172 protein-coding genes, 6 tRNA genes, 1 other RNA gene and 1 pseudogene (1 of these 180 running past the window's edge) are annotated in these 230,686 nt (G+C 43.5%); 82 read left to right on the forward strand and 98 right to left on the reverse strand.

The window, feature by feature from the left end; all coding sequences use genetic code 11:
- The 3 genes in view from JMX50_RS00210 to JMX50_RS00220 are tightly spaced (at most 41 nt apart) and all read left to right on the forward strand, a layout consistent with a single transcriptional unit that may run on beyond the window.
- A protein-coding gene (locus JMX50_RS00210; protein ID WP_201628010.1) for a LysM peptidoglycan-binding domain-containing protein crosses the window boundary here: on the forward strand, nucleotides 1–1,340 show its 3' portion. 1,057 nt of this gene lie to the left of the window's left edge; only the last 1,340 of its 2,397 coding nucleotides appear in the window; its start codon lies off the left edge, out of view; its stop codon occupies nucleotides 1,338–1,340.
- Nucleotides 1,341–1,351: 11 nt separating this feature from the next.
- Entirely contained in the window at nucleotides 1,352–1,852 is a 501-nt protein-coding gene (locus JMX50_RS00215; protein ID WP_201628011.1) for a hypothetical protein, read from the forward strand.
- Between the two features lie 41 nt (nucleotides 1,853–1,893).
- Complete coding sequence (locus tag JMX50_RS00220) at nucleotides 1,894–2,298, forward strand: DUF5991 domain-containing protein (RefSeq protein WP_201628012.1); 405 nt, start codon at nucleotides 1,894–1,896, stop codon at nucleotides 2,296–2,298.
- A 166-nt stretch (nucleotides 2,299–2,464) separates the two neighbouring features.
- Here the strand turns inward: JMX50_RS00220 and ssrA are convergent.
- From ssrA to prmB, 4 genes are all read right to left on the reverse strand, one after another.
- Nucleotides 2,465–2,823, reverse strand: a transfer-messenger RNA (tmRNA) gene (gene ssrA, locus JMX50_RS00225).
- 85 nt (nucleotides 2,824–2,908) lie between these two features.
- Complete coding sequence (locus tag JMX50_RS00230; protein ID WP_201628013.1) at nucleotides 2,909–3,580, reverse strand: alpha/beta hydrolase; 672 nt, start codon at nucleotides 3,578–3,580, stop codon at nucleotides 2,909–2,911.
- A 190-nt stretch (nucleotides 3,581–3,770) separates the two neighbouring features.
- The gene (gene aroC, locus JMX50_RS00235) at nucleotides 3,771–4,874 is read right to left on the reverse strand and encodes a chorismate synthase (protein ID WP_201628014.1); all 1,104 of its coding nucleotides are present in this window, start codon (nucleotides 4,872–4,874) and stop codon (nucleotides 3,771–3,773) included.
- Between the two features lie 72 nt (nucleotides 4,875–4,946).
- Complete coding sequence (gene prmB / locus JMX50_RS00240) at nucleotides 4,947–6,119, reverse strand: 50S ribosomal protein L3 N(5)-glutamine methyltransferase (RefSeq protein WP_201628015.1); 1,173 nt, start codon at nucleotides 6,117–6,119, stop codon at nucleotides 4,947–4,949.
- Nucleotides 6,120–6,508: 389 nt separating this feature from the next.
- Between prmB and JMX50_RS00245 the strand changes: the two genes are divergently transcribed.
- A complete protein-coding gene (locus JMX50_RS00245; protein WP_201628016.1) occupies nucleotides 6,509–7,945 on the forward strand; it encodes a L,D-transpeptidase family protein in 1,437 nt (478 codons plus the stop codon).
- Nucleotides 7,946–8,154: 209 nt separating this feature from the next.
- Here the strand turns inward: JMX50_RS00245 and JMX50_RS00250 are convergent, their stop codons facing one another.
- The gene (locus JMX50_RS00250; protein ID WP_201564798.1) at nucleotides 8,155–8,367 is read right to left on the reverse strand and encodes a hypothetical protein; all 213 of its coding nucleotides are present in this window, start codon (nucleotides 8,365–8,367) and stop codon (nucleotides 8,155–8,157) included.
- 361 nt (nucleotides 8,368–8,728) lie between these two features.
- On the opposite strand from JMX50_RS00250, the gene JMX50_RS00255 reads away from it, so the two are divergent.
- The 5 genes and pseudogenes from JMX50_RS00255 (at nucleotide 8,729) to JMX50_RS00275 (ending at nucleotide 16,195) form a co-directional block, all read left to right on the forward strand.
- Nucleotides 8,729–10,519, forward strand: coding sequence for a DUF389 domain-containing protein (locus JMX50_RS00255; protein ID WP_201628017.1), 1,791 nt, complete (start codon nucleotides 8,729–8,731; stop codon nucleotides 10,517–10,519).
- A gap of 285 nt (nucleotides 10,520–10,804) precedes the next feature.
- A complete protein-coding gene (gene alaS / locus JMX50_RS00260) occupies nucleotides 10,805–13,477 on the forward strand; it encodes an alanine--tRNA ligase (RefSeq protein ID WP_201628018.1) in 2,673 nt (890 codons plus the stop codon).
- A gap of 323 nt (nucleotides 13,478–13,800) precedes the next feature.
- Nucleotides 13,801–15,087 carry an aspartate kinase gene (locus tag JMX50_RS00265; RefSeq protein ID WP_201619442.1) on the forward strand — a complete coding sequence of 429 codons (1,287 nt, stop codon included), beginning with the start codon at nucleotides 13,801–13,803 and terminating at the stop codon, nucleotides 15,085–15,087.
- Between the two features lie 395 nt (nucleotides 15,088–15,482).
- Nucleotides 15,483–15,650: pseudogene (gene csrA, locus JMX50_RS00270) on the forward strand (carbon storage regulator CsrA); the annotation flags it as partial.
- Between the two features lie 170 nt (nucleotides 15,651–15,820).
- Nucleotides 15,821–16,195 carry a HopJ type III effector protein gene (locus JMX50_RS00275; protein WP_201564802.1) on the forward strand — a complete coding sequence of 125 codons (375 nt, stop codon included), beginning with the start codon at nucleotides 15,821–15,823 and terminating at the stop codon, nucleotides 16,193–16,195.
- Between the two features lie 109 nt (nucleotides 16,196–16,304).
- Here JMX50_RS00275 and JMX50_RS00280 read toward each other — a convergent pair whose 3' ends face one another.
- Together JMX50_RS00280 and JMX50_RS00285 are read right to left on the reverse strand one after the other, a co-directional pair.
- Complete coding sequence (locus JMX50_RS00280; protein WP_201619441.1) at nucleotides 16,305–16,616, reverse strand: YeaC family protein; 312 nt, start codon at nucleotides 16,614–16,616, stop codon at nucleotides 16,305–16,307.
- A gap of 70 nt (nucleotides 16,617–16,686) precedes the next feature.
- Complete coding sequence (locus JMX50_RS00285) at nucleotides 16,687–17,688, reverse strand: NAD(+) kinase (RefSeq protein ID WP_227670440.1); 1,002 nt, start codon at nucleotides 17,686–17,688, stop codon at nucleotides 16,687–16,689.
- A 310-nt stretch (nucleotides 17,689–17,998) separates the two neighbouring features.
- Here JMX50_RS00285 and JMX50_RS00290 point away from each other — a divergent pair, with 310 nt between their 5' ends.
- Nucleotides 17,999–18,721 carry a Bax inhibitor-1/YccA family membrane protein gene (locus tag JMX50_RS00290; RefSeq protein ID WP_011280732.1) on the forward strand — a complete coding sequence of 241 codons (723 nt, stop codon included), beginning with the start codon at nucleotides 17,999–18,001 and terminating at the stop codon, nucleotides 18,719–18,721.
- Nucleotides 18,722–18,848: 127 nt separating this feature from the next.
- Here the strand turns inward: JMX50_RS00290 and JMX50_RS00295 are convergent, their stop codons facing one another.
- On the reverse strand, nucleotides 18,849–21,677 hold the full coding sequence (locus JMX50_RS00295) for a heavy metal translocating P-type ATPase (protein WP_201628019.1): 2,829 nt from the start codon (nucleotides 21,675–21,677) through the stop codon (nucleotides 18,849–18,851).
- A 770-nt stretch (nucleotides 21,678–22,447) separates the two neighbouring features.
- Between JMX50_RS00295 and mrcB the strand changes: the two genes are divergently transcribed.
- The 6 genes from mrcB to purH all read left to right on the forward strand — a co-directional run bounded on the left by mrcB (nucleotide 22,448) and on the right by purH (nucleotide 30,964).
- The gene (mrcB, locus tag JMX50_RS00300) at nucleotides 22,448–24,937 is read left to right on the forward strand and encodes a penicillin-binding protein 1B (protein WP_201628020.1); all 2,490 of its coding nucleotides are present in this window, start codon (nucleotides 22,448–22,450) and stop codon (nucleotides 24,935–24,937) included.
- 30 nt (nucleotides 24,938–24,967) lie between these two features.
- On the forward strand, nucleotides 24,968–25,834 hold the full coding sequence (locus JMX50_RS00305; RefSeq protein ID WP_201628021.1) for a tetratricopeptide repeat protein: 867 nt from the start codon (nucleotides 24,968–24,970) through the stop codon (nucleotides 25,832–25,834).
- A 152-nt stretch (nucleotides 25,835–25,986) separates the two neighbouring features.
- Entirely contained in the window at nucleotides 25,987–26,913 is a 927-nt protein-coding gene (prmA, locus tag JMX50_RS00310; RefSeq protein ID WP_201609516.1) for a 50S ribosomal protein L11 methyltransferase, read from the forward strand.
- 193 nt (nucleotides 26,914–27,106) lie between these two features.
- Nucleotides 27,107–28,420, forward strand: a complete 1,314-nt coding sequence (locus JMX50_RS00315) for a DUF3426 domain-containing protein (RefSeq protein ID WP_201628022.1) — start codon at nucleotides 27,107–27,109, stop codon at nucleotides 28,418–28,420.
- Nucleotides 28,421–28,855: 435 nt separating this feature from the next.
- A complete protein-coding gene (gene fis, locus JMX50_RS00320) occupies nucleotides 28,856–29,092 on the forward strand; it encodes a DNA-binding transcriptional regulator Fis (protein WP_227670522.1) in 237 nt (78 codons plus the stop codon).
- A gap of 291 nt (nucleotides 29,093–29,383) precedes the next feature.
- Nucleotides 29,384–30,964 carry a bifunctional phosphoribosylaminoimidazolecarboxamide formyltransferase/IMP cyclohydrolase gene (gene purH / locus JMX50_RS00325; RefSeq protein ID WP_201628023.1) on the forward strand — a complete coding sequence of 527 codons (1,581 nt, stop codon included), beginning with the start codon at nucleotides 29,384–29,386 and terminating at the stop codon, nucleotides 30,962–30,964.
- A gap of 154 nt (nucleotides 30,965–31,118) precedes the next feature.
- On the opposite strand, the gene JMX50_RS00330 is transcribed toward purH, so the two are convergent.
- On the reverse strand, nucleotides 31,119–32,993 hold the full coding sequence (locus JMX50_RS00330) for a SurA N-terminal domain-containing protein (RefSeq protein ID WP_201628024.1): 1,875 nt from the start codon (nucleotides 32,991–32,993) through the stop codon (nucleotides 31,119–31,121).
- Between the two features lie 481 nt (nucleotides 32,994–33,474).
- Nucleotides 33,475–33,747 carry an HU family DNA-binding protein gene (locus JMX50_RS00335; RefSeq protein WP_068404475.1) on the reverse strand — a complete coding sequence of 91 codons (273 nt, stop codon included), beginning with the start codon at nucleotides 33,745–33,747 and terminating at the stop codon, nucleotides 33,475–33,477.
- Nucleotides 33,748–34,387: 640 nt separating this feature from the next.
- Here JMX50_RS00335 and JMX50_RS00340 point away from each other — a divergent pair.
- The 8 genes from JMX50_RS00340 (at nucleotide 34,388) to fdx (ending at nucleotide 41,966) form a co-directional block, all read left to right on the forward strand.
- A complete protein-coding gene (locus JMX50_RS00340; RefSeq protein ID WP_201620186.1) occupies nucleotides 34,388–35,035 on the forward strand; it encodes a hypothetical protein in 648 nt (215 codons plus the stop codon).
- 588 nt (nucleotides 35,036–35,623) lie between these two features.
- Nucleotides 35,624–36,136, forward strand: coding sequence for an Rrf2 family transcriptional regulator (locus tag JMX50_RS00345; RefSeq protein WP_201565956.1), 513 nt, complete (start codon nucleotides 35,624–35,626; stop codon nucleotides 36,134–36,136).
- A complete protein-coding gene (locus JMX50_RS00350) occupies nucleotides 36,133–37,359 on the forward strand; it encodes an IscS subfamily cysteine desulfurase (protein ID WP_201565954.1) in 1,227 nt (408 codons plus the stop codon). The genes JMX50_RS00345 and JMX50_RS00350 overlap by 4 nt, the downstream gene beginning before the upstream one ends.
- A gap of 230 nt (nucleotides 37,360–37,589) precedes the next feature.
- Nucleotides 37,590–38,000 carry a Fe-S cluster assembly scaffold IscU gene (gene iscU / locus JMX50_RS00355; RefSeq protein WP_183620927.1) on the forward strand — a complete coding sequence of 137 codons (411 nt, stop codon included), beginning with the start codon at nucleotides 37,590–37,592 and terminating at the stop codon, nucleotides 37,998–38,000.
- A 283-nt stretch (nucleotides 38,001–38,283) separates the two neighbouring features.
- Entirely contained in the window at nucleotides 38,284–38,604 is a 321-nt protein-coding gene (iscA, locus tag JMX50_RS00360) for an iron-sulfur cluster assembly protein IscA (protein WP_149489769.1), read from the forward strand.
- 140 nt (nucleotides 38,605–38,744) lie between these two features.
- Nucleotides 38,745–39,338, forward strand: a complete 594-nt coding sequence (gene hscB, locus JMX50_RS00365; RefSeq protein WP_201628025.1) for a Fe-S protein assembly co-chaperone HscB — start codon at nucleotides 38,745–38,747, stop codon at nucleotides 39,336–39,338.
- A gap of 309 nt (nucleotides 39,339–39,647) precedes the next feature.
- Nucleotides 39,648–41,525, forward strand: a complete 1,878-nt coding sequence (hscA, locus tag JMX50_RS00370; protein WP_201628026.1) for a Fe-S protein assembly chaperone HscA — start codon at nucleotides 39,648–39,650, stop codon at nucleotides 41,523–41,525.
- Between the two features lie 102 nt (nucleotides 41,526–41,627).
- Complete coding sequence (gene fdx / locus JMX50_RS00375) at nucleotides 41,628–41,966, forward strand: ISC system 2Fe-2S type ferredoxin (RefSeq protein ID WP_201565424.1); 339 nt, start codon at nucleotides 41,628–41,630, stop codon at nucleotides 41,964–41,966.
- Nucleotides 41,967–42,169: 203 nt separating this feature from the next.
- Here fdx and JMX50_RS00380 read toward each other — a convergent pair whose 3' ends face one another.
- From JMX50_RS00380 to JMX50_RS00405, 6 genes are all read right to left on the reverse strand, one after another.
- Nucleotides 42,170–43,594, reverse strand: coding sequence for an adenylate/guanylate cyclase domain-containing protein (locus JMX50_RS00380; protein ID WP_201628027.1), 1,425 nt, complete (start codon nucleotides 43,592–43,594; stop codon nucleotides 42,170–42,172).
- 426 nt (nucleotides 43,595–44,020) lie between these two features.
- Nucleotides 44,021–46,285 (reverse strand): neutral/alkaline non-lysosomal ceramidase N-terminal domain-containing protein, encoded by a 2,265-nt coding sequence (locus JMX50_RS00385; RefSeq protein ID WP_227670841.1) that lies wholly within the window; start codon nucleotides 46,283–46,285, stop codon nucleotides 44,021–44,023.
- A gap of 339 nt (nucleotides 46,286–46,624) precedes the next feature.
- Nucleotides 46,625–47,059 carry an HIT domain-containing protein gene (locus tag JMX50_RS00390; protein ID WP_075100708.1) on the reverse strand — a complete coding sequence of 145 codons (435 nt, stop codon included), beginning with the start codon at nucleotides 47,057–47,059 and terminating at the stop codon, nucleotides 46,625–46,627.
- Nucleotides 47,060–47,313: 254 nt separating this feature from the next.
- Nucleotides 47,314–51,087: a transcription-repair coupling factor gene (gene mfd, locus JMX50_RS00395; RefSeq protein ID WP_201628028.1), complete on the reverse strand. Its 3,774-nt coding sequence runs from the start codon at nucleotides 51,085–51,087 to the stop codon at nucleotides 47,314–47,316.
- Between the two features lie 274 nt (nucleotides 51,088–51,361).
- Nucleotides 51,362–51,877, reverse strand: coding sequence for a ribonuclease E activity regulator RraA (gene rraA / locus JMX50_RS00400; protein WP_227670523.1), 516 nt, complete (start codon nucleotides 51,875–51,877; stop codon nucleotides 51,362–51,364).
- 109 nt (nucleotides 51,878–51,986) lie between these two features.
- Complete coding sequence (locus tag JMX50_RS00405; protein ID WP_201565432.1) at nucleotides 51,987–52,688, reverse strand: NAD-dependent epimerase/dehydratase family protein; 702 nt, start codon at nucleotides 52,686–52,688, stop codon at nucleotides 51,987–51,989.
- Between the two features lie 576 nt (nucleotides 52,689–53,264).
- Here JMX50_RS00405 and rpsT point away from each other — a divergent pair.
- Nucleotides 53,265–53,531, forward strand: a complete 267-nt coding sequence (rpsT, locus tag JMX50_RS00410) for a 30S ribosomal protein S20 (RefSeq protein ID WP_010200097.1) — start codon at nucleotides 53,265–53,267, stop codon at nucleotides 53,529–53,531.
- Nucleotides 53,532–53,707: 176 nt separating this feature from the next.
- Here the strand turns inward: rpsT and JMX50_RS00415 are convergent, their stop codons facing one another.
- The 19 genes from JMX50_RS00415 to JMX50_RS00505 all read right to left on the reverse strand — a co-directional run bounded on the left by JMX50_RS00415 (nucleotide 53,708) and on the right by JMX50_RS00505 (nucleotide 77,664).
- Nucleotides 53,708–54,544 (reverse strand): histidine phosphatase family protein, encoded by an 837-nt coding sequence (locus JMX50_RS00415; RefSeq protein WP_201565434.1) that lies wholly within the window; start codon nucleotides 54,542–54,544, stop codon nucleotides 53,708–53,710.
- A 103-nt stretch (nucleotides 54,545–54,647) separates the two neighbouring features.
- Nucleotides 54,648–55,442, reverse strand: a complete 795-nt coding sequence (locus JMX50_RS00420) for a metallophosphoesterase (RefSeq protein ID WP_201565436.1) — start codon at nucleotides 55,440–55,442, stop codon at nucleotides 54,648–54,650.
- 214 nt (nucleotides 55,443–55,656) lie between these two features.
- Nucleotides 55,657–56,355: an orotidine-5'-phosphate decarboxylase gene (gene pyrF / locus JMX50_RS00425; RefSeq protein WP_201628029.1), complete on the reverse strand. Its 699-nt coding sequence runs from the start codon at nucleotides 56,353–56,355 to the stop codon at nucleotides 55,657–55,659.
- A 76-nt stretch (nucleotides 56,356–56,431) separates the two neighbouring features.
- Nucleotides 56,432–56,842: a lipopolysaccharide assembly protein LapA domain-containing protein gene (locus tag JMX50_RS00430; RefSeq protein WP_201628030.1), complete on the reverse strand. Its 411-nt coding sequence runs from the start codon at nucleotides 56,840–56,842 to the stop codon at nucleotides 56,432–56,434.
- 279 nt (nucleotides 56,843–57,121) lie between these two features.
- On the reverse strand, nucleotides 57,122–57,427 hold the full coding sequence (locus JMX50_RS00435; protein ID WP_183620940.1) for an integration host factor subunit beta: 306 nt from the start codon (nucleotides 57,425–57,427) through the stop codon (nucleotides 57,122–57,124).
- A gap of 254 nt (nucleotides 57,428–57,681) precedes the next feature.
- Nucleotides 57,682–59,373, reverse strand: coding sequence for a 30S ribosomal protein S1 (gene rpsA / locus JMX50_RS00440; protein ID WP_201565441.1), 1,692 nt, complete (start codon nucleotides 59,371–59,373; stop codon nucleotides 57,682–57,684).
- Nucleotides 59,374–59,665: 292 nt separating this feature from the next.
- On the reverse strand, nucleotides 59,666–60,424 hold the full coding sequence (gene cmk / locus JMX50_RS00445) for a (d)CMP kinase (RefSeq protein WP_201628031.1): 759 nt from the start codon (nucleotides 60,422–60,424) through the stop codon (nucleotides 59,666–59,668).
- Nucleotides 60,425–60,611: 187 nt separating this feature from the next.
- Nucleotides 60,612–61,163, reverse strand: coding sequence for a tRNA adenosine(34) deaminase TadA (gene tadA, locus JMX50_RS00450; RefSeq protein WP_201628032.1), 552 nt, complete (start codon nucleotides 61,161–61,163; stop codon nucleotides 60,612–60,614).
- Between the two features lie 77 nt (nucleotides 61,164–61,240).
- Nucleotides 61,241–61,978, reverse strand: coding sequence for a uracil-DNA glycosylase (locus JMX50_RS00455; protein WP_201628033.1), 738 nt, complete (start codon nucleotides 61,976–61,978; stop codon nucleotides 61,241–61,243).
- Nucleotides 61,979–62,136: 158 nt separating this feature from the next.
- On the reverse strand, nucleotides 62,137–64,701 hold the full coding sequence (locus tag JMX50_RS00460; RefSeq protein WP_201628034.1) for an AAA family ATPase: 2,565 nt from the start codon (nucleotides 64,699–64,701) through the stop codon (nucleotides 62,137–62,139).
- A gap of 698 nt (nucleotides 64,702–65,399) precedes the next feature.
- On the reverse strand, nucleotides 65,400–65,807 hold the full coding sequence (locus JMX50_RS00465; protein WP_201565456.1) for an ATP-dependent Clp protease adaptor ClpS: 408 nt from the start codon (nucleotides 65,805–65,807) through the stop codon (nucleotides 65,400–65,402).
- Between the two features lie 158 nt (nucleotides 65,808–65,965).
- Nucleotides 65,966–66,862 (reverse strand): hypothetical protein, encoded by an 897-nt coding sequence (locus JMX50_RS00470; protein WP_201628035.1) that lies wholly within the window; start codon nucleotides 66,860–66,862, stop codon nucleotides 65,966–65,968.
- A 103-nt stretch (nucleotides 66,863–66,965) separates the two neighbouring features.
- Nucleotides 66,966–68,033 (reverse strand): N-acetyl-gamma-glutamyl-phosphate reductase, encoded by a 1,068-nt coding sequence (gene argC, locus JMX50_RS00475; RefSeq protein ID WP_201628036.1) that lies wholly within the window; start codon nucleotides 68,031–68,033, stop codon nucleotides 66,966–66,968.
- A gap of 330 nt (nucleotides 68,034–68,363) precedes the next feature.
- Nucleotides 68,364–69,500: a uroporphyrinogen decarboxylase gene (gene hemE / locus JMX50_RS00480; protein WP_201628037.1), complete on the reverse strand. Its 1,137-nt coding sequence runs from the start codon at nucleotides 69,498–69,500 to the stop codon at nucleotides 68,364–68,366.
- Nucleotides 69,501–69,789: 289 nt separating this feature from the next.
- Nucleotides 69,790–70,962, reverse strand: coding sequence for a glutamate 5-kinase (proB, locus tag JMX50_RS00485; protein ID WP_201625671.1), 1,173 nt, complete (start codon nucleotides 70,960–70,962; stop codon nucleotides 69,790–69,792).
- A 140-nt stretch (nucleotides 70,963–71,102) separates the two neighbouring features.
- On the reverse strand, nucleotides 71,103–72,317 hold the full coding sequence (gene cgtA / locus JMX50_RS00490; RefSeq protein ID WP_201565473.1) for an Obg family GTPase CgtA: 1,215 nt from the start codon (nucleotides 72,315–72,317) through the stop codon (nucleotides 71,103–71,105).
- A gap of 349 nt (nucleotides 72,318–72,666) precedes the next feature.
- A complete protein-coding gene (locus JMX50_RS00495; RefSeq protein WP_201620204.1) occupies nucleotides 72,667–74,112 on the reverse strand; it encodes a glyceraldehyde-3-phosphate dehydrogenase in 1,446 nt (481 codons plus the stop codon).
- Between the two features lie 440 nt (nucleotides 74,113–74,552).
- Nucleotides 74,553–75,983, reverse strand: coding sequence for a lipocalin family protein (locus JMX50_RS00500; RefSeq protein WP_201628038.1), 1,431 nt, complete (start codon nucleotides 75,981–75,983; stop codon nucleotides 74,553–74,555).
- Between the two features lie 514 nt (nucleotides 75,984–76,497).
- Complete coding sequence (locus tag JMX50_RS00505) at nucleotides 76,498–77,664, reverse strand: NUDIX domain-containing protein (protein ID WP_201628039.1); 1,167 nt, start codon at nucleotides 77,662–77,664, stop codon at nucleotides 76,498–76,500.
- Nucleotides 77,665–77,919: 255 nt separating this feature from the next.
- On the opposite strand from JMX50_RS00505, the gene hemP reads away from it, so the two are divergent.
- The gene (gene hemP / locus JMX50_RS00510; protein WP_227672156.1) at nucleotides 77,920–78,078 is read left to right on the forward strand and encodes a hemin uptake protein HemP; all 159 of its coding nucleotides are present in this window, start codon (nucleotides 77,920–77,922) and stop codon (nucleotides 78,076–78,078) included.
- A 118-nt stretch (nucleotides 78,079–78,196) separates the two neighbouring features.
- Here hemP and JMX50_RS00515 read toward each other — a convergent pair whose 3' ends face one another.
- Nucleotides 78,197–83,206, reverse strand: coding sequence for a translocation/assembly module TamB domain-containing protein (locus JMX50_RS00515; protein ID WP_201628040.1), 5,010 nt, complete (start codon nucleotides 83,204–83,206; stop codon nucleotides 78,197–78,199).
- Nucleotides 83,207–83,304: 98 nt separating this feature from the next.
- The gene (locus JMX50_RS00520) at nucleotides 83,305–86,802 is read right to left on the reverse strand and encodes a BamA/TamA family outer membrane protein (RefSeq protein WP_413786805.1); all 3,498 of its coding nucleotides are present in this window, start codon (nucleotides 86,800–86,802) and stop codon (nucleotides 83,305–83,307) included.
- Nucleotides 86,803–87,168: 366 nt separating this feature from the next.
- On the opposite strand from JMX50_RS00520, the gene JMX50_RS00525 reads away from it, so the two are divergent.
- The 7 genes from JMX50_RS00525 (at nucleotide 87,169) to JMX50_RS13300 (ending at nucleotide 97,305) form a co-directional block, all read left to right on the forward strand.
- Complete coding sequence (locus JMX50_RS00525; protein ID WP_201628042.1) at nucleotides 87,169–88,509, forward strand: MFS transporter; 1,341 nt, start codon at nucleotides 87,169–87,171, stop codon at nucleotides 88,507–88,509.
- 259 nt (nucleotides 88,510–88,768) lie between these two features.
- A complete protein-coding gene (gene coq7 / locus JMX50_RS00530) occupies nucleotides 88,769–89,407 on the forward strand; it encodes a 2-polyprenyl-3-methyl-6-methoxy-1,4-benzoquinone monooxygenase (RefSeq protein ID WP_265088573.1) in 639 nt (212 codons plus the stop codon).
- A gap of 276 nt (nucleotides 89,408–89,683) precedes the next feature.
- Entirely contained in the window at nucleotides 89,684–90,865 is a 1,182-nt protein-coding gene (locus tag JMX50_RS00535; RefSeq protein ID WP_201628044.1) for a tetratricopeptide repeat protein, read from the forward strand.
- Between the two features lie 506 nt (nucleotides 90,866–91,371).
- Nucleotides 91,372–93,936, forward strand: a complete 2,565-nt coding sequence (locus tag JMX50_RS00540) for an esterase/lipase family protein (RefSeq protein ID WP_201628045.1) — start codon at nucleotides 91,372–91,374, stop codon at nucleotides 93,934–93,936.
- 627 nt (nucleotides 93,937–94,563) lie between these two features.
- Nucleotides 94,564–96,069: a cytochrome ubiquinol oxidase subunit I gene (locus tag JMX50_RS00545; RefSeq protein ID WP_201619800.1), complete on the forward strand. Its 1,506-nt coding sequence runs from the start codon at nucleotides 94,564–94,566 to the stop codon at nucleotides 96,067–96,069.
- Nucleotides 96,069–97,085 (forward strand): cytochrome d ubiquinol oxidase subunit II, encoded by a 1,017-nt coding sequence (gene cydB / locus JMX50_RS00550; protein WP_201565654.1) that lies wholly within the window; start codon nucleotides 96,069–96,071, stop codon nucleotides 97,083–97,085. Before JMX50_RS00545 ends, cydB begins: the two co-directional genes overlap by 1 nt.
- Before the next feature lie 103 nt (nucleotides 97,086–97,188).
- On the forward strand, nucleotides 97,189–97,305 hold the full coding sequence (locus tag JMX50_RS13300; RefSeq protein ID WP_372829867.1) for a DUF2474 domain-containing protein: 117 nt from the start codon (nucleotides 97,189–97,191) through the stop codon (nucleotides 97,303–97,305).
- Nucleotides 97,306–97,406: 101 nt separating this feature from the next.
- Here the strand turns inward: JMX50_RS13300 and murU are convergent, their stop codons facing one another.
- Both murU and JMX50_RS00560 read right to left on the reverse strand, forming a co-directional pair.
- A complete protein-coding gene (murU, locus tag JMX50_RS00555; RefSeq protein ID WP_201628046.1) occupies nucleotides 97,407–98,135 on the reverse strand; it encodes an N-acetylmuramate alpha-1-phosphate uridylyltransferase MurU in 729 nt (242 codons plus the stop codon).
- 106 nt (nucleotides 98,136–98,241) lie between these two features.
- Nucleotides 98,242–99,351 carry a phosphotransferase gene (locus JMX50_RS00560; RefSeq protein WP_201628047.1) on the reverse strand — a complete coding sequence of 370 codons (1,110 nt, stop codon included), beginning with the start codon at nucleotides 99,349–99,351 and terminating at the stop codon, nucleotides 98,242–98,244.
- A 447-nt stretch (nucleotides 99,352–99,798) separates the two neighbouring features.
- Here JMX50_RS00560 and JMX50_RS00565 point away from each other — a divergent pair, with 447 nt between their 5' ends.
- Together JMX50_RS00565 and JMX50_RS00570 are read left to right on the forward strand one after the other, a co-directional pair.
- Nucleotides 99,799–102,945 carry an LPS-assembly protein LptD gene (locus JMX50_RS00565; RefSeq protein ID WP_201628048.1) on the forward strand — a complete coding sequence of 1,049 codons (3,147 nt, stop codon included), beginning with the start codon at nucleotides 99,799–99,801 and terminating at the stop codon, nucleotides 102,943–102,945.
- Between the two features lie 198 nt (nucleotides 102,946–103,143).
- Nucleotides 103,144–104,562: a peptidylprolyl isomerase gene (locus JMX50_RS00570; protein WP_201628049.1), complete on the forward strand. Its 1,419-nt coding sequence runs from the start codon at nucleotides 103,144–103,146 to the stop codon at nucleotides 104,560–104,562.
- Nucleotides 104,563–105,135: 573 nt separating this feature from the next.
- On the opposite strand, the gene JMX50_RS00575 is transcribed toward JMX50_RS00570, so the two are convergent.
- Nucleotides 105,136–106,269 carry an endonuclease/exonuclease/phosphatase family protein gene (locus JMX50_RS00575; RefSeq protein ID WP_201628050.1) on the reverse strand — a complete coding sequence of 378 codons (1,134 nt, stop codon included), beginning with the start codon at nucleotides 106,267–106,269 and terminating at the stop codon, nucleotides 105,136–105,138.
- Between the two features lie 526 nt (nucleotides 106,270–106,795).
- Between JMX50_RS00575 and asd the strand changes: the two genes are divergently transcribed.
- Nucleotides 106,796–107,929 carry an aspartate-semialdehyde dehydrogenase gene (gene asd / locus JMX50_RS00580; RefSeq protein ID WP_201628051.1) on the forward strand — a complete coding sequence of 378 codons (1,134 nt, stop codon included), beginning with the start codon at nucleotides 106,796–106,798 and terminating at the stop codon, nucleotides 107,927–107,929.
- A 76-nt stretch (nucleotides 107,930–108,005) separates the two neighbouring features.
- On the opposite strand, the gene JMX50_RS00585 is transcribed toward asd, so the two are convergent.
- Nucleotides 108,006–108,728: an SOUL family heme-binding protein gene (locus tag JMX50_RS00585; RefSeq protein WP_201628052.1), complete on the reverse strand. Its 723-nt coding sequence runs from the start codon at nucleotides 108,726–108,728 to the stop codon at nucleotides 108,006–108,008.
- Nucleotides 108,729–109,010: 282 nt separating this feature from the next.
- Between JMX50_RS00585 and tgt the strand changes: the two genes are divergently transcribed.
- On the forward strand, nucleotides 109,011–110,162 hold the full coding sequence (gene tgt, locus JMX50_RS00590) for a tRNA guanosine(34) transglycosylase Tgt (protein WP_201565639.1): 1,152 nt from the start codon (nucleotides 109,011–109,013) through the stop codon (nucleotides 110,160–110,162).
- 155 nt (nucleotides 110,163–110,317) lie between these two features.
- Here tgt and JMX50_RS00595 read toward each other — a convergent pair whose 3' ends face one another.
- The 12 genes from JMX50_RS00595 to rimO all read right to left on the reverse strand — a co-directional run bounded on the left by JMX50_RS00595 (nucleotide 110,318) and on the right by rimO (nucleotide 125,933).
- Nucleotides 110,318–111,670 (reverse strand): sodium-dependent transporter, encoded by a 1,353-nt coding sequence (locus tag JMX50_RS00595; protein WP_201628053.1) that lies wholly within the window; start codon nucleotides 111,668–111,670, stop codon nucleotides 110,318–110,320.
- Nucleotides 111,671–112,050: 380 nt separating this feature from the next.
- Nucleotides 112,051–112,830 (reverse strand): acyl-ACP--UDP-N-acetylglucosamine O-acyltransferase, encoded by a 780-nt coding sequence (gene lpxA / locus JMX50_RS00600; RefSeq protein WP_201565387.1) that lies wholly within the window; start codon nucleotides 112,828–112,830, stop codon nucleotides 112,051–112,053.
- Between the two features lie 220 nt (nucleotides 112,831–113,050).
- Entirely contained in the window at nucleotides 113,051–113,560 is a 510-nt protein-coding gene (gene fabZ, locus JMX50_RS00605; protein WP_227670482.1) for a 3-hydroxyacyl-ACP dehydratase FabZ, read from the reverse strand.
- 154 nt (nucleotides 113,561–113,714) lie between these two features.
- Nucleotides 113,715–114,731 carry a UDP-3-O-(3-hydroxymyristoyl)glucosamine N-acyltransferase gene (gene lpxD / locus JMX50_RS00610; RefSeq protein ID WP_201628054.1) on the reverse strand — a complete coding sequence of 339 codons (1,017 nt, stop codon included), beginning with the start codon at nucleotides 114,729–114,731 and terminating at the stop codon, nucleotides 113,715–113,717.
- A gap of 185 nt (nucleotides 114,732–114,916) precedes the next feature.
- Nucleotides 114,917–117,355 carry an outer membrane protein assembly factor BamA gene (gene bamA, locus JMX50_RS00615; protein WP_201628055.1) on the reverse strand — a complete coding sequence of 813 codons (2,439 nt, stop codon included), beginning with the start codon at nucleotides 117,353–117,355 and terminating at the stop codon, nucleotides 114,917–114,919.
- Between the two features lie 263 nt (nucleotides 117,356–117,618).
- A complete protein-coding gene (rseP, locus tag JMX50_RS00620; RefSeq protein WP_201628056.1) occupies nucleotides 117,619–118,995 on the reverse strand; it encodes an RIP metalloprotease RseP in 1,377 nt (458 codons plus the stop codon).
- 148 nt (nucleotides 118,996–119,143) lie between these two features.
- Nucleotides 119,144–120,352 (reverse strand): 1-deoxy-D-xylulose-5-phosphate reductoisomerase, encoded by a 1,209-nt coding sequence (gene ispC, locus JMX50_RS00625; RefSeq protein ID WP_201628057.1) that lies wholly within the window; start codon nucleotides 120,350–120,352, stop codon nucleotides 119,144–119,146.
- A 172-nt stretch (nucleotides 120,353–120,524) separates the two neighbouring features.
- Nucleotides 120,525–121,334: a phosphatidate cytidylyltransferase gene (locus JMX50_RS00630; protein WP_201628058.1), complete on the reverse strand. Its 810-nt coding sequence runs from the start codon at nucleotides 121,332–121,334 to the stop codon at nucleotides 120,525–120,527.
- Between the two features lie 223 nt (nucleotides 121,335–121,557).
- Complete coding sequence (gene uppS / locus JMX50_RS00635; RefSeq protein ID WP_201628059.1) at nucleotides 121,558–122,316, reverse strand: polyprenyl diphosphate synthase; 759 nt, start codon at nucleotides 122,314–122,316, stop codon at nucleotides 121,558–121,560.
- Between the two features lie 325 nt (nucleotides 122,317–122,641).
- Nucleotides 122,642–123,196, reverse strand: a complete 555-nt coding sequence (gene frr / locus JMX50_RS00640; protein WP_201628060.1) for a ribosome recycling factor — start codon at nucleotides 123,194–123,196, stop codon at nucleotides 122,642–122,644.
- A gap of 157 nt (nucleotides 123,197–123,353) precedes the next feature.
- Nucleotides 123,354–124,079 (reverse strand): UMP kinase, encoded by a 726-nt coding sequence (gene pyrH / locus JMX50_RS00645; protein WP_149489717.1) that lies wholly within the window; start codon nucleotides 124,077–124,079, stop codon nucleotides 123,354–123,356.
- 243 nt (nucleotides 124,080–124,322) lie between these two features.
- A complete protein-coding gene (gene rimO, locus JMX50_RS00650) occupies nucleotides 124,323–125,933 on the reverse strand; it encodes a 30S ribosomal protein S12 methylthiotransferase RimO (protein ID WP_201628061.1) in 1,611 nt (536 codons plus the stop codon).
- Nucleotides 125,934–126,067: 134 nt separating this feature from the next.
- Between rimO and JMX50_RS00655 the strand changes: the two genes are divergently transcribed.
- The 3 genes from JMX50_RS00655 to JMX50_RS00665 all read left to right on the forward strand — a co-directional run bounded on the left by JMX50_RS00655 (nucleotide 126,068) and on the right by JMX50_RS00665 (nucleotide 129,591).
- Nucleotides 126,068–127,441 carry a two-component system sensor histidine kinase NtrB gene (locus JMX50_RS00655; RefSeq protein ID WP_201628062.1) on the forward strand — a complete coding sequence of 458 codons (1,374 nt, stop codon included), beginning with the start codon at nucleotides 126,068–126,070 and terminating at the stop codon, nucleotides 127,439–127,441.
- 42 nt (nucleotides 127,442–127,483) lie between these two features.
- Nucleotides 127,484–129,286 carry a sigma 54-interacting transcriptional regulator gene (locus tag JMX50_RS00660; RefSeq protein WP_201628063.1) on the forward strand — a complete coding sequence of 601 codons (1,803 nt, stop codon included), beginning with the start codon at nucleotides 127,484–127,486 and terminating at the stop codon, nucleotides 129,284–129,286.
- A 220-nt stretch (nucleotides 129,287–129,506) separates the two neighbouring features.
- Nucleotides 129,507–129,591 (forward strand) — tRNA-Leu (locus tag JMX50_RS00665).
- An 82-nt stretch (nucleotides 129,592–129,673) separates the two neighbouring features.
- Here JMX50_RS00665 and JMX50_RS00670 read toward each other — a convergent pair.
- A complete protein-coding gene (locus JMX50_RS00670) occupies nucleotides 129,674–130,708 on the reverse strand; it encodes a serine/threonine-protein kinase (RefSeq protein ID WP_201628064.1) in 1,035 nt (344 codons plus the stop codon).
- Between the two features lie 69 nt (nucleotides 130,709–130,777).
- Between JMX50_RS00670 and JMX50_RS00675 the strand changes: the two genes are divergently transcribed.
- On the forward strand, nucleotides 130,778–131,755 hold the full coding sequence (locus JMX50_RS00675) for an ATP-binding protein (protein WP_227670843.1): 978 nt from the start codon (nucleotides 130,778–130,780) through the stop codon (nucleotides 131,753–131,755).
- Nucleotides 131,756–131,768: 13 nt separating this feature from the next.
- Here JMX50_RS00675 and JMX50_RS00680 read toward each other — a convergent pair whose 3' ends face one another.
- From JMX50_RS00680 to JMX50_RS00710, 7 genes are all read right to left on the reverse strand, one after another.
- A complete protein-coding gene (locus JMX50_RS00680; protein WP_201628065.1) occupies nucleotides 131,769–132,887 on the reverse strand; it encodes a ribonuclease Z in 1,119 nt (372 codons plus the stop codon).
- A 31-nt stretch (nucleotides 132,888–132,918) separates the two neighbouring features.
- The gene (locus JMX50_RS00685; RefSeq protein WP_201628066.1) at nucleotides 132,919–133,176 is read right to left on the reverse strand and encodes a hypothetical protein; all 258 of its coding nucleotides are present in this window, start codon (nucleotides 133,174–133,176) and stop codon (nucleotides 132,919–132,921) included.
- Nucleotides 133,177–133,269: 93 nt separating this feature from the next.
- The gene (locus tag JMX50_RS00690; protein ID WP_201628067.1) at nucleotides 133,270–133,938 is read right to left on the reverse strand and encodes a glutathione S-transferase; all 669 of its coding nucleotides are present in this window, start codon (nucleotides 133,936–133,938) and stop codon (nucleotides 133,270–133,272) included.
- A gap of 252 nt (nucleotides 133,939–134,190) precedes the next feature.
- The gene (rarD, locus tag JMX50_RS00695; protein ID WP_201628068.1) at nucleotides 134,191–135,261 is read right to left on the reverse strand and encodes an EamA family transporter RarD; all 1,071 of its coding nucleotides are present in this window, start codon (nucleotides 135,259–135,261) and stop codon (nucleotides 134,191–134,193) included.
- 292 nt (nucleotides 135,262–135,553) lie between these two features.
- Nucleotides 135,554–136,624 carry an EamA family transporter RarD gene (rarD, locus tag JMX50_RS00700; protein ID WP_201628069.1) on the reverse strand — a complete coding sequence of 357 codons (1,071 nt, stop codon included), beginning with the start codon at nucleotides 136,622–136,624 and terminating at the stop codon, nucleotides 135,554–135,556.
- Between the two features lie 342 nt (nucleotides 136,625–136,966).
- On the reverse strand, nucleotides 136,967–139,810 hold the full coding sequence (gene gyrA, locus JMX50_RS00705) for a DNA gyrase subunit A (protein ID WP_201628070.1): 2,844 nt from the start codon (nucleotides 139,808–139,810) through the stop codon (nucleotides 136,967–136,969).
- Between the two features lie 424 nt (nucleotides 139,811–140,234).
- A complete protein-coding gene (locus JMX50_RS00710) occupies nucleotides 140,235–141,872 on the reverse strand; it encodes an alpha/beta hydrolase family protein (protein WP_201628071.1) in 1,638 nt (545 codons plus the stop codon).
- Nucleotides 141,873–142,153: 281 nt separating this feature from the next.
- On the opposite strand from JMX50_RS00710, the gene JMX50_RS00715 reads away from it, so the two are divergent.
- Nucleotides 142,154–143,023, forward strand: a complete 870-nt coding sequence (locus JMX50_RS00715) for a methyltransferase (RefSeq protein WP_201628072.1) — start codon at nucleotides 142,154–142,156, stop codon at nucleotides 143,021–143,023.
- A gap of 46 nt (nucleotides 143,024–143,069) precedes the next feature.
- Here JMX50_RS00715 and JMX50_RS00720 read toward each other — a convergent pair whose 3' ends face one another.
- The 7 genes from JMX50_RS00720 to JMX50_RS00750 form a co-directional block, all read right to left on the reverse strand.
- Complete coding sequence (locus JMX50_RS00720; protein WP_265088564.1) at nucleotides 143,070–144,539, reverse strand: ABC transporter ATP-binding protein; 1,470 nt, start codon at nucleotides 144,537–144,539, stop codon at nucleotides 143,070–143,072.
- A 141-nt stretch (nucleotides 144,540–144,680) separates the two neighbouring features.
- The gene (locus JMX50_RS00725) at nucleotides 144,681–146,363 is read right to left on the reverse strand and encodes an ABC transporter permease (RefSeq protein ID WP_201628073.1); all 1,683 of its coding nucleotides are present in this window, start codon (nucleotides 146,361–146,363) and stop codon (nucleotides 144,681–144,683) included.
- Between the two features lie 97 nt (nucleotides 146,364–146,460).
- Nucleotides 146,461–147,594, reverse strand: coding sequence for an extracellular solute-binding protein (locus JMX50_RS00730; RefSeq protein ID WP_201628074.1), 1,134 nt, complete (start codon nucleotides 147,592–147,594; stop codon nucleotides 146,461–146,463).
- A 276-nt stretch (nucleotides 147,595–147,870) separates the two neighbouring features.
- A complete protein-coding gene (locus JMX50_RS00735) occupies nucleotides 147,871–148,623 on the reverse strand; it encodes a 16S rRNA (uracil(1498)-N(3))-methyltransferase (protein ID WP_201628075.1) in 753 nt (250 codons plus the stop codon).
- Nucleotides 148,624–148,631: 8 nt separating this feature from the next.
- Entirely contained in the window at nucleotides 148,632–150,245 is a 1,614-nt protein-coding gene (locus JMX50_RS00740) for a 3-deoxy-D-manno-octulosonic acid transferase (protein ID WP_201628076.1), read from the reverse strand.
- Nucleotides 150,246–150,431: 186 nt separating this feature from the next.
- On the reverse strand, nucleotides 150,432–151,898 hold the full coding sequence (locus tag JMX50_RS00745) for a tetratricopeptide repeat protein (RefSeq protein ID WP_201628077.1): 1,467 nt from the start codon (nucleotides 151,896–151,898) through the stop codon (nucleotides 150,432–150,434).
- 148 nt (nucleotides 151,899–152,046) lie between these two features.
- Complete coding sequence (locus JMX50_RS00750) at nucleotides 152,047–153,699, reverse strand: cardiolipin synthase (RefSeq protein ID WP_201628078.1); 1,653 nt, start codon at nucleotides 153,697–153,699, stop codon at nucleotides 152,047–152,049.
- 464 nt (nucleotides 153,700–154,163) lie between these two features.
- Between JMX50_RS00750 and JMX50_RS00755 the strand changes: the two genes are divergently transcribed.
- Together JMX50_RS00755 and JMX50_RS00760 are read left to right on the forward strand one after the other, a co-directional pair.
- Nucleotides 154,164–154,239, forward strand: a tRNA-Val gene (locus JMX50_RS00755).
- Nucleotides 154,240–154,303: 64 nt separating this feature from the next.
- Nucleotides 154,304–154,380: transfer RNA gene (locus JMX50_RS00760), tRNA-Asp, on the forward strand.
- A gap of 142 nt (nucleotides 154,381–154,522) precedes the next feature.
- Here the strand turns inward: JMX50_RS00760 and JMX50_RS00765 are convergent.
- Nucleotides 154,523–154,960, reverse strand: coding sequence for a CopD family protein (locus JMX50_RS00765; RefSeq protein WP_201628079.1), 438 nt, complete (start codon nucleotides 154,958–154,960; stop codon nucleotides 154,523–154,525).
- Nucleotides 154,961–155,019: 59 nt separating this feature from the next.
- Here JMX50_RS00765 and JMX50_RS00770 point away from each other — a divergent pair, with 59 nt between their 5' ends.
- The gene (locus JMX50_RS00770; RefSeq protein WP_201628080.1) at nucleotides 155,020–155,499 is read left to right on the forward strand and encodes a hemerythrin domain-containing protein; all 480 of its coding nucleotides are present in this window, start codon (nucleotides 155,020–155,022) and stop codon (nucleotides 155,497–155,499) included.
- Between the two features lie 184 nt (nucleotides 155,500–155,683).
- Here JMX50_RS00770 and orn read toward each other — a convergent pair whose 3' ends face one another.
- Nucleotides 155,684–156,271: an oligoribonuclease gene (orn, locus tag JMX50_RS00775; protein WP_183620749.1), complete on the reverse strand. Its 588-nt coding sequence runs from the start codon at nucleotides 156,269–156,271 to the stop codon at nucleotides 155,684–155,686.
- A gap of 219 nt (nucleotides 156,272–156,490) precedes the next feature.
- Between orn and rsgA the strand changes: the two genes are divergently transcribed.
- The 4 genes from rsgA to secB all read left to right on the forward strand — a co-directional run bounded on the left by rsgA (nucleotide 156,491) and on the right by secB (nucleotide 159,423).
- Nucleotides 156,491–157,594: a ribosome small subunit-dependent GTPase A gene (rsgA, locus tag JMX50_RS00780; RefSeq protein ID WP_201628081.1), complete on the forward strand. Its 1,104-nt coding sequence runs from the start codon at nucleotides 156,491–156,493 to the stop codon at nucleotides 157,592–157,594.
- Between the two features lie 130 nt (nucleotides 157,595–157,724).
- The gene (locus JMX50_RS00785) at nucleotides 157,725–158,180 is read left to right on the forward strand and encodes a rhodanese-like domain-containing protein (protein WP_201565188.1); all 456 of its coding nucleotides are present in this window, start codon (nucleotides 157,725–157,727) and stop codon (nucleotides 158,178–158,180) included.
- Between the two features lie 330 nt (nucleotides 158,181–158,510).
- Nucleotides 158,511–158,774, forward strand: coding sequence for a glutaredoxin 3 (gene grxC, locus JMX50_RS00790; RefSeq protein WP_201619759.1), 264 nt, complete (start codon nucleotides 158,511–158,513; stop codon nucleotides 158,772–158,774).
- A 196-nt stretch (nucleotides 158,775–158,970) separates the two neighbouring features.
- Nucleotides 158,971–159,423, forward strand: a complete 453-nt coding sequence (gene secB / locus JMX50_RS00795) for a protein-export chaperone SecB (protein ID WP_149488954.1) — start codon at nucleotides 158,971–158,973, stop codon at nucleotides 159,421–159,423.
- A 207-nt stretch (nucleotides 159,424–159,630) separates the two neighbouring features.
- Here the strand turns inward: secB and adk are convergent, their stop codons facing one another.
- The 6 genes from adk to JMX50_RS00825 all read right to left on the reverse strand — a co-directional run bounded on the left by adk (nucleotide 159,631) and on the right by JMX50_RS00825 (nucleotide 166,691).
- Nucleotides 159,631–160,287, reverse strand: coding sequence for an adenylate kinase (gene adk, locus JMX50_RS00800; protein WP_201565190.1), 657 nt, complete (start codon nucleotides 160,285–160,287; stop codon nucleotides 159,631–159,633).
- Between the two features lie 219 nt (nucleotides 160,288–160,506).
- The gene (ccmI, locus tag JMX50_RS00805; protein ID WP_201625096.1) at nucleotides 160,507–161,787 is read right to left on the reverse strand and encodes a c-type cytochrome biogenesis protein CcmI; all 1,281 of its coding nucleotides are present in this window, start codon (nucleotides 161,785–161,787) and stop codon (nucleotides 160,507–160,509) included.
- Entirely contained in the window at nucleotides 161,784–162,353 is a 570-nt protein-coding gene (locus tag JMX50_RS00810; RefSeq protein ID WP_372829761.1) for a cytochrome c-type biogenesis protein, read from the reverse strand. Before JMX50_RS00810 ends, ccmI begins: the two co-directional genes overlap by 4 nt.
- Before the next feature lie 65 nt (nucleotides 162,354–162,418).
- On the reverse strand, nucleotides 162,419–163,105 hold the full coding sequence (locus JMX50_RS00815) for a DsbE family thiol:disulfide interchange protein (protein ID WP_413786800.1): 687 nt from the start codon (nucleotides 163,103–163,105) through the stop codon (nucleotides 162,419–162,421).
- A 1-nt stretch (nucleotide 163,106) separates the two neighbouring features.
- Nucleotides 163,107–165,116: a heme lyase CcmF/NrfE family subunit gene (locus tag JMX50_RS00820; protein WP_201565193.1), complete on the reverse strand. Its 2,010-nt coding sequence runs from the start codon at nucleotides 165,114–165,116 to the stop codon at nucleotides 163,107–163,109.
- Between the two features lie 240 nt (nucleotides 165,117–165,356).
- Nucleotides 165,357–166,691 carry a hypothetical protein gene (locus tag JMX50_RS00825; protein WP_201565194.1) on the reverse strand — a complete coding sequence of 445 codons (1,335 nt, stop codon included), beginning with the start codon at nucleotides 166,689–166,691 and terminating at the stop codon, nucleotides 165,357–165,359.
- A 669-nt stretch (nucleotides 166,692–167,360) separates the two neighbouring features.
- Here JMX50_RS00825 and mrdA point away from each other — a divergent pair.
- From mrdA to scpB, 8 genes are all read left to right on the forward strand, one after another.
- Nucleotides 167,361–169,352: a penicillin-binding protein 2 gene (gene mrdA, locus JMX50_RS00830; protein WP_201628082.1), complete on the forward strand. Its 1,992-nt coding sequence runs from the start codon at nucleotides 167,361–167,363 to the stop codon at nucleotides 169,350–169,352.
- Between the two features lie 64 nt (nucleotides 169,353–169,416).
- Nucleotides 169,417–170,109, forward strand: a complete 693-nt coding sequence (gene rsmD / locus JMX50_RS00835) for a 16S rRNA (guanine(966)-N(2))-methyltransferase RsmD (RefSeq protein WP_201628083.1) — start codon at nucleotides 169,417–169,419, stop codon at nucleotides 170,107–170,109.
- 211 nt (nucleotides 170,110–170,320) lie between these two features.
- Nucleotides 170,321–170,749 (forward strand): 50S ribosomal protein L13, encoded by a 429-nt coding sequence (gene rplM, locus JMX50_RS00840; protein ID WP_183620736.1) that lies wholly within the window; start codon nucleotides 170,321–170,323, stop codon nucleotides 170,747–170,749.
- A 10-nt stretch (nucleotides 170,750–170,759) separates the two neighbouring features.
- The gene (rpsI, locus tag JMX50_RS00845; protein ID WP_183620735.1) at nucleotides 170,760–171,146 is read left to right on the forward strand and encodes a 30S ribosomal protein S9; all 387 of its coding nucleotides are present in this window, start codon (nucleotides 170,760–170,762) and stop codon (nucleotides 171,144–171,146) included.
- 290 nt (nucleotides 171,147–171,436) lie between these two features.
- Nucleotides 171,437–172,546, forward strand: a complete 1,110-nt coding sequence (locus tag JMX50_RS00850; RefSeq protein WP_201628084.1) for a lipid A biosynthesis acyltransferase — start codon at nucleotides 171,437–171,439, stop codon at nucleotides 172,544–172,546.
- Nucleotides 172,547–172,710: 164 nt separating this feature from the next.
- Entirely contained in the window at nucleotides 172,711–173,790 is a 1,080-nt protein-coding gene (locus tag JMX50_RS00855; RefSeq protein ID WP_201565198.1) for a tryptophan--tRNA ligase, read from the forward strand.
- 180 nt (nucleotides 173,791–173,970) lie between these two features.
- On the forward strand, nucleotides 173,971–174,780 hold the full coding sequence (locus JMX50_RS00860) for a segregation and condensation protein A (protein WP_201628332.1): 810 nt from the start codon (nucleotides 173,971–173,973) through the stop codon (nucleotides 174,778–174,780).
- A 32-nt stretch (nucleotides 174,781–174,812) separates the two neighbouring features.
- The gene (gene scpB / locus JMX50_RS00865; protein ID WP_201628085.1) at nucleotides 174,813–175,358 is read left to right on the forward strand and encodes an SMC-Scp complex subunit ScpB; all 546 of its coding nucleotides are present in this window, start codon (nucleotides 174,813–174,815) and stop codon (nucleotides 175,356–175,358) included.
- A 179-nt stretch (nucleotides 175,359–175,537) separates the two neighbouring features.
- Here the strand turns inward: scpB and lolA are convergent, their stop codons facing one another.
- The 3 genes from lolA to rplU form a co-directional block, all read right to left on the reverse strand.
- Nucleotides 175,538–176,224, reverse strand: a complete 687-nt coding sequence (gene lolA, locus JMX50_RS00870) for an outer membrane lipoprotein chaperone LolA (protein WP_201628086.1) — start codon at nucleotides 176,222–176,224, stop codon at nucleotides 175,538–175,540.
- Between the two features lie 459 nt (nucleotides 176,225–176,683).
- Nucleotides 176,684–176,941 (reverse strand): 50S ribosomal protein L27, encoded by a 258-nt coding sequence (rpmA, locus tag JMX50_RS00875; RefSeq protein ID WP_055123782.1) that lies wholly within the window; start codon nucleotides 176,939–176,941, stop codon nucleotides 176,684–176,686.
- 91 nt (nucleotides 176,942–177,032) lie between these two features.
- Complete coding sequence (gene rplU, locus JMX50_RS00880; protein ID WP_144297745.1) at nucleotides 177,033–177,344, reverse strand: 50S ribosomal protein L21; 312 nt, start codon at nucleotides 177,342–177,344, stop codon at nucleotides 177,033–177,035.
- Between the two features lie 793 nt (nucleotides 177,345–178,137).
- Between rplU and JMX50_RS00885 the strand changes: the two genes are divergently transcribed.
- The 5 genes from JMX50_RS00885 (at nucleotide 178,138) to hemB (ending at nucleotide 187,507) form a co-directional block, all read left to right on the forward strand.
- Nucleotides 178,138–179,067: a polyprenyl synthetase family protein gene (locus tag JMX50_RS00885; protein ID WP_201619809.1), complete on the forward strand. Its 930-nt coding sequence runs from the start codon at nucleotides 178,138–178,140 to the stop codon at nucleotides 179,065–179,067.
- A gap of 671 nt (nucleotides 179,068–179,738) precedes the next feature.
- Nucleotides 179,739–181,136: an efflux RND transporter periplasmic adaptor subunit gene (locus JMX50_RS00890; RefSeq protein WP_201628087.1), complete on the forward strand. Its 1,398-nt coding sequence runs from the start codon at nucleotides 179,739–179,741 to the stop codon at nucleotides 181,134–181,136.
- 34 nt (nucleotides 181,137–181,170) lie between these two features.
- Complete coding sequence (locus JMX50_RS00895) at nucleotides 181,171–184,419, forward strand: efflux RND transporter permease subunit (RefSeq protein ID WP_201628088.1); 3,249 nt, start codon at nucleotides 181,171–181,173, stop codon at nucleotides 184,417–184,419.
- Nucleotides 184,416–186,227 (forward strand): efflux transporter outer membrane subunit, encoded by a 1,812-nt coding sequence (locus JMX50_RS00900; RefSeq protein ID WP_201625086.1) that lies wholly within the window; start codon nucleotides 184,416–184,418, stop codon nucleotides 186,225–186,227. The genes JMX50_RS00895 and JMX50_RS00900 overlap by 4 nt, the downstream gene beginning before the upstream one ends.
- A 272-nt stretch (nucleotides 186,228–186,499) precedes the next feature.
- The gene (gene hemB, locus JMX50_RS00905) at nucleotides 186,500–187,507 is read left to right on the forward strand and encodes a porphobilinogen synthase (RefSeq protein ID WP_201565204.1); all 1,008 of its coding nucleotides are present in this window, start codon (nucleotides 186,500–186,502) and stop codon (nucleotides 187,505–187,507) included.
- 98 nt (nucleotides 187,508–187,605) lie between these two features.
- Here the strand turns inward: hemB and JMX50_RS00910 are convergent, their stop codons facing one another.
- Nucleotides 187,606–188,583 carry a glutathione S-transferase family protein gene (locus JMX50_RS00910; protein WP_201628089.1) on the reverse strand — a complete coding sequence of 326 codons (978 nt, stop codon included), beginning with the start codon at nucleotides 188,581–188,583 and terminating at the stop codon, nucleotides 187,606–187,608.
- A gap of 1,430 nt (nucleotides 188,584–190,013) precedes the next feature.
- Between JMX50_RS00910 and JMX50_RS00915 the strand changes: the two genes are divergently transcribed.
- On the forward strand, nucleotides 190,014–190,787 hold the full coding sequence (locus tag JMX50_RS00915; RefSeq protein ID WP_201628090.1) for a sulfite exporter TauE/SafE family protein: 774 nt from the start codon (nucleotides 190,014–190,016) through the stop codon (nucleotides 190,785–190,787).
- A 115-nt stretch (nucleotides 190,788–190,902) separates the two neighbouring features.
- On the opposite strand, the gene JMX50_RS00920 is transcribed toward JMX50_RS00915, so the two are convergent.
- The gene (locus JMX50_RS00920) at nucleotides 190,903–191,628 is read right to left on the reverse strand and encodes a GntR family transcriptional regulator (RefSeq protein ID WP_201628333.1); all 726 of its coding nucleotides are present in this window, start codon (nucleotides 191,626–191,628) and stop codon (nucleotides 190,903–190,905) included.
- Between the two features lie 340 nt (nucleotides 191,629–191,968).
- Between JMX50_RS00920 and JMX50_RS00925 the strand changes: the two genes are divergently transcribed.
- The 4 genes from JMX50_RS00925 (at nucleotide 191,969) to JMX50_RS00940 (ending at nucleotide 196,889) form a co-directional block, all read left to right on the forward strand.
- Entirely contained in the window at nucleotides 191,969–193,258 is a 1,290-nt protein-coding gene (locus tag JMX50_RS00925; RefSeq protein WP_201628091.1) for an SLC13 family permease, read from the forward strand.
- Between the two features lie 507 nt (nucleotides 193,259–193,765).
- Nucleotides 193,766–194,806: a Bug family tripartite tricarboxylate transporter substrate binding protein gene (locus JMX50_RS00930; protein ID WP_201628092.1), complete on the forward strand. Its 1,041-nt coding sequence runs from the start codon at nucleotides 193,766–193,768 to the stop codon at nucleotides 194,804–194,806.
- Between the two features lie 116 nt (nucleotides 194,807–194,922).
- Nucleotides 194,923–195,378, forward strand: a complete 456-nt coding sequence (locus JMX50_RS00935; RefSeq protein WP_201628093.1) for a tripartite tricarboxylate transporter TctB family protein — start codon at nucleotides 194,923–194,925, stop codon at nucleotides 195,376–195,378.
- Nucleotides 195,379–195,383: 5 nt separating this feature from the next.
- Complete coding sequence (locus JMX50_RS00940; protein ID WP_201628094.1) at nucleotides 195,384–196,889, forward strand: tripartite tricarboxylate transporter permease; 1,506 nt, start codon at nucleotides 195,384–195,386, stop codon at nucleotides 196,887–196,889.
- A gap of 265 nt (nucleotides 196,890–197,154) precedes the next feature.
- Here the strand turns inward: JMX50_RS00940 and JMX50_RS00945 are convergent.
- Nucleotides 197,155–197,231, reverse strand: a tRNA-Val gene (locus JMX50_RS00945).
- A 212-nt stretch (nucleotides 197,232–197,443) separates the two neighbouring features.
- On the opposite strand from JMX50_RS00945, the gene JMX50_RS00950 reads away from it, so the two are divergent.
- Complete coding sequence (locus tag JMX50_RS00950; protein ID WP_201628095.1) at nucleotides 197,444–198,196, forward strand: type 1 glutamine amidotransferase; 753 nt, start codon at nucleotides 197,444–197,446, stop codon at nucleotides 198,194–198,196.
- Between the two features lie 34 nt (nucleotides 198,197–198,230).
- Here the strand turns inward: JMX50_RS00950 and JMX50_RS00955 are convergent, their stop codons facing one another.
- The 5 genes from JMX50_RS00955 to JMX50_RS00975 form a co-directional block, all read right to left on the reverse strand.
- A complete protein-coding gene (locus JMX50_RS00955; protein ID WP_201628096.1) occupies nucleotides 198,231–199,067 on the reverse strand; it encodes a sterol desaturase family protein in 837 nt (278 codons plus the stop codon).
- 117 nt (nucleotides 199,068–199,184) lie between these two features.
- Nucleotides 199,185–200,129, reverse strand: coding sequence for a DMT family transporter (locus JMX50_RS00960; protein WP_201628097.1), 945 nt, complete (start codon nucleotides 200,127–200,129; stop codon nucleotides 199,185–199,187).
- A gap of 95 nt (nucleotides 200,130–200,224) precedes the next feature.
- A complete protein-coding gene (locus tag JMX50_RS00965; protein WP_201628098.1) occupies nucleotides 200,225–201,427 on the reverse strand; it encodes a saccharopine dehydrogenase family protein in 1,203 nt (400 codons plus the stop codon).
- Between the two features lie 83 nt (nucleotides 201,428–201,510).
- Nucleotides 201,511–201,999, reverse strand: coding sequence for a M48 family metallopeptidase (locus JMX50_RS00970; protein ID WP_201628099.1), 489 nt, complete (start codon nucleotides 201,997–201,999; stop codon nucleotides 201,511–201,513).
- Nucleotides 202,000–202,173: 174 nt separating this feature from the next.
- On the reverse strand, nucleotides 202,174–202,518 hold the full coding sequence (locus JMX50_RS00975; protein ID WP_271134609.1) for a DMT family transporter: 345 nt from the start codon (nucleotides 202,516–202,518) through the stop codon (nucleotides 202,174–202,176).
- A 572-nt stretch (nucleotides 202,519–203,090) separates the two neighbouring features.
- On the opposite strand from JMX50_RS00975, the gene JMX50_RS00980 reads away from it, so the two are divergent.
- The 3 genes from JMX50_RS00980 to JMX50_RS00990 all read left to right on the forward strand — a co-directional run bounded on the left by JMX50_RS00980 (nucleotide 203,091) and on the right by JMX50_RS00990 (nucleotide 204,718).
- Nucleotides 203,091–203,166 (forward strand) — tRNA-Asn (locus tag JMX50_RS00980).
- 208 nt (nucleotides 203,167–203,374) lie between these two features.
- A complete protein-coding gene (locus tag JMX50_RS00985; RefSeq protein ID WP_201565211.1) occupies nucleotides 203,375–203,710 on the forward strand; it encodes a CopG family transcriptional regulator in 336 nt (111 codons plus the stop codon).
- Nucleotides 203,711–203,947: 237 nt separating this feature from the next.
- Nucleotides 203,948–204,718, forward strand: coding sequence for a hypothetical protein (locus tag JMX50_RS00990; protein ID WP_227670845.1), 771 nt, complete (start codon nucleotides 203,948–203,950; stop codon nucleotides 204,716–204,718).
- A gap of 78 nt (nucleotides 204,719–204,796) precedes the next feature.
- On the opposite strand, the gene JMX50_RS00995 is transcribed toward JMX50_RS00990, so the two are convergent.
- The 3 genes from JMX50_RS00995 to JMX50_RS01005 form a co-directional block, all read right to left on the reverse strand.
- Nucleotides 204,797–204,887: transfer RNA gene (locus tag JMX50_RS00995), tRNA-Ser, on the reverse strand.
- A gap of 136 nt (nucleotides 204,888–205,023) precedes the next feature.
- Complete coding sequence (locus JMX50_RS01000) at nucleotides 205,024–206,196, reverse strand: type I glyceraldehyde-3-phosphate dehydrogenase (protein WP_201628335.1); 1,173 nt, start codon at nucleotides 206,194–206,196, stop codon at nucleotides 205,024–205,026.
- 161 nt (nucleotides 206,197–206,357) lie between these two features.
- Complete coding sequence (locus JMX50_RS01005) at nucleotides 206,358–208,289, reverse strand: AAA family ATPase (protein ID WP_201628100.1); 1,932 nt, start codon at nucleotides 208,287–208,289, stop codon at nucleotides 206,358–206,360.
- A 274-nt stretch (nucleotides 208,290–208,563) separates the two neighbouring features.
- On the opposite strand from JMX50_RS01005, the gene JMX50_RS01010 reads away from it, so the two are divergent.
- From JMX50_RS01010 to JMX50_RS01045, 8 genes are all read left to right on the forward strand, one after another.
- On the forward strand, nucleotides 208,564–210,090 hold the full coding sequence (locus JMX50_RS01010) for an aldehyde dehydrogenase family protein (protein ID WP_201628101.1): 1,527 nt from the start codon (nucleotides 208,564–208,566) through the stop codon (nucleotides 210,088–210,090).
- Between the two features lie 117 nt (nucleotides 210,091–210,207).
- The gene (locus JMX50_RS01015) at nucleotides 210,208–210,534 is read left to right on the forward strand and encodes a DUF779 domain-containing protein (RefSeq protein ID WP_201628102.1); all 327 of its coding nucleotides are present in this window, start codon (nucleotides 210,208–210,210) and stop codon (nucleotides 210,532–210,534) included.
- Between the two features lie 232 nt (nucleotides 210,535–210,766).
- Nucleotides 210,767–212,410 (forward strand): GMC family oxidoreductase, encoded by a 1,644-nt coding sequence (locus tag JMX50_RS01020; protein WP_201628103.1) that lies wholly within the window; start codon nucleotides 210,767–210,769, stop codon nucleotides 212,408–212,410.
- Nucleotides 212,411–212,952: 542 nt separating this feature from the next.
- Entirely contained in the window at nucleotides 212,953–214,593 is a 1,641-nt protein-coding gene (locus JMX50_RS01025; RefSeq protein ID WP_201628104.1) for an ABC transporter substrate-binding protein, read from the forward strand.
- 204 nt (nucleotides 214,594–214,797) lie between these two features.
- Entirely contained in the window at nucleotides 214,798–215,814 is a 1,017-nt protein-coding gene (locus JMX50_RS01030; protein ID WP_201628105.1) for an ABC transporter permease, read from the forward strand.
- Nucleotides 215,815–215,965: 151 nt separating this feature from the next.
- Complete coding sequence (locus JMX50_RS01035; protein ID WP_025650615.1) at nucleotides 215,966–216,880, forward strand: ABC transporter permease; 915 nt, start codon at nucleotides 215,966–215,968, stop codon at nucleotides 216,878–216,880.
- A 1-nt stretch (nucleotide 216,881) separates the two neighbouring features.
- Complete coding sequence (locus tag JMX50_RS01040; protein WP_265088565.1) at nucleotides 216,882–217,970, forward strand: ABC transporter ATP-binding protein; 1,089 nt, start codon at nucleotides 216,882–216,884, stop codon at nucleotides 217,968–217,970.
- The gene (locus JMX50_RS01045) at nucleotides 217,960–218,931 is read left to right on the forward strand and encodes a peptide ABC transporter ATP-binding protein (RefSeq protein WP_201628106.1); all 972 of its coding nucleotides are present in this window, start codon (nucleotides 217,960–217,962) and stop codon (nucleotides 218,929–218,931) included. Before JMX50_RS01040 ends, JMX50_RS01045 begins: the two co-directional genes overlap by 11 nt.
- A 12-nt stretch (nucleotides 218,932–218,943) precedes the next feature.
- Here the strand turns inward: JMX50_RS01045 and JMX50_RS13240 are convergent, their stop codons facing one another.
- Both JMX50_RS13240 and JMX50_RS13245 read right to left on the reverse strand, forming a co-directional pair.
- Nucleotides 218,944–219,288, reverse strand: coding sequence for a topoisomerase DNA-binding C4 zinc finger domain-containing protein (locus JMX50_RS13240; protein ID WP_265088566.1), 345 nt, complete (start codon nucleotides 219,286–219,288; stop codon nucleotides 218,944–218,946).
- 129 nt (nucleotides 219,289–219,417) lie between these two features.
- Nucleotides 219,418–219,939: a nuclease-related domain-containing protein gene (locus tag JMX50_RS13245; protein WP_265088567.1), complete on the reverse strand. Its 522-nt coding sequence runs from the start codon at nucleotides 219,937–219,939 to the stop codon at nucleotides 219,418–219,420.
- Nucleotides 219,940–220,164: 225 nt separating this feature from the next.
- Between JMX50_RS13245 and JMX50_RS01055 the strand changes: the two genes are divergently transcribed.
- Entirely contained in the window at nucleotides 220,165–220,770 is a 606-nt protein-coding gene (locus JMX50_RS01055) for a YceI family protein (RefSeq protein ID WP_201628107.1), read from the forward strand.
- A gap of 160 nt (nucleotides 220,771–220,930) precedes the next feature.
- On the opposite strand, the gene JMX50_RS01060 is transcribed toward JMX50_RS01055, so the two are convergent.
- The 3 genes from JMX50_RS01060 to serS all read right to left on the reverse strand — a co-directional run bounded on the left by JMX50_RS01060 (nucleotide 220,931) and on the right by serS (nucleotide 225,342).
- Complete coding sequence (locus JMX50_RS01060) at nucleotides 220,931–221,251, reverse strand: hypothetical protein (RefSeq protein ID WP_201565223.1); 321 nt, start codon at nucleotides 221,249–221,251, stop codon at nucleotides 220,931–220,933.
- Nucleotides 221,252–221,732: 481 nt separating this feature from the next.
- Nucleotides 221,733–223,730 carry a transketolase gene (gene tkt, locus JMX50_RS01065; protein ID WP_201628108.1) on the reverse strand — a complete coding sequence of 666 codons (1,998 nt, stop codon included), beginning with the start codon at nucleotides 223,728–223,730 and terminating at the stop codon, nucleotides 221,733–221,735.
- A gap of 325 nt (nucleotides 223,731–224,055) precedes the next feature.
- Nucleotides 224,056–225,342: a serine--tRNA ligase gene (serS, locus tag JMX50_RS01070; RefSeq protein ID WP_201565227.1), complete on the reverse strand. Its 1,287-nt coding sequence runs from the start codon at nucleotides 225,340–225,342 to the stop codon at nucleotides 224,056–224,058.
- Between the two features lie 529 nt (nucleotides 225,343–225,871).
- On the opposite strand from serS, the gene JMX50_RS01075 reads away from it, so the two are divergent.
- Both JMX50_RS01075 and JMX50_RS01080 read left to right on the forward strand, forming a co-directional pair.
- Nucleotides 225,872–226,537, forward strand: a complete 666-nt coding sequence (locus JMX50_RS01075; protein WP_201565228.1) for a YcxB family protein — start codon at nucleotides 225,872–225,874, stop codon at nucleotides 226,535–226,537.
- Nucleotides 226,538–226,903: 366 nt separating this feature from the next.
- Nucleotides 226,904–227,389, forward strand: coding sequence for a Dps family protein (locus tag JMX50_RS01080; protein ID WP_201628109.1), 486 nt, complete (start codon nucleotides 226,904–226,906; stop codon nucleotides 227,387–227,389).
- Between the two features lie 144 nt (nucleotides 227,390–227,533).
- Here JMX50_RS01080 and JMX50_RS01085 read toward each other — a convergent pair whose 3' ends face one another.
- The 3 genes from JMX50_RS01085 to JMX50_RS01095 all read right to left on the reverse strand — a co-directional run bounded on the left by JMX50_RS01085 (nucleotide 227,534) and on the right by JMX50_RS01095 (nucleotide 230,526).
- Entirely contained in the window at nucleotides 227,534–228,241 is a 708-nt protein-coding gene (locus JMX50_RS01085; protein WP_201628110.1) for a DUF2057 family protein, read from the reverse strand.
- Nucleotides 228,242–228,293: 52 nt separating this feature from the next.
- Entirely contained in the window at nucleotides 228,294–229,097 is an 804-nt protein-coding gene (gene hda / locus JMX50_RS01090) for a DnaA regulatory inactivator Hda (protein WP_201625464.1), read from the reverse strand.
- Between the two features lie 322 nt (nucleotides 229,098–229,419).
- Nucleotides 229,420–230,526 (reverse strand): AI-2E family transporter, encoded by a 1,107-nt coding sequence (locus tag JMX50_RS01095; protein ID WP_201625463.1) that lies wholly within the window; start codon nucleotides 230,524–230,526, stop codon nucleotides 229,420–229,422.
- Nucleotides 230,527–230,686 lie beyond the last annotated feature (160 nt).

Below are 230,686 nucleotides of genomic sequence, written 5' to 3' on the forward strand. Positions count from 1 at the left end.
ATGATTTAGCTCGCGCTAATAATTTGAAGTTATCTGGTAATATTCATCCAGGGCAAAAATTAAAAATTCCTGCAAATGGCGCTAATTCCTTATCCACAGTTAGTTCTTCGCCATCAAATAGAACAGATAGTCCTGTCAACGTTATTACAAAAACTAGCAATAGCTCTGACGGTACGCCAAAGGATGTCGCTACAACAAATGGCGCTTGTATTTGTAAAGCGCATGATTTGATCTGGAGCGGTCATCCAAAAGTTAATTGCAAGTTTAGAAAGAAAGTTATTGAGATATGTCAAGACTTGTGGCCGAATGATTATTTAGCAATGGCTAATAACTTGATGGCATTAATGCATCTCGAAACAGGTGGAAGTTTTGATCCAAAACAACCAAATGGTGTTGGGTACTACGGTTTAATACAGTTTGGAGAGTTAGCTCGTACAGATTTAAAAATCTCCAAAGAGCGACTTGTAAGTATGTCAGCAGTAGAACAGCTTGACTGGGTCAAAAAGTATTTTGAATTGTACGATAGGTATAAAAAGGTACATAGCTTTTTAGAAATGTATTTAACTATACTCTATCCTTCTACCGTTACTGGAAAAGAACTAAAAGATAAAGATATTGTTTTTAGAGACAACGGTAAAATAAAAAAAGACAATCCTTATTTAGCTAATAAATCGTTTATGAAAGAAAAAGATGAAAGAAAAAAAGAAGGTTTTAAAGGTGGAGTCACTTATGCTTGGGAAGTAAGTCAAGAAATTGAGAGTCACTACAAAGATGGAGAGAAAGCAGAAAATAGAAGACTTACATCTACTTGTCCTCAAGTCGTACAGCCACCTATTCAACCAATTGATAGCTCAAAACTTAACCCGTTAGCATGTGGTGGAGATAAACACTACAAAAGAACATTGAAAAATATTGAGCAGCTCCATTCTATTTATCAGCCTTATGTTATTAAATTAATTAATGAAGGATATAAAAAGACTGGTCTCACTTGGGTAATCACCGATGGTTACCGCAGCCCTGAGTCTCAAGACAAATTACCTTCAGGTGTAACCAATGCAGGAGCTCTTGAAAGCTATCATCAATATGGATTAGCTATAGATGTCGTCTCAGTGACTAACGGAGAGATTACGTATTTGAAAAATAACTCTTTATCAATAGAGCATAGTAAAAAGCTGGGACCTATTGGCATAAGTTTAGGTTTAGAATGGGGAGGAAGTTGGACGAGAAAGAAAGACTATCCTCACTTTCAAATAAAACCTAACAATAAAACGTGGAGGGACTTAAAACCTCAACTGTTAAAAATAGGCATTGGAAATTATAAAAACCTGAAATTTAATTAAAGAGAATTAGTATGGATAAATTTACAAAAATAATAGTTATGTTCATCGTCGCTTTCTTCGGCACTGCTTGTATAAGTACAAGTGCAGATACTAAAAAACCAAAAAATAAAATTATTGATCAATTTGTTTCTGGTGTTGAAATTAACACAGGATCTATTCCACTACAAACATTAAACGATAGCTTCGAAGCAGATCCTGATGGTGGACCAATTCTCAATCAGAAAGTTGAATTATTCGAGTTAGGCAATGGGGAATGTCTGTCTTTAGTTACACTCTACAATGAGTCTGGTTTTGGAGGATATGAAGATTTATTGATTTTTAAAAGAGATAAAATTTTAGTTAGTTTACAAAGAAATTTATTCTTTTCGAAAGAAAATGGTGAAGTTGCCAAATCAGATGTAAAATATGATCATAATATTGATGATTCAAAAAATACTAAATCTATCTTAAGAGAAGATTTTGATAGATATAAAATTAAATTTAATACAAAAGTTAAATCTACTTGTATCTAATAATATTAAGTACTTAGTAATACGATATAAACAGGATAAACATGTTTAAAAAATTAGTCATTATCGTTTTTACAACTTTATTGTTAGCTTCTTGCTATGGACATAGAGATGCATCTAGTTTTAATACAGATTGGAACGGTATATATACGTACAGCACTTATCGGACTAATGAAAGTACAGGCACTGGTATCGGAGAGTCTTATACACTAACATTAGCAGACAATAGATGTAATGTTGATATTGTGGGTTATCAAGTTGATAAGCATTTCGCTTGCTATTTGGAGACCACCACGAGACCAAACTATATAAATATTTATGATCTAGATAATAAGACAAAGTTTGGAGAAGTTAAACGCACAGGTGTAGATGACTACTTGATTAAAGTTACATATTTTGATGAATACAATGAACCTGATAACAATTTTTATTCTTTAGATAAGAAATGATTATCTCCTATTAACTCTTAGATTAACACATGAAGTGCAATGACCCCTGCCGTCAAATCCATAGACATTAACTTGATAATGAATTTTACAATTTATCATTATTCTATGTTAAAAACGTTTAAACCAAAAAAATCCGACCACGTTAAGTGATCGGATTTTTAATATTTGGTGGAGATGGCGGGAGTTGAACCCGCGTCCGCCAGCATTACGCTCATGAATCTACATGTTTAGTTTCTGTCTTTAGTTTTAATCCGCACCGATCCGACAGTCAGGATGGATTGGACGATTCTCTACTTTTGAACCCAAGCGATTGAGACAATCACTTGTGGCGAGCCTACATGCGGACGCTTCAACTTAGTTGACCAACTGTAGGTGATCAGCAACCAAGTAAGCAGGGTTTAAGCTGCTAGAGCGTAAGTTTCGTCGTTTGCGACTATAACAATATATGTTTGATTAACGAGAGGACATACACTCTCGACATGCATCATTGAGTTTCATCACCAGCGTCGAAGCCAGAACATCCCCAATAAGACTGACCATTATATAGGACTTAGCCATAGAATTTCAACCTATAAGCAGTCCGTATTACATTAAGTTACAGCTTAAGGTGCTAAGCCAAAACTTTATTCATCCATTTACCGATATTTTGGATTTGCGGCATGCAAACTTGGTGCGCCATCGGATAGGTATGATAAACGACACTGTAGCCTTTCGCTGATAACAACTCCTGTGCCTTCTCACCTAAAACCACAGGTACAACAGGGTCGTGCGTACCATGCTCTATCAATATCGGCATGTCTTTATTAGCCTCACTATAGTCAATATTGTCATTGGTCGCAAGATACGTAGACAGTGCCATCAATCCTGCTAAGCGCTGTGGATAGCCGAGCGCCACATGATACGCTACTGCCCCGCCCTGCGAAAATCCAGCAATCACAATATGTTCAGGTTTAACACCGCGCTCGATTTCACGAGCAATCAAGTCATGGATTTGCTGTGAGGACTCTTCAATCTGCGCGATATCGACTTTGCGCTCAAGGCTCATCTCTAATATATCATACCATGCGGGCATGACCATACCGCCATTGACCGTCACTGGTCGATTGGGTGCATGCGGAAAGATAAAACGTACCGCCATGTCATCCGCAAGACCTAACTGTGGTACGACTGGCTCAAAGTCATGACCGCTAGCACCCAAACCATGCAGCCAAATCACGGCTCTGTCTATCTTTTTTTGTGAGGGATTATGTTCGACAATAACGGCATCTAAATAGTTACTCATGTTTTTAAGTTCCTTTAACTGATAAATAAAACCAGATTTATTTGTTTGATTAAGCAAGACATACAATATCTAAATTAGAATATATAACCTGAATCATTACAGTTTTAAGCATGCATAAAAAAACCCTCTAACGTATCTAATAGAACAGCAATAGATGCGACAAAGGGCAAATAAATGTATGGCAGAAAATCTAAGTAATCGATTGGACTGGTTGCTTAATATCCGCATTTTGACCACGATGACGCAGATAATGATCAAGCAAGACAATCGCTAACATCGCTTCTGCAATGGGCGTTGCTCGCACACCCACACAAGGGTCATGACGACCTTTAGTCAGCATCTCAATCGCTTGCCCCTCTGTATTGATACTCTTGCCAGCCGTGGTAATACTAGAGGTTGGCTTCAGTGCAATACTGATACGGATATCTTGTCCTGACGAGATACCGCCCAAGATACCGCCTGCATGATTAGCCGTAAAACCATCAGGGGTCATCTCATCACGAGAACTATGCCCAAACTGCCCTGCCACCGCCATACCATCACCAACTTCAACGCCTTTAACGGCATTAATACTCATCATCGCATGGGCAATATCCGCATCTAAGCGGTCAAATACCGGCTCACCCAATCCTACGGGCACGCCACTGGCGATAATCTCCAAACGTGCTCCGCAGCTCGTTCCTTCACGGCGCAAGCTGTCTATCAAGACTTCAAAGCGACTGACTGCGTCTTTATCCGCACAAAAGAACGGATTGCTATTAACAAAATCCCAGTCGATTTGACTTGGGTCTAGCACTTGACTGTATTCCGAGCCAATTTGGGTAACATGCCCGCGCACTTGGACGCCTAAGCGCTGATGCAAGTATTTCTTAGCGATAGCACCTGCCGCCACACGCATAGCCGTTTCACGCGCAGATGAACGCCCGCCGCCGCGATAATCGCGAAAGCCGTATTTCATACTATAAGTATAGTCGGCATGACCGGGGCGAAAAGTGTCTTTTATTTCACTATAATCTTTTGATTTTTGATTGGTGTTACGAATCAAAAGCCCAATCGATGTGCCCGTCGTTTTACCTTCAAAGACGCCAGAAATAATCTCAACTTCATCAGATTCACGGCGCTGGGTCGAGTATTTAGACGTCCCAGGTTTACGGCGATCCAAATCTACCTGCAAATCTGCTTCACATAATTCTAAACCTGGTGGCACGCCATCGACGATAGCCATCAGGCCTGCACCATGCGACTCACCGCACGTCGTTACCGTAAAAACCTGTCCAATACTATTGCCAGCCATATTTATCCTTAAACAAATGAAGTCGATTTTTAATTGCCATTTTTTAATTCTAGTGTCAATGTCAAACTTACTTTATTGATTGCTATCCAATAATTGCACATAAGCGGCAAATAACTGGCGATGGGTCATTAGCTCATCATAAGTAATGGCAAAGATACCATGACCGCCATGAGCAAACCTTAACCAATCAAACTGAATCTCAGGATAAGCCTGTTTTAATGCCCACTCACTATCGCCCACTTCACAGACAAGCAACCCTTCAGGGCTTAAATAATCTGGCGCTTCAAACAAAATACGATGTACCAAATCCAGCCCGTCTTGACCGGCTGCGAGCGCATGTTCCGGCTCATATAAAAACTCAGGGGGCAAATCTGCCATGATAGCGGCATCGACATACGGAGGATTGGTGACAATCAGCTCATATTGATGCTCAGCCGGAATCTTAGCAAATAAGTCAGATTCAATTACATTGACTTGATGACCTAAGTCATGATGATCGACGTTGACCATCGCGACTTCCAGCGCCCCTTTATCGATATCGACGGCATCAACCAGTGCATCGATAAAACGTGTGGCAAGTGCAATAGCGATACAGCCAGAACCGGTGCATAAATCTAAAATACGCTCGGGCTGTGATAGCTGTTTAATCTCTAAGCCATGATCATAAAAAGCCGGTACTTGATTATTGATACTAACGCCTATCGGTTTTGCAAGCTCGCTTACTTCAAAGTACGGATGGAACTGCTGACGAATCAGCTCAGCGATAGGCGAGCGTGGAATTAGAACGCGCTCATCGACATAAAAAGGCAAGTCACAGAAATACGATAAATTAATCAAATAGCTTAATGGCTTACGCTCAGCGATACGCTCTTCTAATAAACTCAGTACCTGCTGCTTCTCTGATGTGGTCAGGCGGCAATCCAAAATCTGATCATTGGCAGCCCAATCTAAAGATAAAGAATGCAACACAATAGCAGAGGCTTCAGCGAACTCATCTGTCGTTCCTTGAGCGACTACCACATCATAATTGCGTAGCTGGGTGACGGCAAAACGAATAAAGTCACGGATACTGACCAGCTGCTCACGCGCCTCTTCAAGCTCTGCATGCAGGTTGGCAAACTCATCATGCTCACCGAGCAGACCTGTCTCTAAATCATACTCCGGCTCATTATCCAAGCCTTGCGACTCATCATCAAAGTACTGATTTTGAAACTCTTCTGCGCTCATGGTTTGGTCTTCTGACATATCGCACCTTACTGATTTACATGCTTACTAACTACATGCGTATGGGTTAAATCGCTTTTAATTAGCAGCTGATTTATTAAATAAAAACTCGTCACCCATTATAGACGCAAACGTCATGATGCGCCAATAACTGTATATTGTACTGACTGGGTTTTTTACGGCAAAAAACTGCCTATCTACTTGCTTACCGACTAATATAGTTAAATTTAGCAAGTTTAGGTATTTGGGCAAATGAGATTGAGCATTAGGATAATATTTGACTATAAAGTATAAAATTAACCATTGTAGCAATAATCAACGGCAACCCTATATCCAGCATGACTAAATTATTTCCCAACTGTAGTGAATACGTCAACAGTTGACGTTTAGCAAGCCCTAAACGAAAAAAGATGTGTCAAAAGTTTGCGAAGCATCCAAATTATGCGCATAATAGCCCCATTAGTTATAACCATAAGTATGCCAATATGATGAAAATGAAGCCTCTTATTACCGCCATCTCAATTGCTATCGTTAGTGCCAGTATCAGCGCTGTTGCTGCACCTGCCGACACGACGCGCACCTTACCAGTACGCAAAGCTGACTCAATGCCTAGCATCGCTAAGAAAGTGAGCTTGGATGTGCAAGAAAGCCGTAGCAGCTCAATTGATGCTCGTACTACTGTGCAGCCAACTGTCAATCAAGCGAATAAAGCCAAGCCAGCTGACCGTATGACTCAGCTGATTGACTCAAAGCAAGAAGCTGAAGCCAATTCAGCAGCGGTTAGCGCTGATAATATGACCGTGGAAGAACTGTCTCTTAAAGATGTGCAGTCTGATAGCACTGACGATATCAGCGAAGGTCAAGCCGTTGCTGCCCCTTCTACATCGACCGCTGATAGCGCAAATGACCCTGCGATTAAAAGCATCGAAGATATCGACGGTAAAAAGCATACCACACTGAATTTATCTAATTATGCCAAACAAGTAAACGGCGCCACATGGACACCGAATATGAAAGTCAACTCGGCAATGACCATCAAAATGCAGGCGCTATTGGATTGGAACCACGCCTCTCCTGGTGCTATTGATGGCGGCTGGGGCATGAACAGTAAAAAAGCACTTATTAACTTCCAGACTATGAAAGGCTTGCCAGCAACGGGCAAAATGGACCAAAAAACGTGGGATGCTTTAAATAAAAATATCCCAGCCAATAAGCCCGTGCTCGTGACTTATACCATCACTGAAGATGATGTGAATACTAACTTTGCTAACATGCCTGCAGGCTCAGAAGCCAAGTCAAAAATGAAAGGCTTATACTATCAAGACATCAAAGAGATGTTTGGTGAGCGCTTCCATATGGATGTGCGCTATTTAGATAAGCTGAATAAAAACAAGCAATATAAAGCGGGCGAAACCATCACTGTTTTGAATACCCGTGCCCCGCTTAAGCAGCGTATCAACCGTGTCGTTGCCAATAAAGCTGATAAGACCTTATACGCTTATAACGATGATAAGCTGGTTGCCACTTATCCAACCACCATTGGTAGTGACGCCACGCCATCACCGCAAGGTTCGTTTAAAATCATTAACAAGGTAAAAATGCCTTGGTATAAAGCAACCGTTGGTAAGGGCGCCGATAAAAAAATCCATATGCTACCACCAGGCCCAAACAGCCCTGTCGGTGTTGTATGGATGGGCTTATCGAAACCCTCATATGGTATTCATGGTTCACCAAAGCCTGAAGGCATCAGCCGTCAAGCCTCGGCAGGCTGTGTACGTCTGACTAACTGGGATGTGCTAGAGGTTTATGCCAATATCGAAAATGGCGCAACCGTTGAGCTCAAATAGTTAGCAGTTAATGCAAATGAATAAAAAAGACCTTGATATGTATCAAGGTCTTTTTTATTTAAAGCGATACAAACTTTTAATACAAACTACATGCCAATAAAAAACAGCCTCTTTATTAAGGGCTGTTTTTTACTTTATACACAGTCAAAAACTAAGCATTATTTATTCTTATTATTGATAGCTTTTTGAAATCGATTGCTTTTAAGAAATTACGCTTTATAACCATCTTCTTTACCAGTAATGCTACCGACTTTTTTGGTAAAGATGAGTGCGGCAGGAATAGACACAAGGAAACCTGCTGCTACCGCTATTTGAATATGCGGAATCTCGTTAAAACCCGTGACCAATGCGCCAATCATAAATACGCCGATGGTAACGGTTGCGGCTATCGAATAGATGACAGAGAATAGTGGCCAGTTCATGATATATTCCTCATTTATTGTGTGGGTATAACACCTTTATACACTAAATCCACACAAAAAGTAAGTGTTTTCTTATAGACCCGCAGCCCATTTATAGCAAGTGATTCATATTGAAAGCCATATTATAATTGTTGATTTGCGCTATGCACTTTTAATAAAGAGAAAAGCAGTATATTGGCTGTTTTTTGCCTTCTCAACTTATCTAAACGTCTTATCACTTAGTCGCAAAAAGTTCATACGCTATGATGAATTTATCATTACAATAGTGGGTTTCCTGTACTCTTACATGCACTTTGCCAGTTGCAGTTGCATTTGCTAGTTTGCACTCTTCTATCCTTACTCAATAGCTAAGCTTGCTTCTATGACCTCATCTAATACTGACCCTACTAACCGTTCACTGCCTGTCGATAAATCCCAAAACGATTTTGAATCTAAAATCGTCAATATCATTAATGATGACATTGATGACAACATTGCTGAACCAGCAGCACAGGATGCGGCTGTTGAAAATGTTGATGCCGACAATAACAGCGATAAAGAAGTTGCCAAAGAGTCGGCAGCGGCGCAAGCACCAGAAGCGAAGATAAAGATGGAAACCGTTGCGCCTGATGTGGTGGTTGCCTCATTAGAAACCCCTGACACAGACTCTCAAGCCGTGAATGATCATACAGAGTCGGATTTTCTAAGCACTGAGGAAGATTTTTTTCAGGGCGATGCCGATGCAGAAGTAAGCGTAGAAGCTGATGAAACGGATTTTAGTCAACAGCATTCAAACGATGCACAAGCTCATGAGCTGCCAGATGAAGAAAGCTTGAACAGCGAAAACCCAAACGAAAAAGAAGCGCTCAATCAGGAACAAGCGGCTGTTCCTACGGCTAAGCCTCAAGCAATGAACGATGAGAAAAACATCAACAAAAATGAGCCGCCAATTAATAAAAAGCAAAACAGTACTCAAACCGCTGATAATGTTTTAGAAGAAGATGAGGTTAGCGATGATAACCATAAGAGCGATGAAGAAGACGATGAAGAAGACAATGAAGAAGGCGAAGAGGTAAAAGAAAAAAAGGAAGCCAAACTTGAATCTTATAAGCAGTTTGTCGCTGAACAGTTTAGTAATAAAAAAGTAGACTATCCAGAAGTGCGCGTTAGGATTGAGGCCAATGCGCTGCCGAGCAAAATGTATTTCATCATGAATATCCTCTCGGCTATTATCGCAAGCTATGGACTGGTAACCAACTCAGCGGCGGTGGTCATTGGGGCGATGTTGGTCGCTATGATGTTGGGTCCTATCACTGGGGTGGCATTAGCGATTATTGACCATCGTATGCCGCTACTACGTAAGTCACTTATTACCGTGTTTCTAGGCATCTCTTTGGTGGTATTGGTGGGCTTTATCGTCGGCTGGTTACACAAAGAACAACCGCTAACAGCAGAGATACTATCGCGCACGCAGCCGACTTCAATGGATTTGATGATTGCTCTTGCTGGTGGTACGGCTGGTGCTTATGCCATGGTTTCTCCGCACCTGTCGGTGGCAGTGGTTGGCGTCGCGGTGGCGACAGCTTTGGTGCCGCCCCTTGCTGCCAGTGGCATTTTATTTGCCAATGGCGAGCTTCAGCTTGGGTTTGGCGCACTCTTGCTGGCTATGACTAACATCCTTGCCATTCAATTTACCAATGCGCTGGTATTATGGGTTTTGGGCTTTCGTCGTTTGGTTAAGGACGATTATAAGTCCAATACCTATCTGACTTTTTTGCAGCGTAATGCGGTGACATTATTGTTATTGGGCGGATTAGGAACCTATTTGACCATTAATCTACAAACCAACGCCAAACAGCAGGTGTTTGAAAGTAGCGTCAAAGAGACGATTAATAGCTACTTTAGTGATAAAGGCAATGTGCTGACCAATACGCAGTTTGATAAAAGCGACACCAATCAAGTCGTGCGCGCGGTGATTCGCGGCGAGACAACGCCCAGCTCCTACGATGTCCGTCAAATCGAATCGATTATCAGCCAAGATATGGCTGATAATTTCCCTGACTATCTACCGATTCGCTTGCAGCTACGCTATATGCCTGTACAGGTGATTGAGTCGCATCCACTCATTCAAGATAAGCTTGATAAAACCGATGTAACTATACTAACCAACTGATTTATTTAACCGGCTATTTATTTAACTGACTAATTGACCCTAGTCGGTTAATGCATTCACTGCGGTGCGACAATCTTTCTATAAAACCTAAAGTATTTATTCAATATATAGCGATTTAATAAGAGCAGATGTTCAATGCAAGCGCCTGCTTAATAACGAAACTTAAGCCATATTTACCCGGTGTTTGCTTATGAATCTTCAACACCCTTGGCACGTTTGTGCTAAAATCGCTTGCAAAATTATTTTACTTATTTTACTCAATACATCCGTCAGTAAGGAGCCGCTGTGAGCCAGCCATTTCGCTCAGCCGATATTCGTCAAGCTTTTATCGATTTTTTCATAAGCAAGCAGCACACCCCCGTCGCCTCGTCGAGCTTGATTCCATACAACGACCCGACATTACTATTCACCAATGCCGGCATGAATCAGTTTAAAGAAACCTTTTTGGGCATGGAGCCGCGTGACTATACGCGTGCCGTGAGCTCACAAAAATGCGTACGTGCCGGCGGTAAACACAACGATTTGGATAATGTCGGCTATACGGCGCGCCATCATACGTTTTTTGAGATGCTTGGTAACTTCTCTTTTGGTGATTACTTTAAGCAAGCTGGTATTGCCTATATTTGGGAGTTTTTAACCTCAGATGAATGGTTGGCAATCGATAAAGACCGTTTGTATGTGACCATTTATGCAACCGATGATGAAGCCTTTGATATTTGGCATAAAGACATTGGCATCCCAAGCGAGCGTATTATCCGTATTGGTGATAATAAAGGCGCGCCTTACGCCTCTGATAACTTTTGGACGATGGGTGATACCGGTCCATGTGGTCCTTGTACCGAAGTGTTTTATGACCATGGCGCTGATATCGAAGGCGGTTTGCCGGGTACGCCTGAAGAAGATGGCGACCGTTATATTGAGATTTGGAACTGTGTCTTTATGCAGTTTAACCGTCAAAAAGACGGTACTATGCTGCCGCTACCGGCCCCAAGCGTAGATACTGGCATGGGTCTTGAACGTATCAGTGCCATTATGCAAGGCGTCCATGGCAACTACGAGATAGATTTGTTTGTCCATCTAATGGATGCGGCTGCTGAGATTTTAGGTATTGAAAACGAGCAACAATCTTCCTTAAAAGTCATCGCCGACCATATCCGTGCCGTGGCATTTTTGATTGCTGATGGCGTCACCCCAAGTAACGAAGGTCGCGGTTATGTACTGCGCCGCGTTATTCGCCGTGCGGTGCGTCACGGTAATAAGCTTGGTGCCGATAGCGACTTCTTTTATAAAATGGTTGCGCCTTTGGTTGCTGAGATGGGTACTGCCTACCCAGAGCTAAAAGACAAACAAAGCGTCATTGAAAACGCCATTCAAAAAGAAGAAGCCCAATTTGCCAAAACCCTAGCGCAAGGTTTACGCCTGCTTGCCAGCGAGCTTGAAGGCTTGCAAGACGGTGATACGCTCTCTGGCGAAGCGGCATTTAAGCTATATGATACTTACGGCTTCCCCGTTGACTTGACCGCTGATATCACCCGTGAGCGTGGTATTGTGATTGATGAAGCGGAATTTGATGAGCATATGCAAGCACAGCGTGAACGTGCGCGTGATGCCGGCAAATTTGATGTCGATTACAGCAGCGTTATCCAAGTAGAAAACCCAACCACCTTTATCGGTTATGAGCAGCTTGAAGAAGATGGTGTGATTATTCATGCCCTCTATCAAGATGGCAATCCAGCCGAGAGCTTAGCTGAGGGCATGGAAGGCGTTGTTGTCCTTGACCGTACACCGTTTTATGCTGAAGGCGGTGGTCAAGTAGGTGAGCTGGGCGAAATTCGCAGCGCAACCGGTGTTTTTGAAGTGCAAGACACCAAAAAATCTGGGCAAGCTATTATTCATTATGGCGTGGTTACCATGGGCGAGATTAACGCCCAGCAAACAGCCGATGCGCAAGTATTATCAAGCATTCGTGCTGCTAGTGCCAAAAACCACTCGGCCACGCATCTATTGCATGCCGCGCTAAGACAAGTATTGGGTAATGAAGTCACACAAAAAGGCTCATTGGTTTCAAGCGAGGTATTACGTTTTGACTTCTCCTATGACAAGCCCGTTAGCGCTGCTGAAATCAGCCGTATCGAACGCCTTGTCAATGAGCAAATTCAAGCCAATACCCCTGCCCGTATCGAGCATATGTCTATCGATGAAGCGATGAAGCAAGGTGCGATGGCGTTATTTGGCGAAAAATATGGTAACGACGTGCGTGTCTTGACCATGGGCACCGACAGTATCGTTGATGGTCAGCGTCAGCCGTTTTCTATTGAGCTGTGCGGCGGCTTGCATGTGCAGCGCACCGGTGATATTGGTCTGTTAAAAATCACCAGCGAATCCGGTATTGCTGCTGGCATCCGCCGTATTGAAGCGGTCACCGGTATGAATGCCATTAAAAACATTCAGCAAAGTGAGCAACAACTCAGCGAGCTTGCCAGCCAGCTAAAAGTCAAACGTCCTGAAGTAGCACAGCGTGTGCGTACCATGGCCGATAAGCAGCGCGATTTGGAAAAACAGCTCGAACGTTTAGAGCAAAAAATCGCCAGCGCCCAAGCCGCTAATTTGCTCGATGACGTACAGACCATTGCTGGTACACCGGTGCTTATCAGTACTTTAAGCGGCGTTGATGGTAAATCCATCCGTACCCTGATGGACGATATCAAATCAAAACTTCCTGATAGCGTGATTGTATTGATTGGTGATAAAGATGAGCAATTGGCATTAGCCGCTAGTGTGGCAAAATCTGTTACCGCTAAAGTAAAAGCCGGTGATATCATTCGTCATTTGGCAGGTGAGCTGGGTGGTAAAGGTGGCGGTAAGCCTGACTATGCCCAAGGCGGCGCACCAAAAGCTGCCAACACCAGCGCGGTTATCAATGCGCTACCTGCGTGGATTGCAGAGCAGCTTGGTTAAGTATTAAGCTTAGGCTAATAGATGATTGGTTATAACGGTTATAACCAATCGCCATACATCTAATGCTTGCTAGCACTTAAAGTTATGGCGCTAATATGGTATAAAGTACCACGCTTAGATGCAGGTCAGCATATCTAGTCACTAGCTATAAATAGTAAAACAGCAGAGCGTAAAACAGCAGAAAGTAAAATACAGGGCGCAGTTTTTATAATCCGGCTTTATCGTTATTAAAATGAATCTAGCACTGTCGTTGCAAACAGCGCCATGATGGATTGATGTCGATAAGTAACAGATGGCCATTGGTGAATAATAGGTAGATTTTTATGGCGTTAATAGTACAAAAATACGGCGGCACCTCGATGGGCAGTATCGACCGCATCAAAAATGTCGCCAAACGAGTCAAACGCTGGCATGACAACGGTCATCAAGTGATTGTGGTGGTGTCTGCCATGAGCGGCGAAACCAACCGTTTGATCGATTTAGCACGCCAAATCAGCAGCCAACCTGACCCACGCGAATACGACCAAATGGTCTCAACGGGCGAACAAGTCTCTATCTCTTTACTTGCGATGGCGATTAAAGAGCTGGGGGTTGGCGCCCGTTCATTCACCGGTCGCCAAGTCGCCATTAAAACCGATAGCGCCCATAATAAAGCGCGTATCGAAAGCATCGATGATAAAAACATCCGTGAGCAACTAGATGCGGGCAACGTCGTTATCGTCGCAGGCTTCCAAGGTATCGATGAAGAAGGCAACGCGACGACATTAGGTCGCGGCGGCTCTGACACCACAGGTGTTGCCATTGCAGCAGCCTTGGGCGCTGATGAATGCCAAATCTATACCGATGTCGATGGCGTTTATACTACCGACCCACGCGTGACCTCAAAAGCCAAAAAACTTGAAAAGATTACCTTTGAAGAAATGCTTGAGATGGCAAGCCTTGGCTCCAAGATTTTACAGATTCGCTCAGTAGAGTTCGCTGGCAAATATGGCGTGCCACTGCGCGTATTATCTAGCTTTGATGAAAACAACGATGGTAGCTTCGACCAAGACTTTCAAGACAATGTCGGCACCCTAATTACGATAGACGAAGGAGACAACATGGAACAGGCAATCATCTCAGGTATCGCTTTTAATCGCGACGAAGCAAAAATAGTCGTGCGCGGTGTGCCTGATCACCCTGGTATCGCCTCTGCCATCCTAAGCCCTATCGGTCGCGCCAATATCGAAATCGATATGATCGTCCAAAACCTATCGACCAACGGCACCACTGACTTCACCTTTACCGTCAACCGTACTGACATGGATAAAACCATGAAAGTGCTAGAAGATGAAGTGAAAGATGAGATTGGTGCCAAAGAGATATTGGCCAACAACGAAGTGGTTAAAGTGTCATTGGTCGGTGTTGGTATGCGCTCGCATGCTGGTGTTGCTAGCTTGATGTTCCAAACCTTGGCTGAAAACAATATCAATATCCAAATGATATCGACCAGTGAAATCAAAGTGTCTGTACTTATCCAAGAACAGCATTTAGAAAAAGCGGTCAAATCATTGCACACGGCCTTTGGGCTTGACCGTGAAGACGGTGACAGCAAAATTGCTGGGTTATAAATATTTAATGGCTAGCGTTTATACATTATAAGCATCAGCACTTTAATAAAGACCAAAGCGGGTTGCATACTTATTAAGCAAATAACGATTGATTATTTTTAGCAAATTTTAATTAAATAGAGTCTTATTAGGCTCTATTTTCTTTTATTACTATTGCTAAGGTAAGTATATACCTAATAGTTTTGTGAAAACCCGTGACAGTATCTGTTATGCCCCCTATAATGGGGCTTTCATTTGGGCTAAATGAATCTACCTATCATTACCGCTATTGGCACCACCTTAAGCATTGTTTTTATGATGAATACATTGCTTATTTAGTGCTGCGGTGATGTCCTGTAATTGAGACGCAATCTGATGAGTAATAATCTGTTGATGCGACATAAGGAGTGTGACGCATGTTAATTTTGACACGCCGCGTGGGCGAAACTCTAATGATTGGCGACGAGGTCAGTGTGACTGTCCTAGGTGTCAAGGGCAATCAAGTACGAATCGGTGTGAATGCACCTAAAGATATTGCCGTACACCGTGAAGAGATTTATCAGCGTATCCAGCATGAGCGTACGGTACAGTCGCAAATGCAACATCTTGAACAAGGCAGCTTTGCGCCTTCATTCGATGATGAAGACTATTTCAATCGCTAAATGGTTCGCTTACTATCTAACTATCAATAATTATTGGGCATAAATTAAGCACCCTATTTCTGCTTTCTAATCTGCTCTGAGGTCATGTATTTATGAGTATCCGCCAATCAGATGTATCGGCTCTACTTAATGGTTTGAATAAAAAAGCCATTGGATTCAATGATGTCATCAGCTTTATTGATGATTTTTATCGCTATGCACCGGCGCCTTTTGTCAATGGCTTGATCCATAACGCTGCTGGCGAAAACGAAGGCAGCGCCAAGATTTTTGGCTTTGCTAAGCACCATGGCTTAAATCAATTAGACACCCTAAAGCTGTTCGGTGAGCATTATGCCAAGGTTCAAGCGACCCCAAAGGGTACGGACCATGCCAATATCCGCAACTTTTTACATTGGGGTTGGCAAGGGTTTTTGATGGAAAAAAACCCATTAACGCCGCGTCCAAGTGTTGATACCAGCGCGCTATAGTGATGTAGCTATGTAGTGATGCCATATTGATACATAAAAAAGCCACGCTATCATCATAGCGTGGCTTTTTTATGTGCATTATTTTTTATCCGAAAATTTCGATGTTAGTCTATTTATTGCGAAATTTGACCGGCTGCACTGCACCTTTAGGATTGGGCATATTGGGATAATGATGCTCGTGTTCAACATCACATTCAGCGCCCACAATAGAGCCATCGTCTTTTACAGGTTTATGGATATAACCGGTACGCTCGGCTGGCGGCAGATGCTCATGCTCCCAAACCATCACCGCTTGCATACAAGTTTCGCGCTGCTCAGGCGTGAGCTTACGACCATCTGGCCACTTACCTATCTCAATCGCCAAACGGAATTGATCGACCACTTCGGGGGTGACACTTGCTAATATCGTTTGTTTGTCCATCGTACCTACTCTCCACTACTATATTTTATACAAAAAGCCTCAGCGAACAGGCTTTTTATCATCGATGCGCTTATTCTTCTATAATATCATCATCAACATCCATACTGAATTCTTCGGCATGGACGTTCCAGTGCAACTTGGTGCGGCAGGCCTCATAGAAATCAAACCCAGGTGGATGTAACAAGGTCAGCTTATCAGGGTGCTTGCGAATATACAGGCGTTGCTCTTGATCAAGCGGTATACTGGGCTTGCCATCGGCGCTCACCTGCGGCTGGGTGCGATTGTCCTCATGGATACGAATACAAATCTCACTCGTCCCACTCACCACAATCGGGCGACTAGACAAAGTGTGCGGATGCATCGGCACCAAACAAATCGCATCCATACTCGGGTGAATAATAGGACCACCGCCAGAGAGTGCATAAGCCGTTGAACCCGTTGGTGTCGCGACAATAAGCCCATCACTATGCTGGCGGTAAACATCATGACCATCAATTTTCATCTGAAAATCAATCATGTGCACCGATTTACCCGCATGTAATACCACATCGTTAAGCGCCATATCTTCATGAATAATCTTGCGACCTTCACGAATCTCCATGGTGAGCAAAAACCTATGGTCTAACTGATAATCACCCATCAATACTTGGCGTAATTTAAAGGCGGCTTCATCAGGCTTTACATCGGCTAAAAAACCAAGGCGACCACGGTTGACCCCCAATACAGGGACACGGTAGCGTGCCAGTGCTTCAGCGGCATGCAATATCGAGCCATCACCACCGACCACGATGACCAAGTCACAAATCTCGCCAATTAAACTGCGCTTGACGATTTTGACGCGCTCAATCTCGGTCAGGTTTAACGTCGGTAAATTGGCCGTTTGTACATCCATAATCAATGTTAAATTCATATCATTGATGGTTTGGGCAATCTGCACCAAACTTTGGGTCACACTACGTTTTCCCGCGCGGCCCATCAGACCGATACGCCTGAAAGCAGGATTTTTGATAGCGTGGAACAGCTCTGATTCATGTAAGTGCGGCAATCGGGCGGACTGCGCTGAGTTTTCCATAAAACGACTCGGCATAACGGTAAAGTACAGGGCAATGATAGCGAGAAAACAGCGCTTAGACTAGCATGTTTATCAATTATCGTTGTTAACTGTCGTAATTGACCCCATATATCTTCTATCATACGCCACTTTTAGGCGTGTTTGTTTAGCTACTCACTATCGCACCCTATTTCTATATACATGGGCGAATCACCGGCGTAATAGTCACTGAGAGCCTTGTATGCTGTCACGCAAACACAGTTGACAATAATAGCGGTTTTGCTAAAGTAGCTGGCATCTCAGTTATTTATATTTTATTAAGGACATTTTTATGGCCAATCCTATTGTCAGTCGTGCAGAGCTTGCCGTTGGCGGCGCGCCGATGACGGTTAAGGGCGTGATTCAAAAAACCAGTCTATTGCTTGGCTTATCGGCGATTACTGGTATTGGATTTTTCTTTTATGCGTTAATGGCAGGCCTATCACAAGGTTTTATCACCATGGCGGCTTTTGGTAGTATGTTTGCCGCTTTTGGTCTTGCTATTTTTATCACTTTTAAACCGCAAAAAGCCAAAACCTTTGCCGTACCTTATGCTCTATTAGAAGGCATCTTTTTAGGTGGTATCTCACTATTCTTTATGCGCATGTACCCAAGCGTGCCAGTTACTGCGATGTGTGCGACCTTTGTCACCGCAGCTGTGATGCTAGGGCTATATCGCTCAGGTCTGGTTAAAGTGACTGAAAAATTCCGCTCAATCGTCACCTCAGCATTGATTGCCATCATGCTTGTTTATGTGGCGCAGTGGGTACTGTCCTTAGCGTTCGGTTCGAGCTTACCCTTCTTATTTGAAGGTGGCGCCATCGCTATCGGCTTTAGCTTATTCGTGATTGTTATCGCCTCTTTTACCCTGTTATTAGACTTTGATAATATTGATCGCGGTGTGGCGATGGGTGTATCTGAAGACTACGAATGGTTATTTAGTATTGGTATCCTTGCCACGCTGGTGTGGATGTATATCGAATTTATGCGTCTGCTAAGTTACCTACAAGACTAAGCTACCTACAAGACTAATCTAAACCCTGTTTAGCAGTTATTTAAATAAAAAAACCGTCTTTTATAAAGGCGGTTTTTTTGTGGGTAATTTTCAGAAATTTATTTAAATGAGTTTAAGCTGGTTTAAATTAAGCACGCTTTAGGCGCAGCGCATTTAATACCACAAATAATGAGCTTAGCGACATACCAATCGCCGCAAGCCAAGGTGGCACATAGCCTAAAGCCGCCGGTATCAAGACACTACTATTATAAATGAGCGCCCAACGCAAGTTTTGCTTAATAATACGCTTGGTCTTATCAGCGATACGTTTCGCCGCAGTAATAGCTTCAATCTGACCATTTAGGATAATACTGTCACTCGATACTTGCGCTAAATCTGCCGCGCCCGCAATTGAGGTTGAAACATCGGCTGCGGCCAATACTGGCGCATCATTAATACCATCGCCGACCATTAATACAACCGCGCCTTTTGCTTGCAGCGCTTGAATATGATTGACTTTATCGGTTGGAGATAAACCGTTATAAGCGGCTTTCATGCCTAAGTCCTCAGCCATTATTAGCGCTTGCGGGCTTGGGTCACCGGTCAGCATGACCGGCTCAATACCAAGCTCTTTCAGCGTATCAAGCATCGATTTAGCACTATCACGCACCTTATCGTTAAAGTAAAAACAGGCCAGCGCTTGCCATGCATTTGACTGACTATCCTGACAAGACAATACCACGGCCGAGCTGGCTCGCTGTGCAACCAAATCAATGACTAAGTCATGATTATCACTATTCGCTTTATTCAAGGCAAAATCCACATGACCAATGCGATATAGCACCCCATCAATCATCGCTTCTACGCCGCCTGCCGGATAATACTGCAAGGCTTGCGTAGCTGGCAGGTGCAATTGATAAGCTGCTGTGAGCAGAGCGTGAGCAATCGGATGGCGACTACCGACTTCAAGCGCGGCGGCAATCGCTAATAGCTTGTCCTTTTCGTCACTAGCATCATTTATGTCTATTTTATCTGTCGTCGCAACATTAGCGGCTATTAGCTCGATATTTAATAGATTGGGCTTACCGTAAGTGAGCGTACCGGTCTTATCAAACGCCACATGGGTAATCTCAGCAAGGGTTTGCAAAGTATGCCCACGTGTGGTTAAAAAGCCATAGCTTGCCAAGCGATTGGTCGCTACCGTCAGCGCAATCGGTGTCGCTAAGGACAGCGCACAAGGACAGGTCGCCACCAAGACTGCAACCGTCGCCCAAATCGCTTGGCTTGGGTCAACGATATACCAACCGATAAATACCAAAGCTGACAATACTAAAATCCGTGCCACAAACCAACGTGCCAGCTTATCCGCTTGCTGAGCGAGTTTTGGTTTCTCGCTCATGGCACGGTTCATCAGCCTGTCTATCAACCCTATCTGGCTGTCTTCTGGCAATGCAGTCACTAGCATCTCAAACGGCTGACTGTCGTTTTGTGCGCCGCCAACGATATAATCGCCTTGAGTTTTGATGATTAAATCACCCTCACCTGTCAGCAAGCTTTGCGAAACGGTAGCGGTTTGGCTGAGCAAGATACCATCGCTGATAATCTCTGAACCAGCCTCCACCATGATGATGTCACCCACTTGCAAGCTATGAGCGGTCACCATCTGTTTGTCTTTTTGCTTGTTATTTAGCGTATGCTGCGTTTTTGAGAGATTGGCGGGCGTATTATTGGATTGCTGCCAGTCTTGAGCAATACGCAAGGTCAACTGCTGAATATTGGTATCCATGCTTTGCATAAAGTTAGGCATCAATTTTGCTACAGCGCTTGTGTCATTAACCGCTAAATCATTATTTGGGTTAGCAACTTGTTCAGTGTCATTATCAGCAAGGGTTTCATTAAGGGCATTTTGCTCCAGAAGCTGCAAGATACGCGCAGCTGCGTCTTTATCTTCGGCAATTTTTTGCACTAAGACAGGCTCGACCACCACCAAGTCATTGGCCATGGTGGCTGCTTTCAGGCGTGCATTATGCTCAATATAACGCCCAGCCAATAAGAAGAAAATAAACATACTGACCGAATCATAGTACGTCTCCCCTTGCCCCGTGACGGTAGCGTAAAGACTGGCAAAGAACGTCACCACTAAGGCAATACTAACCGGCACATCCATATTGACTTGACGGGCACGAATCGCTGACCATGCTGAAGTAAAAAACGGCACACCCGCATAAAAGAATACCGGCGTACTCACAAATAACGATACCCAACGTAGAAAGTCACGTTGGAAAATAAGCATGTCGCTATATTCACCAAAGTAAATCGCCACAGCATACATCATCGCTTGCATCGAGCCGAGCGCCGCGATACCAAGACGCAATAGCATCTGACTGTTATGACGTGCCAGCATAGCCTCGTGGGTATCTTGACGATAAGGCTTGGCTTCGTAGCCAATCTCATTGATAACGCCCAAAATACGACTAATCGGCAGCTTGTCTTCGTTCCAAATTACCCGCATACGCTGATTGGTTAAATTTACCTGACATTGACTGATGCCATCTAACTCATCTAAACGCGACTCAATCAACCACGTACAAGCGGCACAGCGCAGATTATTCACCGACAGCTCGGCTACCGACATGCCATCTTGCGCATAGACAAACTGCGACTTTATCTCGTCGTGATCATAAGCTTCGAGGCGAGTCAGCTGGGTGGGCAAACTTGCCGTACGGTTAATCTCTGAGCGGTCAAGATAATATTGCTCAAGTCCCGCCTCGACGATACTTTGCGCGGCCAACTGACAGCCCATACAGCACATCTCACGTGACTGACCCAATATCTCAGCATGAAACGGCGGCTGCGGCACAGGATCACCGCAATGAAAACAGTGACCGGCAAGCGGCAATACCAAACCCTCAGTAATTGAGTGATCTTGATAATGACGGTTGCTGCTTGATGGCATTGGTGAGGGAACACTGGACATAATCGCGCTTATTTCCTTTCGACAGGTTTACTTACAGCCGACTGGCCTTTAATAAACTTGTCATGATTAACTAGAGTCAATCCCTATGTAAAAGAGCTGCTTAACAAGGCTGTTTTTTAACACAGCTACTTTACATAGATATTGGCATGACTGGCATAAACAAAATACCGAACAAGAACGATAACGGCTCATTAATAGCATTGGCAGCATAGATAGCATTAATAAAAAGCATCATAAAACAAATTGTGAGGAAGTATGATGCCACTACTTTAAATAATATAAGTGACGTAAATGGTAAACTGCTGGTTTGGCTAGTGCTTTTAATACAGCTTATATAGTTTATCCAATTCAAAAACGATACAGTAAAGCTGGGATAAGTTTTTCGAAGCCTCTGTCGGCATCGGCACAGCAAGCGAGAAAAAGTTATCCCAGCAAAATCCGCCTACCAACCTATTGCTTTTGTTTGTTATTGCTTTCAGGTAATAGCAACTATATGGCATCAATACGCTCTATTAAAAGAGTCTAAAGCTTGCGTAAAAACCTATTAATATACCATTAAGTATTAAGATAACCATTATACTATAAGCAGGTGCGCTAAGCAGCATAACCCTTAGTCGCATATAGTCGCGCCATCTCAATGTATCCAACCCCCATATAACGAATCTCTAACGAACGCCCGATGAATGCGCGCGTTGACGATGATAGATTGAAAAAATTGTCAATTTGCGTCATTATGAGGCAGTTTTTTATCCCAGAATGGTGTGTCATCAGTGCAAAAATCTAATTCTAAGCAACCACAGTCCTCTAAGCCTGCTATCAATACGCTACCTTCACAGCAGCGCGGCATGGTGTTTAGTAGTATTTTATTAATTGTCATTATCGCCGGTATGGTGCTGTTGGCACTGTATTTGGTCAAACTTGATCGCACCATTACCCACAAGTTTGAGGGTAAACGCTGGGATATTCCTGCCAAGGTTTATTCGCAGCCGCTAGAGCTATATCAAGGCGCGAACGTCGATACAGACACGATGAAAAAGTGGCTTGAGCTGCTTAATTATCAAAGCAACAAGTCTTATGATCGTACGGGTACTTATCATAAATCCGGCAATACTTACTTTATCCATACGCGCGGCTTTACTTATAGCGCCAATGATGTCGATAAAGAGCAAGTCATCAAAATGACCATTGCTGGCAATAAGATTGAATCGGTACAAAGTACCCAGCCGGCCAAAACCGGCATTATTCGTCTTGAGCCGGTTAATATCGGTGGGATTTATCCAGACAGCAACGAAGATCGTATGGTGGTGTCGCTAGACCAAGTGCCGCAGCCACTGATTGACGCCCTAATCGCTACAGAAGATCGGGGATTTTATGAGCATAAAGGCGTATCGATACGTGGTATCGCCCGCGCCGTATTAAATAACTTTACCGGTGGTTCTAGGCAAGGTGGCTCGACCATCACCCAGCAGCTGATTAAAAACTTTTATCTAAATTCCGACCGTACCATGAAACGCAAAGCCAATGAAGCTTTGATGGCGGTACTACTTGAGCTGCATTATAGTAAAGATGAGATTCTGCAAACCTATTTGAATGAGATTTACTTGGGTCAAAATGGCAATCGTTCTATCAATGGTTTTGGCCTTGCCTCGCAATTTTACTTTGATAAACCACTCAAAGAGCTGCGTTTAGACCAACAAGCACTGCTGGTCGGTATGGCAAAAGGACCGAGCGTTTATAACCCGCGTCGCCATCCAAACGATTCAAAAGCGCGTCGTAACACAGTACTGAGCAATATGTTGGCGGTCGGCTCGCTCAGTCAAGAAGACTATGATAAAGCCATCGAGCAACCACTTGGTGTCGTTGATAAACCAGTCGAAGGCAAAAGCCAGTTCCCTGATTTTCTAGATATTGTTAAGCGCGAATTAAATAAAGTTTATTACTCGGATGACCTGAAAAACGAAGGTCTGATTATCATCAGTACCTTAGATCCTATTGCCCAGTTAGCAGCGGATAAAGCGGTTGAGAGAAAACTGGGTGAGCTGCGCCGCCGAGGTAGTAAGACCAAGGATTTACAAGGCGCTTTAGTCAGTGCCAACCCTGAAACGGGCGAGCTGGTGGCAGTGGTCGGTAGTGGCAGTGAATTTACGGGCTTTAACCGTGCTGTCGACGCCAAACGCCAAGTTGGTTCATTATTAAAGCCGATTATCTATATGACGGCGCTTGAAAGCGGGCGCTATAATTTGGCAAGCTCGGTTGATGATTCGCCGATTACGGTCAATCTCAGTGACGGTACTGAGTGGAATCCTAAAAACTACGACAATCGTGACCATGGTTATGTGCCATTTACCACCGCGTTGTCGCAATCTTATAATCACAGCGCGGTACGTTTAGGTATGGAGTTTGGCGTTCCTACCTTTGTTAAGCAGTTGCAGCGTATGGGTATTAAAGAGAAAATCCCGCCTTATCCTTCGGCTTTATTAGGCTCGGTCAATCTTAGCCCAATGGATATGCTTGGGGTTTACCAAGTGTTTGCCACTGGTGGTTTCCGCACGCCTATCCATAGTATTCGTAGCGTGATTGATGATCGTGGGCGTATCTTGCAGCGTACGGGGTTAAATACCCAGCGCAGTATCCCGCCTGAGACCAACTTTTTGATTAACTATGCGCTACAAGACGTGGTTAAAAACGGTACGGCTAGACGCATACAATCGCTTGGCAGCAATTTAAATCTTGCTGGTAAAACGGGTACTACTAACGATTACCGTGATGCTTGGTTTGCCGGCTACAGTGGTAACTATGTTAGTGTGGTTTGGGTCGGTCGTGATGATAATAAACCGATTGGTCTGAGCGGTGGTAGTGGCGCTTTACCAGTTTGGGTCGATTATATGAATCGTCTAAAACTGACACCTGTAGCCCTGCCAGAACCCGAAGGGATTGAATGGTTGTGGCTTGAGAACAACTCAGGCAAGCTGTCTAATGAACGCTGTGCCGATGCGCGCTACTTGCCCGTTATGTCAGCGCATCTACCAGAAGAAGCCAGCAGTTGTGCGCTGAGCTTATATCAGCAAGATCGTGCCCGTGAGCAGATACAGTTGCAAAATCAGCAAGGCTCTATCAATCAGCAGCGTCGCCGTGAAGGCTTAGACATTCCTAATGGCGCAGCAGTTGATGCGGATAACGAAGAGAACAATGCTGAGCAAGAGGGCGATTCAAGCACTCGTACCGATACTTGGTATGATCGCGCCGTTGAATGGTTCTAGAGTTTTTAAAACTTAAAAAAGGGTTTTAACATGGCATTATTTATACAGCAAACTGTCGCTACTAAGCAGGTTATCACGGCCCAAGCTACTAAGCAGACAAAGCGTATTAATACTATCTTTACGGTCAGCGCCGTTATCGGTATGCTGAGTTTAAGTGCCTGCCAGACGGCGCCGACGGTAATGAAAACCTCTCCTGTGCAAACGTCACCATCTGTAACGAAGCAACCGTCAACAGCGACTCAAGCACCTATTGTTAAAAACAGTACCCATGCAACCAGTCCTTATGAAAGCAATAACTATGAAAACGAGGCTTATGAATACTCTATCGAGCCTTATACGCCGCCTGAGCAGCCCACGGCAACCAACCCATTAACCGAAGCAACACCGGTTTATACGCCGGCCGACACACGGTCTACGCAAAGTCCGATAGTCACTCAGCCTGACAGCCCTGATGCCATAATCCTTACGCCTTCTCGCGAAGATTACATGATATCTGAGCCATCGATACCCTCACATAATGAGCTATTGGAGCGGGCGCGGCAAAACTCACAGCAGCGCAGTCAGCAAAGCACGACCAATAACAGTAACCTGCCAGCCTTTCGCAATCTTATGCAAGTGGGTACAGGGCAATTAAAAGCGGGCAATCTAAATGGCGCTGAAAGCAGCTTTACGCGCGCGCAGCGACTTGCGCCCAAGTCATCAGCCGTCTATTTTTATTTAGGACAAGTAGCCCTTAAGAAAAACCAACCGCGTAAAGCTGAAGCAATGGCACGCCGTGGTCTGACAGTCTCTCAAGACAGCAGTCGCCGCCGTGCGCTGTGGCAAATTATTTTGCAATCAGGACAAGCTCAAGGCAACGCCCGCGTGATAAAAGAAGCCAAACAAGCACTGCGCTAATCACACACGCCCTCGTATTTACCATGACGACTGACTATATAAGCGCTAAAATAGGCTTATATAGTTAGTCGTTAATTTTTTATCCCGTTTAATGATTACTTTCTTACACCCCTTTCATTATCCATTTTTAATTTAACATTAAGGTTACCCTTATGGCATGGCAACAACTGCACTTACAATGTGAAAAAAATAACGTCGATCTTGCTGAGGCACTGTTATTAGAGGCAGGCGCTCTATCAATTGCTTTAGATGATGCCGGCGATCAGCCTTTATTTGAACCACTTCCTGGTGAATCACCGTTGTGGGATGAGGTCATACTCACAGGATTGTTCGATGCCACTACTGATGCGGGCAGCCGCCAAGCGATTGAGCAATTAAGTCATGAAATCGGCGCACAAGTACAAGCTAGCCGAACGTGGGTCAGCGCTGTCGATGATAAGGATTGGGAACGTGAATGGATGTCCAATTATCAGCCTATCGAATGTGCCAATAACTTATGGATTGTGCCTAATTGGCTGACACCGCCAAACCCTGAAGCCACCAATATTATTATGGATCCAGGTTTGGCTTTTGGTACCGGCTACCATGCCACTACCCGTTTATGTCTTGATTGGCTGACAGAGCAAGACCTGACCGATAAAGTCGTCATCGACTATGGCTGTGGTTCGGGCATTTTAGGGATTGCTGCGCTTTTGTTGGGCGCTCGCCAAGTTTATGCCGTTGATATTGACCCACAAGCCGTGCTGGCAACCAATCAAAATGCTGAGCGTAATCAGGTTGATAATCGCTTGCAAGCATTTTTGCCAGAAGACTTCAATAACTACTGGCAACAAAACGATATTAAACCCGTAGAAGTCATGGTTGCCAACATTTTAGCCAAGCCGCTTATTGGCTTAGCGCCTTATTTTGCCACCTTAATGGCACCAAAAAGTCGCATCGTATTAGCAGGTTTGATTGAATCCCAAACCGAGCAAGTTACCGAAGCCTATCAGCCCTACTTTGCCCTTGATCCTAAGCACGCTTTTACCGCGCAAGAAGATCAACATTGGCAGCGTTTATCTGGTACATTTACAGGCTAGCAACATTTAATTACATCTGTTACGATAGAGGAGCAGTTAAATGTTGTGTATTTAACGCTGCTCTATAGTTGCCTGTGGGTTATGATGGTTAGCATATCTAAATTGACATTAGAATGATTGGCAGCGGTTGGTGAGTGGCTATACGGTATTAACATGCGGTATTAATACTTATACCTTTTTGGATTCTGACCCTATGACTACGCCAATAAAAACCCAATGCCCTCATTGTCATGCTATTTTTAATATCAAGAAAACTCAGTTAGACCAAAAAACAGCAAATGTCTGCTGTGAACATTGTCAGCACAGTTTTTTGGTCAATAACAACCTTATCGTCACCGCGGACACAGAACGCACGGGTGAAGATATAGCAAATGAACATAAAACTGCCGCAGCCGCTACGCCTAATATTCCTATCCATAAGCAAAATCCTTCTGTCTTATCAAAGACAAAATCAAAGCTGAACGTCACATCAGAGCCAGCAGAAGCAGATATTCTTATTCATGATGATATGATTGAGGATGAGGTGATTCATGATGGCTTAATTTATGACGACATGGACATTGATGGTTTTGAAGATAAAGATGAACATGTAGAATATGACTCATTAGACAGCATGGATGCATGGTTGACTCAAGCCGCAGATAGCAACAATAGCAACTCTGCCGCTATTATGGGTAATCAACATGCAAAAAACACGCCTACCTCATTGAATAAAAGCACGCACTCCTCTATTAATCCAATAGCAAATCCTGCTTTAGAAAGTGCTGCCTTAAAAGAGCCGCCATCAGCCGCACACGTTGCTCTGAGCTCAGCCGCAGCCAATGATATTCATGCCAATATCGATGACAATGCCGATGAATCATGGCTTGAAAAATTACTTAAAGAACAAAATAAAAGTGAAGATGCGCCAAAAGACCAGACTGATTTATCAGAGCTGCTTGTCAGTATGGGTGTCTCCCTCAAAGACGAAGACCATAGCAAGGCGGCACGTCTTAAACAACAGCAGACACAAGCAAAGTTTTCACCAACGCCTGCTAGGCGGTCGATTGCCTCGTTATTATGGACACTTGGCTGTCTGGTATTAGCGCTGCTACTATTTGCCCAGTATGTCATTTTTAATTTAGATAACTTGGTTAAAAATCCTGCCCATGCAGAGCGCTTGCAAAAAGTATGTGCTATCGCGGCTTGTAGCCTACCTAGTGCTAATTTAGCGGCTTTGAGCACAAGCGATATTAAGCATCAATCCAGTCGTATTAATACTACCAGCTCATTTAGCGATATCAGCATCACTTTAAACAATCAAAGCCCGCAAGCACAATTACTTCCTCATGTAAAAGTCAGTGTCTACGGTGACAAGGCGCTTATTGGAGAATTTATCGCAGCGCCACAGGATTATTTATTGAGCACGCAGAGCCAATTAGGCGCGTCAAGTCGCAAACAGCTCTTGTTCACCGTACCAGTTGCTAATACTCAAATCAGTAAAGTGAGTGTTACTCCTGTTTATTAACAATCTCACTTATTAAAAAAACCATTAATAGCCAAATGACTTATGCAAGAATAGCCATATGATTTATGCAAAATCATCTTTTATAAAAGACAGCTCTTATTACAGAAAGTTCTTAGTAAGGGCATCGTTTATCAAAAATACGATGCTATCCAATAACATTAAAGCCAATCGCTCTAAAACAGTCTATTAAATAGAAATAAATAGCCTCAATGCTATCGTAATGCCCAATCTATTGCTGTGATAGGCGATGACTTTGTTATAATAGCGCTCAAACGCCTTATGGTTTTTCTTTACGCTCAAGGACATTATCTTATGGCACCACATGCACAGTATAATGCCAATCATTTTGACAAAAATGCTGAGAATCCTGCTGATTACTATAAAGAGGACTACCATCGCTCAATTCACGAGGTAGAGTCTTCTTTAGACAATAGCATTCATGTTCATGAACCCCTGCGGGTACATGTAGAACGCGTGGTGCGGCAGTATTTTGCGATGTTAGATGATGAGATGCCAACAGACTTATATGAGCTTATTTTAAAAGAGATAGAGCAACCGCTGTTGTCTGTTGTCCTTGAAAAGAGCCGAGGCAATCAAACCAAGTGCGCGCAAATTTTGGGGCTCAATCGCGGTACGCTACGCAAAAAGCTAAAAATCTATGGTTTAATGTAGAACGGCTTAGCCTTGCTGCCTCTAATTTTGCTTAGATGACCCATACTTTTGCTTAATAGTGCTAAAACCATGGGCGCGCTGCCTTTATTTTCCAGTGCTTTTTAACGGCCACTTTTAATTATCATTTTTCGCAGCCGTTTTTCAAAGCCACTGTTCAAAGCCACTTTTCACAGTCATTATTTATGGCAAAGCTAGAGTTTATGATCTTATCAATCACGATACACTCTGTACCACTTGCCATTATTACCTTGCCAGGCGTTTACGTCAGGCTTTTTTTATGGAACTTTTTTTATGAGTACAACCCCACTTGCCCTACTCTCGGTCTCCGATAAATCTAACATCGTTGAATTCGCTCAAGGTCTGCTAAAAGCAGGTTTTGGCTTACTATCGACCGGCGGCACTTACCGCTTACTGACCGAGCACAACGTCGCTGTGACCGAAGTATCAGACTATACCGGCTTCCCTGAAATGATGGACGGCCGTGTTAAAACCTTGCATCCTAAGATTCATGGCGGCATTTTAGGGCGCCGTGGTACCGATGACGCGGTGATGAGCGAGCACGCCATTGAACGTATTGATTTGGTCGTCGTCAACCTTTATCCGTTCGCAGAAACCATTGCACGTCCTGACGTAACCATGAATGATGCGATCGAAAATATCGATATTGGCGGTCCTACTATGGTGCGTTCAGCAGCAAAAAACCACGCCCATGTTGGTATTGTGACCGATCCTGCTGATTATACGCGCGTACTCGAAGCCTTGGGTGAAGGTACAACACTGACCCATGCCCTACGTTACGATTTAGCGGTTAAAGCCTTTGAGCATACCGCACAATACGACGGTATGATTGCAAACTTCTTAGGTAGCCGAGTTAATGAAACTCAAACGCCAGAGAATTTCTCACGTACCTTTAACGTTCAACTTGAAAAAGTACAAGACCTACGCTACGGTGAAAACCCGCATCAAAATGCTGCTTTTTATGTTGAAAATCATGCCCTAAAAAGCAAGCAAGCGTCTATTGCAACCGCGCAGCAATTACAAGGTAAAGAGCTGTCTTATAACAACATCGCAGATACCGATGCCGCGCTTGAATGTGTTAAAGCCTTTAGTGCACCCGCTTGTGTTATCGTAAAACACGCCAATCCTTGCGGTGTGGCTGTAGATAGCGATCAAGTAGCGGCTTATCGCACCGCCTTTAGTACCGACCCTGAGTCATCTTTTGGTGGTATTATTGCCTTTAACCGCCCACTAACGCTTGCTGCTGCCAAAGCCATTATTGACAATCAATTTGTCGAAGTCATCATTGCCCCAAGTATTGAAGATGGCGTTCTTGAAGCAACTGCGAGCAAGAAAAACGTGCGCGTCTTGGTTTGTGGTGAATTACCAACACCTGAGCAGCGCGAAAGCCAGCTTGATTATAAACGCGTCAATGGTGGTTTATTGGTGCAAGAGCAAGATTTGGGCTTAATTACTGCCAATGACTTAAAAATCGTCACTGATGTCCAGCCAACGGAAGCGCAAATTGCTGATTTGCTATTCAGCTGGAATGTCGCTAAATATGTCAAATCTAACGCCATTGTTTATGCCAAAGGTCAACGCACTATCGGTGTTGGCGCAGGTCAAATGAGCCGTGTAAATTCAGCGCGTATCGCCGCTATCAAAGCTGAGCACGCCGGTCTTGCTACCGAAGGCGCGGTAATGGCATCAGATGCCTTCTTCCCATTCCGTGATGGTATCGATAACGCTGCTGAAGTCGGCATTGCTGCGATCATCCAACCGGGTGGCTCTATGCGTGATGACGAAACGATTGCAGCCGCAAATGAGCATGGTATCGCCATGGTATTCACTGGTATGCGTCATTTCCGCCATTAATCTGCTGTCAAGATAATGCTGTTAAGACAAAATCATTAAGAATAAATAAGAATCGTATTACATAAAAAAGCCACTATTAATAGTGGCTTTTTTACATTTAAGATTTGATAAAGCTTATTAAAACAAAGGTTTTAACAAATGCCCTATAGGTCGCTTAACGCCCTTGCGCATTGGCCATATTGGTTTTATTAATCTCAACTTTGTACACCATACGTAGATAATCTAGATAATCTTGCAGCTGATCTTGACCTAAATTATCACGAATAATGGCGGCAGTTTGTGCTCTTTGGGCATCAGATAACGGCGATTGCTGCTCTGTTTTGATGCGATCACCGACCAATAACGTCGCACCCATCTCAGTCTCGCTCGCTACTGCCACCACACCATTGGCGGCGGCTTGTTGACTAAAGGCTAAGCCGCGCTCTTTTTCAGTCAATTGCGTGGTCTGACGGTTTATCTCGCCCAACGCTTGTAGCTTAACTGGTTGTTTGGCAATATCAGCAGGCGTCTTAATCCCAGCGGCCAGTTTCTTCGCCTCGTTTAGTGCTAGTGCCGTCGCTTTTTGTTGGCGCAATATCTGCGTAATTCTTGGCATCGCTGCTGTCAAAGATAGCGTTTTCGTTGGACGATAGTTACTTGGTTGTACCCATACCGTGCCATTACCGACCTCAATACCTGCCGTCACTGCTTGGTCTTGAATGGTAAATTCATCAAACGCTTGCTTAATTACCGCAGGCTGCGCCAAAGCAGATTGGTTGTTTTCTTTACGATAGTCTTTGATACGTTTTAATGCGACGTTTTCTTGCTGAGCAATGTCTTCAATACTAAAGCCATCTGCTGCCAAATCGTTAATCGCCGTCACTTTATCGGCATACATTTCCTGACGTTTATACTCTTTGGCCTTAGCCGTTAGCTCTGCACGCATGCTGTCTAGACTTGGTATTTTGCTACCATTATCTTCAGTCACAGTAAATATCTGATAGCCAAAGCTGGTCTTTACAGGCGCGCTGACATCACCAACACTCAAGCCTTCAAGCGCTTTTTCAACCGCTGGGGCGTCATTACCAAATACCGAGGCATTAAAGCGTCCGATATCGCCACCCGTTTCTCCTGATGGATCATCAGATTCTGTCTTAGCCAGCTTAGCAAATGACTCACCTTTAGCAAGACGGGCTTTAATCTTATCAGCGCGCGCTTTCGCATCTTTACCGGTTAGCAAGATTTGGCTAATTTTACGCTCATCAACGACAGCCAGACCTTGCTTATAAGCTTCATACTGCTGCTGCACATCTTCTTTACTAACCTCATTAACCTCAATGGCCTGCGGGCTCAGTTGCAGGTAAGCCAAATCAACCATGGCAGCGCTTTTTAGCTTGTCTTTATTGGCATCATAGTAGGCTTGGATATCACCCTTGCTCAACTTTACTTGTTCAGCATAGTCCTGCCAATTAAAACGATGCAGCCAAATATTGCGCGACTCTAGCTGCAGGTCAATCAATTGACTAACCGCTTGCATTGGATATACCGCTGTGCCTACGATACTGGCGTTGAGCTGGTCTAAGCTTAACTGATTGCGGAACTCTGCAAACAGCTGGTCTTTGGTCATATTGCGCTGACGTAAAAAGTTTGAAAACTGATCGTTAGAAAAGTTACCTTCCGCATCTTTAAAGATTTCTTCTTGGCGCAATAAGCGATTGATGGTGTCATCAGAAACCGTCATACCAAGCTTACCCGCCTGCTGCTCTAGTAAAGTGCGATCAATCAATCCTTTTAAGACTTGCTCGTGGAGCACATCTTCATTTAATAAACTGGCATCATCAACTTGGTCTAAAAGCTCGGTACGGCGGTTATTTACCGCAGTCTGATACTCGGACAGTCCCACGCTTGCGTCACCTACTTGAGCGATTTGGTTGGGATCGACCCCGCCTCCAAAGTAGCTTTCGACACCCAATAGAGCGAGCGGCGATAGGCATAAAATCAATAAAATGCGACCTGGCCAGCTTTTTAAAAAATCGCGCAATTTATCCATAGTTATCTCTGCTTTATTAACCTATATTGATGAAAGACCATTGTAATACTATTAATAATATCAACGCTGTATAAGCAGGCAATGGTAAGAAGAAGAACGTGTGCAGTCTATCGTTGCAAAACAAGGCTTATTGACAAAGCTTACAGCAAGGTTTTTAAAACCCCTTGTTTAAACAACACATCTATCGCGCGCCCTATGATACGTGATTTTTAATGCAGACTCAAAATATTCACGCTACTATTCACACTAATTGACACAAACTATAGCACTAAAAAAAGCACCTAATCTCTAGGTGCTTTTTTGCTACATCACTCATGACTTAAATTGTACTTTGATTGTGCTTTAAGCCATGAGTTGCCATTATCAATTTATTACCAACAAACGCTGTTGTTATTCGTGTATCACGTCGTCAACGAGCATCTGTGTATCATAAAATAGCTTAAATGAAATGGCGTAAATAAAGCGGCTTGTTTTAAACGGCTTAGTTTAAACGCTCTTTCAAGTTTTTACCCGCTTTGAAGCTTGGTACTTTGCTTGCTGGAATGCTAAGCTCTTCACCAGTCTTAGGGTTACGGCCAGTACGAGCCTTACGGTCTTTTACGCTAAAAGTACCAAAACCAACCAATGAGATGCTATCGCCAGCTTCTAGAGCTTCGCCAACACTTTCCATTACTGCATTCAAAGCTTCGCCAGCTTGAGTTTTATTTAGACCACTTTTCTCGGCGATGCTATCAATTAATTCTGACTTATTCATAAAATTTCCTTCAAGTTTTAGGGGGTAAAAAAACGCTCACGCCAAGTATTGTATCGCTCTCAGAGTACTTAAGCAATAAAAACCACCTGACTGGCGTATAAACAGGTTTCGCTTTGTTAACGTCTTTATAGCAAGGCAGCATAAGGAGCGCAAGCGATTTTACATATTTTTGTGCACTCTACTACGTATTTGACACCCAATGTTACTCAAAACTGCTGCAACTTTTTTGCAAAATCGCTATTTTAGCTTGTGTATTTGGCTTAGTTCTTGTGTCATTTGACGTAGAAAATCAGCTTAGCCAGTTAAACACTATAGCTTGCGCACAAACAATTTAGCTTGCGCATAAACAATGTCATCAAACGCTTATTAAAGCGCTTAGTAACTGACTGCGCTGCTAAAAACCAATTTTTATCGATAAAAATAACTGCCAAGCCATACTAATACATTGTCAGTCATAAATACCAGTGTCTTTATTGACTGGCAAATTGTAAGGTAATAAATTAGCAACTGACAGAAACGGGCGTTACTTTTTATTATAAAGGCGTTACTATAAGCGCAATTCTATTGTACATTTTGGGTCGACTTTGATCCCTGCCTGTCCTTTTGTCTTTCATTTACACCATAAAAACGGATTATCTACATGAAGCGTTCTACGTTGTCTCACTCTCTGCTTAATATCATATTGGTGTTTATCGAGTCGGCGCTGACCCTGCTGTTACGCTTAGACCCAGAGCTCCGTAAAGCCGCTTATCCGCTTGCCAAGCAAGAGACTGTCGTCGCGCTAAGATTGTACTTACCGCATGTGGAAGTTTTTGCCACTTTTAGTACCAAAGGCGTGTTATTGGACGACCGCTTGCCTATCGGACGTACTGAGCCTGACGTTGTTATCAATGCTTATAGCATTCAAGTGATTAATGCCATCACCACCCACGACAGCGAAACCACCGAAAAGCTACAAATGCGTGGTGAGTCGGTGCAAGTACAGTTGGTGAAGCAGTTTATTATGCAGCTGGGTCTTGGTAGTTTGATTCAAGGCGTGATTAAAAAGATTAAGGGCGGCAAAAGTAAGCCCAAGCCTACCGAGGCTGAAAAGGCCGATAAAAAAGAGAGCTATAAGCTACGTATTAAAGAGCAGCAAACTCAAATCACCACTTTGACCATCAAAAACCGTGAGCTTGAAACCACGGTAAAAGAATTACAAAGCAAACAGCAGACCTTTATTATTACGAGCATAGTCGCTGCTGTTATCGCCATTGCCGCTATCATCGCTCTGTTTATAATGACTTAACTTTTAATAATCTAATTCGATAATGAATGAGCTTTACAACAATGCACGACCGCTGATCGCTTATAAATACTGATATTTCATACAAATCTTTTTTTTAAGAATATAATAGCTTCACATCGACGTAGCGTTTAATAATACTTAGCATTATTAAACGCCTTTTGTCATATACAGGCTATTGCGCACTTTTCCTCCTCGCTACTCCTCTTTCATATTTGCCTTTAATATCTGCGTCATTGTTTTTATCAATCATGGTCATAAGTTGCACTCACCATTCAACCACACTTTAATCTTGACTAAATTACTCGGGATTGATTATAATGACTCTATCGTTGCACACATCGGGTAAACCATCTGCTGTTTAATAGCGACAAGACACCACTTAGTCGATAGATGATTTCCCTTAATAGAAGTGTCAATACTATTAAGTATTAAATGCTATTAGCTATTCATAGTTAGCTGCCAATAAACCACTTATGCTTTATAAGTAATTGATGACATAAATGATTGCAAGCGGCACACTTCTAAAAATACGACATGACTAAGATCGTTGTTAAATAAATTTATCCTTAAAAGGTTTGGAGATAATATATGCGTTTGACTACTCGAGGCAGATACGCCGTGACCGCTTTACTTGATTTGGCATTGCAAACCAGCCAACAAGAGAGCGCCGTCTCTTTATCAGACATTGCTAAGCGGCAATCGATATCTATCTCTTATCTTGAACAGTTATTTTCCAAACTGCGTAAACGTGGTTTAGTCACCAGTATTCGCGGTGCAGCAGGCGGCTATCATCTGGCCAAACCACTTGATGAGATTGATGTGATGAGCATCATTTCTGCCGTCGATGAATCTGTGGATGCAATGCAGTGCGGCGGACGCGGCGACTGTCAAAGTGGTACAATGTGCCTAACGCATGATTTGTGGTGCGCTCTATCTAATCATGTTGAACAGTACTTGAAAAATATAACATTAGCGCAATTATTAGACATGGAACACGTGCAGTCAGTCTCAGACCGTCAGCACCTCTCTTTTCCAAAAGAAACTTCTATGAAAGACATCAATACTATTACTCTATCGACCAGCGAGGCAAACCCAGCATGAGCCAACATAACAACCTTATATACTTAGATTATGCCGCCACTACGCCAGTTGCTAAGTCAGTCGCTGCCAAGATGAGCGAATATCTGACAGTAGACGGCATCTTTGGTAACCCAGCATCACGTTCACATGGCTATGGCTGGCAAGCGGAAGAAGCGGTAGAAACGGCTCGCGGGCAAGTGGCTGAAGCGATTAATGCTGACCCACGCGAAATCGTCTTTACCTCGGGTGCGACAGAATCAGATAACTTAGCTATTAAAGGCGCAGCACACTTTTATCAGTCTCGTGGTAAGCATATTATTACCAGTAAAATTGAGCATAAAGCCGTTTTAGATACCTGCCGTGAGCTTGAGCAAGAAGGGTTTGAGATTACCTATCTTGAGCCGCAGCCAAGCACCGGTTTGATTTTACCAGAGCAAGTGAAAGCAGCTTTACGTGACGATACGATTTTAGTATCACTGATGATAGTAAATAATGAGCTTGGTACGATTACCGATGTTGCGGCGATTGGTGAAATCACTCGCGAAGCGGGCGTTATCTTCCACGTCGATGGTGCTCAGTCAGTTGGTAAAGTATTGGTCGATCTTGAAAAGATGAAAATTGACTTAATGAGCTTCTCAGGTCATAAAGCTTACGGTCCTAAAGGTATCGGCGCATTATTCGTCAGTCGTAAACCACGTGTTCGCCTAAAAGCGGAACAACATGGCGGTGGTCATGAGCGCGGTATGCGTTCAGGTACGTTGCCAACGCATCAAATCGTTGGTATCGGTGCCGCATTTGCTTTAGCCAATGAGCGCTATGCAGAAGACCATGCCCACGCGGCAAAGCTACGCCAAAAACTGTGGGACGGTCTACAAGATATCGAAGAGATTTATCTAAACGGTGATTTAGAAAACAGTGTGCCAAATATTGTTAATATCAGCTTTAACTTTGTTGAAGGCGAGTCGCTCATGATGTCGCTAAAAGACTTAGCGGTATCATCAGGTTCAGCCTGTACCTCAGCCACGCTTGAGCCATCATACGTATTGCGTGCTATTGGTCGCCCAGATGAATTGGCGCATAGCTCAATCCGCTTTAGCTTTGGTCGTTATACCACTGAAGAAGACATTGATACAGTTATCAAGCAAATGCATGAAGCGGTTGATAAGCTACGTGCCCTATCACCACTTTGGGATATGTATCAAGAAGGCGTTGATTTAGACTCGGTAGAATGGTCTGAGCATTAATATTTACCAGTAAAACTTTTAATAGTTAAAACGTCTAATGGTTATCAAATATAACCATTAGCTGAACCATTAATTAGATAGTCATACATTTAGTTTTTATAAATACAGTTTTATGAACGACATGTTTGACCCCAATTATCGATGAGTAGACAACCATTTAGCGTTAGTAAGTGACTAATTCAGTTTCATCGTCTAAATGCTTACTCATCATCTAACTAGGAGAAAATCCCATGGCCTATAGTGACCAAGTTATTGATCATTACGAAAACCCACGCAACGTCGGCAATCTTGACAAAAATGCCAAAAACGTTGGTACAGGTATGGTTGGTGCGCCAGCATGTGGCGATGTGATGCGTCTACAAATCCAAGTCGATGATAACGGTATCATCGAAGATGCACGCTTTAAAACCTATGGCTGCGGTTCAGCAATTGCGTCAAGCTCACTCGTCACCGAGTGGCTAAAAGGCAAAAGCTTGGATCAAGCTGGCGAGATTAAAAATATGGACATTGCTGAAGAATTGGCATTGCCACCAGTAAAAGTGCATTGCTCTGTACTTGCAGAAGACGCCATTAAAGCCGCGATTAGCGACTATAAAGGCAAACATAGCGCTGCTGCGGTAACTGAAGAAGCAACCAGCTAATTTAGAGCGTATGCGCTTATTAATGTAATGAGCGTTAGTAGCCATATTTTAGCAGCAATACTTTAATAGCAGTATTTTAGTAAAAGCCATGAGCAGTAACGTTAGAAGCTACTAACGCTAATAAGGTGACAATAACGCTCATGTAATTGTCACCTTTTATTTATTTTTTAACGCTTTATTGGCAATGTATTACTCGCAACGCTTTATTCGTACTAAGCTCTACACAAAATAAGTATTTTGCGTGAATTATTATTATCGATTTTGAGAGTCAATGGGAGTTGGCATGATTGAAATGACAGAACGCGCCGCTCAGCATGTTCGAGATTTTTTGGACAATCGCGGTAAAGGTGAAGGCATTCGAGTGGGTATCCGCACAGCGGGTTGCTCAGGCTTGGCTTATGTCTTAGAGTTTGTTGACACACCTGACGAAAATGACACCCGTTATGAAAGCCTTGGCGTTAATATTTTTATTGACCCTAAAAGTTTGGTCTATTTAGATGGCTTATTGATGGATTATGAAAAAGAAGGTCTTAACGAAGGCTTCAAATTCACCAACCCCAATCAAAAAGGTGAATGTGGCTGCGGTGAATCGTTTACGGTATAAAGACTTAAACGAGAGTGCGCTAAACGATTGACACTCAAGCGATTAGCGCTTAAATACTGAGTTATTAGAAATCACTATTTAAAACAACCATTAAAACAGTAAAGTCCTCACAATAATAAATAGAAATGAAGGCAGACGATATGACAGACATCACCTCAGAAGCACAGTTTGATAACTTCTTTGCCCTATTTGAACAACCTGTACAATTTGCGGTCAATCAAGAACATCTTGATCAGCAGCTGCGTCTGCTACAAAAACGCTATCATCCGGATAACTTATCGGTAGCAAATGATAAAGATGCGGCAGATAGCGCGCAAGCTAAGCAACAATCAGAGCAGGCATCAGCGCTTATTAACCAAGCTTATCAAATGCTAAGTGTGCCCGATAGTCGTGCCAGCTATTTGTTAGATATCGCAGGTCAAGCCCAAAATTTGGAGCATTCTATTGCCGATTTAGACTTCTTAGAAGATGCCATGCAAATGCGTATTGACTTAGATGAGGCGATTGAAGCTAAAGAATTGGCAGCATTGCAGCAGCTACACCCGCAGATTACTGAGCGTTTAGCCAAACAGTCAGAGCGCTTTAACACCGCTTACCAAAACCAAGACTGGCAAACGGCGATTGACGCCACGCAAAAGTTAAAATTCCTAGTCAAGTTAGATGCCGATGTGACCACAGGACTTGATGAAGTCGCGTCTGCTGAGCATTTAGACGATGATGACTTATACGTTTAACGTCATGCTAAGTAGCACTGTTTAACTTTACGAGTGACAAGTTTATATGAGGGTATGGTTAAAATGACTGCTGCTATCCCGTATAATTGCAGACATTAACTGCCTTTTAACTAACATTTTTACCATGGCTTTCTAAGTCCGTATGTTTTTAAACGCCTACGTTTAACTATTTTTGATTATTAATAACAATTAGATTATTAATAGCAATTAGATTATTAATAGCAGTTAATAGTACAGCGGTTAAATGATAGTCGCCCATATATTGCCTTTGTTCCATTTCACTTATTCATTTTATCTTTGAGTTTTCTTATGTCTTTATTGCAAATTGCCGAACCCAATCAAAGTGCCCAACCTCACCAGCATCGTTTTGGTCTAGGAATCGACCTTGGTACCACGCGCTCACTGGTCGCTGTGGTACGCTCAGGCAAGGCGCAAGTTTTGCAAGCAGCGACAACGACAGATACTTTGTTACCGTCTGTGGTCTACTATCCAAGTTCAGGTAATCCAGTGGTTGGCTATGATGCCCTTGCTCACTTAGCAGATGATCCAAAAAATACGATTATCTCGGCTAAGCGCTTTATGGGTCGTAGCCAAGCAGATATTAAATTCTCTCATCCTTATGAGTTAAGTGGCAGCAAAGATGCGATGCCAGCGTTTGTGACGGCGCAAGGGGAAGTATCTCCTGTTGAGGTTTCAGCGCGTATTTTAGCAGCGCTAGAGCAACGTGCCGCAAGTGCCTTGCCCGATGAAAGCATACAGGGTGCGGTGATTACTGTGCCAGCCTATTTCGATGAAGCACAGCGTCAAGCCACTAAAGATGCAGCACAGGCGGCAGGTATCAATGTATTACGCCTATTAAATGAGCCTACCGCTGCGGCAGTCGCTTACGGTCTCGACCAACCTACCGATGACGATACTGAAAACTACTACTTAATCTATGATTTGGGTGGTGGTACTTTTGATGTGTCTATTTTAAAGCTAAGCGATGGCGTATTTGAAGTGTTGGCCACGGGCGGCAATAGTGCGCTTGGCGGTGATGATATTGACCGCTTATTGACCAATTGGCTGATTAAGCAATTAAACATCGACCCCAAAGACGTAAGCTTGCATGACAAATCAATACTCGCGCAACAAGCTAAGCGCTATAAGCAAGCATTGACGGATGCTGAACAAGTCGATATCGACATTGTGGTCAATGAGCAATCTTATAAAGGCGCCTTAAGTCGCAAAGATTTAATAACGATTGCAGAGCCTGTCAGTCGCCGTACGTTGAGCGTCTGCGAGCAAGTACTACGTGATGCCAAGTTATCTGCCGCTGATTTAGATGAAGTGATTTTGGTCGGTGGTTCTACGCGTATGCCAGCAATTCAGCAAGTGGTTGCAGACTTTTTTGCTAAAGAGCCGCTTTGCCGCTTGAATCCAGATGAAGTCGTCGCTTTAGGTGCGGCACAAACTGCGCATCAATTGGTCAATGGCGATAGTGATAATGGCTTGTTATTACTTGATGTGACACCTTTATCGCTCGGCCTTGAGACCATGGGCGGGTTGGTTGAAGTATTGATTCCGCGTAACACCCCTATTCCAGTCAAAAAACGCCAAGTGTTTACCACTTATCAAGATGGTCAAACCGGCATGGTCATCCATGTGGTACAAGGCGAGCGTGAGACGGTCGATAACTGCCGCTCACTTGGACGCTTTGAGCTATACGGTATTCCACCGATGAAAGCAGGCTTTGCACGTATTGAGGTGACCTTTAGTATTGATGCCAACGGACAGCTAACCGTCAGTGCGCAAGAAACCACCACTAAGACTGAAAGTAAAATCGAAATTGTGCCATCTTATGGTCTGTCTGATGAGCAAAAAGAGCAGCTATTGATTGCAGGCTTTAAATACGCTGAAGAAGATAAAAATGCGCGCTCTTTAATTGAGACCAAAGTAGAAGCTGAACGTGAATTATTGGCACTACAATCGGCGCTTAACGAGTTTGCAGCATTAGTGTCAGCTGAAGAGCAGCAGTCATTGGCGCAAACCATGCAAGACCTGCAAAGCGCGCTTAACACTAATGATTTAGCCATTATCGAAGCCAAACAAGCCAAGTTAAAGCCCCACAGTGATGCCTTTGCCGCCCGCATTATGAATCAAAGTGTTAAAGCCAGTATGGCAGGCACCAGTGCCCAAGATTGGTAGCAGATACCATTAATAATATATACGCCTAAGAAAATTACCTAGCAGTTGAACTAGGCTGACCCTTTTTATTTTTTTAATTGATTAGCAGCGGACAAATAACTTATGCCAAAAATTACTATATTACCCCATCATGAAATTTGCCCTGAAGGTACTGAAGTCGAACTAGAGGCAGGCAGCAACTTATGTAAAGCGCTGCTAGAAAAAGGCATCAAGATTGAGCATGCCTGCGAGATGTCAAAAGCTTGTACGACTTGTCATGTGGTGGTCCGTAAAGGTTTTAATAGCTTAGATGAGATGGACGATATCGAAGCCGACTTACTAGACCGCGCTTGGGGTTTGGAACCTGATTCGCGCTTATCGTGTCAGGTCATGCTTGATGATGAAGATTTAACCATCGAGATTCCTAAGTACACCCTAAACCATGCCAAAGAAAACCATTAAATACTTGTAGTGTTTTATGACTTAGCTTGATTATCCAAGCTCATTTAGTTGAAAACACGCTGACAGTAGACTAAAAAGGCCAGTTATTTATCATAACTGGCTTTTTCTATTTTTACTTCTAGTAATCCTGCGTGCAAATTTAACTGTCATGCTATAAACATTCATTTCTACAAATCACTCAAATCGGTTTCATTCTGCGCTTATTAATGACGATTGTTTTCTTGCTTACTTGCCTCTAACATCTCAAGCGCTATCGTCTGCTCTTCTTTTTCAATACGCGCCAGCGCCAGATTTAAGCGATTTCTGATATCCTGATAATCATTGTCTTGCATATCTCTAAAATTCAGATGCAAATTAAAGCCCGGTAAGGTGTGGTCAACCCACTTTGATAACTGACCTTTATTCTCGTCAGGATCAAGTACTTGCCAAGCGTTTATTTTTTTATCAAAACCTTTAAGCTGAAAAGCACCAGCATATTCGCAGTCGTAATCATGCGAGATATAATCATAGGTACTGTCGCTGATAAATATCTGTCCTTTGCCAGCGACCGCCTCAAGCCTTGATGCTAGGTTGGCTTCTTTACCAATGAGGGTATAGCTTAGGCGGCTATTACTACCAAAGTTACCAACATGACAGTAGCCTGTGGTAATACCGATACGAATATACAAACCCTCAAAGCCCAACAAGCGCCATTTTTGCCGCAAGGTGCGCATCTCACGGCGCATATCTATGGCCATTGCCACGCAGTCTAGTGCATCTTGACGCGGTCCGCGGCTGTTTGGTTCGCCAAAAAAACACACCATACCATCGCCAATAAACTTATCCAATACCGCGCCATGCTTATTGGCAATTAAGGTCATACAGTGCATATAGGTATTTAAGATATCAGCCAAATTGTCTGCGCTCAAACTCTCAGACAGTTCGGTAAAGCCGACAATATCTGAAAACATAATCGTCAGCTTGGCACGTTTATTATCGACATTAACGGGACTGTCAGATTTTACAATTGGCTCCCAGACTTGCAGCGGCACAAAGCGGGTTAACTTATTAATCACAGATACCATGGTATTTAGACGCCCAACCGCTTGCTGCGCTCGTGCTTCATAGTTTATATAGTCATGATAAACGTGGCGAAAATGGCACAATAGCACAAGCATACTGGCCAATAAGATAACGGGGGTAATCAAGCCTTCGTGGCAATCTATCTGAGCGCTACTTAAGGTGACACTCACATAATAAAAAATGATGACAGTGACTACGGAAACCGCTATGAGTTTTAGATGGTTTTCCGGACTGCTAAGAATAACTCGCAAGCCGATGAGCGCCGATAAGCTGAGCGAGATAATTGGGCAAAACTGTATCGAGCCGATGACCGCCGATAATAAGATAATAACAATGTTCGAGGTCCAAAAACTGGTTTGGCGACGATAGTTATAAATTAAAAGCATTAAGCTCGGCAGACAGACGATGACCACCAGCGCCATTGAAGTCGGACTAAAATTAAAATGTACAGCGAGTAATATAACCGTCAGTATTAAAACGTAGATTTCCGGATAGTCAAAGCGATAGGCATTGCTATTACCATCCTGTAGCGGAATCTTTGCGCTTGAGGTTTCTAAAAATGCCATGGTCGCTATTCGCCTAAAGAAAAACCATCAGAAATTTTAATGAACATTAAAATAACGCTCATATTATCATTGAGGTTTTAGGTAGCCCTTATTAAGCAGCCCCTATTTCGTGATAAAAGATTGATCACTAACGCTCATCTTTATAAACCACTGATAATATAATTAGATAGTAAATCTATACATTATACTGCTTTATTGCCATAGCACCTAGGTCACTGGTAGGAAAAAGTATACCACTTATCGCTCATTTGCCTAAAAAGCTCTTTAAATCCAAAGCTTAGTAGCTCTGGTTTGAATTAACATTCTTAAAAGACACAAGAATACATAGCAAGAAATAAAGACCAAAAAGCCAGATAACTACTATCTGGCTTTTCTATACATAAAGATTAAGTGGAAAGTGAATTTATAAAAACATAATAAAATTTATTACTGAACGATAAAGCTATTAGAAACGCCTGAATACGGCTTTATTTTACGTGTCCAACCACTTTTCCAATCGCCTTGATGGGTCAATCGATACGTACCCGCTGGGGTGTCAGTGCTGATTCGCCAATCGATAATAGCTTTACTATAAGCTGCCCCTTCACGCTTCCAAGTATAGGTGGTCTCAAAGTCGCTATCACTCAGATAATCGACCCACTGGCCATTCTCAAAACGCTGCACCTTTAAAAAACTGTCTTCGGTCCGTAGATTGTTTTTAGGATGAGCACCGCGGAATACCGCCGTAGCAACCTGACCTTTTTGATAACTGGCTTTAGGCTGAGTGAGCGTTTGTCCCCAAGCTTGTTTTAAAGGCTTATCATCAAATACCACACCCGGACGCTCATTAAATGACTTAGCTGAGCGATCAGGCGGTGTGGCACTGTCATAAACCTCTATGCCATCCCGTAGCGCTTCGGCCAATTGGGTATATTCTTGTATATAAGCAGCTGTTTGATAAGGGCCATATTCAGTAGATGCCCCTTCGTAATGTTGGGTGGCGAACTCTTCACGCGTGCTCAAATAGCCGCTATAGTTATTGGCCAAGCCATTAATGATAACGGTATCTACGCCTGAATCCTTTAGCTGCGCCAGCACGGCAGCGCGCATCCGTCGCCCGACCATGGTCGTCGGCTCACCAGGAATAGCAACGATGGCGATATTACCGATACGCATGAGCTGAACGGGTTGCTCAGTATTAATCCAGCCCCAACTGCCAGTCGGTAATAACACCTGTTTTTCAGCCTGACACTCATCTTGGCTGACGGTTGAAACAATACCAAAGGCGCCGCGCGTCAAACTTCCTAGGAAAGATTGGTCTACTTTATTAATATCATCATTAATGCGGAAGTTTTCTCGTGTCATGCCCTCATACATACCCGGTATGTTCGATGGGCCATTCTCGCCGCCAGCAGCAAACGAGTAACCGCGGGCTGGCATACATAAGACTTTATTGCCTGCGCCATTGGTGAATTTACCATCGACTTGATAGCCCTTTAAATTGACCCAACGGGCGCGTACGTCTACTGGCCCAGCAACCGGCACACCTTGATTCCAAAGCTCAACCGCCTTATCAAGCTGCAGTTGTCCATCACGCCTGACATTTTCCCACTCATTATCACTGCCTTGATAGCCAGGTTTTGAGTTGGCATTACCACCTGCGGCTAATACATCACCTTCATCAGCATTGGCAAAAGCTGCAACAAAGGGCTTATCTGCATTTCCACCGAAAATCTTTTCAGCACCGCGCTGGGCAAAACCTTTATTATCAGCGCTGAGATGCATAAACTGATTACTAAAGCTGGTCGGATGCAAGGCAAACCAATTAATCAGACCTACTGGCGTGCCATCGGCAGCATTTAGGCGCAGCTGAGTCATGGTTTCATTAACATTACTATCAAAGTCTTTTGCATCGGCATTATTGTTATAGGCAAATTCTGAGCGATTAAGTGTCGCACCTTTTAGCTCGCCTTGCGCCAAAGATAGCGTCCCCGGTGTCAAAGTGTCATGAGCACGCTTAATCGAGGTGACAATCCCATTGACGATAGCATTGAAGTTTTGGCTGCTATAGCCTGATAGCGTGTCGTCGGTACTGGCAATTTGATATAACTGTTGATGCGAGTAGCCAGCATTGCCGACGTGAGTGTGAGTAGCAGTAAGCATGACATTATCATCATTATATAATTCGCCATAATCTGCTTTTAAGCGCTTGATGACCTCAAGCTTTACCGCGGTGAACATCGCGCCCATATCTGCTGAGACATAAACGACGCGTTTACCTTGATTTTGACTATTCGTATCCTCTCCTATAATAAAGGCATGAGAATATAAGCGGTCATTAATACCTTGCACAACCTGCCCAGAGGCATAACCAAACATACCGGTTTCGGCAGCCGCACCGGTGATATCTGCCTTACCACTACCAACGAGATACTGACTTGTCGGCATTGCTCTCATAGACATCGCAGAAGCGCTACGATTTAACGTAACAGAGCTGTCTGATGAGGAGGTTATATTTTCGGTAATGGTTTGCCCTGAATCAGACGGGACTGAATCGGACTGCACGGATGCCGACTGTATTGAGTCAGCCTGTACTAAAGCTGACCCCGTTGAATCTGTCTCGCAGGCAGTTAAACCGAGAGCGACGGTACAAATAGAGATGAGTAACATAGAAGGTCGTAATAATGGAGGTGCAATAGAGGAAGTAGCCATTTGTTATCCTTAACATAGAGTGAAATCTTAGACTGAAAGCTTCCAATCTAAGATTAAGTACCTCGAAGCGTTTTAAATGCGTTAAATCAAGCATACTGATTAATACGCAAAAAACGGCTGCGAGTAGATAAGTTGGCTATATCCATTTAACCAACCCACTCTCTAATATAATGAATAACAGACAAATGTAAAACACTTTATGGTTAAAACCACTTAAACCATCATTAAATCTGGCTTTACACTTTGTTTAAACAAATGTATTTAGATAAAAATCGTTTGGAACAGAACATTTAAATGCAAAATTATAATTAGTTCATTTTAAATTTTACTGCTCAAGTTTTACTGCATTTGCCAATCGAACGGCATTTGATGGTGACCACGTAATGCCATCATCAATGTCTGCTGCATCTGCGCCAATACTTCTTTGGTATAAGGCACAGCTGGCACGCCCCATACTGGATTCGGCCACTGCATGTCGTTTTGATAGCGAACGATATGATGAAAATGTAACTGCGGTACTTGATTGCCGAGTGCTGCCACGTTCATTTTATCGGCTTGGAAGGTCTTGGCCAATTGGCTTGATAACCAGCTCGATTCACGCAAAAACTGCGCTTGGTCAGCCTCAGATAGCTCATATAACTCTTTGATACCTGATACCCGCGGCACCAATATCAACCAAGGAAACTGACAATCATTGATTAAACGACAGGTCGATAATGGGAAATCACCCACTAAAAAACTATCAGCAGCAAGCTTATGATGAAGTTGGAACATAATGACGGTTCTCTTGTTATGACGCTTAGATAAAAGGAATGGAAATCTAGAAAAGCAGAATTTAATTTACTAAAAAATAATACGCTTAAAAACATTGTGCTATAAAAAATAGTAGGCTAAATATAGGGTGTCGCTATTTTATCAGTTATCCAACCGATAAAATAGCGCCATGACTGATTGTCTTAGAATGCAACATTGACCTTATTTAAATTATTTAGCGAATCTGTTCAGTTTAAAAATATAAATCAATGAAGCTAAGCTGACTCTGCCACCATATGCTCACTAAAATAGCGTAACAGCTCTTGAATTGAGCTGACGCGCTGCTGCGGGGTTGCCAGTTTATCGGCATCCTGATAACGAATGCCAGAGGCACCATTCATACGATAGCGCTGCCCATTGCTCTGAATCAATTTAATAATCGCTAAGGCATCGACCGGCGTATCAGGTGCAAATTCTAACGTCATGCTATTACTATTGGCATCAATCTTATTAATCTTTAGCGGCTCAGCTTGTATACGCAGTCCGTGAATGGCGAATAACTGCTTGGTTTGATCGGGTAATACACCAAAACGGTCGATCATTTCGGTACGGATATCGGTCAATGCCTCTTTATCATCGGCATTACTGATGCGTTTATAAAATAATAAGCGCTGATGCACATCGTGTAAATAATCTTCTGGTATCAACGCCGAGCTATGCAGGTTAATCTCACTAGTTAACGATAAAGGTGTGCTTAAATCAGGCTCTTTACCAGCTTTAATCGCTTTTGTCGCTCGCTCTAGCATATCCATATATAAGCTAAAGCCAATCGCCTGCATATTACCACTTTGCTGCTTACCAAGTATCTCACCAGCACCGCGAATCTCTAAATCCTCACTTGCCAGCATAAAGCCTGCGCCCAGTGTATTAGCGCGCTCAATCGCATGTAAGCGGCGCTTAGCATCGCCTTTAAGACCTTTGATAGAAGGTACTAGCAGATAACAATAAGCCTGGTGATGACTACGGCCAACACGACCACGTAGCTGATGCAATTGCGCCAAGCCAAACTTATCGGCGCGCTCAATGATAATGGTATTGGCATTGGGTACATCGATACCGGTTTCGATAATGGTCGAACAGACTAGCACGTTGAACTTTTTATGATAAAACTGCTGCATGACTTGTTCAAGTTGGCGCTCTTGCATTTGTCCATGAGCAACCCCTACTCGCGCCTCAGGAACCAGCTCACGTATGGTTTCTGCCATACGCTCAATGCTTGCCACGTCATTATGCAATAAATAAACTTGCCCGCCACGCAGTAGCTCACGCAAGATAGCCTCTTTCATTAGGGCTTCTGTTTTTTGCATGACAAAGGTTTTAATAGCCAAACGACGTGCCGGTGGCGTGGCAATAATCGACATATCACGCATACCCGAGAGCGCCATATTAAGCGTTCTAGGGATGGGCGTCGCAGTCATCGACATACTATCCACATCGGTCTGAATCGCCTTAATACGCTCTTTATGACGCACGCCAAAGCGATGCTCTTCATCGACAATCATCAAACCTAAATTAGAAAATTTCACATCAGGCTGTAATAGTTTATGCGTACCGATAACGATATCAACCTTGCCAGCTGCTAAATCAGCCAATACCGTCTCTTGATGTTTTTTGCCACCGAAGCGCGATAGCGTTTCGATACGCACTGGCCAATCAGCAAAACGGTCGCGGAAATTATCTTCATGCTGACCGGCTAGCAAGGTTGTCGGCACCAATACTGCCACTTGATAGCCCGCACTAACCGCGATAAACGCCGCGCGCATAGCCACTTCAGTTTTACCAAAGCCGACATCACCGCAGATAAGGCGATCCATCGGCTGGTTCTGTCTCATGTCTTCCATCACCGCATGGATAGCATTGGCTTGATCGGGCGTTTCTTCAAAAGCAAATTGACTGGCAAACAGCTCGTACTGTGATGAATCTATTTTAAAATGAATACCAACTTTGGCTTCACGACGCGCCTGCATATTAAGTAGCTCAGCCGCCACGTCATGGATTTGCTCGAGGGCTTTTTGCTTGGCTTTATCCCATTTACCGCTGCCAATTTTATGCAATGGCGCAAGCGCAGGATCACCGCCGCTATAACGGTTAATCATCTGTAAATTGGCAACCGGTACATAAATACTGGCATCATCGGCATATTTCAAATGAATAAATTCTTGTTCACCATCGCCGACATCTAGCGTAATCAGCCCGTGATAACGTCCGATACCATGCTCGATATGCACCACTGGGCTACCTTCGGTTATCTCGGTGACACTTTTAACCAAAAACTCTTCTGACACACCGCTTTGACGACGGCGACGCGTTTGCAGCACTTGCCGACCAAATAACTGCGTTTCACTAATTAATACCAAACGTTCAGGAACATAAACCCCGCGCTCAATGGGTGCAACCGTGAGTCCAACCTGTGGCAGCTTTTTAGCATTAAGACCAGTAGGTTTATCCGCTGCTAAAAACGCCTCAAAGCTGTCATAAGCTTTGATATCGATTTTGCTTTTAAACAGCTCGATGAGAATCTCACGGCGACCCGCTGTTTCAGCGACAATCAATACAGGTGTTGCTGTTTGCGCTTGCAGCGCTAAAAATTCTAACAGTTCAGTAAGTGGCTCAGCTTTTTGATGATTGACTGATAATTGCGGCGGCTCTTGCGCACTTAACGTCACCAAGCCTTGCTGCTTACTCGGCACAAGCGGCAGTTGTGGCTGAGAATCCGGCTGCTCTTCAACTTCCAGCAATGATTTGTCTGCTAACAATGACGCATCTTCTAATAACGAAGCATCGCTATCAATTGCAGCGACATCGGTCATGGTAGCCAATTCATTACGCGCACTGAGTATCACCCGTGGATAATGATTGAGGTGCTCGTTTAAAGTATTTGATAATAAATACAATAATTCAGGCGCGACGATGGGTTTATCAATATCATGACGACGTTCTTCATAACGGCGCTGAATCTGTGACCAATAATCTGCCTGTTTTTCGTTAATCAGCTCATCTGTGATAAATAGTGCATCGCTTGGTAAGTAAGCAAATAAACTACTCTCAGCTTCCCAATCCTTTAAGTCAAAAAATAGCGGCTGATAATATTCAAGTCCACTACTGGCGATACCCGCCATGACATCTTTGTGCAGTTCAAACTTACGGCTGCTGGTATTAGGGAACATAGCAGCAAAGTTGGTGCGAAACGTCTCCCGCCCTTCATCAAGCGGAAACTCTTTTGCTGGTAGTATTTGAAACTGCTTAATGGGCTTTGAGATATCTGGCAGTTTATGCAGTAGCGACAATGACTCTTTACCCATGCTGCTATCGTTGCCGCTCATCATGGTTTTGAGGTCATCGACGGTCAGTGTACGCTGGGTTTGCGGGTTAAAAAAGCGGATGGTTTCAATTTCATCGTCAAACAAATCTAGGCGTAGCGGAAACGGCTGACCCATGGCAAAGATGTCAATGATGCTACCGCGTACGGCAAATTCGCCCGGCTCAAAGACGTTCTCAACGGCGCGATAGCCTGCCTTTGCCAGTAAGCCACGTTGGGTATTGATATCGAATCTATCACCGACACTCAAATCAAAATGCTGACCTATCAGCCAGCTTGGCGGTGCGACCCGATGCATGAGTGCCTGTACCGAGATGAGCAGCACGCCTGACGTTGGCATATCGGTTAATAGATTGATACGTTCGCTGACGATATCTTGATGCGGTGACAGCTCATCATAGGTCAATGTCTCCCAATCAGGGAATACATAAGCATCGACGCCGCAAAATGCCAATTCTGTTTCTATCTGATTAAGCTGGTTTTGGTCACGCGTTACCACAACCTTTAGACGGTCGGCAACATTCCATAGCGATGTTTGCACCAGACTTGCCAGCCACAAACTACTGACTGCCCCATGCACAGGTGCCAGCCAACGGCGCTGGGCATTCTGGATAGGAAACAACTGCTGGTTAATCGGTTCAAAGGCGTCAGTCAAAGCAGTGATAGGCATAAAGAATAGGGTCAACGTTAAGAGTCAGAAAGCTATTATACGAATATTTCAGCAATTACCAAAATTTATGCCGTAACGGTTTGTCACTTAGCATTCTTATGAAAAAACCAATAGCCAAATAGTTGATAAAACTTATATTCGTATATAAAGACAGGATGAGTAAATGTAAAAACCTCAACGGTTAAGCTGAGGTTTTTGAGTTATATGCATTAAGCTGTTTTTAAATTATAAGCTGTTTTTAAATTATAAGCTGTTTTTAAATTATAAGCTGTTTTTAAATTAATGGTTTGTCGCTAGCGATAATGCCGTTATTGTCTGCATAAACAAACATACCAGAATTTAACGTTAAATCACCAAAGCTGATTTCAAGATCGGTTTGACCTTCGTCACGGCGGTTTGATTTACGCGGGATACAGCCGAGCGCCATAACACCGATGTCCATTGCTGCCATATCATCAACATCACGCACGCAGCCATAAACCACAACCCCCGCCCAGCCATTATCAATCGCTGATTGCGCAATCATATCGCCGAGCAACGCGCAACGCATCGAACCACCGCCGTCAACGACCAATACTTTGCCATTACCGTCTTTATCTTTGCCATCGCTGTTTAATAACGATTTTACGCGGCTATTGTCTTCAAAGCATTTCACCGTCACGATTTCACCGCAAAATCTGTCTTTGCCACCAAAGCTATAAAAAGACTTGCCTTCGATATTAGGCAAACATACCTGTGATTCAGGATTGGCATCCAATAAATCACAAGTCACAAAGTTCTCTTTATTCATGGTCGATTCTGACATGTCTGACGCTCCTTGTTGTGTATGATTAAATTATTTATGTTAAATCATTTATGACTGAGTTTTAATTTTAAGTGTTTTTAATTGGATGCTTAGGCTATTTTTTAACTTTAGTCATCGCTAGCATCTGCTTATTTTCGATGATATCTGTGGTTTGAATCGCAGGCTCATTACGGTATTTATTACGCTGATAAACATCATGTGCACTCATTGCCATCGCACTGGCAACGCGCTTTGCAGAAATAGGATGCAAGGATAATGACTCTGAGACCAAAGGCGAGATGAGTTTAAACGCTTTTTGACCAATACTTTCAAGCGGGCGACCTTTATGCTTGCCCAGCAATAAAGAAGGACGCAGAATCACCAGCTGCTTAAAACCTAGCGCCATAATAGACTGCTCAGTTTCCGCTTTGACCCGATTGTATAAAAAGCGACTGTCGATGTCCGCATTCATTGAGGACAATAAAAAGAAGTTCTCAACACCTTTTTCTTGGCAGAGTTTGGCAAAATTGACATTATAATCATGGTCGATTTTTCGAAAAGCCTCATCACTACCCGCTTGCTTTTTGGTGGTACCAAGGCAGCTGAAAGCATCTGTCTTATTATCAGCGCCAACGCTGGCAAATATTTCAGCCAAGTTATCGAAATCATTGACCTGATAAAAGCGCATACTGGCATTGATATAGCGAGGCGGTCGCCGTGCAATCACAATTAACGTGTCATAAAGCTCACTAAGCTGCTTAACAAGATGCTGCCCGACCAATCCTGTTGCGCCAATCACAATTGCTTTTCGCTGCATAGCCTATCCATTTATATAATGTTGGAATATGTATAATAAGAAGAAAGATGAGGGGTAAACGCTTATCATCAACGCTTTTCACTAACGTCTTTGCCCTTTGTATCATAGGTATCATACCTAAATTCAGAGATAACTGACGCTATTCTACACAATTTATTGTAAGAGATTTTATCCGCCATCAAATTGATTGCACCAATCAGTCGTTTTAAGCCGCCACTTTTGCTAGATATTTTGCTCGTTTGCTTAATAAAACGCTTATTAACCACCCTAAAAACCAGCAATCCGTGTGCTAGCATAACTTCTTTTACGCATTAATCATCAAATATATTGTTCTAAGCGCAATAATTTGCTAAGATAACCGGCTTTACACGTCAACGCTGTTTAATTATTCCAAACAGTTCTGGCGCTTGCGATGATCTATTACTAATTTAGGTGCCTTTAATAACAGATAGGTATTCTAATATCAGACATCGACATCATGTTTGGCGAGAGGCTGCTCGTCACCGATGATTGTTAAACCCATTATTATTGCAATCAACATTCATATTTTTATCTGTCTTTATCAAGGAGATACGCGTGGCTAATACTGCACAAGCTCGTAAACGCGCCCGTCAAAACACCAAACGTCGTCAGAACTCTGCGTCACAACGCTCTATGGTTCGTACTTATCTAAAACGTGTTGACGCGGCTATCGCTGCTAAAGATTATGACGCGGCTACCGAAGCTTACAAAAAAGCGGTACCGGTTCTTGATCGTATGGCTGACAAAGGTATTATTCATAAGAATAAAGCTGCTCGTCGTAAGAGCCGCCTAAACAAAACCATCAAAGGCTTACAAGCTTAAGATTGGTTGCGTTTAGACCGCATTGCACTTTTATAGTGTGATGACTAAAACCTTGTTACCAGTTCTAATACTGGGGCAAGGTTTTTTTATGCCTGTTTATTTATCACTTCATTTATCATTTATAACTGCTTAAAAGTGTTTAACAGTTTTAGAAAATGATGTTTAGCAAAAAACACTTAGGTCCATTTTACTTCTGGTGGCAATAGCAATTTATTAGGATGAAAGCCGGCCGCACGGTAACTGTCAAGCAAAGTATGAATCGGGCGCACATAAACTTCACCGCGCCAGACGAAATAAGCACTGGCCTGCTCAAATGGCTTATCATCAAACCACAAGAACACCCCTTCCATCATCTTTGGCCAGTCATTCCAATCAATCTCAGTCACATCAAACATCACCGCCAAAAACGCTGACAACAAGGTATCATGACTGACGGCAAGCATTAAATGCCCATGCTCAGGCTGATTTTGGTAAAACAGTGATAAAAGATCAAGCCCACCTTGATAGGCGTTTTTGGTACCTTCAAGATTGCCTTGTAAAAAGCGATTGATAAAATTGAGCACGCCAATTTCTTTAAATATGGGAGTGGCAATCTCAGGTTCAGTCACCAGACTACCGGGTTCGACCAATAATGATTGATGCGAGATATCACGTTGTAGCCCCGCGCCTGCTTGCATCAGCTGCGCGGTATCAATACAACGCCCAATCGGGCTTGAGATACTATCGACATCGAGCGAATACGGCAGATGTCCTGCCAACCAGCGCCCCCAAGACTTGGCTAAGACGCGACCTTTTTGGGTCAGCGGCAACTGATAACTGGCAAAACCATTACCGTCAGAGCGCTCACGTAAAGAATGTCTGGTAAATAAAATCAGCCGTTTATCCGTAGGCAGTAAGCCGACCGAAGACATCATACTGTCAGGTAAGTGCGAGGGCGCTGGTGCACTTGGCGTGTGACTCGCACGCTGCGCAGCGGATAGTTTTGATAGGGTGTTATTAGGCAGTTTACTCATGATAGCAAGCGTAGCAGATTTTTTGACATCAATGAACAAAATATAAGTTCAGTTGCAATATAGCGTATCTTTATAAATTTAAACGCTTAGTTAAGACGATTTATCAAATCTCAATCACCTTATCCCAAGCAAATGCTAATGCAGTACTGCTCACCTCATTCGGATAGGCACGCGGATTGACGATGACTCGCGTCTTATTGATTTGATAGTCAAAGGCTTCATGGGTATGGCCATGCACCCAAAGCGTGGGCGCCCAATCTTCATACATCCAGCTCGATAAATCACTGACAAAAGCGGCATTGCTTGGCAGCTCAGCATACTTCTCAGACACAGATAACGGGCTGATACTATGATGACTCATGACCACAGTTTTCTTACCCAGTGCTTTAGCAGTTATTAATGCTTGCTGTAACCATCGGCGCTGCTCAGCATGGATTTGCATTGATACTTCAGGTGAAAACAGCTCGCCACCGGCATAAATTTGCTTATAGTCACGCATAAAACGCCTAGCCGCTGCCATGGTATCTTCGTTGGCTTGGTATTGATAATCTGTCCATAGCGTACAGCCTAGAATTCGCACCTCGCCAATATCGATATGCTGACACTGTAACACGCGCACGCCTTGTTTTAATTCACTATTATAATCATCCCAAGTCGCAAGCTTCTTATCAAAGTGCAGCACATCTTCGTTGAAGTACTCATGATTGCCGGAGATGGTAATTAATGGCACTTGTAAGCGCGCTGCTTGCTCTTGTAGCCATGGCATACCACTATCACTGTTGGCAGTGTCCCCCGCTACTAGCACCACATCTGCTTCCGTTTTCGGGATATGCCCTAGCGGATGCGACTGACGAGCATAGCTGTCAATATGTAAGTCACTTAAAATCTGTAATTTCATAGGTTTTACTATTGTCCCATCATGCCATTTGCAAAAACTTGAAGATAAAAAACTGTCTATATCTAGGCTTACTATCAACATAAATTTAACCAGTGTAGCACTTTTTTCATAACTGGCAAAAAGTAAAAAAGACAGCGTGTTAGGCTGTCTTTTCATAGTTATGCTGCTAAAAACCTCAAAACAGATTATAAAATTTTAGACGCTCTATCTATAATCAGATACTTTGAAGTATCGTTTGTAATTTAGCCGCAGGATTTGTTGCTTGGGTAATGGAGCGCCCAATTACTAAATAGTCAGAGCCATCATTTAACGCTTGTTTCGGCGTGCAAATGCGTTTTTGATCATCGACATTGTCGTCTAACAGGCGAATACCCGGGGTAATTAGCTTGAAATCTTGACCACATAGCTGCTTAAGCGTTTTGGCTTCTTGCGCTGAACATACCACGCCATCAAGACCTGCTTGCTTAGTCAATTGTGCTAAGCGGCTTACTTGTACATCTAAGTCGTCCGTGATGCCCGTTTGCATCAATGCTTGGTTATCCATAGAGGTCAGTACGGTAACAGCGATTAGCAAGGTTTCAAAATTACCGTCTAACAAGCGTTGTTTGGCTAATGACATCGCCTCTAAGCCCGCACTTGCATGGACGTTGACCATCCATACGCCAAGCTCAGCTGCCGCCAAGACCGCTTGTGCTGTGGTATTAGGGATATCATGGAATTTCAAGTCCAAAAACACCTCAAAATCGCGCTGATGTAGCGCTCTAACTATCTCAGGACCACAGCGGGTAAACAGCTCTTTACCTACCTTTAAGCGACATAACGCCGGATCTAATTGGTCAGCCAGTGCTAACGAGGCATCTCTCGTCATGTTATCTAAAGCAACGACGACGGGAGAGGTATTTGCGTTATTCATAGTTGTGCCACTTTCTATCGGGTTTATCAAATGATTGTATATAGAGCTATTAGAAATAGAATGGTCATCTGACCGACTAATAATCTCGCTTTTGCTTGGTTAACATTGCACCATCATCTACATCGCTGACGCTACCATCTTGCACATTGGTCGCTGTCGCACCATAAACCGCTTCTTCTACCAACGGCGCGTTTGCTTGACGGTCAATAACAATATTGGCTTGTGTCACCTGCTCTTGCAGATTGGCATTTAATTTTTGTAGACGTGAGATTTCCCACTTATTTTGTAGCACACGGAACATGAGTAAAGCTAGTAGCATACCAATGATGATGCCGAGTATCAGGCACAGAATCAGCAATAAGCCCAGGTTCATCGTCGGTGCTTGGGAAAATAATAAGTTCACCCCAACTTCAGTATTATTGGCTAATACTAAACCTAGCGAATAAGCAAAGCTCAAAAACAGTAATACCAGCAGTAAAATGCGCATCAGACGTATCCTTGTGTGTTGAATAGTATGAACAGTTTAGCAAATAACGCAGCCATAGCGACTGCTAGTAAAGGTTTTCAATATCTAGCCTCTTATATAAAAAGACTGGTTTTATATCTCTTAGCTTATTCGTTTTGGTTTAATGATAAAAAGTCTAAACCTTAAAAATCGTTAATAGTAAGATTCTTTAATCAGAAAAAACTTTAATAGTAAGACGTCTTAGTAATCAGCAACTTTAATAATTATAAAATTAAACGTCTTACTATTCTGCTTATGTTCCTAACCGTGGGCTACTTTATCATTGACGGCTTCACGTAGTGCTTTGCCAGGTTTAAAATGTGGAATGGCTTTGGCAGGTACTGGTACGCTTTCGCCTGTTTTAGGGTTGCGTCCCATACGTGCACGGCGATGATGGAGACAAAAACTACCAAAGCCGCGCACCTCTACTCGGCCGTCGTTGGCTAAAGTATCGGTCATCAAATTTAATATTTCGCGTACTGCATCATCGACAACGGTATCTGTCATGTTGTCACAATTCGCACTCAGATTACTAATAAATTCGGACTTGTTAATTGCTTGCTGCATTATCACACTGGCCTTATTGATTAATGGATAAGATGGTTGTGAGGTAAATTGTCATTTTATGACTATTTAGGTTTACGTTCACATCTCGTTACTCAATGTTGCAAATGATAGCGGATATTGGCGCAAATGGAAATAAGAGTTTCCCCTTTTACAGGAAATCGTTAAGCATTTGCTTCATACCCAAATTTAATCACAAAAAAAAGCGACCGGAGTCGCTTTCTTTTTATATACTAATTATATCAACAATATACAGCTTACTGCATTTGTTCTTTGATCAAGTCACCAATAGTTTTTGGCTGTGCATCAGAACCGGCAGTAGTGCTAGTAGTGCTAGTGCTGCTTAGCTCTTTAATCGCTTGGCGCTCTTCAGCTTCGTCTTTCGCTTTAATTGACAAGCTGATGTTGCGAGTTTTACGATCAACACTGATGATTTTCGCTTCAACGTCATCACCAACTGTTAGATGCTTAGTCGCATCTTCAACGCGGTCACGTTGAATCTCAGAGGCACGTAGATATGCTTCAACTTCGTCAGCAAGCTCGATAGTAGCACCTTTAGCGTCTACTTCTTTTACTTTACCATTAACGATAGCACCGCGGTCATTGTTAACTAGGTATTCGTTGAATGGATCAGAGCTTAACTGCTTCACGCCTAGGCTGATACGGTTGGCTTCTGAATCTACAGACAATACCATTGCTTCAACGGTGTCGCCTTTGTTGTAGTTACGGATAGCTTCTTCGCCTGTTTCGTTCCAAGAGATATCAGATAGATGTACAAGACCATCGATACCACCGTCTAGACCGATAAAGATACCGAAGTCAGTGATAGATTTGATCGTACCAGTGATTTTATCACCGCGCTCATGTTTCTTATCAAACTCATCCCATGGATTGGCTAGAGTTTGTTTGATACCTAAGCTGATACGACGACGTTCTTCATCGATATCAAGAATCATCACTTCAACTTCGTCACCCACTTGAACAACTTTCGATGGATGGATATTTTTGTTGGTGTGATCCATTTCTGACACGTGTACCAAACCTTCAATACCTTCAGAAATTTCAGCGAAACAACCATAATCAGTTAGGTTGGTTACGCGTGCTTTAACCACACTACCGACTGGGTATGTGCCGCCAACGTTATCCCAAGGATCAGTACCAAGTTGTTTTAGACCTAGGCTTACGCGATTGCGCTCACGGTCAAACTTAAGTACTTTAACTTTTAGGTCTTGACCAACTTCAACCACCTCAGATGGGTGCTTGATACGGCGCCATGCCATGTCAGTGATGTGCAATAGACCATCAATACCACCAAGGTCAACGAACGCACCATAATCAGTTAGGTTCTTAACGATACCTTCGATCTCGATACCTTCTTCAAGCTTGTTCAATAGCTCTTCACGCTCAGCTGAGTTTTCAGCTTCCATAACAGCGCGGCGACTTACCACAACGTTGTTACGTTTTTGATCAAGTTTGATAACTTTAAATTCTAGCTCTTTGCCTTCTAGATGCGTAGTATCACGAATCGGACGGACGTCTACCAATGAACCTGGTAGGAACGCGCGAACTGAACCGATATCAACGGTAAAGCCGCCTTTTACTTTGCTAGAAATAATACCTTTAACGATCTCATCATTGTCAGAGATTTTCTCAAGGAAATTCCAAGTCTCAACGCGTTTGGCTTTTTCACGTGACAGTAAGGTTTGACCCATACCGTTATCAACCGCTTCAACCACAACATCGACACTATCGCCAACTTCAACTTCAAGTTCGCCTTCTTCGCTTAAAAACTCTTCACGAGCGACGATACCTTCAGATTTAAGACCAGTATCTACTGTGATCCAATCGCTATCGATGGCCACAACAGTACCTGTGATAACCGAGCCACGCTCGATATCAAGACCTGTTTCTTCGATGCTCGCTTCAAATAGTTCAGCAAATGATTCCATTATGTCTACCTTTGTATAGCCGTATCCTGTCCAGCACAGTACGGATCAAATTTATGACTGTATAAAACGAAATACTGGTTTTATATCTTATATAGTCATATAAAAAAACCTTTGTTGCTAATAAGCGCCTTATGTCTAAACACGATTCTATGAAAGCAGTTTTATAAATACAGCTTCATAAATACGATGTCTATCGGAATCATTAGCAACAACTGTCTTACTTATACTTATATAATTTTATACTAAAATGAAAGCCATAGGAAACTTTTTAGTACTTAATATGTTGTTTTTATTAACGATTAAAGCAAATACCTTGATCTTGACAATGTTTTTTTACAAGCTCATAAACCGCATCAGCGTCTAGGTTAGAACTATCTAAAACCAGCGCGTCTTCTGCAGGTTTTGACGGTGCCGTTGCACGGTTTTCATCACGATCATCACGCGCTTTAATCGTCGCAAGAATCGCTTCAAAATCGGCAGCTTGTCCCGCTTGTAAAAGCTGTGCCACGCGGCGCTCAGCACGGGCTTTGGCACTTGCCGTCAGATAGACCTTAACATCGGCATCTGGGAAAACCACGGTACCCATATCACGACCATCGGCAACCAATCCTGATTGGGTCGCCATATCTTGCTGCAATTTAAGCAAGGCTTGACGTACCTTTGGATAAACTGCGACTCGTGAAGCATAACCACCGACAGTTTCATTGCGTACTTGCTCGCCAATCTTAGTACCATTAACAATGATATCCACGCGTCCTGAATCACTATTAGGCTCAAAAACTATTTGCAAGCTTTGAGTCAATGCTAATAGCGCCGCCTCATCGATACTTTGCTCGCCATCTACATTGAGCAAACCGGCTTCAAATGCCTTTAGACCAACAATGCGATATAACGCCCCTGAATCTAGCAGCTGATACCCTAACGTTTGTGCTAAGCGCCACGTAACCGTGCCTTTACCTGCCCCACTTGAACCATCAATACAGATAACCGGATAGCGCAATGACGAAATGTCGCTATTATTATCATTAGTATTGGATGTAAAAGCAGTCATAACAGTCACTTAATCGTCGGTACAGCTTACAAAATGGCAAATGGCGTAAATTTCCACTGGTTTATCAAACGCTTGCACGCCAATAAACGTGTTCGTAAGCAAATAGGGCGATAGTATAGCAAACAAACCTTCCTATCACTAGCAATGAGCATAATATCTTGTTAATGGTTTATGCTCACTTTTATTTTTAGCGCTTATCCTTTTTTAACGCTTGGCGGCGCTGACGAAAAAAAGCCTTTAGCATCTGACTGCTATGCTCACTACATAAGCCTTTATGTACTTGAATACTATGGTTATAAAATGGCTGGGCAGCCAAGTCCATTTGACTGCCAACCATGCCAGCCCTCGGCTCACTTGCCGCATAGACAAGTCTATCCACTCGAGCATGAATCAGCGCCCCAATACACATGGTACACGGCTCTAAAGTCACATATAACGTCGTCTGTAATGGCAAGCGATAGTTGTTTAAACCCATGCAAGCATCTCTTAAAGCGACAATTTCAGCATGAGCCGTGGCATCATGACGTCCAATCGGCTCATTAAATCCTTGCCCAATTACTTGCTGATTGTGCACCAGTATCGCCCCTACTGGCACTTCTTCACGCGCGGCACCTTGTTTGGCAAGCTTAAGGGCTTTTTGCATCCACTTAACATCTTCAATCAACCAAAAGGTACTTGCCGATATCAGGCTGCTCGTTAATTGATAAGGCTGCAAGCTTATCGTTTGTCTATGTTTCATTTATCAGGACAACTATTATTTTGAATATTAATAGAACTATTATTTTAAAAACCACTTTTGACGATTATTTTCAACAGCTACTGTGGCAGCTGCCAGTCAATTGGCGTTCGACCATACTGTAGTAGATAATCATTGGTTTTAGAAAATGGCTTAGAGCCGAAAAACCCACCACGGTTAGCAGCCAACGGTGAAGGATGTACAGCCGTCAAAATCAGATGTTTATCAGTATTAATATATTTGCCTTTTTTCTGCGCTTTACTACCCCACAATATAAATACCGTATGCTCTGTTTGTTCATTGACCACATCAATGACCGCATCGGTAAACTGCTCCCAACCTTTATTCTGATGACTATTTGGCTCCCCTTCTCTCACGGTCAATGAGCTATTTAATAACAATACGCCTTGCTGTGCCCAGTAGGTCAGGTCACCATGTTTTGACGGCGCGATACCTATGTCACTTGCCATCTCTTTCAATAAATTATTCAGTGACGGTGGTTTTGGAATGGCTTTGGGCACTGAAAATGATAAGCCCATTGCTTGTCCTGGTCCGTGATAAGGATCTTGACCTAAAATCACGACTTTAACCTGTGATAAAGGGGTTAAATCTAACGCATTAAACATCAAAGGGGCTGGTGGATAGATACTATCGTCTGATTGATAGGCTTCCTTTAAAAATGCGCGCAAGTTATCCATATTGTCAGAAGTTAATTCTTCTGCTAAGGCGTTTTTCCAGTCTTCTGGTAAGCGTACATTGTCTAAAATAGCTTGTTTTTGTGCCTCTGTCTTTGTTGCTTGTACATCAAGTAATGTCATAATCAATCCTTTTTTATTTGTTATCAGGATACGCTAACACTGATATTAGCAAAATATTGGCGCTGCTACGTGATAATTAGCAATAAAAAAAACGGCTACCGCAGTAACCGTTTTTATAACGCAGTAACCATTCTTATGATACTAACAGCAAAAACTGCCTAGCTGGCTAATGATTCAGAGTCTGGATGCGGCTCATGTGTCTCAACAACCGTTAGAATAATACGACTGTCAGAGGAGCCTTTATCTGACCCTTTCTCAAGCTTAACCGCATTGCCGTCTTGATCTTTAGCATCTTCAGGTTCCAAGGTCAGATGGACAACCCCGCCGTTTACCAAGTTGCCAAACAAAATCATGCTTGCCAATGGTTTCTTAATCTCGTCTTGAATCAGACGCTGCATAGGACGCGCACCCATGAGGCGATCATAACCTTTATCCGCTAAGTAATCACGTACCTCATCATCAATCTCTAGCGTTACTTGTTTATCATCAAGCTGGACTTGTAGCTCAACCAAGAACTTATCGACTACAGAGACGACGACAGAGGTATCCAGTGGATTAAATTGAATGATGGCATCAAGACGGTTACGGAACTCAGGCGTAAACACACGTTTGAGCGCCTCAGTATTATCACGGCTATGGTCTTGCTGTGTGAAGCCCATAGAAGAACGACTGATACTATCCGCACCAACGTTGGTGGTCATAATCACAATCACTTGCTTAAAGATAGCGACGCGACCGTTGTTATCAGTCAAGGTACCATGATCCATCACTTGCAATAACAAGTTAAAGACATCTGGATGGGCTTTTTCGATTTCATCAAGCAACAACACGCAATGCGGATGCTGATTGATTTTTTCGGTAAGCAAACCGCCTTGGTCATAGCCAACATAACCTGGAGGCGCACCTATCAGACGTGAAGCAGTATGCGCTTCCATATACTCTGACATATCAAAGCGTACCAACTCGACGCCTAATAAGTTTGCTAGCTGACGCGAGACCTCTGTTTTACCAACCCCGGTAGGACCAGCAAACATAAATGAACCAATTGGCTTATCGGGTGCTTTAAGACCGGCACGCGATAATTTAATTGCATCGGCTAAGGTTTCAATCGCTTCATCTTGCCCAAACACCAAGTGCTTCAAATCACGGTCTAAATGCTGAAGAATACTCTTATCATCACTGGATACGGATTTGGGTGGAATACGCGCAAGCTTGGCAACGATAGCTTCAATATCAGCGACATCAATTTTTATCGGTGCACGTTTGCCTTTAGATTTTTTAGACCCATCAGCTTTTGCTCTATCGTTGGCTTTGGCAGCATTTGCTTCGTCTTGCATCTCATTGACCGTGCCTATCTCATCAATACTGTCGTCATCAACGCCCTCAAAACCTTCTTCATCGGCATCGATTTGCGCATCAAAATCTTGCTCTAAATCAGCGATAAAGCTTTCTTCGGCGTCAATATCGTCCAAATCAGCGACGATACCCAAACGCTTATACGCACCGGCTTCATCGATGACATCGATGGCTTTATCCGGTAAAAAACGCTCGTGGATATGTTTGGCTGATAATTGAACGGCCGTTACCAAGGCCTCGTCGGTATATTCGACATTATGGAACTCTTCGTAGCGCGGTTTCAGCCCACGTAAGATATCGATACTGTCATCAACACTTGGCTCTTTCACATCAATCTTTTGGAAACGACGTGACAATGCGTGATCTTTTTCAAACACCTGACGATATTCAGTAAAGGTTGTCGAGCCAATGCAGCGCAGCTCACCATTGGCAAGTGCCGGTTTGATTAAGTTTGATACATCCATATTGCTACTCATTGACGAGCCTGCGCCAATAATCATATGAATCTCATCAATAAACAAAATTGCATTGGGCTTTTTCTTTAGCGCATCAAGCAGCGACTTCATGCGTTTTTCAAAATCACCACGATACTTAGTACCGGCGATTAGCGAGCCGATATCTAGACTATAAATCACGCAGCCGTTGAGTGGCTTCGGTGCTTTATCATTGATAATCAACCACGCCAAACCTTCTGCAATCGAGGTTTTACCCACGCCCGGTTCACCCACCAATAACGGGTTATTTTTACGGCGACGACATAACACTTGGGCCGCGCGCTCAATTTCAGGGCCACGGCCAATTAATGGATCGGTTTTACCTTCAGCGGCGCGTTGGTTTAAGTTGGTCGCAAATTCGACCAAGGGATCTTTACTGGTCTTTTCTGAGGCACTACGGCGCTCACCTGTCATCGAAGCACGTGGCTCAGATGGCTCGTCTTTATCTTGACCGTGTGATAAATACTGAGTCAGCTCAAGGCGACTGATGCCCTGCTTTTTGAGCAAATAAACGGCGTAAGTATCATGCTCTGAAAACATCGATACCAAAATATCAGACCCTTCAACCAGACGACCGCCACCAATAGACTGCACATGGAAAATAGCCCGTTGCAGGATACGATCAAAGCTTTGGGTCGGTTGTGGTGATTGCTCAGTCTCAGCATCGACCGTTGGCGTATGCTTATTGATATAAGCTTCAAGCTCGCTACGCAAGGTTGAGACATTGGCATTGCAAGCAGTCAACGTATTGGCAGCATTGGTATTTTCTAATAATGCCAGTAGTAGATGTTCAACAGTGAGATACTCATGCGATTTTTGGCGCGCAAGTGTCATTGCTAAACGCAAAGAAACTTCAAGATGACGACTTAACATAAGGACTTCCTACGGTTGTACCTATCTTATTATTGATAGCTTTATGAATGAGTTAGTAACTAAATCAGGGCGATAGATGGATTGTTCAAGGGCTATGTTAGGTTTATTAAGAGACTTTACTCAATGTTATTCAATACCGACTTCCATGACGTAGACATTATTTTCAGCTTACCTTTATATCAACATGATACTTAAAGATAGTCAATCTATTAACGCCGATTAAAATGTATCGAAGTGTCCACCAAGCTTGTTAGAAGCATTGATACAGCCAAAAAACCATAAGCAATAAAGTAATGTGAGCGTATATTTTCGAGATTGGTTGTTGAATATAGCAGAGATAAAAATGCTAAAACGATTTAAAAAAACGAGGGGTAAACTGAGATTAAGTGTACAAGAGTATACTTTAATATATAGGGCTATATCAGAGGAAAATCAAGTCTAAAATGAAAGGGTTAGACATATTAAAGAGACAATAACTGGCGAGATACTAAATTTGCAGACATTAGACTTAAAGTGAGTCAATATATTAGAGCAAACCATTAAATAACTCATCAGGCTTGCTCTATTTCTCTAGGTTAGAAAGCATTTTGAAGGGTAAAAGCTAATGGTATAAATAAGATAGTAGCAATTGACATAAAAACAGAGTTCATATAAATAGGGAAAATGTAGAAAACTTATCACAGAAGCGTGCTAAAAAACTATTCGCCTTGATGCGGCTCTATTTGAGTCAATAAAGGATAGCCTTCACGGTGCGCAAGGCTATTAACTTTTTTAGCTTTGGTTTCAGCAATGTCTTTTGGATAAATACCCGCAATACCTTTGCTACTATTATGAATGGTCAGCATAATCTCAACCGCTGAATCCATACTATGACGGAATTCTGACTGCAGCACATAAACGACAAACTCCATCGGCGTGTAGTTATCGTTATACATCACCACCGCATACATCGGTGGTTTTGCCACTTCTGGCTCTGCCACTAATACGTCAGCTTGCGGTGTGGTTTCACCTTCAGGATCGCCATCTTGCGCAAAATGCGTCGGTATATTGGGGAAATGCCAATCCGCAACGGTGGGCGTTGATTGTAATAGGGTTTGTTTTATCATAATTAGAATACAAATTAATAGGTGTGTTTATAACAACATAAAGGGGGATTAAAAAAGATTGGCAGACATGCTGATATGTCACTAGGCCAGCCATTGGACACAGCAACATAAAAATAGTAAAAGATGCAAACAATAACTCTCAATCAAACCTTAAAAGATTAAGGTTCAATCGGGCTTTCATCAACCTCTGGTAAGTCTAATAACGACAGCGGCATATTATCAACCTTGTCGCCAAGCTTCCAATCGTATAATTGCTCTACTTCCTGTCCACCTGCTCGCAAGCTCAGCTTAACCTGCAACGGCTTAAAGCCTGACGGCATCATAAAGCGTCCGCGAATTCGCGTAATTCCTTCAATGGTATAACTTGCTGGCTCTAATGGCACTTCTACAAAGTCATCGTCATTGAGCAAGGTTAACGTTGGTTTTAAGCGCTTCGCTTTACCATCGCTGGCAAGCATACCAATATCGAAGCCATATTCAAAAGCATTCTCAGGTAGAGGTTCAATTTTCGCGCCAAGTATCTGTAATGGCATACCACCTTGTTCGCTAATGATTTCGGCATATATCTCATTAAGCTGCGCCACTTGTTTGTTTTCAACCGTCAGTTCTTGCTGATTTTCGCGTAGCTCTTTTAGGTTTGCCAAACTTATTTCTAGCTCTTGCTTAGCGGTAGCCGCTTCATTGGTCGCGATCTTACTGCTAAGACGTAAATCTTTTAGCTCTTGCGTCGCCTCTTTACTGGTAATAACTGCTTGCTTGGCTTCCGTTTGCATCGAATAATAGCCGCGCTGATAGCCAAGCTTATGACCAAATAACAGCCCAACCCCCGCAGTTACCAATATCGCCACCACAAATAATGCCAATACTAAAGTAGACGCACCTTGCTGTGACTGACTGATGCCATGGCGACTGATAGCCGCAGTATTACTACGATAACAATTACGATAATCAGGGTAAGAGAGATGCAGACTACCCTCCAAATCATAAGAAATAGAGTCTTGGCACGCTAAACGTGCTGGCTGTGGGCAAAGGCGTAGTACACTCTTCAAACGCATTTAGACAGTATCTCTTAACAGTAAGGGCAGGTTATTATAGCGGAATTTATAATCAATACCTAGCGCCATAAACATGAAGGATTTGATAATAGATAAACATCTGTTAAGGAACGATAGGGGCAAAGTTTAAGCCCATTGATTCATCGAAACCAAACATCACATTCATATTTTGCACCGCTTGCCCAGCCGCACCTTTCACCAAGTTGTCTTGCACGACAATCACCGTCAGCTCGGCACGCGCATTGTTTTGATGGATACCAATACGCAGGCGATTGCTGGCACGCACACTGCGCGTATCAGGATAAAGACCCTTTGGCATCACATCCACAAAGGGTTCTGCAGCGTAGCTTGTCTCAAATACTTGCTGCCAATCAATAGCAGCGCCTGCATCCGTCAGCTCAAGATGAATAGAGCTGAGCATCCCGCGTATCATCGGCACAAGATGGGGTAAAAAACGGATACGATGGCTAAATTGACTCTCTAATAACTGAGCAACACCCTGCTCAATCTCCGGTAAATGCCGATGACCTTCAACGCTATAGGCTTTGAAATTGTCTGTGGTTTCAGCATAGTTAAGGGCAAGCTTTGCTTGACGACCCGCGCCCGAAACGCCAGATTTCGCATCGATAACGATACGTGATTCAACCAGTCTTTCTGCTTGCTTATTTTGCGCATCGATAATGGGTTTTAAGCCCAAGATAGCTGTGGTTGGATAACAGCCAGGGTTACCGACCACCAAAGCATCGGCAAGTTTTTCACGGTTGACTTCAGGTAAGCCATAAACGGCTGTCTTTAATAATTCAGGACAGGCATGGGCTTGCTGATACCAGTGCTCAAAATCTGCTAATGACTGCAAGCGAAAATCGGCCGCCAAATCAATGACCTTTACGCCGGCTGCCGTTAATGCCTCTGCTTGCTTCATTGCCACGCCATGCGGGGTCGCAAAGAATACCACATCGCATTTTTGCAAGGTCGCTAGCGTCTCATCACCTAAATCGCTAAAAACGATATCGGAGATGCCGCGTAAGCTTGGGAATATCTCATCAGCTCGGGTGCCAGCTTCGCTACGTGAGGTTAGCAAATCAATAGACACTTCAGGATGGGCAGATAATAAGCGAATCAGCTCAATACCTGTATAGCCTGTGCCGCCGACAATCGCTGCTGAAATCATAAGATATCCCTTTTTCTTTTATGCAGTTTCTTACTCAATTAATGGTAGATAGCTATAATGTCTACACCTAAGTATAAACATCATAGCGTGTAAATTTAATAACGTCTAAATTTAATAACGTCTAAATTTAATAGCGTGTAAATTTAATAACGTCTAAATTTAATAGCGTCTAAATTTAATAGCGTCTAAATTTAATAGCGTCTAAATTTAATAACGTCTAAATTTAATAGCGTCTAAATTTAATAGCGTCTAAATTTAATAGCGTCTAAATTTATCGCTTTTAATAAACTTACGCTTCTTAATGTTAACTAATTTTAAAAACTAGCGACATTAAATCTTATAGTCATGTATCGCATCGATAAAGACTTTGGCATTATCAGGGTCGACCCACTGGGTAATACCGTGACCTAAGTTTGCCACATAGCCTGTTTTTTCACCATTGGCATAAGCGCTATCTAGCATGGCATTGACTTCAGCACGGATAGTCGCAGGCGAACCATATAAAGTCGCAGGATCTAAATTACCCTGAATGGCTTTGCTACTTTGTAGTTTTTTATGGTGCTTGGTCAACTGGCGCTGACTTTCGGTCAAGACTTGACGGGCGCGATCAATAGGCATCGTCCAGTCTAAACCCAAGGCATCGGCTTCACTATCCGCTTGCACATCAAGCCATAATCCGCCGCCTTTGGTAAACAATACCACTGGTATTTCAGGATGACGTACCTTTAGTTCAGCGACAATGCGCTTATTATAAGCATGAGAGAAATCGACAAATTGACGATGGCCAAGCGCCCCGCCCCAGCTATCAAATATCTGTAATATTTGCGCCCCAGCGACCACTTGCGCATCTAGATAATCGATTACTGACGTTGCTAACTTGTCTAATAATTGATGTAAAAACTCAGGATTGCTATATAAAAAACCTTTGGTATAGCGATAATCTTTTGAGCTACCCCCTTCAATCATATAAGTCGCTAGCGTCCAAGGACTGCCAGAAAAACCAAATAATGGCACTTGTCCGTTTAAGGCTTTACGAATACTTGTCACCGCACGCATGACATAATCAAGCGAATCATTGACATCGAGTACTGGCAATCTATCTAAATCTGCCTGCGTACGAATAGGGTGTTTAAACTTTGGGCCTTCACCGGTTTCAAAGTATAAGCCCAATCCCATCGCATCAGGAATGGTTAAAATATCACTAAATAAAATCGCAGCGTCCAAGTCATAACGACGTAATGGCTGCAAAGTAACTTCGGTAGCGCGCGCGGTGTCTTTACATAGACTCATAAAGTCACCCGCTTCAGCGCGAGTGGCTTTATATTCTGGTAAATAACGACCGGCTTGGCGCATCATCCACACAGGCGTGGTATCTATCGGCTCAAAGCGCAAGGCGCGTAACAATCTATCGTTCTTTAAAGGCGCAAAATTCTGCTCTAGCGCGTTATTATTGTCTGAAGCACTCATGTACAAATCTCCAAAACAGCCCCATCGTTATTCAAATGAACAGTTAAGCAGTTGAATAACAGGGCTGGATAAAATAAGTTAAAGAAAAGAATATTAAAACGCTCAGATAGCGACACTCTATTACAAAATTCCAAACATGCTAAATGATTGGTTAACAGGCATCAGGTTAGCCTTCATGAAACAATATCTAGGATTTTTAGAGCGTCATTTGCTGTTAGCCTTTAATCAATAATATCGTGCTTATGTCTATCTTGCTTACATATAGAATAGGGTAAATAACTTAAACGGTCTACATAGTCAGCGCTAAGTTATCACGGTGTACCATGACCACGCGCTCTTCATTGTTACCAAGGATTCTATCAAACTGCTCCGTACGCTCACGAGCCACACGGCAAGCATCACGCGATGAGAAGTTCACTTGACCGACAGCGATACGCTCGCCCGTATCTTGATGCACAATCTCAACCACATCACCTTCATCGAAATCGCCGCGGACTTCTACCACACCGACCGGTAGTAAGCTTTTGTGATGTTCAACGACCGCTTTTGCAGCGCCGGCATCGACAAGCAAAGAACCTGACATGCGCAAATGTGCCGCTAGCCACTGTTTACGTGCAATGATTTTATCTTCGTCATTGGTGGTCAATAACGTACCGACGGCTTCACCTGATACCACGCGAGTAATAACATCGTCGATAGCGCCACTCACGATGACCGTCGGACAACCGCCCATCGCAGCCAAGCGACCGGCACGGATTTTGGTCAGCATACCGCCGCGACCAAGTTTGCCGCCATCACCGGCGATATCAAATAAATAATCAGCCATCGCCCGCTCTTGGCGGATCATTTTGGCATTAGGATTATTACGGGGATTATCGGTAAAGACGCCTTCTTGATCGGTTAAGATAATATATAAATCAGCATTGACCATCGCCGCTGCCATCGCGCCTAAGGTATCATTATCGCCGAATTTAATCTCGTCAATGGTAATGGTATCGTTTTCATTAATCACTGGCAGCACGCGCCATTCTAATAATTGCGTCAACGCCCCCGTGGTATTTAAATAGCGACTACGATTAGACAAATCATCATGTGTCAGTAGCAGCTGCGAGCTTTGAATACCGTGCTGAATCAACGCTGACCACCAAGTTTCAATCAAGCCCATCTGACCGATAGACGCACAAGCTTGTAGCGCCGCCAGTTTCCTAGGACGCTCATCAAGATTCATGCGTACCACGCCTTCAGCAACCGCACCTGATGACACTAGTAACACTTCGACGCCTTGCTTATGCAGCTTGGCAATCTGCTTTGCCCACTCGTAGATGGCAGTTCGATCAAGCCCTCGCCCATTATTGGTTAATAACGATGAGCCAATCTTGACAATAACGCGCTGAATATCAAAGTTGCGAGCTTGCTTAACAAACCTTGCTTCTTCGGTCGTGTTCTCTATGTCAACTGCCATATAAACTCCTGTTGCTAGTGTAAAGTGATTACGGGGATTAAATTAAAAACTGTGCGCACACCTATTTAAAGAACGTAAACTTAAAGCACCTAACGTTAAAACTTGTGAACTTAATGCTCATAAAGTTAAATAAAATACACTTAAGGCACGTAAACCACTTCAACGCCATCATCATCTAGGTCGTCGTCATCTACATCGTCGTTTAAGTCAATGCCTTCACGCGCCGCTCTGCGAGCTGCACGATATGCTTCACGCTGTGCTTCGGTATTCAGACGCACTTCTGCTTCTAAGCGCTCAAAACGCTCTTTTTGTGCTTCAGCAAAAATAGGGTCTTCGATTTCACGCTCACGCTCACGCTCAATCTCATTCATTAAATGGTATTTAACGGCATCGACGCCTTCGCCAGTCAATGTCGCGGTACGGAATACAATACCTGTCCAACCAAGCTCAGCCACAATATGAGTACAAAGCTCATTTAGGTCTTCTTCGGCAACCTGATCGATTTTATTCAAGATTAAAATCTGTGGCAAATTGGCCAATTCAGGTGAAAAACGCTCAAGCTCATTTAAAATGATACGGGCGTTTTCTACTGGGTCACTGCCATCGATTGGTTTTACATCAACCAAGTGTAACAGACGACGCGTACGAGCGACATGCTTTAAAAAGCGAATGCCAAGTCCTGCGCCTTCTGAAGCGCCTTCGATTAAACCTGGAATGTCGGCCATGACAAATGAGCGATGACGACCGATATCGACCACGCCTAAATTTGGTACTAACGTGGTAAATGGATAATCGGCCACTTTTGGTCTAGCAGCAGAAACTTGACGGATAAAGGTCGATTTACCAGCATTAGGCAAACCAATTAAACCCACATCAGCCACAACTTTTAGCTCAAACTTAAGCACTTTTAATTCACCTTCAAAACCAGACGTGGCTTTGCGCGGTGCTTGGTTGGTCGAGCTTTTGAAATGGGTATTACCCAAACCACCATCGCCACCTTTGGCAATCAGTAAAGTTTGACCAAGCTCAATCAAATCACCTAGTACTTCGTCAGTTTCAGTATCGACCACAGTCGTACCAATTGGGACTGGCAAATAGATGTCATCAGAACCTTTACCAGCACAGTTCTTACTATGACCGTTTTCACCGCGCATGGCGTCATAACGACGGGTATAACGATAGTCAACTAAGGTGTTGGTGTTGTCTTCTGCAATGACATAGACATCTCCGCCCTTACCACCATCGCCACCATCAGGGCCACCGCGTGGGACATACTTTTCTCGGCGAAAACTGGCGATTCCGTTACCACCGTCACCTGCTTTTACCGTTACGACGGCTTCATCAATAAATCGCATCTTACGTTCCTTTATTTACCATCCAGTTTAAAAACTGGTTACAGTCAACGACTGTATTTTAGGTTGTAGCTATATGTTTGGGTAATTGTGAAAAACTTAATAATTATAAAAATTAATAACTATAAAATATCTCGAGTTTATAAAACTTCTTTAAAAAGTGTGCCAGTTAGAATGTAATGCCACTCTAACTTAGCATTTATTATGACAACAACACCCGATAACCATTCGGACTATCGGGTGTTTGAATACTACCTTTAACCATTTACACCGATTTATCTAGGATAAAACTTACTTTCGTATAGCTGTTTCATCTAAATAAAAGCAGCTAAAATAGTAGCCGTGCAATGTTTTACGCTGGAATTTGCGTATAGCTGATGCCAGCCATTTGCGTTGCCAAACGTAATACCTGCGTGCTATAGCCTACTTCGTTATCATACCAAATATAAACGATAGCATGGTTATCGGTCAAAATCGTTGCTTGGGCATCGACGATACCGACATGCGTATCACCGACAAAATCAGTCGATACCGCTTCAGTAGAATCCGTATAAGCAATCTGTGTTTGCCACTGACTGCTATTAGAAACTTTACGCATAAACTCATTTAACGCATCAGCACTAGCTGGCGCAGTTTTAAGGTTTAAGTTCAAAATGGCTAAGCTGACGTTTGGCGTTGGTACACGAATAGCATTACCGGTTAATTTACCGCTCAGCTCTGGTAGTGCTTTACCAACTGCTTTTGCCGCGCCAGTACTGGTGATAACCATATTCAATACCGCACTGCGGCCACGGCGATCGGCTTTATGATAGTTATCAATTAAGTTTTGATCGTTAGTAAACGAGTGAATGGTTTCAACGTGACCGTTTTCGATACCGTATTCATCATTTAAAACTTTTAACGTGGGGGTAATGGCGTTAGTCGTACAGCTGGCTGCACTGACGATAGTGTCATCGCCAACGGTATCGTTATTTACGCCATAGACGACGTTTTTGATATCGCCGCCTGCAGGAGCAGTTAGCAATACTTTTTTCACGCCAGTAGACTGTAAGTGTTTGCCAAGACCGGCTTCATCTTTCCAGATACCCGTGTTATCAATGACCAATGCATCCTTGATACCATAAGCAGTATAATCAATCTCGCTTGGGTCTTTGGCATAGATAACTTGCACAAAGCGGCCATTGATAATCAAACCATTGTTTTCATTGTCAACAACCACACCACCAGCGAAGCTACCATGGATTGAATCACGCTCTAGCAATGAAGCACGCTTGGCCAAATCACCCGCTGCTGCAGGACGTACAACAATCGCTTTTAGCTGCATACCCTTGGCACTTGATGCTTGTGATAACAATAGACGCGTTAAGATACGACCAATACGACCAAAACCATATAGCACGACATCCGTTGCGCCATTGCTAGCACCTTTATCAGTACCAATAGACTGTAAAGCCGCTTGTAAATCACTGTCATTAGCAATCAGCTGACCGACATCGATACGCGCCGCTTGGATATCTTTGCTCTCTGCAAGCGCTTTCACCATCGCTAACGTATCCGCGATATCGATAGATTTGGCATCTTGCTCACGTAGCGCCACTTTTTGATGCAATGCCAATATTTGACCTACAGAAGTCGTATCTAGCGTGTCGCCAAACAAAGTCACTTGTACATCTTGCTCATTATAAAGCTTATTCAAAAGCCCCATCAGCTCAATGGCTTGTTGCTCTTGTTGGTTATAATTGCTCAAGTGGTCTTGATGTAATTGGCGTAAGGTATCAGCGTTGCTCACGAGAAACATCCTTATGGTCAGTAATTAGGTAATCAGTAAAGTATGAAGAAATATAAATAGATAGGTCATTACTAAGTTAGGTAATGATTCTAAAACGATAACGCTCGACTATTGCGGCAGTGGTTATCGTCACCGTTTTTATCAGCGCAGTCTTTAGATAAGGGAGATTTTAGCTTAAAACGCCCTATTTTGCTAGTGATAACCGAATTTGTCCAACTTATCGCATTTTTCATTGCACTATTCATTGGGCTATTCATTACTCTATAAGTTACTTAATAAAAAATAAAAACAGCTTATGCTACCGTCCCATTTTTAATCGACTAAAACCAATGTAAAAACCTGATTAATATAAAATACTTAAATGGCTTTCAGTAACAAGCTACCAATAACTAGCTGTCAATAACAGACTATTAATAATTGATAATTAGTCATAATAGACAATGGCTCGTTTATGGAACCAACTTCACCGTTTGATTGGTCTGCGTGGTAAGTTTAAACTCTTTTAAATCATAGCCCTGTTGCTGAGCAATCTGGCGGTATTTGGCATAAGTTTCTTGACTCACATTTGGTGAACGCGCTAGCAACCATAGATAGTCTTTATCCGGCGTGCCAACCAATGCTGTTTTGTAGTCTGCATCATGTGCGAGTATCCAATAATCGGCACGACCAACGGGCAACCAGCGAATCCAAGAGGGTAAGAAAGTCACCTTTAACTTGCTGCCAGTAGTATCTGCTGGTTTGGCTAAGCCTTCAGCGGTAATGCCTGAACCGTCTTGCGCTTTGCATTGGTTAATCACCTTGATGCCTGAACCGTCGGTTTTTTCGACATAAGTCGCCGTCACGTCACTGGCACAATTGCGCTGAAAATACATCGGTAAACGACCTATCTCATACCAAGTGCCGGCGTATTTTTTCAGATCAACGCTATCAACTGTGGTTGGTACACTTGCAGACTTATGAATGATAGCACTCGGCTTAATGGCTAATGTCTCGGTGCTGGTTTTATCCGTCGTTGCATTAGCCGTCACATTAGCTTTAGCCGCGGTATTGACGGGTGGCGTCGCCGCATAAGCTGAAAACGCCGCCAGCGGTATGATAATTGCTAAAGCAATACCTGTGTGTTTAATAAGTCCATTCATAAATATGCGCTCCGGTATCTCTGTTATCGCTGCGTCGGCAGTTTCAGAAGAAAGATGGGGGTTTGTTTTAGAGTGATTGGTTTTAAACTCATTTTTTTTAGTTAAGCTATTTATAGCATCAGCCTGCCCTGTTGCCATATCACCTTTAATAGACTGCAGCATTAATGACTTAGTATTTGCATCGGTATCGGTATCTACATTTTCATCAATATGTATGGCAGTTGTTTTTTTCACCTTTTGATAGCTATGGGCTTTTTTATATCCGTAAGCAGGTTGTGAGCTTTTATTATTGTTATTGCTACTCACCTCATTTGTACTAGGATAGCTTTTCATATCGCTAGCTTCAAGACTGCTGCTACTGGCTTTACGATTGCTCTTCTTAATCATTGCAGACTCTGTTGCCTCGGCAAGGCTTTTTTCAACGCGTTTGTAGCCAAAATAACTGTCATGTGCTGACGTATCTGTCGCTAAATGCTTGGAATATTCTTCGTTAGCACTGTCATAGTCGTTAGCACTGTCAAAGTGGTCATAATGATAGCTAGCGTCATTACTGGCATAACCTGTTTGTAAAGCGCTATCCGCTTTAAGATGACGTTTAACTAGATAATCTTTCTTAAGGTAGCTTTTTTCAAGACAGTCTTTTCCAAGATAGTGCTGACTTGACTGGCCAGTCTGCTGCGATTGAGAACCAGCTGCCTGAGAATCAGACCATGCTGACTTAGGTAACTTATTGGTTTTCATAGGAGTACCATTTATTAATAGTAATAGTTAAAAATTCTTTATGATCAAATTCTCTGTTTAGCAGATAAGTGCAAAATAATTTTCAATACTCACTATCAATACAAAAGAAGAATAACTGAAAATTAAATGCGGTTATAACCAGTATGCGTCATAACCTTAGAAGCGCTGGGTAAAGGATAATGATAGATAAGCCATTTTTAGATAATGCTTGCTAAAAACTGACTCAGCGCCGTTTGATAATTTGATGGTTTATAGTAATAGCAATGGCTTAATGAGAACAGTGTCGCAATGTAGGAAAACGCAACGGTTTGTAAGTAATTCTATGTTTGCCACATAGAGTAAACACATAGTTACTGACTGTTAAAAGAGTTTTGAAATCAGTGTTTTGTCATGAGTTAACGCCTGCTCTCAGGCAACCTAATCTCTTGTATCAGCGCCTTAATTAACGAGCGCTTCCCCGTTAATTAAGGCTTATAAAAATAGCTAAAATATAGCGCAAAAAGCACGCGAAATACTATTGAAAAAACTGTCGGATGCCAGCGACAGCAACGCCGCCGTATTGTTCCGCGCGCGCACTCATCACTGGTGACAAACCGCCCAAAGCAATCACTGGCATATCTGCTAATACGGCCAATTCCGCCCATGCTTGCCAGCCTAGCGGCGCGGTTTCAGGATGGCTTTGAGTGACTAAAACAGGTGACAGAAACATACCAATAACAGGCGGTAATTGCTGCTCTAAACGCATATGTGCCAACTGATTCGCCGCATCAATACTCTCGGCATCGTGACAACTTACTATTAATGGATAACTTGAAGAATGGCTTAAAGCATTGTTGCAGTCAGATACATCCTTGCTCTGATGACTGTCTGACCATTGCATAAGCTGCGTCTGTGTTAAATGACTCGCTACGATTTGGTGGTTTATAGCTATCTCATTCGTCTCATTGCTATTTAGTACATCGCTTAATTTATCAGTTAATTTATCAGTTAACGCATCAGGCACAATCGCATGGATATCAGGACGTAAGCGCAACAACTGCTCCACACTATATTCTGTATCTGTATTTGTGGCTTTTGGTCGGGCATAAACCCAAGCATCTTGTTTTAGATGCGCCACATGATATTGCAACCATGCTGCGGCAGAATCAGCTGCATCGTTAAAGTGTGCCAATGGATAGGTAATCGCTATCTGTGCCGGTAAGCGCAACCATGCAAGAATGGTCTTATTGGCGGCTGGCAAATGGTAATCTCCCGCCAGTAACTTCGATTTATCCACCCAGGTTAGCGCTTGCCCTTCTAAACCTTGCTTACGATGTTTATGCGCTTCGTACTGCTGTGCGCTCAGGGCTACTCTATAGACCTGTAAGCATACTTGCTTATCACCATAGTCATGATGCAACCGTCCAAGCTTGACCGCGATATTACTCGCAATATCGATGCCCGTCTCTTCAGCGACTTCACGAATAAGCGCTTGCTTGGCAGTTTCATGACCATCTATCTTGCCGCCGACAAACTCATAACGATTGCCTTGATGCTGTAAGCCATCTCTAAACCCTAGCAAATACTGGTTTTCATAATAAATGACCGCCACCGCGACATTGACGACAGTTATTGCCTTGGTGTCGCTTACTTTATTTTCATCTAATGGATGCTTTATTGGGTTCGTCGTTTGATTTGCCATCTTAATGCCCTTTATCAATGCGTTTATCGGTGCGTATTATCAATACATCGATACTTTGTTATTTTGGTTTATAGCCTTGGTAGACTTTATAGCCTTTGTGAATAAGGCGTTATATAAGTTTACATAATAGCCGTCATTTATTTTATCAAATAGCTTGCAAAAACCGCCAATGTAAATGATAATTATTATCGTTAATAATTTACTTTATATCACTTTTCGTACTGAACTATTTATCAAAAGGAATTTACTATGAGCATGGTCATCTCTCGTTATTTAAACTGCCGTGAAAATCGCTTGCCTACGCTGCAGTCACAGCACCTATTTGCGCTGACTAAAGAGGTGCGTATTGAGCATGAAGGCGAAGAATACCGCCTACGCTTAACCCGTAACAACCGCTTAATTTTAACCAAATAAACAGACTGCCCATCTCATAAAAAAACGCCTTTTGATAAAGGCGTTTTTTATTGGATAAAATGAAATCACTTGCTAAATCTCGACTGACTAACCAACTGACCAACTGGCAGCTAGACGATTAGAATTGCCAGCTATAAACCACATCAACCGCATTTTCCGCTGCTGAAGTTGCTTCTACATAAATCCGCCGCGTTAACTGATAACGGATAGATAGGCTGTTTTGGGCATTAAAGACACCGACACCATAGCGAATATATAAATCAGGCGTCACATAACCGGTAACGTTGACGTTGGTATCCTCGCTACTGCCTGACGCATCAACGGTCAGGCTTTGTAAACCAAACACTTGACCTATCTGGTTGGTCAAAGTGCGCGTGCCACTAAGCCCAAAGCTTAAGCCTGCTGCTGCAAGGTTATTGGTCACCTGCGATTTAAAACCCTGCTCACTGATCTGCGTGGCGCTCTTATTATTAATACGACCGGTTATCAAGGCATTCATCGCTTGCTGCTGGGTGAGACCGGCATTATTAAAGACAATGATATTTGGATTTTCCGTGTTGCCTTTGACACGCACGCCGACTGTTTTACCGCTAATGTTTTTAGCCGCTTCAATGCTAAGATTGGGTTTCATCACATCGCCATTAAAGCGCACTTGACCATAATTGAGCTCTAAATTTTGCCCAAAGGCATCAATATTGGTACGACGCGATACTTGCACCACGCCTTTGGCGCGCATAACACCCGTGCCATTTTGCGTGATATGAATCGCACCGGCTAAAGGAATCACCGCGCCAAAACCACGGAAGTTAATATCATCGCCCAAGTCGATACCGATATCAGCATTGATTGACCAAGGTTTTGAGATGGCTAAAACCTCATCAATATTACCAATCAAACGCCGATCAAGCACGACGGCATCTTCGGTTTGGGTAATAATATCCTCACTGGCTTCTGGTGGACGAATGGTCGCTGATGGCACACTCACGGCGCCAGTGATATTGACGTAACGGTCACCCGGACGCACGATGATATCGATATCAGGATTAACCTCAGCCAATAACAATGGCGGCTGGGTTAATACCAAACGCTCGCCAACAATACTGAGCTTAGCCTGTAGTTTTTGTTGCCAATTAACCGTACCCGTTAACGTACCTGTACCTGTACCACTATTAAAGGTACCATCGATAGTCGCTTGCGTGCCGCGAATTTTGGCATCGACATTGACCTTTCTTAAATTCACGGGTAAATCAAGCATCGCGATGCGACCATTAACCAATTTCACATCACCGTAGAACTGCGGCTTATCGAGCGTGCCGCCTAAGCCGCCCGCCATAGTAATATTGCCTTCGAGCACCCGCATACCAGGGAAAAATGGCTTAAATACCGCCAAATTAAGCTCGTTAAGTACTAATGCGCCCGAGATGGGTTTCGGTGTTTTATAGGGGTCAATAATGACTTCGGCATAGCCACGTGCGCCATGACCGGTATTGATATCCGTACGTATTTTTAGACCATTCGGTACTGATAAGGCAATCAGTGATACCCGCTTATAAGGCAAGGTAACCGGCTGACTATCGCCATCTTGAATGAGGCCAATTTTGCCGTTATCAGAGTACAGCGTGGTATTAATCGTTGGCGGACGACCACGTTGCCAACCGACGATGGCTTTACCATTAATTTTCGCTTGCCAATCAATGTCTTTTGGTAAAAATACCGCAAACAAAGACGTATCCAAATTTTGTACGGCCAAATTAACCTGACCACTGGCAGGTGAGGCAATTAAGTTTTCACGTAAACACAGCTTGCCCGTTTGATCAGCCGCTTGCCAACAGTGGGCGGCGAGCTGTACCTTTAAGTCCGTTGATTGATTGCCTTGTTTTTTGGGTAAATTCACAATGAGCTGGGCAGGTTGTAATTGATTTAACGTCGCATATTTTGATTTGACGCGGCCTTTACCAATCACCCCTGACCAGCTGAGTTTATCGCGATTAAAGCCACCTTTGAGCTTGGCAGAGATATCAAGCTCATCATTGGCCACATCAAGATTGACCACATGCGCCTGTTCAGTCCCATTAAAGGTTGCATTAATCTTCTTAAAGCTTTGCCCTGCAACATCCAAACCTTCAGCGCTGACAATAAGCTGACTTGGGCTATTGAATAAATTGACCAGCTTGCCGCGGATACGACCTTGACGCAAAATAAAGCCCGGTAGCGCAAGACGCTCACCAACCAAGTCAATATAAATCGTTGGCAGCGCCTGTCCTGCTGGCTGCGATAAGGTCGCCCCGCCCGTCACTTTACCAGCAAGCTTATCTGAGAGCTGGTCGAGACTGGTGATATTAATCTTAGCTTGTAGCTGCTTCGCGTTACCATTGGCAGTAAGATAATTATCGCCCCAACGCAGCACCAAATTATTGGCATTTAAGCTGTCGATTAACGCATTGACTTGCTTATACTGTGCCTGTGCATCTTGCGCCTGCAAGCGTTTGAAATAACTGGCCAAGTCTTTTGGTAGACGCATCTTCGCCGCTAGGCTACCTTTGGCACTTAGTGGCTGGCCTTTTAACATACCACTTAGGTTAACTTGTTTGATATTAATGATTTGCTGGTTATCGCCCCAGCGCCCATCGGTATCGATGCTGCCTGTGATGGTACTTGGGATGTCTTTAAAGAAATAGCCCAAGTTAAAGCGATTCATCACCGCCTTGATATCCCAAGCGATACCTTTACGCACATCAACCGTACCATTAGCATCGATACTGCCTGCCGCGCCGACATGGCGGAAACGCTTGATACGAATCAGTTGAGCGTCACCACTGGCATCAATGGTGAGTTTGCCGGCTGGTAATTGCTCAGCGTCTAATACACCATCAAAATTTACCGCAAAGTTTTTAAGTTTACCCTTCGCATTAGCATTATTTTTTGGCGCGGTTTGCCACACGCCGCTGGTTTTTAAGTCACCAGTGATAATGGCCGCGTTATTCGGTAAGAAATAGCCGAGATTAAATTTATCAAAGCGACCATCGACCGTCCAGCCGATGTTTTGGCGTAAGTCGATAACACCGTTCGCCTTTACTGCACCAGCTTCACCATTGTAGTTGAGTTTACGGATACGAATCAGCTTTGGCGTCCCAGCGGCATCAATCGATAAGCTGCCTTTTGGTACATCAGCGGTATCAATGTGCCCATCGAAACGGGCGTCAAAGACGGATAGCTCACCGCCGATAATATCAACGCTGGCATCACCGCTACCCGTGATACCGATAGCGCGGCTATCTTGGCTGGCATCGAGGTTTGCTTGCAGATCGGTACTGTTAAAACTGACAATATGACGCTGACCTTTGACGCGGTTTTTACTGATATTGAGCATGCGCCCGCGTGCATTGATACGTCCTGTCAGACGCTCAAGTGGTAAATCACTACGATATTTCTTGGGTAATAAACCCGTGGTACGCGCATCAATCTGCCAAGTTAGCGGCTGTTTTTTGCTCGCTAATTGAATCTGACCTGTGCCAGATAAATCACCTACTACGCCTTTATAATTAAGACGGTTGATATCGATGACATCGCCCGCTTTACGCACACGTAAATCGTAGTTGCCTTTAGGGGCGGCATTTAGCTCGTTAATCACCGCCTTACCGTCAACTGATAAATTCGCGCCGCGCATGATGACATTTGCTTGTCCGCTTGGGCTATTAATATTGCCGATATTAGGCACATTACGACGCACAAGGTTCTGCCATTTGGCATCGATATACCAAGGCGTTATTTGCTTAGATTTAGAGGTTCTGCCACGGGCTAAGGGTTTACCTTGCACGATATTGGCATTAACGTGTTCACCATCACGCTGACGCAAATCTGCATCCATCTCTAGATTGCCAGCTTTGTTTTTATGCTGATAATGTACCGACAAACGACCATTGAGCTTTTGCGGCGCGTACGCTTTAAAATCAGCGTAATCCTTAGGAATCACCCGTCGAATATCAAAATTACTGCCGGTTGCGCGCACCTTTGCATCAAAGCTACCCTTCCAGTCTAAGATACCTTGTAGCACAAGATTACCCGCTGGCACCTGAGCATCTAAGCGATCGACGCGCAGTTGGCTATCAGCAATGATGCCGCGACCTTGATAGTGTCCTGACGGGATATCTTTGGCGGTCAGCTCAGTATTGATGCGCAGACGTATCTCTGAGATGACACCCGATGCTGTCGCCATGCCACTTTTGAGATGGATATTTTGGCTGTCGGCATAAGGAATAAGAATATCATCCCATTCAAGCTTCGCCTGAAATGGCGAGTCACTATCTAAACCCTGCACCACAAAATCGCCGCTGACATCGCTGTCATTATAGCGGCTACGGACTTTACCGACGGTGCGTTTAAGCGTACCGGTTGCGGTAATGTTCAATGGGTCGATATAAGCCTTTCCTAGCGCGCTTACCTCAGCTATAGCGCTCAAATCTAAAGGATAGTCACCTTGTAAATCTGCATGACCTTGTAAAGCACTGACTTTGACAATATCAGCGTATTGCAATTTACCGCGACCGACGTTCACCACGCTACCGACCCAGGTCAAATCACGCGCCTCAATATCATGTACGATGATAGGCTCTTTGGTCACTTGCTTATAAATGATGGTTTGTACTTTTGCTTGATCAAAACGCAAATTGACTGGCAAACTGAGGGTTCGATAATCGAACGGCTCACCCGTTGGCGGTTTGTTATTGATAATCTCAATGGTTTGAATATCAGCGTCACGCAGATGCACTTCTTTGGCAAATACCGCGCGCCAGCCTATTTTAACGTAGGCTTTATCGACTAATATCTCAAGGTCTTCGTTTGCCTCGATATCGATATCCGTAAGCCAAAGACCATCGCGCAGATTGCCACGACCATATTTAAATTTGATACCCGTCTCAGCACTGATTTTCTCTAAAATAAACTTGGTGCCTGATTCAGTACCCGCCGCATACAAAAAAATGGCGAACATAATCGCCAGTACGATAAGAATAAGCACCGTCAATTTGAGTAAAAAAGACAGCGGATACCAACGTCTTACGGCGCGGGCATCGCGTTGTGCTGGATCTTCATCTGATGGCTTGTTTGGCGGGGTATTTTTGGTCAACATGACACTCAGCTACGTTAAAGAATGATTACCAGCATGCGCTAGAATAAAAAATAGAACTGTATTTAAGACTGTAGTTAGGACTGTTTGCTGCTTACTGTTTATAAAGGCGAGCCGATAAAGAGATGCAGTCGCACCGGAATACTCTCCTCCGTCACACCAGCCGCCACATCGACACGTACCACGCCAACTGGTGATGCCCAGCGGATACCGACACCGACGCCAACTTTGGTATCTGTCTCAAAATCTTTATCATAAGCATTACCGACATCGGTGAAAAACGCCCCACGGAAACCCGGTTTAAACTCATAGTTATATTCGGCGCTACCGACGGCGAGTATTTGTCCGCCTGTCAGATAGCCTTTGTCAATCGGTGATAAGCTCTCGTAATCATAACCACGGATACTTTGGTCGCCGCCGGCAAAGAAGCGCAGTTTATAAGGCACTTCATAAAAATCATCGGCCCAAATATAACCGGTATTTAAACTGCCTAGAATTTGGTGTTTATCATCAGTTCCAAAGCTATAAAGACCGCTCACGCCCGCGCGTAGTATGGCTAAATCGGTATCACTTAATGCACTTTCTGAACCTGCTTCAAGCGAATAATACTGACGGAACCCGCGCGTAGGATTGGCAGCGTTATCGACATCAGTCTTACTCATACCATAACCGAACAACAAGGCTTGCTGCGTAGGTTTAGACGAGGTAAAGCGTACCGGAAGATTGTCCAACTCGGCCTCATCAATGCCCGTCGCTAGCTCATCTAAACGATAGCGCACAGAGTAGCTACGATCCCAGCCGTTTTCACGGCGGATATTTCGCGCTAGTCCCGCTTTTAAGGTTCTGGTAGACAAATCAAAGTTGCCTTCGCCTTGGTCGATGACCTCTTCTTCATAGGTCAAACGCGCATCCAACTTATCATTTAACGGATGCTTCCATGGTCGGCTGGCATAAAGGGCGACATTTTTTGTGATTCGGGAGACTTCGGCCTCTGCCCCTGCTTGATAGCCTTTACGATTGAGCAAATTATAATCTATCTTGGCGGTTGCACGTACACCCGTATCGGTACCATAACCAATACCGACTTGGGCATCGCGTGGTTTACTGGCAGAGACAAAGACATACAGCGGTACTTTTTTATTTTCTAACACCTCTTGCGGGGTTTTACGTCCGGCCAGTGTCGGTGGGACAAAGTTTTCATCAGCAAGGATACTTTTTTCATCAGGGAAAATCTTTTGCGCAATATTACTAATAGAGTCACTGATTTTACCCAAAATACTATTGGTTGCTTGGTCTTTTTCGTCCAATACCCGATCGCTTGGCAGTCGGCTTAAACGTTCAGCTTTTTGTTTAATGGCTTGCAGTTTATCCAGTGTTTCTTCATCAGCTTTAAACTCAATAGCAGCGATGTCATCTGGATTAACGGTCTCGCCACTATTGGCGTAGCGCTCACCCTCATTTTGGCTATTGTTATCGCCATATTGCTCAGTATCACTGACATAAGAGACATTATCAATAGCGTCAGTACCATTATCAGCAATATTGGCATTAGGGGAATTATCAAACGCCAAGGTACTGCTTTCCGTACGTTCATCGGGTGGCAAAATCGACTCGACGTTGACGGTATTGAAGTAACGGGTCGCTGATAAATCATTACTAAACTTAGTCACTGCGGGACGATAAAAAGGGTCGCCCGCTTTAAAGCCAAGCAGCTGATGTAATAAGGACAATTCCACCGGCAGTTTTTCCGGATCACGCGTCAACGTACCCGACTCTTGATCATAAGTAAAAAACACCACTTCATCAAATTCATAGCGCTCGCCGGTATTGTAGACCAGCGACACATCGGCCGTATTGTCCGGCAAGATAATATCGACCGATTTATTTAGCCAATATTGATCAAAGTAACCATAGGTATTACTGAGCGACTCAAGTGCTGCTTTACTGTCTTTATAAACGCGGTGATTAAAGATATCGCCTTCTTTTGGCGGTAAGTCTTTTTCAAGCTCGGCAAACTCTGCTTGCTCACTACCTTCGCCGCGGATATCGACAATACGGCTATCAACGCGTACTGGCTCGCCCAACTTCTCAATAATGACGTCAATAGTATCGCTATTGGTTTGGCGTAAACGCAAGGTCACTTCATAGTAACCAACGGCTTTTGCCGCATCTAGTGCCGTTTGGCGTAAACGCGGTAGCGCAGCGGTAAAATCAACCACAGACTGAACGGTAGTGTCATCGAGCGCAGCTTTGATATTCTTAAAGGGTTGAATATCATCATCCGCTTTGGTCAGTTTTGGCTTAGTATTTGGGGTACTGTTTGCAGTATTGTCTTCAGTATTACTATTTAAATTGTCCGCCGCGGCTTGTTGCAAATAAATCGTTGTTTCGACGTGTGGTAGCGCGATCGCGCCCTCATTAAAGAAGCGATTGTAAAGACGCTTAACGATATTGCCTTTTTTATTGCGTGCCTTCGGTTTGGGTTTTGCCGCTTGCTCGATACTTTCCTTGACTGCATCAATATCATTTTCATAATTAGGCAAATAATCATCAGGATTAATGCTACCTGACGTCGCATTTTCTATATTAATGGCATCACTACTATCTTCTAAAGCATCATTCACTAAAATAGCGTTATCCACTTCTGAATCAGTATTGCCGCTACTGACAGAATCACTGACATTAATAGGACGTGACATCACATCATTAGTATCGTCAGTTTCTGCCTGTTTAGCAGCCGTCTCACTTTTACCTAAGGTGTCAAGATTGCTTGGTGCTGGCAGGGTAGTCGCATCCAAGTCAACGTCCAGACCAATCGGTGGCGGCGTATCATTTAACGTCGCCACTGGCGCATCGAATCCATCCAATCTATCAAAGTCGCTATCATTATGACGTATGCCATCGATGTTATTCACGCCAGTGCTACTATTAAGGCTGTCAATATCTTGGGCGTTTTGCCTATCCATCGCCGCCAATTCACGGTCAATCTCTGCAGGCGTCATCATCTGATAGCCTTGCTGCTGCACGCTATTGACTTGCTGCTCTAAGTTTTCATTGCTATCAAATGCTTGGTTGTTGCCTAGATTATCCAAGCCCTCACCAATGTTGTTAGCAATGTTATTAGCAAAGTCATTAACACTATCGATATCATTATTTGATAACTGCGAGTTATCCGTGTTATTTGTTTGCGTGCTAGGGTTTTTCTTAGCGCCAGTTTCTGATTTTTTTGCATTAGGCTTTTTGATACCTAGGTTTTGCTCGCTATAATCATCCAATACCGATTGATCGATAATACCTTGTTCGACGGCCTTTTTTAGGCGCAAGGCATCTAAAGCGATATCAAGCTGGCTATCTTCATACGCATCACTTTCGATATTTTTAATAACTTGGCTACTACTTGGATTATTGGCAGTACTAGTGTTTAAATCGGTAGCGGCAAAGGCGGCAGGTGCCATACCAACACTCACGCCAAAACCAACCAAGCTTGTGGTCAACGCACTAAAAATTGCCGTCCGCGTAAAGTAAACGCGCGGATTACCGTTACTAAGATGAGTAAGCTTAACGGAGTGCGGCGGCATGTCTGACGTATCACGCGGCATAACCGATAAGGGGCGCGCTAGAGTTGAAGGCTGATGTTTCATATTTAGTTCCTATCACCTCACGCGGCACAAGGTTACGGTCGATTACAATCGCCCCGTTTTACCGGTGAATAAACGTAGAGCAGTTAACTGAGATTATGGGTTTGGTCGGCTAAAATTTACAAATCATAACTTAGTTAATTATCAAATCATAGCATCGGGCGCATGTATTTTTACCAAACCCTTGCTATTATACGGCTTAACATTGATAAAACCTATGCTATATTTCGATAAGTTTTTGATACTGTTGATAATTGCCTATATATCAATCACTGCATTTTACCTTGTTCTCACTATACTAGCTGCGACCCATCTGTAGGAATTTTCATGGCCAATCAGTTTCAATTATTTAAGCGCCGCCGTTTTAGCGCCATGTTTTTCACCCAGTTTTTGGGCGCGTTCAATGACAATATCTTTAAGCAGGCGCTGATATTGGTGCTGACTTACACCGCTGCCAGTCAGCTGGGCATGGAAGTCAGTATCTTAAATAACTTAGCGGCGATGTTGTTTATTTTGCCGTATTTTTTATTTTCAGCCTTGGCAGGTCAAATCGCCGATAAGTTTGAAAAATCAAAACTGACGCGATTGATTAAATTGCTTGAGATATCCATCATGATCATTGCCGCAGTAGGCTTTGTCTTTGAGTGGTATGCGCTATTATTTGTGGCGCTGTTTTTGATGGGGACACAATCGACGTTTTTTGGTCCGATTAAGTATGCCTATTTGCCGCAAGCAATGAAAGAAAATGAGCTGGTCGGTGCCAATGGTTTGTTCCAAATGGGCACCTCGCTTGCCATCTTGCTCGGTATGATTATCGCCGGGGTATTGACCCAGATAACACAGCCGCTATTTTGGATTAGTGTCACTGTGCTATTTGTAGCGGCGATAGGTTATTTTGCCGCCCGTTTTATTACAACCATGCCAGCGATGCAGCCTGACCTGAAGATTAATTGGAACATCTTTACCACCAGCATGGCGACGGTGCGCTATTTATACTCCTTGCCTTTTTTATTCTTTGTCATACTTGGTAATAGCTGGTTTTGGTTTTATGGGGCGACGTTTTTGACCCAAACGCCAGAGTTCAGCAAAGTCATTTTGCATGGCGATGAGTCCGTGGTTATTTTCCTATTGACGCTATTTTCGGTTGGCGTATCGATTGGTTCGCTACTGTGTAAATCATTGACCAAAAACCAAGTCAGTCTGCGCTTATTACCCTTTGGTATCGCTGGTCTTAGTATATTTGCCATTGATTTATATTTTTCTTTGTCAGGGTTGAATATTGATGTTAATACAGAGGCGTTACTCGGTATTGGTGATTTATGGGGTATGAGCGGTAGCTGGCGTGTGTTTGCCGACCTGTTCTTTTTGGGCTTTAGTGGCGGCTTATATATCGTGCCTTTATATGCCTCTATGCAAGCTTATGCGCCAAAAAGCCATCGTGCACGCATCGTCGGTGCCAATAATATCTTTAACGCCATCTTTATGGTGAGCTCGGCGATTTTTTCGATTGTGGTATTAAATGCGTTAGGTCTAACCCTACCGCAATTGTTCTTAGTCACCGGCATATTAAATCTTGTCTTTGGGGTGTTTTTATACCTGAAACTTAATAAACATATTAAGCAAGCAGTCATCCAAACCCATGATGACGAACGTAATCGACAAGATTAAAGATGTTGGCAATATGAGCTAACAGCCCTGTGAATAGATATTATAAATGAATCATCAAGCTATTAATTTTGCTGCCGACATTCTATATTGTTTGTTATAGTTGTTTGCTATAGTAAGGCTTATCAGCAAATCAGGCAGCTTACAAACAGTGCTGGCTATGCACATAAAAGTGCTGTCGTAAGAAAAATGTAGATAGCTAAAACCTGTTAATCGTAAATATATTTATAATAAACACAGCCATCAGGAGTGAACCATGGCCCTGCGTCCCTTATCAAAAATTGATCAGCTGTTACTTGGGGTAGACAAGGCATTGCGAGCGGTCGTACCGCATTCAAATCCTAGCACCCGCCCCCTGCCCGTGAGTAGTGATGAGATTCCTGAGCTCAGTATTACTGAGGCGCGTCATGTCGCAGGCTTGATGCGTATCAACCATACTGGCGAAGTATGCGCTCAAGGGCTATATCACGGGCAAGCGTTTGCGGCAAAAGACGATAACGTCAAGCAAGCGATGCAACAGTCGGCTGAAGAAGAAGTCGATCATCTGGTATGGTGCGAGACCCGTTTGGATGAGCTTGGCAGCCACCCTAGTCTTTTTACGCCATTATGGTATGGCATGTCTTTCGGGCTTGGCGCGGTAGCAGGTGCTATCTCCAATGAGTTTAGTTTGGGCTTTGTCGCAGAAACTGAAGCACAAGTCAGCGAGCATTTGCAAGACCATATTGGGCAATTACCACCACAAGATAAACGCTCAAGAGAAATACTGGCGCAAATGGACATTGAGGAATTGCACCATCGCGAGCTGGCACTGGCCAATGGCGGCGCGGCATTGTCGCCACCGGTACGTCATAGCATGCGCTGGATGGCCAATCGCATGAAAGCCACCGCTTATCATCTATAACCGTTTATCCTCTATAATAAGCACTAGTATATAGCCACTATTATATTAGGATAAGTCTTTGCGATAACAGCTAGCGATAACGGGTTATTATTCATTTTTAACAATCCTACTACTGTTAGCACTCAGATTAATTTGCTAGGGTATGAAAAATTTGTACGATTTTACGGAATGCTAAGACATAACCACTAATCAATGGATGGATTGATAACTAACGATTCAGCAAACAAAATGACTATTAAACAAATTTATTATTAAATAAATAAGGTAACTATTTTTATGAAAGCGATTAACCACCCTACTACCTCTCACAAAGCACCGAAGTTTGCGACTTTAACTGCATTAGCCGCTGCCTGTGCCATGATGCTATCTGCCCCTGTTCATGCAGCAGAAGCTGATACCGCAGCAGCTGCTTCTGCCACTACCGCAGTACCTAGCGCAATCGATTCTACTAAACGTGTGATTCGCTTAGCCAAGCCGAATACTGCTGTCAGTACGGCTCAAACTGACGCGCAAGCGAACACGGCTATTCCACAAAACAACGTTCAGCAAAATAGCATTCAACCAAATAATGTGGCGCAACCAACATTTACTCAAGGCAACAATGCCCAACAAAGCAATGTTCAACAGGCTAACGCCCAACCAAACCGTGCGCCTTTAAATACCACTAACATGGCTCAGCCACCAGCCGTACCAGCACCAAACGCCCCTGAACTGACAGGCACCACACGTGTTTATGAGCGTGGACCAATGACTGCAACGGGTATCGATTTACGTGGCGGTCAGCTGCCGAATATCCCAGCACCGCAAGTCAATATCTCAGATATTAGCTTTGTGCCGACCGTGCTAATACCGCAGCAGCAAGGACTTGGTACCGATAAGCTGGACGTCAGCTTACTCGATGACTTTATTAAAGAGGTGTCACCAAATGCGCGCCATTATCCGCCAAACTTCCCTAACCGCACCCAACGTCATAACGCCCGTGAAAAAATCAAAGTCATGACCGAATGGATTGAGCCGTATGCCAAAGCGCCAAATGCTTCCTATGACGTCTTGATTCGTGCAGCCAAGCTCAATGGCATGGGACGCAACTTAGACTTAGGCTCAGAGTACACAGTACGCGGCGGACAATATGTCGATCGTGCGATTAAACTGAAACCTAATAGTGGTGAAGCCAATTTCATCTATGGCATGATGCTCTCAGAAGGCGGCGGCTTTAAAGAAGGTCAAAAATATCTTGATCAAGCGGTCAGCCTAGGCTATACCGAAGCCGAGCAAAGCTTAGCGCAATCTGACGTATTAAGTGATCGCCGCGATAAAGCCTTAGAGCGCTTGCGCCGTTTAGCACAACAAGTGCCTGACAATGCGGTGATTCGCCAACAAATCAAACTTATCGAAGATGGTAAGTTCTATATTTGGGATATCCCTGCACCAGACGTGAATATCAAACCAAGTACTTAATAAAGAGTTATCTAAGTATTGGTTGTTTAAGTATTGATAGTTTACATATCAAGCAAAGTAACACTCATTACTAAAAATCGCGTTTAAATCCTTGTTATCAATCATTTGAGCGCGTAACTCTAGCGTCTTTGTTTTATATTGCTATGATGGCAGTATAAAATAAAGACGCTTTTTTGCGTCTAATACAAACGCTAAGCCAACTATTACTAGATTATTTACGGATTTATTTATTCGCTAAGCACGCGCCTTGCACCGAACTGACAATTTTTATGTTTTAACCTATGCTATTTTTTTCAAACACTTAGTTAAATATTAAATTCTAAACGCTTTTATTTGAGCCTGCAATGCGGCATTAAAAACTGACGGTATTTTGCGATATTTGAATATAAGCCATCAAATACGATAGGCGCAGCACAAAAGTTACGCTACACTCATGCTGATATATGAATGAGTGATTTGTCATTTATTCATGATGCATTCCTGACTATTATTCACTGGAATTACCTATGATTTTCGCTGACCCTGCCAATGCGGTACTGACGCCAACCTCTAAAAATAAAAAACCTATTGCCCTATTGGCGGTAGTTGCAGCAATGGCGATATTGCCCGCTTGTAGTACTGTTTCTGTCAATAAACAGGCGTCGGCCAAGACCATTTCTGCTCAGCGCGGCAACATCGTCACCGATAAAAAACTCAGTAGCGATACAGCCTCGGCTTTATTGTCAGCAGGGCTTAACGAGCAAGCTTGTATGCAGCAGTTTGATCTGTGCTTAACGCAGCTTACGGACAGCATGCTCAATGAGCACTATCGTCCCGCATTGGCGGTATTTGCCGAATTGCATTATGCCAAAGCACGCCAGCTCGCCGCGTCCAAAGACTGCCGCAATGCCCTTGCCCGCCCACCACTTGACCCTTATTATGCCAACGCCCCTTTAAGCGATGATGATGCCAAGGCACAGCAAAAAAGAACCGATAGCTGCTTGGTTGGTTATCAAGGCAGGCTTTTTGATGCCATCAAATCCAGTTATACCTATTTATTTTATGACAGCTTAGAACATGACTTTGAAGGCGCGGATAAAGAGATCGCTCGGTCGCAGGCGAAAAGCCGTATCCCAAGCGATGTGGATATCCAAACCCAAGATATCTATAACGCCGCCAGTAACGATGTCATCACCCAGCTCTATCAGTCGGCTGACGGCAGCAATAAAATGATGGGCAATACCAAAACAGAATATTTACCAACGACATCAAATAATCGTCATAACAGCGAGCAAGCCGCGATTGCCAATCGTACCGCCGTAACTGGTCAGCCAACCGATCAAATCAAAGTCATGAAAATGCAAATAGACGACTATAATCTCAATGTCTATTTGCCCAATGAAAATAACTATCTAAAAAACGCCAATCAACAAACCTCTGCCTTAGCGGATTTGGTCTCGACCTACGAGCTGCGCCTCTCTGGATTGAACTCCATTAGTAAACGCCCAGGTTTGGGTATCAGCTTGGTCGCCTCACTAGATGATCGCTATACCACCACCATTCGCCAACTATTGGTCTCCTCACTATCAGGCAGGCTCAATCAAGAAGCCAGCCCTCAAAAAGCCCGTAATCAAAATGCAGATGACAGCGCGAAGGATGATTTAGTAAAGGACAACTTAGCAAAGGCAAATGTAGACAGCGATGATGCCAGCACACGCATTTATCCAACCGGACATTTACTGATGACCGGTTTGATTAAGCCTGCTGGTGATAGCGTGCTCGATACCCTGAGCAGCAAGCAGCTCGATATTCATTTATATAACCCGTACCGCAGCGAGAGCGCCAATATCTTGGGCGATGACTATCCGCTTGCCGCCAACTTTTCAGCAGGATACGGCTTATGGTTGGCAGAAAATCAGCTCGATGGCGTCGGTTATTTAAACCTGATTACCCGCCAAAAAGAAGCCAGCTTACCAAAGCTCTTTATGTTAGAGCCTTATGACCCTGATAAGCGTGTCATCATTATGCTACATGGTTTGGCATCAAGCCCAGCAACGTGGGTCAATTTGACCAACGATATTTTTAATGACGACAAATTGCGTAATAATTATCAAGTCTGGCAAATTTTTTATCCAACCAACTTGCCTATACTAGAAAATCGTTACCAAATCCAAAAGCTCATCAATGCAACTTATGAGCAAACAGACCCTAAAGGGCAAAATATTGCTAGCAAAAATAGCGTCATTATTAGCCATAGTATGGGCGGTATCATCGCCCGTATGATGCTCTCTGATGAGAACTTAGTCGATGACTTAGACAGACTGGACGACCAAAATGTCCTGTCAATGAATGAGAAGCGCAAAATACGTGACGCGCTGAAAGAATCATTTGGCCAACAGCAGCTACGAGAGCGTTTTGAGCTAAAAGCCTTACCGCAAGTCGATACAGCAGTATTTTTATCGTCGCCTTTTCGTGGTACCGATTATGCCGACCGTTGGTTTACCCGTGCGCTACGCCGCATTGTTTATTTGCCCGTTGGTTTGGTAAAAACAGTCACTGATAACTTAGCAACGCTTGCCATTCAAGGCGACTTGGCACAAAACCCGCTCGGTGCGCTATATCTACAAAATGGTGCCAGTCAATTAAGCGACAAATCTTCTTTTATTCAATTAACCAAAGACATCAGTATCAATAAGCGCATCACCTATCATTCAATCATCGCCAATAACGATGCCGATATCACCAAAGGCTTGGCAGAAATGCAACCCGCCGGAGCCAAGCTCGACTTATCGCATGAGATAGCAGAGGATGATGACAGTTTAACTAGAACTATCGATACCGATACCACCAATGAGTTAGCATCTGATGAAGATAAATTACCAAGCAAGCCGCTCATTGCGGCAGTGACGGTCGATGGTGAGATTGGGCAAGCCTTAACAGAGCGCTTATCAGACGGTATCGTACCTTATACCAGTGCGCATCTTGATGGTGCAGCGTCGGAGACGGTGATTAATGGTGGTCATAGCATTCAAGAAAACCCACAAACCATTTTGACCTTACGCCGTATTTTGCATCAACAATTACAGCAATAAAACAAAGTATTAGGACATGAATATGGTTTTACTATTAGCTAGACGCACACACCTAGCTAATAGCACACACCCTCAACTTTTTATTACTCCTAAAAAGGTAAACGCCTATTGTTAAAACATGTATTTTCATATTACTGTTATGTATATATTGATAACAATATTTAAACAATGGCTGTTATTTAGAATCTATTTGACTAACATTGTAAGTACTTTATGACTAATAGGTGTGCGATAACCAGATTGTGCAACTTGCGTGTACGAATGGGCGGGCGCATAATACTTAAATACCAAATATCAGCAATACCGTCATTTGATGAATATTTAATAATTTGTAAGGATATGAATTATTCACTTTAGCTAAATAGTAACTATTTAGTAATTATAAACTAGTAGTTATGAAGGTATAGCAGCGATTACTGCTTAGATGACTGATTAGTAGTTACTAAAGCATAGCCGTTATTAACGCTATGTTAGCCAAAGGTTTTGTCTTAACCACATTTGCCGCTAAATAATACTTAGCCATTGCCCGTAATAATGAGCGCCCTGATTGATGGACGGTTACGGACAGTTACTTGAGCGTATCATGGAAGCCAGCGCTATTCAGCTAACAGATAAGGGTAACCGTTTATGTTTGCTACATTTATGATTGATCAACTTGATGCGTTGATGCTCGCGCGTATCCAATTTGCCTTCGTTATCTCATGGCATATTGTTTTCCCCGCTTTTTCTATCGGACTTGCCAGCTGGCTGACGGTGCTTGAGTATCGTTGGCTGAAAACCGGTGAGCCTATTTATGCCGAAGTTTATAAACACTGGGTAAAAATATTTGCCGTGGTATTCGGTATGGGTGTGGTTTCGGGCGTGGTAATGTCCTATCAGTTCGGTACCAACTGGGCGGTGTTTTCAGACAGAGCTGGTAATATCCTAGGTCCGCTACTCGCCTATGAAGTATTGACAGCGTTTTTCTTAGAAGCCTCTTTCTTAGGCATTATGCTATTTGGTTGGGGACGGGTAAGTAAGCGTATGCACCTTGCCTCAACCGCCATCGTCGCCATCGGTACGATGATATCAGGATTTTGGATTTTGGCCGCCAACAGCTTCATGCAAACGCCGCAAGGCTTTTTGATGGGCGCTGATGGGCTGCTATATCCAACCAATTGGCTTGAGATTATCTTTAACCCATCATTCCCTTACCGCTATGCGCATATGATGACGGCGGCATTTTTGACCACCGCCTTTGTGATTGGTGGTATTGGTGCTTATTATCTACAGTCCAAAAAACATGCTGAACATCGACAACACGGTCGCGTCATGCTAGGTATGGCGATGATTATGGCGATATTTGTCGCACCAGCACAGGTACTGATTGGTGATATGCATGGTCTAAACACTTTAGAACATCAACCAGCTAAAGTAGCGGCGATGGAAGGTCTGTGGGAAAATGAGCGCGGTGCGCCTCTTGTCTTATTTGGCATCCCAGATCAAAAAGCGGAAAAAAACCATTACGAAATTAAAATCCCTTATGCCTCAGGTTTAATATTAACGCACTCATTAGACGGTGAAGTTAAAGGACTTAAGAACTGGGCACCAGAGGATCGACCTTACGTTCCTATTGTTTTTTGGTCGTTCCGTATCATGGTTGCTATCGGCATGTTGATGTTGCTCGTCGGTCTGTTTAGTCTTTATAAGTACTTTAAAAAACAACAGTTCAACCCTGAGAGTAAGCTATTTCACCGAGCATGGATGATGATGACACCACTTGGTTTTATCGCGCTACTTGCTGGCTGGTTTGTGACCGAAACAGGTCGTCAGCCATGGACAGTATATGGCGTCATTCGTACCGCTGAGAGTATGTCACCGGTTGCGGCGCAGCAAGTTGCGACAACCTTGATTGGCTTTATCGTGCTATATGTCTTTGTCTTTGGGGCGGGCAGTTTTTATATCCTACGTCTGATTGCCCAAGGACCAAAACCGTACGAAGATCCGTCAGAAGATCAGTTCTATGAGCATTCTGTCACTGAAGGACAAGGTCGTACCTTGAGCGGTGATAAGCAGGCGGCTGATAAAACCAAAGGGCGTGAAGGCGACTTGGATAAACCTGCTGACGATGTCGATGATGGAGGGTTACGCTAATGTTTAACTATGGTGATGTATTAGATTTACCCTTAATTTGGGGCGGCTTAATTGCTCTATCTGTGTTTATTTATGTCTTGCTTGATGGCTTTGATTTGGGCTGCGGTATTCTGTTCCCATTTGCGGGCTCCGATAAAAACCGCAGCCGCATGATGAACTCTATTGCCCCTTTTTGGGATGGCAATGAGACGTGGCTAGTGCTCGGCGGAGGTGGTTTATTCGCCGCCTTCCCTGTCGCTTATGGCATCATTATGACCGGTCTTTATTTGCCCGTCATCTTTATGTTATTTGGTTTGATTATGCGCGGCGTGGCGTTTGAGTTCCGCTTTAAAGCCACCTCGCACCGCTATGTGTGGGATAGTTTCTTCTTTATCGGCTCTGTCGTGGCGACTTTTGCCCAAGGTATTATGCTTGGGGCATTGGTACAAGGTCTAGAAGCCAGTAATCGTTTATATACCGGTGGTCCTTTTGATTGGTTCTCACCTTTCTCAATTATGTGTGGCTTTGCCTTGTTAATTGGCTATGCTTTATTGGGCTCTACGTGGTTAATTATTAAAACTGAACATACCCTACAAGTATGGGCACGTAAAGTCTCAGGTTGGCTGCTCTCTGCTTTAATCGTGGCGATGATTGCGGTAACGGTATTTATGTATTTCTCAGGGATTGATGCGCTTGAAGGCTGGTTTAGTTTCCCAGGTCTGCTGTATCTTGCTCCGATGCCCATTATCGTGGTGCTGTTATTTTTCTTGATGCGTAAAGATTTGACCAGCGAACGTGAATATCGTCCGTTCTTATTGACTGTGGCACTATTTTTGATGGGCTATATCGGGGTTTGTTTTGCCATATTCCCGTATATCGTACCGTATCAGATGACCATCTATGAAGCTGCTGCTGCCGATACTTCGCTATCCTTTATGCTCATCGGTGCCGGTATTATGCTGCCAATCATTTTGAGCTACACCGCTTTTGCTTATTATACCTTTAAGGGCAAAACCGACCATGAGCATATGTATTAAAGCAGAATAGCGTTGGCTATTATCTATTGCACATAATGGATAATAGCTGTGCTTGGCTCAATGAGCTTAAGAATACGTTATGGGAGATTACGGAGAAATAGTTATGAAAAAGCTCAGTAAAAAACAGTCACAATGGGCATGGTTTATTGGCTTATATGTGGCAGGGTTTTTGGTTATCTTTACGATTGCACAGTTAATTAAACTGGCAATGGGCGTATAAAACTTATCCTTTTACCTATATCCATAAAAAAGCAGCGCTGAATATTATAATATTCAGCGCTGCTTTTTTATTTGCTTGAATTTTAACTGTCGTAGAACAGTTTATGCGCCGCGATGATCATCGACGCCGTGAGTTTCAATAAATTCGTTCACTTGCGTTAGGCGTTCAGGCGTACCAACATCTATCCAATTGTCTTTAATCACTTCAGCGGTAATTTGAAACTTTAGCATTGCCTGTTTTAGCAGTGGTGCAAGTGGCGCTGGCTGCCCTGAGACCAGTCCATCAACCAGTCGAGCTGATACCACGCTGATACCCGCAAAGGTATATTTGTCGGCATCAGCAATCGGCTGCTCGCTTGCCAGTCCATTATTGATCGCGAAATCACCGCCATTGTTATGCTCAGGATTGTCAATCAACAATAAATGAGCCAATTGGTCAGGCCCCAGCGTATAGTCCTGCAACTGAGCAAAATCATAGGTCGTCCAAACATCAGAGTTGACTAAGATAAAGGGCGCATCTTGCAGCTTGCCTGTTTGTAGCGCGTTAAAAATCCCACCAGCCGTCTCAAGCGGCTCATCATCTTCTACTGACCAATGCAGCTTGACGCCATATTCGGCTCCATCACCCAATGTCTGCATCAGCTTGTCCGCAAGCCATGATGCATTGATAGTAATATCAGTAATGCCAGCAGCTTGTAGCGCTTTAATATGCCAGACAATCAGTGGTTGCCCGCCGACTTCAACCAAAGGCTTTGGCGTCTCAAGTGTTAGCGGACGCAGGCGCGTACCCTTGCCAGCCGCCAAAATCATTGCTTGCGTTAGTACCGACATACGCGCTCCTTATTGTTGGCTGTCTTGCTGCCTATTGTTAATTATTGACTTTTAAACACTATAAAGGCGGTTGATGTTTTAACCACTTTTACTTTATTAATGCTATTTAGATATATTGTTGCACAAATTTATTTTGATAAGCAGGCAAGATAACCTCTCGCAACCATTCATTAAACGGGCTAACTGCCTTCTTCATATCAGGATTGCCGTATTCTGCCAGCCATTCTAGCTCAAAAATCAGGTCACGCATGACTTTTGGAATATCGGCTAAATAGCGACTCTTTCCATCACGTTCAAATAAACGGATAAAAATACCCAACACTTTTAAATGCCGTTGTACACCCATGACATTTACATCGTTTTCAAACTGAGCCGCATTATCAGCGGTCACAAGCCCTGCCTGCTTTTGTAATTGCCAACAATCCTGCACCCAACTTGTGATTTGACTCTCCGGCCATTCTACATAGGCATCTCGTACTAACGATACCAAATCATAGGTATACGAGCCTACTACCGCATCTTGGAAATCAATGACGCCTAAGCGCGTATGATCTGCTTGGTCTTGCATAAGGTTGCGACTGTGATAATCACGATGCACTATCACCTGCGGCTGTGCCAAAATCTCAGCTATCAGAGCAGCTTTAAGATTTTCCCATAGCGTCTCTTCAAGCTCCACGCCAATATAAGGGATAAACCATTCGCTAAACAAATCCATCTCACGGGTTAAAAGTGCCGTATCATAATCTGGCAATTGATGATCAGCTTTTGCGGTGGTTACTGGCACGGTTTGTAGCGCAACTAAGGTACGCATCGCCAATTGATAATAATCATTAATCTGCACAGGCGGCGCATCTACTAATAGATGCGCAAACTCTACCGCCCCAAAGTCTTGTAATACCAAAAAGCCTTTTTCTATATCTTGGGCAACCAGCGTTGGGACATTGATTGCCGGTGACATCAGTTTTGCCACATTAATAAACTGCTGCAACGCCTCTTGTTCATCAGCAGAATCCATGACAATATAGCGCGCCGTTTCTACCTCATTATTGTCAAGTAGCTGGATACGGTGATATTGGCGTGCGCTGGCGTCACCGGGCAGACTATCAAGAATGAATGGTTGATTGGCAAATACTTCTTGCAGCCATTGTTCTAATTGCTGCTGGCGAGTAGCGGGTACGCTAGGTTCTAACATAGTTTTATCGGTCATAAAAAACATCGCAGGTTAAATATCAGTCGTAAATGACTAAAGTAGTGATAAGTGGGGCAAATAGTTGTTAAAATAGGGAGCGCTTGGCTTAGCCTAACAACGGCTCTAAGCAAATTAATTTCGGCTGTAAGCAAGTTAATTAATGCATCGAGCCATATTATATTACTCAGTATAGATCTAGTCTGTATATAAGCTAATAACTATAAGCTACTATCTGAGCTGTCTATTAACAATAGCTCGCCCAGTTATATTTAGCTATATTATAAATTTTGCTAAATAGTGTAGCTGATTTGGTTTTTTTTGACTATGATTAGTCGTCATTATATGTAAAACGTTCTGATTTTCGAGATTATCGTATGAATTACTGGTTTATTAGCCGTTAAATATCGCTAAAATACTCCTAGTAATCCAATGTTCGCAATCCAATAGGCTCTACAATCATACATAGGTGTGCCCTTGTTATATTCTCCGCTTTACCAAAGCATCCGTTTGATTTTATTTGGCGCCTTAGGCTTATCAAGCCTAGCCGTCAGTGCCGCTATTAATAATGATGCACAGATAGATACGCAGACCACTGAGCCGTTAGCGGTCGCTAGCGCTTATGCCCCAAAGGTTGCAGCTGACGCTAATAAAAATGTCAATAATAATATTAATACCGTCAATCAAGACATCAGCTATCAAAGCGATTACAAGCAAAATACGGGCTATAACAATACCAATGGATTAACTAGCAATATAGCAATAGAAAATGCAGCAGCTAGTGTTAATCATATAGGGACAAATAACTCTGTAACCACTAATCCTACGATTAGCAATGATGATGCTTTAGATAATAACAATTATAATGCCAGTATAGATGTCACAGAAATTAATGACAGCAATGATAGTAATAATGCCAATGCTAATGACAACAATCAAAATAATACCGCTGCGCCAGTAAATAATATTACTACAGCTGCGACTAAAGTTAACAACCGCCAAGTTAACAACAGTGATGAAAGTATCCAAGAAAGCCTCAGACGCTTGGCAGAATTTTATGAATTAACGCCTGAAACTGACCCTGCAACGTTAAACAATAATAGCAATGCTAATGTAGCAAATAGCAATCAAAGCGCTCTTCAAAATACGTTTACCGCGCAAACCATTTCGGCCGTAGGCAACGACTTAAAGCTGCTACCAAATACCATTGACAGCGCCCAACGCTGCGAAGGTCAATGGGTCTACCCCAAGAAAAACCCCAATTATCAACGAGCCGTTAATGAAACAGGTGCAAGCAATGGCCAGCCAGCACCCAATCTAAATGGCATTCCGAATAATCAAGCACCGCTATTTGCCGAGTCGGATTATGGTTACTATGATAATGTCGATTATGCAGAGCTATCAGGCAATGTCATTGTTGACCAAGGCACTCAGCATATCGAAGCGGACAAGATTGTTCTAGACTTGACCAATGGCGTGGCAGCAGCGCAAGGTAAAGTGATGTTTACCGATCAAGCCACTGCCAATAGTAACCCATCCACTATTCCACCCCAAGCTGGAAATATTCAAAACAATAATGCCAAAAATAATAAGACCAGCCTTACGGATAAAGCGTCAAAAGGTGGTCTCATTGGGGTTGCTGACAGCTTAAACTATAATACTGAGACTGGACAATCAACGGCCAAAGACGTGGCCTTTGCCAGTGTAGAGCTACAAGCACACGGTTATGCCAAGCGCTTAAACCGACCGAATGAGACACAATACGAGCTTGATGAGGTGATGTTCAGCACTTGCCCGCCCACCAACCGAAAATGGCAGTTTGATGCCAAAAGTATCGACTTAGATACCGAAACCGGTCGCGGCGAAGCTTACAATACGACCTTCCGTATCGCTGATGTGCCTGTCTTCTATTTGCCTTATTTTAACTTTCCTATAGATAATCGACGCAGTAGCGGGTTTTTACTGCCCAATGCTAGTATCAGTAGTGAAAGTGGTCTTGAGGTTGATGTACCTTATTACTTTAATTTAGCGCCGAACTATGATGCGACGCTTAATACCCGTGTTTATACCAATCGTAACCCGATGCTCTCAGGTGAATTTCGTTATTTGACTGAAGAATATGGCGAAGGTATTTTTAATGGCTCATATCTGCCCAATGATAAAGAGTATGACGGCGAAGATCGCAGCAGTTTGTTTTATGAACATTATTGGTCATCTAAAAGCATTCCGCGCTTAAGTGGTGATGCAAAATACAGTTATGTATCTGATGCGGACTATCTCAATGACTTTGATACCTTAGGTTTATCAGACAATACCTTAAACCTACCACGCCGTGCGCGGGTTAATTACTATAACGATTATGTCAATGGCGAGTTAAAGGTAGAAACTTTTCAGACACTAGATGCTATCACCAATAATGGGCAGGTATTACAAGATAAAGATAAGCCTTATTCGCGCTTGCCGCAGCTCAAGCTTGATTATCGTTTACCGTGGGCAAAAAGCTTTGATATCACCGGCGTTAGTGATACCGCTTATTTTAAAAAGTCTATCGATGACGGCTCTGAAAATGAAAAAAGTGGTACGCGGATTTATAATAAACTCAGCGCCGTTTACCCCATGGAAAGATCTTGGGGCTATATTAAACCTAAGCTCAGCTTACAGCATTTATATACCTCTTATGATGAAGACAGCTTAGCAGATAACGAGCTTAATAAAGACGATGGCAGCCAGTCAGTATTGGTGCCACAGGCCAGTATTGACGCCGGTTTGCATTTTTACCAAGCTGGATCACCTTTTGGTGCATTTGACGATACCTTGGGCGGTTATCGCTTATTAAGTCCACGCTTAAAATACACCTATTCGCCCTATAAAGACCAAAACGAGATTCCTAACTTTAATACCCGTGTTGCCTCTATTAACTATGAGCAGCTTTTTTCGGACAGCTGGTTTTTAGGGCATGACCGTTTGCAAGATTTGCATGCCTTTACACCTGGTATTAATTATCGTTACATCGATGCAACGGGTGTGACACGTTTTGATGGTAGCATTGCAGAGCAGTTTTACATCGATGATGGACGCGTAACCCTTGATGAAGATAAACCTATCCTGACGTCATCGTCTTCAGGAATGGTATGGGATACCAGTACTCAGCCTTATAATAACGTCTGGATAGACATGAGTGGCGCCCTTACCAATAGCTATGATTTAAACTATATCACCACCGAGCTACGTTATCAGCCGTCTGACAACAGCTTATTTAACGTCGGTTTTGTGAAGCGTATGCGTGATGAAAACACCGACCAATTACCCTTGTCAGCATTTACCGCGTCAGCCGTGTTCCCTATTAATAATAACTGGCGCGTATTGGCGCAAGGTCAGTATGATTATAATCGTGATAAGATGCTTGATTCGTTAATTGGTGTCGATTATGAGGATTGCTGTTTTGGTTTTGCCGTTTATGGTCGTCGTTACTATAATGACTTAAATATCAAAGACAAACCAACGCAAGCGATTATGGCAGAAATCAGACTTAACGGTCTTGGTAGCGGCAGCAGCCGTTTAACGCGCTTGCTTTCTGATAAAGTGTTAGGATTTGAGCCCGTTCAAAGCGCATGGAAGGATTAATAAAGCATCGTCTATACGATTAGATTAACGTATGATTGATGGCATTATTTATAGACTGTTATTTGTGATATAACAGTCTATAACATTGTTTTTACCCTATTTATTATAGACAACCTTAGCCGCTACTTGAATATTCAAAGTATCGTCAAGAGGCTTAACCGATTACCATCCGATGCAATGACATTGATGAGGAGCATCATGAGATTTTTTTCTTTAGGTCAAACTAGCCGAGCTGTATTGCTTTCTATGACTATGACTGGCGCTATTGCCCTAAGTTTTAGCGCACAAGCAGCAACCGTGAAGCCTGCAAAAGCACAAGCCTCCCAAGCAGCTCAAACAAATGCCGCAGCTGGACAAAATAGCGTGAACCGTTTGACGCCTGCCAATAGTACAGACGGCATCATTGCATTGGTTAATGAAAATGCTATTTTAAAAAGTGATTTAATCGCTGCTATCGCGCAAACCCAAGCACGTGCTCAAGCGGCTGGTGAACCGATTGCCAATTCAGCACAGCTACAGTCTGAAGTGTTAAACGCTCTTATCTTGCGCGAATTACAGTTATCTTTGGTCAAACGTGTTGGATTAAATCCTGATGAAGCCGCGATCAATCAACGCTTGGCTCAAATCGCCCAAGCGGAAGGACTTAATAGCATTGGTGCGCTGCAGCAACGTTTAGACGCTGCAAAACCGGGCAGCTATGCCACCTTACGCGCGCAATTGATTGAAGATGCCGCTATCCAAGCCTTGCAACAACGCCAAATCTCTAGCCGTGTACGTATCAGTGAACAAGATATCGATGCATTTTTGGCATCTCCTGAAGCCAAGCGTTTAAGTCAAAGCGAATATCAAACTGTCCATGTGCGTATCCCATATATGGATGATTATAGCCGCTTGTCAGAGGCCCAACGTAATGAGGCATTAAAAGTCGCGCAGCGTCTACGTACACGCCTGCAAGCACCAAATGTTGATGTGACGGAAGCTATCGCAGCAAGCCAAGGCAGTTATCCTATTCAGTTGCAAGGTGGCGATATGGGCTTTCATAAAGCGGCAGCCTTACCGACTGAACTGGCAAGCGAAATCACCAAACTTGAGGTCGGTGCAGTGAGTGCACCTTTAATTACGCCTGAAGGGATTGATATCATCAAACTGGCTGATAAAAAATCCAGTGATACCATGCTAGTACCGCAATGGAATACGCGCCATATCTTAGTCAAAGTCGATGAGCTGCAAACGGATGCCCTTGCTGAACAAAAAATTAATGATCTCTATGCTCAATTACGTAATGGCGCTGACTTTGCTAGCCTAGCCTCGACTTATTCAGATGATCCCGGCTCAGCAGGACGCGGTGGCGATTTGGATTGGGTTGGTGAAGAGCAAATGATTGGTCCGTTTGAAGCGATGATGAAAAATACTGCGGTCGGCGATTATTCTGCACCATTCAAAACGCAATTTGGCTGGCATATCTTAAAAGTCGAAGGTAAGCGTCAACAAGATGTCAGCGATGAGTATCGTCGTAATATGGCACGTCAAGCGCTATATCAGCGTCTTGCCCCACAAGCCAAAGAAGATTGGCTACAAGAGTTACGTGCCGGCGCTTACATTCAGGTACTTGGTTAGTTAGGATTAAGTTAATCAAGTATGAGTTAAAGTGCTTTATAAAAAAAGGGTATATGCCAATGCATATGCCCTTTTTTATCGAATAAGAAATAGTGTTAACTCAAATATGCTTACTTTTTGATTCCATACTTAATCCACCATAAAATAAACACAGTACAACGAGTATAAATTTTACGCAGCCTCTGCATAGGTATAGGCATAAAAAGCGAGGAAGGAAAATTTATAACAGTAGCGCGCTATAATATTTTCAAATAATGATAAAAAATCGCACACAAAGAAAAGCCCCGAACCTAGGGCGATGGGTTCAGGGCTATGGCGTTTCATATTATTGTTATTATCTCTTCCGTGTTGACTCATCCTAAGTCACAAACAGTACTCTATAAGACAGCGGGCTGACCTGTGCTTTTATTAGTACTGCCTCAACACTACATCCTTGCGTATCCTTGTGTTGATGGTTGTATTCTAGGCCAATTGATTGAGAGAGCATAGAGGCTAATGACCTTATTTAGCGTAAGCATTTGCTTACGTCGCAATCGTTTAATGCGAGCCCTTTATAAAAGTGCTTGAACCATCTTAGCAATCGCTCTTTTCTTCTGCTTCTGCGTGCTCTTTTGATACTTTGCAGCCCTCTTTCTTGCCCGCTTCGATGGTATTTTTTGCCTCTTTGACATCCTCTGCTTTTTCGGTAGGCGCATTGCTTTCTTGTTTACTCGCCTGCTCTGGCTCATATTGTAGTGTCGTCATCACCGGAAAATGATCAGAGCCGATAGACGGCATGCGCTTGATATCGACCACGGTAAAGCAAGCACTGTGGAAAATATGGTCTAATGCCCAGCGTAAAAATGGGTACTTAACATGAAAGGTATTGATAAAATGGCGCCCGATACGTGGATCTAACAAACCCGAGATACGCTGAAAACGACGGGTAGTTTTTGACCAAGCAACATCATTTAAATCACCCGCCAAGATAGCGGTCTGGTTATTCTCTTTAATATGTTTTCCAACCATCAGCAGCTCTGCATCGCGGGTCGTAGACTTATCCGCTTCTGTCGGGCTTGGTGGCATCGGGTGTAAGCAGTATAGCCAAATGATTTGTCCGCCTTGCAAGCGCATTTGCGTATGAATAGATGGTATGTCGTCTATCATCAAATACTTCACTTCAGGATTTATCAGCTCAAGCTTGGAGTACAGGTGCATCCCATACAGATTGTCTAATGGAACTTTTACCGTATAAGGATAATCTGCTTCAATTTGATTGAGGGCTGTTTCCCATTTCTTATCGGTTTCTAAAGTTATTAAGATATCAGGCTGTTTGTCTTTGACCAAATCAACCAGTTTTTGGGTCTCATCATTAGGGGTCAACACATTTGAGACCATGATTTTTAACTGACACTCCTGAACTTCCGGCTTATCTTTGGCATTTTTTACTTCTTTTTTCCACAGTTTGGTATAGGGCAATACCATACGCAGCTGAAAGGCCAAAGTGATGCTCAAAACGATAAATAGCAGCCACTGCCCAAGCTGCCATTCCGAGCCAAATGCCAGCATACCGACCCATGCAATGATGCCCAATATCATGATTTGGATACGTGGAAACTCAACGCCACGCACCCACCAATTATCAAGTGGTAGCCAGCCCCAAATGGTAACAAATGCAATTAGCCCCGCTAACCACTGCGCGCCATAATATAATAGGGAGAAATCCATAATGTGTATCGACCGTTTCTTAAATGAATGGTGAAGCCAATGATTTTATTAATTAACTGTTTGCACTAACTGACAGTGACCGGATTCAATTTGTTGGTGTCTAAACCCTTGCTATCTAAACCCTCGTTATCTAAATTGTTGCTGCCTAAATCGCCACTACCCAAACTGCTCATAGCAAAAATCTAATATCAAGTTGAGTAATAGCTGCTTACTTTAGCATTTCAGAAGTCCAACGCCTACTATTGAACATGAATTACGCCATAGCCACTATAAAAAGTTACAATCTAAAGCGCTTGATAAACGGCCACTTTGCTAAACAATAACTGTCATAAATAGTTCGCTGCATAATAAGCTGCAAGCTTTATTGAAATTATATTTATAATTATCACTCAGCGTGATAGTGAACATCATACTTACTGTCTATAAAACACTGTAAATTCTCTAAAAAACCTTGCTTTTTGGGGCTATTCACGGCATTGTTATTGGTTGGCGATGCAACAATTTATTGTAAAAAGGATTAAGTTTCATGAGTAATTTAACAGTAGGCTTGGTAGGCTGGCGCGGTATGGTCGGGTCAGTATTGATACAACGTATGCGTGAAGAAAAAGACTTTGACGGTATGACACCGGTGTTTTTTTCAACCAGTAACGCCGGCGGCGACGCACCAAGCTTTGATGGTATCAAGACCAGCCAACTAAAAGATGCTCATGATATTGCAGCACTTGCTGCTTGTGATGTGATTATTACCTGCCAAGGTGGCGACTACACCTCAAAAGTACATCAACCACTCCGCGATAGCGGTTGGACTGGCTACTGGATTGATGCGGCAAGCACCTTACGCATGGAAGACGACAGCATCATTATTCTTGACCCCGTCAACCGCAGTGTCATTGATAGCGCACTTGCAAATGGCAAAAAAGACTTTATCGGTGGTAACTGTACCGTGTCACTGATGCTCATGGCGATTGGTGAGTTATTTAATAAAGGCTGGGTCGAATGGGTCAGCGCCATGACCTATCAAGCAGCAAGTGGTTCTGGTGCCAACAACATGCGCGAGCTTATCGAAGGTATGGGCGTACTCCATGATGCCGTTAAAGATGAGCTTGCCAATCCTGCCAGCGCCATCCTTGAGATTGATAAAAAAATCGCCCAAACTCAGCGCTCAGATAACTTTCCAAAGCAATACTTTGGCGTACCACTAGCAGGTAGCTTGATCCCTTATATCGACGCGCAGTTAGAAAGCAAACAGTCACGTGAAGAATGGAAAGGCGGCGTTGAAACCAATAAAATCCTTGGTAATTCTGAAGCAGATAAGATTGCTATCGACGGTATGTGTGTCCGCGTGGGTGCCATGCGCTGTCATGCTCAAGGTTTAACGATTAAACTTAAAAAGGACATCCCGCTAGCAGAAATCGAAGCGGCATTGAAAAACAGCGGTAATAAATGGTTAGATGTGGTCGAAGACGATAAAGAAGCGACTATCAACCGCTTAACACCTGTAGCAGTGACCGGTACTTTGACGGTCGCATTAGGACGCCTGCGTAAGCTTAATATGGGTCCTGAATATCTAGGCGCGTTCACTGTCGGTGATCAGTTGTTATGGGGCGCAGCTGAGCCATTACGCCGTATGCTAAATATCATCCGCGAGCAAAACAGCTAAATTAATTGGCTTAAGCTTAAATAGAAAAAGACAGCGCTTGCTGTCTTTTTTTTGAGTCATTTTTGTTATGAATGGGTCATTTGGATTGATAAGCAATCATCACTTCGTTGCGACGCAGAAACGGTAGTGTCCAAGGTGGATTGTAACGTGCCAATTCAGGTGTACCTGTTATGGTTAATTTTTGCGCCTGCATCCAAGATTGCAACTCCTCAGTTTTAGCAGCAACCTTTTCAGCACCAGCCAATCCTGAAAACTTAATAACGCCATAAGTTTGCGTTGGCACTTCTACAATCTCGATATTTGGATTATTAGGTTTGGGTAGCGTCTGCATAGTGTATTGGCTTGGCATGGTAAATTGTACGCGCCATTTATCATCAGTCTGTTGCTGGTGCTCTTGTTTAATAGACACAGGTGCTGTCATCGCGATTTTTTGCGACGCGCCATTTTTCTTAGTGTCAGATTGCTTTGCTTCAAACTTCATGGCGACGGGTGCTGTCATACTGATTCTACTACTCTCCCCGTTTGATGCCGTATTATTACCAAAGATATAATCTGCTAATATCTTAAACCCTTTACGACTGGCCTCATTTTGGTCACCAGATACCCAAGTCTGTGCTGCCAACTGCTCACCGTAACGACGCAATTCAAACTCATCTGTTTGCGACAAAATCGTATACTTTGGCTCTTCGGTTGCCATAGCTGCTCCTGGTAGCAATAATGTACTGGTTAATAACACGCCACTTAATAGCGTTCCATTTAAAAGCGAATGTTTCGATGATAGGTAGGTTGCTTTGCTCATATTATTTCTCCGCCGTGCAAAAATAGGCTTCAATACTATTTAATTTGCAGCAGCTCTTTATTTACTGTAGCAATATCTTGGCAGAACTGTCTGTGTCTTTTGGTTATAGCGTGGCAATAAAAAAGATTAATCTTTTAAATTAACTTTAAATATGCTTAGGCTATTTTATAGCTTCTTTTGCTATCTATTCAAATTGACACTACCTTAAATATCGATGTCCAAAAAAATGCCTAACAATGCTATAATTGGCGCTATTTTATTAGCTTAAATAGCGGTTAACTTATGCAATTTGTCTTACATAAAACGGCCAGCGGCATCACGCGTGCGCGCCGTGGTACGGTTCATCTCAATCATGGCGATGTACAAACGCCAGCCTTTATGCCTGTAGGTACTTACGGTACCGTTAAAGGTATGCTACCTCGTGATATCGAAGCGATTGGCGCTGATATTATCTTGGGCAATACTTTTCATTTATGGCTGCGTCCCGGTACGGATATCATTGATAAATTTGGTGGTCTGCATAAATTTATGCATTGGGATAAACCTATCCTTACTGATTCAGGCGGATTCCAAGTATTCAGTCTGGGTGCGATGCGTAAAATTACCGAAGAAGGCGTTAACTTTAAATCTCCTATTGATGGCGCAAAAGTATTTTTATCGCCAGAAAAATCGATGCAGATTCAATATAGCTTGAACTCAGATATCGTCATGCAGTTCGATGAGTGTACGCCCTATCCTGCTACTCATGATGAGGCGAAAAAATCTCTAGAGTTATCACTACGCTGGGGACAGCGCTGCGTTGATGAACACAATAAACTTGGCAATACCAATGCGTTATTTGGCATTATCCAAGGCAGTATGTATGCCGATTTACGTAAGCAATCACTTGAAGGTCTGCTTGAGATTGGCTTTGATGGTTATGCCATCGGTGGTTTGTCTGTTGGCGAGCCAAAAGAAGAGATGATAGACGTTTTAGATTATATTGCAGATGATATGCCAGCTGACAAGCCGCGCTATTTGATGGGTGTTGGTAAGCCTGAAGACCTCGTTGAAGGCGTACGCCGCGGCGTCGATATGTTCGATTGCGTCATGCCGACCCGTAACGCGCGTAATGGTCATTACTTTGTCGCAGGCGATGCTGAAAACGCAGGCGTGGTACGTATACGCAACAGCCAATATCGCACTGATGAAGGCCCATTAGACCCTGAATGCGATTGCTATACTTGCCAAAACTTCAGCCGCGCCTACTTATCACATCTTAATAAATGTAAAGAGATGCTAGGCGCGCAATTGGCGACCATTCATAACTTACGTTACTATCAACGCTTGATGCAAGGTATCAGAGACGCGATTGAACAAGATACCTTTGATGAATTCGTGAATGAATTTTATAGTAAACGCGGACAAACGGTTCCTGAACTTAATCTACGTTAGGCGTTGTTAGGACTATTCGAGACACTTAACGGCTATTGATTAGATTAGTTAACAAACAAAAAGGGCTTAAGATTAATCTTAAGCCCTTTCTGTTTAGCTGGAATTTTTATTACTTAGAATATTAATACTATAATAAGTAAGAGAAAGTCCATCCATTAGCTCATTAAAGTGGTCACAAAAACGATGATTACCGCGATAGGTGCAATGAATTTAGCAACGATTTGCCATAACTGCCAAGTGAAATTCGACAATCCAAGCTCCTGCTGGATGCTGCGCTGATCCATTTGCCAACCGACAAAGATAATCGCCGCAAGACCGGTCAAAGGCAACATGAATTTACTGGTCAGTTTGTCTAGCACATCAAAAATACCATTACCCATAATGGTAAAGTCAGCCCATAAGTTAAATGACAACAAGGCTGCGATACCTAGTAACCAAACCGCAATACTGGCCACGATGGTCGATACCGTACGGCTCATTGGCGTACGCTCTTCTAAAAGCTCAACCGTTGGCTCAAGTAACGAGATTGATGACGTCACGGCGGCAAAGGTAATTAATAAGAAGAACAATGTACCAATGACGGCACCAGCACCCATGCTACCAAACGCGATTGGCAGACTGACAAAGATAAGACCAGGGCCTGAAGCAGGATCAAGACCATTGTTAAAGATGATTGGGAAAATGGCCAAACCAGCAGCCAAGGCAATCACGGTATCTAAAATTACCACCGTACGCGCGGTGCTTAATAGATTGACATCACGACCCAGATAAGAGCCATAAGCTACCATAATACCCATACCGATAGACAGCGTAAAGAAAGCATGTCCAAGTGCCGCTAGCATGACGTCGGCATTTAACTTACTAAGGTCTGGAGCAAACAGATAATTAACCGCTTCACCAAAACCGCCGTTCATGACGTTATAACCGACGATAACGAATAAAATCACACCCAATAATGGCATGAGAACTTTGGCGGTGTTTTCAATACCCTTCGTCACACCCACGCCAACAATCAAGGCGGTAATGACCATGAAAACCGTATGCCAAATAGTTAAGGTGCCCGCTGACGCCAACATCGCATCAAAGGTTGCAGCGACAGAGTCACTATCTTGACCCGCAAAGCTTCCTGAGCCAACTTTGGTGATATAGTTAAGCGCCCAACCACCGATGACACTATAAAACGATAGAATTAAAAAACCACCTAAGATACCAGTCGCACCAACAATACCCCAACTGCGCGATTTGCCTTCGCTTGCCGCGACATCAGAAAACGTATTGATAGGGTTTTTTTGCCCGCGGCGACCAATCAACCATTCTGCAACCAAAATTGGAAAACCAATAAGGGCAAGACAAAATAAATAGGCGATAACAAAAGCTGAACCACCGCTCTCCCCAACCATATAGGGAAATTTCCAGATATTTCCTAAGCCAACTGCCGATCCTACTGCTGCCAGTACGAAGCCAAAACTTGAGCTCCACTGAGCATGTTCTTGTTTATTAATAGCCATTTTGCCTTCCTCATGCCTCAATTAATGTTACTTATAATCTTCCTTGATTATTATAAATCACCCACTATTTTATGCGGTAATTTAATTAACGGGTCAATGTGACACGTCTAGCAACATTATGAAAGAATTGTTTACAATATCGTAAACGCTCAGTTTCTGCTAAGCAACCAAAAAAGTCAAGTAGCGATAAATATAAAAAGCCATAACTAATAGTTATGGCTTTTTATATTTCTAAGAACAACTTACAAGAGTTTACCGGTTTCAGGCTTATATGTAAGATGTAAGTTGCAGCATTTTTTATATATGTTCTATATATGGCTGCTTGATATTGGTCTCAGCTATTGCTTCTAGCGACTGCTTCTATATTTAGTTAAATGATATTAACGCACAACGCCGCGGCGACTTTTTTGCAGCGAATCGATTAACAATGCAATTTTTGGTTCTTGTGGTAACAGCTCTTCTTTTAATATCTCTAGCGCTTGAGCCGTCGTTAAGCCTGAACGATAGACAGTACGGTATGCTTGACGCAAGACATCAATCGTCTCTTTAGACCAGTCTTTACGGCGCATACCTTCGACATTTAGACCATGTGCTTTCGCAGGATTGCCAGATACCATGGTAAAAGCAGCCACGTCCTTTAGAATAAGACTTGCGCCACCCACCAAGCTATAATCATCAACAGTACAAAACTGATGAATACCGGAATTACCACCGATAATCGTATGATTACCAATGGTCACATGGCCTGCAATGCCAACGTTATTGGCCAACACATTATGGTCGCCAATTAAACAATCATGGGCGATATGGGTATTGACCATCAAAAGATTATGATTGCCAATCTTAGTCAAGCCGCCGTCTTGCTCAGTACCACGGTGTAAGCTACAGGCCTCACGAATGGTATTATGATCGCCAATCTCAAGCCACGTACGCTCACCAGCGTACTTTAAATCCTGTGGGTCTTCACCGATGCTGGCAAACTGATAAAACTGGTTGTACGCACCGATACGCGTCAGTCTTGCCACGACCACATGACGGTGTAAAACCGTATGGGCGCCAATGGAAACTTCATCACCGACAATACAATAAGGACCAATGGTGGCAGTTTCATCAATCTTAGCGGACGGTGAGATGAGTGCTGTTGGATGGATCTGACTCATAATGAGGGCCTTTGTATCATCTGATGCGAGTAAATGGTAAAACAAATACAGACAGTTTAGCGTTAATAATCACCCTAATACCAGCTCTGTTTAAAAAACACTGTGTCTAAAACTATTATTCTGTCTAAAATATAAATATAACGCTAATCTTTACTATTCGCGGCAGCCAGCAGGTCTAAACAATCTCACCGACCCGCTGCGCAACGTCTATAGAAATACTTTATTGTTCCTGACGTGCAATCATAATCTGAGCACTAGCAGCAAGCTCATCTTCGACGTGGACGGTACAATCAAACTTATAAATACCCTGCTTTTGCATCACGGTTTTGGCACGGATAATCAGCTGGTCACCAGGGATAACACGGCGCTTAAAACGCACTTTATCCACCCCGGCAAACAGATACAGATAACCGTCTTCTGCCGTCAAACCGGCGCTGATAAAACCAAGAACACCGGATACCTGCGCCATCGACTCAACCATCAAGACACCTGGCATAATCGGCTCATCAGGAAAATGCCCATTAAAAAACTCTTCGTTAATGGTCACATTTTTGATACCGGTAATACATTCGCCAGGGGTACAAGATATTACTCTATCGACCAGCATAAATGGATAACGATGCGGCAGATAATGCTTTAGGGTATGGTAGGTTAAGGGTAATGTTAAACCTTGTTCCGCCAAACTTTTAATGTCTTCATCAGTAGGTCTATCAATATCAGTTATGCTCATAATGGGGCTTCCTTGCTGTATGCTAAGCTTTACTTTGTCTTTAAGCGTTGCTGTGTTTTTAAACTTTATAAATAATTGATTGTCGTGTTAATTAAGCATTCATTGTCAGGTACTAATCACGCTGTAATAGTTATGCTGTACCGGTTATGCTGGATTAGTCACGACCAAGCTGGCGAAAACGTACCGCTGCGCGCCGCCAATTGGCAGTCGGCATGGCTGCTGTTCCAGAAGAGTATGAGCCCGCCTTTGTGATGGATTTTGTCACCATGGTCATGCCAGATAATGTCACATCATCAGTAATGTCAATGTGACCAGTAATGCCAACAGCGCCCCCTATAATGCAGCGCTTGCCAATCGTCGTACTACCTGCGATACCAGTTTGCGCCGCGATGGCGGTACCATCACCGATACGCACGTTATGGGCGACTTGTACAAGATTGTCAATAATAACATGATTGCCAATAACCGTATCATCAATAGCGCCGCGATCGATACAGGTTTGGCTCCCAATCCGAACATGATTGCCAATCACCACACGTCCTAGCTGAGCAATACGCTCCCAACCAGTAGTACTAGGGTTACTCGTAGGGGCAAAGCCGAAACCTTCAGCCCCTACGCTAACCCCAGCATGCAATCTTACATGATTACCAAGCACACAATCGTGTCCGATGACCACTTGCGATTTGAGCACACAATCGCTGCCAATCGTGGTATTTTCTTCGATAACCACATTTGCCTCAAGCATACTACGGTCACCAATTTGCACCTGTTCGCCAATGACACAAAAAGGTCCGATGGTCACTCCATTACCAATCACTGCGCTTTCAGCGATTATGGCGCTAGGATGAATACCGCTTTTCGATGGCTGGTGAGCAAAAAGTTGACTGGCGCTGGCATAAGCCAAATAAGGCGCAGCAACGACTAATGCAACGGCAGTTTTGGCAACTTTATCATGATGTTCTGCCGTGGTCAGCACTGCCCCTGCCTGACTGTTTGCTAAGCTAGGAAGGTAGTGCGGATTGGCTAAAAAACTTAATTGCTGCGGATTGGCGGTCGTTAAATTACCAACACCGTCTAAATTTAGACATAATTGCGCAGCGCTAAGTTCGCCCTTGTTAAGAACAGGCTGACGCTGCTCAATCCGAGTGATGAGTTGCTCAATCGTTATCATAATTGTTATTAGTATAGTGACTGTTAGTATGGGTATGAATAAGATGGTCGCCAAGTTGAGATATCATCTTGGCTACCTGCTAAAGTTTAATTGTCTATTAATTTATTTAGCTGCATAAACTAAAGCAATTAAACATCGTTACATGACTTATGTTACATGGATTATCGTTACATGGCTTCATGGTATTAAAAAGTATTACCAATTTGGAACTGAACTTTTTCAGTTTCATCGCCTTCTTTGTCACCGATCGGCACTGCATAACTGAGAGAAATCGGACCAATTGGCGTATACCAAGTGACACCTAAACCAGCACTAAAACGCATCTTATTATCTTGGGTTAATAATGGTACACCGGTATCTTTTCCAGTAGCCGGATCAATGAAGGTGCGGTCTTCTTTATCTGTCGTATCAAATACTTGACCGCCTTCAGCAAACAGTACCGGACGTACCTGATCTGCCCAATCACCTTTAAATGGCATTGGTAAAATCAGTTCTGTACCAAAGCTAACCAACGCATTACCACCAATCTCTTCTGGTTTCAATGAGCCTGGTTTATCACTAACGGCATCATAGTAGCTTTGCGATTTAGGCCCAAGCGTTGAGGCTTCATAGCCACGTACCGAACCATAACCACCGGCATAGAAGTTTTCATAGAATGGCAAATCATTACCATAACCAAGTTTGGTATAACCGCGCGCCACCCAATCTTTATAGATAGGTTGATAAATATTGCCGCGATAAACCAATTTCTGATAACTGGCATCACCAAGACCAATGGTCGCATCGACCGTATGGCTCATACCTTTATTTGGAAATACTGGACGATCTAACGTGCTGTAATCCCAGCCAAATAGTAAGTTATAGCTTTGATATTCATTTTTAAAACCGGTACGACCTGAAAGCTCTTCTTCCCCTTTATCATTAGTAAAAGTGTACTTCTCAAACGTACCACCATCATCCATAATTTGCTGCACGTTTGATACACCAAGGCGGCTACCACCACGTACGGTCGTATTATCAACGTTCAAGCCCGCACTCACACGTTTGGTTTCATCAACAGGATAACTATAGTTCAGCGTAGCACCATAAGCATCGGTGACATAGTTACTAACGTTTCTGTCATCGTACTTGGTTTCACGATAATAAGCACTGATACCTTGCGAAACACCGTTTTCTGTAAAGTAAGGATCGGTATAACCCAAGCTATAAGAGTCACGCGTCTCAGAACGCGATAGTGCCGCTTTCACACGGTTACCAGTACCCATAAAGTTGTTTTGGGTCAAGTCTAACTGAAACGTCACACCGCCACTTTGCGAATAACCCGCAGCAATAGTGGAGCTACCAGAAGGCTGCTCTTCAACCGTATAATTTACATCGACTTGGTCTGGCTGATTAGGCACTGGCTTCACATCGACATTGACGCCTTTAAAGAAACCGGTACGCATCAAGCGTGTACGTGACAGTTGAATCTTATCACTAGAGGCAAGTGCGCCTTCTAACTGACGCATTTCACGGCGCAGTACTTCATCTTGGGTTTTTATATTACCCGTGAAGTTGATACGGCGAACATAGATAGGACGCGCAGGATCAATATAATAATCGACGTCGACTACTTTAGTCTCATCATTGATACGCGTGACCGGTCTGATTTGGGCTAAATAATAACCTTCATTACCATAACGACTCTTAAGGGCGGCCGTTGTAGCATCCAGCTTAGCTTGTGAATATTTTTCATTGGGTGCAAAAGTAACCAGTTCTTTTAACTCGTTGTTTTCAAAGGTTGGCTTACCTAAGAAGTTCACTTCACCAAACTGATATTGCTCGCCTTCGCTTAAGCTGACTTCGATAAACACACTGCTTTTATCTTCGCTGATATTAAGGACGGCATTGTCTACTGAAAAGCGCACATAACCATCGTTTTGATAAAGGGCTTTTAGATTCTCTAAACTGGCCGCCAATTTTTCTTTGGCATAGCGATCAGACTTAGACAACAGACGCGTCCATGACGACTCTTTTACCGCAAAAACGTCTTTTATCTGCTCATCACTAAAGTGCTTATTACCAATAATATTGATATCGACGACTTTAGCAGGCTTGCCTTCAACAAAGCGCACATCCAGTTTTACGCGATTGCCATCTAATAAAGTTTGATCAACTTCAATATTGCTATTGTAATAACCTTGACTGATATATTGCTGCTGTAGCTCGTTGGCAACGCCTTGCAACGTGGCTTGTTTCAGCACATCACCGACAGATAAGCCTGCATTGCCAAGCCCTTGTTCAAGCCCTTCTTTTGGGATGAGTTTATTGCCTTCAAAGTTGACTTCAGCGATGATAGGACGCTCGACGACATCAAAGCGCAGCTTGCCACCTTCGACACGGCTTTGAATATCGGCGAAGTTTTCAGTCGCATATAGCGCCTTAATACTGGCAGCCAAATTACTATCATTAACCGTATCACCCACCGTAATAGGTAAAACTGGATAGAGACTATCAGGAGTTAGGCGTTGTAGACCGTTGAAACCAATGTCAGTCACTACAAATTCTGCAGCCTGAACGGGCATACTCATCATCGCTACAACTAACGGCAACCCAGCCGCGCTCATAAATAAAGGCGTACGCATAAACACTATCCGTCAATAAAAAACTTGCTTAAGTTAAGGTAAAAAGCACGTGTTGTCTAGCCCATTTCGCATAAAGTCGTAAACTTCAGCGTGGGAGACTCAGGACACTTTATATAAAACGCATCATAAAATAAACTAAAAAATAAAATTAGTACAGTGGCGACATTATGAAATAAACACCGTATCGCATCAATCATCAGTGCTTGATAAGGGCGCAACCATTAGCCTATCGCGGCTTACTTGCCAAGCGACAGCATCCTTTGTCAAAATAGCCGACTGATATCATTACCAATTGCTAACACCATGAAACCTGCCAGCAAGAGTAAACCGATATTAAGTCCAACCATTTGCACGCCTTCAGAGAGTGGTTTACCGCGTATCAGCTCAATAACATAATAGACAATATGTCCACCATCTAATACTGGAATGGGTAAAAGATTCAATACGGCAAGGCTTAAACTGATCAAAGCTGCTGTAGATAATACCATCTGCCAGCTAATATCAAAGCTTTGTTTGGCAACTTTTGCAATGGTAATGGGACCTGATAAATTCTCTAAACCAATCATGCCAGAGAGCATCTTGCCCATTGAGCTCACCGTCATAACTGCTAACTGCTCCGTCTTCTCAAATGACTTTACCAACGACTCGCCAGGACCGTAAACGACGGTAGTCTTATAGGCATCAGGAATCACGATTTCAGACTGAGCCACCATAGCACCAATTTGCCCGTAATCGTTACCTAAATTGTCTTTTTTACCTTGCGGCATAATGGATAACTGTACCGACTTGCCATCACGCAGCACGGTGAAACTCAGTAAAGCCTCAGGGCTATCACGAATGATACGCGTGGCACTGATCCAATCGCTAATCTCTTCACCGTTAATAGCAGTAATGCGGTCACCAACCTGTAAGCCTTGGCGACTGGCAGCACCATCGGGCGTTAAATCGCCAACGATTGGTGCGATGTTTGGTTGCCACGGTATCATACCAAAGCTTGATAACGCATCTTTGCCTTGCGCATCGCCTTGCATAAACTCTTTAATCGGTGCTTGATAAGTTTTGGTCGCGTTATTACCTTCTGCATCAGACTGCAAGGTGACACTGACATTATCCGTTTCACCCATACGCCCCGCCAAACGATAGTTAATACCTTCCCACGTCTGCACCTCATGACCATCGATTGCAACGATTTTATCACCAACGGGCAACTGTGCCATCGCTGCTGGCGTGTCTGGTAATACTTGCCCTATCTTTGTCGCCAATTGCTCTGATGGGGTCATAAACAACACCCAAAATAGCGCAATAGCGATGACAAAGTTCATGATAGGACCCGCAGCAACAATCGCAATTTTCTTCAGCGGATGTTGACGATTAAAGGCTAGATGCTGCTCATCGGCGGCCACCTCGCCTTCACGCTCATCGAGCATTTTGACATAACCGCCAAGCGGCAATGCCGAGATGCGATAATCAATACCGCTCTTTTTGCTGGTCCAACCAAAGAGTTTTGGGCCAAAGCCGATAGAATAGGTCAGCACTTTAACGCCGCAAAGACGCGCCACGATGTAATGACCCCACTCATGTAAGGCGATGAGCGGACCTAAGACAAATATTGCCGCAAGCAGCGTTAATAAAAACGTCATGATCTTTTCTCAGTATTAGCTCTCAGTATTAGCTCTCAGTATTGTCTCTTAACATCGTTTATCACTATCATTTTTTGGCATACTGTTTAGCATCATCTGTCGATATCACTTTTTAACAGCATTTATCAAATAGCTAAATTTTATAGGTTTAGGCCAACTTCGCCACCAGCGTATCAGTATATTGACGCGCTATTTTATCGATAACTAAAATATCTTCAATATCGGCAGTCTCATCTAATACCGATACTTGTATCTCATCTAATGCTTGCGCATTAATATCCGCAATATCGGTGAGGCGAATTTGCCCGTTTAAAAATGCCGCAACCGCAATCTCATTGGCAGCGTTTAGCACAATCGTGGCCTGTGTACCCGCTTGCATCGCCTGCCTTGCCAAACGCAAACAGGCAAATTTTTGCAAATCAGGCTCAATAAACTCTAAGCCGCTTAAGGCAAATAAATCCAATGGCTGCGAGCCGCTATCGATACGGTCAGGGTAACTTAGCGCGTGGGCGATTGGCGTCTTCATATCGGGACTGCCTAGCTGCGCTAAAAAGCTGCCATCGCTATATTCTACCATTGAGTGAATAATACTTTGTGGATGAATGACCACATTTATCTTATTTTCTGGCAGATCAAATAAATGGCAAGCTTCAATCAGCTCAAGCCCTTTATTCATCATCGTAGCCGAGTCGACCGATATTTTTTGCCCCATCGACCAATTCGGATGTTTCACCGCTTCAGCAACACTAGCTTGCTGCATCTGTGCAAAAGACTGTTGCAGAAATGGTCCGCCAGATGCCGTCAACCATAATTTACGCACACCATAATTTGGCTGATGGACTTGGGTATTGTCTTGCTGAATCGCTAATGGCAAACACTGAAAAATGGCGTTATGTTCTGAATCTAAAGGCAACAAGGTCGCATGATGCGTTTTAACCGCATTAATCATGACTTTCCCTGCCATGACCAATGCTTCTTTATTGGCCAGTAAGATACGCTTACCTGCGCGTGCGGCAGCTAAGGTAGAAGGCAGACCGGCTGCGCCTACGATAGCCGCAACAACGGTATCAGTTTGCGTATCGGTTGCAATATCGACCAACCCTGCTTCACCGCCGACCACATCAATATTTAAACCTGCTGCGCTAAGACGCTGAGCGAAATCATCGACCGCTGATGTCGGCACACTGACGCGTTTGGGCAAAAACTGCTGACAGAGAGCAAATAGCTTATCTAAACGGTGATAGCCTGATAAGGCATAAACTTCATAGTTCTGTGGTTGCGCCGCTAAAATTGCTAACGTGCTATCGCCAATCGAGCCTGTCGCGCCTAGTACGGCGATGCGTTGGGTCATAACCATCTGTGCCTATAATACGGTGAAATTAAATGAGAAATAAAGACAATAAATATAAGGTATAGAACCTAATAATAGGCAGCCTAGTCGCTACCAAATACGTAAGCCCTACCTTTTTTTATATTTTTAGCCTGATAGCTTTTTATTCTTAGGTTACTTATTTTTAGACTACTTATTGTTATACGACAATTAGACCAAGCTGCTGTATTGCCCAAAAGCCCAGTGCAAATATCGGTGTGGCAGACAATAACGAGTCAATGCGGTCAAGAACGCCGCCATGCCCCGGTAAAATCGTTCCAGAATCTTTAACATCAGCACGGCGTTTGAGCATCGACTCAAACAAATCACCCAGTACGGACGCCAAAATTGTCAAAGCCGACAAGGCTACAAAAGCGATTAATGGTACGCCAGTCAATTGTAGTTTAAAGACACTAATGACAATGACCACAAGCAAGCCTGTGACTAAACCGCCTGCCAGTCCTTCCATACTTTTATTGGGGGAGACATTTGGTGCCATCTTGCGGCGACCGAGCTTACGCCCAACAAAGTAAGCGCCACTATCGGCACACCAGACTAGCAAGAATACATATAACAGCCACCATGCTGACAGCTGCCATAAGTAGAACATAGCGGTAATGGCGGCGGTCAATATTACTACACCCATCAATGCCAATTTTTTACCGTACCAGTTGGTATGAGTGGGAAATACCCGCACCCAAGACAGCGCCATCAGCCAGATAACCAGAGACGCCACCCACCAAAACAGCCACGTGACTTTAAACATCAGCGAGACGATGGTCAGTGCTAACACTAAGAGCACAAATAACGCAGGCTGCTGCCATTTTGGCATCAGCTTCGTCCACTCGTGGGCGGCGATAATGACGCCAATCGCCAAAAGTGGCGCAAATAAAATAGGAGTTTGGCTCGCAAACATTGCAATACCAACGATAATAACGAGAACAATTGCCGTCTTAATTCGTTGCCACATACTTATCGAGCCTTATATAACGAAGAATATTTGGTCAAAATGCATCATAATCATGAACTATAACAGTGAACCATAATAGTTCATCAATTATGATTAACGCTCATTAAAGCAGCTTATCATTGACCAAACAAGTGTAATTCAAACGTCTAGCACATTTTAATAAGCCATTTTTAAAACGATTATAAGCTTTAATTATGAGCATCAGTTATGAATTTCAATTATGTTAGCGCGCCTGCTGTTCTATCACCACTTGTTCGCTCGTTTTGCCAAAGCGGCGTTGACGTTGGGCGAATTCGGCTATCATCGCGGCCAACTCTGCTACTTTAAAGTCCGGCCACAATGTTTGGGTAAAGAACAATTCAGCATAGGCAGATTGCCACAACAAGAAGTTCGACAGACGGTATTCGCCGCCCGTGCGTATCAACATATCGACTGCTGGCGCATCTGCTAATTGTACATATTCACCAAGCATCTCTTTATTAACGTCTTCCGCGCGCAGCTTGCCTGCCTCTACTTGCTGTGCCAACTGTTTGGCGGCATGAGCAATATCCCATTGACCGCCATAACTAATAGCGATGACTAAAGTCATGGCTGTAAAATCAGCTGTTTTTGCTTCAGCATCGGCCATCAATACTTGCAAATCTTCACTAAGCTGACTGCGATCACCAATAAAACGCAGGCGAATGCGATATTTGAGCATACGTGGCATTTGCTCATTGATGGTTAAGCTCAACAGTTGCATCAACAATGCCACCTCACTCGGTGGACGTTGCCAATTCTCACTTGAAAAGGCAAATACGGTTAGGACTTCAATACCAGTACTGACACAGTATTCGACAATAGGATCTAGTGCATCTTTGCCAGCGATATGCCCCTGACCTTTACCTAAATGATTGATTTTACCGTAACGATTATTGCCATCCATGATGACAGCGATATGACGCGGAAGAAGAGCGGGAGATAAAGCATCTGGAGTAGACATAGGCTAACTTGCTTGTGGTTTGGATAAAGTAATGGTAATCGAACTAAATGACAGCCTTGCAAAAAATTATTGCCTATTTGCCTTACATCTACTAAAAAACCTAAGTGTATTAAAAAACGACGAAAAGGCTTGGATATAGAACTTATAGCAAAATAAAAGCTTAATTTCTCATACGACAGTCATTCTAATACGCCAATAAACAGCCAATCATTATTCAATATTGGCTGTTTTTTTAGAGAAAGAATATGGACAACAAATTATCTTTGACGAAAGTGCATTGTCTTTAACTAACTAAATAACTAAATGAAAAGACAACGCTTCTTTCCTACACTTCCATCAAGTCGCTTTCTTTTTTGCTTAGACGGCTGTCAATCGTTTCAATATACTTGTCAGTGATTTTTTGAATATCATCACTGGCGCGGCGCTCATCATCTTCTGAGATTTCTTTCTCTTTTGCCAACTCTTTAATATCATTCATCATATCACGGCGGATATTACGGATAGAAACGCGGCTGTTTTCAGCTTCGCTACGAGCAAGCTTTTGCATATCGCGGCGCGTGTCTTCGGTCAACGCTGGCATCGGCACACGAATCACGTCAGCTGTCATCGGGTTTAAGCCCAAGTCTGCTTCGCGAATGGCTTTATCAATCGCTTGTACCATAGTACGCTCAAATGGCTGTACCAATAGCGTGCGCGAATCTTCGACATTAACGCTTGCCACTTGATTCAATGGCGTATCTGCGCCGTAGTAGCTAACCGTCACACCAGATAGCATACCTGGATGGGCTCGACCAGTACGTACTTTACTAAAGGTGCTTTCAAGCGCCTCTAGCGTCTTTGCCATACGTGCTTCGCCGTCTTTCTTAATCTCATTAATCATTATGTATCCTTATTTATCGCTCTCGATAAATCATTCATTGCTGTTAGGTATAAAGCTGTTAGGTATAAAACTGTTAGGTATAAATCTTATTCAAAGATTGCTGCTGACCACATCAGTGATTTCATGCTCATATAAATGATAAAGCCTACGCTTAAGCTTAATGATAAACGCGCGTGCCTTCATTTTCGCCCATAATAACGTTTAATAATGCGTTAGGCTTGGTCATATCAAACACTTGCAGCGGTACGTTGTGCTCACGGCATAAAGCGATTGCTGTTAAGTCCATAACGCCCAGTTTTTGCTCGAGCACTTCATCAAAGGTTAAGCCATCATATTTTTTGGCATCAGCATGTAAGCTTGGGTCTTTATCGTAAACGCCATCAACCTTGGTCGCTTTTAGAATTAAGCCCGCCTCGATTTCAATACCACGTAAGCAAGCGGCAGTATCAGTGGTAAAGAAAGGGTTACCAGTACCAGCGACAAAAATACAAACTTCGCCGTTTTTGAGATAACGAATGGCGTTACGGCTGCTATAGCTTTCAGTGACTTCGCCGATTGGCAATGCTGACATCAAACGCGTTTTAATATTACGACGCTCAAGGGCATCACGCATCGCCAAACCATTCATGACAGTGGCAAGCATGCCCATTTGGTCACCAGTCACTCGGCCGACCAAGCCTTCTTTTTGTAGCTGGGCGCCGCGGTATAAGTTCCCACCGCCAACGACGATACCGACTTGTACCCCAAGTCCGCGCAAGTGGGCGATAGACAAGCTCATCTTATCGAGCACTTCGGTATCAATCCCCATCTCTTTACCACCGGCTAAGGCTTCACCAGAGAGTTTCAGCAAGATACGAGAGTAACGCGGGTTTTTGTCAGACATGAGGTCACCTTGTTAGCATTAAATTATAATTAAAATGAGCGGTAAAACACCAATAGAGTTTGCCGTTAGATTTCCCCGACATGCCATAACCCGAAGCACTATAAAAAGCACCATGATTGATGACAAACGGGTAAAAAGGCTAAATTGCGCTAATTGTAGCAAAAACTGCCCGCTATTGGGCAATTTTCACTCGTATATTGTAGTGACTAATCAGCTATTATCACTAATCAGCCTTATAGCTAACTAGCCTTTGTAACTGGCAAACAAATCATACTCGCTCGCGTCATCGATCGTGACGGTTAGGAACTGTCCGACTTTGACTTGCGCCGTGATATCATCAACGTAGACGTGACCATCAATCTCTGGTGCATCAGCGTAGCTACGGCAAATCGCAATGCCCTCTTCACTATCAATCTCATCGACCAATACCATTAGAGTTTTACCGACTTTCTCTTGTAGTTTTTGTGCTGAGATGTCCTGTTGTAGCGTCATCAAACGCTCATAGCGCTCTTGCTTAACGTCTTCAGGCACATGATTTGGCAAGTCATTGGCGACCGCACCTTCGACTTCTGAATACGTAAAAGCACCAACGCGATCAAGGCGCGCCTCGACCAACCAATCAAGCAGGCATTGAAAGTCTTCTTCCGTCTCACCTGGGAAGCCAACGACGAACGTTGAACGAATAACGATATCAGGGCAAATCTCACGCCACGCTTTAATACGTGCCAAGGTGTTTTCACTATGCGCTGGACGCTTCATCGCTTTGAGGATGCGATGGCTGGCATGCTGGAATGGAATATCAAGATAAGGCAGTAGTTTCTTCTCACCCATGAGCTCAACGACTTTGTCGACATGCGGATATGGATAAACATAATGCAGGCGCACCCAAATACCCAAGTCATTTAATGCTTGGCATAAGTCATAAAATTTTGACTTCAGCGGCATACCATTCCAAAAGCTGGTTCTATATTTTAAGTCCAGCCCATAAGCGGAGGTATCTTGCGAAATAATAAGCAACTCTTTCACGCCAGCGTTTTTAAGCGCCAAAGCTTCATTCATCACGCTATCAATCGGACGCGAGACCAAATCGCCACGTAAGCTTGGAATAATGCAAAAGGTACAACGATGGTTACAGCCTTCCGATATTTTTAGATACGCATAATGGCTTGGGGTTAATTTGATGCCCGCCTCATTAATCAAATCTATCTTTGGATCATAGCTTGCATCCTGACTGCGATTCGGCTTGGGCACATGCTGCGATACGGCGGTAATCACTTCATCATAAGCATGCGCGCCGGTCACGGCTAGCACGGCTGGATGCATTTCACGGATTTTTTCCGCTTCTTTACCTAAGCAACCTGTCACGATAACTTTACCGTTTTTGCTAATCGCTTCACCGATGGCGTCAAGTGACTCTTGCACTGCGGACTCAATAAAGCCGCAAGTATTGACCACGACCAAGTCTGCGCCTTCATAATCACTGGCAACTTGATAACCATCACGGCTGAGCTCTGTGATAATGCGCTCACTATCGACCAAGGCTTTTGGGCAACCTAATGACACAAAACCAATCTTTGGCGCGGCGTTCACTGGCGCATTCATAGTCACTGCTGTCGCTTTCGCTGATGCCGCTGAAACCACATCGCTACTTTGCTCAATGCTACGATTTTGATTGTGGTTGGCTTTATGGTGGTAAGGTTGAACACTGTCCGTCGAGCTTTGCGCGGGCGTTGCTGTCGGTTTAGCAGGATTAAAAATAGTGGCAGTGTCTTTTGGCATAGAAGCTGAAGATGTAGAAGCTGGCTGTGAAGGGGCTATAGTCGTATTAACGGACTCGGTAGAAATATTGGGCATGGCTGACCTTGCTAGAGAAAAATGGCTGTGCGCATTGTACGTTTTTTTTGCAAAAACCGCCAGTTTTGCCGCTCTATAGTGTTGATTTATGGTTAAATATTATATCGAGCATCTCTTTACTCTAGGCAGCACTCATGACAGCTGATTTGATCACCGCAAAACCAACGCCAGATTTGGCATTTATATCGCAGCATTTATTTACAGCTATCTTATGGATCAACGATGAATTGTCTATCACTTGGCTAAATGCCCAAGCTGAGCAGTTACTAGCCATCAGTAGTGGACGCCTGCTTAATCAATCAATACTAATGCTGCTTGCACCCGATGAGTTAACGTTAAAAGACCGTCTTATTAATAACAATCGAGAAGACAAAACTTACTCTTTGACGGAGCGCTTTTTTCAAGCGCAGCACTATCAAAAGCCGTTTATCGATCATGACCACCTCATACACACCCAGCTCAATGGCGGACTGACACTATCCGTAGATTATAGCGTGACGCCCGTCATTTATGAGCAGCAGCCTTATTTTATTATTGAGATGTGGGGAAAGGATCGGCAAAGTCGTATTTCAGAAGAACAGCGCCAGCAGCAGCAATATAGCGTTGCCCGTCATATGCTGCGTTCGGTCGCCCATGAAATCAAAAATCCATTGGCGGGCATTCGCGGTGCGGCGCAATTATTGCAGCGTCAATTTATCAAATTTAGCGATAGGTCTGCTTTTGAAAGGGAGGCTACCGCTGTTATCAGCAATGAAAACACCGATTTAAATCATAACAATACCCTGCAAAACAATGCGGCAAAGCTCCGCCATTATACCGATATCATTATCTCAGAGACCGATCGTTTGACCCAGTTGATTGGGCAGTTCCTTGGCTCTAATCAGCTACCAAGCTGGCAAATGCTAAATATTCATGAGCCGCTAGAGCATGTTTTGGCCTTAATAGTTAACCAATATCCAGAAATGACGCTACAGCGTGATTATGATTTGTCATTACCTGAGTTATGCGCGGATAAAGATCAATTAATCCAAGTGTTCTTAAACCTTATTAATAATGCTTGCGAATCGATGACTGAGTTTAAGCAAACGCTGCAGAAAAATGTGCCAGCCGCATCCAATAACTTGTCGTCAGATATTGTGCAGAGTCATCTTGACGGTGATAGCAGCTATCAACCAAAACTGCATATTCAAACGCGGGTTGCCTTTCAACACACCATCGGTAGCCAACAGCATAAACAAGTCTTACAAATCACCATTACCGATAACGGCTCAGGGATAGATGATGCGCTGATTGGTCAGATATTTTTCCCGATGGTGACCAGTCGCGCCGCCGGTACTGGGCTTGGCTTATCCATCGTGCAAGATATCATCAGCCGCCATCATGGTATGATTGATGTCAGCTCTAACCAATTACAGAACCCTAGCGGCGGTTTTAAAAAAAATGACAATAACAGCCAGACCCGTTTTACCATTTATTTGCCTTTCCAGCAGCCAATCACTGAAAGTTAATACTGCCATTTCCATCTTTTCACCGCTTATTAGGCGAAACACATGACTCAGTATAATGACACTCAACATCTTACGAGCAATGAGCAAATTCCAATAGTCACCGTCAACAACAATCCTGATACCACTCCTGCGACGTTATGGCTTATCGATGATGATGCAGCGCTGCGTTTGGTATTGGCAGATACTTTTGAGGATGCCGGTCTCAACGTTATCAGCTTTACCCAAGCGCAAGCTGCATGGACACGCCTTAATGATGTCTTGCAACAGCACGAAGCAGCCGACCAACTACCAGATGTGATATTGACCGATATTCGTATGCCTATGATGGATGGTCTGTCCTTTAGTGACTGGGTGCATCAACACTTTCCTAAGCTACCGATTGTCATTATGACGGCACATTCCGACCTTACGTCTGCGATCAGTAGCTATCAAACAGGCGCATTTGAATATCTGCCCAAGCCCTTTGATTTAGATGATGCAGTCGCCACGATTTATAAAGCCATTAATTACCAACCGAATCTAGTCGTATCAAGTCATTCAATCGAGTCTAATACGAATGTAAGTACCGATACCAAAGAACAGCCTGCGAGCAAACCAAATGTAGCCAAATCAGCTAGAAAACCCCCTAAAGCTGCTGAAAATAAAGCTCAGGAAAAACCCAAACCTCAAACGAATAACAATCCGAGCGGCATCATAGGTCAATCACAAGCCATGCAAACGGTATTTCGCGCTATTGGGCGCTTAGCACACTCACCTATTACCGTTTTGATTACAGGAGAATCAGGTACGGGTAAAGAGTTGGTTGCTAGCGCTCTACATGAGCACTCTCCGCGAGCGCAGCAACCTTTTATTGCCCTTAATATGGCGGCTATCCCGCATGATTTGATTGAGTCTGAATTATTCGGTCACGAAAAAGGCGCGTTTACTGGCGCAACAACGACGCGGCAAGGTCGTTTTGAGCAAGCTGATGGCGGAACGCTATTCTTAGATGAAATTGGTGACATGCCGTATAGCACCCAAACGCGCCTGCTACGCGTACTGGCCAATGGTGAGTTTTTTCGCGTGGGCGGACAACAGCCGGTCAAAGTAGATGTACGTATCATTGCCGCCACTCATCAAAATTTAGAAAAGCTCGTCAAACAAGGCAAATTTCGTGAAGATTTATTTTATCGCCTCAATGTCATTCGCCTGCCATTACCGCCATTACGGACGCGACCTGAAGACATTCCAGCATTAGCCACCTATTTTATGCAGCGCGCCGCTAAACAGATGAATAGTGCGGAGAAACAACTCCACCCCACGGCGCTAGAGGTGATGCAATCTTTTGAGTGGCGTGGTAATGTCCGCCAACTTGAGAATGTCTGCTTATGGTTGACGGTTATGGCAACGGGCGATACGGTCATGGTCGAGGATTTACCGCCAGAGCTGATTGAAAAGATGCCCTCGCCTCAAGAACCTCGGTCACAGCAAAACCTGTCCGTAATAGAAACCACTCAAAATCCGCAGCACAGTGATGGCGCGTATAGTCCCAATCAAAACAAGCAAAACAATCAAAACAAGCAAAACAATCAAAACGTTCAAAACAATCAAGTCAGCCGAACTAATGAAAACCAGAGTTGGCAGCAGGCACTTGCCATATGGGCTGAGCAGTCTTTGCAAACTGGTGAAACTGATATCTTGCAAACCGCAACGCCAGAGTTTGAACGTGTATTGCTAAAGGCTGCTCTCAACCATAGCGGTGGTAAAAAGATAGCAGCCGCTAACTTACTCGGTTGGGGACGCAATACTTTGACGCGCAAATTACAGCAATTAGAGATTACCGCATCAGATAGGCAAGATAATTGAAATTAAAACCAGAAATTATTATAAAAAATTCCTATAAATATCAATATTTTATAAAATCCATCGAAAATAATGGCTAAATAATTAAAAATAATCGCAAATAGGGGTTGCCAAACTATTCAAACTCTATATAATAGCCAACCACTGAGACGCACTACCGAATCAGTTAACTATCTCGATGGCATTTGAATTTAACTGCCTTTGATGATAGAGTAACGAAAATGGGGCTGTGGCGGAATTGGTAGACGCACCAGATTTAGGTTCTGGCGCCGCAAGGTGTGAGAGTTCGAGTCTCTCCAGCCCCACCATTTTCGGATAGTACATCTTAGACCAAATATTAAAGCCTGCTTTTTAGCAGGTTTTTTTGTGTCTAGAATTTAGTATTCATGATTATAATCTTTCCAAATCCACCACAATCTCTTCCATACTTTGATACCTTCTCTCTACCCGCTTCGCCAACGCTTTATCAATGATACCTTGATAACCACTATACTCTAACGGCAATGTTGGAACTGGCTGTTGGCAATGTTGAATTGCCCACTCTCTTAACGGCGCACCACTCTGATTATCAATATTAAAAGGCCGCTCGCCCGTTAATGTTTCATACATCATTATCCCAAACGCGTAAATATCACTTTGTAGCGTTGCGCCCTGTCCTTGCCAGCGTTCAGGGGCAAGATAGGCTGGCGTACCAGCAGCACTATCTCCTGTACTATTTTTATCACTGTTTTGAGCAATATCGTCATTAATTGCTTCTGCCAAAGCAAAGTCAGTTAATAATAAATCAGGTGTGATACTGCTATTATCCGCATGATTTGGCATGAAACCATCTAGCAAAATATTACTGGGCTTAATATCATTATGTAGCCAGCCAGCGTTATGTAGATGAGATATAAGATACGCAGACCGCCCAATAAAATGATGCTTTTGTATGTTTGTTAATCGCGAGTGATTTTGAGAATTAAGCTGAGATGCCAAGCTGCCATTTGGATAATAAGGCATGACAAGGATAGTCAGCTGCGAAGACGGTTTTAGTATTTGAATCGTGACGTTATCGTAGGCTAGTATTGGTGGAGCGATAGCAGGCAGGCTGTTTTCACTGATTGATATATTTATAGATTTTAAAACGTCAGCCTCATAAGCTAAATCAGCCGATTCTTTATTGCTGTCAGCACTTAGCTGCCATTTAATCATTACCTGACCAAACTGTGGATGCTGGCCGCGCGTTAACCCTTGGTAATTGGCCTCACCACTATCACTTTGCTGACTGACTCGCTGATGCGCTATCTCGTTATAATGCAAGCTTGAGAATAAAGTCGTCAGCACTGGCAGAATTTTCTGTGCTTGCGTTTGTAGTGCTTGTTCTGTACTTGCTTGCTTTGCACACGCTTTTTCTGTAGATGGATTACTGGCACTATTTTTCATGGTAAAGTGAAGCCTTTATACGTCTAGTATGCCAAACGACATTTTAATTTATATAAGCGATCAATTATTATGCCCCAATCCACTAACACCCATATGAATTATGCCCTACCCGACCATTTATTGGATTTACTTGGGCAGTATCTGCAAGAGCAGGTCACGCCAACCATCGAGATTGATCCTGCCGAGCTGGCCTATCGCTGGGTTGGCGGTCATCAGGGCCATCTAGAGCCGCTGGCTGTTAACTTGTTTTTAAGTTTAGATGACTTGCATGGTATCGATACGCAAAAGGCAAAACTGGTACAGAATACACGGCAGTTTCTAAAGGGCTATCCTGCCAATCACGTCTTGATGACAGGCACACGCGGCGCTGGCAAGTCATCGCTGATTCGGGCATTGCTACAAGCTTATCATAGCGAAGGACTGCGTATTATTGAAATTGCCCGTGATGACCTGCGGGTGCTTGATAAGATTCGCGCCGCCATTAATGCGCTGCCAGCGGATTGTGGCTGCCACTATGTGGTGTACTGTGATGATTTGGCGTTTAACGGTCAAGATGAGAGTTATCGGACGTTAAAAAGTGTGTTGGACGGCTCGCTGGATTCAGAGCAAGACAAGCTATTGGTCTATGCAACCAGTAACCGCCGTCATCTTTTGCCACAACTTATGAAAGACAATGTCAATATCTATAACGGCCAAACCGATGAGGTCAACCCTTATGAAACCATTGACGAGACGGTATCGCTGTCTGATCGATTTGGGCTTTGGTTGTCCTTTCACCCCATGGATCAAAACACTTACTTACACATCGTTCGCCATTATTTATCGCTTTCGCCAAATCGCAATCTAGATAATGCGAATGACGTTAAAGAAAGTAATGTTAATAAAATTGATGTCGAAACAGCCAATAAGACGCTACCTGATAATATCAGAGCAGCAGCATTACGCTGGGCATCAGAGCGCGGCGGACGTTCGGGACGTGTGGCGTACCAGTTTAGCCGCTACTGGATAGGACAAACACAATTGGCAGCTGAGGATAATAACTCTTAAAAGTTATTTAGATTTATTGTTTATAATCGCGTGCAGAGCCTAGATACTGCACGCGGCTACCCTCTTCTTCGTCTATCAAATCAGCTGAGCCATTCACCATATATTGGTCAAAATCTGCTGCCAACCATAGATTGCCTGCATAAGCACTTTGGGCATCCAAGCGAATATGCGCCATGTTCGGCGTACTACTCTGTGGGTTATCAAAGCTTTGATAGCGAGCGCTAAAATGGGTCAAAATTAGATTTTTAAGCTCATTGTTTTGAGCGAACCTACCTACCAGCTGTGCGCTACTATGCATGGGATCAAAATCTGGGTTTTTTGCCTGAATCTTATTTAACACTTCATGAGTATAAGTGGCTTCATGCACCAGTAAATCTGCATCGACTACCGCAGCGCTTAGGTAGTCTGGGGTATCGTTATCGCCTGCAACCACCACTCGTGTATTTTGAACTTCATTGTCAACATAATCTGCTGCGTAAAGCTTACGGCCATCTTCGGTCACAACATCTTCGCCCTGTTGCAGTCTGCCCCACAGCGCGCTTGCTGGAATACCTGCCGCTGTTAATTTATCGGTATTAAGTGTACGTCGGCTGATGGTTTCAGTTATCGCAAATCCATAAGAGGCGACGCGATGCGATAAAGGATGAATATTTATAACCAGCTGATGTTGATTGTCTAAAGGGATAATTACTTGATCTTTATTTTCACTATTTGGCTCAGACAACAAATCTTCTATCGCCATAAAGTTAATAGCAAACGGAAAGTATAGCTCAGTCGTTAAAGTAATAGCTTCAAGCAGCGTCGCTATCGCTTTTGGCGCAATAAGCGTCAGCGCCGCAGTACGTCCTGACATGGCCGCACTCGCCAGCAATCCTGGCAAACCATAGCAATGATCGCCATGCACATGGGTAATACAAATGGCTTCGAGCTGATGCAAAGATAGCTTGGTATGTAAGAGCTGCTGCTGGGTGCCTTCACCGCAATCAACTAAAACCCAAGGACGCGACTTTTTGTTTTGCTGTCGACTTGCCCCCGAGCTATAAGGATTTAGGCTCTCAATCGCCAGCGCTGTGACGTTACGCTGCTTGGTTGGTACCCCTGCGGAAGTACCCAAAAAGGTAAGCTTTAGCATAGACGCACTCTTTTATCTAAATCCTTACTTGCTATAACGACTGGCATAGCATGGTTCTTTGACCTTCAATCATTTGCCCGCCATTGGCCGTACATTCATTGACCATATTGGACTCATAAGATTTCCAGCCGCCATAAAAGCTAGCAACACATAAAATAACTACCAGCAATTTTTGTGACCATGCTTTGATAGATACTTGCTGGTTATTCACTTCTGCAGCCTCTATATGCTGTTTAGCAGCAACCTCACTGTCAGTGGGTTTACTATTGGGTTTATTCAGGTCTGTCATTTTTTATCCTAAAAAAGGTTTTGTCTATAAATAAACAAAACCTTTTATTATCATATTAAATTAGTCATTGATTAACGATTAAATGCGTCTCGTTTAAAACTGTAAACGACCGCCCTTTTCTTCGGCACGCTTAAAGGCATCGCGCTCTTCACAACGTTTAAGCCAGTTTAAGATATTGGCATATTTACTGCTATCTAAACCGCCACCAGCATTGGCACCGACAATAGCAAGATGCATTTGGATATCAGCGGCACTAAATTCAGCGCCTGCAAACCAATGATTGTCTTGCAGATGCTGCTCCATCATGGTCAATATGGTATCTAAGCTTTTGCTAATCATGCTTTTTTCGACTTGATTGCGAATGCTTTTGCTCACAGGCTTGATAAGCATCGGCGACTGCTCAACCACTTTGGTAAACACCAAACGTATGACCAGTGGCGGCATCACTGACGCTTCGGCAAAATGCAGCCAAAACGTATACGCTTCCCACGCCGCTTCATTGTCATCCGCAGGCTTGAATTGCTTCTCGCTATCATAATGCTTAAGCAAATACTCAATGATAAATCCTGACTCAATGAGCACACGCTCATTTACTTCTAACATCGGCGCATGACCGAGCGGATGTATTTGTTTTAAACTGTCAGGAGCGCGGTAGGCTTTATTGCGCGCATAGCAAGTCAGTTTATAATCAACCTCAAGCTCTTCTAATAGCCAGATAATACGAAACGAGCGTGAGTTTGCTAAATGATGAAGGTGTAACATAAACCATCCTAGTTATAGTGTGAATAAGCAATAATAATGATAGGTAGCGCCCGCATTCCATTGCTAACATTGCTAAACCTTTTGAGCAGCATTAGACATGATTGATTAGGCATGATTAAGCATTGTTTTCAGCGTGGCAGCACTGCTGTCGATAATAGCGCAATTAACCAGCCTTTAACACAGAAACTGTGTAGAGCACGGCTACAAAACCATGCCTAGCAAGTCAAACTTATCGCCCTTAAGCTGTCAGTGTTATTTAGCATGTAATTCTTCAATTTTGCGCGTCATCTTGTCTATTTTTTGCTGATATTTTCTAATTTTACGGAAACGATGCGCGGTCAGTACGCCTTTAATACGGCGATTTTTTAGGCGGCGGCGCGGCGGGAAACTGCCGACTTGAGGCTCGTTATACCCTTGCAAGCGGTCGTCACGCTTACGAGTCACATAACCAAGCGCACTATCGGCAATCATAATCAGCAGCGCGATAAAAATCATACCGTACATAAATAATGAGCCACCATCATCGATGCTTTGGTGCAAAATCGTGATGGAAAATATAAATAAAAATATCGGCTCAAGGTAGCATAAAGTGCCAAATAGCGAGACCGGCAGCTTTTGACTAGCGACCATAGTCAGTGCCATCGCCGCCGTACTGATGATACCCAGTAGCGGCAACAGATACCAAAATTTATCCGTCGCTATCGCAAGCTCAAAGCCACCGCTCATATATAAGGCGATGATAACCACCGGTGTTAATAAAACCAAATCCGAGATCAGCCCAGTAATCGGCGGTACAGCAAGCTTACGACGCAGGAGATAATAAGGCGGATATCCCAAACAGACAAATAAAGTCGCCCAAGAAATAGCGCCATATTGCCAGACATCATAGGCAATACCGAGCGCAGCACAGATGGTAGCCACCCACTGTAGCAGCGTCATGTCTTCATTATAAAAAAAGCGCCCCACGATAATCATAATCATGGGGTATAAGAAATACCCCAATGTCACCTCTAGACCCAAATCATTGACGGGTGCCCACATAAATATCCAGATTTGCGCGCCCAAAATCGGTGTGGGTATGATAAATAAAAACCACTCTTTTGCGGTCTTTAAGGTTTTGAGGTAATCAAAAATATGCTGCCATTGTTTAAGGACACTGACCAGTAGCACCAAGCTCAATAGCATCATCAGCACGCGCCAAGAAGCAACCTGCGTCCCCGATAATGGCTGCATCAATAGACCAAATAAAAATAGCAATGCATAGAGAAAATTTGCTGCCACTGCAACGATGGTGCCTTGCGACGTCTGATTGGTGGGGAACATAACAACAGCCTTTAGAGATAATCGCACGTCCTTGGCAATTTTGAAAAAAAACAAAAGCCTCAGACGCGAACGTCGGAGGCCTTCTGTCTATAAGCTTTTTATCTATAGAATCTTTTGCTGATAAATCAATCGTATAATGTTGAGATAAACGCTGTAAATACTGAGTGCTTATATCAAGCTTTACATTATGTCAAAGTCAGAATAGATAAGCAATACATTGACTTAACCCGCCTATTCATTTTGATATGTGGCTTATTAACTCTATCCGTTTAACGCATATCCATCGCTCTATTTACTTAGTATCTAGCTGCTCGATTTTACGCTGTATTCTATCCATCTTTTTTTGATAACGACGCATCTTACGGAAGCGATGGGCGGCTAACACCCCATCGATACGGCGATTTATCAAACGACGGCGCGGTGGAAAGCCACCCACTTGTGGCTCGCGGTAGCCATGCAAATGATTATCACGGCGACGACGAAGATAACCCATTATACTATCAGCAATCATGATAAATAACGCCAAAGTAATCATGCCGTACATAAATAACGAGCCGCCTTCATCGAGGCTTTGGTTTAAAACGGTAATGGATAAAACAAACAGCAGCATCGGTTCTACATAACTTAGGGCACCAAATAATGACACTGGCAGCTTACTACTGGCAACCATAGTCAGCGACATGGCAAGCGCACTAAAAGCACCGAGCAGCGGCAATAAATACCAAAACTTTATGTTTTGTGCCGCCACGCTAAAGCCGCCACTGCTATACAGCATGATGAGCACCACCGGCGTCAGCAAGGTCAAATCTGACAGTAAACCGGTAATAGGCGGTACGGCAAGCTTACGCCGCAGGAGATAATAAGGCGGATAACCCAAGCATACAAATAACGTTACCCACGATACCGTCCCATATTGAAAGATATCATAGCCAATCCCCAATGCTGCAAGTAGCGCTGCCATCCACTGCAATGCACTCATATGCTCATGATAAAAAAAGCGCCCCAGCACTATCATCACCAGCGGCAATAAAAAATAACCCAAGGTGACATCAAGACCGAAACCATTGACCGGCCCCCACATAAACAGCCAAATCTGCCCACCCAATATCGGCGTAGGTAATATAAATATCAGCCATTCTTTCGGGGTTTTTAAAGTTTTTAGATAATCAAAAACGTGTTGCCATTGCTTAGTAAAACTGACCAATATCAGCAAGCTCAATAGCATCATCAGCACCCGCCATGACGCTACTTGCGTACCTGTTAAGGGCAACATAAATAGGCCAAACAAGAACATCAATGAAAACAAAAAACTGGATGATATTGCGGCTAATGTTCCCTGAAAAGTTTGATTGGTCGTAAGCATAACAACGGCCTTAAAATAGCGCTTAATGGGTATTATTTATAATAAGTTTATAAAGGTTAGTAATCATAATCAGTCAAATGTAATATCAATATTTCACGTATTGCTGGTATAAGTTTTTTGCAGCCTCTGTCTGCGTAGGCACAGCAAGCAAGAAAAACTTATACCAGCAGTGCCGTAGCGTTTTAATGTATTTTAACTATAAAAGCTAAGATGTATAGGTTAAAAGCTTAAAACAAACTTTGAGAATAAACAGTACTCAAAAAAAAGCCTCCAACGATATCGTCAGAGGCTTTTTCTAGAGCAGTATTGCTAACTAAACTAAAAAGCTAACAACTGAGATAGTTACTCGTCATCGTCTGTGTTTTCATCTGCTGCATCATTCGATGTTTCGTTGTCTACTAAGTCATCATTTGCACCATCAACAACGTCATTGATATCGGTCGTCGCGCTGTTGCCAGTTTCGGCATCAATATCGATTTGCTCTTGACCCTCCACTGCAAACGTTCCATCTTCTCTCATAGCATCGACTAGCTCGTCGTCGCTTTCTTCGTGCTCAACACGCGCCATAGCAACCAGCTTCTCATCTTTTGATAGACGAATCAGCGTTACACCTTGCGTATTACGACCAGAACTTGCTACATGCTCAACTGGCGTACGCACTAATGTACCTTTGTCAGAGATTAAGATAATATCGTCTGTAGAGTCAACCTTGGTAGCACGAACCAGCGCACCATTACGCTCACTGGTTTTGATAGCAATCACACCGCCACCGCCACGATTTTGCGTATTGAACTCATCGATAAAGGTACGTTTACCAAAGCCGTTTTCACAAGCAATCAGAATTTCGCGCACATCATCTTCGATAACCACCAATGATTTAATAAACTCATCAGCCGCCAGACGCATACCACGAACGCCTTTAGCCGTACGACCCATTGCACGCGCATCATTTTCATCAAAACGAATCGCTTTACCACTTGAAGCAAATAGCATCACTTCTTGGCTACCATTGGTGATACGAGCGCTGACCAATTTATCGCCTTCTTCCAAACCAACCGCAATCAAACCGTTCGAGCGAATATTGGCAAACTGTTTTAGCTCGACACGCTTCACGGTACCGTTGGCAGTTGCAAAGAAGACAAAAGGTGGCTCCGCTTGCGTGCTATCGTCTAAATTATCATCTTCTGATAAGCTGTCATCGCTATCTGCTGATATCTCACCTTTGCTAGATAACTCTTCTACTATTTTTGGAATAGGCAGTATCGTGGTGACCGTTTCATCAGGATTTAATCCAATTAAATTCACCAATGGACGACCACGCGCACCGCGACTGGCAATCGGTACTTCAAAACCACGTAGACTAAAGACACGACCACTATCCGTAAAGCACAGTACGGTGGCGTGCGTTGAGGTCACAACCAAGTGATCAATCACATCGTCTTCTTTCATCGCGGTCGCAGATTTGCCTTTACCGCCACGTTTTTGCGCCACATAATCATCAATCGGCTGCGTTTTTGCATAACCCGTACGAGAAACCGTCATGACCACGGTTTGCTCTGGGATAAGGTCTTCACGGTTAAAGTCCATACGTGAATCGATAATATCGGTACGACGCTCATCACCAAAGTTTTCACGAATCTCAATCATCTCGTTTGAGATAATGGTCATTAGCTTATCAAAATCGCCAAGGATAGACTCTAAATTTGCAATTTCACGCAGCAAATCTTGGTATTCTTCGGTCAATTTGTCTTGCTCAAGACCGGTTAGACGATGCAGCTGCATGTCCAAAATAGCATTGACCTGCTCAAGTGATAAACGATAGCGCTCTTCACCTTCAATCAGACCAAACGGCGCTTTTGGATCTTCGCCTTCGATAAAGTCTGGACGTACCGACTGGCTACCTGCAGCGGTTAGCATCGCTACCACGCTGCCTGAGCCCCACGTATTAGTCAGTAAATTTTCACGAGCCAAACCACGGTTAGCTGATGCTTTAATCGTCGCAATAATCTCATCAATGTTCGCTAGTGCAACGGTCAAGCCTTCTAATAAGTGACCACGAACGCGGGCTTTATTCAGCTCATATATGGTACGTCGCGTCACCACTTCTTGGCGATGGCGTACAAATGCTGCAATTAGCTGACGTAACGTCAACAGCTTTGGCTGACCATTATCGAGCGCCACCATATTGATACTAAAGCTAGATTCAAGCGGTGTCTGCAGGAACAAATTATTAACAATCACTTCCGCCGTTTCACCGCGACGCAAATCAATGGCAATACGCATGCCGTCTTTATCAGACTCATCACGAATCTCGGTAATACCTTCGATTTTTTTGTCACGTACTAATTCAGCAATACGCTCAATCAGTTTGGCTTTATTGGTTTGATAAGGCACTTCGGTAAAGACAATGCGCTCACGGTCACGGTTGACACCGGTGTCACTCATCGGCTCAATAATATAGCGACCACGTACGTGCAGGCGACCTTTACCGGTGCGATAAGCGTCTAAGATACCCGCGCGACCATAAATAATACCGCCCGTTGGGAAGTCAGGACCTGAAATATGCGACATCAACTCTTCGGCAGATATTTGCGGATTTTCGGCATAAGCCAAACACGCATTAATCACCTCAGTTAGATTATGCGGCGCCATATTGGTCGCCATACCAACTGCAATACCGGTTGCACCGTTGACCAATAAGTTCGGAATACGCGCAGGCAAGACGCTTGGCATACGCTCAGAGCCATCGTAGTTGTCTTCCCAGTCGACGGTGTCTTTGTCCAAGTCAGCAAGCATTTGATGGGTCAGCTTGGTCATACGGACTTCGGTATAACGCATCGCTGCCGGTGGATCATCATCAATTGAGCCAAAGTTACCTTGGCCGTCAACCATCGGGTAACGCAAGCTAAAGTCCTGCGCCATACGTACAATCGCATCATAAACAGCACTATCGCCATGCGGGTGATATTTACCGATGACGTCACCGACCACACGTGCCGACTTCTTATAAGCTTTATTATAATCGTTAGACAGCACATGCATCGCGTACATCACGCGGCGGTGTACCGGTTTGAACCCATCACGCACATCAGGCAGCGCGCGCGAGACGATCACGCTCATCGCATAATCCAAATAGGACTGCTTTAATTCATCCACGATGGCAATAGGACTGATCGAGTCGCTCATATACACTCCTTCACTCACATACTTTCTCTAAGGGTTGCGCGCCTAAAAAGTGCTTACGCTGATATAAAAATATAGCTGCACAAACGCGCAACTATGATTGCTATCTCAACACGAAAAAGCACTATCAAACGGGCAAAACCATAGGAAAATGGCGATACGGTTTTTGTTAAAAGTAATGTTTAATTAAAGAAGCTATTTTAGCACATTTTTGTCGATTTAGGGGGTTCTCGATGCTATTAAAATCAAGCAAAACAGCTCATTAGCGTTGAGTTTTGCCTTTAGCAATAAGGATAAAAACGACTTTAGCAACCGAGTGTTGTCTTTGCCGTTTTTAAAGGCTGTTTCATAAAAAAACTGCATCCGAGAGATACAGTTTTTTCGCGAGTAAGACAAAAACTACTTAGATGTTTAACTAGCAAGCATTTTAAACAGCTTTGAATTCCTGATTAAAGAATTCACGCGTAGCTTCAGTACAGGCTGGGCTGACCAAATCGCCATGATAGTTGGTATAAAATGCCAATAGCGACGCGACACCGCCCTGTGGGGCTGCATCATCCTTGATTTTCTTAACGCTATTACTAAAGTTGGTTTGCACGCTATCTTTGACAGCAACCGCATCCCATTTATTCATTGACGCCTGCCCAATCAGGGTAAAGGTTTCTTTGTCGGGACGATCTGCTTTATTATCTGCATCCACATCTAACACCGTAATATTAATTTTCTTAGCAGGATTTTTGGCCACTTCTGCTTGTAACAGCTTAACCACCGCGCCGGAATTAGTATCAAAATATACGGTCGGATCTTGGTTGCCACCACAAATAAACGTCGGCATCGTAGGCACATAACCACGTAAGTCATTATCCTTAAGCGCCTTACGCAGATTATTTTGCGGATTAGCAGCCGGTAAATTATTACCATTAGCTAATGTTAGACCATCAGGATTTTTTTGCGCATCTGCCACATAAGCAGCACGAAAATCTGTTTTAATCAGATAATCGGTCTCATCGTAGCCACCTAAAATAGAAAATAGCTTACTTGGTGATAAACCTGCCAGCCTTGGATCGCTAGGATTTTTTTGGAATAAAGCATTATTTGGCAACTTACCGGCTTTGACCAACTTACCAAACGCTACGTCACTAGGCAGCTGCGCGTCGGCATACTTCTCTAAGAAAATATCTGATTTTTTATTGTAAATATTGCCGTATTTTGCCTGTAAGCCAATACCAAGCAGAGGTGCAAAACGTGACGCGCCAATATTGACATTGCCCATAAAGATTTCATCACCAAAAGCTGCCAACGCATAAGGGCCCGAAGATGGCGCAATTGCCGTCACTGGTTTTTTCTGTGATTCTAGTAATCTCGCGGTTGCCATAGTGACATAGCCGCCTTGCGAATAACCGGCGATAAACAGCTTACCCGAGTCATCAATTTTACTGTAATTGGCATCATTGGTGCGTTTTTTACGTTCGATAATGCTGCGCGCGCTATCTAGAGCGTCGACCATGTCGGTCGACTGCTGCTGGGCAACCAAATAAGGATGGTAGTCAAGTTTTGAGGTATCATAGCCCGCATAGTTGGGCGCGACAACGATATAGCCTTGGGCAGCAAAGTTTGCAGCAATTAAGTTAGCTTCCCCTACCGCAGGGTTTTTAATATTACCTACTTGGGCAAAATCATAGCCTTTATCCGTTGTCGTGCCATGCGCGTATAATAATACCGGGCGATCACCTTGGCATTCAGGCGCATCGCCAGTGGGTAGCATTAAAGCGGCCGTGGCATTGGTATCTTCATCGGCGGCGCCTTTGGTATCGTAGCTGACTTTTTCTATGGTAACGCCGCATTTGGCTACAGGCGTTGCGGTACTTCCAAGCCCAAAACTACTATTTATATCGTTTGCCGTAAAGGTTTTTACAAATTTAGCGCTGGCAGAAGACGAAGGTGATTCAGCGAAACGCTCATTATCATCGCCACAACCAACAAGTAATAAGCTACTGGCAATCGCTAGCGATAATAGAGCGCGCGTCATGATGGGTTTGTTTATAATTGAACGGGGTAAGACCATGATTGCTATCCTTAGCAGTAGTAAAACAAAAAAATCGCCTAAAATCCTTGGCAATAGATAAATAAAACTTAGCTGATATTTTTAATAAATACTTTTTAGAACTCGCTTTTTTAAATCAAACTTCTAAGTCAGATGGCTTAGACGACTGAGTGATAATCAATGTGATAGTCAATGAAAACCAATACTTAAGCCTTACTATTTATACGCTAAAACCCTATTAAAATCCAATAAAAAAGTGATGAAAAAGCATTTCAAATACTTTAGATAAAACAGAGCCCGTTATGAATCACGAAAGCAGCCAATCAACTGACCAGCCAAGCAATCAAACAAACACACCGTCATTTAACCAACCCGATACACGTACGGATCGCAGCTTTGATGCGATTGCTGACCACTTTGAAAAAAAGGTTTATGGCGGCTTAAAGGGCGACATTCGTCTGGCAGTATTGCGCCGTGATATTTTTGCCTATTGCACGCAGATGAGCCAGACACTTGGGCGACCGTTACGTATTTTGGATGTGGGCGCTGGGCTGGCGCAAATTGCGATTGAGCTTGCCACTCAAGGGCATACGCTGGTTATCAATGATATCTCAGCCAATATGCTGGAGAAAGCACAAGCAAACGCTGAAATAGTTAAAAAGGATTTGGATATTAGATGGTACGTTTGCCCGTATCAAGAATTAGAAGAAAATTTAGCAGGTAATACAGAGAAGTTTGATTTGATAATGTGTCATGCGCTGCTTGAATGGTTGGCAGAACCTGTAGCAGTGATGGATTTTTTTGATAAGCATTTAACTGAAAATGGCGCGCTATCGCTGTGCTTTTATAATCCGGCGAGTTTTGATTATCGCAATCTTATTATGGGTAATTTTAACTTATTGGATAACACTGAGTATAAAGCGGACAATAAAAAAAGCCTCACACCCAATCATCCGGTCGCTAAAGAAGAAGTTGAATCTTGGTTAGAGGCTCGTCATTATCAAACGATACTTGCCAGTGGCTTGCGGGTATTTCATGATTATTCGCCGCTAAAACGTGGCGGTCATAACGACCCTGAAGCGGTCATACGCATGGAGCTGCGCTACTCACAACTCGAGCCGTATAAATGGCTGGGACGTTATTTGCATATACTGGCAACGCGTCAAGCTTAAAGTTATTGCTAAGCTTCAAGAGCAGCGCCAAGCTTAAAATTGACAACTACCTGACGTCTTCCACGCGCTCTGATCTATCATACTCTGACCATGTGGTGGCATTGATGTCTTTTTCATCAAACACCACTACGTGCTCTAGGATAGGTAAAATGCCAATTTGTGAGCCAATCTCATGGTTATGATGACTGGCAACTAACGACAGTACGGTTTGACCATCGGCAAGCTGTAAGCGATACAGATAGTTTGCCCCGCGAAATACGCGTCCAACTACTAAAGCGGTCTGCGGGCTTTCATCGTCATGGACGATATCATCAGGACGTACTAACACCTTAATCGGCGTACCATTCGGATAGTCGTACTCGCAATACTGCGGCTGCCCTGATTCATCATAGACCTCCATACGGCGATAAATATCACCAAGCGCGGTTTCAACATGACCTTCTTTGATGATACCGTCTATCATTGCGCCTTCGCCGACAAACTCAGCGACAAACGGGCTGACTGGCTCATGATATAGCTCACTTGGCGTCGCCCATTGGACCAACTTACCTTTATCCATGACCCCGACTTTATCGGCTAATGCAAAGGCTTCGTTTTGATCGTGAGTGACCAAAATAGCGGTGGTATTGGTACGTTTAAGGATATCACGGACGTTCATCGCCAGTGACTCACGCAGTACCACATCCAAGTTAGAAAACGGTTCATCAAGTAGCAAAAGCTTGGGCTTTGGTGCCAATGCGCGGGCCAACGCCACCCGCTGCTGCTGGCCGCCCGATAGCTCACTAGGACGTTTATCCGCATGTTCCGACAATTCAACAAGCTCTAACATCTCTTTAACGCGGGCTTTTTTGTCAGCAGCCGACCATTTATTTAGGCCAAAAGCGATATTTTTTGCCACGCTTAAATGTCCAAATAACGCATAATCCTGAAATACCATGCCCATGCCGCGCTTGGCTGGCGCGACCGCAAAGGTAGTGCGCGTTGTCTGCTCGGTTAGACGCTGATTGTTTAAGAGAATTTTACCGCCACGACTTTGCTCTAAGCCTGCAATCGCTCTTAAAGCCGTGGTTTTACCGCAGCCGCTATAACCCAAAAAGCAGCCGATTTCACCTTGCTGCAAATCTAGCGATAAGCCATTAACGATAATCGTATCGTCATAACCAACGATTAAATCTTGAACGCTAAAATAAGCATCGTCAGCGCTAGCAGTATTTTTAGAGGAATTAAAAACATGGTTATCTTGCAAGTGAATTTGTCCTGCTGTTTCTTTATTTAAGGCAGTCTGATTTGATACGCTTTGATTTGATATGCTTTGATTTAAAGTATCTTGTGTTGATGAGCTGTGAGGCAAGCTTTTATCCGCTTGCAGCTGTGCTACCTGAGCTTTGGTTAATAGCGTGACGGGTGGTTTTTTCACATGCTCTGGTCTTGGCTTGCCGCCTATCTTTAAGGATTCAGGCTTTAAGGATTTAGGCGCTGCTGGATTGGTTGAATCGTTCATCAAGTCAGTATACATAGACGGTACCAGTAAGCTATTAGTGAATAAAACCCATCATTGACGCGGTTTTTAATGTTGCTCTTTTTAATATAGTTATTTCTTAATGTTGCTTTTTAATGTTGTTCTTTAATTATAGCTTTTTAATAAAACGCATTTAACTTAACCTTGTTTATCACTTTGGCGCAGCAATACCCAAACAGGAATCAGACCAACCAGTACAATCAACAAACTGGGCAAGGCGGCGCGTCCCCACATGCCTTCGCTGGTCATCTCAAACACCCGTACTGCCAGCGTATCCCAACCTTGTCGCCGTGTCATTAAGGTAATCGGCATCTCTTTCATGACTTCGACAAAGCCCATCAACAAACCCGTTAATACCCCCGGACTCAATACGGGCAACATCACTTGCCGCCAGCGCTGATACGGGCTATCGCTAAGTAACTTAGCTGCCGCTTCTTGATTGACGGTCAAGCGCTGTAGCTGACGGTCTACCGGCTGAAAGCTCACGGTCATAAAGCGCGTCGATAAGGCTAGCAGCATCACAATAACACTACCGGATAAAAATTGCGTTGAGGTAATACCAAAAGCTATCAGCTGATTATCAAGCCACGCAATCGGAATAAATATCCCAACCGCCAACACCGTACCCGGCACCACATAACCCAAATTGGCTAAGGTGGTCATCAGCTTGGTGGATTTATCTGGATATTGACGCTTGACCCAAGCAATGATAATCGCCAAAAAGGCGATAAATATCGTGGTCATAATCGCAATCATAAGGCTATTGGTGACAAAATCAATATAACGCGCATCAAAATCTTGCTGAAAATTTTCTGCGGTCCAATAGAGTAGCTGTAAAAACGGAATCAAAAACGCCACTAAAAACACCAGCGTGCAAAGTAGCGCCATGCCCCACTTAGCAGGCTTACTGGCTTCAAAGCGCTTACTGCTACCCTGAGTGATGGTATTGCCACGCTTGGCTTGCCAATACTGCTCAAACAAGACGACGATAAAGACCACGCCGATTAATAACGCTGCCAGCTGCGCAGCAGTGGTTAAACTAAAAAAGCCAAACCATGCTTTATAAATCGCCGTCGTAAAAGTATCGACATTAAAGACTGATACTGCGCCAAAATCTGCAAGCGTTTCCATACTGGCAAGTAACAAGCCGCCAATAACCCATGGTAGCGCTTGTGGTAACGCCAGCCGAAAGAACACCTTGCTACGACTTAACCCAAGCATTTGCCCCGCTTCAATCGCTCGCCTACCTTGTGATAAAAACGCTTGGCGCGCCAGCAAATAAACATAAGGATAAAATGCCAACGACAATACTAAACCTGCACCCCAAACATTACGCACCGATGGGATAGCGGTGGTAAAGCCTGACTCTCTTAAAGCCGTTTGCAGCGGTCCGCTAAAATCAACGATACCGACGGTAACAAATGCTAAGACATAAGCGGGCATCGCTAATGGCAACATCAGCGCCCACGCAAAAAACCGCTGTCCAGGGAAGCGGTACATACTGGTCACCCACGCAAGTGCGGTCCCGATAACGCCGGAAATCACCGTCACCATCAGCAATAGAATGACGGTGTTTTTTAACACTTGCGGCAGCACGTATTCGCGCATGTGGGTCCAAATATCAGCGACCGGCTGCGTCCACGATAATAGTACGATTAAAATCGGTACTAGCATAAACAACGAAATCAGTCCTAAGACTGATTTTGAGAGGATACGTTTGCGGACGACATGGTCGTGACTAATAGATGGGCTATTATTGTCATTACTGGCTTCATTGACAGTATTGTCTTGCTTAGCAGACGCTTCTGGCATTGTTATCATAGATTGTTACCGTGTCATACGCATAATGACGCTATTAGATGCTGAATTAATAAGCACCTAATAGCTAAAAACCAACCACTTAGCTACTGCCAGTCTATTATTTATAACCCGCTTTATCCATCATTTGAATGGCTTTGGTTTGTAGCTCACCGAATTTCTGGACACTGATATCGTCTTGTTTAAATGGACCCCATGATTTGAGCATCTCTGACTCATCGATACCCGCTTTGACTGGGAATTCTTTATCAGCGCTGGCATATAAACCTTGCGCCTCATCAGAAGACAACCATTCCATCAATTTAAGTGCGCCATCTGGATTGTCTGAACCTGTTACTACGCCAGCTCCAGAGATATTAACATGAGTACCAGTCGTACCTTGGTTCGCCCAGAATATTTTTACAGGGAAGTTTGGTTTTTCATCAAGCAGGCGACCATAGTAGTAGCTATTGGCAATACCCACTTCACACTGACCTGCGGCAATCGCCTCTAATAAGTTGGTATCATCACTGAACACGTCAGTTGCTAAATTATCTACCCAACCACGAATAACTTGCTCGGTTTTCTCTTCGCCCAAGTGCTCCATCATGCTGGCAACCAATGATTGGTTGTAAACTTTCTTAGAGGTACGTAGACACAATTTGCCTTTCCATTTTGGATCGGCTAAATCTGCATAAGTAGATAATTGGTCGGCGCTGACTTTACTTGGGTCATAAAAAATCGTACGGGCGCGTAATGACAGACCCGTCCACTGACCTTTTGGATCACGGTATTTAGCAGGGACGTTAGCTTCTAAGATAGTAGAAGACACAGGTTGCAATAAGCCCTGCTCCGCTGCTTGCCATAAGTTACCCGCATCGACGGTTAATAGCATATCAGCAGGGGTATTTTTACCTTCCGCTTGCAGGCGCGCCATCAATGGCCCCGTTTTATCAGTGACCAGCTCAATTTTAACGCCTGTCTGCTCAGTATAACGGTCTAATAATGGTTTGATTAACTGCTCATTACGTGATGAGTAGATGGTGACCGTTTGCCCACCAGCTGCCGTCGCATCATCATTTGTAGCCACTTCTTGCTCAGTGCTAGATTGTTCAGTACCAGCTTCAGCATCTACGCCTTCTGCTGGCGTCGATGAATTATTACAGCCAGTAAGCCCTAACATCAGACCAAATACAGCAACGGGTAAAATAAGCTTAGTAGAAGATAGATTTGCACTGATAGCAGTTAATGACATGGCTTTCCCCATAATGGTGCTACGGATAAGTGAGATAAAAGGACATTAAAATCATTAGAAAATGATTGAATAGCGGGATTAATAAGACATTAATGTCTGAGTGACAATATACTAATCGAAATGAGATTAATTATCAATACATTTATTTCGTGCAACCATGCAGCAAAATTATCACTTAATATTTACCTTTAGATAGCCATATTTAAGCAGAGTTTTAATCGCTTTTTATCGATTTACTTTGATGATAGAGCAGCCCTACCCTAAAGCAGCTACCTCTTAGAGCAGCCACTGCCCTAAAATAACATTAACCGCCGCTTCCGTACGCAATATGCGCGGGCCTATATTGACCGCCGTGCAACCTTGCTCGGCAAGTAAGTCAATCTCATAATCAATCCAGCCGCCTTCGGCACCGATAAAAACCATACTGGGCAGTGTTGAGTTATGAAGAGGTTCAGGATTTTCTAGTAGTGGTTGCTGCATGTATTGCGCAAAAGACAGCACGCTATAAGGATGAGCAACGATGGCGCGATTGGTGATTAAGCTTGCAAGCTCATCTTCAACAAAGGGTTTAAAGCGTTTTTGCAGACTAATTCGCGGCGCAACCGTATCGACGCCTTGTTGCAGCCCTTCTAACACAAACTCGTCAAGGCGAGCCAACATCGGGCTTTGCCAATAGCTTTTTTGCGTACGATAGCTGTTGATAAGGATAATATCGTTGACGCCAAGCGCGGTCATATCCATGATTAGGCGGCGTAACACCTTTGGCCGTGGCAATGCCAGTACCACCGTAAGATTGAGCTTCGGTGGCAGATTGATGGTCAGCTGTATATGACTTAGCTGAATACTGTCAGGCGTAATATTTTTAATGATAGCGCTGCCAAGCTTGCCACCCAATTGGCCAATTTTTAACGTATCGCCCACTTTGGCAGTTAATACTTTATTCACATGGGTAATTTGCGCCAAATTATTGATATATGCAGACGCATTATCATGTTGAAAGTTGGTTGCTGGCAATAATATACAGTTCATAGCGTCACTTATACCCCCTCTTGATTCACATCTTGATTCACATCTTGATTCAGTTCTGGATTCAGTTCTGGACTGAAAGGTGGTTTTGCGTATTGCTGAATCACATCTTCAATCATCGATAACTGCCGATGTAAGACCGCTTGCTGCTGCTCCATCATTTCTGCACCCGCTTGCCCTGCTTGTTTTGCCAATTCCAAATGACTGAGCCAAAACTGTAGCTGCTGATAAAGCAAACTGTCATCATCGCTAGATGGCGGATTGGTCGCAATTTTCTGCTGCTGAGATAGCTGCTCATCAGTACCAATAGCGCTATAGAAAGCATTGTTTGGTTGATATAACGCCCCAACACTAGCGAGCTTATCAACCACGCTTTGGCAAGATTGGGTATAACTGCCCATCAATACCGGCGTCGCCACACTTGCCGGCTCAACGGGATTATGCCCACCAATATCGACTAATGAGCCGCCTACCAATGCCACATCCGCAAGCGCATACCAGCGCATCAATTCACCCATACTATCAGCCAAATAAACTTGGGTATTTGGACTGATTGCATCCTCATCACTACGACGCGTCATCGTTAATCCTGACTTTTTAATCAGCTCTGCTACCTCATCGAAGCGCTCAGGATGCCTTGGAACGATAATTAACAACGTATCCGCTAATAGAGGATGAGAGATGATTTGCTGCTGCCATGATAATACTGTCTTTTCTTCACCGCTATGGGTACTTGCTGCTACCCAAATCGGGCGACCTGTGACGCCTAAATCTAAATCCAAGTATGCGCCATCATTTACTATTTCAGCTTCTTTGGCACCATTATCATCATTCAGCTTCGGGGTATTAATCACCCATTTCAGCGAGCCTGCCACGCGGATTTGCGCACTATGAGCGCCCAATTGCCGAAAGCGTTTTGCCGATTCATTATCCTGCGCAATAATCAAATTCAGATTTTTCATCATACTGGCACTGACCGCGCCAATTTTTTGATAACTTTTAAAAGAAGCAGCCGACAGCCGACCATTGACCAAAATACTTGGGATATCATGCTCGGACAACTTGGTCAAGATATTCGCCCAAAGCTCCGTTTCTACAAACATTGCCGCAACCGGTTGTACATGCGCTAAAAACGTTTCAATCACCGCAGGACTATCAACAGGAACATAGCTATGACTCAGACGACCTTGGGCAATATCATCGGCAAAGCGACTGGCACCGCGCGCAAAACCCGTCTGCGTGGTATTGGTCAACCATATCTGATAGCCTTTTGCTAATAGCGCATCAAGCAAGGGCGCGACGGTATTGGTCTCACCTAAAGATACCGCATGGCACCAAATGACTTTTTTGCCATTGCTATCTTTATAATTAGCATTTTCGTTGGCATTCGCATTAGATTTAATATTTGTATCAGGCACGGGCGGCGCAGGATAGCGCTTACCAAAACGCTGCTCGACTTCTTGCTGATAATTATCACGCTTATGCGAGCGACGCCATACTTGCATACGATATAGCGGTTTTAGCAAACCAATCGTCACTTGATAATAAACAGGTGGCTTATAAACGGCTCGGCTTGGCTGAGTCGACTTATCAAAAGAGGGTAAGGAATTATCAGAAGATGGCATGAAGAAGCCCAGATTAGTAATGGATCGGACGATAGGAGGTGACGTTATAAAATGACAATAAAAAATGCCAATAAAAAACGCGCCAATTCTACCTGAATTTAATGCTAAACAATAGTTTTAAAGCACTCGCTATTAGAAACAAAAATTTAAGAATGAGAATTTAAAACCAGTATTTGACATAAACAGCTAGACAATAATGAATATTAATATAGCAATAACAATGATTACCGCAAACAATAGCTGATAACGTTTGAGACTATGCTGCTCTTGCTTTTGTGTGCTGATTAACGTTTGCGCTTGCTGCCATTGGCTCATCAAAATGGCCGCTTCTGCATGACCATTTTTGGCCGCTTGCTCAAGCCAGTATTTTCCATTAGTCATATCTTGCGGCACGCCAAATCCTTGATAGTACAACTTACTTAATAGGCGCTGGGCACGGCTGTCATCTTTGCTCGCCGCTTGCTTCACCCATTCAACCCCTGACTCCATACCAGCTACTTTATCAGCATTTGCCCCTTCGCCAAGTAGCTCATACATCGCCAAACGTAGCATCGCAGCGCTATTACCCGCATGAGCAGCATCTTGCAATTTTGCTAGGGCTTGCTGCTTTGCTGCCAAATGCTGCTGTGAAAAGGTAACTTGCGCGCGGGGTTTATCTTGCTTAGCAATATGCTGCTCAAATTGATCTAAGACTTTACAGGCTTGCTCGTATTCTGTCTTGCCAGCGGTTTGTGGTACTTCTATTTCATCAAGCTCTATGAGCAATTGGCTAAAAAGCTCTGGAGTTGGCGCGGGTTTTATTGTTGGTTTTATCTCTATTTCTTTTAACGCTGCTTCTTTTAACGCTGCTTGTGAAGATGCTACTGACGCAGTTTCTAATGGAGCAGTTGATGAAGCAGTTTTTGCTAATAGAGTATCTGCTTGGACAATTTCAGGTGTTGTTTGAAGCTCATTATAAGAAGTATGATTAACAGCATCAGTATTTGTCTGAATACTTTGGCGGCTATGTTGAGGTACTATTATTTCAGTTACTTCTTTAGTAGCATGCTCGGTAGCTATAGGTAATGCATGATGGCTATCAATGGCGTTTGGCAGTCTTGCACTCACTGCTTGGTATAGGCCGCTTGCCACTTGACTACCTTGCACCGATTGAAACGGCCGATCAATATGACCAAACAGCCGCAGCCCTATCGGCTCTAAGGCAAAAAATAGTGAGTCAGTCGCATTAGGCTTATCAGTATCCTCAACATCATTACGATAAACCACCGCCATATGCTGATAAAAATCATCGGTCAGCAGCGGCAAGGCAGGATAACGCTTACGTAGCTCAAACTCACCGAACCAATGCGGCGTATACTGCCATTGCTGTGCCAATACGCGCCCTGCATAAAACGCTAAAAACACCATAAAATTACGATAGCGCTCATCTGCCAACAGCGCCGCCTCATCCCACGTGCCAGACTTCATCATGTCGCGGCGTATCTGCGACAGCAAGGTATCTATACGCTGTAAACTTGCCAGCGATTCATCGAGTCTGCAGTGATGCAATTCAGCTTCGTAAGCCATGCCGCCAGCGACGGGACGGCCAGCTAAGAAATCTTGCCAATAGCCTGCTGCAATATAATCAAGGGGCGTTAAGGGCGATGCAGACATAAGGCAAGCCTATCCTTTAAAAATTGAGTGCTTTTAAAAACTAAGATTTCAAAAAACAATCATAGAAGTGGTTATATAAGTAATTGTATAAGTGAGATGACAATAAAAATAAGTAGTTTACCTTAACTTAAAAGCGAAAGCGAAAGCGCTACAATAAAGGACTAAATAAGCGCACCACATTATCAAATAAGCGCTCTGCCCCGTGGCGCTCTTGCCACTCTTCTAAGCCTAAAAAATGACAGCTTTGTAAGTAGACTTCTTGACAGTCAGCAACCTGCGCGACCATTTCTGGCGTATAAATCGCTAAGCTAACTTCCATATTCAAATAAAAGCTGCGCATATCGATATTTACCGTGCCAAACAGACAATAATCATCGTCAATAACCACGGTTTTTGCATGCAGCAGTCCGCCTTTAAATAAAGCAATGGTCACCCCTGCTTCGAGCAGTTCTTGATAATACGCTTGGGAAGCGTGCTGCACCAAAAACGAATCCACCTTTTCGGGCACAATAATCGTCACCTCGACCCCACGTTTGGCAGCAGTAGTCAGCGCCCCTGATAAAGCTTCATCGGGGACAAAATATGGCGTGGTAATACGAATACGTTTATTGGCGCGGTGAATCACCGTCACCAACGTATTATAAATCACATGCGCCGTCACTTGCGGTGCCGAAGGTATCAGCTGCGCTAGCACATCCTCGACTACGGGCATGCGCGGTATCAAAATCGATGTTGAGCCAATCTCTGGCGGCTCATCAGAATCAACAAGCTCGTCTAAAACTTTGACGCGACTATTGATATCGTTAATGGTCGGGTGCATGACATAAAGCTTACGGGTATAGGTATTCACGCGGTGATTAAGCGCGTCTAGATTGTCTTTATTTTCCGCCCCGATATCGGTGACCACTACTTTGGCCATCGCTGTGGCAATATTCATCGGCTCTTGACTGAAACTACGTATCGCTACATCAATCCATTGACCAACATTTTTATTCTGTTTAAAAAACTTCGGGTCAACCAAGTTAAAGCTACCGATATAGCCTATATGTTCGTCAATGACGATAATCTTGCGATGATTACGCAAATCGGAGCGCTTAAACAAAGTTTTAAATAATCCCACCGGTAGCGACTGGTGTACAAAAACCCCAGCCTCTTCTAACATCCGATGCTGTTTGCTATTAAAAAAGCTAAAACTCCCTACACTGTCTGCCAAAATATGACACTCTACACCGCGCTGCGCCGCTGCCATTAGCGCTTCCATGACATCGAGTATCTGACCTTTTGGATAAATAATATAAAACTCCATCAGGATAATGCGCTGGGCGGCATTAATGTCTTCAATCAAGCGCCCAAAGATAGCACTCGGCGTGGTCAACAACTGCATTTGATGGTCAGGAAATACCCCAAACCCTGTCCAGCGTGTGCCTATTTTACTGACACCGCGGTAGTTATCAGGCAGCAGCTCTTGTCCTTCATCAAATACCAGCTGCTCACGCTTAGCCATATCATTCATCAGTAGCCGCGCCTGATTCATACGCTCACGATAACGCCGCCCAATCATTGGCTCACCTAGGAGTATATAAGCGATAAAGCCAACCAAAGGCAAAGTATAAAGCACGGCAACCCAAGCAATCGACACCCCGATATTGCGCTGCACCGAGACAATACGCAGCGTCATGACTATCATGAGAATCACGTGCAATATCAGACCCAATCCAGCAAACTCTCCTACCGACCATGTGGTAAAGTAGTCTTCAATAGAAAGCGCTTCTATATTAAAATTATCTATGCTCGCCTCCATGACCCTATATCACTCAAACTATTTACCTATTTATTAACCAGCTGGCTTATTAAGTAGACGCCTTTTAAGTAGACGCCTTGTTAACGAGATGCCAAAAGCATTATCAGTATAGTAGCTTTTAGCAAGCACGCAATAGCTAACTGTATCGTCTGACACTCACTTTATTTATGCCTTAATTTGACCGTTAATAAAGGTTAACAACCACAATTTTAAAAATACTTGAAATAATATTTGACAGCCATGCGTAAATGTATATAATACACACCCACAGAGCGAGGCTTTAGTTAGTTCTCTTCTGTTGAAAGTTATTCAAAGGGTGACAACTTTGAATGTTAAAACTTTCAGGAAATCCTCTTTAAAGGATTTCAGTAATACCTAGTTTGGATGCGTAGTTTCCTAGAATTTACGACAATATAAATTCTCTTGCGCTCGGACGAAGCAGTGCTTCGTTTTATCCTCGCTCAGGGTGATTAGCTCAGTTGGTAGAGCGTCTGCCTTACACGCAGAATGTCGGCGGTTCGAATCCGTCATCACCCACCACTATTTAGTATAGTGTTACTCTTAAGTAGTAAGCTAAGTGGCTAAATAAACTAAAACGACCTCAGCAGCGGTAGTTCAGTTGGTTAGAATACCGGCCTGTCACGCCGGGGGTCGCGGGTTCGAGTCCCGTCCGCTGCGCCATATTTAAAACGAATTTAAACTCTCGAGTTTAAGCAAGTTTCGCCTCAAGTATTCGTTTACTTGAGGTTTTTTTGTGCTTGTTGATTGTTATCAGCTATTAACTATTACTTAGAACTTATCATTTTATCTAGAAAAATTTTCACTAAAATCCCGTACGGAACAGCGTACCGACCACAACGAATGCCACTGAAAGTAGGGTCACCAAAATAATATTAGCGGCAAATCCATTCAAATTGTTGACTGATAAGCGTGGTATTACCCTAAAACGTGCGTGCATAGCGACGACAGCCGTCAGCAATAATAATATCATCTTGATACCAATCAATACGCTAATGTCATTATCAAAAGCAAACCATGCGCTCACATCGGGTAGCATTCTATATGCCATCCACAATCCAGTGATAATTTGAATAGCCAAAGCTGGCATACCAATTTTTTCAAACTGCCCCTCAAATTGTAACAACGCCTCTAAATTACGTGAAGTTAGTACTTTAGGCAGCACCACTAATGCTAGTATTAAATGACCACCTGTCCATATTGCTGCGCCAAGTAGGTGCAGAATTAATAGATAGTTGAACATACCGTATCACTCCAAATAATTAACCAATCATGATTTATTAAAAAATTAAGGTTTTAATTATGAAACGCGCCAATCAATTACAGCCATTATCGCGCCAACATCATCTTGGACTTAACCTGTCGCGCCATGCGAAAGAATGCTTGGATAAACCCGAAGAGATTGTCAAGCACTGGCACAATCTCACCTCCTATATTAACGATATGCAATATCATTTCCAAATTGAAGATAACTTAATCGCTCATGCCTTAGAACCATATCGTAACACTCAACCTGATGTTGCCTCGGTACTCGACACCCTTGACGGACAACATAAGCAATTATATAAAATAATAAATGAAGTTGAAGCGTCACAAAAATCTGGGAATAAAGACATCACAGTCGCGCAGGTCAAAGCGCTTGGCACCCTATTATACGACCATATCCGATTTGAAGAGCGAGCGTTATATCCTGCGGTAGAAAAATACCTGACAGAAGCAGAGTTAGATGCTGTTTATGAAGCCAGTCCAGATAGCATTAAGCGCCCTGATGAGGATCGCTAATCCATTTATATGAGAGTTAATCCAAGACCAGTTAAATAAAATATTGATTAAACAAAAAGCCCGCAAAGAAACGAGCCATATTTTGGTATTCGTTTCATTTGCGGGCTTTTTTAGCGGCTTGATAGGTTGTACGGACTTATGGTTAAAGCAGTATTTTTAAGACATCAACCTTTAACACTAGACTCTAAGGCATTAATTTAAAAAAGTGCTGACGATAGTGTTTTAGCTCACGAATAGAGTCGCGAATATCGTCTAACGCTAAATGACTGCCGCCTTTTTCAAAATTTCTCAAAATATCAGGACGCCAGCGGAAGCAAAGCTCTTTAATTGATGACACATCAAGGTTACGATAATGGAAAAAACGCTCAAGCTCAGGCATTTGGCGCGCCATAAAGCGACGATCTTGGCAGATTGAGTTGCCGCACATAGGCGATTTACCACTATCAACCCATTTGTTTAAAAACTTAATGGTTTCCGCTTCGGCCTCTGCCAATGTCACCGTACTACGGCGCACACGGTCGACCAATCCTGATTGACCATGCTGCTTAGTATTCCAGTCATCCATTTTATTTAATACTTGATCTGATACCTTGATGGCAAACACCGGTCCTTCAGCAAGGACGTTTAAATCCTCATCCGTCACCACGGTAGCAATCTCGATAATCTCATCGTTTACGGTATCAAGCCCGGTCATTTCTAGGTCAATCCATACCAGCCCTTTTTTACCTTGGTTTTTGATTTTAATTTTATTGGGATGGTCGTCGGTACTCATAAAATATCCTATGGTCAATAAATTTTGGAACAACTTGCGAGCAATGTTAGCCAATTAAACTAACTATAAATGGTCGTGCTCAAATCATATATTTTGCGCTTGGTTGGCTATAATGTCTAAAACATTACAAAACCACTATCTGCTAGCGGCGCTTTAGGCTGTATGTTAGCAAATTTTCACGCTACACTTAGCAATATTTTTTTAATAGGTTCAAAACCCATGGCATTAATTCGGCAACGCAAACTGACTAAACAGCAGATTCGTCGCATCGACAAACAGCAGCTTGACAGTCAAGATAGCATCGATGACAGTTTGATGGATGGCGTGGTCATGGCGCATTATGGTAAGCAGTTAGAAGTACAGGTGACCAGCTTGCCGGCAGTAATTCCCGTGCAGCCGGAGATTGCGCCCGATGATCCTGAGCCGTTTTGGCAGGAGCTGGCGTTAGGCGATATCTGGCGCTGTCATGTACGTACCAACTTACCGATGCTAGCCGCTGGCGACCAAGTGCGCTGGAATGCTGATCCTAATACTGGCTTTGGACGTATCGAGTCGGTCAAACCACGTACCTCACTCGTCTCGCGTCCTGATCGCTACCATAAGCTCAAGCCAGTCGCCGCCAATGTTGATATTTTAGCGATTGTGTTTGCGCCATTACCTGCTGCTGCGCCGACTCTCATTGACCGCTATTTGGTCGTTTGTCATCATGCTGGTGTCAAGCCGCTCTTGGTGCTCAATAAAGCCGACCTGCTGGCGCAAGAAAACGGCGTCGATACCAATGAGCTACTGGCACAGTATGCGGCACTTGGTTATGAAAGCGTCCTTACTTCGGTCGCTTGTCCTGAAAATATTGCTGATAGCGATGAGCAAGAAGGGCTAGATGAGTTAAAGCGTTACATCGATAAAAAGCTGGTTATTTTTGCCGGTCAGTCTGGTGTCGGTAAAAGCAGTTTAATTAATGCCCTACTACCTGAATCGGCACAGAGCGTAAATATTATCTCTGAAAACTCGAAACTTGGTCAGCATACCACCACGACCAGTCGCTTATTGCCATTTAACCCAGACGACTTAACCCAAGGTGGCATCGTCGATACCCCTGGTATTCGCGAGTACGGTATTTGGCATTTGACCCCTGATGATATCATTTCAGGTTTCGTTGAGCTTGCACCGCTGGCAGGTGACTGCCAATTCCGCGATTGTCGCCATACTCATAACAGCAAAGGCTGCGCGTTATGGCAAGCGGTTGCTGATGGCGTGGTATTGCAGCGCCGTGTTGAAAACCTTGTCACCTTAAGAGAAGAGGCAGATACTAAACCTTATTAATCACTGCCATAGTAAACGTTGCTCATCACACGTTTACTATGGCTAGTCTAATCGGTATAATAGCGCCTTGTTCATATCGTTAGGCTGTCTTCTCAGCTTAACCGAACACTTATTTTTTTGGAGGTATGGTTTGGATCGTGCGCTGGAATTTGTGGGCAACCACCCGTTTTTATTTGGTATATTAGCCGTACTTGCCGTGCTATTTTTTGCTATTGAAAACAAACGTAGTGGCAGAAAAATATCGCCCAATACCTTGGGTATGATGGTTAACTCGCAAAATGCGCAGCTGATCGATATTCGCGCCAAAAAGAAATTTGAAACCGGCTATATCCAAGGCAGCCGCAACATACCATTCACTGAGCTTAAAGACCGCATTGAGGAAATTCGTGCGATTGAGCAACCAGTGATTATCATTTGTGATATGGGCGTGCAAGCAGGCGCGGCCATTCAAATGATTGGTAAAGACAGTGTCTATCGCTTAGAAGGCGGTATCGGCGGCTGGCAAGGCGCTGGCATGCCGTTGGTTGGTGTAAAAGATGCTAAGCCAAAGAATAAAGGCAAAGCCAAGCCAAGTTTGCATAAGTAAGACAGTAGATTCAGCGTTGGTTTATGCAGGGCTAAGTAAGTATAAGCACAATGTAGCTTTGGAAATATACAGCGCTAATCTAAAAGACACCTCTTTAAAAGGTGTCTTTTTTTATGTGGCAGTTATGCTACCGTCAGCGCTTTTCAGCCAATACTGCTTGAATTTAGCAGTGCCATCCCCACTTTATACTGAGCAGCATCGAATAGATTTGCAATTTACATATTGGTAACGGATTATGCTAATTTCTACGCTATGATTTTTTATATCACTATTTATCATATTACTTATAATAAAACTGTTGCCGCATAAATTTATAAACAAGGATTAACCATGACTGTATCTGTGAAAGTTTACACCACCCCTATCTGCCCATACTGCTCAAACGCCAAGCAATTGCTAAAAACCAAAGGCGTTGATTATGAAGAGATTGGCATGCATGATATAAGCCGTGAAGAGCGCCAAGCATTGATGCAAAAAACCAATAACTATCGCACGGTGCCACAGATCTTTATTGGCGATACCTTTGTTGGTGGTTTTGATGAGCTTAACCAAATGAACCAACAAGGCAAACTTGACGAGCTATTGGCAGGTTAATTTGCTATCTTGTTTTGCGGTCTGTTTTTATCGAGGTAAAAATAGACGGCGGCAAGGGTAAAGCAACTTGTTAAAAACCATGTTGCTGAAAAACATCGAGATAAAATCTCAAAACTCTATCTCGATTTATATTACAATGATATTTTATGACAATGACCATTTGCCCATTATTTGATTAACTTTTAGAGGAATTACCATGGCTGAAGAACAAGCACAACCACAATTGGCACTAGAACGCATTTATGTAAAAGACATGTCACTTGAAGTCCCAGGCGCGGGCGTATTCACCAAAGAGTGGAACCCTGAGCTTGATATCAATCTATCTAGCAATGCGGAAAAATTGGATGACGACCATTACCAAGTGGTATTGACGGTCAGTGTAAACGCCAAAAATGCTGAGGAAGCGGCATTCATCGCCGAAGTTCATCAAGCGGGTATCTTTTTATTAAAAGATATTCCAGAAGACCAAATCGGTCAAATCCTAGGCGCTTACTGCCCGAACGTGTTGTTCCCGTACGCTCGTGAAGTCATCAGCGACATCGTAACGCGTGGTAGCTTCCCGCAGTTATTGCTTGCGCCAGTGAACTTTGACCAAGCGTACGCACAAAGCCAACAGCAAGCACAAGTTGATGCGCAAGGTAATGCGTAACACTTAGCAGGATAAAGCTTTAGCTAAGCTACATTAAACTAATAGTAGCTAAAAGCCGTTTACTTCTCTAAGTAAGCGGCTTTTTTTATGGATGTTTTTTAGCGTTTATTTTAACCATTAAAAAACCCTGCTGCTTGTGATTACAAGTAGCAGGGTTTTGAATATAACTGTTAATCAACAAGTCCTATCAGCAATTCTAAAAAAGTATTAGCCTTTTAGCGCAGATAAAATTTGCTGTTTAACATCATCAATGCCTTGAGTGCCATCAAATTTGTCATATTTAGGAGCGTCACCGCCCTCTTTAGCTTTATCTTGATAGAAACCAACCAAGGTTGACGTCTGCTCATGATAAGTCGCTAGACGGTCACGAATGGTCGATTCTTTGTCGTCTTCACGCTGAATCAACGGCTCGCCCGTCACATCGTCAATACCATCGACCTTAGGTGGATTGTGGTCGATATGATAAACGCGACCAGAACCTGCATGCTGACGACGACCTGATAAACGCTTAACGATTTCATCATCAGGCACGCTAATTTCAATCACATGGTCAATCGTCACGTTGGCATCTGCAAGCGCTTGGGCTTGTGGAATGGTACGCGGGAAACCATCTAAAATGCAGCCGTTGACACAGTCAGGCTTAGCGATGCGTTCTTGCACGAGGTTAATGATAAGATCATCAGAAACCAAACCACCAGCGTTCATTACGTCTTTAGCTTGTTTGCCAAGCTCGCTGCCTTCTTTGATTGCGGCACGTAGCATATCGCCCGTTGAGATTTGCGGGATATCATATTCTTTAGAAATGAACTGGGCTTGGGTGCCTTTACCGGCGCCTGGTGGACCTAGCAAAATAATACGCATCATTATACGACTCTCCTTAAAAGATAGGATTTTAGGACTAATAAAACTTAGGGATTGGTGGGTTGCAGAGCTTACCTTACCTTGTGGCCTTCAAAAGCTCAAGTATTTTTAGTCTTGATGCGGCAAGTTACGATGACTTATCTGTTCATAGGATAAGATTGCGCGCCATCAGAAGCCCGATAGCGCGCAATTATTAACCACTTATATCTTGATATTTAGTCATTAAGGAATCTGCTGATTAATAGCCACATTGACCTGATTTTGGTCGGCGCTAATCACCACAGGATTACCAGATAAGTCGCCTGACTCGGCAGTGGCAGTGCCGCTATGGCTGATACGCGCAATGACGGCAAGCTGAACTTTATCGCTGCGAGCAGAAGCCAGCGTACGCTCTGGCATCATAGCATCTAAGTCGCTTAGGCTAATATTTGCCTCACCCTGCTTAATCACGCTAATCGGTAAACGCTTGGCGGCAAATGGCGGCCCACCTTTTACATCACGGATAGCAACAAACAGCACATCATCCGCTTTGACCAATGGCAACAGACTGTCACTAATAGAGACAGTCACGTCAATGCCTTCAGAAGCTTGCTGCTGCTGCGTGCTTACATTCGCACTCAACTCATCAAGACTTGCCAGCGCTTGGCTATGGTCGCCCGGTTTGGCGGCTATACTGGCGCGTAGACGCTTAATCCAGCCTTGAGCTTGTTCAAAGTTATTACCACGTGCCTCACCCATTGCCATTAGCATTTGAGCGCCTTCATGCTGCGGATTTTTCGCCAGTACGTCTTGTAAGACGCGGCGACTATTGGCATCTAATTGCCCTTTATTGGCAAAAAAGCTGATTTGCGCATAAGTCGTGGCAATCTCTTCATTATCTGGTGACAAACGATAAGCGCGCGACAATGCTTCAAGTGCTGAATCAGTGGCTTCTAATGATAAGAATAGTTCAGACAGACGCATCCAGCGATCAGGGTCATCAGCATGACGATAAACGTTGGTCTGCATGGCACTAATCAGTTGCGTACCGTCTTCAATCGCCCAAGCGGGCGGCTGATCGATTTTACCGGTCAATAAGTCATCTGCTACTTGCGCAACTTTATCTTCCGCTGCCCACAATTCAAACACCGGCGTGCGGTCGCTGATTAAAAAGTACGCTAGTCCCGCTAATGCTGGCACCCATACCATGATAATCAAACGGCTTTTGATACCGGGCGCGACCATCGGCGTCACAGTACGCTGCGCATCCAATAACTGACGCTCAAGCTCCAGCTTTTGATTTTGGTAATGCACTTCATCGATAGTGCCGCCGTCTTTATCCGTTTGCAGCTCTGCTAGGCGCTCACGGAATACCGCAATATTAATATCTAGCAGCTGATTGTCAACCGGCTTATCTCGTAAGCGTGATGCTCGTAACCATGGCATGATAACGATGACCGCCAGTAACAGCGCAATCAGTAAGCTTAGGGCAATAAATAAGCCAAAAGTAGAAAATAGGGTCATTTTTTGTCCTCTGTACTGGTGATGTCATGCTCGTTATTGTCATTGCTATGTTTATTGCTACGCGATAACAGACGATCAAGTTCCGCTTTTTCTGCCGCTGATAACGCCGCAACGCTATCTACGGTGACGCCGCTTTGACCACGGGCAACGCGCTGGCTGCGTTTACTTTGCCAAAACCAGCCAATCACTAACACAATCAATAATAATGGCGGAAAAAACCATAGTATCCATGTCGACGGACGTACGGGCGGCTTATAAGTAATAAAATCGCCATAACGCTCTTGCATATAAGCACGTATCTCGGTATCACTACGACCTTCTTTAATCAAATCATAGGTTTTTTGCTTTAAATCTTGCGCAATCGGCGCATCAGAACCCGCTAGATTTTGGTTTTGGCATTTTGGGCAGCGCAGCTCTTCGATAAGACCGCGATACTGCGCTTCTTGTTGTACAGAGTCGAAGTCATAAACCTCAATCGCTGCATGCGCACTAAAACTAATGCCAAAACTGAGCAGACAAGCAAGCAGTAAGCCTGCTAGTTTTATCGTGAGGTTTTTTAAATGCATTACTTGTGCAGGCATAGCTTTTGAGCGCATTGCTTGTACGTGTCTAGCTTTTAAGTAGAGAGCCGTCATTTGCACATCTCCTTAACCTGAGTAGCGTCTGGGCTAACATTGTTCTTATCAGCTTCATTGAGCAGCATCAAACAAGGCGTGATACGGCTTTGCCAATTGCTCTCATTAATCTCACCAACGATATGCTGACGAATAATACCTTCACCATCAACCACAAAGGTTTCAGGCGCGCCAGTCAGCCCTAAGTCTAGAGCAAATTGACCGGACAAATCCTGAATAGACATCGAAAAAGGATCGCCGCCGCGATTTAGATATCCTAGGGCATTACCAATATCATCTTTATAGTTCACCCCAACCAGATTGACACCGCGTTCTTCTAATTGCATCAAAAAAGGGTGCTCAATAATACAAGTTGGGCACCAAGAGCCCCAAATGTTCATTAAAAATGGCTGATCCGGCAGATTGTCGTTGGTCATGATACGACTGGTATCTGACAATAATGGCAGCTCAAACGTCGGCACCGGACGCTCAAGCGCAGTGTTGGTGACGATATCCGTTGGCTGACCCAAGCGCATATATAGCATGACCACAAAACCAGCAAAGACAATCAGCGGAATCAAAAACCATATTTTCATCTGGCTTTTTTTCATCGTTTTAGTAGGTTTATTATTAGCAGCCGCTTTGTTGTTAGCAGCACCATTATTGTCAGGCGTTTTTTGGGAAGAATTATCTGATTGACTCATCTTATTTCTCCCCTATTTCAGCTTCAGTGATAAAGCCGGCTTTATTTGCCGCAATTTGAGCGGATGTTTTAGTCTTTTTAATACGATAGCGGCTATCGAGCATACTTAATAAACCACCTAATGCCATGATAATCGCGCCAAGCCATATCCAGCGAATGAGTGGCTTAACATAAATACGTACCGCCCACTTATTACTGTCTTCAGCGATAGGCTCGCCGAGTGCCACATAGACGTCACGCATCAGGCTGGCATCAATCGCCGCCTCGGTCATTGGCATCATACTAATCACATAGGTACGTTTTTCAGGATATAAAGTCGTCACTTTTTGACCGTCTTTGGTCACCTCGACCTGCGCTTGCATACCATCAAAGTTGCTACCTCTAACCTCATGGAAGTCTTTGACTTCAAAATCATAGCCCTGCACATGCACGGTATCATTTTCGCCCAGTGCCACATCACGCTCGATACTCAAGGTACTGGTAAAGGCAACACCGATGACGGCTATGATTACCCCAATATGCGCGGTCTGCTGACCCCAATAGCTCAAACGTAACTGACCTAGACCCTTAAAGAAACTCGGGGCATTTTTGGTTTTGTCTTTAAAGTCGACGACCATCCAAAATAAGACCCAAAAGCTCACCGCTAGCGTCACGCCAATATTAAGCATGTCGGACGGGCTGACGAAATAAGCAATAATCGCCGCCAATACCAGACTGCTGACCGCAATGACCATACCTGCGCCCAATAGCGGACGACTGTCTTTCTTCCAGCGGATATTAGAACCCATACCCATCGCTATTAGCAGCAACCAAGTCAATGGCACAAATAGCGCATTAAAATATGGAGGGCCTACAGAAACCTGACCCAAATTAAAGGAGTCAGCGATAATAGGATAAAGCGTCCCAAGTAATACCACTAAGGTTGCAATGAGGATAATAACGTTATTAATCACTAAAAATGATTCACGCGATACCAGCTGGTACTGACTTTCAACTGTCAAACGCCAACCGCGAATGGCAAACATCAGCAGACCACCACCAACGATAATGCCCAAAATCACTAAAATGACCAGACCACGCGTTGGGTCGGCAGCAAACGAATGCACCGAGGTAATGACCCCAGAGCGTACAAGGAAAGTACCCAAGAGACTTAAGGCAAAAGCAAAGATGGCCAGCATAATGGTCCACGCTTTAAACACACCGCGCTTCTCAGTCACTGCCAACGAATGCAGCAAGGCTAAACCGGCAAGCCAAGGCATCAGTGAAGCGTTTTCTACCGGATCCCAGAACCACCAACCGCCCCAGCCAAGCTCGTAATACGCCCACCAAGAGCCAAGTGCGATACCAATGGTCAAAAAGCCCCAAGCAGCCAGCGCCCATGGACGCGACCAACGGGTCCAGACCGCATCCAAGCGCCCTTCCCATAATGCCGCCATACAAAAGGCAAACGGCACAACCATACCCACATAGCCCATATAAAGCATCGGTGGATGGATAATCAAACCGAAATCTTGAAGCACAGGGTTTAAATCTGCACCATCGACCGGTAAGTTTGGCAAGGTGCGATCAAACGGTGATGAGGTGAAGATTAACATCGCCAGCATCATCATCTGTACGCCCGCCAATATCACCAGTACGCGTGCGCGCATCGACAATGGCAAACCACGGCTAAAGTAGGAGACCAAGGCACACCAAGTGGCCATGATGGTCATCCAAAGCAATAGCGAGCCTTCATGCCCGCCCCACGTCGCGGACAATTTATAATACCAAGGCAACAAGGTATTAGAATGCTGAGTGACGTAGACCAAGCTAAAGTCATTAAAATAAAAGCCTGCCATCAATGCACCAAACGAGACAATCATGGCCGCGAACTGCGCCCATGCTAAGCTTGGTGCGAGACGCTGCCAAGCAACATGGTTATTCATGACGCCAATAGTTGGTAGTACCACCTGCAAAATCGCCAATACGAAAGCGGCCAGCAAGGCAAAATAACCCAATTCTGTGATTAACATACGGTCTAACCTTGTTTACCTTAATACGGTCATTGTTTATTTTAGGGATTGGTGTTGCGGGATATTCGAAAGTATCCCGTATTCGTTACTGTAGGTGTTTTCGGTTGCTATTATTATACGCTTATCGCCATCAGCCGTTGCAGCTTCAGGCGCTTACAGCATGGTACATTAGCGTCAACTTGTCACGTTTCTGTATCCACTCTGTATGCGATGTGTGTAAAGAACATAAAAAACCATCTATCACTGCATGGCAGGGAAAAACACCAAGACTAGATGTAACCAACCTGCCAAAAATCCTGTCAAGCCGCCCAGTACAATCAGCGTCATCTCATCTTCACGAAAAGCGGGACGCAATAGGTTTTGAAACTCATCGGGTGATAACGCACGAATACGGTCGCGAAACAGCCCAAAAATTTTACTGGCGCGGCTTTCATTGAGCTCAGGGTCACGCAGTGGCACCATGGTAGCGACGATTGATTTGTCGATAATGGTATTTTTTAATTGCCCAAACTCACGGCGACCCAGTCCTACTCTTAATGTGGTACTGATAACTGGCGATTCTAACACCTTATACAGGTGAGATTTCATCAGCTCACGCGTTTCTATGGCGCGGTCACCATACATCATCTCATTCATGATGTTCTCAAGTGTCACCAAATCTTTGACCACAATCTCAGCAAAAACCTCAGAGACTTCCTCTTGGCGCTTCATAAAGCCACCTTGAAAGCGGTATTGAGCGATATGCGGTAACTGCGGCTTAATAAATGGAAAGCGACTTTGCAGGGCAAAAAACTTCACATAAGGGATAAAATGCGGCTCAACAGGGTTAAAGACCATCCAAATCGCAATCCAGTTGGTCAGAAAACCCCAAATGGCGGCAAAAAACGGTACCGTCCAATGCTGCGGCACCACCAAAAATATAAACATTTGGATAATACCGAATATCAAGCCAATCAAGGCACTGATATGCCAAATAAAATCGATCTCTTTTTGCCCGACTTTGAGGAACATATTGACCATCAAGCGACGGTCGCTTTCCATTTTATTGACAATCATCTTACGCATATCGACCAAATCTTCGACATGATAGGTCAAATCTGTCACCAAGGATTGCATAATATTTGGCAACTCTTGGTGCGCTTGGGCATAGACGCGGCGCTTTAATGCATAAGGAAGATTGCCCCACAGCGCTGGCGAATGGTCAAGCATAATCTCATCAATCAAGACTTCAAGGTTTTCATCGACCGCATTGGTGATAAATACCGCCATCTGCGCAGGCTCCATCGCCTGAAAAAACTCATCGAGCGAACCGAGCTTTGAGAGCGTCTGATCAACGATAACGCCCGATATCTTGCCTGCTTTGCGCGGCACGATACCTTGCCAACCTAACCCCGGTAAGCCAAAAAACGGGAAGTTTGGAATCCGAATGCCCCAAAACTTAACCGGATAAAATAGCATCTTGAGTGCCATCCACACATGTATCCAAGTGACAAATGCGGTCACCGGTGGAATGGTCAGCATAGCAAAAAACTCGGGATGTTCCGCTATCGTCTGCCACAATGAATTTGCATCCATGACTCTAATTATCCTTGAGGTAATGATTGTCGTTGTTAACCAAATATCCTGAGCAGATTAAGAACGCTTAACAAAAAGCCGCTCTATCCCCAATAACCACATAGCTAAGAAATAACGCACTAACTGGCTAAAATAAATCGCCTGATTTTAGCATACTTGCTATTCATTAGCACATATCGACCCTCGGCAAGTTGTGACTAGCGATGACACGTTTTGCCCGCTACTCTCACTCCTAAAACCTTTACTATCATCTAGCAGCATGAACCATCAGCATATCAACCGTTACAGTGTCTAATTCGATGAAAAGAGAACCCAAATAGCAACACTAAAAACGGCGACAACAGCCATGCTAACAACAAAGATAATTATTATAATGACGACCCTATAAAATAAATAACGGCGTACTGCGTCAATGCATTTGTTCTGTTATAATTTATGGTTGCCTTGCGTGAATGGTTAGCCGCTATACTCAAGCAAATCAATCGAGATTTATTGATAAAATATCAGGCTATGTTATTGAAAGAGTGTGGCTTATCCTTTATGCTCACCTCGCTTTAAATGCATCAATCTAGCGCCCTCTATTTCTCACTAACTGTTATTGATTTATTCATTATCAACTTATCAATTCATAAACGACCGATTCACTGACCGTCCGGGTACTGACTTTATATGAACAAACCGCTCACTCCCGATACCGAACAGGTTAATCGCATTTTTACCAGCCGCGTTATTATCCTTGGGCTGTGCATGTTTTTGGGTTTGACGGCTTTGATTGCGCGCTATGGTTATCTGCAAGTCTATGCCCACGATAAGTACACCACCCAAGCCGATAACAATCGCATTAAGCTGATTTCTGCGCCGCCCAGTCGCGGTTATATTTACGATCGTAATGGCGTTATCCTTGCGGACAATCAGCCAGTATTTACTGCCATGCTGAGCCCTGATGAAGTCGAAGACCCAGAACGTACGCTAAATTTGCTCGCGCCTATCTTTGATTTAACAGATGAAAATATTACTGATATTTTGGCTCGCTTAAGCAAAACCAAAAATGACCCTGTGACCATCAAGATTGATTTAACTGAAGCACAATTGGCACAGTTTAGTGAGCGAAAACCCTTTTTTCGTGGCGTCAGTATTCAGAGCAAGCTCACGCGCTCTTATCCTTATGACGAGCTGTTTGCTCATGTGATTGGTTACGTCGGACGGATTAACGATAAAGAATCGAAGCAAATCAATAAAGATCGCTATGCCGGCACCGACCTTATCGGCAAGATTGGCATTGAAGATTTTTATGAAGATATTTTACTTGGGCAACCAGGCTATCAGTCCGTAGAAACCGATGCGCACGGCAATGTCATACGCCAGCTCGATACCAAAGCGCCAATCGCCGGTAATGATATCACTCTAAGTTTAGATTATGGCTTGCAGACCATTGCTCAGCAGCAGCTTGATGGTCGCCGCGGCGCCATCGTCGCCATCGACCCAAAAAATGGTGATGTGTTGGCGTTCGTCAGTAATCCAAGCTACGACCCCAATCCCTTTATTTCCGGTATCTCTTTTAGAGATTATGGTGACCTGCGAGAAGACCTTGATCAGCCGCTCTATAATCGCGCGCTACAAGGCACCTATCCGCCCGGCTCAACAATTAAGCCCTTTGAAGGTTTAGGCGGTATTCATTACGGCTTACGTGATTGGGAAACCACCATTTATGACCCCGGCTATTTTAGTCTGCCCGGTGATTCACACCGTTTTCGTGACTGGAAAAAAGGCGGACACGGTACGGTGGATTTGAAAAAGTCTATCGTAATGTCGGTCGATACTTATTATTATAAATTGGCATACGAGATGGGCATTCAGCGCTTGCACGACTGGATGGTACGCTTTGGTTTTGGCGAACAAACGGGTATTGACCTACCCAATGAAAAATCAGGCATTATGCCCTCGCCAAAATGGAAAAAAGACACTTATGACAAGGGCTGGCTACCGGGTGAAACCATCTCTGTTAGCATCGGACAAGGGTATTTCTTGGCCACCCCGTTACAGATTGCCAATGCCACCGCCATGACCGCCAATAAGGGCTATCATATCACCCCGCATTTATTAAAAAGCAGCGATGGGGCAGCAGCGGTCGACGTGATTACCAAGCCTGATGGCAAAATCGAATACAACGGTAAACCATCCGACTGGTTGCGCATGCACGATGCGATGGAAGACACCATCAAAGCAGGTACAGGGCGTGGTATTTATACGCCGCGCTATCGCATTGCTGGTAAAACCGGAACCGCACAGGTAAAATCGATTGCCCAAGGTAAAAGCTATAATAAAGCCGCCCTTGATAAACGCCACTGGGATCATGCTTGGTTTAATGGTTTTGCTCCTGTTGAAGCACCAGAAATCGCCCTTGCGGTATTGGTCGAAAACGGCGGCGGCGGCAGTGCAGTTGCGGCTCCTATCGGTCGTGCCTTATTTGATTATTGGATGTTACAGCGTAAAACCGACCCTATTTTGCCGCCTACTGCCGATCAATTAAAAGTCATTAAACGGCAAAAAGCGTTTGAAAAAGCCATGCGTGATGCGGTACGTGATAAAGAACAGGCGCTCGCAGAGCAAGCAGAAGCGCAAGGTGCGGAAACAACTACGACCGCTGCTACCTCTGAGTGATGATAGCGTGAGTCAATAAAACGGTTGATAAGATGGTTAATAACAGGGTTAATAAGAAAGCGCTATGAAAAAAACATCCAGTACGCGACAGCCTAAAAAAACGCTTAAAGCAAAAACAAAAAACAGTGCTGCTGGTGATGTACGTATTATCGGTGGTCAGTTTAAGCGCCGTAGCGTGAGCTTTATCGATGCCGAAGGCTTGCGTCCGACCCCAGACCGCCTGCGTGAGACCTTATTTAATTGGTTGATTGCCGATATTCATGACGCCCAAGTGCTTGATAGCTGCGCTGGCAGCGGTGTTTTAGGCTTCGAAGCATTATCACGTGGCGCGGCGCATACCACCTTTATCGAAATAAATCCGGCACAAAGCAACATGCTGCGCCAAAGCGCCGAACAATTACGCCTCGATACCGCTAATTATCAAATCGTTCAAGGCACAGCTGAGCAAGTACTGACCCAAAACCAAACCCTTCCTCATCATTTTGATATCGTCTTTATCGACCCACCTTATGCCCAAGACTTATGGCAGCCAATTTTAACGGCATTGATAAAACAGTCCTTAATCACCACAGAAACGCTGATTTACTTAGAAGCGGATAAAGATTTAACCCTTCAATTGAATCAATTGGTAGCCAGTCTTAACGAGAACTCTGAGCCTCAAGCAGAGACAACGCAAGGCATCATAGGTTTTGAGTGCCTAAAACAGACTAAAGTTGGACAAGTTGTCGCTGGACTTTATCGTCTATCATCGTCATAATTGTCTGGTTAATAAAAACGATTAACAAATTTTACAAATGTTTAAAACCGCTAAAAAACTGGCCAACGCTGCAGTTTAATGTATATAAGGCGAAAATAAACCCCAATGCAGCTTGCAAGCGTAGGCGCTACTGCTTATAATGTGCAGTCTGTTTTTTGAGAGCCCCGTTCCCAGCTAAACTCTCAACGAATTCTAATTTTAAGGTTTTATCATGAAAACACTTAGTGCAAAACCAGCTGAAGTGACCCATGACTGGTATGTCGTAGATGCTGACGGCAAAACCCTTGGTCGCTTAGCTACTCAAATCGCTACACGCTTACGTGGCAAACATAAAACTTGTTATACGCCTCACGTAGATACTGGTGATTTTATCGTTGTTATCAACGCAGAGAAAATCGCGGTAACGGGTAAAAAAGCACAAGATAAAAAGTACTATCGTCACAGTGGTTACCCAGGCGGTATTAAAGAAACCAACTTCACCAAGCTGATTGCACATAAGCCTGAAGATGTTCTACACAAAGCGGTTAAGGGTATGCTTCCAAAAGGTCCTCTTGGCTACGCGATGATCAAAAAGCTGAAACTATATGCGGGTACCGAACATCCACATGAAGCTCAGCAACCTAAAGAACTAGACATCTAAGGATATACTTATGGAACGCAATTACGGAACTGGTCGTCGCAAAACTTCTACCGCTCGTGTCTTTTTAGCTAAAGGTACTGGTGCTATCGTTGTTAACGGCAAACCACTTGATGAGTATTTCAGCCGCGAAACGTCGCGTATGGTTGTTCGTCAGCCTTTAGAATTACTTGACACCCCTACTGCTTATGACCTTTACATCACTGTAAAAGGCGGCGGTATTAGTGGTCAAGCTGGCGCAATCCGTCACGGCATCACGCGTGCATTGATTGAGCTTGATGAGTCTAACAAACCTGCTCTAAAAGCAGCTGGTTTTGTTACTCGTGACTCACGTCAAGTTGAACGTAAGAAACTGGGTCTACGTAAAGCACGTAAACGTCCACAATTCTCGAAACGTTAATCAAAGCTATCTCTTTGCTTTTTACTGCTGCCGGCTTTATCTCAGAGTCGCTATAGCAGTATTAAGCAAAAGAATAGATTTGCAAAACCTTATAAGCTGGTCACAGCTTATAAGGTTTTTTTATGGCTGGTTTTTAACGATTATTTTAACCATGCTTTTTTAGCGACAGTTTTTAGCGAGGATTTTTGAATGATGGTTTTTAGCTGTGCCAGTTTTTGTGCATAAATCACCTTGCAAAGCCGCGCTCACTGCCCCATCATAATCATAACTTTTATTACCTTGTCCTCATTATGAAAGCCCCCGAACAATACGACCCTAGTAAGCCCGCAAAAACCGATATGCCAACACCGACGGCCGGTGAGCATAACAATAAACATAGCAAAATGGCTAAGTCACCTGCTATCCCTATCGGCACGCCAACGATTACGCAAACGCATAAGCAAACGGCGCAAGTGGATAAGAAACCCTTTCAATGGCAGTTTTTATTGCCCAAATATTGGGGTATTTGGCTAGTCTTGGCGATCTTTCTACCGATGATATATCTGCCATTACGTTGGCAGTTTTGGCTGGGTCGTAAGCTGGGTATTTTAATCTACAAAGTAGCAAGCTCACGCAGACGTGATACCTTGATTAACTTAAGATTGGCCTTTCCAGAAAAGCCCGAAGCTGAGCGCGAGCTGATGGCAAAGCAAGTTTTTGTCAATCAAGGTATTGGGGTGTTTGAAACGCTATGCGCTTGGTTTCGTCCCAATATTTTCACGCGTACGGTTTCTATCTCAGGCTTACAGCACTTAGTTAATGCCCAAAACCAAGGTCGTCCTGTGATTTTGCTTGGGGCACATTATACGATGCTCGATCTTGGCGGTATGCTATGTACGCAGTTTTTTCCTATGGATGGCATGTATCGTCCCCAGAATAACGCTTTGCTCGATTTGTTTATCTATAATGGACGCACCAATATATTAAGTAAGCAAATAGCCAGTAGGGACATGCGTAGCTTTGTTGAGTCGATTAAAGCAGGCCATGTTATTTGGTACTCACCCGACCAAGATTACGGGTTAAAACAAGGCGTCATGGCACCATTTTTTGGTGTGCCAGCAGCGACTATTACCGCCTCACGGCGTATGGCCAAACTAGGCGACAAACAGCATCCGCCCGCACTTATGGCACTGCATACCTATCGGCAAACGCCAGATAGCCTACCAAAGGGCAAACGTCCGCATTATCATTTAACCATTACGCCAGAGCTAGATAACTATCCAAGTGATGACGAGATTGCCGATGCAACGCGCGTTAATGAAGTGCTAGAAGGATTGATTCGTATCGACCCGACCCAGTGGATGTGGTTCCATCGCCGCTTTAAAAACGGCCCTGATGGTCGTACTGATATCTATCGGTAGCCTTTTTTGGCAATAACATCGCGACGAAATTTGCTATACTTTGCAGCTGATATTTTTATTCTGCATATCATTTATATTATTAACTCAGTTATATTAATAACTCATTTACACCAATAACTCACTGATATCAATAATAACGTGAGAAACAAAACAATGGATTTTTCATGAGCACCCAAACTGACGCAGTTACAGACGCAGCTAAAATAGAAAGTAAACGTATCCTAACCGGCATCAAACCGACTGGTACTTTACATTTAGGGAATTACGTTGGCGCGATTCGTCCAGCGATTCAGTCTATCCAAAACAGTGACGACGAAGCGTTTTTCTTTTTAGCAGATTACCATGGCATTATCGGCTGTTATGACCCTACTATTATTCATGAATCGACCAAGGCCATTGCAGCGACTTGGATTGCATGTGGTCTTGACCCTGAGCGTGTGACCTTTTACCGTCAATCAGATGTGCCCGAAATACCAGAGCTCGCCTGGATTTTAAACTGCTCATGCGCCAAAGGTTTGATGAACCGCGCGCATGCTTATAAAGCGGCAGTCGACATCAATATGCAAAAAGAAGATGTCGATCCTGACCAAGGTATCAATATGGGTCTATTTGGCTACCCTGTACTGATGGCAGCCGATATCCTGATGTTCAACGCCACGCATGTGCCTGTTGGTCGAGACCAGATTCAGCATGTCGAGATGGCCCGTGATATTGCAGGTACCTTTAACCATCGCTATAAACCCCTCTTTACGCTCCCATCTGCGGTTGTAGATGACGATATCCCACTACTGACGGGTCTTGATGGACGCAAAATGAGCAAGAGCTATGGCAATACCATCCCATTATTTGGTGATTCTAATCCGCAAGTCAGCGCCGAAAAACAGATGCATAAAGCCATCATGAAAATTGTGACCAACTCGCAGTTACCGGCTGAGCCAAAAGACCCTGATGATTCAGCTATTTTCGAGATTTATAAAGCTTTTGCGACGCCTACCGAGATTGCCGATATGCGGGCGCAGTATGCCGCAGGTATTGGCTGGGGTGATGCTAAGCAAGCCCTGTTTGACAAAATCAATAGCGAGATTGCTCCATTCCGCGCACGTTATGAAGAACTTATGGCAAATCCAAAAGAGCTGGAAGAAATCTTACAAATGGGCGCAGAAAAAGCCCGTCGCCATAGTCGTAAGCAACTAGATAAGACTCGTCGTGCCATTGGTATCCGTCCACTTGCTAAGCTTAAGTAAGTCTTTGACTGCTTTAACTTATCGTAATCAAAGCGGATGCTAAGCGTGCAGACTGAGCTAACAGATCAACCAGCGGCTTTAACAAAAGCCGCTTCTCTTGTAGGCGCGTATCAAAACTCTGAGCTTATAGATAGCAATGGCGAGCATGATGGCCAACACGAACATTTAGTTGTTAATGATATGGCGCTGCGTATTTATCAGACGCCAGTGCAGCATCTACCAGAAGATTTATATGTGCCGCCGCAAGCGTTTGCCATTTGGTTAGAGCAGTTTGCAGGACCATTGGATTTTTTATTATATCTGGTCAAAAAAAACAACGTTGATCTGACCCAAATGCCGATATTGCCAATTACGGAGCAGTATTTGGCTTATATCAGTGAACTGGACACCGAACATTTTGAATTGGCCGGTGACTATCTGCTGATGGCATCAACCTTGATTGCGATTAAAACCGAGCTACTGCTACCAAAGCCCGAAACGCCGAGCGATGAGCGTGATCCAAAAGCTGAGCTGATTGAGCGCCTTGAAGAATATGCGCAAATTAAAGTGGCCAGTCAGCGTTTGGACAATCTGGTACGTCTTGAGCGCGATGTGTTTTTAGCGATGGTCAGTATGCCCAGTCAAGACGTTATGAATGCGGAATTACCCAGTTACTCGCCGAACCTTTTGATTGATAGCTTATTTAAAATGCAACTGCAGCCTGATTATCAGATGCACACCATAAAAGTTGATGCCGTGCCCCTTTCCGACCGTATTGCCAGTATTAGTAGGCAGCTAAGCACGGATGGCGCGCACTCTTTTTATGAGTTACTAGATAAAACTCAAGGTAAGATAGGTGTGGTGGTTAGCTTTGTCGCAGTCTTAGAGCTAATGAAAAGGCAGTTGGTTGGTGTTATAAACGCTGATTTAAAAGGTCACGATACTGCTGCTGACGATGAGTTTGCAGAAAACAGCCATATAGGGCAGTTAACGTTACAGTGGCTGGCTTAATGCTTAATGGTCTTTAATAGAGAATATGTGCAATGACAGATACGCAGCAGCGACACTTAGATGAGATGAGCAAGCATATCGAGGTGCTCCTGCACGCCTCTGAAGCGCCCCTTACGGCTAATGTGTTAAAGATGCAGTTATCGTTAAATACTAACGAGCTTGCGCGAGCGTTGGAGATATTACAACAACGTCTAGATGCTGGTGTACTGACCTTACATGAGACGGCCAGTGGTTATCGGCTACAAATCGCAGATAGCTATAGTCCGTTAATTCAGCGTGTATTCCCGCAGCGACAAGAACGCCTCAGCCAAGCACTGCTTGAAACGTTGAGTGTCATCGCCTATAAGCAGCCAGTGACACGCGGTGACATCGAGCACGTGCGCGGTGTGACGCTATCGAGTAATATACTGCGCCAATTATTTGATAAAGGTTGGATTGAAGAGAAAGGTTACAAAGAAACCTTGGGTCGCCCTGCACTGCTACATACTACGCCGCAATTTTTAGATGCGTTTGGATTGACCAATCTAGATGAGCTGCCCGCACTGCCAGATATGGAAGCCATCAAAGCGCTCTCTTAGCATCAAAGCATTCTCTTAGATAGCTTAAAATAAAACCTGCACATTATTCTTACTCCCATAAAAAAGGACAAACCGAATAGGCTTGTCCTTTTTTTGAAACCAGTTTTTAAAGCAAATTTTTAAACCAGTTTTTTTAAATAAGTACGGTTAGATTCACAGTACTGATTATTGATTAATAATTATTGATTAATAATATCAACGCCCTTTGGTGGCGTAAATTTAAACTGACTGCTACCGATACTTGGGTTCATTTTGATACCACTAAACTTAATCGTCGTGGTTTGTCCTAAACTATCATTCAATACCATCATCACAGGCTTACCACCGCTAAAGCTCATCGATAAGCTCTTAAAACTGGCACTCTCTGACTTTGGATATAATACATAGTAGTTTTTATTGGCGTATGGCTGAGTGATTTTAAAGTTCTTATCAATTTTACTTGGATCACCTGACAATAGTAGTGCTGGGGTATTACCCACTTGGCTATCGACATTTTGCTTGGTCGCTTGCTCCAAATCCTTATCATAAACCCACATCGAGCTGCCATTTGCCACAATCAGCTGCTCTGACGGCGACTTGGTTTCCCAGCGGAAGTTATTTGGACGCTGGACGCTCATCGTACCCGTAAAGGTACCACTATTTGCGCCTTTGGTGGTTTGGCTAAAGTTAGCCGTCATGCTTTTGGTATTACTTAATAGCTTGTTTAAGCGTTTGGCGGCAGTCAGATTATCAGCCGGAGCAGCCGTTGCCGATTGCGTTAAAGCCATCATCGGCGCGGCAACACCAAGTGAGGTCATCAATACACCCGCTAAAGCACCGCTCATTATTTTTTGTTTTAAAGTTGTTTTGTTGGTTAATAAAGTCATTATAAATCCTCTTTTAAATGCAAAATAGCATAAAGATAAAACGTTTTAATTAAAATTTTTGTTTTCAATAAGTGCTTATCTCACGATTGTCAGTTCAGAATCAATAAACTTAAACTGATGTGATTAAACAATGCAGACAGTGTGCCAGTTTTTTTATTACGCGCCTAGTCATGATTTGCAATCATTACTACCGCTGCCATACACGCTTGTAACCAGTAGCGTTACATAGCATTCACTGTTATTTGTTGTCTGTTTTATATATGAATTAGTGTTATTTAAAAGCAGTTTGCGAGCTATTGCTAATGTCATGACCTACTATTTATAATAATCTGCTTTTAATAATCTGCTTTTAATAAAGAACCAGCACCATAAAAAAGCCCTTACTACCAAACGGTAATAAGGGCTTTTTTTAGTCATCAAGCTATTTTAATCTTCGATTGAAATAACCCAGATGGGCAATTATGCGCTTTCAACCATAACATAACGACGGTTGAATTTACCTTTGGTCGCAAACTTTACCACACCGTCATTTAGTGCAAATAAAGTATGGTCACGACCCATGCCAACGCCTTCGCCTGCGTGGAATTCTGTACCACGTTGACGAACGATGATGTTACCAGCTGTGATAGCTTGGCCACCAAAGATTTTAACGCCTAGCATTTTTGGGTTTGAATCACGACCGTTACGGCTCGAACCGGCAGCTTTTTTATGTGCCATGAGAAAATCTCCTTGTTAATGTGACTTATCGCTAATGCGACAACTCTTAAGCATTTGGTGCGCTATTTAGCAGTAATTGCTAAGTGAATAATTAGGCATTAATAGCTTTGATTTTTAACAAGGTATACCATTGGCGGTGACCTTGCTCTTTGTGATAATGCTTACGACGGTTGTGTTTGATGATACGGATTTTTTCGCCGCGACCATGTTCAACCACTTCAACTTCTACGCTAGCGCCTTCAACGACAGGCTGACCGATTTTGACAGTTTCACCGTCAACAACCATCAACACGTCTTCAAACTTGATTGTTTCGCCTTTTTCTGCTTTTAGTAGTTCAACTTTAAGCAACTCATCGACGACTACACGGTGCTGTTTACCACCAGTTTTGATTACTGCGTACATTGTATGACTCCGTTTAACCCGTGTGCCGTGGCTGATATCATACCAACGCTTTTACGACGAACACGACAGGGAAAAATTAAAGGCAAGATTTTACGGCTTTTTGCTCATAAAAGCAAGCCGCATCTCTTGTTTTGCTCAGGTGGTAATACCAATAATACTGGCTCAAATGTTTGTCTATACTTATATATAAAAATGATGTGATTGATTAACAAGGGTATAAACCACCGCTGTTAAGACCACCATCTTTATTCAAGTATAAGACATCAAACCATCATTGGTTAAAATCCAACAGCGGCTATTATAACTTATATAATCAGTTACTTACAGTTTTTTGTAAATATTGGCTTATTATTACTCAATTCTGGTGAATAAATTCCAATCGATACGCTAAATGGCTTAATAAACATCCATCCATTATTGTTTAATTAGACGACCAATATATCAAAATATAGGGCTAAACAGACGGCTAAATATAAAGACAGCCCTGCATTCTGCTATACTTAAATCAACAATTGACCCAGATAGCTATGCTATTATGCGTCAAACGATAGCCTTACTATCAATACTTGCAATAAGCACTTACTATAAATAGATAGACCGCTATCCAAACCCTCTTTTATTTTCATTGGTATGACGACTCATTATGACCAGTAACTCTTTATCTAACGCCGCTGCAGCATCAACCACACCCTTAACTAACTTAGCAAGCACGCCAAGCAATGCTGAACCCAACCATGCTGACACCCTAAGCTATGCCGATATTCAAAGCATCGTTGCTGATGATTTTGATATTATGGACAAGCAAGTTTTTGGCAGTTTGAATTCCAAAGTTCAACTGGTCATGAGCGTCTCGCAGCATGTGATTAATGCTGGCGGCAAACGTATGCGCCCGCTCATTACCTTGTTATGCGCGCGGATGTTTAATGATGAGCCGTCGCAGCAAGCGATGCATTTGGCGGCGATTACTGAGATGCTGCATACCGCAACCTTAGTCCATGATGATGTGATTGATGAATCAGGTCAGCGTCGTGGTAAGCCAACCGCAAACGCTACTTGGGATAATGCCACGGCAGTGCTGGTCGGTGACTATCTGATTGCTCGCGCCTTTAACTTACTGGTTGGGTTTCAGAGCTTACCGTTATTACAAGTGTTCTCAGATGGTACCTGTGATATCGCCGAGGGCGAAGTGTTACAGCTACAGCATCAGCACAATCCTGAAGCCACTGAAGCCGATTATCTAAATATCATCGATGGAAAGACATCACGCTTATTTATGATGGCGACCCAAGGCGCGGCTATTTTGCAAAATAAAACTGAGCACCTGCAAGCATTGGCTGATTTTGGTCAGCATTTCGGTAATGCTTTCCAAATCGTTGATGATGTGCTCGATTATAGTGGCGATAGCGAGCTGATGGGCAAAAATCTCGGTGACGATTTGGCGGAAGGTAAACCAACGCTGCCAACCATCAAAGCGCTTGAGCTATTAAAAGACAGCGATACCGCAGGCTATGAGCAGTTACGTATCGCCGTGCAAACTGGTAAAACACCAAACGCTGAGCAGCTTATCGAGCTGGTACGTCATTCAGGCTCGCTTGAATACTGTAAGCAGCGCGCATTAGAAGAGACCAAACTTGCCCAGCAAGCGCTTAGCAGCTTACCTGATAATCGCTACCGCCAAGGGCTATATCAATTGACGGAACTTGCCAGCGCGCGTTTAGTGTAAAGGCTATTTATTTATCTGATATATCTAAATCTTTATATACTTTCTATATACAGCTTTTAATATATCAGATAAAGACCACTTTATTTATTAAAGGTTAAGTTAAGCCTGACTTTATAATAATAAGACATAAAAGATGAGGAGAGTTTGGCTATGATACTAGCAGCCTCCTCATTACTCATACCAAACGCTGACTTAAGCGCATACGTTTTGCCTCCATATTTTAGCGTTCACACTTAAGTATTGCTAATACAGAATTTTTCTGTTTCCTTTGTTTTCTACTGTATTTTTATACAGCTTTCTTGCTACTATCTCTGAATCTCATTTAAAAAAACAAAAATTAACAATATTCTAGTTCAGCATTCATTACGAATTTTACAAGGTATTTTTAACGCTATGCTTGTATTATCAATGGCTGTTAGGCATTTATTGAGCTAGAAGACAATTGTGAGACGCAAAAACGGTTTTTTACACCTTGACTGTAGGGTATACCCTATAGTTTATAATCATTCATTAAATTAAATCTGCTTATCCGATTGTTACGCGTTTAGCGATTAATATATTGGCAACGGTAAATGCATATTACTTTTCATATCTACCACGTTAAGATTTACCCCTAAACTTTTAATACTGTAATTATTTATTATATGATATTTATATTGCCGAGGACATTGATGAAGCACTCTACTCTTGCGCTTGTAATAGCATCTGTACTATCTGGAGCTGTACTGGTTGGCTGTGACAAAAACGAGGACGCAGCTGGTGACGCAGCCGCACAGCAGCAAATGCCACCTGCTGTCGTCAACGTTCAGACTGTCACTCTAGATACCATACCCCAAGTACAGACCTTTGCTGGACGTACCGCGGCTTATCAAACCGCAGACGTTCGCCCACAGGTTAATGGCATTATTGACGAGGTGTTGTTCCGTGAGGGCAGCAACGTCAAAAAAGACCAACCTTTATATCGTATCAATACTGATAACTACGCGACGTCTATTACCAGTGGGCAGGCGGCTATTCAGCAGGCTCAAGCCAACTATCAGACAGCGGTGGCAAACAATGCCAATGCTAAAGCTGAATTGGTCAGCCGCCAAGCATCATTATCACAAGCGCAAAATGATTTACAACGCTTGCAAGGTTTGATCGAAATTGATGCTATCTCAAAGCAGCAATATGACCAAGCTGTCACCCAAGTTCGTACCGCTCAAGCGGCGGTCGAAAGTGCGCGCGCGGCTATCGGACAAACGGAAGCAGGTATTGAGAGTGCGAAAGCGGGCATCCAAACTGCCAAGGCAGGTTTACAAGCCAGCACGTTGGATTTAAACCGTACTATCGTACGTGCGCCGCTCTCAGGTCGTACTGACCGCTCTAGCGTGACTGCCGGTACGTTGGTTAGCGCCGGTCAACCTGATCCTTTAGTGACTATCTCACGCCTAGATCCTATCTATGTCGATATCAGCCAGTCTTCATCCGAATTGCTTAAGTTACGCCAGCAAATCTCTGCAGGTAAAGCACAAGCAGGCATGAACTCGGTTGAATTGGTGTTAGAAGATGGCTCAACTTATCCTGTACGCGGTGAGCTTGCTTTATCTGAAGCAAAAGTTGATGAGTCAACCGGTGCGGTGACTTTACGCGCGGTCTTCTCTAATAAAAATAATATCTTATTGCCTGGTATGTATGTCAGCGCTCGCTTAACCCAAAGCGTCATTACCAATGCCGCCTTGGTACCGCAAAGTGCCGTGATGCGTACCCCGAAAAGTGAAACCCAAGTTTACATCGTTGATGAGAACAATAAAATTCAAGTACGTCCTGTCACTATTAATGGTACCTATCAAGGGCAATGGGTCATCACAGACGGCCTACAAGCAGGGGATAAAGTGGTGGTTATCGGCGGTGCAAAAGTGAAGCCTGAGCAAGAGGTGGTCGCCAAACCATTACCAGATGCCAATGCAGCCCCTGCTAAGCCAGGTGCACCTACTGCCCAAACGCCGCAGCAAGCTGCAAAAGCGATGGATAAGCCAGCTAGTAAAGATGCCGCTGCTAAAAAACCTGCAGAATCTACCGCTAACTAATTCCATTCAAAGATAGGAAGACTAGGGATATACTATGTCACGTTTTTTTATTAATCGCCCTATTTTTGCATGGGTGATGGCTATTTTGGTCATGCTCATCGGGGTGATATCGGTCATTAACTTGCCGATTGAGCAGTATCCACGTATTGCACCACCAACGATTTCGGTTAGCGCAAGCTATCCTGGTGCCAACGCTCAAACCGTTGAAAATTCCGTTGTACAGATTATTGAACAACGTATGAAGGGTCTTGATGGTCTGATGTATATGTCATCGTCAAGCTCGTCAAACGGTGGCGCGTCAGTAACCTTAACCTTTGAAAACGGTACTGATTCTGATACCGCGCAGGTACAGGTACAAAATAAACTTCAAGCCGCAATGAGCTCATTACCTGAGTCGGTGCAGCGTCAAGGCGTCAACGTCAATAAATCCTCTAGCAGCTTTTTAATGGTGCAAGGTTTTATTTCTGAAGACGGCAGCATGGATCGCGCGGATATCGCCGATTATGTCAACTCAAACGTCGTTGACCAGTTAAGCCGTGTTGAAGGCGTAGGTGAAGTACAGGTGTTTGGTTCGGCTTATGCGATGCGCATTTGGCTCGACCCTGCCCGTCTACGTAGCTATAACATGGTGCCATCTGATGTGGTCAACGCTGTGCGCTCGCAAAACGCGCAAGTGTCGGCCGGTCAGCTAGGACAAGCGCCTGCTGATACCGACCAACAGGTTATCAACGCTACCGTTACGGTGCAAAGCTATCTACAAACCCCTGAAGAATTTGAAAACATTCTCTTAAAAACCGATACCTCTGGCGCAAAAGTTCGCTTAGGCGATGTTGCAAAAGTTGAAATCGGTAGTGAAAACTATAGTGTTATTTCACTATATAACGGTAATGAAGCTGCTGGTCTGGGTATTTCATTGGCCGGTGGTGCAAACGCACTAGAAACGCGCGAAGCGGTTGGTGCACGTATGGCCGAGCTGGAAGCAAACTTCCCAGCGGGTCTGGTATCAGTCGTCCCTTATGACACCACGCCGTTTGTACGTTTGTCTATCGAGCAAGTGGTCAAGACGCTGATTGAAGCAATTGTCTTAGTATTTATCGTCATGTTCATTTTCTTACAGAACTGGCGTGCGACCATTATTCCGACCCTTGCCGTTCCTGTGGTTCTATTAGGTACCTTTGCGGTACTCTATATTGCAGGCTTTAGTATCAACGTCCTAACCATGTTTGCCATGGTACTGTCCATCGGTCTACTGGTCGATGACGCCATTGTGGTGGTAGAGAACGTCGAGCGTATTTTGGAGGAAGATCCTCATATCTCCATTAAAGACGCTACCCTACAATCGATGCGCGAGATTAGTAAAATCGTTATCGGTATTGCCTTGATTCTATCGGCAGTATTCGTACCGATGGCCTTCTTTGGTGGTTCAACTGGTGTGATTTATCGTCAGTTCTCAATCACCTTGATTACTGCCATGGTCTTATCGGCACTGGTCGCGCTTATCTTTACCCCTGCTCTATGTGTGACCTTGCTCAAACGTAGCAAAAGCCATGACAAAGCCTCGACAGAAGAGAAAAAAGGCTTCTTTGGTTGGTTTAACCGCTCTTTTTATAAAGTCAGCCGTAGCTATGAAAATTCGGTTGGTAAAAGCTTCCGTTTTAAATGGTTATACTTAATCGGCTATGCCGCCATCATCGGTATCATGGCAGTGGTGTTCTTACGTATCCCCGGCTCGTTCTTGCCAGAAGAAGACCAAGGTATTATGTTTACCTTAGTTCAGCTTCCTGCTGGTGCGACGCTAAATGAAACGCAAGATGTACTCGATAAAGTCAGTAATTATTATGATACCCAAGAAGGCGATAATATTGCCTCTGTCTTTACCATTGCAGGTTTCAGTTTTGCTGGACAAGGGCAAAATATGGGACTGGCATTCGTACGTTTATCTGACTGGGCTGATCGTCCTGGTGCAGAAAACACCGCAAAAGCGGTGGCCGATCGTGCCATGGGTTACTTCTTTACCCAGTTAAATGAAGCCCAAGTATTTGCGATTGTACCGCCCGCGATTACCGAACTTGGTAACGCCAGTGGTTTTGATTTAATGATTCAGGACACCGGCAACCTTGGGCATGATGGGCTACTTGAAGCTCGTAATATGCTCCTCGGTATGGCGGCGCAAAATGACAAAGTCGCAGGCGTTCGTCCAAACGGTCAAGAAGATGCACCACAGTTAAAAATTAATATCAACCAAGAACAAGCTGCTGCTTATGGTTTGTCATTGGGTAATATCAATAGCGTCATCTCTACCGCGTGGGGTTCAAGCTATATCAATGACTTCGTCGACCGCGGTCGTATTAAGCGTGTGTTTGTCCAAGGTGAGCCAAGCAGCCGTACCAATCCTGATGATATCGGTAAATGGTTTGTCCGTAACGATACCGGTGATATGATTTCATTCGATGCTTTCTCTAGTAGCGAATGGCAATCAGGCTCTCCGCGTCTGACCCGTTATAACAGCTTACCGTCGATGAATATTCAAGGTAGTGCCGCGCCCGGTTTGAGTACGGGTGAAGCAATGAGCTCCATGGAAGCCATAATGGAGAAGATGCCTGAAGGTGTCGGCTATGAGTGGACAGGTATGTCACTTGAAGAGCAAAAGTCAGGTGCCCAAGCGCCGATGCTTTATGCACTGTCAATCTTAGTGGTATTCTTATGTCTAGCCGCCTTGTATGAAAGCTGGTCTATCCCCTTCTCTGTCCTATTGGTTATCCCACTTGGGGTGCTAGGTGCGGTGATATTTACGTGGCTACGCGGCTTTAATAACGATATTTACTTGCAAGTTGGTCTACTGACGGTGGTTGGTCTATCGGCCAAAAACGCCATCTTGATTATTGAGTTTGCAAAAGAACACCAAGAAGAAGGCTATAGTCTAAAAGAGGCGGTCATGACAGCGGCGCGTCAACGTCTGCGTCCGATTATTATGACCTCACTTGCCTTTGGACTCGGTGTTGTGCCATTATTCATCGCCACAGGTCCGGGCTCGGGCAGTCAAAACGCCATCGGTACTAGTGTGGTTGGTGGTGTTGTCACCGCAACTATCTTAGGTATCTTCTTTATTCCGATGTTCTATATTTGGGTACGTAGTATGTTCCCGCATAAATATGAGAACAACAAACCAAACGATAGAGATGATGGCAATGACGGCACACCTGGCCCGCAAAACCCAACGCCTTCTGACCCAATGCCTTCTGAGAGTTATCAGCCTGTAAGCCTTGGAGATAATACACAATGAGTGCTCAAAAAAATATTACCTTAAGCTCAGCAGCGGTAGCAAACATTGCTACCACTGCGCAACCGGCGCTTGCAGTACTGCGCAAAAATGGCGGTCGTCTAATCGGCTTGACCGCTTTAGCGTTAAGCATGGCGGCTTGTAATACCATCCCAAAAGCGGATATGCGCCCTGTCCTTGCTGAGCCGAATATCCCTATCGAACAAACTTATGGCGCGTTTGATAAAGAAACCGTGAGTAGCGCTGATCAGCCAAGTATCGCCGGTCAACGCTGGCAGAACTTCTATAGCGACGAGCGCCTAAAAGGTCTGATTGCGTTAGGTTTAGAGAACAACAAAGACTTTGAAAGCGCCCGCTTAGCGATTGAAAAAGCGCGCGCCCAATATCAAATCACCGATCTTAATGATCTACCTAGAATTGATGGTAGCGGTGGTTACACGCGCCAAGCGCAAAACAGAACTGACAAAAACCCTAACAGCTCCTATAACGTCAATCTTGGTCTTGCCAATTATGAGTTAGACTTTTGGGGTAAAATTGCCAGCTTAAAAGACCAAGCGTTACAGAATTTCTTGGCCACGACAGCGGCAAAAGATTCGACCCAAATCAGCCTAATCAGTAATATCGCTCAAAGCTATGCCAACTTAAGCTATAGCTTAGCGCAATTAAAACTGGCAGAGGCTACGGTTGAAAGTCGTGAGAAATCACTATTTATTGCCGATAAACGCTTTGAAGCAGGTATTGATCCTAAGCTGCCATCTTTGCAAGCCAGTGCTTCATTAGAAAATGCCAAACTTGCTGTCTTACGGGCGCAAAGCAGTATTCTAAAAGCGCGTAACGCCTTGCAGTTTTTGGTAGGTGGACCGATTCCAACCAACCTTATTCCAACGCCTGCAGTCAGTAACATCACAAATCAGCAGATATTTAACGCCGGCTTACCAAGTGAGTTGCTGCGCTATCGTCCTGATGTGTTGCAAGCAGAATACAATCTAAAAGCTGCTGGTGCCAATATCGAAGTGGCGCGCGCGTCTTACTTCCCGTCTATTAGCCTAGCCAGTAGCGTAGGTTTGAGTAGCGGCAGTTTAGATAACTTGTTTAAGAGTGGTTCGGTCGGTTGGTCATTTGGCCCAAGCATTAGCGTGCCTATCTTTGATGCTGGTCGCTTGGATGCCAATTACGACGTGGCGAAAATTGAGCGTGAACAGACGCTAGCTGGCTACGAGAAATCTATCCAAACCGCGTTCCGCGAAGTATCCGACGTCTTGGCTACACGCGCGACATTGGGTGATCAGCTCGCCGCGCAATACCGCTTGCAAGATAACTTTGAGCAAACCTATCAGATAGCAGATGCACGCTTTAAAGCCGGTATTGCAAACTATCTAGATGTGCTTGATGCGCAGCGCTCATTGTTCTCAACGCAGCAAGGTATCTTGGACTTAGAGCTACAAAAAATCATTAGCCAAGTCGAGCTTTATCAAGTCTTAGGCGGCGGCGCTAACCTTGACGTGCCAACGGTGATTCCTGTACCGCATAAAAACTTAGTGCAATTGGTCAATCTACCTGCCAATAGCAATAAAGCAAAAGCGGTCGATGCCATCGATGCGGCTAGCTCAGCTCGTGTGGCTTCTGCACAAGAAGCCCAAGCGATTAAGCAGGCGCAACCAACAGAAAAGGCAACTTTTAAGCCGACCGCTGTGGTTGATGTCAATAATGATGGCAAAACAGACGCGGCGGTAGGTGTGGTCACCGAAAAGACGACCTTTAACGACACCAGTGTTGAGCAAGTACCTGTTACCCAGATTGTTGAGCCTTAAACAATCATAGAAGATAGTGTGAGCGCACTACCCTCACATTGACAGTCGATACGTACAATCAGCCCTACCGACTTGGTAGGGCTTTTTGCTTTCGATAGCGACTATTGGTTATAGTGGCTATTGATTATAGTAGTGCTGGGTATAATAGAACATTATATTAACGACGCTTTTATCACTTTAGCGGTGCCAATTTTATAAAAAACATGCATTAAAACAGCTTATTTAATCAAGCTGATAAGTAACACATGCTTAAAATCAAATAAGGAAACCTCATGACTTATACTTTTAACCGTCAATTCCCTGAAACTCGCCTACGTCGCTTGCGTTATAACGACAACGTGCGCGCGATGATTCGTGAAGTTGAGTTGCATCCCAAGCACTTTATCGCCCCTGTCTTTGTTTTAGAAGGCAACAATAAGCGCGAAGCAATCGCTAGTATGCCCGGTGTTGAGCGCTTATCGATTGATTTGCTGATTAATTATGCCAAAGAATTATTAGCGGAGGGCGTCACCACGATTGACATCTTCCCCGTGATTGATAATTCATTAAAAACGCCTGATGGCAAATCGGCTTATGATGAAAACGGCCTTAGCGCACGTGCAGTCAAAGCGGTGAAAGATGCCGTGCCAGAAATGGTGGTGATGACCGATGTGGCGCTAGACCCTTATACCTCACATGGTCAAGATGGGTTGCTTGATGACAGCGGCTATGTAGTGAATGACGAAACAGTGGAAGTCTTGGTCAAGCAAGCGCTCGTCCACGCTCGCGCTGGCGCTGATATCATCTCGCCAAGTGATATGATGGATGGCCGCATCAAAGCCATGCGTGATGCCTTTGAAGCCGAAGGCTTTGTCAACACCGCTATCATGGCCTACTCTGCCAAATATGCTTCTGCTTACTACGGCCCGTTCCGTGATGCCGTCGGCAGTGCGGGCAACTTAAAAGGCGGTCATAAAAAGCAATATCAAATGGACTTTGGTAATCGCGCCGAAGCACTGCATGAAGTCGCCATGGATATAGCCGAGGGCGCTGATATGGTGATGATTAAACCGGGTCAGCCGTATTTAGACCTTATCCGCGAAGTCAAAAATACCTTTGGCGTACCGACCTTTGCGTATCAAGTGTCGGGCGAATATGCGATGCACATGGCTGCGATTCAAAATGGCTGGCTAACCGATGCGGTGATTTTAGAATCCTTGATAGGTTTCCGCCGTGCGGGCGCTGATGGGATTTTGACTTATTTTGCCCTAGAAGCGGCTCGTCAATTGAATAATGCTTAATATGCATTAAATTGCTTTGTATATAAAAAAACCGCGCCAGCTTATGTATTAGCTGGCGCGGTTTTTTCTGTATTACTATTTTAAAAGCTTAATAAAAATTATAAATGCGCACGGTCATGAGGTTCGTTAAAATCGAGCAGCGGACCGACGGGGATGATACGCGTGGGATTGATATTGGCATGGCTGGTATAATAATGGGCCTTAATATGCTCGATACTTACCGTCTCTGCGATACCGGGCACCTGATTTAAATCACGCAGATAGCCCCAAAGGTTGGGATAATCAACAATGCGGCGAATATTACATTTAAAGTGTCCAACATATACCGCATCAAAGCGCACGAGCGTGGTAAATAAGCGCCAGTCCGCCTCGGTAATCGTATTACCTAGTAAGTAACGCTGGTCTACCAGACGCGCCTCTAACGTGTCTAGCGCATCAAATAACATTATTACTGCTTCTTTATAAGCAGCTTCGGTCGTGGCAAACCCTGCTTTATAAACCCCATTATTAATTGCTGAATAAACAAACTCATTAACCGTATCGATTTCTGCTAGCAATTCTGTTGGCAAGAAATTAACTGCTGTTGCCCCTACTTCATCAAAGGCTGAGTTAAACATCCGAATAATCTCAGACGATTCATTACTGACGATGCTATTGGTTTCTTTATCCCATAATATTGGCACTGTCACGCGTCCCGTATAATCAGGCTTCGCGGCAATATAAACCTCATATAGATAGTCTGCTTTGACGATTGGATCAGCAATGACGCCTGCGCCCTCTGCAAATGTCCAACCTTTATCGCCCATAAAGGGATGCACTATAGACAGTGAAATCATGTCCTCCAAGCCCTTTAGCTTGCGATAAATGGTGGTGCGATGCGCCCAAGGACATGCAAGCGAGACATATAAATGGTAACGATTGGGCTCAGCTTTAAAGCCGCCAATGCCTGATGGGCCTGCGCTGCCATCAGCCGTGACCCAGTTTCTAAAACCAGCATCTTCGCGCTCAAAGCGTCCTTCGCTCGCCTTGGTGTCATACCATTTATCTTGCCACTGACCGTCGACTAACAATCCCATATCTTGCCCCGCTTTATTTTAGTTATAAATGTATTTGATTAAAAACAACAACTATCAAACGATGCAAATAAAATAATTGCTATCGTCATATTTATTCAACTTTAAAGCTCATAGTAACATTTCTATGTTGCCCAGCCATTAAGCTTTGTTTGTTTCTCAAACAGCATATATCTTAAAAGGCAGAGTTATGGTGCGGATTAAATTGAGATAGATTTTTTTAGAAAAAGTTGAAAACTTTACTTTGAGAGGCAGGCGAATTATAAAGTTTGAGAGTCTAACTGATACGAAATTTCTATTTTTCTACCATCCATATTTTATAGGCATTAAATTACAGCCATAAAAAAAGCCCCAATCATAAAGATTGGGGCTTTCGAATCTGGTAGGCGTAACTAGATTCGAACTAGCGACCTCTACCATGTCAAGGTAGGTCAAGCAATTTACCCTAAATGACGTAATATCACACCTCTTGTATTTAAAGGATTATAACTCAATTAGCATAACTATATATCGACTATAAGTTAATGTACATTAATATTTAAGTCGTACTTAGGCACTGCCATTTGGCAGTAATTTTAACCTCTACCCTCACCCTTTTTTACTAAAAAAACTCTTTATAATATCTTAGCGTATTAAATATGAATAAGTTTTCATCACGTTTCTACTTGCTTTGTTATCGAGCTATAGATGAATCAACTCACTTTAAAGCGACACTACTCGAGAAACCACTAACTTTTATCCCATTAGTACGAGCTCTATTCATAGTTGGTAGCAAAACATAATTCCTAAAAATACAAGATATAAAAGCCTTCCAATTATTGAGAAAATAGGAAGCATATTACCCATATTAATCAGTATCCCAATTACATTGAGTGGCAATGGTAAAACTAAAAATACTGTCATTAAACCACTGTGTAGGAGCATTACACATTTATTTGATTGGCATGTTGTTGACACTAGAATCGAATCTAGACGTTGAAGTGCAATTGAATACAGTAATTCTATAGATAGTTAGAACATCTGAAATTGAAGGTTAAACATTAAATAAGAATCAAGCACCTTTTTGACGCCTATCATTTTGAACTGAATGACTATCGTATGCCTGCATATTTATAATGATACTTATAAGATGATCAATAATACCTATGCAAAAGCATTTAATGACAAGGCTTAATACACGGTAAAAAATATTACCTCACTGTTTGCATTATTGCGTTATGATTTTGCTATCACTACTTTACCAAAACTTTCTTTTTTTCTAATAAACGGGAACTGACCTGAATAGGATTACTCGATCCTTTTTTAAACAGACAGATCGGTACATTCAAACTGGCGAATAAAACTATCTCCCGCCAGCCCAAGCTTTTTATAAGCTATGCATTGATTATGTGAAAAATAATTACTTGGTGTAATTCCTAGAATAGGATTTCATAGTGCCCATTGCTTTAGATCTATTGCAACACATCCCAAATTGGCATTTAGTAGGCCTATTTGTCGCTGGCATGGTAGCTTTTATCATCTCTACTTTATCGGGTGGTGGCGGTGCCATGTTGCTGATACCAGTTACCTCTTCAATGATAGGGACAGCAGTTGCGCCGCCTGTCATTAATTTGGCTACCCTCATTAGTAACGCCTCGCGGCTTTATTTATTCTGGAATGCTATTGATTGGTCATTGACCAAATACTATGTACCAAGTGCCATCGTAGGAGCGTGGCTGGCAGCATTGGTCTTTAGTCGTTTAGATGCAGGCTGGATTCAGTTATTGGTTGGCCTATTTTTAGTCTCTACTATATTCCAATATAAATTTGGCAAAGTAGATAAAACCTTTGATATGCCAAAAGTAGGCTTTATACCTTTGGGCTTTATAATTGCTTTTATGAGCACATTGGTGGGTGGTCTTGGCCCTATCCTTAACCCTTTCTATATGAATGCTGGATTAGAAAAAGAAAGACTTATTGCCACCAAGACCGCTAATTCTTTTTTTGTAGGTATCGTACAAATCGGCAGCTACACTTTTTTTGGCGTATTCACTGCCAAGCTTTGGGTGTATGGTCTCGTGTTAGGACTAGGTGCGGTAGTTGGTAATATTATTGGCAAACGCTTTTTGGCGGGAATGAGTATTAGTCAGTTTAGGGTAATGCTACTCATGCTAATGGTAATCAGTGGTCTAATAATGATAATAAGAAACATCAATGTGCTGTTCTAATAAATAATCTAAACTTGGGATAAGCCTCTTCATCAGCTATGTGTTAGCCCTTAACTTAGTACTGTCTATCTTATATTTTGTATCGTTTAGCTTAACTTATGACACACCATAACTATTAAATAATATTAATTTCATAACTGAACTTCTCTGCCAGTCCATATGACTCTCTATACTCGATAGCATTACCCTCTAAGTTCTTAGCAATGCGGCATACTTTAACTAAGTTTTCTTGCTTAGTATTGCCCAGATACTCGTCGCTGTGATCGGTTATAAAATACAACGTCTCTACAGCAGACGACACAAACTGACCGCACTTTGTATAGTAAAACGGATAGAGAAGATTGTCGAAATCTTCAGGGTTTAGGGTTGCAAAGGCTTTAAAGCGACTCTTAGGCAGCCAAATCTTTTCACTCAATAAGACTTTGTCTTCAACCGTACGCATACGTTCTATATAAATTAGCGCTTTGTTTTTATCTATATTTAGTTTTTTATTAACATCCTCAATACCATCTATGACCATGACTTTTTTGACTATACCCGTCGGTGTGACATAGCGAGCATCTTTATCACGAAACTTAAAAAACCTTAATAATGAACTTGCAAAATCTGGACGCTTTAAAAAAGTGCCTTTGCCTTGCTGCTTTATTAACACCCCATCTTCTACCAGTTTTTCGACAGCTTTACGGACAGTTCCTACAGATACTTCATACTTATCTGCAAATTCCTGCTCCGTGGGTAGGGGCGTGTTTTCATCCCATTTACTCTCTGTCAGTAACGTCTGTATGTGCCATCGCACTTGCTCATAGCGTGGCATTTTAAAATCATTGAAATTATTTAGCATTTTTTTCACCACAGTGGAAAGGTTTTTATTAATTGTCTTAATCTCGTCAAGCACTGATATTGCCGTAAAACTACGTTATCCCCGATCAACTTCTCTTAAGTTTTCAGCGCGTTCGATATGTATGATACTAATGTTAAAGCACTATTATATTTTTATGATTAATCTTATCTAATAAAAGTTGGCTTTTTTGCTATGATTCTACTCCATTAGATGCGCCTTTAAGGCTTGGACAGTTTTCTTATCTGGAAAGCTCTTAGTCATTATTATCGTCATGCTCTTCAATCTATAAATATTGATATGATTTTTATAGAATTCATACAGTTAAAGTCAGGGAGTAGTTGTGACTCTTTATATTCTAGCCGCCATCGTGATATGTATCATTTTAGGTTATACCACTAAGATTAATATTGGCCTATTTGCTATTGCATTTTCATATCTGATCGGTTGTTTCGGTATGGGGATGAAGGCACATGAAATTGTCGAGCTATGGCCTCTCAAAATTTTCTTTGTTATTTTTGCCGTGACTCTTTTTTATAACTTTCCTCTAGCTAATGGTGCTTTAGAAAAGCTATCTAATCATTTAATCTACAAGTGCCGTCACTTTCCCGCATTCTTACCTTTAGTTATTTTCTTAGTGGCCACGATTATTGCAGGCTTAGGGGCAGGTTATTATACGGTCTTAGCCACGATGGCACCGATGATCCTGCTGTTATCGAAACGCACTAACTTGAATCTTGTTATCGCTACCTTATCGGTGAACTATGGTGCCTTAGCTGGTGCTAACTTTATCACCTCACAAAGCGGTGTTATCTTTAGAGAGCTCATGCGCGGCGCAGGCGTCGCAAATGATAATACCTTTACTTATGTGTTCGGGATCTTCGCTGTTACTTTTTTAATGCCTGTGATTGTATTGGGTGCTTATAGCTTGATCAACGCCAAAAGCAGCAAAATCGCGATTCAAGCGACCGTACCAGAACCCTTTGATAGTAAGCAAAAACAATCTCTTATACTGATTTTTATTATGATGACTATTGTACTTATTGTGCCCATTTTAAATCTACTCATGCCACAAGTATCAGCGGTTCAATTTTTGAACGCTCGGATTGATATTGGTTTTATCGCCATATTTTTCGCCTTAATTAGCTTGTTTCTGAAGCTAGGCGATGAAAAAGCAGTGATAGCTTTAATACCTTGGAATACCCTCATTATGATTTGTGGTGTTGGTATGTTAATCAGCCTCGGAGTGGAAATAGGCGTTATTTACGAGCTAACAGAATGGCTAAGTACCAATGTACCGATCTGGACGATACCGATTTTAGTCTTTGTTATCAGCGCCATTATGTCAATATTTGCTAGTACACTTGGGGTAGTCGCCCCTACTTTATTTCCTATGGTGCTGCCCCTAGCCGTTGCTTCTGGACTAAGCCCTTTATTACTATTCACCTGTATTATTGTGGGCGCACAAAGCTCATCACTGTCCCCTTTCTCATCAGGAGGTAGTTTAATGTTAGGCGCTTCTCAAGTCGTTATAAACAAAGACAAGCTTTTTAATGCGCTATTATTCAAGGCTGTGCCCTTAGATATTGGTATTGGAATACTCGCAATTCTAATTATCCAGTTCATTTTTTAACGGCTCATAAGTAAAATATACCGTGGTTTTTTAATATTTTTTACACCTGCTTGCTATAGTTTAATCCCAAAACATCTATTCTTCCCACTAATTATACAACCTCTTAAATCGTTGACACAGCCTCGTAATGGTAGTGACATCAAGGTAATTTTTATTACGTCTCAATAATCCTCTTTATTATCAAATTACCCTATCTATTTGTTTTGAATAACTTAAATACCTTCTCTCAAAGGTATTAATGTAATTCCTTTGCCCTTCATCTAGCTATAAAAAGAGAGCCTATGACGGCTTTAATTTAATATATTACTATAAAATTCATATATACATACATATGTTTCTTGTCATTTACAAAATATTCTGTTACTTTTACACAGTGACAAAAACACATATTGTAACGAAGTCTAGTCACTCCGTTAATCTGATCGTAACTTTAAGTTTTAATGATTTATTATTTTGATCAGAACCCCATTGAATTTTTATCGTGAAAATACACACAAGGAGTGTCGTGTGAAAAAACTATCCTATCTGGCTCTTGGCCTATCTATCCTATCTTTGACTGCCTGTAATAATGCAAATGAAACTACAAGTACAGATGCAGCCGCGACAGATGGCTCAAGTGAGCTGACCGCACCTTCACGTCCGGAATGTATTGCACCTGCCAAACCAGGCGGCGGTTTTGACTTGACTTGTAAGCTTGCCCAAGCTGGCTTAAGAGATACTGGTATTTTAAAAGATCCTATGCGCGTTACTTACATGCCAGGTGGTGTCGGTGCTGTTGCTTATAACAAAATCGTTGCCAATGATCGTGACAATGGAGATGCCATTATTGCCTTCTCTACCGGCTCTATTCTTAATCTATCACAAGGTAAATTTGGCAAATTCACTGAAAAAGACGTGAAATGGTTAGCTGGTGTTGGTACTGATTATGGCGCTGTAGCAGTCAATGCTGACTCACCAATCAAAGATTTAGCAGGATTAGTTGCCGAGCTCAAGAAAAACCCTAAAGCTATCAGTTTTGGCGCTGGTGGTAGTGTTGGTGGTCAAGATTGGATGCAAACCGCTATCTTAGCCAAGGCAGTTGGTGTCAACCCTAACGACATGACGTATGTAGCGATGGAAGGTGGTGGTGAAGCCATTACAGCGGTAATGGGCAACCATATCACAGCTGTTAGTGCTGGTATTGCTGAAATTATGCCACAAGCCTCTGCGGGTAAGTTACGCGTATTAGCAGTATTTGCAGATGAAAGACTGGGCGGCACCATGGCTGATATCCCTACTGCCAAAGAGCAAGGTTACAATGTGACTTGGCCCGTCGTTCGTGGTTACTATATGGGTCCAGATGTTAGTCCTAGTGCTTATAACTGGTGGAAAGATGCTTTCGATAAAATGCTTGCTGATCCGAAATTCGCTGAAATACGTGAGCAGCAAGAATTACTACCATTCTCTATGACTGGCGATGAGCTAGAAGCCTATGTCTATAAGCGTACTGGTGAGCTACGTGAGTTATCAGCTGAGTATGGTCTTGTTGAAGCAGCCCCAACCAAATAATTACGTTGAGATTTAACAACTTTTAGTAATTGAATATCAAATGTTTTGGTATTTTCAAAGGCTGGCAGGATTTCTATCTGTCAGCCTTTTGCCCCAAAATTCAAGGGATGCTCCTTATGACAATGGAACGTTTGTTTTCCGGGCTGATGGCACTGGTCAGCTTATTTTTGATCTACCTAGCTATCGGCTATGTTGCGCCGATTGCCTATGACCCAATTGGTCCTCGTCCTTACCCTATTTTAATCTTTTCATTGCTGACATTTGGCGCTTTAGTCGTCGCTTTTCGTCCAGCACGCTTTACTAAACCTATTGAACTGGGACTTACTAAACCGATCATCAGAAATTTAGTGCTTTGTGCACTCGCTTTATTAGTCTATGGTGTCATTTTTGAATTATTGGGCTTTATTCTTGCCACTATTCTGATGTCTTTTGCACTAGGTCTACTGTTTGCAGGTAATCCCCTAAAAAGCTTTATCTTTTCAGTATTAATTAGTATTGGCCTATATGTCTTATTTGACATATTTTTGGATGTCAAATTACCACTCGGATTGTTGTCAGGGATAATAGGATAGCCAATATGGATACTTTTGATTTTTTGATGCATGGCTTTGCTGTTGCATCTACCCCAAAAAACTTACTTCTTGCACTAATCGGGGCTTTTTTGGGCACGATTGTAGGTATGTTGCCCGGTCTTGGTCCGATCAACGGTGTGGCGATATTACTGCCTTTTGCCTTTGCACTTGGTTTACCACCAGAGAGCGCGCTGATTCTGCTTGCAGCCGTTTATCTTGGATGTGAATACGGTGGCCGTATTTCTGCCATTCTTATTAACGTACCCGGTGATGCCGGCGCCATCATGACGACTTTGGATGGTTATCCACTAGCAAAACAAGGCAAGGCTGGTATTGCATTGTCCTTATCTGCTGTCAGCTCTTTCGTTGGTGCCACTATCGCGACAATTGGCGTGGTGCTATTTGCGCCGTTATTAGCCAAATGGGCAATCTCATTTGGACCCGCTGAATACTTTGTATTGATGGTATTTGCCATCACATGTTTAAGTGGTCTAGTAGGTGATCAACCAGTTAAAACGGGTATTGCCGCTTTGATTGGTCTTGGTCTAGCAACTGTTGGGGTTGATGCCGTTACTGGTATTTACCGCTTTACCTTTGATTCTGTCAACCTGTCTGATGGCATTCAATTTACTACCATTGTGATTGGTTTCTTTAGTGTAAGTGAAATTTTAATCTTGCTCGAAAAAACCACGACGGGTCACAAGGTTATTGAACAAGGTAAGCGTAGTCTTTTAAACTTTAAAGAGTTTACTTTCGCTTTTGGATCCATGCTACGCAGTGGTCTAATGGGCTTTGTCGTTGGTATTCTACCAGGTGCTGGCGCCACTATTGCTAGTGCCATGACTTATGCCAGTGAACGTAAAATCGCTGGTGATACAGGTACTTTTGGTGACGGCGATCTTCGTGGTGTTGCTTCACCAGAAGCGGCAAATAATGCTTCAGCTTGTGGCTCATTTGTGCCAATGTTGACGTTAGGTGTGCCGGGTTCTGGTACGACAGCGGTCATGATGGGTGCATTGACACTATATAACATCACACCGGGTCCGCAGTTATTTACTGAGCAGCCTGATATCGTCTGGGGTCTGATTGCTTCATTATTTATCTGTAACGTGATTTTGCTAATCATGAACATCCCTTTAGTGGGATTATTTGCAAAACTGCTTGATGTGCCGAACTACATCCTGATACCTGCCATTGCAGCGGTCAGTTTCGTTGGGGTATATTCTATCCATAGCACGACCTTTGACTTGGTATTCATGGTAGCGCTTGGTGTTTTCGGTTACTTCTTACGCAAATTAAACTTCCCATTATCAGCGCTTATTTTAGGCTATGTACTGGGTGAGCTGATGGAGTCCAATTTAAGACGTGCGCTATCTATTTCTCAAGGTGAACTGAGTATTCTGTGGAGTAGCCCTATTACAGTAGTATTATGGTTATTGGCTATTTTAATGGTATTCATGCCAGTTATACGCAGTGTGTATCGTAGACGTTATAAGAAGTCTGCCGTTTAAATTTCAGCTACTCTCAAAATATTTTTTCTATGGTGATTGTGCTCTATGTATGATCACCATTTTTTTTATAATATGTCACTGCATATCGTGTGATTATCACATGCATAACATAGCCAATGCATTAGTCACCGCCCCCTTTTTGAGTCATTGAGAGCTGATTAAATAATTGTTTTTATAGAATGCGGCGAGCAGATATTTTCCAATGCACCCCTTATAAAACAGCCATAAAAAAAGCCCCAATCATAAAGATTGGGGCTTTCGAATCTGGTAGGCGTAACTAGATTCGAACTAGCGACCTCTACCATGTCAAGGTAGCGCTCTAACCAACTGAGCTATACGCCTATTTAGGTCATGCATTTTAGCAAGTTTTTAAAACTTTGCAAGCCTTTTCTATCACAATATTGACTTATTATGAGAATACCTATTTTTAAGCTTTATAATGAAGCACTTAAGAAAATACGACGTTTCTAAATAGTTTCCGCTATCTAAGATAGCTCATACCTTGTAGACTTTTAATACAACCGAAAACGCAACTTACTAATAAAGGCCATCACATGACCCTACGCATTCATGCCTTATTTCATACAGATTACGAAGACCTCAGCTTTATTAAGCACTGGGCAGTTAATCATCAGCACAGCATTACCTACACGCGCTCTTATAATAAAGACGCCTTGCCAGTGCTCACCAGTTTTGATTGGTTAATCATAATGGGCGGGCCGATGAGCGTCCATGATGAGGACGACCATCCTTGGTTAAAAGAGGAAAAACGTCTGATTAAGCAAAGTATGGATAGCGGAAAAACAGTAATCGGTGTGTGTTTGGGTGCGCAGCTTATTGCGCATTGTTTGGGGGCGAGCGTAGAGCCAGCGGGCGTAAAAGAAATCGGTTGGCTACCTATTCAGTTGACCACAGACGCTCAAGCGCATCCTTTATTACAGGACTTACCAAAGCAGCCCTTTACCGTTTTTCATTGGCATGGCGATGGATTTGAATATCCACAAGGAGCGATTCCGTTAGCGACATCAGCAGCATGGCCCAATCAAGGCTTCCTTTATCAAACGCCGCAGCATAAAGCGCTCGGTACTTGGGTGATGGCTTGGCAGTGTCATTTTGAAGTGACCGAAGAAAGTATCGTTAAAATGGTGGAAAATGGCAACCATGCTATTCAAAAAGGGCTGGTCGACTATCCTAAAACGGTACAATCAGCGGCTGAAATAATAGCGCTTGGCGATAAATATATCGCCGATAACAACGCGCGCTTAGCAGCCATGCTCAATCGCATAGCAAAGACTACTGACATTTAAACCTAACCTTTCAATCCTAAAAAAACTTAAAGGTTTAGCTGCTTTTGCGCTTTTTAGCCGCAAGTTCACTTTGCTCAATTTCTAGCGGCGTTAAACCATTTTTCTTACCTTTAAGATAACTAAGATAAGCGGGAATATGAGTTTTGCCCAAGTATTTATCGAGGTAAGGTAAAAACCCTGCATAATTGCCTTTAAATTTGGCATGATGAAAGTCATGATAGACAGGGCCTTCGTACACAGGTAATAAATGCGCGGGATTCCACGGAATATCGTAGCCAATATGCCCATCAGCACCTTCGATTTGACGTAGAATCACCCACATCCATACCACATAGATGTGCGCCCCTAAAATGATTGGACCTACTAACGTCAGCGACGCCGTCAATGAATACTCGACCCAGTGCATATAATTGCCATTGATACCGCAGGTATTACGAATGCGGTGGTGCACACTGTGGATGTTTCTTAGCAGCCACTTATTTTCGTGCATATAACGGTGCATACAATAGTATAAAAAGTCATCGAGCAGCACGAAAAAAATCAACTGGGCGATGATAATATACCAAACCGGCATCTCACCATGATGCACGCCGGTCAGCTTTAACAGCGGCCAAGCCAGCACCAATAGCGCAGCTAAAATAATATTATTAATAATGATGCGGCCGATAGACGGTAATAAAAACTGTTTCATCTCAAACGGTTTTTGTTGAATTTTATATTTACGCAAGGATACCGGATCGCGCCAAGCAACTATCGTCCATGGAATGGCAACTGCTAGAAAGGCGGTCGTACTAATAGCAAGGGTCGCCATGGGGAACTGCCAAAACCAAGGGTCGTTATAAAACCCTTGCCAATACGAAAACACATCCATATGTCACCTATTGAACATTACGTTTGCAGATAAAAAACTTTGAAAGCAAATGAAGATATTAAGAACCTTTATAAGTGCTTAATAATACCAACATAAGTTAATTAATATATCATTATCTTAGCGCTTATCTGCTATAGATGTCGCCATTTTTACGCCGCCATAGGTGACTAATACGACACCCAGCGCTATCAATGACGCACCCAAAAACAGCCCTTCTGGCGGACTTTCCCCCTGTAAAAATATAGCGACAGGCACACCGACGACCGCCCCGACCGAGCCTAATAAGCTTAGTAATACTGGGCCGCCCGTTTTTTGCAGTAAAAATAACAGTAAAAACTGACCAGCGAAAACGAACGCCTGCACCGCAATCAATCCTAACGGCAACATCTCTGTCATCGGCACCGCTAGTGAAAAGTGCGGCATAAGACTGACTAAACCAAGTAACACAGAGGCTGCTATCAGCATACCGGGTACAAGTGCGCTTGGAGACAGATTATCTGGCCAGTATAAGCTGCGATAAATATTGCCAATCGCCAATAACACCGGCCCGCAAAGCGCAAGCCCGATCCAAAACACACTGGCATCGGGCGCAGCAAATTTACGTGCCGCGAGCACCCCTGCTCCGGCAAGTGCAGCGACCACGCCAAGTGCACGCAGCTTAGTGAAGCGCTCTATTTTTAAGATGATTGCGGCCAGATAAGTTAGGAGCGGCGGCAGAGAGATAATCAACGCGACAAAACCTGCGCCGACATGCGGAATAGCAGAGAAGAAAATGAGATTGGAGCCTGCCACACTCACTAACGCAGCCACTAGATAATAGCTCAGGGTTGGTTTGCTTAACGGCGGCAGTTCATGGCGAAAAAGCGCATAACTGAATAAAATCAACGCCGCGCCAGTGATAGACCAAAACAGAAATGCCAGCGGCGTCAGACCGACCTCGCCTGCAAATTTCGCCAAATTGGTCGAAATACCGGTTAATCCACCACCAACGATAAGACACAGCACAGGAATGAGCCACGCTTTTTTACCTTTAGCCATACCTTGCTGCGCTGATCCACTCATAGGCTACCTTAATCTTAAAACGGCTATTATATTAGGTCCAGTTCTACTTATGAAATTTAACCTTATTAGGCTTTGTTGATGCGCTCTAGAAAATTTTAATCTGAGGTAAGGACTGTTAAACCGGAACCTTGTGGTCCACAAAAAGTATCGAATAAAGCAAAGAACACATCGGGATCAATGATTTCTTCTGGCGCAAAGACACCGCTTTGCTTTAAATGACCTTGATGTAGCAGTGGTAAAAATAGCGCTTGCGGGATTCCAGTGACCGTTGCCATTCCACCTGCAGGCGTATTGCGAATAAAAGCACCAGCGCTGGCAGGTTGACCATTTTTGCGTCCTTGCGCATAGGCTACTAAGCCTGGAATCTCTTTTTCCTCGCTTTCGGCTAAATGGGTTTGGCGTGCTTTGCGACTATCTTTATCAGTCAATAACCGTGCTGCATCCTCAACAGCCATTTGCCCCGCCGCTACTGCCGACGCAATTTGGCGCAGATTATCAACGATATCATCGATACCAAGCATACCGTTATAGCAGTTTTTTAGCCGTGGAAAGCGCCTATTTAAAGTGACCGCTTCAGGATGTCCGAGTGACCACACATCAAGCTCACCAAGCCTTGGGAAGTCGATTTTTGAATGGGCTAATGGTTTCTTATCGACCATCCTTCCAGCTGCTAACACGCGGATATCTTCAGATAAGCAATGTATAAGATGTACTGCCGCTGCGTCAACTTGACCCTCATTGGCCGGCCGACTAAATCCATCATCGGCATTCACAGCGCCCGATAGCTTCCATGCCGACACGATAGTATCCACTTCATCCAACGCCGTTGCCGCTTTCACACACAGTAAATTAGAAATACCGGGGCTCGCACCTAAACCAATCACGGCGGTGACATTATTTTGTTTTGCACGCGCATTTAACTTAAGCATCTCGACGGTCGGTTGCCAATCATCGCAAATGTCACAGTAGTGCTTACCTTCCTCTATCGCCGCCGTTAAAATCGGTACACCAAAGCGAAAAAAAGGCCCTGCTGAATTTAGTACCACATCGACGTCGCGAATCGCTTGGCGTAGGCTATTGTTATCTGTTACGTCCAAGTAAAGCGCGCGGACAGGTTTTTTAAGAGCTTCTGTATTTCCTCTATTTAGCGATTTGCTATTTAACTCGGCAACAAAACGCTCCGCCAGCTCACTGTCAATACCAGCGACGATAATCTCGCTAACAAAATCAAAGCTCATCGCCGCACGCACCGCAGCGCGCCCCATGCCGCCACTACCACCTATGGCCAATACTTTCATAAAAACGTCCTTGTTCAGTTTTACATTTACTAAAAATCGGCTTAAACAAAATTCAGCTAACTATTGCTTAGCACCAAGATAGATTAGCGTTCGCGCCAATGCAACCATAAACGGGTATCGAGCTCATACTGATGATAATCCGGTTCCATATGGCAGCAGAGCTGATAAAAAGCCTTGTTATGCTCTTGCTCCTTAAAATGTGCCAGCTCATGTACGACAATCATACGCAAAAACTCAGGCGGCGCTTCCTTAAATAGGCTGGCTACTGTAATGCTATTATGTGATTTTAGCTTACTGCCTTGCACGCGCGATTGATAGGTATGAATGCCAAGCGCATGCTTAAGCACGGCAAGTTTACTATTATAAGTCACTTGCGACAGCGGGCTGCTTTTGCGCATATATTGGTTTTTGATCTCATTGATATATTGATATAGCGCTTTATCGCTTTGTATTTGATGGCGATTGGGATAATTTTTATCCAAATAATCGCCCAATCTGCCCGTGCTAATCAGCGTCGCCGCTTGGCTTTGAATCTGCTCAGAATAATGAGCGATATATTTTAATGTGGTCAATATGGTCACCGTTTTTATCTTTGACGTTTTATCTTTAGCGTTGTGCGATAGGCATTTTTTATTCTAGACTTGCTCTAAACATACTTTATATTAGCCATGCACCTTCTACCAATATATCAATGTAACGCTTCATGGCTAAAAACTCATGATTGCTGGTAAATAATTAATAGCTGCTTAATGCGCCACTGAATTAGACAGCAAGTTCATCACCACGACACCGCCTACAATCATCGCAATACCAATCACAGCAGCAGTATCAAGCGTTTGCTTAAAGAAGAACAGCCCTACCAAAGAAGTCAGCACGATACCGAGCCCGCCCCATAACGCATAAGCAATACCGATAGGGATGGTTTTTATGGTTTGGGTTAATAAGTAGAACGAAATCGCATAAAGCACCGCCATAATCAGCGTGGGTATAAAGCGCGTAAACTGCTCTGATTTGACTAAAAAAGTAGTGCCAATCACTTCACAAACAATAGCGATGGCAAGGTAACCGTAAGCAATCATGGTTGGACTCATATTTTAGGCACCTATATTGGTTAGAACGTGGTTTTTTAGGAAGTGAGTGGTTAGAAAAAAACTGGTTAGAAAATAATTGTTTAGAAAGTGCTGGGTTAAAACGTGTCGCATGGTCGCGGATAAAGTTAAAAAGCTTTAAAGTAAAGCAAATTACAGCCAAAACGCTAAAGAAACGCTCGGGTGGCTATTTTATAGGTTTATAGCAGCGCTTGAAATAGAGATTTGAAGGTTTACAGTAATGCAGGCTTTTACTTTACTTTCAAATAGATAGTCTAATTAATCTGACTAATAAAGTGAAATTCATAACCTTTCTTGCAAGTCAGTTTTATATATAGGTTCGATAGACTGTATCAGGGTCATTTATTAAAACAGTCAATAATTCAGCCACTTTAAAAGCAAAAAAGCTCAATTTCATACGGATTGCAATTATATTTATAATTAATCGCCTAATAAGGTTGACAGCCCATAACTACTTGGCTAAAATGTGCCCCACATAACGCAAACAAGATAAGCAATCGCACCTACCAAAGCCTTTGTAAAACTTGTGTTAGTAACCGTTATAAACAACTTATTCTCCAATAGCTCAGTTGGTAGAGCAACGGACTGTTAATCCGTGTGTCCCTGGTTCGAGCCCAGGTTGGAGAGCCATATTTGAAAAGACCTTCATCACTTATTTGATGGAGGTTTTTTTATGCTCGCCGATTTTAGCTGCTAATCGCATCAGCATAAGCCCGCACAATATTAATACAGCGACAGTGTTCTTTTAGCAACTTTTGTTGTATGGTAAGGTTAGCAGTGACTGAGTCAGTTTTTGTCTGAGTGCTTTACTCCTACTCACTAAAAGTAATGGTTTATTATGATACCTGTACGTGTAAAAAATAAATTCTCTGACTATCCGCAAAAAATCATGCGCCCGGTCAGTATTCGTTTGTCTGAAGAAATGATTTCGCTATTAGAAGCCACATCAAAAGAGTTGGGTTTTAAGCGTATTCAAGGACTTATTCGCCTTTATATTCGTCAAGGTCTTGATCGCGATCATCAAGATTATACCCTAGCCCATGATGAAGTCTTTATCGAAAGTTTGCGTAAGCGCGGCGTCAGCCAACGCATCATTGATGAGGCGATTGTGGTGACTCATAATAACAATATCACCCATCCGCTGTCTGAGCTGCAAGATAAAGATAAAAAATAACGCCAGCCGTGAGCTAATAATACATACCAAATAAGAAGACTAAGTTTGCTTAATAGCGCTTAGTCTTTTTTTTGCTACTTAATTTGTCACTTAACTTGTCAATTAAAACAAGCCCTCCTCGATAAATCTAATAACGTCAAATGGCTATTAGCGATAAATAAACATACAAAATTATCATAGGCGCTATATTAGTATAAGAGTCATTACCATTTATATGGGTTGAGAAGGAGGCATAAGATGATTAGTTCATATAAACCTGTAAGCAGTGCACGCCATGTAGGTCATGCAAGCTATGTAAGAAAGGCCATATTATTGGCATTTACCTTGGCGATGCTGCCTGTTATTAATGGCTGCTCACAGCCGCCCGCCGATCCCAGTAAGCAGACCATACCGACCAACTCTGACCAGTGGCAAAAAAAGCTGGGCGACACCTTTGAGCGTTTGCCTGAAGATGATAGGCAGCTGCTAAGCCGCTATATGCTGCGTATGAAGCTCAGTGGTGCTTATGAATCTGGGGCGATGCCTCGTATCACCATTAAGCAAGCACTCGTCCAACAGCGTGAATATGAGCGCCTGCATCCAAATAACCCAACTGGTAAGAAAAGCCCGATTGTGACCAGTCCGCAAGTCGGTACTGCCAAAGCGCAAAACTACCCTGTTGCCTTACTGCCAGTTAAGACCAGTGATAGCGATAGCTTAAACCAAGTGAAGTTACAGTTTATGCTCTCAAACCACGGCAAGGTGGCGATTAAAAGCTTTAAAGGTAAGCTCACCATGAAAGAGAAGCATTTAACCAAAAGTAAAACCTTTAATGTGCCGTTAACGCAGCTCAAACCACCAATCGAGCCGGAGCAATCTGGCAAAATAATTATTGAAAGCAGCATTGAAGACATCAATGTCATGCGGGCGATTAAAAATAATACAGGGATAAGCATCGAAATTAGCAAAGGTAAGCTGGTATTAGTGGATGGGCAGGAAATTGAGTTTGATGAATTGCTAGAAAAATAAGACGATATTTATAAGACTTGTAAAAATATCGCATAAAAAAAGCCCCAATCAGTAATGGATTGGGGCTTTTTTCGAATTTGGCGGAGACGGAGAGATTCGAACTCTCGAAGGGCTATGAACCCTTGTCGGTTTTCAAGACCGGTGCATTCAACCGCTCTGCCACGTCTCCATTGGTGCATCATTATATAGATATCATTAGATAATGCAAGCGGTTCATATTAAAAAAATGAAATTAATTTGCAGCTGGTTTTAAATCAATGACTTACCGTTTGCTCGCAACTATTTATTCAGCTCTTTAGCTTAAACTATTTACTTGAAGCTAAGTGCAAGCACATATCAAGCAGCCTATTGGCATAGCCCCATTCGTTATCATACCACGCAAAAACCTTATACTGGTCGCCTACGTGCATAAGCTGTTGCCCATCAATAATCAGTGACTCCGTTTGATGAATAAAATCACTTGAGACCAATGGCTCATCGGTATAGGCCATGATATCAAGCAAGCAACCTATGCTAGCCGTTTTAAGCACATCACGAATCGCGTCTATACTGACATCTGGGGTATCAAAGACAAAGGTGACATCAATAGCGGCAACATCGATGGTCGGCACTCTGATTGAATGGCCGTTTATTTTGCCGACCATCGCTGGCAATACACGCTCAGTGGCCGCGATACTGCTGGAGGTCGTAGGAATAATATTGTGGCCAGATGCCCGCGCCCGCCTTGGGTCACGATGCGCTTGATCGAGTACGGTCTGATCGGCAGTGACGGCATGAATCTCAGTCATCATCGCTGACTTAACGCCAAATACTTTATCAAGGGTAGCAATCAGCGGCACCAATGCCTGCGTGGTACAAGAAACGCTCGATATAATCGGCAGCTTACGTGTGAGCTCATCAGTATTAACACCCATAACGATACAAGCATCAACATCATCAAAGGGTGCGGCACCGATGATGACTTGCTGCGCGCCCGCTGCTATATGCAACTGCGCTTGCTCATAAGAGCGAAAGTGCCCCGTACACTCTAGCACCACATCGACGCCCAGTTCCTCCCATGGTAGGTTTTTTGGGTCAGGCTCTGAGAGCATCTTAATACAATAGGTTAAATTGTTCTTAGTCAGACACAGCTGAGTGTCTGTATTAACAGTCGTATTGCTATCACCTTTACCAGCATCGACGTCACTCATTACAATATCAGCGCTGACACCCAGTCGGGTTAAGCGACCGTGGGTACTGTCAAATTTTAGCAAATGCAGCAGAATGTCAGCCGGTGCCAAATCATTAATCGCCACCACATGAATGGCACGACCTAATACCTCAAAGCGCTCTAGCAAGGCGCGCAATACATTGCGACCTATGCGACCAAAGCCATTAATAGCGACTCTCAGAGGCTGTGTGTGCTCGCCAGTGGTAGGATATGCGACTACCGCTGGGTCAGACGTCAATTGATAAGTGGCGCTAGAGAAATCAGGCATAACATCAGACATAAACAGGTATCGCTATAAAGGGATATAAAAAATTGAGCGCTGCAAGCTCAATGCTCTCATGAAAAAACCAACATGCTACTATGACCGACTTCTTATCATTGGCTTTTATACAAATGGCTTAACCATGATTGATTGGCTCAGTTGGCTTACTAAGGCGTGATAAAAATCAACGCCAAACGAATGGTGTTGTAATCGATGCTTTGCTTGAGATGGTCAAAGATTGGGCGCAGCTTAATACTGCCATCATCATTAAAGTCATTTGGATTGTTGGCGACTTTAATCGCGACATAAGCATTACCCACTGCCGTCATCACTTCATCGTCTGGGCGCAAATGATCACAAGCAAGGCTTGGGTCTTGAGATTTTAGCTCGCCAATATGACGCATAATGGTCGATTGTGATAGCTGACGCGCTTGCGAAATCTCCGCAATAGATAAGCTTTCTTCTAATAATATTCGGGTGGCGAGCAAGGTACTGTCCGACTTATCTGATACTTGATTGCCAAGTTTTTGTTTTTTGTCTATTTGTGCCTGCTGTTGCTCGCGGCGTTTTTTCTGCAAATTGGCATAAGCATCAATCACTGATTTGTTAAGCGTTCCACCTGACTTTAAGATAAACTTCTCATGTGCTTGCGTCATACTTTCTTCATCAAGCATCGCATAATTGGCATCAGCCTCATCAGACAATGCTAAAAAGCGTTTGTCAGCGCCGCGTGCGAGCGGATCAAGCTGCAAGCTCATGTCATTCATACCGAGCAGTTGTAAACCTGCCAATGACTTTAGCCGTGATAATGCCACATAACCTTGTCCCAGCTCAAAGGTGCGCGATAAATCAATCTCTGCTGCATCAAGGGTCATACCTTGTGATTTATGAATGGTAATTGCCCAAGCCAGACATAAGGGCACTTGCTCGTAGCTTGCCAGCACATCGCCGGTCTCATCTTCGATAATCCATTCTTCCGGCTCAGCGATAACCTCACGACCAGAATTCAGCCTAACCACGGGCATTTTTTGCGTCGTTGGTTTTTTAACTTTTGGTTTCTCTTTATCCTTGGTGGTCTTTTTACCTTTGCCTTTTATACTCTTATCAGTATCACTTTCAATGCTTTCACTATCGTCTTCTATCAAATCATCATTATTGTCTTTATCATCGTTAATTTTTACCGCGGCAAAGCCTATCAGCTCGCCCATGGTGCCGTTAGAGACGCCAAGCTCGGTATTGTTTTTGATAAACATCACCTTAGCCCCGACTTTCAATACCAAATCATCTTGGGTACGGACGGTCTTTTTAAGGGTCTCAACCAGTTTACTATCGCCCGTAGAGGTGGCGGTAAAACGCATCATCTCGCCATCTAATGCGGCAAGTTCTTTATCATTGATACTATTAACGTTGAGATTATGGGTATAGAGACGGGTACGTTTGATATCGACGTTTTGATCAAAGGTGGCCTCTAAAGCAGCAATCGCCTCAAAAGTCACTTCTTGACGGCGAATTTGATTGAGGATATCGTCCAAATCAAGTCCGCCATTCGCCGCTTCGCTCACCTGACGATGTTGCTCAGATAAGTAGCAAATATGGAACTTAGCATCAAGCCATGCTTCAGACATAAAGGCAAACTTTTCACGGTTGGTTTCGCCCTTACTACCAATCGGTGGCAACTGAAAAAAGTCGCCGGCAACGACGACCTGAATACCACCAAACGCTGCATCATTTTTGCGTACGTGCTTAAGCACTTGGCTGACCAAATTAATCTGCTTAGCGTGCAGCATCGATATCTCATCGATAATCAATACCGCAGTATCTTTTAATCTATCTGCCAAAAATTGCTTACGTGATAAATTGCTCAAATCGCGATCAGTCAGCTCATCCTTGATACCAATGCCCGACCAACTATGAATGGTCGTGCCGTTCATGTGCGTGGCGGCAATGCCCGTACTCGCGGTAACAGCCACAGGAACACGGCGCGCGCGCAAATAGTCAATATATTGGTTGAGAGTATAAGTCTTACCTGAACCTGCTGAGCCCGTCAAAAATACATTTTGACCCGTTTTTAAGATATCAAGAGCAGAAGATTGACGCATATATCTAAACCAATTTAGTTAATAGTAATAAGAAAAAGAGCTTAAGCACAAATTATGAGGGAAAAGCTATCCACAATTATAACAGCTACGCCAGTTTTGCGAACCACTTTAACCCGTCAAGCTTACATAACCTAAAGTTATATGATACGAAATATATCATTATAAAAAGTCATTATCGCTCAAAGCCAAAGCTCAGTACGATAGAGTCATAGCTTGGTCAGGAAGGCCAGGTATGTTTATCTATATAACCATAGTACACAACAAGGAATCGTTCATGTTATACGCTTATCCCAATACTGAAAAAAGCCCCGTTCAATTCCGCAAAAAATATGACAACTTTATCAATGGTGAGTGGGTCGCGCCAGTCGATGGCGAATACTTTGATAACTCAAGTCCAATCGACGGTAAAGTTTTTTGTCAGGTCGCACGCTCAAAAGCAGCCGATGTCGAAGCGGCGCTAGATGCTGCTCATGCCGCAAAAGACGCATGGGGTAAAACCAGTGTCACTGAACGCTCTAATATGTTGCTCAAACTTGCCGACGGTATCGAAGCCAACTTAGAGGCAATCGCCATCGCCGAAAGTTATGAAAACGGTAAACCCGTACGTGAAACCCTCGCTGCTGATATTCCAATCGCCATCGACCATTTGCGTTATTTCGCTGGCGTTATTCGTGCACAAGAAGGCGGCATTAGCCAAATTGATGAAGACACGGTCGCCTATCATTTCCATGAGCCGCTTGGCGTCGTCGGTCAAATCATTCCTTGGAACTTCCCTATTCTAATGGCGATTTGGAAAATTGCCCCAGCCCTTGCCGCTGGTAACTGTATCGTCCTTAAGCCTGCCGAGCAAACGCCTGCTTCTGTTTTGTACATGCTTGACGTCATAGGCGCGGCGGACATTTTACCGAAAGGCGTACTAAACGTCATTAATGGCTTTGGCGTTGAAGCTGGTAAGCCAATCGCTTCTAATCCACGTATTGATAAAGTGTCCTTTACGGGTGAAACCACCACTGGTCGCTTAATCATGCAATACGCCAGTGAAAATATCATTCCAGTCACGCTAGAGTTGGGTGGCAAAAGTCCAAACATCTTCTTTGCCGATATCATGGATGAAGACGATGACTTCTTAGATAAAGCGGTTGAAGGCTTGGTCATGTTTGCGCTCAACCAAGGTGAGGTCTGTACTTGCCCTTCACGCGCATTGGTACATGAGAGCATCTATGATGAATTTATGAAACGCTGTATCGCCCGCGTTAAAGCCATCAAAATGGGCAACCCACTTGATACCGATACCATGATTGGCGCGCAAGCCAGCTCAGATCAGTTAGAAAAAATCCTCTCTTATTTAGATATCGGTAAAAAAGAAGGTGCAAAAGTCCTTGTCGGCGGTGAGCTTGCCAAACACGATGGCGACATGGCAAACGGTTATTATGTACAGCCAACCATCTTTGAGGGCACCAATGAGATGCGCGTGTTCCAAGAAGAAATCTTTGGTCCTGTGCTAGCTGTCACGACCTTTAAAGACGATGAAGAAGCGCTGGCTCTCGCCAATGACACTTTATACGGTCTCGGTGCTGGCGTCTGGACACGTAATGGTACGCGCGCTTATCGTTTCGGTCGCGGCATTAAAGCTGGTCGCGTTTGGACCAATTGCTATCATCTCTATCCTGCGCATTCAGCGTTTGGTGGTTATAAGCAGTCTGGTATCGGTCGCGAAAACCATTTAATGATGCTCGATCACTATCAGCAAACCAAAAACATGCTGGTATCTTATAGTCCTAAAGCGATGGGCTTCTTTTAAAGCTGTTTTTTGTTATTTTATAAATGAATCAATGCAATCTATCGCTAGGTAGATTGCATTTTTGCTTTAAAGCTCATCAGCAAAAATGAGCGATTTATAGATTAAAAGGAGTTAATTATGAAACTTGAAGCAACAGAATCCTGCAAAGCATTAATCGAATTACTCAAATCTAAACATGGCGAGCTGATGTTTCATCAATCAGGCGGCTGCTGCGATGGTAGCTCACCGATGTGTTATCCATTGGGCGAGTTTAAAGTGGGCGGCCAAGACGTGCTCATCGGCGAGCTCGCTGGCTGTCCCTTTTATATGGGTAAAGCGCAGCATAAACTTTGGCAACATACCGATTTGACCATCGATGTGGTCGATGGACGCGGGGCCAGTTTTTCATTAGAAATACCTGAAGGTAAGCGCTTTATCGTCCGTTCAGAAATATGCGCAGTGTAAAATGCTACTTTATTCACAATAAGCCATCAGTGTCATATCAGAACATTTTTATATTTTATTGGCCGTTGAATTTTTCATAATATTTTGAAAAATATCACTTTGCCAAATACCACTTGGTCATTTTTATTGCATTATTTAACCAAAATAATAGATACTGTAAGACGGAAGCGATTTTAGAAGCTCGCTTTAATGAGCACGTTTTAATAAGCATGGATGCTATAAGGAAGATAACATGGAAGTTGATCCAAAGTTTGATTACGTCATCGTGGGTGGCGGTTCTGCAGGCTGCGTGCTTGCCAGCCGGCTGACAGAAAATCCAGACCTCAGTGTCTGCCTATTAGAATACGGCGGTGAAGGCAAAGACCTTGCAGTTCGTGTCCCTGCAGGTTTGATTCTCCTAGTCCCAGGCAAGCCGCTGAAATTGAACAATTGGTGCTTTCATACTACCCCGCAAGCGCATCTGAATAACCGGCGCGGCTTCCAACCACGTGGTCAATGTTTAGGTGGCTCATCAGCGATTAATGCCATGATTTATACCCGTGGCAGTGCCTTAGACTATGAGCGCTGGGTTGAGCAAGGCTGCGAAGGTTGGGGTTTTGACGATGTGTTGCCCTACTTTATTAAAGCAGAAAACAATATCCATGGCGCAGATGAACTGCATGGTGACAGTGGACCTTTGCATGTCAGTGATTTACTAAGTCCACGTGATATCTCAAAAGCATTTGTAGAAGCTGCCGTTGCCAATGGTTTAGATCAAAATGATGACTTTAATGGCAAAAAACAAGACGGTGCAGGCTTATATCAAGTCACCCATTTTCATGGCGAAAAACAAGGTCAACGCTGCTCTGCGGCGGCCGCTTATTTGCATCCAGTTCAAAGCCGACCCAATCTGACCGTCATTACCCACGCCCAAGCCAACCGCGTCATCTTTGAAGACAAACAAGCCGTTGGCGTCGCTTATGAAAAAGATGGCGTCGAGCATACGGTGATGGCAAACCATGAAGTCATTTTATCTGGTGGCGCTTTTGGCTCACCCAAAGTCCTGATGTTATCGGGTATTGGTCCTGCTGTGCATTTGCAGTCACATGATATCGAAGTCTTAGTCGATGCGCCCGAGGTTGGCGGTAACCTGCAAGACCATTTAGACGTCGTCTTTGATTATAAGGTTAATACCACTGATGTCATCGGTATTGGTATGGCAAGCATTTCAACCTTAACCAAAAGCATTCGCCAGTGGAGAAAGGATGGCACAGGCCTCTTGTCTACCAACTATGCTGAAGCGGGTGCGTTTTTTAGTGTCGGTGATGACCCAAAAGAATGGCCTAATACCCAACTGCATTTTGTCATATCGCGCGTGATTGAGCATGGTCGTGATCTTAGACGCGGCTTTGCCGTCTCTTGTCATAGCTGCTATCTGCGCCCTGAAAGCCGCGGCACCGTTAGGCTTGATTCTGCTGACCCGTCAGCTGCGGTATTGATTGATCCAAACTATCTCTCACACCCAAAAGACGTAGAGTATATGGTGGCGGGCGCTGAGCGTACGCGCGCTATTATGCAAGAATCGCCCATCGCCAAATATATCACCGAAGACTACCCTGCTCCTTATATTGAAAAAGACGGTATGCTCGGCTATATCCGCAATAAGTCAGATACCATCTACCATCCTGTCGGTACTTGTCGTATGGGTTCAGACGACAAATCAGTGGTCGACTTAGAATTAAAAGTACGCGGCGTCAGTGGATTACGGGTTATTGATGCGTCTGTGATGCCGACATTAATTAGCGCCAATACCAATGCACCAACGATTATGATTGCTGAAAGAATGGCCGACCTTATTAAAGCCAACCATCATCATATTGAGCTAGCCGCGTCATAAAATACGTTAGGATGGAATGGGATAAGCAGCTTATTGTGGCTGCTTTTCTTTAACAAGCTTATCTATTCAAAACTTTATATTCAATAAAATGAGAATAAGCTGGTGGTATAAGAATGTGGCTCATATTTTTTCGTTGCTATCTTTAGAACTTATTTAGGCCATTTTATATTACCAGTCTATGTTCTGGTTTTTAGAATACTGAAAAAAATCGACAAGCTAGGTTAGCTTACTGAGTTCAGTAACGACTAATAAATTCGACAATAAAGATATTAAAACGAAACGTTTTCTATCAAAATTAGTTTATAGATGCCTTGCATTAGCAGTGTTTAACAGAGTATATTTAAACGACTTATTTATATCAGTATTTTTTGCAAACCTGACTGACGGTTTATAGAACCTGATGCATTTTTTATTTGCTTATCAACAATACGATATAAACAATTGCTTTAAAGGGAATTAAAAGGACGTCAAGCATATTTATGGTTCGCAAACGAACTTATAAAGATGCTTGGCGACTAATTATAATTACATAGGATGTAATAATGCAAAAATCACTTTTCAAATTGACCCTGTTGGCGACGGTTATCTTAGGTATCAGCGCCTGTAGCGGCGACAACAAAACCACTGACGGAACTGCTGCCAGCTCAGACGCCAAAGCCGCTAAAACCCTACTTTATTGCTCAGAAGGCAGCCCTGCTGGCTTCGATCCCGCACAGTATACGGCAGGTACGGATTTTGATGCGAGCGCCTATCCTATCTACAACGGCTTGGTAGAATTCAAAAGAGATGGCACTGAGATTCAGCCAGCCTTAGCCGAAAGCTGGGATATTAGCGAAGACGGCAAAACCTATACCTTTAATCTACGTAAAGGTGTCAAATTTGGTAAAACCGATTACTTTACCCCAACCCGCGATTTTAATGCCGACGACGTAGTCTTTACGCTAGAACGTATCACCAATCCTGAGTTTGAATTTAATAAAGCTTATCCTGCTGAGTTCCCGTACTCAGTCGGCATGGGATTGCCTGATCTTATCTCTACTATCGAAAAAGTCGATGAAAATACCGTAAAAATCACCCTAAGTGAAACGAACGCGCCGTTTCTGCAAAACCTAGCAATGGCCTTTGCTTACATCGATTCTGCTGAATATGCAGACAAGTTGATGGCTGCTGGTAATGCTGCTGATATCAACACCAAACCAGTAGGTACCGGACCTTTCGTCTTTACCTCCTACCAAAAAGACGCGCAAATTCGTTATACCAAAAATCCAGATTATTGGAACAAAGACGATATTCATATCGATAATCTTGTATTTGTTATCACTAAAGACTCGGCGGTTCGTGCGCAAAAAGTGCAAGCTGGCGAATGTCATGTGTCCGCTTATCCAAAACCTGCCGAAATTGAGTCTGTTAAAAAATCTGGTAAGGCCACCGTGCTTGACCAACCCGGCTTCAACATCGGTTATGTCGGCTATAACGTTGAAAAGCCAAAGCTTAGCGACCTTAAAGTTCGTCAAGCATTAGATATGGCCATCAACAAAGACGCTATTATCAACGCCGTTTATCAAAGCGAAGGGCTTAAAGCCACTAATCCTATGCCACCCACGCAATGGGGTTACGATAAATCGATTAAAGATGCCCCTTATGACGTCGAAAAAGCCAAAGCGCTTATGAAAGAAGCAGGAGCTGACAAACTTGCCATCAACCTCTGGTATATGCCAGTTCAGCGCCCCTACAACCCGAATGCCAAGCTCATGGCTGAAATGTTGCAAGCAGATTGGGCGAAGATTGGTGTTAATACCAAGCTGGTCACTTATGAGTGGGGCGAGTATCTAAAACGCGCCGCTAAAGGTGAGCCTGATGTTATCTTAGCAGGTTGGACGGGTGACAATGGCGATCCAGATAACTGGCTTGGTTCGCTATTATCTTGTGATGCGGTCGGTGGCAATAACTACTCACGCTGGTGTAATAAAGACTTTGACAGTTTAGTAACCAACGCCCGTCAGATTACCAATCAAGATGATCGCGTCAATGACTATGTAAAAGCTCAGCAGATATTTAAGGAGCAACTGCCATGGACCACGATGGCGCATTCGGTGGTAACGGTATTCACCGCACCAAACGTCGTCGATTATAAAATCAGTCCACTTGGCTCAATACGCTTCGATGGTGTCAAGATTGAATAATCTTAACTGATGAAGTCCGGTACGACATGCACGATTGTTTAATTGCTATTCGGCTGGGTCAGATACTCTGCTCCAGCCGTATTTATATGAATTAAGCGCTTTGTTAAGCATCCTGTCACCGACACTCTCATCATTACTAATATTCTAGTCATCAACTTAGAATTATTAAACCACAACTATTGAACCATAACTATTGAGCAGCCCATGCTACTTTATATTTTGCGTCGTATTGCCATTCTCATTCCTGTCTATCTTGGCTTAACGCTATCTACTTTTACCCTAATTCGGCTCGTCCCTGGAGATGCCGTCGAGATTATGATGGGTGAGCGTATGGTCGATCCAGAGCTCCATGCTCGTGCCCTAGAAAGACTTGGTTTAGACAAACCTCTCGTTATCCAATATTGGGATTATTTAAGCGGTATATTGACCGGTGATTTTGGGGTGTCTTTTCGTACCCGTACCCCCGTATTACCAGACTTCTTTGCCCATTTTGTACCAACCTTAGAGCTAGCTGTGTGCGCCATTGTCATTGCCAGTATCATTGGGGTGAGCTTAGGTATTTTTGCCGCGCTGCGCCGTGGTACATGGATTGATTACACCTTGATGTCAGGAGCGCTGGCTGGCTACTCTATGCCCATTTATTTATTAGGACCTATCCTAACCGGTATATTTGCCCATTATCTAGGCCTATTACCCGTCGCCGGTGTGATATCTGTCGCGCAGTTTTTAGACGTCAAACCTTTATATGGCTCATGGTTATTAGGTTCCTTGACCTCAGGTGAACCTGGCGCATTTTGGGACGTGGTAAAACACTTTATCTTACCGTCTATTGCTTTATCGACCATTCCACTCGCGATGATTGCACGCATGACGCGCTCGGCCATGCTAGAAGTGTTAGATGAGGACTACGTGCGTACGGCGCGAGCAAAAGGCTTATCGCCGCGCCGCGTGATATTGGTACACGTTATGCGCAATGCCTTGATTACGGTGGTGACGGTGATTGGCTTACAAATGGCAACTTTGCTCGCTGGCGCTATTATCACTGAGACTATCTTTAGTTGGCCGGGTGTTGGTAATTGGCTACTCGATGGCTTCTTTACCCGTGATTATCCTATTGTGCAAAACGGTATCTTATTGGTCGCCACCGCCTTGATTTTGGTTAGTTTATTTATTGATATTTTGTATGGTCTGATCAATCCGCGCATCAGACATACTTCTTAATTTAACATTGATAAATACTCATATTATAAATAGTGGCTATTGTTGTTTGCATGGTTTTGAGTGGTTTTTTAGCAAATGCTTAATACTTATTAAGGCTAAAACTCTAAAACTTTAAATATTAGCAAAGCCCTAGCCACTGTAGGAAATGCTCATGAAGCCTTCTGTTCTTCCCTCTGATCTTAAGCTGATGGCAGCGACACCGCCGTCATCTTGGCAGCTATTTTTATCGACATTTTGCCGCAATAAAGGCGCGGTGCTTGGTTTTATTGTATTGGCCTTGATGGTGATTATCGCCATACTTGCGCCCGCCCTTGCACCGCATGACCCTTATGAATTATTTACCGGTCAAGAGCAATTGCCACCCGCATTTTTAAGTGGCGGCGATACGATGTTTTGGCTTGGGACTGATGATGCCGGTCGAGATACCTTATCTCGGGTGATGTATGGCGCACGTTACTCGTTGTTTATCGGTCTAAGTGCGACGACCCTTGCCATGTTGGTCGGCGTCTCGCTAGGGCTTAGCGCCGCGTTTTGGCCAAAGGTTTGGGGCAAAGCGGTGATGCTAGTCAATGATATTTTGATGTCCTATCCAAGCTTGCTATTGGCGATTATTATTGCAGCTATTTTAGGGCCGTCTATGACCAACACCATTATTACCATTGCCTTGGTTTGTACGCCGCCTTTTATTCGTCTGACACGCGCTACCGCCATGGTAGAGCTACAACGTGAGTACTTTGTTGCTTCGCAAGTGATGGGGGCTGGCGTGCTGCGCTTATTGTTCATCACCATTTTGCCAAATTGTATGGCACCACTCATCGTCCAAGCAACAATGATTTTTTCCTCTGCTATTTTAGAAGCAGGTGCGATTGGTTTCTTAGGCTTTGGCGTGCAACCACCAGATGCAGAATGGGGCGCAATGCTCGGTACAGCGCGGCAATATATTCAAAGTAATGTTTGGCTCGCTATTTGGCCGGGTGTCGCCATCTTCTTAGCTGCCTTGTCGATTAACCTGACGGGTGATGGCTTACGCGATGCGCTAGATCCCAAATTAAAGCAGGTAACCTAAGATGACTGATACCTTAGATAAAACAGCGCTTACCCATACTTCCATGAATGGCTCGTTAATAAAAGAAGCGCCACTGTTGTTAGATATTGAAAATCTTTCGGTCACTTTTGGTCAAGGCGCGCGTGCTTTTCGCGCCGTCGATGACGTGTCCTTGAAAATTACCCAAGGCGAAGTCATCGCCGTCGTCGGTGAATCAGGCTCAGGTAAGTCGGTCACTATGATGGCGCTCATGGGACTTCTGCCGCCCTCTGCGACAGTTCGTGCCAAGCGGGTGATGTTTGATAATAAAGACATGCTGAGTATGTCAGCCAAAGAAAAGCGCGGCATCATTGGCAAAGACATTTCTATGATTTTTCAAAATGCGATGTCTTGCCTAAATCCGAGCTTTACCATTGAGATGCAATTGGGTGAAGTACTGCGCAAGCATCTTGGACTGCGCGGTGCAGCGGTACAGGCGCGTATCTTAGAGCTGCTCGAACTGGTTGAGATGCCGGATGCCAAAAATCGACTTAAGGTTTATCCCCATCAATTATCGGGCGGTATGAGTCAGCGGGTTATGATTGCGATGGCAATTGCTTGCGAGCCAAAACTGCTTATTGCCGATGAGCCAACCACGGCGCTTGACGTCACGGTACAAGCACAAATTATGGATTTGCTCGGGCGCTTACAACGCGAAAAACAAATGGCAATGGTATTAATTACCCATGACTTGGGTTTGGTCGCACAAAACTCGCGCGATGTCGCCGTCATGTATGCCGGACAAGTGGTTGAAACCAGTACAGTGCCGGAGATTTTTCAACATCCTGCCCATCCTTATACCGAAGCGTTGCTACAAGCCATCCCTGAGCTGGCAATCGGTCAAGACAGGCTAAATAGTTTGCCGGGTGTCGTACCCAGTCAATATGATCGCCCAAGCGGTTGCTTATTATCTCCCCGCTGTCCGTATAAAGAACCTGCTTGCGAAGTGCCGCCGCCCATTTTAGATACGCCCAATGGCAAAGTGCGCTGTATTCACTCTGAATTGCCTAATCTACCTTCTCGCACCTCTACCCCTCACCCTGCTACTTTGGAGTCACAGCATGAGTCATAAAGTGGTCTTAAAAGCAGACAACCTACACAAGCATTACCCGGTATCGCAAGGATTGGGCAAGCCTAAAGCGTATGTTAAAGCCCTAAATGGCATCTCGTTTGAGCTTGAAGCGGGCAAAACGCTAGCGGTCGTTGGTGAGTCAGGTTGCGGTAAATCGACGCTTGCCCGCCAGTTGACCCTCATTGAAGAGCCCACTGACGGCGAGCTGTTTATCAACGATGAGGCAACGACCGGTTATAGTAGAAAAGCATTAAAAGATTTGCGTACCGAGATTCAGATGGTATTCCAAAACCCTTATGGCAGCCTAAACCCGCGTCATACGATTGGCTATCAATTGACTGAACCTTTAGATATTCATACCAAGCTATCTAAAGAAGAAAAGCGTGACAAAATAAACGAAATGATGCGACATGTCGGTCTACGTCCCGAACATGCTGGCCGTTATCCGCATATGTTTTCGGGTGGTCAGCGCCAGCGGATTGCTCTTGCCCGCGCGATGATGCTAAATCCAAAGATTGTGGTCGCTGATGAGCCAACCTCAGCGCTCGATGTGTCGATTCAAGCGCAAGTGTTAAACTTGTTTATGGATTTACAGGACGAATATCACACTGCTTATGTCTTTATCTCTCACAATCTATCAGTAGTGCGCCATGTCGCGGATGATGTGATGGTGATGTACTTAGGTCAAGCCGTCGAGCATGGGTCTAAAGAAGCGATTTATAATGCCCCAAAGCACCCTTATACCATTGCTCTATTGGCGGCGGCACCGACTGTAACTGGCCATAAAAATGATTTAACCCTACATGGTGAGCTGCCAAGTCCGCTTAATCCGCCAAGTGGCTGCGCCCTGCACAAACGCTGTCCTTATGCCAAACAACAATGCAGTGAAATAGAGCCAAAACTGCGAGAGTGGGACGGTCGATTGGTTGCGTGTTTACGTTTGGAAGAAATCCACGGTTAGGATAAGGACAACCTAATCAACATTCACCACGCCGCGACACTTTGGAAATTGGCTACAACCAAAAAAGGTCTGACCTTGCTGCGGGCCTTTTTTGGCAACGCGTTTAATCATCTCACTATTGCACTTCGGGCAATTTGGCGCTTGAGCTAAAATAGTTACATGATCTATTGGCTCAATGGCCACCGTTTTATCTGTTTTTAGCTCTGACTCTATAACCTCAAACGGGGTAATAAAAAACTCATCATTATTAAGCAGTTTATTGTTAGTCTGTTCATCGATAAGCTGAGTACTGATAGACGGCGTAATAGCTATATCGGCAGCCTGCCCCACTTCCGTTTGCCCAGACCATCGCAGCACCTCTCTACTTTGAAGGGTAGCTTTTTTAGGGAGTTCCTTTACTATTGGCTCAGACGCAGACTGATTAGCTGGTTTATTTGATGGGCTCTGCTTGTCTTTTAGATAGGCTTTATGCTGTCTATTGGTTTTTCAAGATTTACTAAACCTATTGCTTTCAATCTGCTCAACGATAGCTTTGACTTCTTCTTCGCTCAATAACTTATCTTGTTTTTTCTTAACATAAGATGCCATGCTGCTCGTTAATACATGCTCTGGTAACTCATCGCGAGTTTTAAGCTCACACTCGCCAATGAACGCAATCATCGAATGAAAATAATTCAAATCTAGCGCTAACAAATCTGCTAATGTCTTGATATGCAGATAATTCTGCCTGAGCGGGTTTTGAAATTTATACTTACGACCCATGATGACCTGAGTCCACTGCCTTTGCTTCTCATTACCAAATATCCAACCTTTATAGTTTTTGGTTTCGATGACAAAAATGCCATACACAGAGACAATAACATGGTCAATTTGGGTACTGCCACCGTTGGCTAATGGCAAAGTGATATTATTCAGGCGATGATAGACGTCTTTTTCAAGTTTGAGCCACATGGCAATGTTGATGACAGTTTCGCCTAAAACACCTTTAAAGCTGGACATTAGCGACATGATTGTTTCTACTATATAAAGGATTAAACTACTTATTTTAAGCGATAATCCCTTACTAATGCTTACTTTTATAATAACCCATAACTTTAATAATACATTGAAACAGCACAGTTGTAGTACGCTATCGCATTATTATTTAAGCTATAAAGCTCAGTACTACTTTAAAACCACTTTAAAAGTACTTTCAATACTGACGACTTTAATACTACTCTTTGGATCATACGTATGAATACACGCGCCGCTTCTTGGCTTAAAATCACGTTAAGCACCTCTTTATTATTCTCCTTACCGGTAATGGGACTGGCCGCTAATACGATGCCACAAAAGTGGAAGCTAGATGTGCCGAAAACCAGCGCAGATTTTGAGGTCAAATACTTAGGCAAGGCGACCACTGACGGTAAGTTTCGTAAGGTAAATGGGGCGATCAATTATGACGTCAAAAAGCCTGAGAGTACCACCATTAATTTTACCGTGCATACCAATAGCATCGATACCGAGCGCAGGCTACGTGACTCTTTTTTACGCCGTAAGGAGCTGCTCAATACGCAGCAATATCCGACGATGACGTTTGTCTCAAAAAAAATCAAGATGATTACGCCTAAAGAAGCCAGTGTCACGGGCGACTTTACCGCTTTAGGTCAAACCAGACCGTTAACGGTAAGAGTGACTCTATCTGATGTAGAGATTGACCCTGTCACCGCACAACCGACATTAAAGTTTCGCGCGACGGGCATGGTAGATCGCTATAACTACGGGGTGACGGCTTTCCCGAAAATTATTAGTAATATCATCCCGCTTGAGATATCAGGAAAACTGATTGCTGCTAATTAATTGAGTGACAAAAAACCCAACTTAGAAGTTCTAAGTTGGGTATATAGCACAATAGATTTTAAGATACTCTTTACAGAAATACCCCATTATTTAGAAAAACTATGACCTGAAAAATCACTCGAAAATCGATTAAATTTTAAAACCATATTTTCTAAAGTTTTTAGTACTGCCATATTTGGTCTTCTGCTATGCCAGCTTTGTCTATCTTATTTCTTCTTTTCTGAATTTTGGTATCTATCTTTTCTTGCTTTTTCATCGCCTTTTGGTTGATATCGTCTATCATTCTTTGAATCTTCTTATCTACTTTGTCTTGTTCTTTTTGACGCTGCTTATCTAACTTGGCAAGCTCTTTTTGACGTACCTTGTCTATTTTATCCTGCTCTTTTTGACGCTGCAGATTCAGCTTACTTAGCTTTTTTTGAACCTTTTTACTTAACGTAATCTCATCTTTCGCTTGTTTTTTAACAGATTTATTCGACATGATAACTCTCCTGAATCATATTATATAAAACACTTAGATACTTGATGGTAAGTCAATCCTCATGTCTAATCAATGTGACAGTACAAAACAGGTACACGTCCTTAAACACCCTTTAGATTAGCAAACTAGATATAACACTAATAACGGTCCAATATAGAACATTACATTAAGCTTGGTTAAAACCGAGAAGTAGTTAATATCAATTATTTCGGAATTGAAAGTATATTTATAATTAGATTCGCGTGGGGTCATTCGCGTAAATAAATACATTCATTTTATTTTTTCATATTTATGCGTTGGTGCGCGGGTCGCACCCTACGTTAAAATTTAACAATTCATTGCGTATCGTGCCTCGACACTAAACGAACCATCAATCCATTTAGAATGATTCAAAAGCAAAAATAAAACCATAAAAAAGAGCTGCCAAATTACTCTAGCAGCTCTTTGATAAGCTCAAAAACTAACTCTAAGCTTTGATTAATCAGACCAAACTATTCACCGCATCAACCACTGCATCAGTCGTGATACCAAACTCTCTATAGAGCTGATCTGCTGGCGCTGACTCGCCATAAGTCGTCATGCCGATAACTTTGCCATCAAGACCGACAAACTTATACCAGTAATCTACATGCGCGGCTTCTACGGCGACGCGAGCGCGGATATTAGCTGGCAATACCGCTTCACGGTAGCTAACATCTTGCTCAACGAAGATTTCCGCACAAGGCATAGAGACGACGCGGACGCCAACGCCATTTGCACTTAACGTCTCATACGCTTGCATAGCCAGACCGACTTCTGAACCAGTCGCGATGATAATTGCTTTTAGCTCGCCTTGTTCTTTTGCTAATACGTAACCACCTTTAGTGATGTTAGCTACTTGCTCAGCATCACGTGCTTGATGTGGCAAGCTTTGACGGCTGAAAATCAATGCAGACGGATTGTTTTCTGATTTAATCGCTTCAACCCAAGCAGTAGCAGATTCGGTCGCATCACACGGACGCCATGTACGTAGGTTTGGCGTGGTACGTAGGCTGGTCAATTGCTCAACAGGCTGATGCGTTGGACCATCTTCACCCAAACCAATAGAGTCATGGGTATAGACATGGATGATACGTTGCTTCATCAATGCGCCCATACGCACCGCATTACGCGCGTATTCCATAAACATCAGGAAGGTTGCCACGTAAGGGATAAAGCCACCATGCAACGCGATACCATTGGCAATCGCTGTCATACCGAATTCGCGCACGCCATAATAGATATAGTTGCCATCAGCATCTTTCTCGATGCCTTTTGCGCCTTTAAATAGCGTTAGGTTCGAGCCTGCTAGATCCGCTGAACCGCCTAACAGCTCTGGCAATAATGGCTGCAAAGTATTGATGGCATTTTGACTGGCTTTACGACTGGCGACATCGCCGCCCTGCTCTTGGGTTTGCTGAATATAGGCTTGTGCTTGGCTATCAAAGTCAGCAGGCAACTCACCATTTAAACGGCGTAGTAGCTCGCTTGCCAACTCTGGATAAGCCTTTTTATACGCTTCAAAGTCTGCATCCCAGTTCTTTTGTTGTACATCGCCTTTGGCTTTACCGTCCCACGCTTCATAGATTTCGTCATCTAATTCAAATGGTGCATGCTTCCAAGATAGCGCATCACGGGTTAAGACAATTTCGTCATCACCAAGTGGCGCACCATGACTGGCTGCTAAGCCTTGCTTGTTTGGACTACCCGCGCCAATCGTTGTTTTACAAATGATTAAGCTTGGCTTAGTGGTCTCAGCAATCGCTTGCTCAGTGGCTTGCGTAATTTCATCGGTATCATGACCGTCAACTTTAATCACTTGCCAGCCATAGGCTTCGAAACGCGCTTGCGTATCGTCAGTAAACCAGCCTTCGACATTACCATCAATTGAGATGCCATTGTCATCATAAAAGAATACCAACTTGCCAAGACCTAACGTGCCCGCTAGTGAGCAAACTTCATGGCTGATACCTTCCATCAAGCAGCCATCACCCAAGAACGCATAAGTATGATGGTCGACGATGTTATGACCGTCACGGTTGAACTGTGCGGCAAGCGTCTTTTCTGCAATCGCAAAACCAACGGCGTTCGCGATACCCTGACCTAGTGGACCCGTCGTGGTTTCAATACCTGGGGTATAGCCAAGCTCAGGATGACCTGGGGTTTTTGAATGCAGCTGACGGAAACCTTTTAAGTCGTCGACGCTGACATCATAACCCGTTAAATGCAGCAATGAGTAAATAAGCATCGAGCCATGACCGTTTGATAATACAAAGCGGTCACGGTTATGCCACTGTGGATCGGCTGGGTTGTGCTTTAAAAACTTACGCCACAAAACTTCAGCAATATCAGCCATGCCCATCGGCGCGCCCGGATGTCCAGAGTTGGCTTTTTGAACCGCATCAAACGACAACACACGGATGGCATTGGCTAATTTACGTTCGCTAATTGGAGCTGGCATAGAGTGTCCTAATATTCAAATGAGAAGTATGGATGACAAGCAAAAAATCGGTGGAACAATAGACATGAAACAATAGAATAAGAGTGCGATAAACGCTCTTAAGAATTAGGTGTCTAATTAAACGACAATATTAAATGACAATATTAACATATTTGCCATAAGCCAAACTAAAAATGCGCTGATAGAAGCGTTTGCATTTAGCAATCACTCCTATCAGTTTTGTTAAACGATAAACAATATTAGATTCCTAACCACAAACTGCGGTCAATGTAGCCACTCGATAGCCACTCGCAGCTCATAACCATTCATAACAACATTGAATTGCTTAAGCTGAAATGGTTTCAACACCGCCCATAAAGGGACGCAATACTTCTGGAATGGTGATGCTACCATCGGCGTTTTGGTGATTTTCCATCACTGCCAATAAGGTACGACCAACGGCCAAACCTGAACCATTTAGCGTATGCGCTAGGCTAGTCTGCTTACCGTCTTTAACGCGCGTGCCCATACGGCGTGCTTGGAAATCACCGCAGTTTGAACAGCTTGAGATTTCACGATAGGTATCTTGGCTCGGTAACCAGACTTCGATATCATAAGTTTTTTGTGCGGCAAAGCCCATATCACCAGTACATAATTTGACCACGCGGTACGGCAGATTAAGCTGCTGTAAGATGTATTCTGCTTGTCCAGTCATTGCCTCAAGTAAGTCATCTGATTGCTCGCTAGTGGCGATATTAACCATCTCAACTTTCTCAAACTGATGCTGACGAATCAGACCACGGGTATCACGACCGTGCGAGCCCGCTTCACTACGGAAACACGGTGTATGCGCAGTGAATTTTAATGGCAACTCTTTGATATCCAAACGCTCACCACGTACCAAGTTGGTCATTGGTACTTCAGCCGTTGGAATCAGATAAAAATCCGTACCTTCGTTATTGGTATGATTGGTCAATTTAAACAAATCATCTTCAAACTTCGGCAATTGACCCGTACCTTTTAGACTCTCAGAGTTCACAATATAAGGCACATAGGTTTCAGTGTAGCCGTACTTGATGGTATGGGTATTGAGCATAAACTGAATCAAAGCGCGATGCATTTGCGCAAGCTGACCTTTTAACACATTAAAACGGCTACCTGTTAATTTTGCAGCGGCTTCAAAGTCGAGCATACCCAGCGTTTCGCCAATATAAGTATGGTCTTGAATTTCAAAATCAAACGCGCGCGGCGTACCCCATTTGCGCACTTCAACGTTATCGTCTTCTGACGTACCAACGGGCACATCTGCTGCTGGAATATTTGGAATTTGCATGGCTGCTTGGCTAATGCGCTCTTGCAAGGTACGCAGCTCGTCTTCAGCTGTCTTAATCTCACCGCTGACACTTTGCATCTCAGCCAATAATTCGCTGGCATCTTCGCCCGATTTTTTTAGCGCACCCACTTGCTTAGCACCCGCATTACGGCGCGATTGCAGCTCTTCCGTTTTGACTTGTAAAGACTTACGTTCGTTTTCAATATTTTGCCAAAACGCCATATCAAGCGTATAACCACGCGTGGCCAGCTGCTGTTGTAAATCCGTTAAATCACCGCGTAAGAGTTTTGGGTCAATCATAATAGTTGCCTGTAGCGCTAAAAGTGAGTAAGAAATGAAAAGAGAAAATAGTAGTTAAGTAGCTATGTTAAGTAGCCAAGTAATGGGGTAAAACAAAAAATGGCGCGCAGAGCCTTATAATATCGTTATAAAGCTTCGCAATGACGCCATGTCAATCATAAGAATAAATGATAGCCACTATCATACCAAGACCCAGCAGATTTGACCATGTTTTGGCTATATTTTGCCACAATCTAGCCTGTTTTTTTGCGCCAGCTTTACGGAGTAAATAAGCAATAATATGAGCCGCACAATTCTCTTATGAATCAACTTCTATCATTGACGCTATTATAAATAACGATGCTATCTGAGAAATAACCGGGCTATCCGTCAACATAGCCGCTTATATGTTTCATTTAAGAGCAGTTTTCGGTAAGATAAGCGCATATCTTTATTCTACTTCCAGCCAAGCCCAGCCAAGCATAGTATTACAGCTTCGCTTTGGCGCTTTTCATCCCACGCTTTTAACATACGTATCTGAGAAACCTTTATGGCCCTGTACCCCTACACGCTACAACCTGTTGCCTTAAACCTAACCGAGGCTGAATTTCACCAAGCACAGTATGAGCTATTTGCCAGTGCCAGCCCATCTTTTGGTCTGTCGAGCATTAAGATGAAAGAGTGGATTATTATGGCAGTGGTTGTCATTTTAGCCCTTGCTGGTTTGGTTTTTTTGACCGGTTACTCGACCATCATTTTTTGGCTCATGCTAGCGTCTGTGGTTATTTATCTATTGGTTCGTACCCTTGGCTTTAAATGGTATGTCAAAAGAGAGTTTGAAAAACAAGTTGCTGACCAAGAGATGCCCGATGAGATGCGTCAGATGAAACTGGGGGTACAAAAGCATGGTCTTGTGATGGCAATGCCGGTCAATCAGCCTGACATGTTTAATAGCAATCAGATGCGCGGCATGCAAATGCGTCCCGGTAGCACTCAGCAAGCGGTTATTCCTTGGACGTCGATTAAAAGTTGGGATGAGACCGATGACTATATCTTTATGATGTTTGAGATGAAAGGTCAGCAAGGCAGCCAAATCGTTCCGAAGCGCTTACAAGCACAGAAGTTTCCAATCGATACGGTACGTCAGCATTTACTAGAAGTTATTCCTGCTAAAGGCTTAAATCCTGAAAACTTGCAACCACCTGCAAAAGTATAAATCAGCTGCTAGGTGGTTGGCATGAAGTATTAGCCTTATAGAATAGATTGGATAGCTTGAATTGTATAATATAGACTGAATAGTAAAGACGCCGTGGTTTAGGTAAACCAATTACAGACTTCGATTAATTGAATTTAACTTGTCATGGTTTCTTTGCTATTATAATAAGCATCAACAGACAAGGTATAGAAGAGATAAAAATATAGCAGACATATAACGAGCATAGCAATGCAGGAGATGACTTGCTACACTCTTAGGCTTCTATATTTAACTTAGTGCTCCTATACTCAGATGAGTATGTCGAATACTAAGTCTATAACAATAACCAATCTATTAAATCAACACTCAAACTATAAGGATAATATTATGAGTAATACTAATAATGCGACCAACCAAATCGGTCTAGAAAAATCAGATATGAGCGAAGTGATTGCTAAGCTAAACAGCTTACTATCAAGCTACCATATGTTTTATATTAACGTGCGTGGTTATCATTGGAACGTAAAAGGTGAGCACTTCTTCACATTGCATCCAAAATTTGAAGAGTTATATACCAGCTTACAAATAGAAATCGATGAAATCGCTGAGCGTATTTTAACCTTAGGTGGCACGCCGTTACATGCATATAGCGACTTTAGCCAACATACCAGCATTCAAGAAGATAAAAACGTGAAAGATGGTAATGCTTGCGTGAAAGGTGTGGTGACTGGTCTACAATCGCTTATCGCTGAGCAGCGTGAGGTTTCAGCACTGGCAGTAGAAAGCGAAGACCAAGGTACAGCAGACTTAGTAGATGATTATGTACAGCAGCAAGAAAAGCTTATTTGGATGTACAACGCTTTTTTAGGCTAATAACTACTGAAGAATAATTCATCACTAAACTAGCTATGCCTAAAACAGTTTATTATTAAAATAGTCAGTAAGAAAAAAGCACCTAATTAGATTAGGTGCTTTTTTTATGCTTCTTTACCAATCGCTACTTACTGCTCAATCATTTTACTTCTGAATCCACTGACGCATTTTTTCACGCTCAGCTGGAGTCGCTTGTAGCCAAATTTGCATAAACTGATCTAAAGTACTGGTAGATGAAGCAGCGCTTGTCGTTTGCTTAACGGTAGTAACTGCACCTGTGCTGACATTGCTTTGAGTGCTGATAGCAGGCTTATCTAAAGCCGCAATCGCACGTTGGTTTTGTAGCTCGGCATCATCAGCACCACCAAACACGCCGCCTAAGGCTTTGCCTAAACCTGATAGCAAACCACCTTGATTGCCGCCCAGACTCTGCTGGCTAGCTACTACTGTGTTATTCTGCTGCACTGCCAGTGTTGGACGCTTAGCATACTCTTTCGCCGCTGCATATTTTTCTGGCTGATTTGGCATGGTAAGACGATAGGTTTGATTGTCCACCAATTCTGCCGTCACACTCACATTACCCGAGCGCAAATAATCGTGCTCATCACGCGGCAAATTGTATAAGCGGTCATATTTAGCGGTAATCGCATGCTGACCTGGCTCTAAAGTAAAAGATTTCTTTAATGGCTGAAACGCACTTTGCTGGATTTCCTGCCCGTTAATAGCCGTTACTTTGATATGGTCATCAACCAGCAAGGTCACTGCCGCATGCGATAGCATAGAGACTGAGCCGGCAGTGATTAGTAATGTGCCCATCGTCAGTTTTTTTAGCAAAGAAGCGTTTGTTTTCATAAGTTATTCCATGAATAGTAAAGGTAATTTCTAAAAAAGGTAGCGTTTTATATTAAAAATCAAGCGGCATGGTATGTTGGTCTTGGTTGGCGACCTCATTATCTACTTGCGTCTCCTGCGCGATATCAGCAAGCTCTGCAGCAAGCGTCTGCTCATCAATCGTGCGCAGCGCATCACTGATGACCGCCTTGGATATATTACTGCGGCCAAGATTGGAGAACATCGGCTGAATGTAGTTCAGCACCTCCATCATAGAGCCGATACGATGCGGCCCTTCGGTCAGTAGATGATTAATAATACGCTCATCAAACTGCCAACCACGCCGACGTAGGATAGACTGCAACAAAGCTTGACGGTCAGCCAAATCATGACCATTTGGCACTTTAAAGCTTGGCGATTGTGCCAAACGGGTGAGCAAGTCTGTTAGCTGAAACGGCAATTCGGTCGCCGGTTTATTGGAAGCAAACAACAGCTGACGCTGCCCTTCGCGGCTACGATTAATCAGATGAAAGAGAGCCTCTTGCCATTGGCTGCTTTGTTCAAGCACCTCTAAATCATCAATCGCAATCAGGGAAAAGTTCTCTAAAGAGGATAGGACATTGACATCGGTATGAATCAGTTCATTCAATGATAGACAAATCGCTGATTTATCCATCTCAATAAACGACTCACAAACGGCGGATAGTAAGTGCGACTTGCCCGTCTCTGGGCTGCCAAATAGGTACAGCTGGCCAATCAGGCCGACATGTAGCTGCCGCACTGCATCGATAATAGACATCCAACCCGGACCGGCAAAGTCGCTGAGACTCGCATCATGCTTAATGTCCAGATTGAGACTTAGCTGTGCTTCTGCCATGAATCATCAACTCGGTTTGCGTAGCGCAATCACTAAAAAGGCTAAACGACTAATATTCTTTAAACTGGCTTTGCTAACTTTTACATTTATCAAAGCCAACCTAGTAACGGTCAATACCGTTAATACTGCGCCTATATATAACATATTTGCAAAATGACTGACAAGTCTTTTACCCATTAAGCTCAATCAATCCGCCTTTATCCACTTTATAAGTGAATACCGACTCCTAATCGCGCTATAAAATTATTAGGCAATTGATGTGACTAGAGCCATAAAAGGCTTATTTCTCGCGAAGTTATTTTTTAACCTATTCTTTATCACTTTACTTTTTATCAAATAAGGCCAATTGTTTACGACCTTTATAAAAGTCAGTCGATTGGTAATAAGCGTACAGATGACGGAATAAAACATTAAGGACAGCGGACACTGGCAGCGCAATAAGCATACCAACAAAGCCCAATAAGCTTGCCCCTGCCAATACCGCAAAGATAACCCATAACGGTGACAGACCAATTTTATCGCCTAACAATAATGGCTGCAAGATATAGCCTTCAGCGGCCTGCCCGACTAAGAAAGCACCAACGATTAAAGACAAATACGTCCAGTTTAAGCCAAACTGGAATAAGCAAGCGATAATCGCCGCAATAAAGCCAATACCAAAGCCCAAATACGGCACAAAGCTGGCAACACCGGCAACCATACCGATAATCAAGCCAAGCTCAAGCCCAATAAGCTGCAACTGTACAGCGTAGATTGCACCCAGTAACACCATCACCAACAGCTGACCTTTGATAAATGCCATCAGCGCCCGATCACACTCTTGAGCAATGCCGATTACTTTTTTGCAATAAGGGGCTGGAATCGCCATCTTCCAAGTTTGCAGGCGCTGATCCCAATTAAACAAGAAATAAAAGGTCAAAATCGGTACCAATACAATCAGCCCAGCGTTATTGATAAAATTCATACTAGACGTCAATATTTGGCTCATCATGCTGCTGGCATCAGCGAACTTATAATTGGTCTGCATATAATCGACCAAGGTATCAGAAAAACCTTTGGCTTCTAGTTCTGGCAGACGAATACGGCTGTTATTAATAAACCATTCACGCACCACTTGGTTATACCAGTTTAGCACCTTGGGCAAATATTCCCACGCCGCTTGCAGCTGATGCCATAAGGTCGGTATCAACCACCAAAGTAGTAACACCATGCCAAGCGTAATCGTCGAATAAACGATGATAATGGCTATCCAACGCTTGATATATTTTGATAAGCGCTTAACCAGCGGATTGAATAGATAAGCCAATACAAAAGCCACGACAAATGGCACGATGACCGGCGTCATCAAATATAATAAAAATACCGCCACAACAATAGCAACGACGATGAATAGGCGTCGAAAAAAAGGGTCTATTGGTTGGTTTATCATGAAGGGTAACCCTACGATTGAGTCAATGTAAAATGCTGGCTTATGATGGTTTTTTAGCTGAATTAGGTAGCCGATAGCTTTATATTTATAATGGTATTTATCATTGTCATGGCAGTAAATTTTGCCGACAACTTTGGCGTTCTATTATCGCAGAGTACAA

The organism is Psychrobacter maritimus, from assembly GCF_904846345.1.
Lineage (GTDB): Bacteria > Pseudomonadota > Gammaproteobacteria > Pseudomonadales > Moraxellaceae > Psychrobacter > Psychrobacter maritimus.

Excerpts from the sequence above, each read along its gene's own strand:
- JMX50_RS00215 (WP_201628011.1), top strand. The coding sequence starts at position 1,352 with ATGGATAAATTTACAAAAATAATAGTTATGTTCATCGTCGCTTTCTTC.
- JMX50_RS00220 (WP_201628012.1), top strand. The coding sequence starts at position 1,894 with ATGTTTAAAAAATTAGTCATTATCGTTTTTACAACTTTATTGTTAGCT.
- JMX50_RS00230 (WP_201628013.1), bottom strand. The coding sequence starts at position 3,580 with ATGAGTAACTATTTAGATGCCGTTATTGTCGAACATAATCCCTCACAA.
- aroC (WP_201628014.1), bottom strand. The coding sequence starts at position 4,874 with ATGGCTGGCAATAGTATTGGACAGGTTTTTACGGTAACGACGTGCGGT.
- prmB (WP_201628015.1), bottom strand. The coding sequence starts at position 6,119 with ATGTCAGAAGACCAAACCATGAGCGCAGAAGAGTTTCAAAATCAGTAC.
- JMX50_RS00245 (WP_201628016.1), top strand. The coding sequence starts at position 6,509 with ATGTGTCAAAAGTTTGCGAAGCATCCAAATTATGCGCATAATAGCCCC.
- JMX50_RS00250 (WP_201564798.1), bottom strand. The coding sequence starts at position 8,367 with ATGAACTGGCCACTATTCTCTGTCATCTATTCGATAGCCGCAACCGTT.
- JMX50_RS00255 (WP_201628017.1), top strand. The coding sequence starts at position 8,729 with ATGACCTCATCTAATACTGACCCTACTAACCGTTCACTGCCTGTCGAT.
- JMX50_RS00265 (WP_201619442.1), top strand. The coding sequence starts at position 13,801 with ATGGCGTTAATAGTACAAAAATACGGCGGCACCTCGATGGGCAGTATC.
- JMX50_RS00275 (WP_201564802.1), top strand. The coding sequence starts at position 15,821 with ATGAGTATCCGCCAATCAGATGTATCGGCTCTACTTAATGGTTTGAAT.
- JMX50_RS00280 (WP_201619441.1), bottom strand. The coding sequence starts at position 16,616 with ATGGACAAACAAACGATATTAGCAAGTGTCACCCCCGAAGTGGTCGAT.
- JMX50_RS00285 (WP_227670440.1), bottom strand. The coding sequence starts at position 17,688 with ATGGAAAACTCAGCGCAGTCCGCCCGATTGCCGCACTTACATGAATCA.
- JMX50_RS00290 (WP_011280732.1), top strand. The coding sequence starts at position 17,999 with ATGGCCAATCCTATTGTCAGTCGTGCAGAGCTTGCCGTTGGCGGCGCG.
- JMX50_RS00295 (WP_201628019.1), bottom strand. The coding sequence starts at position 21,677 with ATGTCCAGTGTTCCCTCACCAATGCCATCAAGCAGCAACCGTCATTAT.
- JMX50_RS00305 (WP_201628021.1), top strand. The coding sequence starts at position 24,968 with ATGGCATTATTTATACAGCAAACTGTCGCTACTAAGCAGGTTATCACG.
- prmA (WP_201609516.1), top strand. The coding sequence starts at position 25,987 with ATGGCATGGCAACAACTGCACTTACAATGTGAAAAAAATAACGTCGAT.
- JMX50_RS00315 (WP_201628022.1), top strand. The coding sequence starts at position 27,107 with ATGACTACGCCAATAAAAACCCAATGCCCTCATTGTCATGCTATTTTT.
- purH (WP_201628023.1), top strand. The coding sequence starts at position 29,384 with ATGAGTACAACCCCACTTGCCCTACTCTCGGTCTCCGATAAATCTAAC.
- JMX50_RS00330 (WP_201628024.1), bottom strand. The coding sequence starts at position 32,993 with ATGGATAAATTGCGCGATTTTTTAAAAAGCTGGCCAGGTCGCATTTTA.
- JMX50_RS00335 (WP_068404475.1), bottom strand. The coding sequence starts at position 33,747 with ATGAATAAGTCAGAATTAATTGATAGCATCGCCGAGAAAAGTGGTCTA.
- JMX50_RS00340 (WP_201620186.1), top strand. The coding sequence starts at position 34,388 with ATGAAGCGTTCTACGTTGTCTCACTCTCTGCTTAATATCATATTGGTG.
- JMX50_RS00345 (WP_201565956.1), top strand. The coding sequence starts at position 35,624 with ATGCGTTTGACTACTCGAGGCAGATACGCCGTGACCGCTTTACTTGAT.
- JMX50_RS00350 (WP_201565954.1), top strand. The coding sequence starts at position 36,133 with ATGAGCCAACATAACAACCTTATATACTTAGATTATGCCGCCACTACG.
- iscU (WP_183620927.1), top strand. The coding sequence starts at position 37,590 with ATGGCCTATAGTGACCAAGTTATTGATCATTACGAAAACCCACGCAAC.
- iscA (WP_149489769.1), top strand. The coding sequence starts at position 38,284 with ATGATTGAAATGACAGAACGCGCCGCTCAGCATGTTCGAGATTTTTTG.
- hscB (WP_201628025.1), top strand. The coding sequence starts at position 38,745 with ATGACAGACATCACCTCAGAAGCACAGTTTGATAACTTCTTTGCCCTA.
- hscA (WP_201628026.1), top strand. The coding sequence starts at position 39,648 with ATGTCTTTATTGCAAATTGCCGAACCCAATCAAAGTGCCCAACCTCAC.
- fdx (WP_201565424.1), top strand. The coding sequence starts at position 41,628 with ATGCCAAAAATTACTATATTACCCCATCATGAAATTTGCCCTGAAGGT.
- JMX50_RS00380 (WP_201628027.1), bottom strand. The coding sequence starts at position 43,594 with ATGGCATTTTTAGAAACCTCAAGCGCAAAGATTCCGCTACAGGATGGT.
- JMX50_RS00385 (WP_227670841.1), bottom strand. The coding sequence starts at position 46,285 with ATGGCTACTTCCTCTATTGCACCTCCATTATTACGACCTTCTATGTTA.
- JMX50_RS00390 (WP_075100708.1), bottom strand. The coding sequence starts at position 47,059 with ATGTTCCAACTTCATCATAAGCTTGCTGCTGATAGTTTTTTAGTGGGT.
- mfd (WP_201628028.1), bottom strand. The coding sequence starts at position 51,087 with ATGCCTATCACTGCTTTGACTGACGCCTTTGAACCGATTAACCAGCAG.
- rraA (WP_227670523.1), bottom strand. The coding sequence starts at position 51,877 with ATGAATAAAGAGAACTTTGTGACTTGTGATTTATTGGATGCCAATCCT.
- JMX50_RS00405 (WP_201565432.1), bottom strand. The coding sequence starts at position 52,688 with ATGCAGCGAAAAGCAATTGTGATTGGCGCAACAGGATTGGTCGGGCAG.
- JMX50_RS00415 (WP_201565434.1), bottom strand. The coding sequence starts at position 54,544 with ATGAGTAAACTGCCTAATAACACCCTATCAAAACTATCCGCTGCGCAG.
- JMX50_RS00420 (WP_201565436.1), bottom strand. The coding sequence starts at position 55,442 with ATGAAATTACAGATTTTAAGTGACTTACATATTGACAGCTATGCTCGT.
- pyrF (WP_201628029.1), bottom strand. The coding sequence starts at position 56,355 with ATGAATAACGCAAATACCTCTCCCGTCGTCGTTGCTTTAGATAACATG.
- JMX50_RS00430 (WP_201628030.1), bottom strand. The coding sequence starts at position 56,842 with ATGCGCATTTTACTGCTGGTATTACTGTTTTTGAGCTTTGCTTATTCG.
- JMX50_RS00435 (WP_183620940.1), bottom strand. The coding sequence starts at position 57,427 with ATGCAGCAAGCAATTAACAAGTCCGAATTTATTAGTAATCTGAGTGCG.
- rpsA (WP_201565441.1), bottom strand. The coding sequence starts at position 59,373 with ATGGAATCATTTGCTGAACTATTTGAAGCGAGCATCGAAGAAACAGGT.
- cmk (WP_201628031.1), bottom strand. The coding sequence starts at position 60,424 with ATGACTGCTTTTACATCCAATACTAATGATAATAATAGCGACATTTCG.
- tadA (WP_201628032.1), bottom strand. The coding sequence starts at position 61,163 with ATGAAACATAGACAAACGATAAGCTTGCAGCCTTATCAATTAACGAGC.
- JMX50_RS00455 (WP_201628033.1), bottom strand. The coding sequence starts at position 61,978 with ATGACATTACTTGATGTACAAGCAACAAAGACAGAGGCACAAAAACAA.
- JMX50_RS00460 (WP_201628034.1), bottom strand. The coding sequence starts at position 64,701 with ATGTTAAGTCGTCATCTTGAAGTTTCTTTGCGTTTAGCAATGACACTT.
- JMX50_RS00465 (WP_201565456.1), bottom strand. The coding sequence starts at position 65,807 with ATGATAAAACAAACCCTATTACAATCAACGCCCACCGTTGCGGATTGG.
- JMX50_RS00470 (WP_201628035.1), bottom strand. The coding sequence starts at position 66,862 with ATGCGTTTGAAGAGTGTACTACGCCTTTGCCCACAGCCAGCACGTTTA.
- argC (WP_201628036.1), bottom strand. The coding sequence starts at position 68,033 with ATGATTTCAGCAGCGATTGTCGGCGGCACAGGCTATACAGGTATTGAG.
- hemE (WP_201628037.1), bottom strand. The coding sequence starts at position 69,500 with ATGAGTGCTTCAGACAATAATAACGCGCTAGAGCAGAATTTTGCGCCT.
- proB (WP_201625671.1), bottom strand. The coding sequence starts at position 70,962 with ATGGCAGTTGACATAGAGAACACGACCGAAGAAGCAAGGTTTGTTAAG.
- cgtA (WP_201565473.1), bottom strand. The coding sequence starts at position 72,317 with ATGCGATTTATTGATGAAGCCGTCGTAACGGTAAAAGCAGGTGACGGT.
- JMX50_RS00495 (WP_201620204.1), bottom strand. The coding sequence starts at position 74,112 with ATGTTTCTCGTGAGCAACGCTGATACCTTACGCCAATTACATCAAGAC.
- JMX50_RS00500 (WP_201628038.1), bottom strand. The coding sequence starts at position 75,983 with ATGAAAACCAATAAGTTACCTAAGTCAGCATGGTCTGATTCTCAGGCA.
- JMX50_RS00505 (WP_201628039.1), bottom strand. The coding sequence starts at position 77,664 with ATGGCAAATCAAACGACGAACCCAATAAAGCATCCATTAGATGAAAAT.
- hemP (WP_227672156.1), top strand. The coding sequence starts at position 77,920 with ATGGTCATCTCTCGTTATTTAAACTGCCGTGAAAATCGCTTGCCTACG.
- JMX50_RS00515 (WP_201628040.1), bottom strand. The coding sequence starts at position 83,206 with ATGTTGACCAAAAATACCCCGCCAAACAAGCCATCAGATGAAGATCCA.
- JMX50_RS00520 (WP_413786805.1), bottom strand. The coding sequence starts at position 86,802 with ATGCCGCGTGATACGTCAGACATGCCGCCGCACTCCGTTAAGCTTACT.
- JMX50_RS00525 (WP_201628042.1), top strand. The coding sequence starts at position 87,169 with ATGGCCAATCAGTTTCAATTATTTAAGCGCCGCCGTTTTAGCGCCATG.
- JMX50_RS00535 (WP_201628044.1), top strand. The coding sequence starts at position 89,684 with ATGAAAGCGATTAACCACCCTACTACCTCTCACAAAGCACCGAAGTTT.
- JMX50_RS00540 (WP_201628045.1), top strand. The coding sequence starts at position 91,372 with ATGATTTTCGCTGACCCTGCCAATGCGGTACTGACGCCAACCTCTAAA.
- JMX50_RS00545 (WP_201619800.1), top strand. The coding sequence starts at position 94,564 with ATGTTTGCTACATTTATGATTGATCAACTTGATGCGTTGATGCTCGCG.
- cydB (WP_201565654.1), top strand. The coding sequence starts at position 96,069 with ATGTTTAACTATGGTGATGTATTAGATTTACCCTTAATTTGGGGCGGC.
- JMX50_RS13300 (WP_372829867.1), top strand. The coding sequence starts at position 97,189 with ATGAAAAAGCTCAGTAAAAAACAGTCACAATGGGCATGGTTTATTGGC.
- murU (WP_201628046.1), bottom strand. The coding sequence starts at position 98,135 with ATGTCGGTACTAACGCAAGCAATGATTTTGGCGGCTGGCAAGGGTACG.
- JMX50_RS00560 (WP_201628047.1), bottom strand. The coding sequence starts at position 99,351 with ATGTTTTTTATGACCGATAAAACTATGTTAGAACCTAGCGTACCCGCT.
- JMX50_RS00570 (WP_201628049.1), top strand. The coding sequence starts at position 103,144 with ATGAGATTTTTTTCTTTAGGTCAAACTAGCCGAGCTGTATTGCTTTCT.
- JMX50_RS00575 (WP_201628050.1), bottom strand. The coding sequence starts at position 106,269 with ATGGATTTCTCCCTATTATATTATGGCGCGCAGTGGTTAGCGGGGCTA.
- asd (WP_201628051.1), top strand. The coding sequence starts at position 106,796 with ATGAGTAATTTAACAGTAGGCTTGGTAGGCTGGCGCGGTATGGTCGGG.
- JMX50_RS00585 (WP_201628052.1), bottom strand. The coding sequence starts at position 108,728 with ATGAGCAAAGCAACCTACCTATCATCGAAACATTCGCTTTTAAATGGA.
- tgt (WP_201565639.1), top strand. The coding sequence starts at position 109,011 with ATGCAATTTGTCTTACATAAAACGGCCAGCGGCATCACGCGTGCGCGC.
- JMX50_RS00595 (WP_201628053.1), bottom strand. The coding sequence starts at position 111,670 with ATGGCTATTAATAAACAAGAACATGCTCAGTGGAGCTCAAGTTTTGGC.
- lpxA (WP_201565387.1), bottom strand. The coding sequence starts at position 112,830 with ATGAGTCAGATCCATCCAACAGCACTCATCTCACCGTCCGCTAAGATT.
- fabZ (WP_227670482.1), bottom strand. The coding sequence starts at position 113,560 with ATGAGCATAACTGATATTGATAGACCTACTGATGAAGACATTAAAAGT.
- lpxD (WP_201628054.1), bottom strand. The coding sequence starts at position 114,731 with ATGATAACGATTGAGCAACTCATCACTCGGATTGAGCAGCGTCAGCCT.
- bamA (WP_201628055.1), bottom strand. The coding sequence starts at position 117,355 with ATGCGTACGCCTTTATTTATGAGCGCGGCTGGGTTGCCGTTAGTTGTA.
- rseP (WP_201628056.1), bottom strand. The coding sequence starts at position 118,995 with ATGACGTTTTTATTAACGCTGCTTGCGGCAATATTTGTCTTAGGTCCG.
- ispC (WP_201628057.1), bottom strand. The coding sequence starts at position 120,352 with ATGGTTATGACCCAACGCATCGCCGTACTAGGCGCGACAGGCTCGATT.
- JMX50_RS00630 (WP_201628058.1), bottom strand. The coding sequence starts at position 121,334 with ATGTGGCAACGAATTAAGACGGCAATTGTTCTCGTTATTATCGTTGGT.
- uppS (WP_201628059.1), bottom strand. The coding sequence starts at position 122,316 with ATGTCTACTCCAGATGCTTTATCTCCCGCTCTTCTTCCGCGTCATATC.
- frr (WP_201628060.1), bottom strand. The coding sequence starts at position 123,196 with ATGATTAATGAGATTAAGAAAGACGGCGAAGCACGTATGGCAAAGACG.
- pyrH (WP_149489717.1), bottom strand. The coding sequence starts at position 124,079 with ATGTCTGACAAAAACCCGCGTTACTCTCGTATCTTGCTGAAACTCTCT.
- rimO (WP_201628061.1), bottom strand. The coding sequence starts at position 125,933 with ATGCCCAATATTTCTACCGAGTCCGTTAATACGACTATAGCCCCTTCA.
- JMX50_RS00655 (WP_201628062.1), top strand. The coding sequence starts at position 126,068 with ATGACAGCTGATTTGATCACCGCAAAACCAACGCCAGATTTGGCATTT.
- JMX50_RS00660 (WP_201628063.1), top strand. The coding sequence starts at position 127,484 with ATGACTCAGTATAATGACACTCAACATCTTACGAGCAATGAGCAAATT.
- JMX50_RS00670 (WP_201628064.1), bottom strand. The coding sequence starts at position 130,708 with ATGAAAAATAGTGCCAGTAATCCATCTACAGAAAAAGCGTGTGCAAAG.
- JMX50_RS00675 (WP_227670843.1), top strand. The coding sequence starts at position 130,778 with ATGCCCCAATCCACTAACACCCATATGAATTATGCCCTACCCGACCAT.
- JMX50_RS00680 (WP_201628065.1), bottom strand. The coding sequence starts at position 132,887 with ATGCTAAAGCTTACCTTTTTGGGTACTTCCGCAGGGGTACCAACCAAG.
- JMX50_RS00685 (WP_201628066.1), bottom strand. The coding sequence starts at position 133,176 with ATGACAGACCTGAATAAACCCAATAGTAAACCCACTGACAGTGAGGTT.
- JMX50_RS00690 (WP_201628067.1), bottom strand. The coding sequence starts at position 133,938 with ATGTTACACCTTCATCATTTAGCAAACTCACGCTCGTTTCGTATTATC.
- rarD (WP_201628068.1), bottom strand. The coding sequence starts at position 135,261 with ATGTTCCCCACCAATCAGACGTCGCAAGGCACCATCGTTGCAGTGGCA.
- rarD (WP_201628069.1), bottom strand. The coding sequence starts at position 136,624 with ATGCTTACGACCAATCAAACTTTTCAGGGAACATTAGCCGCAATATCA.
- gyrA (WP_201628070.1), bottom strand. The coding sequence starts at position 139,810 with ATGAGCGACTCGATCAGTCCTATTGCCATCGTGGATGAATTAAAGCAG.
- JMX50_RS00710 (WP_201628071.1), bottom strand. The coding sequence starts at position 141,872 with ATGGTCTTACCCCGTTCAATTATAAACAAACCCATCATGACGCGCGCT.
- JMX50_RS00715 (WP_201628072.1), top strand. The coding sequence starts at position 142,154 with ATGAATCACGAAAGCAGCCAATCAACTGACCAGCCAAGCAATCAAACA.
- JMX50_RS00720 (WP_265088564.1), bottom strand. The coding sequence starts at position 144,539 with ATGTATACTGACTTGATGAACGATTCAACCAATCCAGCAGCGCCTAAA.
- JMX50_RS00725 (WP_201628073.1), bottom strand. The coding sequence starts at position 146,363 with ATGATAACAATGCCAGAAGCGTCTGCTAAGCAAGACAATACTGTCAAT.
- JMX50_RS00730 (WP_201628074.1), bottom strand. The coding sequence starts at position 147,594 with ATGTCATTAACTGCTATCAGTGCAAATCTATCTTCTACTAAGCTTATT.
- JMX50_RS00735 (WP_201628075.1), bottom strand. The coding sequence starts at position 148,623 with ATGAACTGTATATTATTGCCAGCAACCAACTTTCAACATGATAATGCG.
- JMX50_RS00740 (WP_201628076.1), bottom strand. The coding sequence starts at position 150,245 with ATGCCATCTTCTGATAATTCCTTACCCTCTTTTGATAAGTCGACTCAG.
- JMX50_RS00745 (WP_201628077.1), bottom strand. The coding sequence starts at position 151,898 with ATGTCTGCATCGCCCTTAACGCCCCTTGATTATATTGCAGCAGGCTAT.
- JMX50_RS00750 (WP_201628078.1), bottom strand. The coding sequence starts at position 153,699 with ATGGAGGCGAGCATAGATAATTTTAATATAGAAGCGCTTTCTATTGAA.
- JMX50_RS00765 (WP_201628079.1), bottom strand. The coding sequence starts at position 154,960 with ATGTTCAACTATCTATTAATTCTGCACCTACTTGGCGCAGCAATATGG.
- JMX50_RS00770 (WP_201628080.1), top strand. The coding sequence starts at position 155,020 with ATGAAACGCGCCAATCAATTACAGCCATTATCGCGCCAACATCATCTT.
- orn (WP_183620749.1), bottom strand. The coding sequence starts at position 156,271 with ATGAGTACCGACGACCATCCCAATAAAATTAAAATCAAAAACCAAGGT.
- rsgA (WP_201628081.1), top strand. The coding sequence starts at position 156,491 with ATGGCATTAATTCGGCAACGCAAACTGACTAAACAGCAGATTCGTCGC.
- grxC (WP_201619759.1), top strand. The coding sequence starts at position 158,511 with ATGACTGTATCTGTGAAAGTTTACACCACCCCTATCTGCCCATACTGC.
- secB (WP_149488954.1), top strand. The coding sequence starts at position 158,971 with ATGGCTGAAGAACAAGCACAACCACAATTGGCACTAGAACGCATTTAT.
- adk (WP_201565190.1), bottom strand. The coding sequence starts at position 160,287 with ATGATGCGTATTATTTTGCTAGGTCCACCAGGCGCCGGTAAAGGCACC.
- ccmI (WP_201625096.1), bottom strand. The coding sequence starts at position 161,787 with ATGACCCTATTTTCTACTTTTGGCTTATTTATTGCCCTAAGCTTACTG.
- JMX50_RS00810 (WP_372829761.1), bottom strand. The coding sequence starts at position 162,353 with ATGCATTTAAAAAACCTCACGATAAAACTAGCAGGCTTACTGCTTGCT.
- JMX50_RS00815 (WP_413786800.1), bottom strand. The coding sequence starts at position 163,105 with ATGAGTCAATCAGATAATTCTTCCCAAAAAACGCCTGACAATAATGGT.
- JMX50_RS00820 (WP_201565193.1), bottom strand. The coding sequence starts at position 165,116 with ATGTTAATCACAGAATTGGGTTATTTTGCCTTGCTGGCCGCTTTCGTA.
- JMX50_RS00825 (WP_201565194.1), bottom strand. The coding sequence starts at position 166,691 with ATGGATGCAAATTCATTGTGGCAGACGATAGCGGAACATCCCGAGTTT.
- mrdA (WP_201628082.1), top strand. The coding sequence starts at position 167,361 with ATGAACAAACCGCTCACTCCCGATACCGAACAGGTTAATCGCATTTTT.
- rsmD (WP_201628083.1), top strand. The coding sequence starts at position 169,417 with ATGAAAAAAACATCCAGTACGCGACAGCCTAAAAAAACGCTTAAAGCA.
- rplM (WP_183620736.1), top strand. The coding sequence starts at position 170,321 with ATGAAAACACTTAGTGCAAAACCAGCTGAAGTGACCCATGACTGGTAT.
- rpsI (WP_183620735.1), top strand. The coding sequence starts at position 170,760 with ATGGAACGCAATTACGGAACTGGTCGTCGCAAAACTTCTACCGCTCGT.
- JMX50_RS00850 (WP_201628084.1), top strand. The coding sequence starts at position 171,437 with ATGAAAGCCCCCGAACAATACGACCCTAGTAAGCCCGCAAAAACCGAT.
- JMX50_RS00855 (WP_201565198.1), top strand. The coding sequence starts at position 172,711 with ATGAGCACCCAAACTGACGCAGTTACAGACGCAGCTAAAATAGAAAGT.
- JMX50_RS00860 (WP_201628332.1), top strand. The coding sequence starts at position 173,971 with ATGGCGCTGCGTATTTATCAGACGCCAGTGCAGCATCTACCAGAAGAT.
- scpB (WP_201628085.1), top strand. The coding sequence starts at position 174,813 with ATGACAGATACGCAGCAGCGACACTTAGATGAGATGAGCAAGCATATC.
- lolA (WP_201628086.1), bottom strand. The coding sequence starts at position 176,224 with ATGACTTTATTAACCAACAAAACAACTTTAAAACAAAAAATAATGAGC.
- rpmA (WP_055123782.1), bottom strand. The coding sequence starts at position 176,941 with ATGGCACATAAAAAAGCTGCCGGTTCGAGCCGTAACGGTCGTGATTCA.
- rplU (WP_144297745.1), bottom strand. The coding sequence starts at position 177,344 with ATGTACGCAGTAATCAAAACTGGTGGTAAACAGCACCGTGTAGTCGTC.
- JMX50_RS00885 (WP_201619809.1), top strand. The coding sequence starts at position 178,138 with ATGGACAAGCAAGTTTTTGGCAGTTTGAATTCCAAAGTTCAACTGGTC.
- JMX50_RS00890 (WP_201628087.1), top strand. The coding sequence starts at position 179,739 with ATGAAGCACTCTACTCTTGCGCTTGTAATAGCATCTGTACTATCTGGA.
- JMX50_RS00895 (WP_201628088.1), top strand. The coding sequence starts at position 181,171 with ATGTCACGTTTTTTTATTAATCGCCCTATTTTTGCATGGGTGATGGCT.
- JMX50_RS00900 (WP_201625086.1), top strand. The coding sequence starts at position 184,416 with ATGAGTGCTCAAAAAAATATTACCTTAAGCTCAGCAGCGGTAGCAAAC.
- hemB (WP_201565204.1), top strand. The coding sequence starts at position 186,500 with ATGACTTATACTTTTAACCGTCAATTCCCTGAAACTCGCCTACGTCGC.
- JMX50_RS00910 (WP_201628089.1), bottom strand. The coding sequence starts at position 188,583 with ATGGGATTGTTAGTCGACGGTCAGTGGCAAGATAAATGGTATGACACC.
- JMX50_RS00920 (WP_201628333.1), bottom strand. The coding sequence starts at position 191,628 with ATGCTAAATAATTTCAATGATTTTAAAATGCCACGCTATGAGCAAGTG.
- JMX50_RS00935 (WP_201628093.1), top strand. The coding sequence starts at position 194,923 with ATGACAATGGAACGTTTGTTTTCCGGGCTGATGGCACTGGTCAGCTTA.
- JMX50_RS00940 (WP_201628094.1), top strand. The coding sequence starts at position 195,384 with ATGGATACTTTTGATTTTTTGATGCATGGCTTTGCTGTTGCATCTACC.
- JMX50_RS00950 (WP_201628095.1), top strand. The coding sequence starts at position 197,444 with ATGACCCTACGCATTCATGCCTTATTTCATACAGATTACGAAGACCTC.
- JMX50_RS00955 (WP_201628096.1), bottom strand. The coding sequence starts at position 199,067 with ATGGATGTGTTTTCGTATTGGCAAGGGTTTTATAACGACCCTTGGTTT.
- JMX50_RS00960 (WP_201628097.1), bottom strand. The coding sequence starts at position 200,129 with ATGAGTGGATCAGCGCAGCAAGGTATGGCTAAAGGTAAAAAAGCGTGG.
- JMX50_RS00965 (WP_201628098.1), bottom strand. The coding sequence starts at position 201,427 with ATGAAAGTATTGGCCATAGGTGGTAGTGGCGGCATGGGGCGCGCTGCG.
- JMX50_RS00975 (WP_271134609.1), bottom strand. The coding sequence starts at position 202,518 with ATGAGTCCAACCATGATTGCTTACGGTTACCTTGCCATCGCTATTGTT.
- JMX50_RS00985 (WP_201565211.1), top strand. The coding sequence starts at position 203,375 with ATGATACCTGTACGTGTAAAAAATAAATTCTCTGACTATCCGCAAAAA.
- JMX50_RS00990 (WP_227670845.1), top strand. The coding sequence starts at position 203,948 with ATGATTAGTTCATATAAACCTGTAAGCAGTGCACGCCATGTAGGTCAT.
- JMX50_RS01000 (WP_201628335.1), bottom strand. The coding sequence starts at position 206,196 with ATGCCTGATTTCTCTAGCGCCACTTATCAATTGACGTCTGACCCAGCG.
- JMX50_RS01005 (WP_201628100.1), bottom strand. The coding sequence starts at position 208,289 with ATGCGTCAATCTTCTGCTCTTGATATCTTAAAAACGGGTCAAAATGTA.
- JMX50_RS01010 (WP_201628101.1), top strand. The coding sequence starts at position 208,564 with ATGTTATACGCTTATCCCAATACTGAAAAAAGCCCCGTTCAATTCCGC.
- JMX50_RS01015 (WP_201628102.1), top strand. The coding sequence starts at position 210,208 with ATGAAACTTGAAGCAACAGAATCCTGCAAAGCATTAATCGAATTACTC.
- JMX50_RS01020 (WP_201628103.1), top strand. The coding sequence starts at position 210,767 with ATGGAAGTTGATCCAAAGTTTGATTACGTCATCGTGGGTGGCGGTTCT.
- JMX50_RS01025 (WP_201628104.1), top strand. The coding sequence starts at position 212,953 with ATGCAAAAATCACTTTTCAAATTGACCCTGTTGGCGACGGTTATCTTA.
- JMX50_RS01030 (WP_201628105.1), top strand. The coding sequence starts at position 214,798 with ATGCTACTTTATATTTTGCGTCGTATTGCCATTCTCATTCCTGTCTAT.
- JMX50_RS01035 (WP_025650615.1), top strand. The coding sequence starts at position 215,966 with ATGAAGCCTTCTGTTCTTCCCTCTGATCTTAAGCTGATGGCAGCGACA.
- JMX50_RS01040 (WP_265088565.1), top strand. The coding sequence starts at position 216,882 with ATGACTGATACCTTAGATAAAACAGCGCTTACCCATACTTCCATGAAT.
- JMX50_RS01045 (WP_201628106.1), top strand. The coding sequence starts at position 217,960 with ATGAGTCATAAAGTGGTCTTAAAAGCAGACAACCTACACAAGCATTAC.
- JMX50_RS13245 (WP_265088567.1), bottom strand. The coding sequence starts at position 219,939 with ATGTCGCTAATGTCCAGCTTTAAAGGTGTTTTAGGCGAAACTGTCATC.
- JMX50_RS01055 (WP_201628107.1), top strand. The coding sequence starts at position 220,165 with ATGAATACACGCGCCGCTTCTTGGCTTAAAATCACGTTAAGCACCTCT.
- JMX50_RS01060 (WP_201565223.1), bottom strand. The coding sequence starts at position 221,251 with ATGTCGAATAAATCTGTTAAAAAACAAGCGAAAGATGAGATTACGTTA.
- tkt (WP_201628108.1), bottom strand. The coding sequence starts at position 223,730 with ATGCCAGCTCCAATTAGCGAACGTAAATTAGCCAATGCCATCCGTGTG.
- serS (WP_201565227.1), bottom strand. The coding sequence starts at position 225,342 with ATGATTGACCCAAAACTCTTACGCGGTGATTTAACGGATTTACAACAG.
- JMX50_RS01075 (WP_201565228.1), top strand. The coding sequence starts at position 225,872 with ATGGCCCTGTACCCCTACACGCTACAACCTGTTGCCTTAAACCTAACC.
- JMX50_RS01080 (WP_201628109.1), top strand. The coding sequence starts at position 226,904 with ATGAGTAATACTAATAATGCGACCAACCAAATCGGTCTAGAAAAATCA.
- JMX50_RS01085 (WP_201628110.1), bottom strand. The coding sequence starts at position 228,241 with ATGAAAACAAACGCTTCTTTGCTAAAAAAACTGACGATGGGCACATTA.
- hda (WP_201625464.1), bottom strand. The coding sequence starts at position 229,097 with ATGGCAGAAGCACAGCTAAGTCTCAATCTGGACATTAAGCATGATGCG.
- JMX50_RS01095 (WP_201625463.1), bottom strand. The coding sequence starts at position 230,526 with ATGATAAACCAACCAATAGACCCTTTTTTTCGACGCCTATTCATCGTC.